This window comes from Chloracidobacterium sp. D (assembly GCF_018304685.1).
GTDB lineage: Bacteria > Acidobacteriota > Blastocatellia > Chloracidobacteriales > Chloracidobacteriaceae > Chloracidobacterium > Chloracidobacterium thermophilum.
On record NZ_CP072634.1, the window covers coordinates 2,411,191 to 2,641,344 of the forward strand.

The 230,154-nt window shown below is 61.9% G+C and carries 197 protein-coding genes, 10 tRNA genes, 1 other RNA gene and 1 pseudogene (1 of these 209 only partly in view); 107 read left to right on the forward strand and 102 right to left on the reverse strand.

Annotated elements, in window-relative coordinates:
* The 4 genes from bamA to J8C01_RS10220 all read left to right on the forward strand — a co-directional run.
* A protein-coding gene (gene bamA, locus J8C01_RS10205) for an outer membrane protein assembly factor BamA (protein WP_211431845.1) crosses the window boundary here: on the forward strand, positions 1-1,402 show its final stretch. It extends 1,496 nt beyond the left edge of the window; 1,402 of the gene's 2,898 nt are visible here — the last part of the coding sequence; its start codon lies off the left edge, out of view; the stop codon is at positions 1,400-1,402.
* Positions 1,403-1,463: 61 nt separating this feature from the next.
* Positions 1,464-2,060, forward strand: coding sequence for an OmpH/Skp family outer membrane protein (locus tag J8C01_RS10210; protein WP_211431846.1), 597 nt, complete (start codon positions 1,464-1,466; stop codon positions 2,058-2,060).
* A gap of 13 nt (positions 2,061-2,073) precedes the next feature.
* Positions 2,074-2,147: transfer RNA gene (locus tag J8C01_RS10215), tRNA-Arg, on the forward strand.
* A gap of 140 nt (positions 2,148-2,287) precedes the next feature.
* Entirely contained in the window at positions 2,288-3,673 is a 1,386-nt protein-coding gene (locus J8C01_RS10220; protein WP_211431847.1) for a M24 family metallopeptidase, read from the forward strand.
* Here the strand turns inward: J8C01_RS10220 and J8C01_RS10225 are convergent.
* From J8C01_RS10225 to J8C01_RS10250, 6 genes are all read right to left on the reverse strand, one after another.
* Entirely contained in the window at positions 3,659-3,973 is a 315-nt protein-coding gene (locus J8C01_RS10225) for a DUF3592 domain-containing protein (RefSeq protein WP_211431848.1), read from the reverse strand. The genes J8C01_RS10220 and J8C01_RS10225 overlap by 15 nt on opposite strands.
* Positions 3,974-3,992: 19 nt before the next feature.
* Positions 3,993-4,685 (reverse strand): hypothetical protein, encoded by a 693-nt coding sequence (locus J8C01_RS10230; protein ID WP_211431849.1) that lies wholly within the window; start codon positions 4,683-4,685, stop codon positions 3,993-3,995.
* A gap of 97 nt (positions 4,686-4,782) precedes the next feature.
* Positions 4,783-5,520 (reverse strand): CDP-alcohol phosphatidyltransferase family protein, encoded by a 738-nt coding sequence (locus tag J8C01_RS10235; protein ID WP_014100545.1) that lies wholly within the window; start codon positions 5,518-5,520, stop codon positions 4,783-4,785.
* 128 nt (positions 5,521-5,648) lie between these two features.
* Positions 5,649-7,850 carry an SF1B family DNA helicase RecD2 gene (locus J8C01_RS10240; protein ID WP_211432723.1) on the reverse strand — a complete coding sequence of 734 codons (2,202 nt, stop codon included), beginning with the start codon at positions 7,848-7,850 and terminating at the stop codon, positions 5,649-5,651.
* Positions 7,850-8,161, reverse strand: coding sequence for a Rieske (2Fe-2S) protein (locus J8C01_RS10245; protein WP_014100548.1), 312 nt, complete (start codon positions 8,159-8,161; stop codon positions 7,850-7,852). Before J8C01_RS10245 ends, J8C01_RS10240 begins: the two co-directional genes overlap by 1 nt.
* Before the next feature lie 120 nt (positions 8,162-8,281).
* The gene (locus tag J8C01_RS10250; protein ID WP_211431850.1) at positions 8,282-8,857 is read right to left on the reverse strand and encodes a type II secretion system protein; all 576 of its coding nucleotides are present in this window, start codon (positions 8,855-8,857) and stop codon (positions 8,282-8,284) included.
* 394 nt (positions 8,858-9,251) lie between these two features.
* Here J8C01_RS10250 and J8C01_RS10255 point away from each other — a divergent pair, with 394 nt between their 5' ends.
* From J8C01_RS10255 to aroE, 3 genes are read left to right on the forward strand one after another with little or no spacing between them, the layout of a single operon-like run.
* The gene (locus J8C01_RS10255; RefSeq protein WP_211431851.1) at positions 9,252-9,863 is read left to right on the forward strand and encodes a hypothetical protein; all 612 of its coding nucleotides are present in this window, start codon (positions 9,252-9,254) and stop codon (positions 9,861-9,863) included.
* 40 nt (positions 9,864-9,903) lie between these two features.
* Complete coding sequence (locus J8C01_RS10260; protein WP_211431852.1) at positions 9,904-10,344, forward strand: thiol-disulfide oxidoreductase DCC family protein; 441 nt, start codon at positions 9,904-9,906, stop codon at positions 10,342-10,344.
* A gap of 8 nt (positions 10,345-10,352) precedes the next feature.
* The gene (aroE, locus tag J8C01_RS10265) at positions 10,353-11,897 is read left to right on the forward strand and encodes a shikimate dehydrogenase (RefSeq protein ID WP_211431853.1); all 1,545 of its coding nucleotides are present in this window, start codon (positions 10,353-10,355) and stop codon (positions 11,895-11,897) included.
* Here aroE and J8C01_RS10270 read toward each other — a convergent pair.
* From J8C01_RS10270 to speA, 4 genes are all read right to left on the reverse strand, one after another.
* Positions 11,881-12,369, reverse strand: coding sequence for a GNAT family N-acetyltransferase (locus J8C01_RS10270; protein ID WP_187288373.1), 489 nt, complete (start codon positions 12,367-12,369; stop codon positions 11,881-11,883). The genes aroE and J8C01_RS10270 overlap by 17 nt on opposite strands.
* A gap of 5 nt (positions 12,370-12,374) precedes the next feature.
* Entirely contained in the window at positions 12,375-12,818 is a 444-nt protein-coding gene (locus J8C01_RS10275) for a 6-carboxytetrahydropterin synthase (protein WP_081464842.1), read from the reverse strand.
* A 1-nt stretch (position 12,819) separates the two neighbouring features.
* Entirely contained in the window at positions 12,820-13,857 is a 1,038-nt protein-coding gene (locus tag J8C01_RS10280) for a deoxyhypusine synthase family protein (protein ID WP_014100555.1), read from the reverse strand.
* A gap of 118 nt (positions 13,858-13,975) precedes the next feature.
* Entirely contained in the window at positions 13,976-15,865 is a 1,890-nt protein-coding gene (gene speA, locus J8C01_RS10285) for a biosynthetic arginine decarboxylase (protein ID WP_014100556.1), read from the reverse strand.
* A gap of 244 nt (positions 15,866-16,109) precedes the next feature.
* On the opposite strand from speA, the gene J8C01_RS10290 reads away from it, so the two are divergent.
* A tRNA-Leu gene (locus J8C01_RS10290) sits at positions 16,110-16,192 on the forward strand.
* A 35-nt stretch (positions 16,193-16,227) separates the two neighbouring features.
* Here J8C01_RS10290 and J8C01_RS10295 read toward each other — a convergent pair.
* Positions 16,228-17,751: an ABC1 kinase family protein gene (locus J8C01_RS10295; RefSeq protein ID WP_211431854.1), complete on the reverse strand. Its 1,524-nt coding sequence runs from the start codon at positions 17,749-17,751 to the stop codon at positions 16,228-16,230.
* Positions 17,752-18,040: 289 nt separating this feature from the next.
* On the opposite strand from J8C01_RS10295, the gene J8C01_RS10300 reads away from it, so the two are divergent.
* The 5 genes from J8C01_RS10300 to J8C01_RS10320 all read left to right on the forward strand — a co-directional run bounded on the left by J8C01_RS10300 (position 18,041) and on the right by J8C01_RS10320 (position 23,799).
* Positions 18,041-19,273 carry a Glu/Leu/Phe/Val family dehydrogenase gene (locus J8C01_RS10300; protein ID WP_211431855.1) on the forward strand — a complete coding sequence of 411 codons (1,233 nt, stop codon included), beginning with the start codon at positions 18,041-18,043 and terminating at the stop codon, positions 19,271-19,273.
* On the forward strand, positions 19,266-19,877 hold the full coding sequence (locus J8C01_RS10305; RefSeq protein WP_211431856.1) for a class I SAM-dependent methyltransferase: 612 nt from the start codon (positions 19,266-19,268) through the stop codon (positions 19,875-19,877). Before J8C01_RS10300 ends, J8C01_RS10305 begins: the two co-directional genes overlap by 8 nt.
* Positions 19,874-20,959, forward strand: a complete 1,086-nt coding sequence (gene lpxD / locus J8C01_RS10310) for a UDP-3-O-(3-hydroxymyristoyl)glucosamine N-acyltransferase (protein WP_211431857.1) — start codon at positions 19,874-19,876, stop codon at positions 20,957-20,959. The genes J8C01_RS10305 and lpxD overlap by 4 nt, the downstream gene beginning before the upstream one ends.
* A gap of 3 nt (positions 20,960-20,962) precedes the next feature.
* On the forward strand, positions 20,963-21,550 hold the full coding sequence (locus J8C01_RS10315) for a hypothetical protein (RefSeq protein WP_211431858.1): 588 nt from the start codon (positions 20,963-20,965) through the stop codon (positions 21,548-21,550).
* Positions 21,551-22,785: 1,235 nt separating this feature from the next.
* Complete coding sequence (locus J8C01_RS10320) at positions 22,786-23,799, forward strand: ComEC/Rec2 family competence protein (RefSeq protein WP_211431859.1); 1,014 nt, start codon at positions 22,786-22,788, stop codon at positions 23,797-23,799.
* Positions 23,800-23,811: 12 nt separating this feature from the next.
* On the opposite strand, the gene J8C01_RS10325 is transcribed toward J8C01_RS10320, so the two are convergent.
* The gene (locus J8C01_RS10325; protein ID WP_211431860.1) at positions 23,812-25,701 is read right to left on the reverse strand and encodes a tetratricopeptide repeat protein; all 1,890 of its coding nucleotides are present in this window, start codon (positions 25,699-25,701) and stop codon (positions 23,812-23,814) included.
* 132 nt (positions 25,702-25,833) lie between these two features.
* Between J8C01_RS10325 and J8C01_RS10330 the strand changes: the two genes are divergently transcribed.
* Positions 25,834-26,079 carry a hypothetical protein gene (locus J8C01_RS10330; protein ID WP_014100565.1) on the forward strand — a complete coding sequence of 82 codons (246 nt, stop codon included), beginning with the start codon at positions 25,834-25,836 and terminating at the stop codon, positions 26,077-26,079.
* Here J8C01_RS10330 and J8C01_RS10335 read toward each other — a convergent pair.
* Positions 26,056-27,621 (reverse strand): MBL fold metallo-hydrolase, encoded by a 1,566-nt coding sequence (locus J8C01_RS10335; RefSeq protein ID WP_014100566.1) that lies wholly within the window; start codon positions 27,619-27,621, stop codon positions 26,056-26,058. The genes J8C01_RS10330 and J8C01_RS10335 overlap by 24 nt on opposite strands.
* Here J8C01_RS10335 and J8C01_RS10340 point away from each other — a divergent pair.
* Positions 27,620-28,606, forward strand: a complete 987-nt coding sequence (locus J8C01_RS10340) for an energy transducer TonB (RefSeq protein ID WP_211431861.1) — start codon at positions 27,620-27,622, stop codon at positions 28,604-28,606. The genes J8C01_RS10335 and J8C01_RS10340 overlap by 2 nt on opposite strands.
* Positions 28,607-28,619: 13 nt before the next feature.
* Positions 28,620-29,072: an IS200/IS605 family transposase gene (tnpA, locus tag J8C01_RS10345; RefSeq protein WP_211431862.1), complete on the forward strand. Its 453-nt coding sequence runs from the start codon at positions 28,620-28,622 to the stop codon at positions 29,070-29,072.
* A gap of 768 nt (positions 29,073-29,840) precedes the next feature.
* Here the strand turns inward: tnpA and J8C01_RS10350 are convergent.
* Both J8C01_RS10350 and J8C01_RS10355 read right to left on the reverse strand, forming a co-directional pair.
* Positions 29,841-30,914: a WD40 repeat domain-containing protein gene (locus J8C01_RS10350; RefSeq protein ID WP_211431863.1), complete on the reverse strand. Its 1,074-nt coding sequence runs from the start codon at positions 30,912-30,914 to the stop codon at positions 29,841-29,843.
* Between the two features lie 27 nt (positions 30,915-30,941).
* The gene (locus J8C01_RS10355) at positions 30,942-32,309 is read right to left on the reverse strand and encodes a CobW family GTP-binding protein (RefSeq protein WP_014100572.1); all 1,368 of its coding nucleotides are present in this window, start codon (positions 32,307-32,309) and stop codon (positions 30,942-30,944) included.
* A 185-nt stretch (positions 32,310-32,494) separates the two neighbouring features.
* Between J8C01_RS10355 and J8C01_RS10360 the strand changes: the two genes are divergently transcribed.
* The gene (locus J8C01_RS10360; protein WP_211431864.1) at positions 32,495-33,166 is read left to right on the forward strand and encodes an ABC transporter ATP-binding protein; all 672 of its coding nucleotides are present in this window, start codon (positions 32,495-32,497) and stop codon (positions 33,164-33,166) included.
* A 9-nt stretch (positions 33,167-33,175) separates the two neighbouring features.
* Positions 33,176-34,648, forward strand: a complete 1,473-nt coding sequence (locus J8C01_RS10365) for an ABC transporter permease (RefSeq protein WP_211431865.1) — start codon at positions 33,176-33,178, stop codon at positions 34,646-34,648.
* 1,465 nt (positions 34,649-36,113) lie between these two features.
* Here the strand turns inward: J8C01_RS10365 and J8C01_RS10370 are convergent.
* The 3 genes from J8C01_RS10370 to J8C01_RS10380 are packed head-to-tail and all read right to left on the reverse strand — an operon-like array spanning position 36,114 to position 38,992.
* Positions 36,114-37,691: a phytoene desaturase family protein gene (locus J8C01_RS10370; RefSeq protein WP_211431866.1), complete on the reverse strand. Its 1,578-nt coding sequence runs from the start codon at positions 37,689-37,691 to the stop codon at positions 36,114-36,116.
* A gap of 9 nt (positions 37,692-37,700) precedes the next feature.
* On the reverse strand, positions 37,701-38,696 hold the full coding sequence (gene miaA / locus J8C01_RS10375; RefSeq protein WP_211431867.1) for a tRNA (adenosine(37)-N6)-dimethylallyltransferase MiaA: 996 nt from the start codon (positions 38,694-38,696) through the stop codon (positions 37,701-37,703).
* A complete protein-coding gene (locus tag J8C01_RS10380) occupies positions 38,693-38,992 on the reverse strand; it encodes a hypothetical protein (RefSeq protein WP_211431868.1) in 300 nt (99 codons plus the stop codon). Before J8C01_RS10380 ends, miaA begins: the two co-directional genes overlap by 4 nt.
* A 165-nt stretch (positions 38,993-39,157) precedes the next feature.
* Between J8C01_RS10380 and J8C01_RS10385 the strand changes: the two genes are divergently transcribed.
* Together J8C01_RS10385 and J8C01_RS10390 are read left to right on the forward strand one after the other, a co-directional pair.
* Positions 39,158-39,243 (forward strand) — tRNA-Ser (locus J8C01_RS10385).
* 30 nt (positions 39,244-39,273) lie between these two features.
* Positions 39,274-39,504, forward strand: coding sequence for an AtpZ/AtpI family protein (locus J8C01_RS10390; RefSeq protein ID WP_014100578.1), 231 nt, complete (start codon positions 39,274-39,276; stop codon positions 39,502-39,504).
* 9 nt (positions 39,505-39,513) lie between these two features.
* Here J8C01_RS10390 and J8C01_RS10395 read toward each other — a convergent pair whose 3' ends face one another.
* Positions 39,514-40,866, reverse strand: a complete 1,353-nt coding sequence (locus J8C01_RS10395) for an FAD-dependent oxidoreductase (RefSeq protein WP_211431869.1) — start codon at positions 40,864-40,866, stop codon at positions 39,514-39,516.
* Positions 40,867-41,030: 164 nt separating this feature from the next.
* Between J8C01_RS10395 and J8C01_RS10400 the strand changes: the two genes are divergently transcribed.
* The 4 genes from J8C01_RS10400 (at position 41,031) to J8C01_RS10415 (ending at position 46,031) form a co-directional block, all read left to right on the forward strand.
* Complete coding sequence (locus J8C01_RS10400) at positions 41,031-43,028, forward strand: bifunctional serine/threonine-protein kinase/formylglycine-generating enzyme family protein (protein ID WP_211431870.1); 1,998 nt, start codon at positions 41,031-41,033, stop codon at positions 43,026-43,028.
* A gap of 61 nt (positions 43,029-43,089) precedes the next feature.
* Positions 43,090-43,878 carry a tRNA pseudouridine(38-40) synthase TruA gene (truA, locus tag J8C01_RS10405; RefSeq protein ID WP_211431871.1) on the forward strand — a complete coding sequence of 263 codons (789 nt, stop codon included), beginning with the start codon at positions 43,090-43,092 and terminating at the stop codon, positions 43,876-43,878.
* Positions 43,879-43,960: 82 nt separating this feature from the next.
* On the forward strand, positions 43,961-44,755 hold the full coding sequence (locus J8C01_RS10410) for an isoprenyl transferase (RefSeq protein ID WP_014100582.1): 795 nt from the start codon (positions 43,961-43,963) through the stop codon (positions 44,753-44,755).
* Between the two features lie 7 nt (positions 44,756-44,762).
* Positions 44,763-46,031 carry a tetratricopeptide repeat protein gene (locus J8C01_RS10415; protein WP_211431872.1) on the forward strand — a complete coding sequence of 423 codons (1,269 nt, stop codon included), beginning with the start codon at positions 44,763-44,765 and terminating at the stop codon, positions 46,029-46,031.
* Between the two features lie 16 nt (positions 46,032-46,047).
* Here the strand turns inward: J8C01_RS10415 and tsaB are convergent, their stop codons facing one another.
* From tsaB to J8C01_RS10460, 9 genes are all read right to left on the reverse strand, one after another.
* Positions 46,048-46,812: a tRNA (adenosine(37)-N6)-threonylcarbamoyltransferase complex dimerization subunit type 1 TsaB gene (gene tsaB, locus J8C01_RS10420; RefSeq protein WP_014100584.1), complete on the reverse strand. Its 765-nt coding sequence runs from the start codon at positions 46,810-46,812 to the stop codon at positions 46,048-46,050.
* Positions 46,809-48,338, reverse strand: coding sequence for an aminomethyl-transferring glycine dehydrogenase subunit GcvPB (gene gcvPB, locus J8C01_RS10425; protein WP_014100585.1), 1,530 nt, complete (start codon positions 48,336-48,338; stop codon positions 46,809-46,811). Before gcvPB ends, tsaB begins: the two co-directional genes overlap by 4 nt.
* A 151-nt stretch (positions 48,339-48,489) precedes the next feature.
* A complete protein-coding gene (locus tag J8C01_RS10430) occupies positions 48,490-49,626 on the reverse strand; it encodes a hypothetical protein (RefSeq protein WP_211431873.1) in 1,137 nt (378 codons plus the stop codon).
* Positions 49,572-50,270 carry a hypothetical protein gene (locus tag J8C01_RS10435; RefSeq protein ID WP_211431874.1) on the reverse strand — a complete coding sequence of 233 codons (699 nt, stop codon included), beginning with the start codon at positions 50,268-50,270 and terminating at the stop codon, positions 49,572-49,574. The genes J8C01_RS10430 and J8C01_RS10435 overlap by 55 nt, the downstream gene beginning before the upstream one ends.
* Positions 50,271-50,370: 100 nt before the next feature.
* Positions 50,371-52,557, reverse strand: coding sequence for a sodium-translocating pyrophosphatase (locus J8C01_RS10440; RefSeq protein WP_211431875.1), 2,187 nt, complete (start codon positions 52,555-52,557; stop codon positions 50,371-50,373).
* A gap of 167 nt (positions 52,558-52,724) precedes the next feature.
* Entirely contained in the window at positions 52,725-53,585 is an 861-nt protein-coding gene (locus tag J8C01_RS10445) for an ABC transporter permease (protein WP_211431876.1), read from the reverse strand.
* A gap of 66 nt (positions 53,586-53,651) precedes the next feature.
* Entirely contained in the window at positions 53,652-54,320 is a 669-nt protein-coding gene (locus J8C01_RS10450) for a DUF4276 family protein (protein WP_211431877.1), read from the reverse strand.
* Positions 54,317-55,387: an AAA family ATPase gene (locus J8C01_RS10455; protein ID WP_211431878.1), complete on the reverse strand. Its 1,071-nt coding sequence runs from the start codon at positions 55,385-55,387 to the stop codon at positions 54,317-54,319. The genes J8C01_RS10450 and J8C01_RS10455 overlap by 4 nt, the downstream gene beginning before the upstream one ends.
* Before the next feature lie 190 nt (positions 55,388-55,577).
* Positions 55,578-56,411, reverse strand: coding sequence for a 2Fe-2S iron-sulfur cluster-binding protein (locus J8C01_RS10460; protein ID WP_211431879.1), 834 nt, complete (start codon positions 56,409-56,411; stop codon positions 55,578-55,580).
* 228 nt (positions 56,412-56,639) lie between these two features.
* Between J8C01_RS10460 and J8C01_RS10465 the strand changes: the two genes are divergently transcribed.
* From J8C01_RS10465 to J8C01_RS10480, 4 genes are all read left to right on the forward strand, one after another.
* A complete protein-coding gene (locus J8C01_RS10465) occupies positions 56,640-59,324 on the forward strand; it encodes a valine--tRNA ligase (protein ID WP_211431880.1) in 2,685 nt (894 codons plus the stop codon).
* A gap of 153 nt (positions 59,325-59,477) precedes the next feature.
* The gene (locus J8C01_RS10470; RefSeq protein ID WP_014100595.1) at positions 59,478-60,905 is read left to right on the forward strand and encodes an FAD-dependent oxidoreductase; all 1,428 of its coding nucleotides are present in this window, start codon (positions 59,478-59,480) and stop codon (positions 60,903-60,905) included.
* A 34-nt stretch (positions 60,906-60,939) separates the two neighbouring features.
* Complete coding sequence (locus J8C01_RS10475) at positions 60,940-62,370, forward strand: amidohydrolase (RefSeq protein ID WP_249355446.1); 1,431 nt, start codon at positions 60,940-60,942, stop codon at positions 62,368-62,370.
* 22 nt (positions 62,371-62,392) lie between these two features.
* Positions 62,393-63,997 carry an acyl-CoA carboxylase subunit beta gene (locus J8C01_RS10480; RefSeq protein ID WP_211431881.1) on the forward strand — a complete coding sequence of 535 codons (1,605 nt, stop codon included), beginning with the start codon at positions 62,393-62,395 and terminating at the stop codon, positions 63,995-63,997.
* A gap of 55 nt (positions 63,998-64,052) precedes the next feature.
* On the opposite strand, the gene dusB is transcribed toward J8C01_RS10480, so the two are convergent.
* From dusB to wecB, 3 genes are all read right to left on the reverse strand, one after another.
* On the reverse strand, positions 64,053-65,120 hold the full coding sequence (gene dusB / locus J8C01_RS10485; protein WP_211431882.1) for a tRNA dihydrouridine synthase DusB: 1,068 nt from the start codon (positions 65,118-65,120) through the stop codon (positions 64,053-64,055).
* The gene (locus tag J8C01_RS10490) at positions 65,117-66,124 is read right to left on the reverse strand and encodes a bifunctional heptose 7-phosphate kinase/heptose 1-phosphate adenyltransferase (protein WP_211431883.1); all 1,008 of its coding nucleotides are present in this window, start codon (positions 66,122-66,124) and stop codon (positions 65,117-65,119) included. Before J8C01_RS10490 ends, dusB begins: the two co-directional genes overlap by 4 nt.
* A 71-nt stretch (positions 66,125-66,195) precedes the next feature.
* Entirely contained in the window at positions 66,196-67,275 is a 1,080-nt protein-coding gene (gene wecB / locus J8C01_RS10495) for a non-hydrolyzing UDP-N-acetylglucosamine 2-epimerase (RefSeq protein WP_211431884.1), read from the reverse strand.
* A gap of 171 nt (positions 67,276-67,446) precedes the next feature.
* Here wecB and J8C01_RS10500 point away from each other — a divergent pair, with 171 nt between their 5' ends.
* The 3 genes from J8C01_RS10500 (at position 67,447) to J8C01_RS10510 (ending at position 69,491) form a co-directional block, all read left to right on the forward strand.
* A complete protein-coding gene (locus J8C01_RS10500; RefSeq protein ID WP_211431885.1) occupies positions 67,447-67,767 on the forward strand; it encodes an NUDIX hydrolase in 321 nt (106 codons plus the stop codon).
* The gene (locus tag J8C01_RS10505; RefSeq protein WP_014100602.1) at positions 67,764-68,567 is read left to right on the forward strand and encodes a radical SAM protein; all 804 of its coding nucleotides are present in this window, start codon (positions 67,764-67,766) and stop codon (positions 68,565-68,567) included. The genes J8C01_RS10500 and J8C01_RS10505 overlap by 4 nt, the downstream gene beginning before the upstream one ends.
* Before the next feature lie 174 nt (positions 68,568-68,741).
* A complete protein-coding gene (locus tag J8C01_RS10510; protein WP_211431886.1) occupies positions 68,742-69,491 on the forward strand; it encodes a GAF domain-containing protein in 750 nt (249 codons plus the stop codon).
* An 87-nt stretch (positions 69,492-69,578) separates the two neighbouring features.
* On the opposite strand, the gene J8C01_RS10515 is transcribed toward J8C01_RS10510, so the two are convergent.
* From J8C01_RS10515 to J8C01_RS10525, 3 genes are all read right to left on the reverse strand, one after another.
* Positions 69,579-69,655 (reverse strand) — tRNA-Arg (locus J8C01_RS10515).
* Positions 69,656-69,660: 5 nt separating this feature from the next.
* Positions 69,661-69,747: transfer RNA gene (locus J8C01_RS10520), tRNA-Leu, on the reverse strand.
* Between the two features lie 96 nt (positions 69,748-69,843).
* Positions 69,844-70,506, reverse strand: coding sequence for a phosphoribosylanthranilate isomerase (locus J8C01_RS10525; RefSeq protein WP_211422110.1), 663 nt, complete (start codon positions 70,504-70,506; stop codon positions 69,844-69,846).
* Positions 70,507-70,810: 304 nt separating this feature from the next.
* On the opposite strand from J8C01_RS10525, the gene murA reads away from it, so the two are divergent.
* Complete coding sequence (gene murA, locus J8C01_RS10530; protein ID WP_211431887.1) at positions 70,811-72,139, forward strand: UDP-N-acetylglucosamine 1-carboxyvinyltransferase; 1,329 nt, start codon at positions 70,811-70,813, stop codon at positions 72,137-72,139.
* 2 nt (positions 72,140-72,141) lie between these two features.
* Positions 72,142-72,969: a SurA N-terminal domain-containing protein gene (locus J8C01_RS10535; RefSeq protein ID WP_014100606.1), complete on the forward strand. Its 828-nt coding sequence runs from the start codon at positions 72,142-72,144 to the stop codon at positions 72,967-72,969.
* 128 nt (positions 72,970-73,097) lie between these two features.
* Here J8C01_RS10535 and J8C01_RS10540 read toward each other — a convergent pair whose 3' ends face one another.
* The 8 genes from J8C01_RS10540 to J8C01_RS10575 all read right to left on the reverse strand — a co-directional run bounded on the left by J8C01_RS10540 (position 73,098) and on the right by J8C01_RS10575 (position 80,881).
* Positions 73,098-73,454 (reverse strand): DUF5615 family PIN-like protein, encoded by a 357-nt coding sequence (locus tag J8C01_RS10540; RefSeq protein ID WP_211431888.1) that lies wholly within the window; start codon positions 73,452-73,454, stop codon positions 73,098-73,100.
* Positions 73,455-73,463: 9 nt separating this feature from the next.
* The gene (locus J8C01_RS10545) at positions 73,464-73,688 is read right to left on the reverse strand and encodes a DUF433 domain-containing protein (RefSeq protein ID WP_014100608.1); all 225 of its coding nucleotides are present in this window, start codon (positions 73,686-73,688) and stop codon (positions 73,464-73,466) included.
* A 306-nt stretch (positions 73,689-73,994) separates the two neighbouring features.
* Positions 73,995-74,639, reverse strand: a complete 645-nt coding sequence (locus J8C01_RS10550) for a sigma-70 family RNA polymerase sigma factor (RefSeq protein ID WP_211431889.1) — start codon at positions 74,637-74,639, stop codon at positions 73,995-73,997.
* Positions 74,614-75,447: a mechanosensitive ion channel family protein gene (locus J8C01_RS10555; protein ID WP_211431890.1), complete on the reverse strand. Its 834-nt coding sequence runs from the start codon at positions 75,445-75,447 to the stop codon at positions 74,614-74,616. The genes J8C01_RS10550 and J8C01_RS10555 overlap by 26 nt, the downstream gene beginning before the upstream one ends.
* A complete protein-coding gene (locus J8C01_RS10560; protein WP_211431891.1) occupies positions 75,435-75,695 on the reverse strand; it encodes a hypothetical protein in 261 nt (86 codons plus the stop codon). The genes J8C01_RS10555 and J8C01_RS10560 overlap by 13 nt, the downstream gene beginning before the upstream one ends.
* Positions 75,696-76,019: 324 nt before the next feature.
* A complete protein-coding gene (locus J8C01_RS10565) occupies positions 76,020-76,928 on the reverse strand; it encodes a restriction endonuclease (RefSeq protein ID WP_211431892.1) in 909 nt (302 codons plus the stop codon).
* 33 nt (positions 76,929-76,961) lie between these two features.
* Positions 76,962-79,634 (reverse strand): DNA polymerase I, encoded by a 2,673-nt coding sequence (gene polA, locus J8C01_RS10570; RefSeq protein WP_211431893.1) that lies wholly within the window; start codon positions 79,632-79,634, stop codon positions 76,962-76,964.
* 41 nt (positions 79,635-79,675) lie between these two features.
* Complete coding sequence (locus tag J8C01_RS10575) at positions 79,676-80,881, reverse strand: pyridoxal phosphate-dependent aminotransferase (protein ID WP_249355448.1); 1,206 nt, start codon at positions 80,879-80,881, stop codon at positions 79,676-79,678.
* A 453-nt stretch (positions 80,882-81,334) separates the two neighbouring features.
* Between J8C01_RS10575 and J8C01_RS10580 the strand changes: the two genes are divergently transcribed.
* The 5 genes from J8C01_RS10580 (at position 81,335) to J8C01_RS10600 (ending at position 84,226) form a co-directional block, all read left to right on the forward strand.
* Positions 81,335-82,444, forward strand: a complete 1,110-nt coding sequence (locus tag J8C01_RS10580; RefSeq protein WP_014100614.1) for an RDD family protein — start codon at positions 81,335-81,337, stop codon at positions 82,442-82,444.
* A gap of 19 nt (positions 82,445-82,463) precedes the next feature.
* A tRNA-Leu gene (locus J8C01_RS10585) sits at positions 82,464-82,548 on the forward strand.
* Positions 82,549-82,589: 41 nt separating this feature from the next.
* Positions 82,590-83,720, forward strand: a complete 1,131-nt coding sequence (gene lpxK, locus J8C01_RS10590) for a tetraacyldisaccharide 4'-kinase (RefSeq protein ID WP_211431894.1) — start codon at positions 82,590-82,592, stop codon at positions 83,718-83,720.
* Positions 83,721-83,759: 39 nt separating this feature from the next.
* Positions 83,760-83,987: a type II toxin-antitoxin system HicB family antitoxin gene (locus J8C01_RS10595; protein ID WP_014100616.1), complete on the forward strand. Its 228-nt coding sequence runs from the start codon at positions 83,760-83,762 to the stop codon at positions 83,985-83,987.
* Positions 83,987-84,226: a type II toxin-antitoxin system HicA family toxin gene (locus J8C01_RS10600; RefSeq protein WP_211431895.1), complete on the forward strand. Its 240-nt coding sequence runs from the start codon at positions 83,987-83,989 to the stop codon at positions 84,224-84,226. The genes J8C01_RS10595 and J8C01_RS10600 overlap by 1 nt, the downstream gene beginning before the upstream one ends.
* Before the next feature lie 880 nt (positions 84,227-85,106).
* Here J8C01_RS10600 and smc read toward each other — a convergent pair.
* Positions 85,107-88,889 carry a chromosome segregation protein SMC gene (gene smc, locus J8C01_RS10605; RefSeq protein WP_211431896.1) on the reverse strand — a complete coding sequence of 1,261 codons (3,783 nt, stop codon included), beginning with the start codon at positions 88,887-88,889 and terminating at the stop codon, positions 85,107-85,109.
* A 200-nt stretch (positions 88,890-89,089) separates the two neighbouring features.
* Between smc and J8C01_RS10610 the strand changes: the two genes are divergently transcribed.
* Together J8C01_RS10610 and J8C01_RS10615 are read left to right on the forward strand one after the other, a co-directional pair.
* A tRNA-Glu gene (locus J8C01_RS10610) sits at positions 89,090-89,166 on the forward strand.
* A gap of 47 nt (positions 89,167-89,213) precedes the next feature.
* Entirely contained in the window at positions 89,214-90,170 is a 957-nt protein-coding gene (locus J8C01_RS10615; RefSeq protein WP_014100621.1) for an ABC transporter ATP-binding protein, read from the forward strand.
* Positions 90,171-90,181: 11 nt separating this feature from the next.
* Here J8C01_RS10615 and sixA read toward each other — a convergent pair whose 3' ends face one another.
* Positions 90,182-90,691: a phosphohistidine phosphatase SixA gene (gene sixA / locus J8C01_RS10620; RefSeq protein ID WP_014100622.1), complete on the reverse strand. Its 510-nt coding sequence runs from the start codon at positions 90,689-90,691 to the stop codon at positions 90,182-90,184.
* Between the two features lie 53 nt (positions 90,692-90,744).
* Between sixA and J8C01_RS10625 the strand changes: the two genes are divergently transcribed.
* The gene (locus J8C01_RS10625) at positions 90,745-91,326 is read left to right on the forward strand and encodes a prephenate dehydratase domain-containing protein (RefSeq protein WP_211431897.1); all 582 of its coding nucleotides are present in this window, start codon (positions 90,745-90,747) and stop codon (positions 91,324-91,326) included.
* A 33-nt stretch (positions 91,327-91,359) separates the two neighbouring features.
* On the opposite strand, the gene J8C01_RS10630 is transcribed toward J8C01_RS10625, so the two are convergent.
* From J8C01_RS10630 to J8C01_RS10645, 4 genes are all read right to left on the reverse strand, one after another.
* On the reverse strand, positions 91,360-94,695 hold the full coding sequence (locus J8C01_RS10630; RefSeq protein ID WP_211431898.1) for a two-component regulator propeller domain-containing protein: 3,336 nt from the start codon (positions 94,693-94,695) through the stop codon (positions 91,360-91,362).
* A gap of 167 nt (positions 94,696-94,862) precedes the next feature.
* A complete protein-coding gene (locus tag J8C01_RS10635) occupies positions 94,863-95,837 on the reverse strand; it encodes a GSU2086 family protein (RefSeq protein WP_014100626.1) in 975 nt (324 codons plus the stop codon).
* A gap of 11 nt (positions 95,838-95,848) precedes the next feature.
* The gene (locus tag J8C01_RS10640; RefSeq protein WP_211431899.1) at positions 95,849-98,320 is read right to left on the reverse strand and encodes a PAS domain-containing protein; all 2,472 of its coding nucleotides are present in this window, start codon (positions 98,318-98,320) and stop codon (positions 95,849-95,851) included.
* Between the two features lie 4 nt (positions 98,321-98,324).
* Positions 98,325-98,642 carry a DUF427 domain-containing protein gene (locus J8C01_RS10645; protein WP_211431900.1) on the reverse strand — a complete coding sequence of 106 codons (318 nt, stop codon included), beginning with the start codon at positions 98,640-98,642 and terminating at the stop codon, positions 98,325-98,327.
* A 257-nt stretch (positions 98,643-98,899) separates the two neighbouring features.
* Between J8C01_RS10645 and J8C01_RS10650 the strand changes: the two genes are divergently transcribed.
* The 9 genes from J8C01_RS10650 (at position 98,900) to J8C01_RS10690 (ending at position 107,656) form a co-directional block, all read left to right on the forward strand.
* A complete protein-coding gene (locus tag J8C01_RS10650; protein ID WP_014100629.1) occupies positions 98,900-99,388 on the forward strand; it encodes a PH domain-containing protein in 489 nt (162 codons plus the stop codon).
* Positions 99,385-100,518, forward strand: a complete 1,134-nt coding sequence (locus J8C01_RS10655) for a hypothetical protein (protein WP_211431901.1) — start codon at positions 99,385-99,387, stop codon at positions 100,516-100,518. Before J8C01_RS10650 ends, J8C01_RS10655 begins: the two co-directional genes overlap by 4 nt.
* Entirely contained in the window at positions 100,515-101,468 is a 954-nt protein-coding gene (locus tag J8C01_RS10660) for an alpha/beta fold hydrolase (protein WP_211431902.1), read from the forward strand. The genes J8C01_RS10655 and J8C01_RS10660 overlap by 4 nt, the downstream gene beginning before the upstream one ends.
* A 40-nt stretch (positions 101,469-101,508) precedes the next feature.
* A complete protein-coding gene (locus J8C01_RS10665) occupies positions 101,509-102,348 on the forward strand; it encodes an ABC transporter permease (RefSeq protein WP_211431903.1) in 840 nt (279 codons plus the stop codon).
* Between the two features lie 72 nt (positions 102,349-102,420).
* Positions 102,421-103,401, forward strand: coding sequence for a porphobilinogen synthase (hemB, locus tag J8C01_RS10670; RefSeq protein WP_211431904.1), 981 nt, complete (start codon positions 102,421-102,423; stop codon positions 103,399-103,401).
* Complete coding sequence (larB, locus tag J8C01_RS10675) at positions 103,398-104,186, forward strand: nickel pincer cofactor biosynthesis protein LarB (protein WP_211431905.1); 789 nt, start codon at positions 103,398-103,400, stop codon at positions 104,184-104,186. The genes hemB and larB overlap by 4 nt, the downstream gene beginning before the upstream one ends.
* A gap of 187 nt (positions 104,187-104,373) precedes the next feature.
* Positions 104,374-105,270: a pyridoxal 5'-phosphate synthase lyase subunit PdxS gene (pdxS, locus tag J8C01_RS10680; RefSeq protein ID WP_211431906.1), complete on the forward strand. Its 897-nt coding sequence runs from the start codon at positions 104,374-104,376 to the stop codon at positions 105,268-105,270.
* A gap of 114 nt (positions 105,271-105,384) precedes the next feature.
* The gene (locus J8C01_RS10685; RefSeq protein ID WP_014100636.1) at positions 105,385-106,701 is read left to right on the forward strand and encodes a helix-hairpin-helix domain-containing protein; all 1,317 of its coding nucleotides are present in this window, start codon (positions 105,385-105,387) and stop codon (positions 106,699-106,701) included.
* A gap of 34 nt (positions 106,702-106,735) precedes the next feature.
* The gene (locus tag J8C01_RS10690) at positions 106,736-107,656 is read left to right on the forward strand and encodes a Uma2 family endonuclease (protein WP_211431907.1); all 921 of its coding nucleotides are present in this window, start codon (positions 106,736-106,738) and stop codon (positions 107,654-107,656) included.
* Here J8C01_RS10690 and gyrA read toward each other — a convergent pair.
* From gyrA to J8C01_RS10705, 3 genes are all read right to left on the reverse strand, one after another.
* Positions 107,653-110,103 (reverse strand): DNA gyrase subunit A, encoded by a 2,451-nt coding sequence (gene gyrA / locus J8C01_RS10695; protein ID WP_014100638.1) that lies wholly within the window; start codon positions 110,101-110,103, stop codon positions 107,653-107,655. The two genes, J8C01_RS10690 and gyrA, sit on opposite strands and share 4 nt — an antisense overlap.
* Before the next feature lie 278 nt (positions 110,104-110,381).
* The gene (locus tag J8C01_RS10700) at positions 110,382-111,566 is read right to left on the reverse strand and encodes a pyridoxal phosphate-dependent aminotransferase (protein ID WP_211431908.1); all 1,185 of its coding nucleotides are present in this window, start codon (positions 111,564-111,566) and stop codon (positions 110,382-110,384) included.
* Positions 111,567-111,842: 276 nt separating this feature from the next.
* Positions 111,843-112,589 (reverse strand): hypothetical protein, encoded by a 747-nt coding sequence (locus tag J8C01_RS10705; protein WP_211431909.1) that lies wholly within the window; start codon positions 112,587-112,589, stop codon positions 111,843-111,845.
* Positions 112,590-112,918: 329 nt separating this feature from the next.
* Between J8C01_RS10705 and J8C01_RS10710 the strand changes: the two genes are divergently transcribed.
* From J8C01_RS10710 to J8C01_RS10720, 3 genes are all read left to right on the forward strand, one after another.
* Positions 112,919-113,923, forward strand: coding sequence for a CE1 family esterase (locus J8C01_RS10710; RefSeq protein WP_249355450.1), 1,005 nt, complete (start codon positions 112,919-112,921; stop codon positions 113,921-113,923).
* Positions 113,924-114,031: 108 nt separating this feature from the next.
* Positions 114,032-114,562, forward strand: coding sequence for an rRNA maturation RNase YbeY (gene ybeY, locus J8C01_RS10715; RefSeq protein ID WP_211431910.1), 531 nt, complete (start codon positions 114,032-114,034; stop codon positions 114,560-114,562).
* A gap of 42 nt (positions 114,563-114,604) precedes the next feature.
* Entirely contained in the window at positions 114,605-115,888 is a 1,284-nt protein-coding gene (locus J8C01_RS10720) for a hemolysin family protein (protein WP_211431911.1), read from the forward strand.
* On the opposite strand, the gene rsmD is transcribed toward J8C01_RS10720, so the two are convergent.
* The 3 genes from rsmD to typA form a co-directional block, all read right to left on the reverse strand.
* Positions 115,865-116,416 (reverse strand): 16S rRNA (guanine(966)-N(2))-methyltransferase RsmD, encoded by a 552-nt coding sequence (rsmD, locus tag J8C01_RS10725; protein WP_014100645.1) that lies wholly within the window; start codon positions 116,414-116,416, stop codon positions 115,865-115,867. The genes J8C01_RS10720 and rsmD overlap by 24 nt on opposite strands.
* Before the next feature lie 90 nt (positions 116,417-116,506).
* Entirely contained in the window at positions 116,507-117,190 is a 684-nt protein-coding gene (locus J8C01_RS10730) for an ABC transporter ATP-binding protein (RefSeq protein WP_211422139.1), read from the reverse strand.
* A 60-nt stretch (positions 117,191-117,250) separates the two neighbouring features.
* Positions 117,251-119,062 carry a translational GTPase TypA gene (gene typA, locus J8C01_RS10735; protein WP_014100647.1) on the reverse strand — a complete coding sequence of 604 codons (1,812 nt, stop codon included), beginning with the start codon at positions 119,060-119,062 and terminating at the stop codon, positions 117,251-117,253.
* Between the two features lie 243 nt (positions 119,063-119,305).
* On the opposite strand from typA, the gene mnmA reads away from it, so the two are divergent.
* The 5 genes from mnmA to J8C01_RS10760 all read left to right on the forward strand — a co-directional run bounded on the left by mnmA (position 119,306) and on the right by J8C01_RS10760 (position 123,193).
* Positions 119,306-120,484, forward strand: coding sequence for a tRNA 2-thiouridine(34) synthase MnmA (gene mnmA / locus J8C01_RS10740; RefSeq protein WP_041569209.1), 1,179 nt, complete (start codon positions 119,306-119,308; stop codon positions 120,482-120,484).
* A 160-nt stretch (positions 120,485-120,644) separates the two neighbouring features.
* A complete protein-coding gene (locus J8C01_RS10745; protein ID WP_211431912.1) occupies positions 120,645-121,097 on the forward strand; it encodes a hypothetical protein in 453 nt (150 codons plus the stop codon).
* A 51-nt stretch (positions 121,098-121,148) separates the two neighbouring features.
* The gene (locus J8C01_RS10750; protein WP_211431913.1) at positions 121,149-122,033 is read left to right on the forward strand and encodes a metallophosphoesterase; all 885 of its coding nucleotides are present in this window, start codon (positions 121,149-121,151) and stop codon (positions 122,031-122,033) included.
* A gap of 9 nt (positions 122,034-122,042) precedes the next feature.
* Complete coding sequence (locus J8C01_RS10755) at positions 122,043-122,807, forward strand: Holliday junction resolvase RecU (protein WP_014100651.1); 765 nt, start codon at positions 122,043-122,045, stop codon at positions 122,805-122,807.
* Positions 122,808-122,812: 5 nt separating this feature from the next.
* Positions 122,813-123,193, forward strand: coding sequence for a response regulator (locus J8C01_RS10760; protein WP_211431914.1), 381 nt, complete (start codon positions 122,813-122,815; stop codon positions 123,191-123,193).
* A gap of 18 nt (positions 123,194-123,211) precedes the next feature.
* On the opposite strand, the gene J8C01_RS10765 is transcribed toward J8C01_RS10760, so the two are convergent.
* On the reverse strand, positions 123,212-124,036 hold the full coding sequence (locus J8C01_RS10765) for a hypothetical protein (RefSeq protein WP_014100653.1): 825 nt from the start codon (positions 124,034-124,036) through the stop codon (positions 123,212-123,214).
* 165 nt (positions 124,037-124,201) lie between these two features.
* On the opposite strand from J8C01_RS10765, the gene J8C01_RS10770 reads away from it, so the two are divergent.
* Positions 124,202-125,206: a tetratricopeptide repeat protein gene (locus tag J8C01_RS10770; RefSeq protein WP_211431915.1), complete on the forward strand. Its 1,005-nt coding sequence runs from the start codon at positions 124,202-124,204 to the stop codon at positions 125,204-125,206.
* Positions 125,207-125,211: 5 nt separating this feature from the next.
* On the opposite strand, the gene J8C01_RS10775 is transcribed toward J8C01_RS10770, so the two are convergent.
* Complete coding sequence (locus tag J8C01_RS10775) at positions 125,212-125,826, reverse strand: HEAT repeat domain-containing protein (RefSeq protein WP_211431916.1); 615 nt, start codon at positions 125,824-125,826, stop codon at positions 125,212-125,214.
* A gap of 203 nt (positions 125,827-126,029) precedes the next feature.
* Here J8C01_RS10775 and J8C01_RS10780 point away from each other — a divergent pair, with 203 nt between their 5' ends.
* Positions 126,030-127,400: a PEGA domain-containing protein gene (locus tag J8C01_RS10780; RefSeq protein WP_211431917.1), complete on the forward strand. Its 1,371-nt coding sequence runs from the start codon at positions 126,030-126,032 to the stop codon at positions 127,398-127,400.
* Positions 127,397-128,506 carry an aminoglycoside phosphotransferase family protein gene (locus J8C01_RS10785; protein ID WP_211431918.1) on the forward strand — a complete coding sequence of 370 codons (1,110 nt, stop codon included), beginning with the start codon at positions 127,397-127,399 and terminating at the stop codon, positions 128,504-128,506. Before J8C01_RS10780 ends, J8C01_RS10785 begins: the two co-directional genes overlap by 4 nt.
* Positions 128,507-128,577: 71 nt before the next feature.
* Here J8C01_RS10785 and J8C01_RS10790 read toward each other — a convergent pair whose 3' ends face one another.
* The 6 genes from J8C01_RS10790 to J8C01_RS10815 form a co-directional block, all read right to left on the reverse strand.
* The gene (locus tag J8C01_RS10790; protein ID WP_014100658.1) at positions 128,578-129,147 is read right to left on the reverse strand and encodes a c-type cytochrome; all 570 of its coding nucleotides are present in this window, start codon (positions 129,145-129,147) and stop codon (positions 128,578-128,580) included.
* A gap of 119 nt (positions 129,148-129,266) precedes the next feature.
* Positions 129,267-129,932, reverse strand: coding sequence for a c-type cytochrome (locus J8C01_RS10795; protein WP_014100659.1), 666 nt, complete (start codon positions 129,930-129,932; stop codon positions 129,267-129,269).
* A gap of 41 nt (positions 129,933-129,973) precedes the next feature.
* On the reverse strand, positions 129,974-131,236 hold the full coding sequence (locus tag J8C01_RS10800; RefSeq protein ID WP_014100660.1) for an ArsA family ATPase: 1,263 nt from the start codon (positions 131,234-131,236) through the stop codon (positions 129,974-129,976).
* Positions 131,237-131,310: 74 nt separating this feature from the next.
* Positions 131,311-132,408: a bacteriochlorophyll A protein gene (locus J8C01_RS10805; protein ID WP_014100661.1), complete on the reverse strand. Its 1,098-nt coding sequence runs from the start codon at positions 132,406-132,408 to the stop codon at positions 131,311-131,313.
* A 279-nt stretch (positions 132,409-132,687) separates the two neighbouring features.
* Positions 132,688-133,209 (reverse strand): indolepyruvate ferredoxin oxidoreductase subunit alpha, encoded by a 522-nt coding sequence (locus J8C01_RS10810; protein WP_211431919.1) that lies wholly within the window; start codon positions 133,207-133,209, stop codon positions 132,688-132,690.
* Positions 133,210-133,383: 174 nt separating this feature from the next.
* Complete coding sequence (locus J8C01_RS10815; RefSeq protein WP_014100663.1) at positions 133,384-135,981, reverse strand: hypothetical protein; 2,598 nt, start codon at positions 135,979-135,981, stop codon at positions 133,384-133,386.
* A gap of 380 nt (positions 135,982-136,361) precedes the next feature.
* Here J8C01_RS10815 and pdxT point away from each other — a divergent pair, with 380 nt between their 5' ends.
* Positions 136,362-136,943, forward strand: coding sequence for a pyridoxal 5'-phosphate synthase glutaminase subunit PdxT (pdxT, locus tag J8C01_RS10820; RefSeq protein ID WP_211431920.1), 582 nt, complete (start codon positions 136,362-136,364; stop codon positions 136,941-136,943).
* 65 nt (positions 136,944-137,008) lie between these two features.
* On the opposite strand, the gene J8C01_RS10825 is transcribed toward pdxT, so the two are convergent.
* The 3 genes from J8C01_RS10825 to tpiA all read right to left on the reverse strand — a co-directional run bounded on the left by J8C01_RS10825 (position 137,009) and on the right by tpiA (position 138,515).
* A tRNA-Leu gene (locus J8C01_RS10825) sits at positions 137,009-137,091 on the reverse strand.
* Positions 137,092-137,152: 61 nt separating this feature from the next.
* On the reverse strand, positions 137,153-137,671 hold the full coding sequence (secG, locus tag J8C01_RS15520; RefSeq protein WP_014100665.1) for a preprotein translocase subunit SecG: 519 nt from the start codon (positions 137,669-137,671) through the stop codon (positions 137,153-137,155).
* Between the two features lie 67 nt (positions 137,672-137,738).
* Entirely contained in the window at positions 137,739-138,515 is a 777-nt protein-coding gene (gene tpiA / locus J8C01_RS10835) for a triose-phosphate isomerase (protein ID WP_014100666.1), read from the reverse strand.
* Between the two features lie 309 nt (positions 138,516-138,824).
* Here tpiA and J8C01_RS10840 point away from each other — a divergent pair, with 309 nt between their 5' ends.
* The 5 genes and pseudogenes from J8C01_RS10840 to J8C01_RS10855 all read left to right on the forward strand — a co-directional run bounded on the left by J8C01_RS10840 (position 138,825) and on the right by J8C01_RS10855 (position 143,351).
* Positions 138,825-139,040, forward strand: coding sequence for a PLDc N-terminal domain-containing protein (locus J8C01_RS10840; protein WP_211431921.1), 216 nt, complete (start codon positions 138,825-138,827; stop codon positions 139,038-139,040).
* Positions 139,041-139,312: 272 nt separating this feature from the next.
* Positions 139,313-139,381, forward strand: a pseudogene (locus J8C01_RS15625) (zinc-ribbon domain-containing protein); the annotation flags it as partial.
* Between the two features lie 471 nt (positions 139,382-139,852).
* A complete protein-coding gene (locus J8C01_RS10845; RefSeq protein ID WP_014100669.1) occupies positions 139,853-140,188 on the forward strand; it encodes an FHA domain-containing protein in 336 nt (111 codons plus the stop codon).
* A 66-nt stretch (positions 140,189-140,254) separates the two neighbouring features.
* On the forward strand, positions 140,255-141,595 hold the full coding sequence (locus J8C01_RS10850; protein WP_014100670.1) for an FHA domain-containing serine/threonine-protein kinase: 1,341 nt from the start codon (positions 140,255-140,257) through the stop codon (positions 141,593-141,595).
* 49 nt (positions 141,596-141,644) lie between these two features.
* On the forward strand, positions 141,645-143,351 hold the full coding sequence (locus tag J8C01_RS10855) for a SpoIIE family protein phosphatase (RefSeq protein WP_211431922.1): 1,707 nt from the start codon (positions 141,645-141,647) through the stop codon (positions 143,349-143,351).
* Between the two features lie 35 nt (positions 143,352-143,386).
* Here the strand turns inward: J8C01_RS10855 and J8C01_RS10860 are convergent, their stop codons facing one another.
* On the reverse strand, positions 143,387-144,223 hold the full coding sequence (locus J8C01_RS10860) for an alpha/beta fold hydrolase (RefSeq protein ID WP_014100672.1): 837 nt from the start codon (positions 144,221-144,223) through the stop codon (positions 143,387-143,389).
* Between the two features lie 83 nt (positions 144,224-144,306).
* Here J8C01_RS10860 and thrB point away from each other — a divergent pair, with 83 nt between their 5' ends.
* Positions 144,307-145,278 (forward strand): homoserine kinase, encoded by a 972-nt coding sequence (gene thrB, locus J8C01_RS10865; RefSeq protein ID WP_014100673.1) that lies wholly within the window; start codon positions 144,307-144,309, stop codon positions 145,276-145,278.
* Between the two features lie 50 nt (positions 145,279-145,328).
* Here thrB and J8C01_RS10870 read toward each other — a convergent pair whose 3' ends face one another.
* Both J8C01_RS10870 and J8C01_RS10875 read right to left on the reverse strand, forming a co-directional pair.
* On the reverse strand, positions 145,329-146,732 hold the full coding sequence (locus tag J8C01_RS10870; RefSeq protein WP_211431923.1) for a tetratricopeptide repeat protein: 1,404 nt from the start codon (positions 146,730-146,732) through the stop codon (positions 145,329-145,331).
* A 57-nt stretch (positions 146,733-146,789) separates the two neighbouring features.
* Complete coding sequence (locus J8C01_RS10875; RefSeq protein WP_211431924.1) at positions 146,790-148,106, reverse strand: protein kinase domain-containing protein; 1,317 nt, start codon at positions 148,104-148,106, stop codon at positions 146,790-146,792.
* A gap of 170 nt (positions 148,107-148,276) precedes the next feature.
* Here J8C01_RS10875 and J8C01_RS10880 point away from each other — a divergent pair, with 170 nt between their 5' ends.
* The 6 genes from J8C01_RS10880 (at position 148,277) to J8C01_RS10905 (ending at position 153,349) form a co-directional block, all read left to right on the forward strand.
* On the forward strand, positions 148,277-148,930 hold the full coding sequence (locus tag J8C01_RS10880) for a hypothetical protein (protein WP_211431925.1): 654 nt from the start codon (positions 148,277-148,279) through the stop codon (positions 148,928-148,930).
* A gap of 28 nt (positions 148,931-148,958) precedes the next feature.
* Entirely contained in the window at positions 148,959-149,828 is an 870-nt protein-coding gene (locus tag J8C01_RS10885; protein ID WP_211431926.1) for a TrmH family RNA methyltransferase, read from the forward strand.
* Positions 149,818-150,729, forward strand: a complete 912-nt coding sequence (locus tag J8C01_RS10890; protein WP_211431927.1) for a ChbG/HpnK family deacetylase — start codon at positions 149,818-149,820, stop codon at positions 150,727-150,729. Before J8C01_RS10885 ends, J8C01_RS10890 begins: the two co-directional genes overlap by 11 nt.
* On the forward strand, positions 150,698-151,738 hold the full coding sequence (locus J8C01_RS10895; protein ID WP_249355451.1) for a glycosyltransferase family 2 protein: 1,041 nt from the start codon (positions 150,698-150,700) through the stop codon (positions 151,736-151,738). The genes J8C01_RS10890 and J8C01_RS10895 overlap by 32 nt, the downstream gene beginning before the upstream one ends.
* Before the next feature lie 82 nt (positions 151,739-151,820).
* Positions 151,821-152,894 (forward strand): peptide chain release factor 1, encoded by a 1,074-nt coding sequence (gene prfA / locus J8C01_RS10900; RefSeq protein WP_211431928.1) that lies wholly within the window; start codon positions 151,821-151,823, stop codon positions 152,892-152,894.
* Between the two features lie 11 nt (positions 152,895-152,905).
* Complete coding sequence (locus tag J8C01_RS10905; RefSeq protein ID WP_211431929.1) at positions 152,906-153,349, forward strand: (deoxy)nucleoside triphosphate pyrophosphohydrolase; 444 nt, start codon at positions 152,906-152,908, stop codon at positions 153,347-153,349.
* 55 nt (positions 153,350-153,404) lie between these two features.
* Here J8C01_RS10905 and J8C01_RS10910 read toward each other — a convergent pair whose 3' ends face one another.
* Both J8C01_RS10910 and rlmN read right to left on the reverse strand, forming a co-directional pair.
* Positions 153,405-155,666, reverse strand: a complete 2,262-nt coding sequence (locus J8C01_RS10910) for a diguanylate cyclase (protein ID WP_211431930.1) — start codon at positions 155,664-155,666, stop codon at positions 153,405-153,407.
* 111 nt (positions 155,667-155,777) lie between these two features.
* Complete coding sequence (gene rlmN, locus J8C01_RS10915) at positions 155,778-156,866, reverse strand: dual-specificity RNA methyltransferase RlmN (protein ID WP_211431931.1); 1,089 nt, start codon at positions 156,864-156,866, stop codon at positions 155,778-155,780.
* A gap of 352 nt (positions 156,867-157,218) precedes the next feature.
* Between rlmN and J8C01_RS10920 the strand changes: the two genes are divergently transcribed.
* The 4 genes from J8C01_RS10920 (at position 157,219) to J8C01_RS10935 (ending at position 159,878) form a co-directional block, all read left to right on the forward strand.
* The gene (locus J8C01_RS10920; protein WP_014100684.1) at positions 157,219-157,410 is read left to right on the forward strand and encodes a hypothetical protein; all 192 of its coding nucleotides are present in this window, start codon (positions 157,219-157,221) and stop codon (positions 157,408-157,410) included.
* A gap of 87 nt (positions 157,411-157,497) precedes the next feature.
* On the forward strand, positions 157,498-158,655 hold the full coding sequence (locus J8C01_RS10925; RefSeq protein WP_211431932.1) for an NAD(P)/FAD-dependent oxidoreductase: 1,158 nt from the start codon (positions 157,498-157,500) through the stop codon (positions 158,653-158,655).
* A gap of 6 nt (positions 158,656-158,661) precedes the next feature.
* Positions 158,662-159,402: an SDR family oxidoreductase gene (locus tag J8C01_RS10930; RefSeq protein WP_014100686.1), complete on the forward strand. Its 741-nt coding sequence runs from the start codon at positions 158,662-158,664 to the stop codon at positions 159,400-159,402.
* Complete coding sequence (locus J8C01_RS10935; protein WP_049787502.1) at positions 159,399-159,878, forward strand: VanZ family protein; 480 nt, start codon at positions 159,399-159,401, stop codon at positions 159,876-159,878. The genes J8C01_RS10930 and J8C01_RS10935 overlap by 4 nt, the downstream gene beginning before the upstream one ends.
* Here J8C01_RS10935 and J8C01_RS10940 read toward each other — a convergent pair.
* The 7 genes from J8C01_RS10940 to J8C01_RS10970 all read right to left on the reverse strand — a co-directional run bounded on the left by J8C01_RS10940 (position 159,835) and on the right by J8C01_RS10970 (position 167,891).
* Positions 159,835-160,605, reverse strand: a complete 771-nt coding sequence (locus J8C01_RS10940) for an ElyC/SanA/YdcF family protein (protein WP_014100688.1) — start codon at positions 160,603-160,605, stop codon at positions 159,835-159,837. The two genes, J8C01_RS10935 and J8C01_RS10940, sit on opposite strands and share 44 nt — an antisense overlap.
* A gap of 3 nt (positions 160,606-160,608) precedes the next feature.
* Complete coding sequence (glmS, locus tag J8C01_RS10945; protein WP_014100689.1) at positions 160,609-162,465, reverse strand: glutamine--fructose-6-phosphate transaminase (isomerizing); 1,857 nt, start codon at positions 162,463-162,465, stop codon at positions 160,609-160,611.
* A gap of 16 nt (positions 162,466-162,481) precedes the next feature.
* Positions 162,482-162,982, reverse strand: a complete 501-nt coding sequence (locus tag J8C01_RS10950) for a hypothetical protein (protein WP_211431933.1) — start codon at positions 162,980-162,982, stop codon at positions 162,482-162,484.
* 73 nt (positions 162,983-163,055) lie between these two features.
* Positions 163,056-163,961, reverse strand: coding sequence for a VWA domain-containing protein (locus J8C01_RS10955; RefSeq protein ID WP_187288381.1), 906 nt, complete (start codon positions 163,959-163,961; stop codon positions 163,056-163,058).
* A gap of 121 nt (positions 163,962-164,082) precedes the next feature.
* Positions 164,083-164,781, reverse strand: a complete 699-nt coding sequence (locus tag J8C01_RS10960) for an LON peptidase substrate-binding domain-containing protein (protein WP_014100692.1) — start codon at positions 164,779-164,781, stop codon at positions 164,083-164,085.
* 160 nt (positions 164,782-164,941) lie between these two features.
* Positions 164,942-167,704 carry a TonB-dependent receptor gene (locus J8C01_RS10965; RefSeq protein ID WP_211431934.1) on the reverse strand — a complete coding sequence of 921 codons (2,763 nt, stop codon included), beginning with the start codon at positions 167,702-167,704 and terminating at the stop codon, positions 164,942-164,944.
* Positions 167,705-167,801: 97 nt separating this feature from the next.
* Positions 167,802-167,891, reverse strand: a tRNA-Ser gene (locus J8C01_RS10970).
* 149 nt (positions 167,892-168,040) lie between these two features.
* Between J8C01_RS10970 and J8C01_RS10975 the strand changes: the two genes are divergently transcribed.
* The 4 genes from J8C01_RS10975 to J8C01_RS10990 all read left to right on the forward strand — a co-directional run bounded on the left by J8C01_RS10975 (position 168,041) and on the right by J8C01_RS10990 (position 174,246).
* Positions 168,041-171,154 carry a bifunctional YncE family protein/alkaline phosphatase family protein gene (locus J8C01_RS10975; protein WP_211431935.1) on the forward strand — a complete coding sequence of 1,038 codons (3,114 nt, stop codon included), beginning with the start codon at positions 168,041-168,043 and terminating at the stop codon, positions 171,152-171,154.
* A 108-nt stretch (positions 171,155-171,262) separates the two neighbouring features.
* Positions 171,263-171,883 (forward strand): CHAP domain-containing protein, encoded by a 621-nt coding sequence (locus J8C01_RS10980; protein ID WP_211422183.1) that lies wholly within the window; start codon positions 171,263-171,265, stop codon positions 171,881-171,883.
* Positions 171,884-172,087: 204 nt separating this feature from the next.
* Positions 172,088-173,395, forward strand: a complete 1,308-nt coding sequence (locus tag J8C01_RS10985; protein ID WP_211431936.1) for a spermidine synthase family protein — start codon at positions 172,088-172,090, stop codon at positions 173,393-173,395.
* On the forward strand, positions 173,329-174,246 hold the full coding sequence (locus J8C01_RS10990; protein ID WP_211431937.1) for a hypothetical protein: 918 nt from the start codon (positions 173,329-173,331) through the stop codon (positions 174,244-174,246). Before J8C01_RS10985 ends, J8C01_RS10990 begins: the two co-directional genes overlap by 67 nt.
* A gap of 19 nt (positions 174,247-174,265) precedes the next feature.
* Here J8C01_RS10990 and ftsH read toward each other — a convergent pair whose 3' ends face one another.
* The 3 genes from ftsH to J8C01_RS11005 all read right to left on the reverse strand — a co-directional run bounded on the left by ftsH (position 174,266) and on the right by J8C01_RS11005 (position 177,672).
* Entirely contained in the window at positions 174,266-176,122 is a 1,857-nt protein-coding gene (ftsH, locus tag J8C01_RS10995; RefSeq protein ID WP_211431938.1) for an ATP-dependent zinc metalloprotease FtsH, read from the reverse strand.
* A gap of 150 nt (positions 176,123-176,272) precedes the next feature.
* Positions 176,273-176,866, reverse strand: coding sequence for an Hsp20/alpha crystallin family protein (locus tag J8C01_RS11000; RefSeq protein WP_211431939.1), 594 nt, complete (start codon positions 176,864-176,866; stop codon positions 176,273-176,275).
* Between the two features lie 233 nt (positions 176,867-177,099).
* Positions 177,100-177,672: a TMEM165/GDT1 family protein gene (locus J8C01_RS11005; RefSeq protein ID WP_014100699.1), complete on the reverse strand. Its 573-nt coding sequence runs from the start codon at positions 177,670-177,672 to the stop codon at positions 177,100-177,102.
* A 367-nt stretch (positions 177,673-178,039) separates the two neighbouring features.
* On the opposite strand from J8C01_RS11005, the gene J8C01_RS11010 reads away from it, so the two are divergent.
* The 4 genes from J8C01_RS11010 (at position 178,040) to J8C01_RS11025 (ending at position 182,008) form a co-directional block, all read left to right on the forward strand.
* Positions 178,040-178,282 carry a helicase-related protein gene (locus tag J8C01_RS11010; protein ID WP_211431940.1) on the forward strand — a complete coding sequence of 81 codons (243 nt, stop codon included), beginning with the start codon at positions 178,040-178,042 and terminating at the stop codon, positions 178,280-178,282.
* A gap of 155 nt (positions 178,283-178,437) precedes the next feature.
* On the forward strand, positions 178,438-178,668 hold the full coding sequence (locus J8C01_RS11015; protein WP_014100701.1) for an AbrB/MazE/SpoVT family DNA-binding domain-containing protein: 231 nt from the start codon (positions 178,438-178,440) through the stop codon (positions 178,666-178,668).
* A gap of 72 nt (positions 178,669-178,740) precedes the next feature.
* Positions 178,741-179,055: a type II toxin-antitoxin system PemK/MazF family toxin gene (locus tag J8C01_RS11020; RefSeq protein ID WP_148264041.1), complete on the forward strand. Its 315-nt coding sequence runs from the start codon at positions 178,741-178,743 to the stop codon at positions 179,053-179,055.
* Positions 179,000-182,008: a DUF1156 domain-containing protein gene (locus J8C01_RS11025; RefSeq protein WP_211431941.1), complete on the forward strand. Its 3,009-nt coding sequence runs from the start codon at positions 179,000-179,002 to the stop codon at positions 182,006-182,008. Before J8C01_RS11020 ends, J8C01_RS11025 begins: the two co-directional genes overlap by 56 nt.
* A gap of 400 nt (positions 182,009-182,408) precedes the next feature.
* Here the strand turns inward: J8C01_RS11025 and ssrA are convergent.
* Positions 182,409-182,777: a transfer-messenger RNA gene (gene ssrA / locus J8C01_RS11030) on the reverse strand.
* A gap of 334 nt (positions 182,778-183,111) precedes the next feature.
* Between ssrA and lepA the strand changes: the two genes are divergently transcribed.
* Entirely contained in the window at positions 183,112-184,917 is a 1,806-nt protein-coding gene (lepA, locus tag J8C01_RS11035; RefSeq protein ID WP_014100703.1) for a translation elongation factor 4, read from the forward strand.
* Positions 184,918-184,995: 78 nt separating this feature from the next.
* Here lepA and J8C01_RS11040 read toward each other — a convergent pair whose 3' ends face one another.
* The 3 genes from J8C01_RS11040 to J8C01_RS11050 form a co-directional block, all read right to left on the reverse strand.
* Positions 184,996-186,582 carry a glycoside hydrolase family 57 protein gene (locus J8C01_RS11040; RefSeq protein WP_014100704.1) on the reverse strand — a complete coding sequence of 529 codons (1,587 nt, stop codon included), beginning with the start codon at positions 186,580-186,582 and terminating at the stop codon, positions 184,996-184,998.
* 110 nt (positions 186,583-186,692) lie between these two features.
* Positions 186,693-188,102, reverse strand: coding sequence for a dihydrolipoyl dehydrogenase (gene lpdA / locus J8C01_RS11045; protein WP_211431942.1), 1,410 nt, complete (start codon positions 188,100-188,102; stop codon positions 186,693-186,695).
* 215 nt (positions 188,103-188,317) lie between these two features.
* Positions 188,318-188,391: transfer RNA gene (locus J8C01_RS11050), tRNA-Gln, on the reverse strand.
* A gap of 176 nt (positions 188,392-188,567) precedes the next feature.
* Between J8C01_RS11050 and gmd the strand changes: the two genes are divergently transcribed.
* From gmd to purL, 6 genes are all read left to right on the forward strand, one after another.
* Positions 188,568-189,584, forward strand: a complete 1,017-nt coding sequence (gene gmd, locus J8C01_RS11055; RefSeq protein WP_041569931.1) for a GDP-mannose 4,6-dehydratase — start codon at positions 188,568-188,570, stop codon at positions 189,582-189,584.
* A 16-nt stretch (positions 189,585-189,600) separates the two neighbouring features.
* Entirely contained in the window at positions 189,601-190,533 is a 933-nt protein-coding gene (locus J8C01_RS11060; RefSeq protein WP_014100707.1) for a GDP-L-fucose synthase, read from the forward strand.
* Between the two features lie 124 nt (positions 190,534-190,657).
* Positions 190,658-191,275, forward strand: coding sequence for a 16S rRNA (guanine(527)-N(7))-methyltransferase RsmG (locus J8C01_RS11065; RefSeq protein ID WP_211431943.1), 618 nt, complete (start codon positions 190,658-190,660; stop codon positions 191,273-191,275).
* 164 nt (positions 191,276-191,439) lie between these two features.
* A complete protein-coding gene (locus J8C01_RS11070) occupies positions 191,440-192,243 on the forward strand; it encodes a ParA family protein (RefSeq protein ID WP_211431944.1) in 804 nt (267 codons plus the stop codon).
* Positions 192,194-193,054, forward strand: a complete 861-nt coding sequence (locus J8C01_RS11075) for a ParB/RepB/Spo0J family partition protein (protein ID WP_014100710.1) — start codon at positions 192,194-192,196, stop codon at positions 193,052-193,054. Before J8C01_RS11070 ends, J8C01_RS11075 begins: the two co-directional genes overlap by 50 nt.
* A 160-nt stretch (positions 193,055-193,214) precedes the next feature.
* Entirely contained in the window at positions 193,215-195,515 is a 2,301-nt protein-coding gene (gene purL / locus J8C01_RS11080; RefSeq protein ID WP_211431945.1) for a phosphoribosylformylglycinamidine synthase subunit PurL, read from the forward strand.
* A 48-nt stretch (positions 195,516-195,563) separates the two neighbouring features.
* Here the strand turns inward: purL and J8C01_RS11085 are convergent, their stop codons facing one another.
* The 3 genes from J8C01_RS11085 to J8C01_RS11095 form a co-directional block, all read right to left on the reverse strand.
* Positions 195,564-198,311 (reverse strand): phosphoenolpyruvate carboxylase, encoded by a 2,748-nt coding sequence (locus J8C01_RS11085; protein ID WP_211431946.1) that lies wholly within the window; start codon positions 198,309-198,311, stop codon positions 195,564-195,566.
* Between the two features lie 102 nt (positions 198,312-198,413).
* Complete coding sequence (gene bioA / locus J8C01_RS11090; protein ID WP_211431947.1) at positions 198,414-199,799, reverse strand: adenosylmethionine--8-amino-7-oxononanoate transaminase; 1,386 nt, start codon at positions 199,797-199,799, stop codon at positions 198,414-198,416.
* 105 nt (positions 199,800-199,904) lie between these two features.
* Positions 199,905-200,141, reverse strand: a complete 237-nt coding sequence (locus J8C01_RS11095; protein WP_014100714.1) for a ferredoxin — start codon at positions 200,139-200,141, stop codon at positions 199,905-199,907.
* Positions 200,142-200,511: 370 nt separating this feature from the next.
* On the opposite strand from J8C01_RS11095, the gene J8C01_RS11100 reads away from it, so the two are divergent.
* Positions 200,512-200,871 (forward strand): roadblock/LC7 domain-containing protein, encoded by a 360-nt coding sequence (locus tag J8C01_RS11100; protein WP_014100715.1) that lies wholly within the window; start codon positions 200,512-200,514, stop codon positions 200,869-200,871.
* A 68-nt stretch (positions 200,872-200,939) separates the two neighbouring features.
* Here J8C01_RS11100 and J8C01_RS11105 read toward each other — a convergent pair whose 3' ends face one another.
* From J8C01_RS11105 to rpoD, 8 genes are all read right to left on the reverse strand, one after another.
* A complete protein-coding gene (locus tag J8C01_RS11105) occupies positions 200,940-201,731 on the reverse strand; it encodes a hypothetical protein (protein ID WP_211431948.1) in 792 nt (263 codons plus the stop codon).
* A 100-nt stretch (positions 201,732-201,831) separates the two neighbouring features.
* The gene (locus J8C01_RS11110; protein WP_014100717.1) at positions 201,832-202,590 is read right to left on the reverse strand and encodes a zinc ribbon domain-containing protein; all 759 of its coding nucleotides are present in this window, start codon (positions 202,588-202,590) and stop codon (positions 201,832-201,834) included.
* Positions 202,591-202,745: 155 nt separating this feature from the next.
* Positions 202,746-203,297, reverse strand: a complete 552-nt coding sequence (locus J8C01_RS11115; protein ID WP_014100718.1) for a hypothetical protein — start codon at positions 203,295-203,297, stop codon at positions 202,746-202,748.
* A 38-nt stretch (positions 203,298-203,335) separates the two neighbouring features.
* Positions 203,336-203,728 (reverse strand): response regulator, encoded by a 393-nt coding sequence (locus J8C01_RS11120; RefSeq protein ID WP_211431949.1) that lies wholly within the window; start codon positions 203,726-203,728, stop codon positions 203,336-203,338.
* Between the two features lie 52 nt (positions 203,729-203,780).
* Entirely contained in the window at positions 203,781-204,863 is a 1,083-nt protein-coding gene (locus J8C01_RS11125) for a lysophospholipid acyltransferase family protein (RefSeq protein WP_249355452.1), read from the reverse strand.
* Between the two features lie 144 nt (positions 204,864-205,007).
* Positions 205,008-206,273 carry a rhomboid family intramembrane serine protease gene (locus J8C01_RS11130; protein WP_211431950.1) on the reverse strand — a complete coding sequence of 422 codons (1,266 nt, stop codon included), beginning with the start codon at positions 206,271-206,273 and terminating at the stop codon, positions 205,008-205,010.
* A gap of 11 nt (positions 206,274-206,284) precedes the next feature.
* The gene (locus J8C01_RS11135; RefSeq protein ID WP_211431951.1) at positions 206,285-207,082 is read right to left on the reverse strand and encodes an RDD family protein; all 798 of its coding nucleotides are present in this window, start codon (positions 207,080-207,082) and stop codon (positions 206,285-206,287) included.
* Between the two features lie 87 nt (positions 207,083-207,169).
* Complete coding sequence (gene rpoD / locus J8C01_RS11140) at positions 207,170-208,846, reverse strand: RNA polymerase sigma factor RpoD (protein ID WP_014100723.1); 1,677 nt, start codon at positions 208,844-208,846, stop codon at positions 207,170-207,172.
* Positions 208,847-209,157: 311 nt separating this feature from the next.
* On the opposite strand from rpoD, the gene rdgB reads away from it, so the two are divergent.
* On the forward strand, positions 209,158-209,772 hold the full coding sequence (gene rdgB / locus J8C01_RS11145) for an RdgB/HAM1 family non-canonical purine NTP pyrophosphatase (RefSeq protein WP_014100724.1): 615 nt from the start codon (positions 209,158-209,160) through the stop codon (positions 209,770-209,772).
* 123 nt (positions 209,773-209,895) lie between these two features.
* The gene (locus tag J8C01_RS11150) at positions 209,896-210,402 is read left to right on the forward strand and encodes a NuoI/complex I 23 kDa subunit family protein (protein WP_014100725.1); all 507 of its coding nucleotides are present in this window, start codon (positions 209,896-209,898) and stop codon (positions 210,400-210,402) included.
* Between the two features lie 41 nt (positions 210,403-210,443).
* Here J8C01_RS11150 and J8C01_RS11155 read toward each other — a convergent pair whose 3' ends face one another.
* Positions 210,444-210,662 (reverse strand): hypothetical protein, encoded by a 219-nt coding sequence (locus J8C01_RS11155; protein WP_014100726.1) that lies wholly within the window; start codon positions 210,660-210,662, stop codon positions 210,444-210,446.
* Positions 210,663-210,869: 207 nt separating this feature from the next.
* Here J8C01_RS11155 and J8C01_RS11160 point away from each other — a divergent pair, with 207 nt between their 5' ends.
* From J8C01_RS11160 to cls, 5 genes are all read left to right on the forward strand, one after another.
* Positions 210,870-211,067 carry a DNA gyrase inhibitor YacG gene (locus tag J8C01_RS11160; protein ID WP_081464862.1) on the forward strand — a complete coding sequence of 66 codons (198 nt, stop codon included), beginning with the start codon at positions 210,870-210,872 and terminating at the stop codon, positions 211,065-211,067.
* Positions 211,068-211,224: 157 nt separating this feature from the next.
* A complete protein-coding gene (locus J8C01_RS11165) occupies positions 211,225-211,647 on the forward strand; it encodes an Imm70 family immunity protein (RefSeq protein ID WP_014100729.1) in 423 nt (140 codons plus the stop codon).
* 43 nt (positions 211,648-211,690) lie between these two features.
* A complete protein-coding gene (gene panB / locus J8C01_RS11170; protein WP_211431952.1) occupies positions 211,691-212,563 on the forward strand; it encodes a 3-methyl-2-oxobutanoate hydroxymethyltransferase in 873 nt (290 codons plus the stop codon).
* 56 nt (positions 212,564-212,619) lie between these two features.
* Positions 212,620-214,041 (forward strand): phosphoglucomutase/phosphomannomutase family protein, encoded by a 1,422-nt coding sequence (locus J8C01_RS11175; RefSeq protein WP_014100731.1) that lies wholly within the window; start codon positions 212,620-212,622, stop codon positions 214,039-214,041.
* A gap of 54 nt (positions 214,042-214,095) precedes the next feature.
* Complete coding sequence (gene cls / locus J8C01_RS11180) at positions 214,096-215,526, forward strand: cardiolipin synthase (RefSeq protein WP_211431953.1); 1,431 nt, start codon at positions 214,096-214,098, stop codon at positions 215,524-215,526.
* A gap of 14 nt (positions 215,527-215,540) precedes the next feature.
* Here cls and J8C01_RS11185 read toward each other — a convergent pair whose 3' ends face one another.
* Both J8C01_RS11185 and J8C01_RS11190 read right to left on the reverse strand, forming a co-directional pair.
* The gene (locus tag J8C01_RS11185) at positions 215,541-216,866 is read right to left on the reverse strand and encodes an AmpG family muropeptide MFS transporter (protein WP_211431954.1); all 1,326 of its coding nucleotides are present in this window, start codon (positions 216,864-216,866) and stop codon (positions 215,541-215,543) included.
* A gap of 60 nt (positions 216,867-216,926) precedes the next feature.
* Positions 216,927-219,332, reverse strand: coding sequence for a tetratricopeptide repeat protein (locus J8C01_RS11190; protein ID WP_211431955.1), 2,406 nt, complete (start codon positions 219,330-219,332; stop codon positions 216,927-216,929).
* 108 nt (positions 219,333-219,440) lie between these two features.
* Between J8C01_RS11190 and J8C01_RS11195 the strand changes: the two genes are divergently transcribed.
* Both J8C01_RS11195 and J8C01_RS11200 read left to right on the forward strand, forming a co-directional pair.
* Positions 219,441-220,406 carry a DUF4351 domain-containing protein gene (locus tag J8C01_RS11195; RefSeq protein WP_211431956.1) on the forward strand — a complete coding sequence of 322 codons (966 nt, stop codon included), beginning with the start codon at positions 219,441-219,443 and terminating at the stop codon, positions 220,404-220,406.
* Positions 220,407-220,504: 98 nt separating this feature from the next.
* Positions 220,505-221,422: a DUF4351 domain-containing protein gene (locus J8C01_RS11200; protein WP_211431957.1), complete on the forward strand. Its 918-nt coding sequence runs from the start codon at positions 220,505-220,507 to the stop codon at positions 221,420-221,422.
* Between the two features lie 10 nt (positions 221,423-221,432).
* Here the strand turns inward: J8C01_RS11200 and J8C01_RS11205 are convergent, their stop codons facing one another.
* Both J8C01_RS11205 and J8C01_RS11210 read right to left on the reverse strand, forming a co-directional pair.
* On the reverse strand, positions 221,433-222,755 hold the full coding sequence (locus tag J8C01_RS11205; protein WP_014100738.1) for a 5'-deoxyadenosine deaminase: 1,323 nt from the start codon (positions 222,753-222,755) through the stop codon (positions 221,433-221,435).
* Between the two features lie 4 nt (positions 222,756-222,759).
* Positions 222,760-224,010 carry a methyltransferase domain-containing protein gene (locus J8C01_RS11210; RefSeq protein WP_211431958.1) on the reverse strand — a complete coding sequence of 417 codons (1,251 nt, stop codon included), beginning with the start codon at positions 224,008-224,010 and terminating at the stop codon, positions 222,760-222,762.
* Positions 224,011-224,135: 125 nt separating this feature from the next.
* Here J8C01_RS11210 and J8C01_RS11215 point away from each other — a divergent pair, with 125 nt between their 5' ends.
* Genes J8C01_RS11215 through J8C01_RS11225 form a run of 3 tightly spaced genes read left to right on the forward strand, consistent with a single transcriptional unit; the run spans position 224,136 to position 227,245 of the window.
* Entirely contained in the window at positions 224,136-225,014 is an 879-nt protein-coding gene (locus J8C01_RS11215; RefSeq protein WP_014100740.1) for a polyprenyl synthetase family protein, read from the forward strand.
* Between the two features lie 54 nt (positions 225,015-225,068).
* Complete coding sequence (locus J8C01_RS11220) at positions 225,069-225,620, forward strand: peroxiredoxin family protein (protein WP_211431959.1); 552 nt, start codon at positions 225,069-225,071, stop codon at positions 225,618-225,620.
* 5 nt (positions 225,621-225,625) lie between these two features.
* On the forward strand, positions 225,626-227,245 hold the full coding sequence (locus J8C01_RS11225; protein ID WP_211431960.1) for a M20/M25/M40 family metallo-hydrolase: 1,620 nt from the start codon (positions 225,626-225,628) through the stop codon (positions 227,243-227,245).
* A 118-nt stretch (positions 227,246-227,363) separates the two neighbouring features.
* Here the strand turns inward: J8C01_RS11225 and J8C01_RS11230 are convergent, their stop codons facing one another.
* Positions 227,364-227,699, reverse strand: coding sequence for a hypothetical protein (locus J8C01_RS11230; protein WP_211431961.1), 336 nt, complete (start codon positions 227,697-227,699; stop codon positions 227,364-227,366).
* Between the two features lie 246 nt (positions 227,700-227,945).
* Here J8C01_RS11230 and J8C01_RS11235 point away from each other — a divergent pair, with 246 nt between their 5' ends.
* Complete coding sequence (locus J8C01_RS11235; protein ID WP_014100744.1) at positions 227,946-228,623, forward strand: TetR/AcrR family transcriptional regulator; 678 nt, start codon at positions 227,946-227,948, stop codon at positions 228,621-228,623.
* Between the two features lie 268 nt (positions 228,624-228,891).
* On the opposite strand, the gene J8C01_RS11240 is transcribed toward J8C01_RS11235, so the two are convergent.
* Positions 228,892-229,875: a VWA domain-containing protein gene (locus J8C01_RS11240; RefSeq protein WP_211431962.1), complete on the reverse strand. Its 984-nt coding sequence runs from the start codon at positions 229,873-229,875 to the stop codon at positions 228,892-228,894.
* Positions 229,876-230,154 lie beyond the last annotated feature (279 nt).

The following is a 230,154-nucleotide window of genomic DNA, read 5'->3' on the forward strand; positions in this document are numbered from 1 at the left end:
GTCGTACAGCGATCCCTACTTCCTTGACCGCCGGATTGGGTTTGGCGTTTCGGTCTTCAGTCAGCGTTTCCGTTATGCCAGCGGCATCAGCGGCGCGGCCATTGCCAGCGGCTTTTTCAACAGCTTCACCGGACTGGACGAGCGAAACCTCTTTACTCAGGACACCACCGGGGCTTCGCTATCGCTTTCCGCTCCGCTGGCCGTACTCACCAACCGGTTTCCCAAGTTCAGCCGCGTCTCGCGGATTGGCGTCAGCTACAGCTACAGCCGCTCACGCATTACCGATCCGCCGGTCAACCGTGACAACAACCCCGACAACGACATCATCGTGACCTTCGCGCAGCCGGGCATCACGATCAGTTCCCTGACACCCTCGTTCGTCTATAACACGGTCAACAATCCCATCAACCCGACGAACGGGCGCAACTTCACCCTCAGTTTCACCTGGTCGGGCCTGGGCGGACGGGTCAAGAACCTGGCCCCGGTGCTCGAATACCGTGAATTCCGCCCCTTCCGTTTTCTGGGGCAGGGCATCGAAAAACCGGCCGTGCTGGGCATGCGCTTCCGGGCGGCCCACGTGAGCGCCTACGGCACGCCCTTTGACAGCAACTCGCTGGCTTTCATCGGCGGCGTTCCCCAGTTCAACCGCTTCTATACGGGCGGCGAGTTCGAGATTCGCGGCTACGGGATTCGTACGATTTCACCGGTTGCCCCCATTGAGGACCGCCGGACAACGACGGACGTCCGGGTCGTGGATGCTCTGACCGGACAGGTGCTGCAACCGGGCCTGCAGGTCAGCCCGACGGTCATTCAGGAATACACCTACACGGACAAGCTCTTTCCGCTTCCGCCTGGCTCTTTCCAATTCATTCCGGTTGGCGGCGACTCCCAGTTGTTGCTGAACCTTGAGTATCGCATCCCTATTGTCGGGCCGCTTTCGGTAGCCCTATTTGCCGATGGCGGCTCGGTGTTCAACCTCCGCTCCCTGAGCGATCAGAGCATCCGCGCGCGGGCGCTGCCGGCTACGCTGGGTTCGACGCCCGATTCACCCGTGCCGGGCCCCATCATTCTGCGCCCGGACGGCACCCGCCTTGACGGCACCCGTCCCAACGATCCCAATCCCAGCGGCCCCCTGCCGGATGGCTTTCGGGTGGCGTTCGTTCAGGCCCAGCAGGCTTCCCGGACGCAGGTCAACCTGAGCCAGACGCTGGGCGGCATCGGGCGCAACTTCCGCGCCTCGCTTGGAGCCGAGTTGCAGGTCAACCTGCCGGTGTTACAGGTGCCCTTCCGCCTGATTTTTGCCTATAACCCCGGCGCGAAAACCAACGTCTTTGACCCACGCCAGCTTGGTATCATTGAAGAACGTGGTGTCATCCGCTTTACTGTCGGGCGAACGTTCTAGGGTGGCGTGGTTTGCTTCCGTGCCGACCTTCCTGGTTACTGTTTTGTGAAGGATACAGCTTATGCCCCTGTTTGCATGTCTTGCGTTGAGCCTCCTGCCTCCGGTTGGCGAAAGCCTGCCGGTGTCCCCCGCCATCACAACTGAACCACCTGCACCACAGGCGGCCCCGGCTCCGCCCCGCATTGCGGTCGTCAACACCCAGGCGTTTGGTGAACTCATCAACGAATACCGGCAGCAGGTCGTGACACTCCAGACCGAGTTTCGCCCGACACTGGATGCTATCCAACGCTTAGGGGCCGAGATTCAGGCCGAAGAAGACGCGCTTCAGCGTCTGGCCGACCAGCTTGCGCCCGATGTGCGCCTCAAACGCACCGATGACCTCGAACGCAAGAAAAAGGACTTCAAACGGCGGCAGGAAGACCTCAACGAAGCCGTCGAAAAGCGGGCCGCGATTTTGCTCAATCCCGTCCGCGAAAAGATTTCCAAGGCGCTCGAAGCCTATGCCAAGGAGCGTGGCATTCACATTCTGCTCGACGTTGTCACGGCGGCCGAAGCCGGAGGACTCGTCTATCTCGCGCCCGGCATGGACATTACCGAAGACTTTGCTGCCCGCTATAATCAGAACAACCCGGTCACGAAGCCGGCAGCTTCCCGCTAGTCAATGGTTTTGTGCGCCCATAGCTCAGTTGGATAGAGCAACTGCCTTCTAAGCAGTAGGTCGTAGGTTCGAGTCCTACTGGGCGCACTGCATCCGCTTCAACCAGTCCCGGCCGGCACCGGAGAACCGTCGCCGGCCCCAACCAGAGAAAGCCATTGGGCAGGCTTTCCTGTCCGGTCAGGTTGCGGGACGGGCCGCAACCTCACGCTCATAGCCAACCACCTCCCATGTCACGCCGGCTCGCTGCTTTTCTGCTTGGCTTTTGGTTGTTTGGCGCGTGGCCGCTGCCCCAGGCGGCCCTCCTTCCCACGGACCTTCCCAAGTCCGTGCCCATGCTGGCCGAGCAACCGCTGGCTGACTTCCAGGCGCGGCGGGCGCGCCTGCGGGCGCAGTTGAAGGACGGGATCGTGCTTGTTCCCGGACGGATCGAAACCTCACTGGGCGTGAGTGAGAAATTTTTTCAGGACGAAAACTTTTTCTACCTCACCGGCGTGGAAGCGCCGGGCGCAACGCTGCTGCTCACTCCGGTTCCCTACCAGGGCGCGCAGGAAATCCTGTTTCTTCCGCGCCGCGACCCGCAGATGGAACGCTGGACGGGCCCCCAGCCGGGACCGGATCAGGAAGCCGAGCAACGCTTTGGCATGGAAAAAGCCCTGCCGACCGATACGCTCTCCCAAGTGTTACGGGAAATTGGGGCCGCACTCCCGGACGGCAGCAAAATTTACCTCATCGCCAACCCGCAGGAGACGCAAGAACGGGCCGTCCGCACACTGCTGGAGCTGGTGCAGCAAACTGTCCCGGCACTTCCCATCACTGATGCCCGCTCGGCCGTCAATCTCATGCGCATGTGCAAGACACCGGCTGAGGTGGACCTGCTGAGGAAAGCCATCCGCATCACCGGCGCGGCCTTCCGTGATATTCCCAGACACCTGACGGTCGGATGCTACGAGTATGAAATCGAGGCCGTCGTTCTGGCCGCCTTCTACCGTAACGGTGCGGAGCGGCCGGGCTACCCCTGCATTATCGGGAGCGGGCAGAATGCCACCATCCTGCACTACAACCGCAACCGGGACCAGATTCGGGATGGCGATCTCGTGGTCGTGGATGTCGGTGCACAGTACCGGGGCTATACGGCTGACATCACACGTACCTTTCCGGCCAACGGCAGGTTCAGCCGGCGGCAGCGCGAACTCTACGAACTCGTCCTGGCAGCGCAGGAAGCGGCGGTCAAAGCCTTTGTACCCGGCAAAAGCCGGATGAGTGACCTGACCAGGGCCGCCCGGGAGGCGATGCGTTCCAGCCCGCTGCGTGCCGGCAACAACCTGACCCTGGACAACTTTTTCATCCACGGGCTGGGGCACTTCATCGGCCTCAACGTTCACGACGTGGGCGACTACGGGCAGCCACTTCCGCCGGGGAGCGTCATCACCATTGAGCCGGGGGTTTACATTCCGGCCGAACGCATCGGCATCCGCATCGAAGACGACTACCTGGTGACGGAGACCGGACTGGTCAAGCTTTCCGGCGACATTCCTTCGCGCCCGGAAGCCATCGAGCAGGCTATGCGCCAGGCGCACCGGCTGCCCCGTCAGCGGGATTCAGTCAAGGATTGAGTTCGATGGCCGGCGGCGGTCATACCGGATGCTGACGCGCTGCCCCGGCCAATAGCGGTTTTCCCGCCCGGACGTATCCACCACGTCAAACGACTCGTACTCGACACTGGCCACTTCGTACCGGTAGCGTACCAACGTGCCCTGGCCTGCCGGGCGGATGTCGAGCACTTCACCTTCGATGATGCGACCAGACTGACGTAACCAGCGTCGCCGGGCGGCTTCCGGGTCTTCCCGGCCCAACAGACGCTGCCACCAGCTCCGCCAGCGGCTCAGCGTGCCTTGGGAACGTACTTCCGCCATGGCCAACCATCCGGTGTGGCTAGTTCTCAGAGCCCGGGGTTGCCGGGACGAAGACTCCGTCCCGAAGCACCAGGTCATCCGCCGTGCCAAACTCGCCATCCGCCCCCGCCGAGACAATGCTGTACTGGGTCAGCAGCGGTGTGGTCAGCGGACTGGTCGCCGCCAATGCACCCGTGGGCTGGTAGCGCAGCTTCTTGCCCCACGCATCCGTCACCAGGTTGGGCGCCAACCCTGCCGTCCGCAGTTCCTGAAGCTGAGGCGAGGGCAGTGCCCCCCGCTGCTTCTGGTAGGCCTGAATCGCCAGGGCAAGTTCGAGCATCCGCGCCCGGCTGGCGGCGCGGGCACGTTCCTGCTCGTCAGCATACCACCGCGCAGCCCGGTAGCCGCCATACACCAGCAGCGCCGGCAGCACCAGACTGGACAACACCACGCCAGCCTGTGCCCAGCGCAGACCGCCGAAGTGCGCCGGTTCGCGCCGCGCCCGGCGGGAGGCCCTCAGACTCACATAGGCACCGAGCAGCGCCGGGACAATGAGCCAGGGGGTAAAGAAACTTCCCAGCCCCAGAATGGCACAGGCGAGGCCGCACACTGCCTCTCCCACCCGTGGCAGGGCGACAATTTCATCCGTCTGTGGCGCGGCGATGGCGCGCGCGCCGCAGACACAACCAGCCTGTAAGTCTTGATGTTTCCGACCACAGCAAGGACATACCATCGTTGCCGGTTTCCTCCTCCGTCGCTCCGGGCCGGGATGCGGTTTTGTTTTCATCTGGCGTCTTTCGCCCTCCGCATAACTCGCGTTAAAGCGCCTGCTAGGTAGCCCGGTACCAGGAGGGCGCCTGTTTTTTGGCCAGTGCCGGTTCCCATACCCCATCCTGTTCCGGCGCGGCCGGTGTGGTCGGCTCAGCCGGGGGCGTGTCGCCAGTCATGTCCAGTCGCCGGGCTTCCAGATAGGTGTGGTACATCCGGTGCACGACCGTCCAGTGGGACAACACGGCCAGCACCCACAGCACCGCCCGCATTTTGTGCAGGAACGGGTTGTCTTCCGGGCCGATTTCAGTCAGCGAGCCGATGATGATGAGCACCACCCGTTCCGGGCGCTCCAGAAAGCCGACCTTGCACTGCTGGATGAGATTTTCCGCCCGCGCGCGGGTGTAGCTGACCAACACCGAACCCAGCAGCGCAATGCCCGCGAGTGTGACGTAGAGCGTACTGTGCTGGGGCGTATTCCGCGCATAGAACACCATGATGCCGATCAGGACGATGACATCCGAGTAGCGGTCGAGCACCGAATCAAAGAAGCCGCCAAACCGTGTCACCCGTCCGGTGAGCCGCGCCACCCGTCCATCGAGCATGTCGAACAGATTGGCCACGATCATCACCAGTCCGGCAATGAAAAAGTGACCCCACCCATAAAGGACAGCACAGCCGATGTTGATGAGCAGCCCGATGAAAGTCAGCGTATTCGGGTTGGGAAAGATTCGGGCAAGGTAGCGAACCAGCGTGTCCAGAACCTTTGTGCCAGCACTGCCAATGCGTTCACTAAGCATGAAGCCGCTGGAAACCTTTCTCCGCCAGGATGACCGTCCGTCTGACCCGTAAACGATTGAAAATGACAATCCAGCCTATGTTGCCCCCAACCTGGCTGTCAAGAAACGGGCTGACCGAATCACGGGCCCTACCGGATGGGTTCACGCAGCGCCTCCGCCAGCCAGGTGTAGCGTCGGGCGGCTTCCACCTGCCGCACGGCCAAGCCAATGGCACGGGTTGTTCCCAGCAGCACCGCCGTCCGTTTGGCGCGCGTCAGCGCCGTGTAGAGCAGGTTGCGGCTCAGCACCGGAAACGCCTGCGTATGCAGCACAATCACCACCGCCGGATACTCCGACCCCTGGCTTTTGTGGACGGAAAGGGCAAAGCCGTGGCTGAGTTCGTTGACATCCGCCCAATCATAAGTGATGCACCGCCCGTCGTAATTCACGGTCAGGGTTTGATCCTCAAGCTGGATGTCCACGATGCGCCCGATGTCGCCGTTGAAGACTTCGCGGGTGTAGTTGTTGACACGCTGCACGACCTTATCCCCGACCCGGAAGCGGCGTCCCAGACGCTCGATTTCAGGCTGCCCCGGACGCAGCGGATTGAGCGCCTGCTGTAAGCGCCGGTTGAGTTCGACGGCGCCAATCTCCCCCCGGTTCATGGGCGTCAACACCTGGATGTCGTTCACCGGGTCGTACCCAAAACGCCGGGACAGACTCGCCACAACCTGTTCGAGTCGCGCCTGGATGTCTGCCGGGGTGTCGGCCGCCACGAAATAGCAGTCGGTGGTTGTCCTGCCATCCGGTCGGATAAGCTGGGGAAACTGTCCCGTACGAATCCGGTGGGCATTCTGGATGATGGCGCTGCCCTCAGCCTGGCGAAACACCTGGGTCAGACGGCAGACCGGCACGACTCCGGCGGCAATGATGTCACCCAGCACCCGGCCCGGGCCGACGGAAGGCAACTGGTCCACATCCCCCACGAGCAGAAGCCGTCCCCGCGCCGGCATGGCCTTGAGCAGCGCCGCAGCCAGTGGGGCGTCGAGCATCGAGGCTTCGTCCACGATGACGGCATCCGTGTCGAGTGGGTAATCGCTGTCGTGGGTGAAGCGTCCCCGGGCCGGATCGTAGGCCAGCAGCCGATGCAGGGTACGCGCCTCGACGCCGGTCACTTCGGAAAGCCGCTGGGCAGCGCGTCCGGTCGGTGTCGCCAGCTCAACCCGCAGCCCAAGCCAGCGGAACAAACCAACGATGGCCCGCAACGTCGTTGTCTTGCCACAGCCGGGGCCGCCCGTAACCACTGCCACGCGCTGCGTTGCCGCCGTCAGCACGGCCTGCTGCTGCTCCGGCGACAGTTGCAGCGACTCCCTGGCCGCGTAGGCGTCCAGCCACTGCCGCGCCGGTGCTTCCAGTTGGGTCAGGGGACGCAGGGTGAGACCACGCAGCAGCCGCGCAATATGCTGCTCGGCATAAAACAGGTACGGCAGGTGATAACTCGCTTCCAGCACGTTAGGCGGCGCGGGCGGACGGGCCACCAGTTCGGCCTCGGCGGTCAGAGTTGCCAGGACAGCGTGCAGGCGCTCGGCATCAGTCACGCCCAGAAGCGTTTGCAGGGAGGCGAGCAGCCGGCTTTCTGGCAGAAAACAGTGCCCCTGGTCGGCGGCTTCCTGAAGCACGTGGAGGCAGGCCGCCCGCAGACGCATTTCCGCATCCGGCGCTATGCCCAGATTGGCCGCAATCGCGTCGGCGGTTTTGAAACCCACCCCGTAGATGTCCCGCGCAAGCTGGTAGGGATTTTCGATGACGGTCTGAATCGCACGGGCCCCATACTGCCTGTATATCTTGGCGGCATAGTGGGTGGAGACGCCATGCGACTGCAAAAACAGCATCACGTCTTTGATAGCGCGCTGTGCTTCCCAGGCCTGTGCAATCAGCTCAACGCGCTTGCGGCCGATGCCGGGCACTTCGCTCAGGCGGTGGATGTCCGTCTCGATGATCTGCAATGTGGCTTCCCGGAAGTGGGCAACGATGCGCCGGGCCGTGACAGGGCCGATCCCTTTGATGAGACCGGAACCCAGGTATTTCTCGATGCCGGCCAGCGTTGCCGGCTGGGTGACTTCGTGCTGGGTAGCTTTGAATTGCGGGCCGTGCGTGGGATGGGTCGTCCAGAACCCGGACAAACGGAGCGTCGCCCCTGGCGACAGTGCCGGGAAGTACCCGACCACCGTTACGGCCTCACGCTCACCGTTCACCCGGAGGCGCAACACCGTGTAGCCTGTTTCCGGGTTGGTATAAGTCACACGCTCGACGGCACCAACGAGAACCGAAGGCGGCCGGGAGTTGTTCATCACGGGAGATCAACCCAGACGTCGCCCTGTTCAACCGTCGCAGGAAAGGTCATCAGCCTTTTGGGTGCCAGCGGGTTGCTGGTGCATTCACCCGTCGCCACATCAAATGACCAGTGATGCCACGGACAGGTCACTTCCGTCCCGATGAGCACCCCTTCGTGCAAGGACGCCCCCATGTGCGGACACCCTGCCTCACTGGCATGAATGCGGCCGTTGCAGTTGTAAATGACCACCTTGTGCGACGCTAACGCAAACAGACGCATCTGCCCCGGACGTACCTCGGTCAGTGCGGCAACTTTGACACGCGGCATGGATGAACTCCCTGACAAACCCCAAAAACGACAACGCCCCGGTTGCCCGAGACGTTGTTGAACAGGCGTTTCCCAAAGCGGGATAAGCCGTACCACCTACCATAACCAGTTGACCTTCAACTAGTTGCAGGCAGAATCGGGACAGATGCGGTCAGGCGGAACAGCAGGATAAAAGATGAAAATCAGACGCTTGTCGCCGGGAATTTCCTGCCCCTGACCATAGTCATTCCAAAGCGAGGCATTGTTGGTAATGTTGCCATCCGCTGGTGCACCGCGCAACCCGGAGTAGCTCAGCCCGATGTAACGCATTCCCGGCGCAATAGGGCTATTGTGAACCTGGTAGTCAATATACCAAGTCGGCTGCTGCGAAGGATTGGAAAAGCCAAACCAAGGCATGCCCGAATCGTTCTCCCACTTGACAGGGTCCCCACCCGGTGCTTCGTAGAACATGCCATCCTTTGGGTAGCGCCCCCGGTTGGTCTGGGCAAATATCTCCAGCGATGACCCAATCGTGCGGGCCGTCTGTTGAAACCAGCCACGCCGGGCGGTTTCCCGCGCCTTGATAAGGTTAGGCACGGCAATCGCCGTGATAATCCCCAAGATGAAAACGACCATGATGAGTTCAATCATCGAGAACCCACGTTGCGTACGATAAGGCGTCTGACGACGAAGCTCCAGCGAAAAGGTGCTCGACATGCCTTCACTTCTCCTTCACCAAGAAACCGGAAGCGGCAGCAGGCATCTCGCCTGACCATACCCAATGGGAGCAGAGTTGCCTTGAGTTGAACGTTGGCACAATGTGATTTCTGCAAACTTCGATCCAAAATGATGAAAACGGCTCCCTCCGGGAGCTTGGCACATCTGCAACAAAAGACCTTAAATCTTTGGTCAAGAAAAGCTTGCGCCGGAGGTGACACATCGTGGGCGGGAAACGGAAGCGCCGGGAAAGAGCCAGACCGTGGTTTTCCGGTGACGGATTTTTGTTACCACATTGTGGAAAGCTGACACGTTTTGTCAGCTTTTCCGGTCATGCTTCAGGGAAGGAAGGCACGCCGGTGGAGGGCTTGCCCTCTCCCGCCAGGATACTGCTATGAGATGTCCGCGCTGTTTTTATGAAGTACCGGTGGATGCCGAGCAGTGCCCGAAGTGCAAGCTGGCGACGCCCAAAGTACAGCAGGCCGGCGTCAGCACTGGCCTGGCCGGCAAATACGCCGCGCCCCAAGTCAAGGCAAAAACAGCCGCCGGCAAGACCGCCAGGCTCACCAAGGGCAAGACTGGCACTCTGGCACAGGAAGAAGCCAAGCCAGGACTTCCCCTCAACCGCTGGCAGCTCATCGCCTTGCTTGGTGGCGTGCTGATCCTCTTCGGACTGCTCGGTTACGGAGTCAGTGAATACCGCTTCTGGCACACGCCCGCCCCGACAGAACAACTCGGTGCGCTTCACCTTGTCGAGCGGGCACCGGCCAGCGGAGGCGGAAACATTGGCGAAGCCATCACCGCCTACCTGACCCGTCTCGTCGAAGAAAAAAAAGTTGAGCAGGTGGAAGGGTGGGAGGTCGAGTGCCAGGGTACGAAGTGCCGGGTGACGTACACCATCAAACTCGTCAACCAGAAGGAGCCACAGGTAGCCATCTGGGAAGTGGATCTCGAAAACCGGAAAATATCGCCTCAAAATGGCTGGGCCATTGATTTGACCAGGTAAGTTCACCACTGATTTCACTTCACACCCAAAGATGCCATCCATGCCAACCTCCTCCCCCACCAAACCACGCCAGGTCCTGCTCTACGACGGGCTGTGCGGCTTCTGCAACTGGGCCGTCAGGTTCGTCATTACCCATGACACCCAAGGGACGATGTACTTTGCCCCCCTCCAGAGTGAATATGGCAACCAAGTCATCGCCTGCCACTCGTGGCTGGCCACGGTGGACTCGGTGGTGCTCGTCGAAACCACGGATGACGGCATCGAACAGGTTTTCGTCCGCTCGACGGCCGCACTGCGGATTGCCGCCTACCTTGGCGGATGGTGGCGCTGGTTGACGCTGGGCTACGTCCTGCCCGGATTTCTTCGGGACTGGCTCTACGATGCCTTTGCCCGTATGCGCTACCGGCTGTTCGGGCGGTATGAGACCTGCCTTGTTCCTTCGCCGGACATCCGCGCGCGTTTTCTCTGGGTGTCACCGTAAGTTCTCCTGTGATTTGCACCCCAATTGCCGCCTCAACCCCGGATGACCTGCTGGCGGCCCTGCCGGTGGCGGCCGCGGCGGCGGACTGGCTGGAGCTGCGCCTTGATGCCCTGCACAACCTTTCGGTCGAGGCCGTGCTCCGGGCGCTTCACCACGTCCTGCCCCGTCGCCCCCGGCCGGTCGTGGTCACCTTTCGCCCCCGCGAACAGGGTGGCTTTCGGGACCTCTCCCACGCCGACCGCCTGCGGTTCTGGCACAGCGCCCTGACGACGCCGGCCGAGGCCTTCGACCTTGAAACCGATCTCATCGCGCCGCTTCTGCCGACTTATCCGCCCGACCATCCGGTGTGGGCGCGGGTCGTGGTTTCCCATCACGACTTTCAGGCGACACCGGCCGACATCCACGCCTTTGCTCTGGCGCACTTCCCGCCTCATGCCGGCACGGTCAAACTGGCGGTCAAGGTCAACCAACCGGATGACGTATGCCGCCTGTTTGACTGGCTGACCGGGACACCTTCGGCAACACCTTCCACCTGGCAGAAAATCCCGGTCGGAATGGGCGGGCTGGGCGTTCTGACGCGCATTCTCGGCCCGGCTTACGGCGCGCGCTGGACTTACAGCACGGGCCACGATGGCCGGGCCGTGGCTCCGGGACAACTCACCGCCACCGAACTCCGCGAAACCTTCCGTCTGTCCTCCCTCGACCGCCACACCATTGTGGCCGGACTTCTGGGCTGCCCCGTTGCGCACTCCCTTTCCAAAGACCTGCACAATGCCGCCTTTGCCCACCTTGGACTCAACTGGGTTTACATCCCCGTTGAAGTCTCCCCGGACGACCTCGCGCCGTTTTTACGCGACGCCATCCACCCCCGCACCCGGCGTCTTCCCTGGACAGTTGGGGGCTACAGCGTCACCCTGCCCCACAAGGTCGCCATCCTCCCTTACCTTGACCGGCTCACGGCAATGGCGGCGCGTGTCGGCGCGGTCAACACCATTCTGGTTTCCGGGCAGGAACTCATCGGCGACAACACCGATGTCGCCGGAGCGATGCGTCCGTTGCAGCAGCGATTTGCCGTGGAAGGAGAGCCGGTGGCCGTTCTGGGCGCGGGTGGTGCGGCCCAGGCGGTCGTCTGCGGACTCGTCGCGGCCGGTGCCCAAGTCACCGTGTTTGCCCGCCATCCCGCCCGTGCACAGGACCTTGGCGCCCGGTTTGACGTCCCCATTGTGCCGTTGGACGATTTCCACGGACGGCGGTTTGTGGGACTCGTCAACACTACCCCGGTCGGTATGGCCGGTTATGCCGAAGGTGCCTGCCCAGTGCCTCCAGAACGGCTGGAAGGGCTGGCCTGGGTCTATGACCTCATCTACCGCCCACGGCACACAGCGCTTTTGCAGGCTGCCAGCCAGCAGGGTATAGCCACGCTCGACGGGCTTCCCATGCTCATCGCACAGGCCGCCGAACAACTCGCCCGCTGGACAGGCCGGGACGTTCCCGAAACCATCCTCTTTGCTGCCGCCGAACGGGCGCTCCACAGCGTCAGGCCAGCGCCTTGACCATCTTGAGGGCATCATCGCCATCGGCGTAATAGCGTGCCAGACGCTGGGTCACGCTGTATCCGGCGTTGGTATAGAGCTGGCAGGCAGCAACATTTGTGGCGTGAACTTCAAGGTGGACAATCGTTATGCCACGGCGCCGGAACCCACGCTCGGCGGCTTCCAGCAGGCGGCGTGCATGTCCCTGGCGACGTGCTTCCGGCGCAACGCCGACGGCAATGATGTGTCCGCTGCCCAACAATTGCCCCCGGCCACGTCCCAGCGAAGCGTCGCGGTCCACCAGCCCGACCAGAAAGCCCACCATGCGACGCTGTCCGTCCAACGCCTTGTAGGAAACCGAATCCGGCGAATCGAGCAGGACGCGGAATGTCGCCAGATCGTAGGTCTCACGTTCAGGAAAACACCGGCGGTTGAGTTCCCAACAGGCATAGGCGTCCAGCAGGTTCAGGGGCAGGACATCCACCGTTTCCATGGCCATCAAGCCAGCCCATAGGCAGCCATGGTGGTGGGCGTTTCCCAGGCGCGCACGAGTGTCACCTGATAGTGCGGCGTGTTGATGCGCTTGGCGACCTGGTGAAACACGAAAGCGGCAATGTTTTCCGTCGAAGGGTTAAGTTCCCGGTCAAAAGGCGGCAGTTCGTTGAGGTGCTTGTGGTCAAGGTAGTGCATGACTTCCTCAGTTGCTTCGCGGACCGCCCGAAAGTCAACCAGGATATGGTTCCCGTCCAGTTTTTCCCCCCGGACAAACACCTGAATCCGCCAGTTGTGGCCGTGTACGGATTCGCCCTGTCCCCGGTAGTGGCGCAGGGCATGGGCGGCCGAGAATTGGGTTTCGACCATCACCTCGTAAAAATGCCTGTTCATAGCCGGTTCCGAAGCGGACAGCGCCCCCTGTGTTGTAGCTCCATTGGGCGTCGGCATCCTACGTGGTGATCATCACCAGATCGCGCCCCAGCGTGAAGGTCGGCTTTCGCCGGGCCTTGATCTGGCGGGTGGCACTCTGCGTCAGCGCCGTCACCAGCATCGGGAGGGCAATCGTGGGATCACAGTAGGTCGTCACGCTCCGTAGTTCTTTTGCCGCCCGACTCCAGTTGTCAGCATCCTCAACCGGATGCCACATGGCACCGCCCTCCAGTGTCACCTGCACGACGTACTTCAGCGGTCGCAAACGGGCATTGACAACCGTCCCGGTGGCCTGGGCCTGGCGTACGAAGTCACTACACAGACTTGACCCAAAGTACAGTCCGCCGACATTGGTGGAACCCAACAGAATGTGAGCCATCTCGACCACATCCTGAATGACATCGAACAGAAACGGCGACTTGCGGTCAATCCGCCCGGCAGCAATGCCGCGCACCAGCGGCGAGGTCGTCACGCCGGGACAAAACACCGGAATGCGTGCCTTGTACGCCGCGGTCAAAATCCCATCTTCGTTGGCTATCTCGGCCAGTTCGTGGCCGAGGAGGTTCAAAAACTCGCGGGTAGGGTAGGGCCGCGTCAGGTCCTGCATGTTGACGAAGCTGCGCAGCCACTCGTCAGCTTCCCGCACTTCTTCTTCGCTCAACAGCGTGTCGTACAGCCGGGCAATCCCATGCGACTGAAGCTCACTTTGGGCCGTCAGCGGTGAACCCTGGTAGTGCTGGCGTCCGAGTGATTCATGCACGTCGTGAAAAACCGTCAGCCCGTCGGTGATGATTACGTCCACATACCGGTTGCGAATCAGCCAGGCAAGCAGCCGCCGCATTCCGGCCGGAATCAGCGGGCCACTCACCCCCAGCACAATCGTGCAGGTGTCATCGAGCATGTTGAGCCAGATGTTGTGGGCAATGGCCAGATTGCGGGCCTGAAAAGAAGTCGCCTCAAACTTCGCCAACAGCCCGGCCACGCTTCGGTCACGGTCAATTTCGATGGGGTCGGTTGGGCGTTTCAGATACGGCGATGCTTTCGCTTTCTTGCTCATGATCTCTTGTTTCGTATGCCAGAGCGTGGGTTCGGCGCGCCAGCTTCTCAACATCAATACAGGCCAAAACCATCACCACCGCCGGAGCCACTCGACAAAGCCGAGGCGCGCTTTCGGTTCAGCTCAGATAGGTATAGCAGGACACATAGCTTTCATACTGCCGGCATAACTCGTTGGCGCGTTCCGCCGACAGCCGCCCACGTTTGACCTGCTCCGCTGCCAGTTCGCCAAAGCCCTCCTGGAGTGCTGACTGCTCATAACGCGCCGTCTCCACGGCTTCACCCAGGGTCCCTCCCGGAACAACCTTCGTAATGAGGTAGCCTTCATCTTCAATCACGATGTGCGCCTCGTTGAGTGGCCCAAACAGGTTGTGGCCACTTCCCATCACTTCCTGATAGGCCCCGACGAGAAACACGCCCAGAAAATACGGCTCTCCTTTGAAGGGATGGAGTTCGAGTGTTTCCTTGATGTCTTTCAGGTCCACAAACTTGTCAATTACGCCGTCCGAATCACAGGTGATGTCCACCAGGGTCGCCAACTCCGTCGGGGTCTTGTCCAGTTTGTGGAGTGGCATAATCGGAAACAGTTGATTGATAGCCCAGCTATCGGGAAGCGAACGGAAGATGGAAAAGTTACACAGATACTTTGCGGCCAACATCTGCCGCAGTTCTTCATATTCTTCCATCATGCTCTTGTCATTCTGGGCATACTTGGCCGTCCGTTCGCAAACCTCCCAGAAAAGAATTTCTCCTTTGGCCCGGTCTTCGAGGGAAATCAAGCCCAGATTGAACAGTGTGTAGAGTTCATCCTTGTGCTCGATGGCATCGTGGTAATACTCGGCATAGTTTTTCGAGTTGATGCCCATGCACAGGTCCTTGAGTTCGACGATGACCTGGGGATCATTGTCATCCACCTTGACGGCTTCGTACTCCCCCACCACCGTTTCGATTTCCGCCCGGATATTGGCCACAAGCACGGCGTGGTAGGAGGTCAGCATCCGCCCGGACTCCGTAATGATGTTTGGTTCCGGTACGTCCTCGTCCTCGCAGACGCTTTTGATGGTATAAACCACATCATTGGCAAATTCCTGGACGGTATAGTTGGCCGAGGATTCTGAACTCGTCCGGCTGCCGTCATAGTCCACACCAAGTCCGCCACCGACATCCAGATAGTCAATGTCAATCTTCATGGCCCGAATCTTGGCATAGACCCGTGCAGCTTCCTTGATGGCGTTCTTGACTCGCTTGATGCTCGTGATCTGGGAGCCGATGTGAAAGTGGAGCAGACGGAGCGAATCCACCATTTCATGCTCGCGCAGCACACGGATAACTTCCAGGATTTCGCTTGTCGTCAAACCAAATTTGGCTGATTCACCACCAGATTTTTCCCACCGGCCGCTCCCTTTCGAGTAGAGCTTGACGCGAATCCCAAGCAGGGGAGAAACGCCTATTTCCCGTGCCAACTGGATGACCATTTCCAGCTCGCCGATCTTCTCGATGACGATGACGACATTTTTCCCCAGTTCCGTCCCCAGCAACGCCATGCGGATGTAACTTTCATCCTTGAATCCGTTGCAAATCATCAGGGAATCGGCTGATTGCTCGTTGGCCAGCGCCGCATAGAGTTCCGGCTTGCTGCCGACCTCGATTCCGAAGTCATAGCGCCGGCCGGCACGCAAAAACTCCTCGACAACTTCCCGCCGGGGATTGACCTTCATCGGAAACACGCCGTAGTACCGCCCCTTGTAGTCGAACTCGCGGATGGCACTCCGAAAGGCCCCGGTCAATTTTTTCATCTGGTTGACAAGAATTTGTGGAAAACGCAGGAGCAGAGGGGCATGAATACGACGACGCTGAAGGTCTTCCAGGATTTCCATCAGGTCAGCCCCACGGCGGTCATACTCGCTGGGATGCACGACCAGATGGCCTTTTTTGTTGATGCTGAAGTACCCGGCACCCCAGTTTTCAATACCATAGGTCTGTGCGACCTCCTCGAGCTTTGCTTTCATCACCTGCCCTCGTGCCTGGAATTACGTCTGTAGATAACGACGTAAACAAGCCCGTGAATGTAGCAAACACAGCGTGTAGCGTCAAAAAAAAGTCCATCCCGGCCAATCGCGCTCAAAGCCAGCCATTTCAAGGACATAGCCGTTCTTTTCGGCCCTTCTGCCGGGGCGGCTGCGCACGTGGTTCCCGGCGTGTCTTTACATTCCACAGGCCGGCTGACTATACTTGCGCGCTGCTTTTTCGGCCGCCGGAGTGGTGGAATGGTAGACGCGCCGGACTCAAAATCCGGTGGGGGCAACCCCGTGAGAGTTCGAGTCTCTCCTCCGGCACTGTTTTCCCGCCACGGTTTTTCCTGAGTTTTCTGTCACCCATCCTGGGCCCGGGGCGCTGTTGTCCCGTTGCTTACCGGCGACAGCTCTGGTCTGCGTTCGGCTGTTCCAACTTCCGGCGCAGCCATACTGTCAAGACGCTCGGCCACCGGCGCCAGCCACGCCTGCACGCTCTGGAACAACCGTCGCACGGGGCTTTCCGCCGGGCGCAGACGCGCACCATTGGCCACCAACCGCATTGATGCAGCCTGTGCTGCATCGCCTGCCGGACGTCTTTCTGCACGCCGGGCAGCAACACCACTCACCAGGTCTTCAAGCGCCGCCTGTATCCCGGCCCCGCCGTCGGCAATGACATTCCAGCCCGGCTGATAGTAGGACGCCACGCCTTCGAGCATCTGGATCAGGCGAAAGGCATAGGCCAGGTCTTCCGGCAGCAGAAACCGCACCCGGCTGCGTTCGACGGCCTCGCCGACGGCAGCAATACGGTTTTTGGTATTCGATTGCAGGACGTTGATCTGACCAATCTCGGCAATGGCAGCGCGCGCCTGGTCGCGCGGCGTGTCAGGTGCGACGAGACCCAGCCGGTAAAATCCTTCCACGACTTCATCGGTGTGGCCGCGCAGCGCCGCGCGCACCAGATCGGTCAGCGCCTGCCGGGTTTCCACCCGAAGCGTCTGCACCATGCCAAAGTCGAGCAACGCCAGGCGTCCATCTGGCAGCACCAGAAAGTTCCCCGGATGCGGGTCAGCGTGGTAGTAGCCCTCACACAGAATCATGTAGGCATACATGTGCACCAGACGGTCGAGCAGACGCCGGGGCTGGCGGACAATCCGCCGCACGGCCTCCACGTCGGCAATCCGGCAGCCATCCACAAACTCCAGCGCCAGCACCCGCGGCGTACACAGTTCGTCAATCGTCTCCGGCACGACGACATCGGGAAACGGCGCCAGTATCTCCCGCAAACGGATGGCATGCCGGCGCTCGGCGGCAAAGTCAGCCTCTTCCCGAAACCCGGCTTCAAAGCGTCCCACAACGGTCAGGATGTCTTCCCAGATGGGCGTTCCCGACACCCGGCGCAATGCGCCCGCCATCCGCCGGATCAGCTCGAAATCGGTTTCCAGCAACTGGAGCGTATCCGGCTTGAGAAACTTGACGACGATTTCACGCCCACGCCACCGCGCCCGGTGAACCTGCCCGATGCTGGCCGTTGCCAGCGGTTCCGGGTCAAAACGCTCGAACAGTTCCGACAGCACGCGCCCGTACTCACGTTCGAGAAAGGGTTTCACCAGGTGGATGGGCACCGGGTGGACAGCATCCTGAAGCCGGGCCAGTTCAGCGGCGTAAGGCGGCGGCAGGGTGTCCGTACGGACGCCGACGACCTGCCCCACCTTGATGAACACAATGCCCAACTGCTCCAGCGCCTCACGTAACCGGCGCGCCGCGCGGGCTTGGCGTGCCGCGCGGGACCCAAGGGGCAGGAAACTCACCAGCCAGGCGAGAAAAAAGGGCAGCAGAACCCGGAAAATGGTGACGAAACGACGAAACAGGTGTGTTGACATACCACGGATGCACTCCGGCGCGACGCAGCCCCGGAACCTCATCGGCAAGCTTCAGCCGGGGGATAGACCAACTACTGATCACAGCCTAGCCCATGACGCCGGAAATTGACGCTGCCGGAAGCCGTCCGGCCAAAAAACGAATGAAATTCGTCACCAGCCCGGTGTAAAAACCTACCTGCGGTGTCACTTCCCACTTCACCAAGGACTTACGTTTATGAGCAACCCCCTCCTGTCCCTCTCCTCGCATTCACTTCCTGATCTTGACTCGCAACCGGACGGGAAATCGCGCATGACGCGCGTCGTGAGCATGTATTTCAACCGGGCGGCCGACATCCTGAACCTGGACCCCAACTACCGGCTCATTTTGGGTCTGCCCGGCCGGGAACTGGCCGTCAACCTGCCGGTCGAGATGGATTCGGGAGAAATCCAGATTTTCCCCGGCTACCGCGTGCAGCATCACGTCGCCATGGGGCCGATGCACGGCGGATTGCGCTACCGTCCTGACCTGACTCTCGATGACCTGCGCGCTCTGGCGCTCTGGGCCACCCTCACCTCCGCCGTTGCTGATGTGCCCTTTGGCGGCTCGATGGGGGGCATCATTTGTGATCCCAACCAACTCTCCATTCACGAACTCGAACGTCTGACCCGCCGGTATGTCGTTGAAATCCTCGACATCATCGGCACCGAACGGGACATCCTGGCGCCGGATTTCAGTACCGATCAGCAGGTCATGGCATGGATTATGGACACCTACTCGATGCATGCGCGCCAGACCGTTACGGCCATCGTTACCGGCAAACCACTCGAACTGGGCGGCTCCCACGGCTCGCACGAATCCGTCGGCTACGGCGTCTGGTGTCTGCTTGATGCCACATTCAAGCACCTGGGCAACAAACCGGCCCAACCACGGGTTGCCATCCAGGGGGCCGGACGCCGTGGCGGTTCGGCTGCCAAGCTGCTTCACCAGGCCGGCTACAAGGTCATTGCAATTACTGATTCCGGCGGCGGTGTCTATCATCCCGACGGCCTCGATGTCCCGGATGTGCTGGAATACTTCGCCCACAACGGCTCACTGGCCGGTTACACCGAAGCCGACACCCTCACTGACGAAGAACTGCTCACCATCGACTGCGATGTGCTCGTCCCGGCCTACCTGCAAAACCAGATCACGGCCAAAAACGCCTACAAACTCCGCTGCCGTATCCTGTGCGAAGCCGCGTACGGGGCCAGCACAGTCGAGGCCAGCCAAATCCTTGACGACTCGGACATTTACGTTATCCCGGCGATTATGGGCGAATCCGGCGGCACCATCGTGCGGTACTTCGAGTGGGTGCAGAACCGGATTGGCTTCCGCTGGCGGCGGCACGTCGTCCTGGAGCGTCTCCGCGACAAAGTCACAGCGATGTACCACAATGTCGTCAAGGCGGCCGAGACCTACGGCGTGAACCTGCGGGATGCCAGCTATATCGTGGGTGTTCAGCACATGGGACGCGACCTGGCACTGCGCGGCATCTATGCCTGATGTCCTCGCCCAGTGGATGGCGCGGCTGGCGGGCCAGCGCGTCCTGGACATTGGCTGCGGACGCAACAAAACCCCCGGCGCGCTGGGGATGGATGCCAACCCCCACGCGGACGCCGATCTGGTTCACAACCTCGATGACGTGCCCTACCCATTTCCCGAACACGCCTTCGATGCCGTCATCGGGCGGCACGTCATCGAGCACGTTCAATCACCGCTGGCGGTCATCATTGAACTGCACCGCATCGTGCGTCCCGGCGGCTGGGTTCTGCTCGTGGCCCCCCACTGGACGAATCCCGACTTTGCCACCGATCTGACCCACCGCAACCATCTCAACAGTTATTCCTTTCGCAACCTGACCGTCGGGCAGGAAGTGTTTGACTTCTACGCCCCGGTGCGCTTTCGTCAGCGCCCGCCCTACGTTACGCTTCTGAACCTGTGGCGCGCCTGTGGACTGGAATGGCTCGTCAATCTGGATCGTCGCCATCCCCGCTGGCGTTTCCTGCGGCGTTTCTGGGAACAATATCTGAATGCCGTCGTCCGGGGAAAAGAAGTCTATTTTGAACTCGAAGTCGTCAAACCGGACGGCGCTCCACCTGCACCATGAACCACCTTCCATCCGCGCCCACTCTCCGTGACCTTGCGGCTGCCTTTGGCTACACGGTGGAAGGGACAGCCGATGCGGCCGAAATCGTTATCACGGGCGTGGCTGGCCTCGACGAAGCCGGGCCCACGGAGCTTACCTTTCTGTCGAACCCACGCTACGCGGCCAAAGCCCGGACGACGCGCGCGGCGGCGATCATCGTCAGTCAGGGTGTTGCCACGGAAGGGCTGCCCTGCCCGGTCGTCCGTGCACCGGACGCCTACCTGGCCTTTGCCCGCATGGCTGGCTGGTTTTACCGGCCGCCGCGGCCTTCGCCCGGCATTCATCCCACAGCGATCATTGCGCCCTCGGCGCGGCTAGGGGCGGAAGTATCTGTTGGACCCTATGTGGTTGTCGGTGAAAACGTCGTTCTGGGCGACCGGGTCCGGCTTTTCGCCCACACGGTCATTTATGACGGCGCCCGCATCGGCGACGACTCGGTGCTTCACGCCCACGTTGTCATCCGGGAACAGGTCGAACTTGGCTGCCGGGTTACTGTCCACAACCACGTCACCATTGGCTGTGATGGTTTCGGCTATGCCAAGCGCCCGGATGGAAGCTGGGAAAAAATCCCGCAGGCCGGGCGCGTCATCATTGAAGACGACGTGGAAATCGGCGCCGGTACACAGATTGACCGTCCCAGCGTGGGGGAAACCCGCATTCGGCGCGGCGCCAAGCTCGACAACCTCGTGCAGATTGGTCATGCCGTCGAAGTCGGGGAGGACACCCTGCTGTGCGCCCAGGTTGGGATTGCCGGCAGCGCCACGATTGGCTCACGGGTCATCCTCGCCGGGCAGGTTGGCGTCGCCGGCCACCTGACAATTGGCGACGGCGTTACGGCACTGGCCCAGAGCGGCATTCCGAACGATGTCCCGGCCGGGCAACAGGTCGCCGGCTATCCGGCGGTGGACCGCCGGCAGTGGCTGCGCGTTTCGGCAGCGCAAGCCCGGTTGCCTGAACTGCTCAAACAAGTCCAGCATCTCGAAGCCCGCCTGAAGGCACTCGAACTGGCGGCGCGCGAAAAAGACCCTTCCCGGAAAGGATAGCCCATGATGACAGTCCATCGTTTCCACTTCCAAAAATATGGCATCGCGTTGTTGGCGGCGCTTGTGCTGCTTGTAACGACACTGCCCGGCCGCGCTGCTGCACCGGTGGCCTTTACCAGCGCCTACACCGACCTCAATCTGCGCTGCCGTTACGACAACACAGGGGCTTCAGAAGGCAGTGACGCGCCGATGTACTGCACCGGTTATGGCAACTATCGCCTCCTGGTGAGTTTCAGCGCCTTCGCGGCCGATATTTTCGTCGAAGCGCGCAACCGGAGCTTTTCGCGTCTGCTTGCCGAGGGGCAGACCCCCGGCTACACCCGCGAAAAAGGGCGCAAAGCCGAGTGGCGACTGGCTGATGGCAAACCCTTTGCCGTGATTTTGCGGGCCTTTACGTACCGCACCGGCCCCGATGACGCGCCGGATTTTTCCCGCAAGGTTGGCGAACGGCTGGTCATCAAGGGGCTTGCGGGCTTCGAGCACATTGACTTCACCGTGGACACCCGTGCGACGCCCAACGCCAACCTCCGCGCCCGGCAGCTTGCCGATGACGGCTATTCTGCTGTTGGGAGAGCAGGTGTGTCGTGGTGAAACGAGCTTGGGAGCGCGGGCGTCCCGCCCGCGGGGAAGGTGGCCCGTCGCGGCGCGATAATGGGGATGTCAACCCAGCGGTGTGGGGTTGGGGACGCGGGATGATTCAATTCAACCGTCGCTGACGCGACGGGGGCATTGGGGGTGCCGTGATCCGTGGGTTGAAAACCCGTACCCCGGCGTTGAAACGCCGGGCTAAATTCAACCGTCGCTGACGCGACGCGGGAGGATCTCAACCCGGCGGTGTCGTGATTGCCCGCACATAACGATGTGGATTTTGGGATACCTACGCCGTAGGACGGAAACCCGTGGACGTGGGCCGTTGGTCGTGGGCTGCAACGCATTTCTGCCGCGTAGCGGCCACTGAATTTAGCCGTGGGTTTTAACCCACGGATCGTGGGTTCACCCACGATGGGTTTCAACCCACGGAATTTTTGCCGCGTAGCGGCAACTGAATTTAGCCGTGGGTTTGAACCCACGGATCGCGGTGCCACCCAATCGTCCCCGTCGCGTCAGCGACGGATGAATGCCGTCCGTTGGGGATTCGTGCGGGTGGAATCAACCCAAGGGGTGTTTCCGGTGGCCATTCCGTTCACATCACAAGGGTTGTATTCAACCGTCGCTGACGCGACGGAAAATGATTGGTGGGCGACCGTGATCCGTGGGTTGAAACCCACGGCAAAATTCAGTTGCCGCTACGCGGCAAAAATTCCGTGGGTTGAAACCCATCGTGGGTGAACCCACGATCCGTGGGTTAAAACCCACGGCTAAATTCAGTGGCCGCTACGCGGCAGAAATGCGTTGCAGCCCACGACCAACGGCCCACGTCCACGGGTTTCCGTCCTACGGCGTAGGTATCCCAAAATCCACATCGTTATGTGCGGGCAATCACGACACCGCCGGGTTGAGATCCTCCCGCGTCGCGTCAGCGACGGTTGAATTTAGCCCGGCGTTTCAACGCCGGGGTACGGGTTTCAACCCACGGATCACGGCACCCCCAATGCCCCCGTCGCGTCAGCGACGATTGAATTTAGCCCGGCGTTTCAACGCCGGGGTATGGGTTTCAACCCACGGATCACGGTTGCCCACACACCCCCATGCGGGCGGGACGCCCGCGCTCCCAGCCTCGTCGCGTAGCGACGGATGAACACCATTCGTTAGAGTTCAGGCAGGCAAAATGCCCACACCCCTGCCAGGGTGCGGGCGGGACGCCCGCGCTCCCTGGGGAAGCACCCATGCGTAAGGATCGCCGTTCATCATCTGCGCGCCGTGGATGGCAGGGTTGCCTGCTGGTTGTTGGCCTGCTCGGTCTGGCTGCGGCATCACTCTGGCTGCTGTGGCATTTCCGGGACCGGCTCATGCCGGACCCGCCCCCGCTGGCCGGAAAGCTGCTGCACGTCCACGCCATTGATGTCGGCCAGGGCGACAGCTACCTCATCGTCACGCCAGAGAAGAAAACCATCCTCATTGATGCCGGGCCGGCCGAAGCCGGGTCAAAGGTGGTGGCATTTTTACGACAGCAGGGCATCGCCGAACTCGACCTCGTCATCGCCACCCACCCCCACGCCGACCACATCGGCGGCATGGGCTACGTTCTGGAAAGCTTCAAGGTCAAAAACTTCCTCGACAGCGGACAGGAACACACCACGCTGACCTACCGCCGCATGCTCGAAGCCGTCAAAAAGCACGTCGGACGACTCACGCTGGCCCAAGCCGGACAGAAGTTCAATCTCGACAACGGCATCACCCTCTCCATACTCGCCCCCCGGCAACCCTGGCTGCAAAATGTTTCCGGCAGTGACCTCAATGCCAACTCCGTCGTCGTACGGCTTGACTACGGACAGTTTTCCATGCTCCTGACTGGCGACGCCGAAGACGAAACCGAAGACCGCCTCCTGACCGATGGTGCGCCGCTCCAGGTCACGGTGCTCAAGGTAGCCCACCATGGCTCCCGGCATTCCACCAGGGAGCGCTTCCTGCGCGCTGCCACACCCTCCGTAGCCATCATTTCCTGTGGCGCGACGAACCGCTACGGCCACCCCGCGCAGGCGACGCTTGACCGCCTGCGCCGTCTCGATGTTGCGCTCTACCGTACCGATCTGCACGGCGACATCACCCTGACCACCAACGGGCAGGAATACCGCATCACGCCCACCCGCCAGGTGGCCGCAAGCGAACTCTGGCGCGGCCGTCAACCTGATACGGCCAATGATTCCGGCGATGAAATGCCGCGCCGCCGCGCCGGGTGACACTCTATGTCGCTACGGCGTGCCTGCCGGATGGAGCTTGTCGCGCGCCAGGCGCGCCGGAGCAAAGTCCGGGTCCAGGCGCAGTGCGGCCTCAAAATGGCGCTCCGCTTCGTCCGTCCGGCCCTGCCGGAGCAGTACGGATCCCAGGTTGAACCGGATCGTCGGCGTATCCACACCCAAATCCAGCGCCTCGCGCAAGATGGCTTCAGCTTCGGCTATCTGACCAAGGTTTACATAGGCGATGGCGCAGCTCGTCAGCGTCGGGGCATCCCGCGGCCCGTAGCGCCGCGCTTCAGCAATCTGTTCCAGGGCGCGGGTGGTGTCGCCCTGCAAGGCAAGCGTCCGGGCATAGAGGGCGTGTACCAGCCCCCAGTCAGCGTCAATAGGCACAACTTCCGGTGGCTTGCTGGCAACCATCTGGGCCAGCCTTGTGTGAGCAGCTTCAAAGCGTCCTTCGCGTAGATCGAGATGTGCAAGTCCCAGTAACGCCAAAAAGAAGTCCGGGGCCTGCGCTAGCGCTTGTTCATAGTAGGCGCGGGCCTGCACCGGGTCAGTTGTTTGGTAGGCATGGGCCAACGATGTGTAAGGCAACGGATGCTGGGGGTCGGTTTCCAGAAAGCGCGTAAACAGCCGCCAGTCGCTTTGCCAGTCGAGGTTGCGCCGACTCGTCCCGTAGGCATAACCGATGAACAACACCAGCGCCATGCCCACACTGACGCCGACCCGCCAGGCGGCTGCCGGCTGCTGGCTGGTCATTCCACCCAGTCTGACCAGCACCCAAGCGACGGCAATCACATAAGCCATAGACGGCACATACAGCCAGCGTTCTCCAAGGGGGGTCCACAGTGGCGCAATGATGTTGCTCACCAGTGCCAGCGTGATGAACCAGAAGCCCACCGCAAAGGTCAGCAGCGGAAAACGTCGCACGGCCGCCACGGCCCCCACAACCAGACCAAGCGTGACCAATCCACCAAGCACTGTGCGCCAGCTCCAGACCGGTGTCAGCGCCAGATTGTGCGCGTCGTACCAGGGCTTGAGGGGAAACCCCAGAAACACCAGCCGATACCATTCCAGGGAAACGCCGGCCATGGTGACGAGCCGTTCCCAGAGCGTTTGGGCATACAGGGGATTGCCCGACAGCGCCCCGGTTGGCTGAAACCCCTGCTGGCTCACGAGTCGCAACCCGGCATAGGGGAGCCAAGGGATGGCCAGCCAGAAGAAAGGGCGCGTCGTGATCCACCATGCTGACCAGCCCGCGCGCCAGAGATGCCGCCGCACGCGCAAGACCTCTGCCAACCACAGCGCCGCCGGCAGCACGACCATGTTTTCCTTGGACAGCATCGCCGCCAGATAGGCCGCTGCCGCCAGGGCGCGCCACCGTCCGGCATGCTCTGCATTCCGGCGCGCCTGCACCCAGCTCCACCACATCAGCCCGCCAAAGCACATTCCCAGCAGCTCAGCCCGCCCGACGACATTCGCCACGGCTTCAGTGTGTACGGGATGCACGGCAAACACCAGCGCCGCCAGCAGCGCCAGCCAGGGAGCTGCGCGGTAGCACCGCAGCAGCCACCACACCCAGGCCGTGTTGGCAGCATGAAGGAGGAGGTTGGTCAGGTGATAGCCGACAGGATGCAGCCCCCACAGGGCATAGTCCACGGCCAGCGTGGTTGCCAACATGGGACGGTAATTGTTGCCGCCACTCTGCCGGTGCTCCCAGTAGCCGGTCAAAAACAGGCGTGGCACGTCAGCCAGCGACCGGATGGTAGGGTTGTTGACGATGATGGGCGTGTCGTCATACGTAAACCCATTGCCGAGGGTGTTGGCATAGACCAACCCCGCCAGCCCGACAGCCAGCAGCCACGGCCAATGCCGATGTGCGGCAAACTTCTGGATGTTCACCATGAAAACTGTCCGACGAAGCCGCGCCGAATGAATGCGCCGATACGGATTGCCGTCCACCGTTGGCGCAAACTAGGCTTCACTTGTGTTCTCCGCTTTGAAACAAGTGGCTCCGTCGAAGAAAATGAAGAAACCATGAAGCCTGTCATCTGCACCTTCTGCAACTCTGAAATCTACACCTACGTCGGCCCCGAACCGGTCGAACTCAAGGCCGTTCACTTCAAGCCGACCCGTCCGGGTTGGGGCGCGCCCAAGCCGGGCGATCCACTGTATTGTCCAGTCTGCGGCAGCCGGTTCGTCGGCGTTTCCGTACAGAACAAGCAGCTTCGCATGGTGGTCAGCTCCGAGTATGCCGGTTCAGGCAACGTCGGCAAGCTGTAGGCGGCCCCCGGACTGCTGCACTTTCCCTTCGCGCGTCAGCTTCACGAGATGCGCCTGTACCGACCGTGCGGCCAGCGGGTGCAGCGCCGCCGGCGTGTCGGCATACACCACGGCCACCAGATCGGCGACCGTCGTCGCCCCGGAACGCAAGGCTGCCAGAATGGACTCTTCCCGCTGCTGGCGATGGGCCAGGTAAGCCGCCAGAACTGCCTGCGGCTCGCCCAGCGCCGGCCCGTGACCGCCCGCAATGAGTTGCACCGGCAACGTCTGAAGCCGCCGCAGCGAAGCGAGGTATGCCGCCATATCGCCCTCATCGGGATCAATGAGCACGCTGCCCAGCCCCACCACCATGTCGCCGCTGAGCAGTGTGCCGGTCGTTTCCTCGAAAAAGCACAGATGGCCCGGCGCATGACCCGGCGTGAACACCGCACGCAGCCGCCAGCCGGGCCAGCCCGGCGGTGTGGTGCTCCACCTTCCCATGGCCGGCGACGCCGGGATGAACTGCCCGTCGCCGTCGGCCAGCCACTGTGAAACCTGTACCTTGCCTTCCAGCAGCCGGGCAGTGATGGGATGGGCGGCAACCGGCACATTCCAGCGCCGGCTCAAGTGGGCGGCTCCTCCAACGTGATCGGGATGGTGATGGGTCAGCCAGATGGCCGTCACCCGCGCACCACATTGTTCGGCCAACCACGTCAGATGGGCATCGAGGCGTGCCTGCTCTTCGGGGTAGGGTGAAGCCGGATCAATGACGACCAGTTCCCGGTCGCCCACCAGGTAGCAGTTCGTATGCGTGGCCGGCGGCAGGGTCGGCGTACGAACCGGAAAGGTGACGATCCCCGGCGCCAGTTCGATAAAAGCTGGCGGCTCGCCATGAGCGGCAGGATGATCATGTAGCAACTCGCGCAGACGCTGGAAATCCTCCCGCCCGGCAAAACCTTCGGTCGTCCAGCGCAGCAGGCTGCGGACGCTGTGCAGGGTTGGCGGCACAAGCCGCACCGCGCCCTGCGCCCAGGCGGCCATGGCTTCCGCTGGCGTCACCCACTGTCCGTCCACCATTTCATCGGGCCAGAGTTCGGGTTCGTCCGCGCCGTCGAGCCGGCTGACGAAAAACGTGGTGTCGTAGCGGCGCGGGACACCCACCGGCGTCACCCATCGCCCGCCCGGGATGAGGCGGCGCGCGTCAATTTCGACGGCAAAGCGCGCACACACTTCGGCAAAGGTCAGGCGGCCGGCCATCAGGTCGGCGCGTACGGCCAGCCGCGTTTCGGGCGCAGTCAACCGGCTTTCGGCCAGCAGGATGCCCGCTTCCTCGAAGACCTCGCGCACCGCACATGCACACTGGGCGGCGTGTTCCGGGTCGGTGGCGTGGCGTACGGGTACCTGTTCGTCTTCCGGGTCGCGGCGACCACCCAGAAAGGCGTGGTAGCCGCCGAGAAAGGGCGCAGCCTGGGCGCGCCGGGCCCAGAAAAAGCGCCAGTCGCCGGTTTCGTTCCGGCGCAGTAGGATCACAGCCGATGCGTACTTGGGAACAACAGAAGTCATGGTGAATCAGAGGGCGCCGGTGTGGCCGCAACGTTCACAATACACGCTTGGGGCGCACCACGTCACGTATTGTTGGTTGTGGTTGTTGCTGGTTGGGCTGTGGGGAGGCTGCCTGTGGGCGCTGCCGGCCGGTGCCAGGCCGCTTCCGGCCGGGCTGTTTGTGTCGGATGAGCCGCTGACGGTGGCTGTTCTGCCGCCCGACATCGCCGACGACGTGGGCGGTGTTACGTCGGAAGGGCTGCTGGCGGCGCTGGAGCAGGCTTTGGCGCGGGAAGGGCTGGAAGTAGTGCCACGCGCACAGGTGTTTGCGGCAGTCCCAGCCGGCAGGCCGCTGGATTTCAACCCGACCTGTACGGCGGCGCAGGCGCTTGGGGCGCGAGTGGGCAGCGAAGGCTACGTGCTTGTGCGGCTGCGACGGGGCGAACGCAGCCTCCCCGACCGACAGACTGTGGTGGGCGGGACGCTGCATCTGTTCGCGGTGGAAACCCGTACGGGGCAGCTTGTCGCCAGCGAGCATGTGGATTTCATCGAGGGAAAAGAAGGGTTTTTGCCGGCGGTGGCAGCAGGCATCGAAGCGGCGGCGCAGCGTTTTGCAGCGGACTGGCGGCGGATGCGGGGACAGACGCCGGGGATGGGGTGTGCGGCGGGCGGGGATGGTGCCGACGAGGTGCTTGACTTGCGGGACGGGGTGTTGCCGCCCGGCGTGACCGCGCCGGTGCCACTGGTGCGGGCGCGCCCGGAGCCGACCGGACTGGCGCGGGCGGCGGGTGTCACGGCGACGGTAATGGTTGAAGTGTGTGTTGGCCGGGACGGGCAGGTGTGGGAGGTGGCAGTGGTGCGTTGGGCAGGGTACGGGCTGGAAGCGGCGGTGGAGAAGGCGTTGCGGGCGGTGCGCTTCCGGCCGGCCTTGCGGCAGGGGAAACCTGTCGCGGCGTGGTTTGTGGCCGCGTTCAACTTTCGGTCATCGCCTGCGGATGACCGGTAGTGTGGAGGGGGTTATGGCCAACACATACAGTTCGTTGTTCTACCACGTTGTTTTCAGCACAAAGCAGCAGACGAAGTTCATTCGGCCGGAAATTGAGCAGCGTGTTTGGGCTTACTTGGGGGGTGTGGCATCCCGGCAGGGAGCAAAGACGGTACAGATTGGGGGTATGGAGGATCACGTTCACGTGCTGCTGATGGCGCCGCCGACAGTTTCGCCGGCGGAGCTTGTCAGGCGGATCAAGGGGGATTCGTCGCGCTGGATACACGAGGTGTTTCCAGAGTTGCGGAACTTTGGTTGGCAGGACGGGTATGGGGTGTTTTCGGTGAGCAGGTCCAATGTGCCGCAGGTGGTGAAATACATTCAGAACCAGCGTGAGCATCACCGGGTGCAGACGTTTCAGGAGGAATATCTGTTGTTTTTGAAGAAGCACCAGGTGGCGTACGACGAGCGGTATGTGTGGGGGTGAGGAACAACCTGGGAGCGCGGGCGTCCCGCCCGCATAAATCCAACGGATGGCATTTCAACCGTCGCTGACGCGACGGGGGGGGGGTTGGGGGGCGTCTGCGATCCGTGGGTTGAAACCCATACCCCGGCGTTGAAACGCCGGGCTAAATTCAACCGTCGCTGACGCGACGGGGGCATCGGGGGCATCGCGATCCGTGGGTTGAAACCCACGGCTAAATTCAATCGTCGCTACGCGACGGGGGGATTCCAACCCGGCGGTGTGGTGGGTTGGTCACGTGATGATTCATCCGTCGCTACGCGACGATGAGGGATGCGTCGGATGCCCGTGCCGTGGGTCGGAAATCCGCGGACGCGGGCCGTTGGTTGGTCGTTGGTCGTCGCAACCGTATTTTTGCCGCGTAGCGGCAACTGAATTTAGCCGTGGGTTTCAACCCACGGATCACGTCGCCCCAATTGGTTCCCGTCGCGTAGCGACGGATGAATGCCATCCGTCGGGGATTTGTGCGGGCGGGACGCCCGCGCTCCCAGGGTTTCCGGTGGCCATTCCGTTCACATCACAAGTTGGAGGCGTCCCACAATCATCCCCCGTCGCGTAGCGACGATTGAATTTAGCCCGGCGTTTCAACGCCGGGGGATGGGTTTCAACCCACGGATCGCGTCGCCCCCCATATTGGTTCCCGTCGCGTAGCGACGGATGAATGCCATCCGTCGGGGACTCATGCGGGCGGGACGCCCGCGCTCCCAGGGAAGGTGCCCGCGTTCCCTGGTGCTACGTGGCAACAACGGCCACCAACACCTCCCCCTGCGCGCCGCCTACCGCCAAACGCACACCGTCGCTGCGCCACGCCAGACATGCCACGCCACCCGCCACATCGTACCGCCCCACCGGCGACACCGTCCGGCCGGGCTTCTCCGGCGGACGCCACACCAACACCCCATCCTCCGCCCCCGACGCCAACACTCCCCCATCAGGACAGTACGCCAGCGCCGTCACCAGCCCGCTGTGCCCTTCCAGAACAATCGGTGTCGAACCCGCCGGCCCGTCTCCGGCAAAATCCCACAGCGTGACCGCCGCCCCACCACCCGTCGCCAGAAACCGCCCCGCCGGATGCCATGCCAACTCCCGCACCTTTATCATGTAGCCCGACATCACCAGGTCCTCTCCGGTCGTCACATCCCAGACGTGCACCGTGGCGTCCTGATCGCCCGCCACCAGATACCGCCCCTGCGGCTGCCACCGTACCGCCAGATGCGAACCCTTCCAGGCAAAGACTTCCGCCGGCAGGTCAGTGCCCGGCGTCCAGACCGTCAGCAGCCCATAGCATGCCGTCACCAGACACCGGCGCTGCGGATGCCAGTGCAGGTCGGCAATCGTACTCGTGTGGCGTACGTGCTCGCTGATGAGGTCGCCCGTGGGCGTCCAGAAACGCAGGACCTTGCCGGCCGCCGAAGCGAGTACGGCAGGCGCGCCATCCTGGTAAGGTGGACTCCACGCCACCTGCTCCACCCATGCCGCGCCCGCCGGCAGGCTCGCCCGCTGGTCGCCGGTCGTTGGCTCCCACAGGCACACCTGCCGGTCCTGCCCGCCGGTGGCGAGTACCGTGCCGTCCGCCGACCAGCTTAGCGTCATGCCGCCCGTCCGGTGCGCCGCGCATGACCAGCGTTGCTCCCCGGTTGCGCCGTCCCAGACCGTCAGCGTCCCGGCCGCCGACAGGGCCGCCAGATGCCCGCCATCCGGCGCCCATTCCAGCGCCACGACGCCATCATCCAGCACCGCCTGCCAGTCCACTTCAAGCTGGCGGGTCGCCCCCTTCAGAAACGCGGCAATCGAAGGCAAACGCACGGCAGCCGCCTCCCCCCTGCAACGAAACTACGACGAAACCAGACACGACCGGAAGCCGGCTTCCAGCGCGGCGCGGTCAAGATGCCGCCCGATGAACACCAGCGCGTTGTGGCGCGGCTCGGCGCCCCACGGGCGGTCGGGGCGTCCGTCAAACACCATGTGGACGCCCTGAAAGACGAACCGGCGCGGGTCGCCGGCAAGGCTGAGGATGCCCTTCATGCGGAAGATGTCCGGGCCCTGCGTCTGGAGCAGTTCGCCAATCCAGGCGTTGAGCCGCTTGGGGTCAAGGTCGCCCGGCAGCTTGATGCCGACGGAAGTCACCTCGGCGTCGTGTTCGTGGTCGGGCTTGTAGGCGCGGCTGTGGAGCGGAGCGACTTCCCTGCCTCCCTGCCGCAGCACGGCTGCAAACTCTTCAGGATGATGCTGGGTCAACAGTACGTAATGCCCGGTCTGGGGTACGTCCAGCGTCAGGCGCGTCGGGCCATCGGCAGCCAGGCGAAGCTGCCGCAGCCGGGGTTCGGGCGTCAGGCGGTGGCCGGTCGTCACCGGCTCCGGTTCTTCGGAAAACAGGACGATGGCCCGGTCGGTCAGCGCCGCCAGCGGGTCGTCCGCGCCTTCCGGGGCCGGCAGAAACAGCAGGTCAAGCGTTGGGTCGGGGCCGGGCTGTAACTCCAGCGTCGCCTCGCCGGCCGTAAGCGCGTAGAGGCCGCCGTACTCGAAGGGATACTCCGGCTCCAGAAACTGCGGGTCCACGGCCAGCGCCCGGTCGAGGTCAAACGCGCCAATGTCCAGCAGGGCTTCGACGGGTGCATTCGCGTGCTGTGTGCGCCGGATGTTCGCCGTGGCGTTCATGGCGCGGATGCGCTGTTCGAGGCGCTCCAGCGTGGCGGCGTCCACGAGGTCGGTCTTGTTGATGAGGATGACATCGGCAAAGGCAATCTGCTCCTGGACTTCGTTCGTATCGAAGTGTTCCCAGACGTGTTTGGCATCCACGAGCGTCACAATGCCGTCAAGACGGGTCTGGCGCTGGATTTCCTCATCCACGAAGAAGGTCTGCGCCACGGGACCCGGATCGGCCAGTCCCGTCGTTTCCACGAGGATGTAGTCAAACTTGTGGCGGCGCTTCATCAGGCTGCCCAGAATCCGAATCAGATCGCCCCGGACGGTGCAGCAGATGCAGCCATTGTTCATCTCGAAGATTTCCTCTTCGGCTTCGATGACCAGCTCGTGGTCCACCCCGATTTCCCCGAACTCATTTTCGATGACGGCAATGCGCTTGCCGTGCTGTTCGGAGAGCAGCCGGTTGAGCAGGGTCGTTTTCCCGGCGCCCAGAAAACCGGTCAGCACCGTGACCGGGACGCGCTGCGGCGCGGCCTGTGTGCCAGCCGATGACATACGTGAAGTTCCTCCCTGGATGGATTTCCGGCACGGCCGGAGTGCCACGGCGTGAATTTCTGGAACGGCCGGCTTTGCCAGCCGTCCTGAAGTTGGGTAAAGTGCGGCACAGCCTGACTGTAGTTAGGAATAATCCTAGTCGCAACCCGGCGCGGTGCAGCCTGATGTTGAACGGCAACCCAGCCATGTCTCTGCTTCAGATACGTCAACTGCGTGTGCAGTATCCGGGTCCTGATGGCGAGCCGCCGACGTCGGTGCTGGACATCCCCGACTGGGGCGTAGCCGCCGGCGAACAGGTCGCGCTGGTGGGCGCCAGCGGTTCGGGTAAGACGACGCTGCTCCACGTCGTGGCGGGCATTGTCCTGCCGGACAGCGGCGAAGTACGGCTGGGCGATACGGACATCACGCGCCTTGACGAAGCCAGCCGTGACCGTTTCCGCGCCGCCAACATCGGGTACATCTTCCAGCAGGTGCACCTGCTGCCGGCCTTTACGGCGCTGGAAAACGTCCTGCTGGGGATGACGTTTGCCGACAACCGCGCCGGTACAGCCGAAGCGCTGGCGTTGCTCGAAAGCGTCGGGCTGCGGGAGCGGGCGCGGTACTTTCCCCGGCAACTCTCGGCCGGGCAGCAGCAGCGCGTTGGGATTGCGCGGGCGCTGGCAAACCGGCCCCGGCTGGTGCTGGCCGATGAGCCGACCAGTGCGCTTGATGCGCGCCACCGCGATGCCGTCATTGACCTGATGCAGCGCCTGTGCCAGGACATCGGCGCGGCGCTCATCGTGGTCACGCACGACGAAGCCGTGGCGCGCCGGTTCCCAACGACAATCCGCCTGGCCGACATCAATCACGTCCACTGAGGCGCACCAATGCACACTCTGACGGTCATCTACCGCAACCTGCGCCAACGCTGGCTTTCCACCTGCCTGACCGCCCTTTCCATCGGGCTGGGGGTGGCGCTGGTCACGGCCATTACGGCGCTGCGCCAGCAGGCGCAGGCGAATTTTGACAATGTGGCGGCGTCGTACGAACTCGTCGTCGGAGCCAAGGGGTCGCCGTTGCAGCTTGTACTCAACACGGTGTTTCACCTGGATGTGCCGGTGGGCAACCTGCCATACAGCTACTACCGCAAGCTCAAGGCCGATGACCGCGTGGCCTATGCCGTGCCGCTGGCGCTGGGGGATAACTACCGGGGCTTCCGGCTGGTCGGCACCGAACCGGAATACTTCACCCTGGTGCGGCTCAAGGACGGGCAGCCGGTTGCGGTGGCGCAGGGGCGTCCGTTTGCGGCCGACTACGAGGCGGTGATGGGCAGCGTCGTGGCACGGGAAACGGGGCTGGCGCTGGGGCAGACCTTTGTGGCGCGGCATGGGGTCGAAGACACGGCGGCCGCTGAAGAACACGAAGACGCACCGTTTACCGTCGTGGGCATCCTGCGCGAAACCGGTACGCCGCTGGACCGGGTGATTTTCATTTCGCTGGGCAGCGTGGATGAAATTCACCAGGAAAGCCGCGACAAGGGCGGGAAAAGCCTGCTCGAACAGCTTGAAGCCCTGCCGGCTGAACCGTCCGGCAGCCCGCCGGAAGACAGGCCAGAAGACAGGAACGATCACGATCACCACCATCACCACCGCAAAAAGCCGGCGGCTCCGCCGGTTGGCGATACACCGGGCGGCGACAAACCGGCCGTTCTGCCGGGCCAGACCACATCAGCCCCAGCCGCACCAAATCAGGCCGCAGTGGGCGTACCGGGACAGGCCATAGATGAAGTGACGGCGATCATCGTCAAGCTGCGCTCGCCGGGTTATCTGTTTCTGATGCACCGTGAAATCAACAAGGGCAAGGATGCTCAGGCGGCGCTGCCGGGCGTCGAGGTGCAGAAGCTGTTCACCATCGTAGGGACGGTTGACCGGGCGCTGCTGCTGATGTCCGTGCTGGTCGTCATGGTGGCGGCGGTTTCGGTACTTGTGGCGATTTACAACTCACTGGCCGAGAGGCGGCGGGAAGTGGCCGTGCTGCGGGCGCTGGGGGCGCACCGGCGGACGGTTTTCGGCTGGCTGGTCTGGGAAGCGGCCATGACGGCGGCGCTGGGCGGCGTGGTGGGCGTGCTCCTGGGGCATGCTCTGCTGGCAGTGGCGGGCAGCAGTTTGAAGTTCCTGAGCGGGCTGCCGCTTGATCCGTGGCGCTGGACGCGGCTGGAAGTCGGGCCGGCGTGGCTGACGGCTTACGTGCCGTTTGAGGTGGCGGTCATTGCCGGGACACTGGTGCTGGGAGCGGTGATGGGGCTGCTGCCAGCGGCGCTGGCATACCGGACGAATGTGGCGCGGCATTTGAGTGAGTGAAGGTGGGCATCACCTGGGAGCGCGGGCATCTTGCCCGCAAGCCTGGGAGCGCGGGCGTCCCGCCCGCATGAATCCCCGACGGATGGCATTCATCCGTCGCTGACGCGACGGGAACCAATTGGGGGGCGACACGATCCGTGGGTTGAAACCCATCGTGGGTGAACCCACGATCCGTGGGTTGAAACCCACGGCTAAATTCCGTTGCCGCTACGCGGCAAAAATGCGGTTGCAACCCACAATCAACGACCCACGGGTCTCCGCCCCATGGCACGGGTATCCGACGCCTCCCGTCGTCGCGTAGCGACGGATGAATTTTGCCGTGGGTTTCAACCCACGGATTGGGGCAACCCCATCCACCCGTCGCGTCAGCGACGGTTGAATCATTGCGTGACCAACCCACCACGTCGCCGGGTTGTCCCCATCGCGTAGGGAAACGCACCGCATCGGCCCGCGTCGCGTAGCGACGATTGAATTTTGCCGTGGGTTCAACCCACGGATTGTGTGATGCCCAATGTCCACGTGGGCGGGACGCCCACGCCTTACATTCACCCGTCGCTACGCGACGGAAACCAAATTGGGGGGCGCGGCGGTCCGTGGGTTGAAACCCATCGTGGGTGAACCCACGATCCGTGGGTTGAAACCCACGGCTAAATTCAGTTGCCGCTACGCGGCAGAAATGCGGTTGCAGCCCACGACCAACGGCCCACGTCCACGGGTTTCCGTTCCACGGCCCACGGGTTTCCGTTCCACGGCGTAGGTATCCCAAAATCCACATCGTATGTGCGGGCAATCACGACACCGCCGGGTTGAAATCCTCCCCCGTCGCGTAGCGACGATTGAATTTAGCCCGGCGTTTCAACGCCGGGGTACAGGTTTCAACCCACGGATCACGGACGCCCCAATGCCCCCCCCGTCGCGTAGCGACGGTTGAATATCACCAAACCACACGGGCATCTCCCACACACGGGAATGCGAATGCCACCTTACGGATACACAACGGATCAACATCCACGGTGGAATTCAACCGTCGCTGACGCGACGGAAAATGATTGGTGGGCGACCTTGATCCGTGGGTTAAAACCCACGGCTAAATTCAGTTGCCGCTACGCGGCAGAAATGCGGTTGCAGCCCACGACCAACGGCCTACGTCCACGGGTTTCCGTTCCACGGCGTAGGTATCCCAAAATCCACATCGTATGTGCGGGCAATCACGACACCGCCGGGTTGAAATCCTCCCGCGTCGCGTCAGCGACGGTTGAATTTAGCCCGGCGTTTCAACGCCGGGGTACGGGTTTCAACCCACGGATCACGGACGCCCCAATGCCCCCCCGTCGCGTAGCGACGATTGAATTTAGCCGTGGGTTTCAACCCACGGATCGCGAGGACCCCATATCGGTTCCCGTCGCGTCAGCGACGGTTGAAATTGGGATGCGGGCAAGATGCCCGCGCTCCCAGGCCCGTCGCGTCAATAACGGTTGAACGCCATTTGTTTCATGCGGGCGGGACGCCCGCGCTCCCAGGCTTGCGGGCGGGACACCCGCATTCCAATGTCGCGCCAGGCATTGATGCCGGAAAGCGCACAGGCCGGTGTTCCCTGCCCTGGAAACACCGTGTCGCCCACCAGCCAGAAGTCGGGCAGGCCCACATCACGTGAACCAATCCCGAACAGGTTGCTGTTCCACAGGGTTGTCCGCAGACCGCCGACCATGCCCTGCGCGCGGCCCGTGTAGCGCGCAAAGGTGCGGGGCGTTCCCGGCAACGCACACTCGATGCCTTCCCGAAGATTCGGAAACACCCGCTCCGCTGCCGTCAGCAGCCGCTCCACCACGGCCGCCCGCCGCGCTGCATAGTCTTCCGGCGACAACTCCCACCACGGGGATACTTCCGTGTGCGTGGAAAGATTCAGTGTCCGGCGACCTGGCGGGGCGCTGGCGCGATCATCCACTTCGCTCAAACTGAGAAAGGCGCTGTTGCCGTCGTCCAAGGGCGCGCCGTACTCCAAAAGTACCTGGTGATTGAGCGGCGTATCGTCGGGAATGACCTCCGCCCGGACGCCCAGATAGAGCGTAAATGCCCCCCAGCCCACGCCAGCCTTGTTCAGAGGACGCTTCAGCCGGCGCGACACATCCGCCGCCACCAGCGACGACACGTTCCAGATGGGCAGGTTGGCCACCACCCGCGGCGCATGCACGGTCAGCCCCCGGTCAGTCTCCACCGTGTAGCCGCCACCCGCAGCCGGAGTGATGCGCGTCACCCGCTGGCGCAGCCGAAGTACGCCGCCCAGCTCACGGAACGCTGCCACATGCGCCTTGATAAAGCTCTTCATGCCGCCGCGCGCGCGCCGGATGCCGTGGCGGTAAATGTCCAGCCCGGCCGCGCCGTTCAGAAAAGGCGCCCGCGCCGCTGTTTCCTGCACCGTGATGAGCAGCAGCCCGTCAAGAAAAGCCCGCAGCGGGGCATGGTCAGCCAGCCGGTAGCGCCGCAGCACGTCTTCCACGGTCGAAAACAGGTAGGGCGCTGCGCGGAGAAAATCCGGCGAAACCAGACGCAGGTTGGCGACGACATCACGCCAGTGGCGCAGCGGCAGCACCGGCAGTTTGGCCGTCGCCGTCCAGAGCGTGTCGGCCGTCCGGTCCACAAGCTGCCAGAAGGCGCGCAGCCGCTCCGCCTCTTCGGGCGTCCGGGCAAAGCGCACCACGCGCTCATGCGCCCAAATTTCAGGGTTGTGCGCGATGTGAACACAGCGGTCGGGCAGGTGAACATCCACCTGTTTGATGAGGGTGCTTTCGGGCAGCGGCCATCCAAGCCGGTTGAACACCTGCGTGTGGAGACCAGCCGGGTCGAGCCCCATCAGCACCGTTGCGCCCACATCGAAGTTGTAGCCCTTGTGGAAAAAGTACCCGGCGCAGCCGCCAGCCTTGTCGTGGGCTTCGAGCAGCAGCGTCCGGTAGCCGTCGTGCTGGAGTAACAGGGCAGCCGTCAAACCGGCCACGCCAGCACCAATGACCACCACATCGAAGGTTGTTTCGGCTAAGGGACGCATCACCAGGCATCATAGGGAGGGCGATGCACTCGTGGGAAGCTCACCTGCCAGTTGAGTCCCCGGACGCACTGGCGCCGGCGCACGTAACAGCTCCAGCGCCTGCCGCTGCACTTCCGGGTCGCTGCCAAAGCCGGCCAGCCAGTGGGCCTCCGGCTCGCGTCGCCACCAGGAAAGCTGGCGTTTGGCATAGTGGCGGGTGTCGGTTTTCATCTGCTCGACGGCTGAGGCGTAGGTACGCTCACCCCGCAGGTACTCGATGAACCGCCGGTAGCCATGCGCCTGGAAGGCTTCGGCATCGGGCGGGACGCCGGCCGCCAGCAGCCGGCGGATTTCATCGAGCAGACCGGCAGCGACCATGGCTTCGACGCGGGCATTGATGCGGGCATAGAGTTCGGCGCGCGGCGGCGACAGCACCAGCAGCCGCATACGCGCCACAAAGGGCGGTGGTGGCGCAAGCTGCCGTTGCCGTTGCGACAGAGGCGTGCGCGTGCACAGGAAAAACTCCAGCGCCCGCATGGTGCGCGACCAGTCGTTGGGTTGCAGGCGCGCCGCCGTCGCCGGGTCGAGCCGCCGGAGCATGCGGTGCAGCCACGGTGCGCCGTGGCGGGCGCGGATGGCATGCAGACGGGCGCGCAGACGCAAGTCGGTCGGGTTGTCTTCGGCAAAGAGGCGGCCGCGCAGGGCGTCGAAGTAGAGACCCGTGCCGCCGACAAACACGGCCGTGCGCCCACGGGCTTCGATGTCAGCCAGACAGGCCGTGGCTTCGCGGGCGTAACGGCCGGCGGTGTAGTGCTCGGCCGGGTCAGCAACATCAATCAGGTGGTGCGGCACAAGCGCGCGCAGCGCTGGCGGCACCTTGGCTGTGGCCACGTCCAGGCCGCGATAGACCTGAATGGAATCGAGGTTGATGATTTCTCCGTCCAGCGCCCGGGCCACAGCCAGCCCCAGGTCACTTTTCCCGGAGCAGGTCGGCCCGACGATGACCGGAATGGGGCGCGGGGTCATCCGTGGCGGCGGCGTATGTCACCGCGCCGCACTTCGGCAATTTCATCGTCGGTGCTGCGCCGGCGTTGGCCGCGCCGTTCATCCACTTCACTGATACCGGAAGCGCGCCGGACAAGGTGAATGGCACGGTCACGGGTTTTTTTGACTTCGCGCCGGCCATCCTCCCACTGGATTTCGATAGCGCCGTCGGGGCCGGGGGTGATGATGCGGACGACCTCGCCGTACTGCATCCCATGCCCGGCGGCAAAGGAGACTTCATCGCCGATTTGGTACTCAAAATGCTGACGCTGCGCCATGGCGCGTAATCCTCGCTTGCAACGGACATCAGGCCGCCCCAAGGCAGAAGTCATAGGGCCATCTGTGACGGCAGCCGTGCGGCGGCAGGTGCGGATTGTAGCGCAATCTTGTCGGCGTGGCGCCGCCGGGCTATAGTCGGGCTGCATTGGTCACGGGTTTTCTGCGGAGGGTTGGCAGAATGGCTAATGCACCGGTCTTGAAAACCGGCGTCCGAAAGGACATGTGGGTTCGAGTCCCATGCCCTCCGCCACCTCCCTCCTAATCTGCATTCGCCGCACGGATGCCGTCGCCCCAGAATTCGGACAACGACGAAGCAGCCCAGCGGGCCCGGATGCTCACGGCGGCCGGGCTGGCGCTGGGGCTGCCGATGACCATCCTGGGTTCGTTTCTGGTGGGCTACTGGCTGGACCGCCAGCTTCAGACGGCACCGCTGTGGTTCTTTCTGCTTGGGATCGCCGGGCTGGTCAGCAGCGCCCGGCTGCTCTACCGCCTGTGGGAGCAGCTCCGGTAAGTCGCCCGCTCAGCGTCCTGCCGGCCAGAGCCACCACAGCAGCGCCAGCAGCACCAGCAGCGCCAGCGTGGCCAGCGCCGCATCCAGCCAGCGGTCCTGACGGGCAGCGCGCGCGCGGGCTTCAGCGTAGGGAATGCGCGTAAATGACACCATTGTGTAGAGCGGCAGAAACCGGTCGCCCAGCAGGTTCGAGAGGGCGTATTCGAGACGCCGCCGCATCAGAAACCACGGCGAGGCCACCTTGGCGCGCATTTCCAGGTAGTTTTCGTAGGCGAGTTCGGCCAGGGCATCGGTGTTGGCCTTGCGCTGCTGCTGGTAGTCCAGAAAGGCTGCGCTGGTGTCGCCGTTGTGCCGGCGGAGGCATTCATCCAGCACAAAGCAGTCTTCAAACGAGGCGTTCATGCCCTGCCCGTAAAACGGCACGACGGCATGGGCTGCATCGCCGATGAGCACGACGCGCCCGGCGTACTGCCAGGGAAAGCAGCGGATGGTCACCATCGAGCCGGTCGGGTTGTGCTGGAAGTCTTCCACCAGCGTCGGCATCAGGGGCGTGACATCGGGGAAGTGGCGATCGAAAAAGCGCCGGATGGCATCTTCATCGGTCAGGCTGGCAAAGCTTTCCGCGCCTTCGTATGCCAGAAACAGCGTGCAGGTAAACGAGCCATCCAGATTGGGCAGCGCAATGAGCATGAAGTCCTGGCGGGGCCAGATGTGCAGGTAGTTTTTCTCCAGCGCATGCTGGCCGCCAGGCAAGGCCGGGATGGTCAGTTCCTTGTAGCCGTGCGGGAGAAACGTCTGGGCGTAGTCATAGCGGTCGGTGCGCTGAAGCGCCTGGCGGATGGCCGAAAAAGCCCCATCAGCGCCAACGACCGTCCGGGCGCTTACCTGACGGACAGTGCGCGTGCGGGTGTCTTCAATCTCCAGCGTCATGGAAGAAAGGTTCAGCCCCACGCAACGCGACTGGAAGTGGATTTCCAGGTTGGGCCAGTGGGCAGCGGCATCGAGCAGGGCGCAATTCAACTGGTGACGCGAAATGGAGAAGATGGTTTCTTCCGGTGTGCGGCCGTAGGGCTGGAACGTCAGCTCCCCCTGCGGGCTGTGGATCATGCGCCCGCGCATGGGGATGGTCAGCGGATGGATGACCGGAGCGAGGCCAAGGGCTTCAAGGGCATGCAGCCCCCGCCGCGACAGCGCCAGATTGATGGAACGGCCGCGCGGTACGGAATGCGTCCGCATATCCGGCAGGCGTTCATAGAGGGTGACGCGGTTGCCCTGGCGGGCAAGGTAGAGCGCCGCCAGCGTTCCAGCCAGTCCGGCACCGCACACCGTGAAACTGGGCGCAACCATCAGTTCGTCAGACATCGTGTGAAGACAGGCTTACAAAGAGGTTTGACATTCGGGGTGGGGTTTCCAACAATCAAGCCTGGCCGCACCACAGCTTTCAAGCACAAGTGACGCACGCCCAGGCAACCAGGCAGACCACAATGAAACAGTGTCCAGCATGTGGGCAACAATACGCAGACAATGTGACCTTTTGCCCGGTGGACGGCAAGGGTCTCATTCCGCTGCTCATTGATGGCAAATACCGCATCGAGAAAAAAATCGGCGAAGGCGGCATGGGGCAGGTCTATCGCGCCATCCACGTCGAGATTGGGACGCCGTTTGCCGTCAAGGTGCTGCACGCCCAGTTTGGCGAGGATGAAAAAGCCGTCGCGCGTTTCCGGCGCGAGGCGCAGGCCGCCGCTCAGATTCGCCATCCCAATGCGGTCAGCGTCACGGACTTCGGTGTGACGAAGGACTCCAACCTGGTGTACTTCGTCATGGAATACCTCGAAGGCGAATCGCTGGGAGAACGACTGCGGGAAACGCATGCGCTGCCGATGGAAGACATCCACTTCATCTATTCCTGTGTGTGTTCGGCCCTGCATGCGGCGCATCTCAAGGGCATTGTTCACCGGGATGTCAAACCCGACAACATTTTTCTGCTGCTCGATGAGGAGCGGAATATCAAGGATGTCAAGGTGCTCGACTTTGGCATTGCCAAACTCAAGCGTCAGGACAAAAACACCCTGACGGCTTCCGGGACGGTCATCGGGACGCCCGATTACATGTCGCCGGAGCAGTGCCAGGGTCTTGAGTTGGATGCGCGCTCGGACATCTACAGCCTGGGGGTCATCCTGTATGAGCTGTTCACCGGGCGCGTCCCCTTCCAGAACGAAAGCGCCATGACCACGCTTATGGCGCATGTCTCCCAACCACCGCCGCCGCCCATCACCATCAACCCTGCCATACCGCCCGGCATCAACCGCCTTATTCTGCGCACCCTGGCCAAACATCCTCATGAGCGGCCGGAGACCGCTCTTCACCTGCTCGGCGAACTTGAACAGGCCTTGCAGGAAGCCGGTGTGCAGCTTGGCACGGCTTCAATGACAAATTTGCTCAAAACCCAGCGCCACGTCGGCCGCAGCACGGTGGGCGGAAGCAAAGCACCCACGACTGACGTGACTGAAGGAACGCCAACCACCAATCGCACGCTGGCGCTGTCGGGGGCGAATATCGCTGTCGAGCGGGCAACCGTGGAAAGCCAGCGGGCGACAGGCTTGAACCGCAAAAGCACCTCTGAACCGGGAGGTGAAACAAAGACGTATGTCGCGGTGGATGGCAAGCGGGCTGTGGGCGCCAGGCTATGGCTTCCCTTTGCCGCCGTGGTGGGACTGGTGGTGGTCGGGCTGATCGCCGGCGGCGGGTGGTATCTTTCCCGGCGCGCAGCCACAGCCGGGCAGGGAGCCACAAACTTGGACTCTCCCAAACCACCCCCAGCGCCGCCGGGAATGGTCTATATCCCCGGCGGGACGTTTATCATGGGCAACAACGCCAGTGCTGACGACTTTGAAAAGCCGGAGCATGAACGCCAGGTCGCCCCGTTCTTCATGGACCGCACGGAAGTCACCAACGAGCAGTACGCCCGGTTCGTCCAGGAAACCGGACACCCGCCGCCACCCAACTGGAAAGGCGAGAAAACCTTTCCGCCAGGGACGGCCAAACTGCCCGTTGCTGAGGTCAGTTGGGATGACGCGCAGGCTTTTGCCAAATGGGCCGGCAAGCGTTTGCCCACGGAAGTCGAATGGGAGTATGCCGCGCGGGGTACTGACCGTCGGCTTTATCCGTGGGGGATGGAGTTTGATCCGACAAAACTCAACGCCGGCCGTGACATCAGCCAAATCAAAGACCAACGCCGCCAGGTGGGAAGTTTTCCGGGCGAAAGCCCCTTCGGTCTGCTGGATATGGCTGGCAACGTGGCGGAGTGGACGGACAGCGGCTATGACCTCTATCCCGGCAGTCAGGCCGTCATCAAACCTCAGTTCCAGCCGCTCAAGATCATTCGTGGTGGCTGCTTTGCCGACGACGCCCGCAAGACGATGGTGACGCGCCGCCTGATGAATGAGCGTACGTTCCGCGATCTTTCAACGGGCTTCCGCTGCGCCAAGGACGCTCCGCCAGCCAAGGCGGCCGCCACACCATAGCGCGGTGGGCAGGTTCCACGTCCTACGTATCTCACACCATCTCACATCATCCACCTCGGTCATGCCGCGCCTGAAGCTGACGGTTGAGTACGACGGCACGGAGTACGCCGGCTGGCAGGCGCAGGCGAATGCCCGCAGCATTCAGGCGGTGCTGGCGGCCGCTTTCACACCCCTGCTGGGCCAGCCAGCACAACTCCACGCGGCCGGGCGTACGGATGCCGGAGTCCATGCTCTGGGGCAGGTTGTCCATACGGATGTCCATCAGATGCGCGCCCCGGAAACCTGGCGCGCGGCGCTCAACGCCCACCTTCCGCCGGACATTCGGGTGCGGCAGGTTGAGGTGGTTGGTGCTGATTTTCACGCCCGGAAGTCGGCGCGGGGCAAGCTCTACCACTATGCGTTCTGGTGTGGACGGGTCGAAAGCACGCGGTGGCGGCGCTACAGCCTGCACGTTCCCCAGCCACTTGACTGGGAAGCCATGCGGGAAGCGGCGCAGCACTTTGTCGGACGCCACGACTTTGCGCCCTTCAGCGTGGCCGACCGGACGGTGCAGACTACGGTGCGTACGATTCACTGGGTGACGTGGCATGGGGTCTCCGCTCCGGGAGGCTCAGCCCAGGATGGCTCCGGCAATGCTTCCTTCAGCCCGCCGGAACTGCTGGCCGTGGCGTTTTACGGAGACGGGTTTCTGCGGTATCAGGTACGGCGCATGGTAGGCACGCTGCTGGCCGTGGGGCAGGGCAAGCTGCCGCCGACGGCCGTGGCCGGGATACTTTGTGGAGCAAAGGAGTTTGCCGCTGCTGCCACGGCGCCAGCCCAAGGCTTGACGCTCATGCGGGTTGATTACTAGTATTCGCAACGCTTTTTTGCATACCCGCACCGGCGTTCAGACGCCGTACTTTACCGGTCGGTTTCATCCAGCGAAGTTCTGAATGCACGAATTGGAAACCCTCATTGAACCCGGCTCGCCGGACGCTTTTCTGCTGCGCCAACTCGACCCCAACCGCCTGCCCAAACACGTGGCCATCATCATGGATGGCAACGGACGCTGGGCGAACCGGCAGGGCAAGGCCCGCATTGCCGGCCACCCGGCCGGCGTCGAAGCCGTGCGGGCGACGGTGGAAAACTGCGCCCGGCTGGGCATTCCCACCCTGACGCTCTACGCCTTTTCTTCGGAGAACTGGCGGCGGCCGCGGGTTGAAGTCACAATGCTGATGCGCCTGCTGCACCAGTGCCTTGAGCGTGAAGTACCGCTGCTGAACCGCCATGGCGTGCGCCTGCGGTTCATCGGCCGGCTGGAAGGCTTGTCGGCCGAGATTCGGAAGGCCTTGGACTATGCTGTATCCGCCACGGCGCACAACCAGCGGATGACGCTCAACGTCGCGTTCAACTACGGCGGTCGGGCCGAAATTGTGGATGCCCTGCGCAGTGTGGTACGCGAGTTTATGGGGCTGGGGCGCTCGCTCGACACGCTGACCGAAGCCGATGTCGCCCGCCACCTCTACACGGACAGCGACCCCGACCTGCTCATTCGTACCAGCGGTGAAATGCGCCTGAGCAACTTTCTGCTGTGGCAGATGGCCTACACGGAAATCTTCGTGACCGATACCCTGTGGCCGGATTTCAACCGCACCCACCTGCTCGAAGCCCTCGTGGCCTATCAGCGCCGGCAGCGGCGGTTTGGCGGCGTTGAAACCGTTGGCGTTCCGGTGTCGGCGCTGGCATAGTGCAGGTGTGACCGACCTGAACGCCCAACCTTGCCACCGTATCCAGACTGAACAGGGTCGCTACTACTTTGCCGCCGGCCTGGCGTTGATGCTGTCGAGTGTGGCGTTTCGCCTTGGCGCGCCGGCCGCCGGAGTGACGCTCCTGGCTGCCTTTCCGCTGCTGCTCGTGCTGGCGCGCTATGAAGTGCTTGTCTTTGACGGAACACACCTGCGGCGGCGCGGCCCCTACGCCTGGTGGCAGGCCCGGATGCTGGGTGGGACGACTTCCCTGCCCCTTGCCCAGCTTGAGTTGAGCATCACCGAAGTTGTCCATCTGCCGCTGACGCTGGCGCGCTACCGCTTTCGGACGATTCTCGTCGGCAACGGATTTGAAGCCGTGTTGTTCTCGAACACGGCCGGGTACGCGCCGTTCGTGACGGCCGTGTTTTCGGCTGTGGATGAGTCCAAGCTCGACTTTCATTCCCGTGCCTGGCTGCAATACGGCGCGCCGCCCCCGCTGACCGCAATAGCCGACGCCTTGGATGACCAGCATCTGGCGCAGTTTCCGGCGGCGCTGCTCCGCCGTACGGCCAACCACTTCACCCTGACCGGCCGCCTGCGGCTGGCGCAGCGCTACTTCCGGCAGGCTTATGGGCGCGACCGTGGCAACCCGCATCTGCTGTGTGAAATGGGCTATTTTTTCCGCCGCTTTGCGCTGGCCGAGCATCCTCGCTGGCAACTCCGCGCAGCGGCCTGCCTGCGGCTGGCCGCCCGGTTGGCCCGGCAGGAGCCGCATCTGCTGGAGCGCATCGGCGAAGCCTACTGCGAGCTGTTTGACTTTGTGCGCGCCGAGCGGTGTTTTCGGAAGGCATTGGAGCTGGACCGGCAGCTTTTCCGGGCCTATGCGGGTCTGGCCGAGTTGGCCTTCCGGGACGGACAATTGGCGCGGGTGGCGCACTTTTACTATGCAGCAGCGCACAGCACCAGCGACCCGGCCCTGCGGCGGCGGGCGCAGAACGAGGCGCGCTACTACGAACGGTTGAGCCAGGACGATGATTACCTCGACGCCGAAGTGCGCCGCATCACCTGGCTGCACCATATCCGCCAGATGCGCACCGTGGCCGGCGGCATTTTTTTCATGGCCTGGCTGGTCGTCGGCTTGACAGGCGCACGCTTCCCGGATGTGCAGGACATCGGGCTGGCGCTGATGGGGTCATCCGGGCTGGTGTGGCTTGGGCTTTCCTGCAGCCTGCACTGGCAACGGCGGCGGTCGGCGCTCCCGGAAACCGTCACTTGAGCGACAGCGGCGCCCCTCACCCGGTGGGCAGTGCAGCCCGCGCGTAGCAGGCGGTTAAAGTCTTTGCATCACAGGTCACACCGGCGGCAAGCCGGGCCGCCAACCGGGGTGCCGCGACGGGCGCCAGCCAGGGCGGTGGCGCGATCCGTGGCAGGTCGCCCACGAAAGCAGACACATCGCCATTGTCGAGCAGCGCCAGGGCATCGCCGGTCAGAAGCCGTGGACAGTCTTTCGGAATGTGGCGGAAAAGCTGCTCCAGTACGGTTTGGACTTCTCCAGTCAGAGCAGCGGTGAGGGGCCGGGGTTCGGCATCGGGCCCGGCGGAAAAAGCCTGCCCGTGGACTTCGCGCCGGTGGGAGACATTGAGCACCACTACCGTCGTTGGCTGCTGAAGCGGCAGGACGGCATCGGCGAGAACTTCCAGCGTAGTGGCCGTGGCAATGGGGCAGTCGAGCGGCTGCGCCAGTCCCTTGACGGCCGCCAGTCCGACGCGAATGCCGGTGAAGCTTCCCGGACCGATGAGTGCGCCGAGCGCCGTCAAATCCGTCGGGCGCACCCCCGTGCGTTCAAGCAGGTAGGCAATGTCAGCGACCACCTGGTGGGCGCTGGGTTGCAGGCTGCGGACGCCCCATTGCGCCTGGATTTCCTGCCCGCGCAGAAGAGCCAGGCTCATGCGCGGCGAAGCCGTATCCACGATGAGCCACCAGTTCGCGGGCGTCAGCACCACACCAGCAGCGGTCTCCACAGGTAGGGCATCCGGGGGCAGGGTGTCGGGCGTCATGCACCGGCCGCTTTGACGGCCGGCGACGGCCGCCAGCGCAGCACGGGCTGCCGCGCCGCAGCGGTTTCATCGAGCCGGCGCAGTCGCGCCAGATGGGGCGCGGTTTTGACGACTTCCGGGTTTTCCCTGCATTCCTGGGCAATGGCGCGCATGGATGCGATGAACAAATCGAGTTCGGCGCGGCTCTCGCTTTCGGTCGGCTCGACCATAATCGCGCCCGGCGCAACGAGGGGGAACGACATCGTCGGCGGATGAAAGCCGTAGTCAATGAGCCGCTTGGCGATGTCGCCGTTGCGTACGCCATACGCCTGCTGCCGTCGGTCATTGAAGACGACCTCGTGGAGGACAGGGCCATCAAACGGCACTTCGTAGTCGTCCTGGAGATGATGCTTGATGTAGTTGGCATTGAGGACGGCCGTTTCCGTGGCGGCCCGCAGTCCTTCCGCTCCCATGGCGCGGATGTAGGCCAAGGCGCGCACCATCATGCCGAAGTTGCCATAGTACGCCTTGACGCGCCCAATCGAGTGGGGGCGGTCGTTGTCAAACACCACGGTCTGGTCATCCACCCGGCGCAGGGTCGGACAGGGCAGGTATGGCTCCAGCTCACGGTTGACGGCGACGGGGCCGCATCCGGGGCCGCCGCCGCCGTGTGGCGTGGAAAAGGTCTTGTGCAGGTTCAGGTGCATGACATCCACGCCCATGTCGCCGGGGCGCGCAATGCCAACCAGGGCGTTCATGTTCGCGCCGTCCATATAGACAAAGCCGCCACGGGCGTGGATGAGTTCGCAGGCTTTGGCAATGTCTTCTTCAAACAGCCCCAGGGTGTTCGGGTTGGTGATCATCAGCCCGGCGACTTCATCGGTCATCGCTTTGTCGAGCGCCGCCAAATCAAGCAGGCCGTTCTTCCTGGAGATAAGTGTGATGACCTTGTAGCCGCACATCACGGCACTGGCCGGGTTGGTGCCGTGGGCGGCGTCGGGAATGAGGACGTACCGGCGGGCGTCGCCGCGCGCGGTCAGCGCTGCGCGAATCATCATCATGCCGGTGAGTTCGCCGTGCGCGCCGGCCGTGGGTTGCAGGGAAACCGCAGCCAGACCCGTGATTTCACAAAGGGCTTCTTCGAGCTGCTTCATCAGCAGAAGATTGCCGCGAACCGTCGCTTCCGGGGCGAGGGGATGCGACCGGGCAAAGCCGGGCAGTCGCGCCGCCCACTCGTTGATTTTCGGGTTGTACTTCATCGTACACGAGCCGAGCGGAAACATGCCGGTATCCGTGCCGTAGTTCCAGGTCGAAAGCCGCGTGTAGTGCCGGACGACTTCAGGCTCGGTCAGTTCAGGCAGCTCGGAGAGGTCATCCTGCCGCAGCAGGTGGGACGGAACCAGTGCAGAGGGCGCTACTTCGGGAACGTCGCTCGGCGGCAGGTGGTAGGCGCGGCTGCCGGGACGGGAGTTTTCAAAGATGAGGTTTTCGTTCTGGCTGATGTGCGGACGGGCTTTCTGGATGCGGGGTGTTGTGGGAAGCGCCATTGGAAGCAGAATGTTCGGGCGAACCTTTGAACTTTGAAATCGTCTGCGCGGCGGGGGCGGCACAGAGTGAGTATCCTAACCGAAAGCTTCCGGGCTTTTCCACCACGGACAGTCGCCGGGTTGGCGTCCGGTTGGGGCGAAGACCGGCGTTTCAGGGTGTGGGGACGCGGGGAAACAGGCGGAAAAACCCTTCGACATCCCACCGGTACTCGCCCGACCGCGCCGGCATCGGCGGCTCTTCCGGCCGTGGCACTGCCTGTTGGGCCAAACGGGCAAAGGTCTTGGCATCAAAACGGTACAGCAGGAGACCGGAGATCATGACCCCTTGGGCACCAGACAGTTCACGTCCCCAACTGGCATCCAGAGGGCGTAAAAACAGGAGCACAACGTTGTACTCTGACGTGGGGTAGCGGGAGACATCGGCGGCAATTGCCGCGAGGGACGGGGCGTAATAGACCCGTTTGCCTGCCAGTGCCAGCAGGTGAGGCGGATCGGTCGGGATTTCAAAATCCGGCGAAAACACAATGTCAGAAGGTGTGACAGCCTGCCGGACGGCATTGCCCAGCGGTTCGATGATGGGGGACGGCTCTGGAAAGAGCGCCCGGAAACCCAGGTGAACCGGAAGGATGTAGGCCAGTGCCGCCGTCAGCAGTATGGTTGAAACACCCATCCGCCGGCGCGCACAGGCTGACCACCGGGGCGCAAGGACGGTCAGGAGCGTGACCGGCAGCAGGACAAACGGCACGACGGCGATGACCAGCGAGAATTTGAGGGCGCTGAAGTCGTGAATGGCCGAGTGGTTGCGCAGGGCATAGACCTGCAAAAAGCACGGCACGGTGATGAGCGCCATGGTCCAGCCAGCCAACGCCACCCCGGACACCACACCGGGCAGCGGCGCCTGGTTGCGGGCAGCCTGCCGCCACCAGCCGCCCAGCAGCAGACAGCCGGCCAGCGCCACAAAAGCCAGCGCGGGGCCGGCAGCGCCAAACTGCGCCGGGATGTATTCCCCCCAGAAGATGGCGTTGAAACGCGCCGTAAAATCGGCGTTGACATCCGTTGCGCCAATGCGTTCGAGAAACCGCTCCTTCAGACGCGGCAGCATCCCCAGAAAGGCAAGCTGGACGAAAAACAGTCCCAGCGCCAGCAGCCCGCCCATACCAAACCAGAGACTGCGCCACCACCAGGCTTTGACATTTGACCACGGCAGAGGGATGTCGCCGGTGGCCAGCCGTTTCACATAGGCAACGCCCACGAGGCACACGAACAGCCAGTCACAGCGAGGCCCCATGCCATCGTCAACGCCTGCCACCAGTTGCTGCTGGTACGGGCAGAAGGGTAGGCGTCACGGATGGCTTCCAGCAGGATGAACAGGACGTAGGGCAGCAGTACGGCCTGGTCGGCGAAATAGACGTTCTGGTGCCAGTAGAGCGGGCCGGGCAGCAACAGCTCCAGCGTCGGCGGCACGGCGGCCAGCAGGGTGGCCGTCCCCCGGTCAAAGCCCAACCGGCGGAGGATGAGCAGGCTCAGGCTGCCAAGCGCCACGGCAATGAGGCCGTGGTTGATGAGATTCCAACTCATGAGGCTGCTGACCGTTGGCGCCCCCTCACTAACGAGGCTGTAGGCGTAGGCGGTCAGGACGAAACCCGGTGGGTACGACACATAAGGGTTGCGGCTCAGCAGGGTTGGGAACTCGACGGAGCGGGGTTCGTTGAGAAGGGCAAAGCGCAGTGTCCAGGGGCCTTCGGCATGCCAGGCGCGGGCAAACCGCAGCGTGTTGGCGGTAAGCCACTGGTGATGCTCAAAGCTCAGCTTTCCAAACCAGGGGCGACGCGCCTGTACCGTGCAGGCAAACAGGCCGACGGTGAAACCAAGCAGCACGAGGCAGGCGGCCAGCGATTTCGGGTGCAGGGTCAACCAGGACTTACGCGGCATGGCAGCATGGTGACACTGTACCCTCAGCCCGACAAGGCGGTGGCCGGCAGCGAGGGAGGGTTGGCCCCACCGCCCACCACCGACCGCAACCCGCTGACCGTCAGATGAACAACGGCGCCATCACCAGCGTGATCGTGGCCAGCAGCTTGATGAGCACGTGCAGGGAGGGTCCTGCCGTGTCCTTGAACGGATCGCCCACCGTGTCGCCCACCACGGCGGCTTTGTGGGCATCGCTCCGTTTGCCGCCGTGCGCGCCGGTTTCGATGTACTTCTTGGCGTTATCCCACGCGCCGCCGCCGTTGTTCAGGAACAACGCCATCAGGATGCCCACAATCGTCCCGATAAGCAGCAATCCGCCGACGACTTCTGCGCCGGTGGCGCTGTTCGCGGTCATCCCCTGGGACAAATACACCTGACGGAACACAATCCCCACGATGATCGGCGTCAGGACGACCAACGCACCCGGCAGCACCATCTGCTTGAGTGCGCCGCGCGTCACGATGTCCACGCAGTGACCGTAATCCGGCTTGCTCGTCCCTTTCATAATGCCCGGATTGCTCCTGAACTGCCGCCGCACTTCCGTGATGACATCCTGCGCTACGGCTCCAACGGCCTTGATCGCCAGCGAAGCAAACAGCATCACCAGCATGGCCCCCACCATCCCGCCGATGAAGACTTCCGGCTTGGCAAGGTCAATCCGCTCCAGCGTCGGGCCGTAGGTAAACGGCCAGTAGCTGCGGACTTCATCCATGTAGGCCGAAAACAGCAGGAAGGCCGCCAGGGCCGCCGAACCCACGGCGTACCCCTTCGTCAGCGCCTTCGTGGTGTTGCCGACGGCATCCAAGCGGTCTGTCTTTTCACGCACTTCATCCGGCTGTTCCGACATTTCAACAATCCCGCCGGCGTTGTCGGTGATGGGCCCAAAGGTATCCATGGCCAGGATGTAACCGGCCGTACCCAGCATACCCATCGTGGCAGCGGCCGTCCCGAACAGCCCGGCCTTGGCAAAGCCCGAATTCATGCCCAGGTAGTAGGAAGTCAGCACGGCAATCGCAATCACCACGACCGGAATCGCCGTGGACTCCAACCCGACGGCAATCCCCATGATGACGTTCGTCGCCGGCCCCGTCTGCGAGGCATCAGCAATGGACTTCACCGGACGGTAGCGATACTCCGTGTAGTACTGCGTGATGAACACAAAGGCCAGCGAGGTCAGAATGCCCACGACGCCACAGGCAAAGAAGCTCAGGTAGGCATTGGGTGCGGCAGTGCTGGCCAGCAACCACTTCGACGCCACGAAAAACCCGGCCGTCGCCAGCAGGCAGGTGACGTAAAAGCCCCGGTTGAGCGCCTTCATCGGGTCGGATTTCTCATCCGTACGCACAACCATCACCCCGACGATGGAAGCCAGCAGTCCAAACGCCCCCACCACCAGCGGGTAGAGCAACACGCCAAGCTGCTGCGACTTTTCAAAAGCCGTGATGTTGGTCATCAGCAGGGACGACGCCAGAATGAGCGCGCCGATGTTTTCTGCGGCCATGGATTCAAACAAATCTGCGCCACGACCGGCACAGTCGCCCACGTTGTCGCCCACCAGATCGGCGATGACCGCCGGATTGCGCGGGTCATCTTCGGGAATCCCGGCTTCGACCTTGCCCACCAGGTCCGCGCCCACATCCGCGGCCTTGGTGTAGATACCTCCGCCCAACTGCGCAAAAAGCGCCACAAAGGACGCCCCAAAGCCATAACCGGCAATCAGCAGCGGGATTTTGCTCATTTCCGTAATCTTGAGCAGGCTGACAATGGCAAAGAGACCGGCAACACCCAGCAGCGACAGCGCCACGACGAGCAGGCCGGCGACGGCGCCCCCGCGCAGGGCCGCCTGCAAAGCGCCGTTGAGCGAGGCCGTGGCCGCCGAGGCCGTACGGATGTTTGCCCGAATCGAAATCCACATGCCGATGTAGCCCGACGCTACCGAACATGCAGCCCCCAACAGGAAGGAAATCACCGTCACAAACGCCAGCGTGCGCGGGTCCTTCACCGGGTCATTCATGCCTGGTGTTCGGACAAAGGCGTACAGGATGAAAATCAGCGCCGCCAGCGCCACGGCCAGATAGGCAATCGTTGTGTTTTGACGCCGCAAAAAGGCTTCCGCCCCTTCCTTGATGGCGTCGGAAATCTTCCGCATCCCTTCCGTGCCGGTATCGAGCGCCAGCACGTTCCGGGCCAGAAAGGCGGCAAAACCCAGCGCGAGGATGATGAGTCCAAAAATGACGGCATACTCCATAAATTGACCAACCCCCAGAGCACGGCGCACCGCCCACCGGGCGCCGCACCAGTTTCGTTCACGAATCGAGAAGCAACGAACAAAACGTCAACTTTATAACGTTTTACAGACGCACTTCAACCGGATGCGGGACAAAGGAAACGCCGGTAAACGGGTTGGGAAGGCGCTCATTTCGCGGCCGGGTGATTGGCCAGCCGGGGGCTGAACCACATCGCCGCCACGAGGGTGAGCAGGTAGGGCAGGGCAAGAAAGAATTGATAGGGAATGGTGTCCAGTCCCAGCGCCTGCAGGCGGAACTGGAAGGCGCTGGCGGCGCCGAAGCCGAGCGCGGACAGACTGACGCCGACGGGATGGCGTCGCCCGACAATCACGATGGCCAGAGCAATGAACCCCCGGCCGGCGGTCATGCCTTCGACGAACGTGTTGGAAAGGCCCAGCGCCAGGTAGCCTCCGGCCAGCCCGCAGGTGAGTCCACTGAACAGCAGCGCGCTCCAGCGCAGCCGCGCCACGCTCAACCCCACGCTGGCCGCAGCGGCGGGATGTTCCCCGGCGGCGCGCAGGCCGAGTCCGTGGGCGGTGCGGAACAGCCAGTACCAGGCGGTGACGATCAGGACAAGCGCCAGCACAGGCACACTCCACAGCGGCAGGGTTGGCACTACGAAGGCAGCGTTGGAGTCGCCGACGAGTTCCCGCCGTGCCACGGCCGTTGCGCCGAGGGCGAAGATGTTGAGGGCGGTGCCGACAAGCAGGGCATCACAGCCCAGGTTGACGGACAGCAGGGCAAAGGCGGCCGTCAGCGCCAGTCCTCCGATGACAGCCGCTCCCAGTCCGAGCCACGGAGCAAGCCAGGTGTTGGCCGCAGTGGCGCACACGGCAACGCCGGTAAACGCTGCCACGAGCATGACGCCTTCGATGCCAATGTTGACGACACCCGCCCGTTCGGAGACGGCCTCGCCAAGCGCCGCCAGCAGCAGCGGCGTCGCCAGGGTCAGCGTTGTCAGCATCAGGCCGGTGAGGATGTCAGTCATGGCTTCTCAAAACATCGCCTCCCAACCCGGCGCACGACTTACCGGCTCTCGCCAATCCGCAGCCGGTCATGGTTTACCCAGTGATTCCAACCGTTTCAGCCAGGCATCGAAATGCGGGCAGGCAGCCCGAATGGCCGCAATGCCAATCCGGTGCAACAGCGTCGGGCCGTCTGAGGTTTCCTTGTAGTCGGCTATCAGAGCAGACAAGCGCGCCTTGGGATGCGTGGTTTGACCGTCGTTGATCAGTTCCGGCCCGCCAGCCCGCGACCGGATGGCATGCAGCCTGTTCGCCAGCTTGGCCTGCCCGAAATAGTCGGCAACGGTTTCAGGGTCGCTGAAGAGCCAGGCTTCGAATTCGTGCAGCGCCAGAAACGGAATAAACCTTTGATGGTTGATCGCTTGTGCAAAGCTGGCTTCCAACCGGGCAACTTTTTGCTGCGCCGAACCAGCCCCCTGTGCTGCCTGCTGTCCCGGAAAGCCCTTCGGCAGCCCGTAGTAATCAAGCATGGTCGTCACCCAGGCATCAGAATCTCCGAGCAGGCGCCGAAGGTCTCCCAGAATCTGTTGCCAACCCACCGCGCCGCCGCGAAATCCGCTTCCGGCAGGTAAACGTTTTGTCCACAAAACGACGGGATGGGCAACATGTACGCCGTATGACGCCAAGTGTGGCGTCAGCACCCGTTTGACAAAAATTTCTTCGCTTTGCCCTTCAACCAGCATCAGCAGCCGGGTCATGGACGCCCCCCCAGGACGTTCTTCTCCCACAACTCACCCAGGCTGTACGCTTCCAGCCAATCCCTGAGCCTGTCTTTGTTGAGTCGGTTGAAAGTCGTTTTCAGCCCGTCATGCTCGGCGACGATGACCTGCTCCGGCGCAAAGTGGTTGAGCAGGGTCACAGACTGCGTCGCCAGCAGCACTTGTGACCGCCTGGAAGCCACTTCCAGCATTTCGGCCAGCATCCGAATGGCAAAGGGATGCAGACCGAGTTCCGGCTCGTCGAGCAAAATCAGCGCTGGCGGCGAAGGCTGAAGCAGTAACGTCGCCAGACAGATGAAACGGAGCGTACCGTCCGAGAGGGCATAGGCGTCGAAGTACGCCGCCGAGCCTTTTTGACGCCACTCCAGCTTGATCTTCTTCTCGTTGAGCCGCGAGGGTGCCAGTGTGAAGCCTTCAAAAAACGGCGCGACGAGACGGATATACTCTTCGATCTGCTGGAAGTGACGCGGATGCTTTTCCTGCAACCAGTACAGGTACGCCGGCAGGTTGGCCGCATCAGGACGCAAAAACCGGTTGTCTTCCAGATCGGCCATCTGTTTTGCCGGTGAGCTGTCCGAGGTGTCGTGAAAGTGATAGACGACGAGGTTCCGTACCCTGGGGAAAACGAACTTGGGAATCTGGTTCTTGTAGGCGCCAGCCGCTTCTTCAAGCTGGCTTTCCTTGTGACCAACGGCTATTGGCTCGCCATACGTCCAGTAGCCACTGTATTCGACGCGCTCGTACTCAAAGATGAGCGTGTCCTGAACCGCCTTGAGTTTGAAGCCGTAAGCATTTTTATCGAAGGCAAAGTCCAGCGACAGCGCCGGCGTTGTCTTTCGGCCGTGGTGCAGAAAACGATCCGGCTCACCGGCGACATACAGTTGCAGGTTGCGTGAGAGCACCCGCTCCAGCAACCGGAAGACGCCAATCAGGTTGGATTTTCCTGAACCATTCGCGCCAATGAGGATGTCGAGGTCGGTGAAGGTCAGCTCGGCGTCGGCAATGGACTTGAAACCGGTAATCCTGAGTTGGCGCAAGGTACGCATCGCAAGCCCCCAGCCATTCCGTCATGGAAAGAAAAAAAGTGGCATCGAAAGGTTTTCCGATGCCACAAAGCCAGACTGGTAAAGCTCACCCACGAGCTATTCTAGTGCGGCACGTTACCGACATGTTGCCGACAGGTAAAAGTTTCCCAATCGCCCCGAACACGCCCCCTGAACGCGCTCCCTGAACATGCTACGGCTGCCGGTCACCGGGCTTGGGCGGCTCCGTACCTGAACGGGTTTCACTACCCGGACGGGTCTCGCTGCGGGAACGAGTTTCGCCAGCCGAACGGGTCTCACTGCCGGGACGCGGCCGCGGCTTGACTTCCATTGCCACCGGCCTGGCTTCGGAGGTTTTGGTTTCCGGCCCGGACTCGCCCTCTGCTGCCTTGGGCGTCGGCCTGGGCGACGTGGCCGCCGGCGCGGGAGCAGCCGCTGGCGCAGTCGCTGAGGCCGGCGATGCCGCGAAACCACTCATGCTCCGCGCCATGCCGGTCGCCACGGCTTCAAAGGCCAGAATGCCGCTCGTCAGACTGGCATTGATAAACTGCGCCGTCAGCGTTGGTAACTCAGCCACGCCCTTTTCCTGTACGGTCTCCAGTCCGTTGAGCACAGCAGCGTAGCCGTGGCGGGCATGGTTGAGGAAGTCTTCCGAAGCGGCAGCCACCATGCGAAACCACAGTTGCAGGCCTTCGCTGAAGGTCAGCTTCTCGAACTGGGCGGCAATATCGAGACGCTTGGCCGCCGGCAACGTTACCGTAATGTCCTTCTGCACTTGGGCGCAACAGGCCAACCGCCGTCCGGCCGCCAGGTCGCCGGGATCGAACCAGCGCCGCTCCTTGGCGTCCGGTTCGGACAAGGCCGCCGCCATGGACGCATCCACACGGATTTCACAGGTCTGACAAATGCCGTGGCCGCCACAGAAGTGAAGCAGCGGCTGCCCCGACTGCTGGGCGGCACTCAGTAAAGTCGTGCCGGGCGCCACTTCAACTTTCTGCCCGGACGGCTGAAACGTTACGGTTGGCATAAGGTCTTTCTCGCCAGAAGTTCAGGAATGTGCCGGGGACATACCGGGAAAGGCAGGGCTTTTCCTGGACTGCAAGCCTAACCCAGACGGCAGGCTGTTTGGAAGCCGTGAAATCAGTGAAACTTCCTGCTAGAACATCGCGCGCTGCGCCAACCGTGATGTCCGGTTGCGCCTGACATCACCACCCCCGGCGCCGCCCCTTGGAAACCGCATTTGCCACACGACGCCATGCCACACGACCTACCCAAAGCCTACGAACCCAAACACATCGAACAGAAGTGGTATCCGTTCTGGGAGCAGGGCGGGTATTTCCAACCCCAGGGAACGGGCCAGCCGTTCTGCATTGTCATCCCGCCGCCCAATGTTACCGGCTCGCTTCACATGGGGCACGCCCTTCAGCACGCCCTGATGGACGTGCTGACCCGCTGGCGACGCATGCAGGGCCGGTGCACGCTCTGGCTGCCAGGCACCGACCACGCCGGCATTGCCACACAGATGGTTGTGGAAAAACAGCTTGCCGCCGAAGGCATCAAACGGACCGACATGACCCGCGCCGAGTTTGAAGCCCGTGTCTGGGCCTGGAAAGCCGAGTCCGGCGGAACCATCCAGCGCCAGATGCGCCTGGAGGGCGTCAGTGTGGACTGGTCGCGGGAGCGGTTCACGCTCGATGAAGGTCTCAGCCAGGCCGTGCGTGAGGTCTTCGTGCGGCTGTACGAGGAAGGCCGCATCTACCGTGGCGCCTACATGGTCAACTGGTCGCCGAAACTTCAAACCGCTGTTTCTGATCTCGAAGTCGAAATGAAGGAGGTCAGGGGCAAGCTCTATCACTTTGCCTACCCGGTCATCGGACGGGATGAAACGGTCATCGTTGCCACGACCCGCCCGGAAACCATGCTGGGCGATACGGCTGTTGCCGTCCATCCGGCCGATGAACGCTACCGGCATCTCATCGGGCAGCGCGTCCGGCTGCCCATTGTGGAGCGTGACATCCCGATCATTGCCGATGAAGCCGTGGAAATCAGCTTTGGCACCGGAGCCGTCAAAGTCACCCCGGCCCACGACCCCAACGACTTCGAGCTGGGCAAGCGCCACGGGCTGGAATTCATCGTCGTCATCGGGAAAGACGGCACAATGACTGAAGCCGCCGGAGCTGGCTTCGCTGGTCTTGACCGCTTCAAGGCGCGCGAAAAGGTCATCCAGCAGCTTGCCGAACTCGGCGCGCTGGTCAAGGTCGAGGACTACACGCACAACGTCGGACACTGCCAGCGTTCCGGCGTTCCCATCGAGCCGCTCGTCTCCGAACAGTGGTTTCTCGATGTCAAGCCGCTGGCCGAAAAGGCCATTGTCGCCGTGCGCGAAGGACGCACGCGGTTTATCCCCAGTTCGTGGGAGAAGGTGTACTTCGACTGGATGGAAAACATCCGCCCGTGGTGCATCTCGCGCCAACTGTGGTGGGGGCATCGCATTCCGGCGTGGTATGCGCCGGACGGCCGCCTGGCCGTGGCGCGTTCGGAAGCGGAAGCGCGTCATCAGCTTGGTTTGCCCGATGACGCACCTATGACGCAGGACGAGGACGTTCTGGACACGTGGTTTTCTTCAGCCCTGTGGGCTTTTTCGACCTTCGGCTGGACGGGCGATCCGGCGCGTGACGCCGCCAACCCCGACCTGCAACGCTTCACCCCAACCGATGTGCTCGTCACCGGCTTTGACATCATCTTTTTCTGGGTGGCGCGCATGATGATGATGAGCCTGCACTTCACCGGCGACGTGCCCTTTCGCTGCGTCTTCGTCACCGGACTGGTCCGCGACGCCCAGGGGCAGAAAATGTCCAAGACCAAAGGCAATGTCGTGGACCCGCTCGAAGTCTTTGAGAAGTACGGCACTGACGCCGTACGGTTTTCGCTCGTCTCGGCCGTGACCGGCGCCAACGACATCAAGCTCCAGGAAAGCAAGATGGAGGCGGCGCGCAACTTCGCCAACAAAATCTGGAACGCCGCCCGCTTCACGCTCGGCAACCTGCGCGACCCGGCCGCGCCCCTGCCCCGCCCGGAAGACAAGCCCGGACTGGCCGACCGCTGGATGCAGTCGCGTCTGACGCGCGTCACGGCTGAAGTCACCGAGGCGCTGGAAAACTTCCGCTTCCATGACGCCACTCTGACGCTTTACAAGTTCTTCTGGAACGACTTTTGCGACTGGTACATCGAACTGGTCAAACCCGTCGTCTCGGCGGCTGAGGACACACCGGAGCGAACGGCTGCCCGCGCCCGTCTGGCCGCAACGCTGGAACATGCCCTGCGGCTGCTGCATCCGTTCATGCCCTTCATCACCGAGGAACTCTGGCAGCAGGTGAGCCGCTATGTCTGGGCGGACGGCGAGCGGCCGTCCAGCCTGTGCATTGCTCCCTATCCACAGGCCGCCGTTGCCGACCTTGACCTGGAAGCCGAACGGCAGATGGAAGCCGTCATCAACCTGATCAGCCGCGTCCGAAACATCCGTGCCGAAATGAACCTGCCACCGAGCGCCCAAGTCGAGGTGCACTTTGCCGCTGATGCTTCCCTGAGCCAACTGCTGCTTGCGCAAAAGCCAGCTATCCTGCGGCTGGCCCGCGCCACGGCCGTCGTCGCCCACGACGAACTGCCCGATCTGGGCTTCTGTGCGCGCAGCGTCACGCCGGAAGGCGTCCGGCTCGCACTGCCGCTGGCCGGACTCGTGGATGCCCAGGCCGAACGCGCGCGCCTCGAAAAGGAAATCGCCAAACACGAAAAGGCGCTGCATCAGCTTCTGGAAGTGGTCAACCGGCCCGGTTTTGCCGAACGCGCCGCCCCGGAAGTCGTGGCGGAAAAGCAGGAACAACGGCTGGCGCTCGAAAACCAGCTTGCGGCCCTGCGGGAAACCCTCGCCACCTTTGGCTGAAAAGACCGTCAGGAAACCTGCGGTGCAGCCGTTCCGGCCGGCGGCTGCGCCCGTCAGCAAGCAGACATTGCAGCCGCCGGGCAAGGTGATACTGTAACGCGCTTCAATGACCAGCCCCCACAGGCAATTTCCCAGAGAAGGCTTTTTCAGGATATGACGGCACCAGCACTGGCAACGGCAACGGGCGGACGCCCGCGCGTGATCATCTGTGGCGGCGGTCTCGCCGGACTTGCCGCCGCCAAAACCCTCGTGGACAACGGCTTTGAGATTGAACTTCTGGAGCAGCGCCCCATTCTCGGCGGCAAGGTTTCAGCGTGGAAGGATGCCGACGGCGACTGGATTGAAACCGGTCTGCACGTCTTTTTCGGGGCGTACGTCGAAATCTACGAACTGATGAAGGAACTCGGCATCTACAACCGCATCCTGTGGAAAGAACACAAACTGACCTACACGCTCGCCGGCGGTGAACGGTTCAGCTTCCGCACGACAAAACTTCCCTCGCCGCTGCATCTGCTGCCGGCCGTGTTCGAGAACCACTACTTTTCGCTGCCCGAAAAGCTGACACTGGGCAAGTCGCTGTTCCCGATGGTGTTTGGCAATGAGCAGTACATGGCCGAGCAGGACCGTTACACCTACCAGGAATGGCATCGGCGCTGGGGCATCAACGAGCGCATGCTCAAGAAGATGTTTCTGCCCATGACGCTGTCGCTGAAGTTCATGCCGCCCGAAGAAATTTCGGCCAAAGTCGTGCTGGACGTGGCCGGGACGTTCCTGCGCGAGCCGCACGCTTCCCGCATGGGTTTTCTGAAGGGTTCGCCCCAGGAACATCTCACGCAGCCGCTGGCCGATTACATCACGAACAAGGGCGGCCGGATTCGTACCAACTGCAACGTCAAAACGCTGCTCCTCAATGAGAAGCGCCAGATTGCCGGCGTTGAACTCATCACCGGCGAGCGCATTGTGGGCGACTACTACCTGACAGCCCTGCCGATTCACAAACTCCAACGGGTCATTCCGTCCGAACTCAAGGAAGACCCCTTCTTCGGCAACCTGGACCAGTTCGAGGGCGTTCCTGTTGTCACAGTGCAGATGTGGTTTGACCGCCAGATTTCCTTCATTGACAACATCCTTTTCTGCCCCGACGGCATCATCCCGGTCTATGCCGACTTTGGGAACACGACCCCGGATTACTTCCTCGACCAGAAGGCCGAAATGGCGCAGCGCCGCTCACGCATGGAGTTTGTCGTGGCACCGGCGCGCGACATCATCGGACAGAGCGATGAAGAAATCGTTGGGCGCGTTTGGGAAGATGTCAAATCCTGCTTTCCGAACACGGCGCCCAGGGCCAAAGTCACCAAGGCCGTGGTCGTGCGTATCCCGCAGTCGGTCTTTGCGACGAAACCCGGCATTGACCGCCTGCGCCCGACCCAGAAAACACCGGTGCCCAACTTCTTTCTGGCCGGCGGCTATACACAGCAACGCTTTTACGACAGTATGGAAGGTGCGGTATCCAGCGGTCGGCGTGCGGCGGCAGCCATTCTCGAAGCCCATCGGAGACAGGGAGCGCTGGCGCGCGGCTGAATCCCGCGTGGCTGAATCCTAAGACACACCCAGGATGTCTTCCTTGCATTCGCGGTTGAAAGCGTTTCCCTCCCTCACCTTCATCCTGTTCTGGCTGCTGGCGTCGGCCCTGCTGCTGACGCCCGGCCAGATGCGCGCGACAACCACCGTTGACCTGCTCGTGCGCGGCGGCACCGTGGTGACGATGGACGCCCAGCGGCGCATCATCCCCGATGGTTTTCTCGCCGTGCAGGGCAATCGCATCGTGGCGGTTGGCACGGCCGCCGAAGCCGGCCAGTACCGGGCCAGGACGGTCATCGAAGCCAGCGGCAAGGCCGTCCTGCCGGGCCTCATCAACGCGCACACGCACGTCCCGATGACACTGTTTCGCGGACTGGCCGACGATCTGGCGCTTCAGGAATGGCTGACGAAGTTCATCTTCCCGGCCGAAGCCAAAAACGTCACCCGCGAAATGGTCCGGGCCGGGACGCGCCTCGCCTGCCTGGAAATGATCCGCAGCGGCACGACCTGCTTTGTGGATATGTACTACTTCGAGGACGACATCGCCGATGTCACCGAAGCCGCCGGACTGCGCGCCATTCTGGGGCAGACCATCATTGACTTTCCCGTGCCGGACGCCCTGACGCCCCAAATCGGACTGGCACGAGCCGAGCAGTTTATCCAGAAGTACAAAACCGGTCATCCACTCATCACCCCGGCCGTGGCGCCCCACGCACCCTACACCTGCGCGCCGGAAACGCTCATCGCCTGCCGCAAGCTGGCTGACAAGCATGGCGTTCCACTGGTCATTCACCTTGCCGAAGCCGATACCGAAACCCAGACCATTCTGGAGCGATACGGCAGGCGTCCGATTCCGCACGTCGAACGGGTTGGCGTCCTGGGCGCGCGCACGATTGCCGCTCACGTCATCCAGACCCAGCCGGATGAATACGCCATTCTGAAAAAGTACAACGTGGGCATTGCCCACTGCCCGCAGAGCAACATGAAGCTGGCGGCCGGTGTGGCCGCCGTCCCGGAGATGCGCGCCGCCGGACTTGCCGTGGGGCTGGGAACGGACGGCGCAGCTTCCAACAACGACCTTGACCTGTTTGAGGAAATGGACACGGCGGCCAAGCTCCACAAGGTTGTGCGCCGCGACCCGACGACGATGCCGGCGGAAACCGTACTGGAAATGGCCACGATTGAAGGCGCCCGGGCCATTCACATGGCCGACCGGATTGGCTCGCTCGAAGCCGGCAAGCTGGCGGATTTCATCATCGTGGATGTGTCCAACCCGCGCCAGCTTCCCAACTACCAGCTTGCTTCGACGCTCGTCTATGCCACCAAAAGCAGCGACGTGGAAACCGTCGTCGTCAACGGCAAACTGCTGATGCGCGACCGGCGCATCCTGACGCTTGACGAAGCGGCCATTCGCCGGGAAACGGCCGCCTTCCGTGCGCGGATTCTCGAAAGCTTGCAGAAATGATCTTACGCCCGACGAAACCCCTATGCTGATAGAGTCCAAAATCCAAACCGACAGCGAAGAATTCCAGACCAACTACGCTGCCATGCTGGCGCAGTGTGAACAACTGCAGGAGCGCCTGGAACTCGTCCGGCAGGGCGGCGGCCCGGCTGCCCAGGAACGCTTCCGCAGCCGTGGCAAGCTGCTTCCCCGCGAACGCATCGAGCAGTTGATTGATCCGCGCAGCGACTTCCTCGAACTGTCGCCGCTGGCCGCTTGGGATATGTATGACAACGAAGCCCCCTGCGCCTCGTTCATTGCCGGTATCGGGCGCGTCCACGGCGTGGAGTGCCTCATCACGGCCAACGATGCCACCGTCAAGGGCGGCGCGTTCTATCCGATGACGGTCAAGAAGAGTCTGCGCGCGCAGCAAATTGCACTTGAAAACCGTCTGCCCTGCATTTCGCTCGTGGAATCGGCCGGGGCCAACCTGTTTTACCAGGCGGAAATGTTCGTCGAGGGCGGCCGCGGCTTTGGCAATCAGGCACGGCTGTCGGCGCGGGGCATTCCCCAGGTGGCCCTTGTGTTTGGCAGCAGCACGGCCGGCGGCGCGTATGTGCCGGGCATGTCCGATTACGTCGTCATGGTCCGGCGGCAGGCCAAGGTGTTTCTCGGCGGGCCGCCGCTGGTCAAAGCGGCCACGGGCGAGGACATTGACGACGAAACCCTGGGCGGCGCGGATATGCACGGGCGCGTGTCGGGCGTCAGTGACTACACGGCGGAAGACGATGCTGACGCCATTCGGATTGGACGCGAGATCGTCGCCAGCCTCAACTGGCGCAAACCGCCGGTGCCCAACTACCAGACGCCGGAGCTGCCGGCCTATGACCCGGACGAACTCCTGGGCATCATTCCGGCCAACCCGCGCAAAAGCTTCGACATGCGCGAGGTCATCGCCCGGATTGTGGACGGCTCGCGGTTTCTCGAATTCAAGCGCGACTACGGCCCGACGCTCCTTACCGGCCACGCCCACATCGAGGGCTTTCTGGTCGGCATCATCGCCAACAACGGCATTCTGTTTTCGGAATGCGCCCTCAAAGCAGCCCACTTCATTCAGCTCTGCAATCAGGCGCGCATCCCGATCATTTATCTGCACAACACGCCCGGTTTCATGATTGGCCGCAAGGTCGAGCACGAAGGCATCGTCAAGCACGGCTCGAAGATGATCCAGGCGGTGTCCAATGCCACCGTGCCGCAGTTTTCAGTCATCGTGGGCGGCTCCTACGGGGCCGGCAACTATGCCATGTGCGGCCGCGCCTACGACCCACGGCTGCTCTTTTCCTGGGTCAACAGCCGGATTGCCGTTATGGGCGGCGAACAGGCGGCCGGCGTCCTGGTGCAGGTACGGCTGGCGGCTATGAAAGCCCGTGGGCAGACGCCCAACCCGGAACAGTTGGAAGCCATGCGGCGCGAAGTCGTCGAACAGTTCGAGGCGCAATCGTCAGCTTACTACGCCACGGCGCGACTCTGGGACGACGGCATCATTGACCCGCGCGACACCCGGCGCGTCCTGGCCATTGGCATTTCGATGTCCTACAACTCCGGCTTTGCCGAGGAACCGGCGCCCCGCTATGGCGTCTTCCGCATGTAGCTGCCGCACATGGGCAGGTATGCGCATGTGTAGGGGCAGGTTCCCATACCTGCCCCTACACATGCGCACAGGCGGGCACCTCATCCAGGGCTTCTTCCGGCTCCGGCAGCCACTCGCCGGCGGCTTCCCGTTCACCCATGCGGGTAAAGTAGTCGGCGATGCGTTCGGTGAGTTCCGTCCGGGTCTGGGCGTGAAACACCTGGGTACGGAAGATAGCCCCGCCCGGCAGACCCTTCGTAAACTGCGCACAGAGCTGCTTGACCTTGCCCATGGCGGCCGTTTCCGTCGGACACTCGGCCAGCATCAGGTCAAAGTATTCGAGCAGGACATCCCGTTTGTCGTAGAGCGTCGGGCGGTAGGGCGTTTCGCCGCGCATGGCTTCGGCGGTTTGCCGGAAAATCCACGGGTTGGCCATGGCGCCGCGGCCAATCATGACGCCATCCACGCCGGTTTCACGGAAACGGCGAATGGCATCCGCCGGCTGGCGGACATCCCCGCAGCCGATGACCGGAATGGAAACCGCCTGTTTGACCTGGGCGATGATGTCCCAGTTGGCAAAGCCGCTGTAGCCCTGCATGCGCGTCCGCCCGTGAATGGCAATGGCCTCGACGCCGCAATCTTCCGCCAGCCTGCCGACTTCCACAGCCACAATCGAGTTGTCATCCCAGCCGGTACGAATCTTGATCGTGAGTGGAATGGTGATGCGCCGGCGCATTTCCCGCAAAATGACGGCCAGATGCGGCAGATCGCGGAGCAGCGACGAACCGGCCCCGCGTCCGACGACCTTTTTGGCCGGACAGCCGCAGTTGACATCCACAATATCGGCGCCGGCTTCCTGGGCGACTTCGGCGGCATCGGCCATGCGCTTCGGATCAACCCCAAAGAACTGAATCGAGATGGGACGTTCCGCGTCGGTGAACTTCATCATCTTGTGGGTCTTAAGATTGCCGCGCGTCAGGCCCTCGACGCTGATGAACTCCGTCACGATCAGGCCCACGCCCCCCAGCCGCTTGATGAGTCCCCGAAAGGCGGAATCCGTCACCCCGGCCATAGGGGCCAGCACCAGCGGCGGTTGAATGACGACGTTCCGAATGGAAAAAGCGGTTGGCAGTGCAAAGGTCATGGCAGGTCTTCGTTCGAAAGAGCCGTTTCGATTTCCGCCGCCGAGACGGTCGCCGTGCCACGCTTCATGACGACGATACCGGCGGCAATGTTGGCCAGATGCATGGCCGTTTCCCAGTCAGCACCGGCGGTCAGCGCGGCGGTAAAGGCCACGAGGACCGTATCACCTGCGCCGGTCACATCCACCGGCGTCCGGCTGCCGTGAACCGGAATGGACAGCGGAGCAGTTCCACTACGGGCCAGCGTCATGCCGTCCGCACCACGTGTCAGCAGCAGGGCATCGAGTGCAAGCTGCTCCCGCAACCGTTCCGCATGGTAACTGGCGGCGTCAAGGTCGTGGAAGGTTGCGCCGGCCAGCCGTTCGGCTTCTTCCTGGTTTGGCGTCGCGGCGGTCAGACTGTGAAAGTCTGCCAGCCGGTGCCGTGAATCCGCCACGACTGGCAGGCGGGTGGCCTTGTGCCAGGCCCGAAGCAGTGCAATCACTTCGGGCGGTGTGCTGCCGTAGCCATAGTCGGACAGTACCACGCCAGTGGCCGTGGGCAGGGCGGCGCGTACCCGGGCCGTCAGGGTTTCGACGACGCCCGGCGGCAGAGGAGATGTTTCCTCGCGGTCCAGCCGAATCACCTGCTGGCGCGCGGCATTGGGCAAGCCGGCCAGGACGCGGCTCTTGGTTGGCGTCGGACGCCCCGGCAGTACCACCGCCGGCGTGGTGCAGATGCCACGCCGCCGCAGGTCGGTCAGAACGCACCGCCCGGAACGGTCGCGGCCGATGACGCCAATCCAGGTCGTCGGGATGCCCAGCGCGGCCGCATTGGCCGCGGCATTGGCGGCGCCGCCGGGGATGATTTCCGTGAACTCGTGCCGCAGGATCAGCACCGGCGCTTCCCGCGACACGCGGGCAATCGTGCCGTGGATAAACTCATCCGCGATGGCATCGCCAATGACAAGCAGGTGCTGCGCCGGAAAGCGCGACAGGATGAAACGTAAGGACGCGGACAGCGGCATGCGGGCAGAGAACCTTTTTGCGAACGGGCGCGCGCTCACCGGCCGTTGCGTGGCGCGGCACGGGGTAATCGTTAGCCGACCAGCAGGGCATCCGCAATACGCCGGGCAGCATGGCCGTCCCACAGCTCCGGGCGACGTGGTTCCAGCGGAAAGGGACCGGACAGGCAGGCTTCGGCTGCGGCCAGAATCGCAGCCGGTTCGGTGCCCACCACCTGATTGGTGCCTTCCCGGACTGTAATCGGGCGCTCGGTCGTCGTGCGCAGGGTCAGACAGGGGATGCCCAGCACCGTGGTTTCTTCCTGCAGGCCGCCGGAGTCGGTCAGCACCAGCCGCGCCTGCCGCCACAACTGGAGAAAATCCAGATAGCCCAGCGGAGGCAGGCAGCGCAGCCGCGTAAGGTCAGGCAGGTCAAGGGCTTCCAGCCGCGTCCGGGTGCGCGGATGCACTGGAAAGACAACGGGCAGTCGCCGTGCAAGCTGGATGAGCGCCTGTACAAGACGGCGCAGTGTGGCCGGATTATCCACGTTGGAGGGACGGTGCAGGGTGACGACGGCGTACTGTCCCGGCGTCAGTTCCAGCGTGTCGAGAATGTGAGATTGGGCCGCGCGGGGCAGGGCCGCCAGCAGGCTGTCCACCATGATGTTGCCGACGCGCCGGATGCGCGCCGGATCAACCCCCTCGCGCAGCAGGTTGGCGTCGGCGTCGGCGCTGGGCGTCAGGAGCAGGTCGGCGACGGCATCCACCAGCCGGCGGTTGGTTTCTTCCGGCATCGTGCGGTCAAAACTGCGTAGTCCGGCTTCGACGTGGGCGACCCGCAGGCCGCACTGTACGGCCGTCAACGTCGCCGCCAGTGTGGCGTTCACGTCCCCGACGACCACCACCCAGTCCGGCCGCCGGGCCAGCCAAAGCGGCTCCAGTGCCAGCATCGTACGGGCGGTCTGGTCCGTAGCCGTTCCTGACCCGATGCCCAGCGTATGGTCCGGGGCCGGTATTTCCAGATCACGAAAAAAGGCATCGGTCAGGGCCGGGTCGTAGTGCTGTCCGGTATGGATGATGCAGTGCGTGACCTGTGGGCGCTGCGCCAGTTCGCGGGCAAGCGGAGCCAGCTTGACAAAGTTGGGACGCGCGCCGACGACGCTACAGATATTCATGCCGGCGGCCCCGTCCTGCCGTGATTTTGTCTGCCGAAGCACATTCAATTCCAGAAAAGGCGCGCAGGATGATGTTCCCTTCAGAAAAGCCGGGAAACCTGGGTACCCAAGACGAACGTTTTACCTGGCGTGATGTCATATTGAGCAAGAGACCAACGGAGGTTCCCGACCATGAACGAACCGATGTATGCCATGCAACGTGCCAACGGTGAATGGCTGATGACCGAAATCGAGGGGCAACGCTGCCTGCCGGTGTTTCAGAATGCTATGGCGGCCCGCCGCGTTCACCAGCGGGTCGGCACCTTGATGGTGTATCGTCCGCAGCCACTCGATAGCGAGGTCATTACCAAACTCCAGCGCCAGACACCGGACCTGCGATTCTGGCTGGTGGATGATTTCGCTCCCAATCCCGACCTTACTCCGGGCCGCTGGCTTTCCCCGGATGAACTCATCACGGCGGGTGATGCCGGCGACTACGCCATGGCGGCATGACGCAGGACCATACCCACGATATTGACCCCCAGACCCAACTGCACACGACGTATGTCTATGGCCCGGTGCCCTCGCGGCGGCTGGGCGTCAGTCTGGGGGTCAATCCTCTGCCTGTCGAAACAAAAGTCTGCAACTTCGATTGTCCCTACTGTGAATGCGGCTGGACGGTTTCCGACCGTCCGGCCGGAAACATGCCGCGCTTTGAGACGCTGGCCGCCGAACTCGAAGCCAAACTCAGGCAGTGTCAGGCGCAGGGCATCCGGCTTGACGCCATCACCTTTGCCGGCAACGGCGAACCCACGCTTCATCCACGCTTCCGGGATTTAGTGGAAGAGACCTGCCAGTTGCGCGACCGCTATGCACCGCAGGCTAAGGTCGCCGTTCTTACCAATGCCACCCGGCTGCGCCGACCGGAAGTGCGCGCTGGCTTGCAGCGGGCGGATATTCGCCAGTTCAAGCTCGATGCCGGCACGGAAGCCATGTTCCGGCGTGTGGATCGCCCCTACGGACAACTCACCCTGGCGCGCATCGTGGAAGACATCTGTGCCTTTGACGGCCCTAAGATGCTTCAGAGCATGTTCTTCCGTGGTGTCTCAGCGGGTGCGCCGATTGACAACACCACGCCGGAAGAAGTCGCCGCCTGGCTGGGTCACGTAGCGCGGATTCAGCCCACAGAAGTGCATCTCTACAGCCTTGACCGTACACCGGCTGAAGCGACGCTGGAAAAGGTCTCCCGGGCCGAACTCGAAGCCATTGCCGAGCGGGTTCGGGCGCTGGGCATCCCGGCTGAAACCTTCTGAACCTGTCTCCGAAGAGAATAAAGCGGCTCGCCGCGCCGGCTGACTGGGCAGTGACCGCGTAAAGAAAAGACCGTCACGACGCGGGAAGGATTTTTTGGTGCAAAAACCTCTGCCCGGCGTTAGAGTCCTTTGTTGCCCTACAGTTTCAATCCTGTTTTAAGGACGGTATGGCTTATGGACGTTGCCTACATCACCAATGCCGAGCGTCTGGCAGCTCTCCAGCGGTATGACATCCTCGACACACCGCCAGACGGGACGTTTGACCGCGTCGCCCGGATTGCCGCCCGTATCTTTCACGTTCCGATTGCCCTTGTCTCCCTGGTTGACCAGGACCGCATCTGGTTCAAAGCACGGGAAGGTCTCAGCGGCGTTACTGAAATTCCCTGCGCCCCCGGATTGTGCGCTTCCGTGGTTTGCCAGGATCAGACCTACCTGGTTACAGATGCCCTGCAAGACCCCCGGACACGGGAAAATCCCCTCGTGGTGGGCGAGTTTGGGCTGCGCTTCTATGCCGCCGCGCCGCTCATCACCCACGATGGCTACCGGCTGGGAACCGTCTGTGTCATTGACCGGAAGCCACGGCCGGCACCCAAACCCGAAGAGTTGGCCATTCTCGAAGACCTCGCTGGCATTGTGATTGACCAGATGGAAATCCGGCTGGCGGCACGGCAGACACTTGAATCTCTTGTTCTGGCCGAGGGCGGTTCAGACAATCTGGCCAACCCGGAAGCCCTCATCACGATTTGCGCCTGGTCCAAGAAGGTGCGGATTGACGGCGAGTGGGTCAGCTTCGAGGAATTCCTCGAACGGCGCTTCGGGATGCGTGTCACCCACGGCATCTCACGCGATGCGATGCGGCGGGCGCTGCTCGAATGGAAAAGCCGAAGTGCATCCACAGCGCCACAGGCCGCAGCCGCCGATTAGCCTTCGGGTGCGCCCGGCATCCGGGACTCAAAAAAACGCCGAGGCAGCCCGTCATCGCAGGCTGCCTCAATGTTTTTCACCGGAGTGTGGTGCACCCGACAGGATTCGAACCTATGACCTTCTGATTCGTAGTCAGACGCTCTATCCAACTGAGCTACGGGTGCCAAAGTGGTGCGGATGAAAGGACTTGAACCTTCAAGGGCCGAAGCCCACATGGTCCTGAGCCATGCGCGTCTGCCAATTCCGCCACATCCGCATTCTTCATCCCGCTGCTTTCCGGGAAAGCAGCACAAAGTTGTACCTTGCCTTACCAAAGCTGTCAAGTTGCCGGTGCAAGCCCCAAAAGCAAAACTCAAAATTCGAGGCGTGGCAGGCGTCCCGTGGTTGAACGGGCGGCTTCCTGCCGGCCGCGTTCGACTTCAAGCATGAACGTTTGCAGCTTGATGCGGTCCTTACGGCCCGGCGCGGACTCGACACCTTCGCGCACATTGACGGCGTAGGGTTTGACGGTCCGAATCGCCGTGGCGACATTTTCGCTCGTCAGTCCGCCGGAGAGAATCACCCGGACATACTGTTTGGCGGCGGCAGCAAAGCGCCAGTCGAACAGGCGTCCCCCCTGCCCATCCGGCGAGTCACCCTCCAGGAGGATCGCCGAAACCGGATAGGTTTTCACCCGCATCACATCGAAATCATCGCCGACGCGCAGCTTTTTGACGAGGCGCCAGGCGCTGAACTGGCGGCAGTAATCGGCGCTCTCGTTGCCGTCAAGCTGCACGACTGAAACCTTGGCCGCCTCCACCATGGAGTGCAGGGCCTCGAAGTTGAACTCGTTGTGAAAAATGCCGACCACCGGCACGAACGGGGGCAGACGGTCGGCAATCTCGCGGACGGCCGCCGGGGCAATGTGGTATTCGCTGCGTGGATTGAGGTCGAAACCAAGGGCATCAGCGCCGGCATCGAGTGCCAGCACAGCATCCTGGTAGGTCATGATGCCACTGATTTGTGTCTTGACCATGGTCACACCTCCCTGGTTGTGCAGCCCGGCGGTTTCGTCCCACGACCCGACGCTTGGCTGGTGTCTTTCTGAACTGACTTCCCACAAGCGCCTGGCTCAGTCCCGGATCCTTCTTCCATTATCCGCCAGGCGGGGATGTCCGACAAGCACGACGTATGCCACACGGCCGGGGCAATCGCCGGTTGTAGGGGCGACCAGCGGTCGCCCCTACAACGTTGCGCTGGCGGGCTGATTTACGCCACCATCGGCGGCGGAGTTCCGCGCCCACTGCCTGGGAATCTTGTGAACCGGGGGCCACACTCACATGCCAACTCGCTACGACATCGTCGGGGGACGCCCGTTGCAGGGCACGCTACGGGTTTCAGGGGCCAAAAATGCCGCCCTCAAAATGATCGTGGCGGCGCTCATCGCCGACGGCGTGACGACACTGCACAACGTGCCGCGCATTACGGATGTCGAGATCACGCTCAAACTGTGTGAAGAACTCGGCGCGCGCTACTGGTGGCGGGATGAAACAACGGTTGAGATTGACGCCCGCAATATCAACAACGCCGTCATTCCCCTCAAATACAGCGGCTCGACCCGTACGCCGATTCTGTTTGTGTCGCCGTTGCTGCACCGGCTCGGCAAAGCCGAACTGACCACCATCGGGGGCTGCTCGATTGGGCCGCGCCCGATCAACTACCACATCGCCGGCCTGCGGCAGTTGGGAGCGCACGTTGAAGAAATCTCGCGGACGTCTTATCGGTTTCAGGCCGACCGGCTTCACGGCAACATCATCAACCTTGAATACCCCAGCGTCGGGGCGACGGAGAACCTGCTGATGGCGGCCGTCGGCGCGCGTGGGCGGACGGTCATTCGGAATGCCGCCATCGAACCGGAAATTCTCAATCTGGCCGGGATGCTTCAGGCCATGGGCGCGGTGGTCTATCAGGATGTCAACCGGACGTGGATTGTCGAAGGCACGACCCGTTTTCGGGCCGTTGAATACGAAGTTATGGATGACCGCATCGAAGCGGCCTCCTTTGCCGCCTGCGCTGTGGCGACGGGCGGTGAAGTGCTGGTCAAAGGGGCCATCCAGCGCGACATGGTGACGTTCTTGGACTGGCTGCGCAAAGTCGGCGGCGAGTTTGACATTTACCCGGATGGCATCCGGTTTTACCGCCAGGACCGGCTGCGTCCGGTCAATCTGGAAACCGACGTGCATCCCGGCTTTATGACGGACTGGCAGCCGCCGTTCGTCGTCCTGCTGACCCAGGCGGAAGGTATTTCGGTCGTTCACGAGACGGTCTATGAAAGCCGTTTTGGCTACGTCGAGGCCCTGGTTTCGATGGGCGCACACATCCAACTGACGAACGACTGTCTGGGCAGCCGGGAATGCCGCTTTACCAACAAGAACTACCTGCACAGCGCCCTGATTTCCGGGCCGACACCCCTGCGTGGAGGGACGCTGTACATCCCTGACCTGCGGGCGGGCTTTGCCTACGTCATGGCGGCGCTCATTGCCAGCGGAGAGAGCCGGATTTATGGAACCGAGTTCGTGCAGCGGGGTTATGCCAACCTGATCGGCAAACTCCGCGAGATTGGAGCCGACATCAGCGAAACACCGGTGGAAACGGCTGAATCACCGTGAGCATGGGCAGACACAGACAGGGGCGTACCGGCATTTGGTGGCGCTGGCGGCAGGCCGGGCGGCTGGGTGGCCGGGCCGGATGGCTCTGGCTGGTGTCCCTCTGGTTTGTAGCCCTCTGGTTTGCGGCTGGCGGGGCAGTGGGTTATGCCCAGTCGCCGGGCAGTAATGGCCGGGAGTTTCTTGCCGACCGCATGGTGGCCACGGTCAACGGGGATGTCATCACCCAGAGCGATCTGGTGTGGTTTCTGGCCTTTGATCCCGATGTCAACCTGGTCTCGATTTCGGAGGCTGACCTGCAACGGGTTTTGGCAGCGAAAATTGACCTGCTGTTGCTGGCGCAGGAAGCCGCCCGCTTTCCGCTGGCCAACCTGACCGCCGAAGAAGTGGCGGCGGCCAAACAGCGCCTTATCAAACGTTTTCCTTCCGAAGCCGTCTTCCGGGAGCGATTGGAATTGGTTGGGCTGGACGCCGAAACCTTCGAGCGGCTCATCCGCGAGCGGTTGCAAGTGGAGAAGTACATCAACTTCCGGTTTCAGACCTTCGTACTGGTGACGGATGACGATGTGCTGGAGTATTACGCAACGCGGGTGCGCCCGGCGCTGGCGGCTTCCGGCACTGTGACCCCGGAAACACCCAACGACGAACAGCGGGCGCTGATTACGGAGATTCTGTCACGGGAACGGGCCGAGCGGGAGCAACGGCAGTGGCTGGAAGCGGCCCGGCGGCGGGCCGATCTGGTGCCCATCGCGCCCTACGCGCGGGCTGTCATTGGCGGGCAGGAGTCCAGGGGCGCAGCGACGCCGGAAGCCGGGCCGCCCCCCGCTCCGTAACCGGCAGGCGCACATGTCACGTCCGTATTGGTTCGATTGTGTCCTCGGGTGGCGCTCAATCCGGGCGACCGGACTGGGCAACGGCGCGCAGATGTAAGCGCCTGCCAGACGCAACTCTCTGTCAAAATCTACTCGCTGACACGGCGAACACGAAATATCCTTGGCATGATGACCGCAAAGGAACGTGGAAGTTCACTCAGGTGCTCCCTGACAGCCAAAGCCACCAACTCCGCTTTGCGAACGGGTGTCACGCCTGCCAGACGAATCAGTATCACTCCATGCATGTGGAGGCGCTGACGAAATACCAGCTCGCCGAAATCCTTGTCTGTAGTCAGCAACAATGCCGTCTCCTGATTCGCCAGGTTCAAGACAGCATCATCAGGTATCCCTGGCTTCAATTCAGCAATGTATAAAACCTGATGCCCCTCCTGGCGCAGACGTTCCACAATGGGGCGGTCAACACTTTCGTCAGCCAAAAACTTCATGAAAGTGTCTCAAGCCAGGGGGTAAACGACATCGGCACGCAGGGCGTCTCTGGCAAATGCCAATGCGGACAGGATGGCTTCGCGGGTCAGGTGGGGATGTGCCTCAAGAACCTGCTCTATTGTTTCGCCCGCTGCGAGTTTCTCCAGGATGAGTTCAACGGTAATGCGTGTCCCAGCAATGACAGGTTTCCCCATCATCACCTTTGGGTTTGATACGATCCACTGCTTTTGCATCTTCTCATCTCCACGATTGTTGCGTCGCACCCGACGACTCGCACTTCAGCCGCGCCGCAAAGCACAGCGGGGCGGCGTCGGATGAAAGCGCATGCCGGGGGGCGTCTGTTTCTGATTCTACTGTGGCGAATCACGCATAACGATTAGAGAACACCGATTTTGGTGGACCAAACCGCCATCAGACATTCAGACATACTGAAGCTGACCTGCAACGGGTTCTGGCAGCGAAAATTGACCTGCTGTTGCTGGCGCAGGAAGCCGCCCGTTTTCCGCCGTACCTGGTTTCGTTGTGGCTTTTGGTGGCGCTCAATCCGGGCGACTGGGCTGGGTGCCAGGCTGGGCGATGGCGCGCAGTTTGTCCAGCGCCCGGGTGTAGCGCATTTTGGCTGCGGACAGTCCCAAGTCAAGGCTCGCGGCAATTTCGGAAAACTCCAGCCCCACGCTCAGGCGCAGCAGGACGATGAGCCGGTCTTCCGGCGTGAGGCAGGCCAGCAGGCGTTCGGCGTCAAGGCGGGCTTCGGTCTGCTGGAGCTGGCGTTGTTTGTCATCGGGCAGGTGGGCGGTTTCTTCGCTCTCCAGGCTTTCCAGCCGGTGGGTTTTCTGGCGGCGCTGATAATCCAGGCAGTGGTTGGCGGTGATACGCCACAGCCAGGTCTGGAAAGCCGCTTCGCCACGAAAGCGTGGCAGTTCAAAAAACACCTTGAGCATGACTTCCTGGGTGAGGTCTTCGGCTTCTTCGGTCTGGCGGCTGAAGCGCCGGCACAGGGCCTGGATATTCGGGCCGTGCCGGCGCATCAGTGTCTCGAAGGCGCCGGTGCGATAGGGCAGTTCCTGCTGTGCGCGGGAAACCAGGGTGGCATCGTCCTCACCGGTCATGGTCAGCCCCTCAGAAGTTGCCTTCAGACTTCCCGTCAACGGCTTTCCGTCAACGCCGGGCGATAGCGACTTCATCGGCTATCAGGCGGGAGTTGGCGACGGTCAACAGCCGTCCGTCGTCGAGCTTGACGCTGGTCTTGATGGTGCCGACTTCATGAACGGTCGCCTTGATCCCTTGCCACTCGATGCGGTCGCCTTCCTGCAGAAGGTCGCGCATGTACACACCAGCCACGATTTCACCGGCCAGCGTGCGGGTGCCCAGCCCAAGGGACAGCGCCAGCGCCGCACCGACGGCAATGAGGGTAATGCCGATGACTTCCTGGAGCAGTGCCGTACGGATATCGAGTTGCTCGATGGAGAGCAGCACTATCAGCGCCGTCAGGACGCCCATAGTAATCCGGGACAGAGTTTGCGCGTACTCGATACCAGCACTATCAGCAACCCGGCGGACAAGTTCAGCCAACCAGCCGGCCACCATCAGCCCCACGACGAGTACGATTACGGCCGCCAGAAACTTGGGCAGAAACAGCATGACGGAGGTAATCGCGACCCCGGCAGCGGCCAGGCCCAGGGCATCGGCAGCCGAGATGGTGAAGGCCAGCATCACAAAGGCAAAGACGAAGGTACCGAGAACAGAAGACAGCGGGCGGGTCATGCCCCACTGCTGGGCAAAGGCCGTCAGGCCGGATTTTTCGGACAGGCGATCCACGCCGAGGCGTTCGAGCAGCCGCCGGGCCACGGAGCCGGCCACCTTGCCGAACAGGTAGCCGAAGGCCAGCAGAAGCAGGGCGCCAAGGATATTGGGAACGAGGCTGGCAAAGCGTTGGTAGAGGGCAATGAGCGGGGCGCTCATCCAGGTCAGGGTTTGGTTCAGGGTTTCCATAGAGTCCTCCTTTGGGTCTCGGTCGGGTAGGGTGACAGGTTTTTCTGGTGAACCCAGATGAAGAGTGGAGCGAGAAAACGCGCCAGAGCCAGCCACAGGCGGCCGAGCATCCAGCTCAGGATGTCGCGGGCAGCCACGCGGCGGCGGGCTTTGCGGATAACTGGCGTAAGGTATGGCGGCGCGGGCGGCCCAACTCGGCGCAGCGCGGCCGCCAGTTCAGCTTCAAAGGGGTCTGGGTTGGAGGGCATAGACCGCAGCCGTCCTTTCTTCAGGGTGGTGAGGCTGTCCGCAAGAACAGCCATCACCCGGTATGACGGCACGGCGGGGCGAAAAGTCACAACCGGCAGACACAACCTGCCGATGCCCTTTTCCGAATGAAGAACGGGGAATCGGGGAACTTCCGGCGTCAACGGCTTACTTTGCGGCAGAAGATGGTTTCAGGCCGCAGACCAGCCTGCCTGCTGCCGGGCCGAGTCCTGCTGCCAGGCCCGGCTCAGGCAGACCTGGCTCAAGTCAGCCTTGATGCACTGTAAAAAGTTTCGGAAAGCGTATGCGGGAAAGCCATTTGCGGCTTATCCGTTGTTGAAATAGTCGGAATCAACCCGCTTGAGCTGGTAGGTTGTCACAGGAGTAACGCCTACATCGTAGTCAATCATGAGTTCTGCCAGGCGTTTCCCGTCAATAAGCACAATCCTGGCTTCAATGGTTGATACGTATCTTACAGCTTCCTGGGAGAACGAAGAAGTCGTGATAAAAACACCTTTTTTGGCCCGTTTTCCGGCAAGTGCGCCAACAAATCTCTGTATCTCCGGCCTTCCTACACACTGATCCCACTTCTTTGCCTGGATATAAATGGTGTCGAGTCCCAATCTGTCCTGATCAATAATGCCATCTATCCCTTCATCCCCGACCTGGCCGACCGCCCTCGCCGCCTCGCTGCGCGATCCTCCATATCCCATTCTGACCAAAAGCTCAACAACCAGTCTTTCAAAAAAGGCGGGGGTGCTTTTCTTGACAATGTCGAGCAACTCCTGCGCCAGACTGTCCCTCAGCTCTGCGTAAGCTTCTTCCAGTACCTCCTCTGGAGTTTTTTCCTCCTTGCAGATTCCCTTTTTACTTTGCGTCTCTTTTTGTACTTCGCGTCTTCTGAACTCAGTGAACTCAGGGAATTGGGCGAGAAATTCGTTTTTGATTTCCGAAGGATTTTCATTCAAAACTTCTCTTCCCCTTCTGGTAATCACATAATGTGAGCGGCGCACTTTCTCAATGAGATTTGCCTTTGCCAGGTAGGTCTTTGCCCATCCTACACGGGAATAAAAGACAGCCTGCTTACCACTTGGCAGAAGCTCTCTTAGCTCCTCTTCGGTCAGGGAAAACTCTTTGGCCAAAGTATTCACCACATCCTGAATCGAATGTTCCTTGCCATCAGCAAAGCACCGCAGAAGCGGCAGCATCAACGTCTGGTAGTCAGGTATGGGCATCAGACTTCTCCCGGCGACAAGCCGTATGAGGTTTCACTTCGCTTCGAGCCAGTTTGTCCCGATGCGCGCCTCGACCACCAACGGCACGCGCAGCGTCGCCACGCCCTCCATCACCGACCTGACCAACGCCGCCACCCCCGGCGCGTCCTCCGCCGGTGCCTCCAGCAACAACTCGTCATGCACCTGCAACACCAGCCGCGCCCGTGGAAAAGCCGCCGGCAGCCGCCGCGCGACCTCAATCATCGCCAGCTTCATCAAATCCGCCGCCGTCCCCTGAATCGGCGCATTAATGGCCTCCCGCTCCGCCCGCGACCGCACTGTGAAATTCCGACTGTTCAGGTCCGGCATCCGCCGTAAACGCCCATACAACGTCCGTACCACACCCGTCCGCCGCGCGTTCTCCGGCGTCTCCTCCATGTAGCGCCGGATGCCGGGATATGCCGCAAAATACGCATCTATTGCCTTTTTGGCCTCCTTGCGCCCGATGCCCACATTGCGCGCCAGACCATACGCCCCAACCCCGTAGGCAATCCCAAAATTCGTTGCCTTCGCCAGCCGCCGCGTCGCCTGAAGTTCCTCCGGCGTCTGCGCCCCAAACACATCCCGCGCCGTCCGCTCGTGGATGTCCTCCCCGGCCTGAAAAGCCGCCGTCATCCGGGCATCCTCCGTGATGTGCGCCAGCAAACGCAGCTCAATCTGCGAGTAGTCCGCCGAAATCAGCCGACAGCCTTCCTCCGCCACAAACGCCCGGCGCGTACGCCGTCCCATTTCCGTCCGAATCGGAATGTTCTGCAGGTTCGGACGTACTGATGACAACCGCCCCGTCGCCGTCACCGTCTGGGTAAACGTCGTGTGCAAACGTCCCGTGGCCGGATGCACCAGACGCGGCAGGACTGTCACATACGTGTTCAGCAGCTTCTCATGCTCCCGGTATTCGAGAATCAACCGGGGCAGGTCGTACCTCTCCGCCAGCTCTTCCAGCACGTCGGCGCTGGTCGAAATCCGGCCCGTGGCTGTCTTTTTTGAAGTCTCGTAGTTGAGCTTCTCAAAAATGTCGGCCACCTGCTGCGGTGAGTTGATGTTGAACGGCTCCCCGGCCAGTTCATAAATTTCGGTCGTCAACCGCTCCAGTTCCCGGCGCAGCTCGGCTTCAAGCTCAACCAACGGGGCGGGATCGATCCTGACACCGGCACATTCGACATCGTAGAGCACCGGCGTCAGCGGCAGTTCCATCGTCTCGTACACTGTCAGCAGCCCCTCGCTTTCCAACTTCGGGCGCAACACCGCCTGCAACCGGCTGACCACATCCGCCGGGTCAAGAGCCTGCACGGCCCCCGCCTCCAGCCCCAGATACGTTTCAGCCAACCCGGTCAGCGTCAACCGCTCGGCCTTGACGCCAGGATCAAGCAGATACCCCGCCAGATGTACGTCGTCACGCAGACTCTCAAACCGGAAGTCCTGCCCGGAAGCCAGCGCCTCCGTCGCCGGTACGCCACTGTGCGGCGGACAGTTGATGAGATACAGCGCACGCTTGGCGTCATGGCAGGCCTTGTTGACCAGCCCATTGGCCAGGATTTCCAGCAGACCATCCCGCGTCCCGGCATCCAGCGCGGCACGTTCAAAGCGCAGAGCATGCCCCGGGCCAAACGACAGGCTGCCGCGCGTCATCACGCCAGCGTCGTCTTCAAAGTGAAACGCAAAGCTGTCACGCGCATAGACGCTGTCAAACGCGCGGCGCAGGCCCTCGGAAGTGGCCAACTCGTGGTAGCTGGTCGTCACGGCAGCGGTCGGCGTTGCGGCCGGAACCTGCTCCGCTGCCGCCAGCAGTTTGGCAAATTCAGCCGTCAGTGCCTTGAACTCCAGTGCCGAAAAAAGCTCATAGCAGGCGGCAGCGTCCGGCGGCTGGCTGCGAAAGGACTCCAGGTCCAGCGTCACAGGGGCTTCCTGGCAAATCGTCACCAGCCGTTTGGCCAACTGAATGGTCGCCTGGTGATCGCGCAGGGCTTCCCGGTACGTCTTGCGCGACACCTCCGCATGGCGCGCCAGGGCTTCATCCAGCGAGCCGAACTGGCGGATGATCTGTACCGCCCCCTTCTCACCAATGCCGGGCGCGCCGGGGATGTTGTCGGAGCTGTCGCCCCAGAGCGCCAGCACATCCACCACCTGCTCCGGCGGCACACCTATCCAGGCTTCAACGCCGGCCCGGTCGCACCACACAAACTCACCGGACTTGTTGTCCACCCGCAGAATGCTGATGCCGTCGCGGACAAGCTGCGTCATGTCCTTGTCGTTGCTGACGATGACCGCCTCCAACCCCTGCTCCACGGCCAGCCGTGCCAGCGTGCCCATCAGATCATCGGCCTCGTAGCCATCCACCTTGACACGCGGAATCCGCAGCGCGTCACAGACTTTTTCGATGACCGGAATCTGCTCCTGCAAATCCGCCGGCATCTCGGCCCGGTTGGCCTTGTAGTTCTCAAACCACGCCTTGCGAAACGAAGGCGCGGCCGAATCCATCGCCACCACGAGGTACTCCGGCGCGTAGGTCTTTTGCAGCTTGCGCACAATCGAGGTAAAGCCAAAAACGGCGTTGGTCGGCTGGCCGGACTTCGTCGCCAGCCCCCGTACGGCATAGTAGGCGCGGTAAATGTGCGCCATGGCATCAATCAGAAACAGGCGGTGACGGGCGTTCGGTGAAGTCGGCATACGTAAAGTGGCGTGCCCGCGTACAGGGCCAGACAACGGCGCTAGACAGTGCGCTGGCGCAGATAATCGCTCAGCGCCGTCAACCCGCGCTCGATGGCTTCCAGCGAAAGTGAATAGCTCAAACGCAAGTGACCTTCACCGGCGCAGCCGAAGGCCGTCCCCGGCACGGTCGCCACCCGCGCTTCATCCAGCAACCGCATGGCAATTTCGGCGCTTGTTCCCCCCAGCGCCGATACGTCGGGAAACACGTAAAACGCTCCGGCGGGCACCGGCTTTACCGGCAACCCAAGTTCGGCAAGCCCGGCTATCAGACGGTCGCGCCGCTGCCGGTATGCCGCCCGGCATTCCTCAAAAAAGCTCGCCGGTACATCGCGCAGGGCCGCCAGGGCTGCCCACTGCGTCGGCGTGCTGACCCCGTTGGTCGAGTAGAGCACCGAAGTCTTGATGCCGGTGATGAACGGCTCCGGCGCGACGGCGTAGCCCAGCCGCCAGCCCGTCATCCCGTAGGACTTCGACAGGGTATAGACCGAAATCGTCCGCGCGTACATCCCCGGCAGACTGGCGATGGAGATATGTTCGCCCTCATACACCAGGTCTTCGTAGGCTTCGTCCGATACCACTACGAGATCGTGCCGCTGGGCAAAACCGGCGATGGCCTCCAGGTCGGCGCGGGTCAACACCTGCCCGGTCGGATTGTTGGGTGAGTTGACGAGAATCGCACGGGTACGTGGCGTCAATCGCGCTCTCAGCACCGTCTCAATGCCTTCGGCGCGCATCCGGGCCGCTTCCACACACACGGCGCGGCCGCCGGTCATGTGGATGAGATCGCGCGTGGGCGTCCAGTAGGGCGACGGCAGCAGAACTTCATCGCCCGGATCAAGCAGGGCATTGAACGCGCCATACAACCCCTGCATCCCGCCCACGCCGACAACCACGTGCGCCGGCTCGGCCGGAATGCCGTTTTTTGCCCGTACCTTGTCCACAATGGCTTCGATAAGCGGCGGAATGCCACTTGACGGCGCGTAGCGCGTCTTGTTTTCAGCCAGGGCATGGCGCATGGCTTCCTTGATAGGCTCCGGGGTCTCAAAGAACGGCTCGCCGCCCTCGAACTGATGGATGGTTTCACCGGCCGCCTTAAGTTCCAGGACGCGATTCCGAATGCGCACGATTTCGGAAAAGCCGACATCAGCGAACCGGGCGGACAAACGCAGGTTGGAGCCGGTTGGCAAAGGAGTGGGTGCAGACATCTCTTTTTCCTCGATGACTTGGCTTCTTTCGATAGGCCGGGGTGAGCCGTACGTATGTTCCATCACACTGGATGAACAACCAACCTTACGCCATACCGGGCAGCGCCTGCCAGTCCAAAGGTTTCGGCCGGGGGCCGCAGGGCTGTCCACACCGCGTTGTGAAACATCTGTCCTTCAAGCACTTCTACGTTTTGGGCTAAAGTTTTGCTTTCGCTTTGACAACCTCCTGTGGCTCTGCTACGGTCGGGGCCTTGGAGTCAAGGCATCGTTCGACCAGGGATTCACCGGCTGCCCGCACCGATGGGTCTTCGCAACGGTGCCGGGGCACGTTTTCCGCAAGAAAACGTCATGATTTGCTCTGTTTGTGGGTATATCCAGTCCGACACGGAACGGGTGTGTCGGCGCTGTGGTCACATCGCTCCAACGCGGAATAAACCTGCTTCTTTGGCACGTATGGAAAGCAACCTGCCACCGACGAATACCGAAGTGCCGGGCGCTGGCGGCCCCTTCCCACGCGAAGTGCAGTCCGCCGGTACCGTTCCGGCCTGGCGCGCCGAGTTGAGTGCGCGGGTGCGGCAGGTCAAGGCGCGGCGGATGATGGAATCCGAACTCGAAGCGGCCCGCCGTGAGCAGCGCGGCAGCGCCGGACGGATTGCAGCCCCCGGCGCGTCCGCCACAACAGCTTCCGCGCAGGCCGCGGACGATCAGGCCGCAGAGATGACCGGGGCCGTCCCGTCGCCGGGCGCAGATACTCCGGCGGAATCCCTGCCGCTGGATGACCTGGAAGCCATCGAAAATCCCCTCGTGCGGGGCGCCCTGCGGCGCGTCCGCCGGGCGGCAGAATCACCGCGCCCACCCGCCAGCTTTCCGCCCCGGCGGGCAAGCAGCCTGACGCCGGAAGTTCTGACGGTCACAGCCACAGCCGTGACCACCACGGCACCAGCGGCCGAAGTCCCGCCGTATCTGGACATCAGCGAAATCGCCAGTGAACTCGATGCCGCGCTGGGCGACTTTGACCTGCCCACCGAACCGCCGGCCACGGAAACGAAACCTCCAGACACACCCGCTGCGGCCCCGGAATCAACGCCATTGCCTACGGCAGCGGCAGCTCCGAAACGACACCTGCGGCGCATCCGTCCGCTTGTGCGCGAACGGGTTTTAGCTGGCATCATGGATAGCGCCGTCGTGGCACTCTCGTGCCTGCCGCTGCTGTTCGTGGTTGTCCTGACGGGAACACCCCTGTTTCATCCGGGCGTGGCTGTGGTTGTCGCCTGCGCGGCGGCGCTTCTGGCGGGCATGTACCTGTTCGGCACCGTGACGGTCGCCGGGCAGACTTTCGGCATGATGTATATGGGCCTGCGCGTGGTGAGTATCTACGAAGACCACGACCTCAATCCCGTCCAGGCGCTGCTCCGTACCCTTGGCTGCGGGCTGTCCCTGCTGCCGCTCGGCGCGGGTTTTCTGTGGGTTCTCATTGACCGTGACCAGCGCGGTTGGCATGAATACCTCTCGGCGACGCAAGTCGTGCGCGAGTGGTACGTCGAGACACTTCCCGAAGCGTGACACGTGGGAGTGAAAACGGGCCGGGGTGGCGGAATGGTAGACGCAACGGACTTAAAATCCGTTGCTCCGCAAGGGGCGTGCGGGTTCGACTCCCGCCCTCGGCACTCCCAGCAAAGGTCCCAGCAAAGGTTCGGTGCGCAGTTTCATGCCCTGGCCGCCGGCGGCCATTTCCGCTGAAACCCTGTCTCCTGCTGCGCGGGCGGCGCTGTACGTCCCGGCCAAAGTGTACGAACTGGGCGTGCGGCTGCGCATGGCGCTCTACGAGACGGCTTACCTCAAGCCCAGGCAGCTCAGCAAGCCGGTCATTGCTGTTGGCAACATCACGGTTGGCGGAACGGGCAAAACACCGCTGGTCGAATACATTGCCCGTTATCTCACCGACGAAGGCCATGAAACCGTCATCCTGACACGCGGCTACGGGCGTACGGCGACGGACCGGACGCGGGTGATACTCAACGACGGACAACCTCTGCCGGACTGGTCGCTGGCGGGCGACGAGCCGCTGATGCTGGCGCGCCGGTTGCCTGATGTCAAAATCATTGTGGGCGCTGACCGCTACGCCAACGGCCGCTTTGCCGAAACAACCTACGGTTGTGATGTGTTTGTCCTCGATGATGCGTTTCAGCACCTTCAGCTTGCGCGCGACCTGAACATTCTCGTCCTGGACGCCACTGACCCCTTCGGCAACGGGGACCTGCTCCCTTTCGGCCGCCTGCGTGAACCGCTTTATGCCCTTCGACGAGCTGATGCCATTGTGGTCACACGGACAGACCGCACCTTTGACCAGGAACACCTGTTGAGCGTGCTGGCGGCATGTGAAGTCACGGCTCCGGTGTTTTTTGCCTACCACGACATTGTGGGTGTCCACGAACTGGGAACGCGCCGGGCGCAGGCGCAGCGCAGCCTCATCGGGACGCCGCTGGGCGTGTTTTCGGCGCTGGGCAATCCGACCATCTTTGAAGACGACCTGGCCAACCTGGGGGCCAATCTCGTTTTCAAAAAGCAATTTCCCGACCATCACCGCTACACGGCCGCCGACATCGCCGCCCTTGTCGCCGATGCCAAAGCTGCTGGCGCACAGCGGCTGGTGACGACCGAAAAGGATGCCGTCAAGGTCGAAGGCTTCGACTTTGGTGGTCTGCCGGTCTCGGTCGTCGAAATCAAGACCATGTTCGACGAAGAAGTGGGGTTGAAAAGTTTGCTGCTGCGAACGATTGTGAAAAAGAAGGGCAGGTTGGGTCGCCACGCAGGCAGTGCAGGCGGGAACAGTCGGTGATACTGTGTTTATATCTTGGCGTTTTCAGGAGTCAGGGCCGTGACAAAAGCATTCAAAATCATCGTGGAAAAGCACTCCGACGGCTATGTTGCCTACCCCCTTGGTCTAAAAGGTGTGGTGGTTGGTCAGGGAGATACCTATGAAGAAGCACTTGCCGATGTGAAATCGGCGATCAGCTTCCATATTCAGACATTCGGGCCGGATGTTATTGAAGGTGAAGAAGCCATCCTGGAAGCGTTTATTGCAGAGACAAGCGTAGGGGTCTGATGCCCAGGTTCCCAGTTGATGCGCCTGTTGAGCGAGTCATCAAGGCGCTGGAAATCCTGGGCTTTCGCCTACTCCGAGAAGGCAACCACATCGCGATGGCGCGCGAAAACCCGGACGGGACGCGAACGCCTTTGACAATCCCTAATCATCTTAAGATCAAGGGGTCAACGTTGCGGACAATTCTCACTCAATCCAGCATACCCAGAGAAGACTTCTTGAGAGCCTACGATGCTACATAATAGGGGGCGGCCCAACCTGCGCTGCAACCAACCGCCCTTCGCGCTGGCCTCCGCTGTGCTTCGGCTTTCTGCGCTTCGGGCGGCGGCTGAGCGCGAACGTTCTACCGCAAGTAGTTCCGTATCTTCTGCCAGTCGCCGTCCGCGCCCTTCGCTGGCGCGTTGCACACTGGCGGCGACCACGGATGCACGTCACTATGTTTGTTATTCGCGCCACTTTACGGCGTATCTTCGAGGTGCCGGCCTCTATCGGGGAACTGTGTGAATTCTTCGCCGACCCACGCAGTTTCGCCCGCCACATGCCGATCATCGAGCACATCACCCCAGTGGCCGACAGTGATGATGTCACCCGCTGGCGCTTCTGCGTCCGGGTGCCCATCGTGGCGCCCATCACGTGGGAGTTCGTTATGTACCGGCGCATCCGGGCGGAAACCGGGGAGATTGCCTACTCGGCCGCCGAAGATTCACCCGACTTCTTCCAGTGCGACGTTCACGTGCGCCCCAACCCCAATGGCGCTACGGATGCCGATGTGCGCCTGCACATGCGCGTCTGGCGGCCGCGCGCGCGGGACATCCATCCGCTAGCCGGCATCGTTGGCGAACAGTGGATTTCGCGGGTCGTCACCGACCGGATGGACAGAATGGCCACGGCCTTTGTCACCAGCGGACTGCGTGAAATCCAGTCCCGCGCTGCGGCCGCCCACACCACATCCCTATCGGTAACTCCCCTGCCCGATGCCGGTGCAACGTCTGAAGATCAGCCCTTGTCGCCACTAGTGGCGGCGACATTTGCCACAGCGCCGCACGCAACGCATGTCAACGGGTACGGTGAAGTCCCTCCCCCACTTGACCCGGAGCCGGTTCCAGCGTCCGCTGACCAACCTCAGCCGATGACGCCCAGCGTGCTGGAAACAACGTCGGCGTCCGACGATGCAACCTCTGAAGCAGAAGCCGTTGGCGTCACGGAAGGCTTGTCATCGAAGCGTACGGAGAGCAGTCTGGAGACCCCCGGCTCCGGCATGGTCACACCATAAATCGAGTCGGCGGCTTCCATGGTTCGCTTGTTGTGCGTGACCACGAGAAACTGCGTGTGCTGACTCATCGCCCGTACCTTTTCGGTGAAGCGGTCTATGTTGGCTTCGTCGAGCGGCGCATCCACTTCATCCAGCACACAGAACGGACTGGGCCGGTAGCGGAAAATGGCCAGAATCAGCGCCATGGCCGCCATGGCCTTTTCGCCCCCGGAAAGCAGCAGCACCGACTGCAACCGCTTGCCCGGCGGCTGGGCGACAATCTCGATACCGGACTCCAGCGGGTCATCCGGCTCGATGAGCAGCATTTCGCCCCGGCCGCCTCCGAACAGTTCCTGGAAAATTTCCCCGAAATAGGCATTGATGCGGTCAAAAGCCTCGCGGAAGCGATGCTTCGTGCGCTGGCGGATTTCCCTGAGTGTCTCTTCCGTTGCCGCTATCGAATCCAGAACATCCGCCCGCTGCGCCGTCAGAAATTCGTGGCGGCTTTCGGCTTCAGCCAGTTCTTCCAGCGCCAGCATGTTGATGGAGCCAAGGGCCGCAATGGACTCCTTGAGTGTCGCTATCCGTTCTGACAGTTCCCGTTCCAGTGGCTCCGGGTCCGATGTCGGGACCTCGGCCGGTGGCAGCGCGTCCAGCGTGCAGCCCAACTCGGTCTGGCAGTGGCGGTCGAGATACTCCAGTTCAGCCGCGATTTTGGCGGCACTGACTTCAACCGTCGCCAGCCGTTCCCGAAGGTCACGTTCCACGGCCTGGGCCGCCTGCTGTTCACCGTCGAGACGTTCCAGTTCCCGGCGGCTGGCGGCTAAATTGGCTTCGGCAGACGCTACCTGCTTCAGGGCTGCGGCAACGGCCGCTTCCGCTGCCACTTCCTGGCTCAGGCACGCGGCAAGCTGCTGCTGACAGTCACTGCGGCGCGTCTGAAGTGTGGCGCGCTCAACAGCCAGGTGCGCCAGGCGTTGTTCCAGTTCGCGCCATTCCCGTTCGAGCCGCCGCAGTTCCCCTTCGGCGGCGCGGTGACGTTCCAGCCGGCCGGCCGCCTGGGTACGCAACTCGGCCAACGCCTGCGCGGCCGTCTCAACCGCCGGACGAAGCTGCGCCAGGCGTTGCTGCCCGGCCAGCACAGCCTGTTCGGCGGTTTCCCGCTGGGCAATGGCTGCGGCGAGTTCGGTTTCCAGGGCGGTGCGCCGGGGCGCAAGCTGTCCGGCTTCAGCGTCGAGCTGGCGCTGCTCGGCGGCCACGACAGCGACGTGCTGGTTGGCCCGCTCCACGTCCCGGCGGCGCTGGGCAACCTCCACGGCCTGGGCGGCCCGGTGGGCTTCAAGCTGGCGCAGTTCGGCATCCAAGGCGTCGCACTGCTGCCGCGCCGCCGCCTGCCGGGTCGCCAGTTGCGCCTGTTCCTGCTCCAGTGTTGCCAGGGTTTCAGCGGCGGCCCGTGCCTCGGCGTGCAGGGCGCGCAGTTCACGTTTGACACGCAGAATGCTCTTGGCCGTTCCCCGTCCGGCCGTCAGCCGCAGCGCACCCAAAACCTGCTCGCCGGCCGGAGTGATGAACAGCCGCGCCGGGTCATCGGCGGATGCTTCCAGAGCCGCCTCCAGCGACGGTACCAGCCGGGCTTCAGCCAGATGTGGGAAAGACTGCTGTACGGCGGCCGCAAGGTGCTCCGGTACACCCAGCACATCCCAGAAATGCGTCGGCGGTGATTCCGGTCTGACGGCGGCGGTGCCGGCTCCATCGGCGCCGCCCTGAATGCCCGTTACGAGCAGGGTGGCGCGTCCGGCCTGGGCAGCGGTCAACCAGTCGGCGGCCGCCCGCGCTGCGGCTACCGTTGGCACGACGACCGCCTGCAAAACTTCGCCCAGCACATCTTCCACGAGGCCTTCGTAGCCATCCCGCACCACGAGAACGTCAGCCAGCGTGCCAAGCGGCTGGAAACCAGGAATCTCCGCGGCCCGCTCAAAGAGCAGCCGCACCGTGGATGTGTAGTGGGCATGCTGCCGGTCGAGTTCCTCCAGTGCCTGCCGGCGGTCTTCGGCGCGCTGGTGCGCCCGCCGGACTTCAGCCAGCCGGTCGGTCAGTGCCCGGTGGGCGGTCTGCACTTCAGCAAGTGTTGTCTGCGCCGCCGTCAATTCGGTCTGAACGGCGGCCAGCCGTTGCTCGTGATCGTGCAAAGCGGCCTCCGCCGCGGCGCATTCGGCCAGTGCCTGGGCCTGCCGTTCGGCCGCGCGGCGCTGTTCATGTTCCAGCGATTGCCGCTGCCGCGCCAGCCGGGTGGCTGCCTCGGTAAGCTGTTCAACCTGGTGCCGGAGTCGTTCGGCGCGGGTCAGGGCCGTCAAATGCTGCTGGCGGGCTTGTTCATAGTCCGTTTCGGCAGTGTGTACCTCGGCGACGGCCGCCTGATGCTTCCGGTTGGCCTGGGACAGTTCGGCCTCGATGGCCGCCAGTTCCGCAGCCAGTTGCGCCGTCTGTGTCTGCGCCTGTGCCAAAGCGCCCTGCAACCAGCGTTGGCGTTCGGCCGTCTGCTCGCTGGCGGTGGCCAACTCGGCCGCCCGCTCATCGAGACGCAGCACCTCGGTCTCCAGGCTGGCTCTGGTGTGTCGCAAGCGGTCACGTTCGCGTTCGGTAGCCGACGCTGCCGAACGCGCGGCGGCAAGGTCATCTTCGGCCTGCCGGGTCGCTTCACGTGCGGCGGTCAGGGCCACGGTCAAGCGGGACAGTTCAGACCGGCACTGCGCATGCTCAGCCGCCAGTGCGGCCTGGGTTTCCGCCAGAGATGCCCGGCTGGACTGCAGGCGCGCGTAAGCCAGTGCCAGATATTGCCGCTGGGCCGCCCGGAGTTCTTCCCGCAGGGCGACGAACCGGCGTGATTTCTGTGCCTGACGCTTGAGATTGGCGATGGAGCGCTCAATTTCGCCGATGAGATCGTTGAGCCGGGCCAGGTTCTGACGGGCGGCTTCGAGCTTGAGTTCGGTCTGGTGGCGTTTGGCTTTGAAACGTCCGATGCCGGCGGCTTCTTCGATGAGCGCCCGGCGTTCCTGGGGCTTTGCGGAAAGCACCTGTCCGATGCGTCCCTGCTCGATAATGGCGTAGTGCGCCCGACTCAGTCCCGTGCCGCTGAAAAAATCCTGGATGTCACGCAGCCGGCAGAGGCGGCCGTTCATCAGGTAGTCGCTGTCCCCGCTTCGGTACAGCCGGCGTCCGATGGTGATTTTCTCCCCGGCGAGCAGGCGTGGCAGCCGGGGACGCCGCCGGGCCGCAGCCGCCGGAGGATCGGCTGCCGTGGCTTCTTCCTGCGCTGACTCGTTGGCGGCCAGCAGGGCGACGGTCGGCTCGTCAGCTTCCGCCAGCGGACGCCCCTCGGCAAGGTCCTCCACGGCGGTGAAGGTCAGCGTGACTTCCGCCAGGCCCAGCGGCTTCCGCTGCCGGGTTCCGTTGAAGATGACATCCTCCATTTTGCCGCCGCGCAGATTTTTGGCCGACTGTTCCCCCAGCACCCAGGTGATGGCATCCACGATGTTGCTTTTGCCGCAGCCGTTCGGACCCACAATGGCCGTGACGCCAGGATGGAACAGGACTTCGGTGGCGTCGCAAAAGCTTTTGAAACCACGGAGTTCGAGTTTGTCGAGACGAAGCATGGCGGGTTCAGACCGGGCGCCGGTGGAGGCCGTTCGCGCCGCAAAGCGCAAGATGTGCGCTTTCAAGCGATGCCAGACACTAAAGGTTGCGGCCACGGGCTGTCAATTGTTGACCTGCCGGGGCGCTCCCGCCAGCGCCGCCCCGAACGGTGAACAGCTTGGCGTGCGCCGGCACTCTGGGTTACAATCGCCAGCCACGGGCCGCTATGGTGTAACCGGTTAACACGCCGCCCTCTCACGGCGGAGAGTACGGGTTCGAGCCCCGTTAGCGGTACCACCCCGACCGCCTTTTCATCCCATCCTGTCAGGTTGGCTTTCCCGCACATGGCCTTGCTCGTCGTCGAAGGGCTGCGGACGCACTTCCCTACCCGCGCGGGTGTCGTCCCGGCCGTGGATGACGTGTCGTTGACCATTGAACGGGGCGAAACGCTGGCGCTGGTCGGCGAGTCGGGTTCGGGAAAGTCCGTGACGGCACTTTCGATCATGGGTCTGGTGTCGCCGCCCGGACGCATCGTTGCCGGCCGTATCAGCTTTGCCGGACGTGAGTTGCGTACGCCGGCCGAAGCTGCCGCGCTGCGCGGTTCGCACATGGCGATGATTTTTCAGGACCCGATGACCTCGCTCAACCCGGTCTTTACCGTCGGGGAACAGATCGCGGAAGCTCTCCGCCGCCACAAGGGGCTTTCGTCCCGTCAGGCCTGGCAGCAGGCGGTGGAGGCGCTGGCGTCAGTGGCCATTCCCGATCCGGCACGGCGCGCCCGCCAGTATCCCCACGAAATGTCCGGCGGCATGCGCCAGCGCGTCATGATTGCCATGGCGCTCAGTTGCAACCCGCAGTTGCTCATCGCCGATGAACCAACCACGGCGCTCGATGTGACGATTCAGGCGCAGATTCTGGAACTCATCGCCGTCCAGCAGCGGGAGCGCAACCTGGGCGTGCTGCTCATCACGCACGACCTGGGCGTGGTGGCGCAGGTGGCCCACCGGGCCGCCGTGATGTACGCCGGGCGCATTGTCGAGACCGCACCGGTCGAAATCCTGTTTTCACGTCCGCAACACCCGTACACGCAGGGACTTCTGGCAAGTGTGCCGCGTCTGGGGCGGCAGGAAGCGCGCCTGCCGACCATTGAAGGCGTCGTGCCCAAACTGACGGCCCTGCCGCCCGGCTGCGCCTTTGCCCCGCGCTGCCCGGAAGCCCGGCCGGAGTGTCGGCAGGGCGAGCTGGCCCTGAAAGTCCTCGACGCGCAACAGGGCCACGCCGTCCGCTGCGTCCGACGCTAAAGCCTTTGCCATCAGGTTGCCGCCAGCAGCCGGAGTTGCTTTGGCGTGAGAAACCACCGCAGCGTCGCCTTGCCGCCGCCCAGCCCGAAGCGCCCGTCCACGCGGCAGAGAGCGCCTTTTTTGAAGTCCAGGCGGTCGGCATCGAGGCTTCCCCAGACCAGAAAGGCCACCAGCCGGCTCAGGTCAGGCTCATGCCCGACCAGCAGGACGCTGCTGCCGCGTTCCAGACGCAGCAGCGCCTGGATGACCCGTTCCGGCGCGGCACCCAGGGCGAGTTCCGGGACTTCCCGCAGGCAATGGGGCTTTTTGAGGACTTCCGCCACGATGTCTGCCGTCTGGCGCGCGCGTGCCAACGGACTTGTCCAGATGGCGTCGAAGTCGAGTTCCAGCCGGCGCATGGCCTGGGCCGCGGCCCGTGTGTTGGCGCGGCCTTCCGCCGTCAGCGTCCGTTCGGCATCCGTGCGCGAGCCATCAGCGCCCACGTCATGGGCAATGGCGTGGCGCATCAGGTACAGTTCCATGGCAAGTCACCTCTTTTCCTGAGCAAAGCATCGGCCGGCGGGAGCGCCAGGCAATGACCACCGAAACCAACCTACCATCCCCGGCTTCCGCGCCGCGTGTGGCATTTCAGGGCGAACCGGGTGCGTACAGTGAAATGGCCGCGGCCCGGTTCGGGCTTCCACAGCCCTACCCGACCTTTGCCCGGGTGTGCGCCGCCCTGCTCGCACGGGAGGTCGAGTTGGGCGTCCTGCCGACGGAAAACGTCATTGCCGGCCCCGTTCCTGAAGTGCAACAGCTTCTCGCCACCCAGCCGCTGGTCGTGGTCACGACGCTGTGGCTCCCCATCGAACACTGTCTGCTGGGGCTGCCGGACGCCACGCTGGCCACGGCAACCCACGTCCTGTCACACTGGCAGGCGCTGCGGCAGTGCCGCCGCTTTCTGGCCCGGCATCCGCACCTGCGCGCCACAACCGTCCACGACACCGCCGGCGCAGCGCGGCTGGTGCGGCAACAGGCGCGGCCCAACCTGCTGGCGATTGCCTCGCGCCAGGCCGCCCGGCACTACGGGTTACAGGTTGTGGCCGCGCAGATTGCCGACCGCCCGGACAACGCCACCCACTTCGTTCTGTGCCGCGCTGCGGCAGGCACTCCATAACAGCCGGGCAGGCCGTCTCCGACGGCGGCGCACTCAGATTGCCTCTCCGTTCCGGGACGGGGATGGCAGCGCCACACGGAATCCGAACACCGTGATGTCATCCCGTTGGGCTTCAGCCCCCATGTGGGCCGCCAGCTCGGCTTCGAGCCGGACACACTGCTCGGCCGGCAGCAGCCCGGACACGCTGACCAGCACTTCCAGCAGGCGGCGCGCCCCGAACTTCTTTCCCCGGTCATTTGACTGGTCGGCAAAGCCGTCCGTGGTGAGATACAGCATCATGCCGGGCATCAGCGTCACCTGCTGCTGGGTGAAGCGCCGGGGGCTGCGTTCACGGCTGCTGCCGCCGACCGTCGCCCGGTCGCCTTTGAGTTCGGTCAGTACGCCGTCGGCCACAAGGTAGAGCGGTCGGCGCGCCCCGGCAAAAGTCAACCGCCCCGTTTCCCGCTGCAGGGTACAGACGGCCGCATCCATTCCGTCGAGAAGCGTCTGGCGTTCGCCCTGCTTGAGCAGGCGCTGAATTCCGTGATGAAGCTGGTGCAGAATCTCGGCCGGCTGCCGTACGCCCTGGTCAGCCACGATTTTCCCAAGCAGGTCACTCCCAATCGTGGACATAAACGCTCCCGGCACACCGTGACCGGTACAGTCGGCCACGACCAGCACCACTTCCCCATCCTGCTGGTGCAGCCAGTAAAAATCGCCCGATACGATGTCCTTTGGCTTCCACAGGACGAAATGCTCGCCCAGTGCCGCCGTCAGTGTCTCGGCCGAAGGCAGCATCGCCTGCTGAATTGCCCGGGCATAGCTCAGGCTTTCCAGCATCTCATGCCGCTGGGTTTCGATTTCCAGGTTGCGCGCAGCAAGTTCCTCGTTCTTGCGCGTCACTTCCTGCGTTCGTTCGGCAACCTTCTCCTCCAGCCACCGGGTACGCGCCACCAACTGCCGCAGCCGCCAGCGCACGCCGCCGTACAGCGCCAGCCCGCCCAGCGTGACAAACCCGATCCAGGCCGGCCACGTCTGCCACCACGGCGGCCGTATCTCCAGCGTCAGCAATGGCTTTCCAGTCCCCCACACGCCGTCGTGATTGGCCGCCATCACCCAAAACCGATACTGCCCCGGCGGGAGATTCGTGTAACTCACCTCCCGGCGCTCTCCCATGTCGCGCCACTCACGGTCGAAGCCTTCCAGCCGACACCGGTAGCGATTGTCTTCCGGGACGTGAAAATCCAGCCCGGCGTAACCAAGGTCAAGGGCATTCCGGTCATGCGGCAGCCTGAGCGCCATACCTTCCCACGCCGGCTGCGCCACGCCGCTGACCCGCACCTCCGTCAACACCACCGGCGGCGGGACCGGGTTGTTCACCAGATTGGACGGATGAAACACGTTGAGACCATTCGTGCCACCAAAAAACAGTTCCCCACGGGCATTGCGAAAGGCTGAAACGCGGTTGAATTCCGGCCCCTGAAGCCCATCGGCCACGGTGTAGGACCGGAAGCGCATCCTGACCGGGTCGAAGTGCACGATGCCGGCGTCGCTGCTGAGCCAGAAGGTTCCATCCGCGTCGGGAAACATCGCATAGCAGTTGTTGTGTGGCAGACCGTCCCGTTCCGTGATGTGGGTGAAGGTTTCCCGCGCGGCATCGAAGCGGCACAGCCCGGCCCCTTTCGTCACCATCCACAGCGTTCCCTCCCGGCCCTCGGCAAAGTGCGTGACATAAGGCATGCCATATTCCGGTCGTGTGTCCACGCGATACTCCCGGTACGACTGGTGCACCGGGTCGTAGCGCAGGGCGCGATAGGCCAAGCCAATCCACATCTGTCCATCCCGTGGCGAGACATGGATGGTCTGAACATCAATCCGTCGTACGGACGAGGCCTGCTGCACATCAGGCGTGTGGTCCCGGCATTGCCGTCGGTCGGGTGAGATTTCGTACAGGCCTTCTGCGCCGCCGACCCAGAGGGCGCCCCGGGCGTCTTCATATATGACCTGTACCCACACCTTGCCCGGCAGCGCCAGCAGGCTCTGGAAGCTTCCCCGCACCCGGTCCAGCCGCTGAAGACCGACAGTTGTTCCCACCCACAGGTCGCCCCGCCGGTCTTCATACACGGCCCAGACCTCATCTGAACGCAATCCCCGGGGATCGGCAGGGCGGGCGCGGTATCGCGTCACACGGCTGGTCTGCCGGTCAAGGCAGTTAAGGCCGCCGTGCTGGGTCGCCACCCAGACGTTCCCCTGCCGGTCTTCAAAGATGCCCCGGATGTAGTCATTCGACAGGGAGTTTTCGTCAAAAGGGTGATGCCGATAGAGTTCAAACCGGTTGCGGGTCGGGCAGAAGCAGAACAGTCCGGCAACGGCATCGCCAAACCACAGCACGCCGGCACGGTCGCGCAACACGCAGTGCAACTTGGACGTGACCAAAGCGCCCGGGCGTTTCGGATTGGGCGCAAACGTCTGACAGGTGCGGCGGTGGAGATCGAGTTGCTGAAGCAGGCCGCCGGGTCTGCCCAACCAGACGGTCTGGTCTTCCCACAGGAGCACTGCCGCCCTGGATTGTCCCACAGCCACTTCCGTCGGCAGGGCATCCAGTGCCCTGCCCATCGTATCCAGTTGCATTACGCAACGTTCCCGGACCGGGTCGAACAGTGCCAGGGCGGAATCCCCCACGGCCAGGCGCAGCCAGCCCTCCGGCGTCATTCCATGGATTCGCCATCCTCCACCCTCCACGCCATCCTTTGAAACCAGCGCCGGAAACACCACCCTTGCCTCCCCGGCTGCCGGATCGAACCGCAGCACTCCACCCGCGCCGGAAAGCCAAAGTTGCCCCTCCCGATCTTCAAAGGTCTGATACACACCGCGGCCGGGTATGTTCAAATCGCAGCGGCGGAAGTCTTCCCGCTGGCGGTCCAGTCGCCACAAGCCACCTTCGGCGCACACCCACAGGATGCCCTGCCGGTCTTCATAAAAACTGTGGATTCGCTCGTACCGCGACTGGCTCGCGTAGCCAACAAAGGTATCGGTGTGGCGGTCGTAACGGCAAAAACCGAACTTGCTTAGGGCGACCCAGAGCGTGCCGTCGCGGGTTTCATACAGTTGATGAACAAAGTTGCCCGGCAGGGAGCCGGGTTGGTCGGGCTGATGGCGATACACCCTGAAGGTCCGCCCGTCGTAACGATTCAGTCCGTCTTCGGTGCCAATCCAGAGAAAGCCACGCTGGTCCTGCCAGAGGCAATGAATCGCATCACTGGACAGCCCTTGTTCACGGGTGAACCGCTCGAAGACGGTCGTCGCCGGACGTGGGTCGCCCAAGGCAGACAGAAGCGCCATCTGCCAGCCCATCAGGAGCACAAGACTACGGAGCCACCACCATCGCATGGGAAATACGTCGACACCCCGTTGCCTGTCCCGGACAGGGTGCACACGGAAATGCCTTGCAAGAGCGTCAGCTTACACACGCCGGGGGCACGAGTGTAACCACCGCCACACAACCGGGCAGCACTTTTTCATAGCCCTGGGCTGATGTCTATCCAGCCGTGCCCGGGTCAGCCGGGCATCTCGCTGAGGGCGGCAGCAAAGAGCGGAATGAGCAGCTCGTGATGCCCCGTCAGGGCAATGCCGCGGCCGCGGCTGCCGGCCACCGGACGGCGTACGACGTTGGTCAGCGGGCGATAGTGCTGGATGAAATCAAAGTTGACCGTCGTGAAGTCGGTCAACGGATAGCCCAAGTTGCGCACCGTCGTCACAGCCTTGAGAAACACTTCCGGCAGGATGACGGCCGAACCGAAGTTCAGGTACACGCCGCCGTCATGCAGTTCCCGCACGAGGCTGCACAGCAGGCGGAAGTCGTGGTGCGTGGCCGCGCCGATGTGCGCCCCGACGGCCGTAGGGTGAATGTGCGTGATGTCCGTGCCGATGGCGACGTGTACCGTAACCGGGATGCGCCGCCGGTATGCCTGGACGAGCACCGACTGGTCAGCATAGGGCGGCTGTGCCGCTTCCAGCCAGCGGCCAAGTGCCTCGCCCAGCCCGATGCCATCCGCTGCGGCGGCTGTGCAGGCGGCATTGATGCCCCGCCCGGTTTCCTCCGCGCCACCAAAAGCGCCGCGCCCCAGGGTGGCATCCACGTCTTCCGAAGTCGCCCCGACGAGCGCAATTTCAAAGTCGTGAATGGCGCTTGACCCGTTGCCGGCAAGGGCCGTAATGAAACCCCGCGCCATGAGGTCAATCAGGATGGGGCCCAGCCCACACTTGATGACGTGGCCGCCGAAACCGGCAATCACCGCGCGCCCCCGGCTCCGGGCAGACCGCACGGCCGTAACGGCGGCGCGCAGTTCATTGACGGCAAGCAGGTTGGGCAGGGAAGCGAAAAAGGTCTGGAGACTCGCCCCCGGCGGACATGGACGGGACAGATCACGCGCCGAAACCTTGCTCGGACGTTCCGCCAGCGGATAAGTGTTCAGTCCCGTGAACTCCAGCGGCGGCGTGGCATAGCAACTTTTCGGCGGCAGATCATCCACGACAACGCACCTCAACTCCCGGCAGGGGCCGCCTGCAACAGCTCACCGCGTGGCAGGAAAATGCGGAAGGTTGTCCCTTTGCCGACTTCGCTTTCGACGGTGATGAACCCTTTGTTCTGGGCAATGATGCCTTCAACCACGGACAGGCCCAGCCCCGTGCCCTTACCGACGGGTTTGGTCGTGAAAAACGGCTCGAAGATGCGCTGGCGCACCTCCTCGCTCATCCCCGTGCCGGTATCGGACACGGCCAGCATGACGTAGGGGTGCATCTGCATGGTTTCGTCGCGGACGGCCTTCCGCCGGAACATTGCCCGGCTGCGCGTTTCCGGCCGGGCCTCATGCCAGACATTGAGTGTCATCAGCGTGAGCGTACCGCCCTTGGGCATGGCATCCCGCGCATTGACGGCCAGGTTTGTCAGCACCTGCTCCAGTTGTTGCCGGTCAGCCACCACGATGCCCAAATCCGGCGACAGGTCGGTGACGAGGGTGATGTGCGGCTCCAGCAGCGGGCGCAGCATACGGACGGCATCGAGTACCAGATCATTGAGATTGAGGGGTGCAAGCTGCTGCGGCTGTTTGCGCCCGAAGGCCAGCAACTGCCCGGTCAGGACGGAAGCCCGCGAAACGGCCGTCAGAATGTCCCTAGCGTAGCGGTGGAGCAGATCAGGCGAGGAACGCTCGACCGAAGTCGGCGCAAGGCGGCGTTCGAGCAGACCGGCGTACCCGGCAACAACCGTCAACAGGTTGTTGAACTCGTGGGCAATCCCGGCGGCCAATTGTCCCGCGGCTTCCATTTTCTGGGCATGCCGCACCTGTTCTTCCAGCAGGCGCTGCTGGGTGATGTCCTCGATCATGCCCAGCAGGTACTGTGGCTGCTCCTCACCGTTGCGCAGGGCCACGACCGTCAGCCGTCCCCATACCACCTGACCATGTTTGGTAAGGTAGCGTCTTTCCGTCTGAAAACTGGACAGCTTGGCGTCTTCGACCAGCCGGCGGGCCAGGCGCATGGACTCTTCAGTGTCTTCAGGCGGAATGAAATCCGTATGCGGCCGTCCGACGATCTCTTCCGGCGCGTAGCCCAGCCACTCACAAACCGCACGATTGGCACGCAAAATCTGTCCGGTCAGCGACACCAGGACGATGCCCAGTGGGGCGGCATCGAAAATCCGGCGGAAACGTTCCTCACTTTCGCGCAGGGCGCGTTCGGACAGCCGCCGCTCGGTCAGGTCCCGCCCAATCCCCTGAAAGGCCACCGGCGTGCCGTTTTCCAGCACGAGCCAAGTGATCATCTCCAGGGTAATCCGGCGGCCGTCGCGGGCCAGCAGGGTTGCCTCATAGCGAACCGTTGTTTCCGTGCCATCGAGCAGGGGTTTGATGGCCGCCAGTGCAACCGGGCGGCTTTCCGGCAGGAGGAGGTCCACCACATTGATGGAACGCGCCTCGTCCCGCCGATACCCGAACAGCTTTTCCGCTGCCGGATTGATGTCCAGAACGTGACCCTGCAGGTCATGGCAGTAAATGACATCCTGGGCGCTGTCAAACAGGGTGCGATAGCGCGCCTCGCTTTCGCGCAGGGCTTTTTCCATCTGCCGGCGCTTGGTCACGTCCCGCGCCGTGCCGTGGATGCCTACCGGTACGCCGTGCTCATAAAACAGCCGGGAGCTGATTTCGAGCGTAACGCGCTGTCCGTTTTTGGCAATGACATCGAGTTCGTACTGTGTCGTTTCCGTCTTCCCGGCGAGTTTGTCGGCAATGGCTTGCAGCGCCCGCGCCCGGTGCTCCGGCGTAACGATGTGGGTCAGCGTCAGGTGCCTGGTATCCGCCGGGGTGTAGCCCAAAACCCGCTCGACCTTGCGGTTGATGGAGAGAAAACGGCCCTCGAAGTCGTGGACATAGACGATGTCGTTGGCATTCTCGAACAGGTCACGGTAGCGCGCTTCGCTTTCACGCAACGCCTGCTCGATGCGCTTGCGGTTGGTGATGTCGCGCAAGATACCCTGGATGGCGACTGGCCGGCCATCCCGAAACAGAAGCCGGGAGTTGACTTCAAGCGTCACCCGCCGCCCATCCTTGGCGATGAAATCCGCCTCGTAGTGCAACTCGACGTTCCCGCCTTCAACTTTGTCACGCAGCGCCCGGCGTACCCGTTCGCGGTGCTCAGGAACGACGAGGTGTGAAAACTCCCGCACCGACATCGCCTGAATTTCCTCGGCGCTGTAGCCCAGAATGCGCTCGCCGGCCGGACTCCAGGCCAGACGGCGGCCATCGAGTCCCAGTACGAGGATGATGTCGGAAGCGCCGTCAAAGATTTCCCGGTAACGCAGTTCGCTTTCGCGCAGGGACTGAATCGTCCGGCCGGCTTCCTGCAGCGCCGCTTCGAGTTGGGCGATGCGCTGCTGTGCTGCCGCCAAGGACGTGTCCCCGGCTGGCAGCGGCTCACACTGACCTTCAAAACCGGTTGCCGTCCCAGCTTCGTCCATCATTGGCTTATGCGCGCTCTTCCACCGTGGTCAGACGGTCGCCGGCGTAAAAGCCATAGCGCCCCGCAATCTGCTCGTAGCCCGGTTTTGGGCTTGGATACACCCAGGCCACCTGCGGCGTCATGTGGGTGCCATCATCAAAGTTCACCCAGTTGCACGTGCCTTTGTAGCCGCACGTATAGGTGTTGGCCGTCACTTTGAGCACGTCCTGATTGACGGCTGCCGGCGCAAAATACCAGTTGCCTTCAAAGGCAAGCACCTGGTTGGGATCATCCGTTGTGGCAAGCACAGTTCCCGTCGCGCGTTCCTTGATTGTCACCCGCATATTTTGACACCACTGACTGAACCTACGGTTTCGGGAACGGCCGTCTGCCGGCCGCAAAACATCGTGATAGTAACACTTGAAGGCGTTCTGGCGCTGGTTGCGTTCCGCATCATAGCGCGATTTGCCGCTCATGCCAGCACGGGCAGTCCGAACATCTGGCAGCAGCGGCTACCCTCGTGGCAACGTTTGGCGTACAGTTACGCCCACTCACGAACCGGCCACAACGGTCACTGGCAGTCTGGAGGTTGCGCTGCACGATGACGGACCCGGCTTCAACGTCACCCCCCGCACCGGTCGTTTTTCGCCAGACCTTTCTTTTTGTCGGGCTGTGGTATGGGTTGGCTGTGGTGCTCACGCTGATTCTGGTTGTTCTGGGTGGCATTGTGGAAGCCCTCATCTGGACGCGCCTGGCTCCGGCTGTTCCCTTTCTCACGATTGGCCTCTGCCTGGTGCCCTTTGGCGTGGCGCTGTGGAAACATGCCCACCAGTGGGCTGAAACCTACACGCTGACACCGGACAAAATCGAAATCAGCACCGGGATTTTCTCCAAAACGGTACGCAACATCCCCCTCTCCAAAGTGCAGGACGTGACCGTGGAGCAGACGCTGCTGCAACGCCTGTTCGGGTTGGGCCATGTGATTGTGGACAGCGCCGCCGCGACAGGAAACATCACCCTGCGGCATATTCATCAACCACGCGCCGTGGCAGATCAGATTCTCCAGCGCGCCGGAGTCCAACACCCATGACGCAAATATGGCGCTCCCGGCAAAGAGAACGTCTGTGGTGGTGCGTGGTGTGGGGCTGGCTGCTTCTGAGCAGCGCCACGGCGCTTTCCGGGCCGGCGGCCCCAGGGCAGCGCGTCATGCGCGACGAAACCGCCGGACGGCCGTTTCCCACCCGCGAGTTGGGCATCCGCCAGAGCTTTTCGCCAAACGCGCCGTGGCCGGCCGACATTGCAGCCGCTGATGAGCGTGCTCTGGCACGGGAATTTGGCGTGACCTGGCTGCACCGCGGCCGGCGGGAGGGCATCAGCTTTGTGATGTACCGGTGTCCGAACCAGGGGCGCGCCTTGGGACTGGCCAGGCTGATTGGCGGCGAGGCCCTGGGCGACACCGTGCTGACGCTCGCCGCCGGTGACGACACAGAAAAACGCGCTGCCGTCCGGTCTTTTCTGCGGGACAAACTCACGGCCTGGCAGGCGACGCTTCCGCCGGAAGAAACCGATCCACGTCCGGTCGTGCTACGCAAGCTCCCCACCCAGGCCCTCCGGCCCGACACGGAGCACTATGTGGTTGGGGCATTGGGACTGGGACGCGCCACCTGGTTGCCGGCCCCGGCTCTGCTGACGCCGCCGGGCAGCGCCTTTGCCTGGGCCGACTACACGCCCGCCGCGCCCTTTGACCACTTTCTGATCGCTGAATATCCCACGCCGCAGGATGCCACGGCCGCCATGGAAGCCGCCCGGCGGCTGGCTTCGGCCACCTGTCTGGTGGCACGCCGGGGCAATTTCATTGTGATTGCCGACGGCATCCGCGACCTGCTCCGCGCGCAGGCGGCGGTGGAGCGCGTTGAGTACGACTATGTTGTACGCTGGCTGGGAGCCCCCCCACCCCGTTTCGGTACGCCAGCCCGCACACCGCAACAGGACATTCGCAACGTCGGCCAGCTTCTCGTCAGCGTTGCTTCCTTTGTCGTCCTGGCCGGGTTTGGCATGGTGGTGCTTGGCACAGTGGCCGGCGGGGCATTCTTCTACTGGCGCCGACAGCGGGCCGGCGATGGCTTCATTGCGGCCGACACGATGCTGCGGCTCGATCTTCACGAAAGCCGGACGCTGCCCGACGCCGGGAGGGCGTCCGTCAAGCGGTTGACCGATTGACCACCCAACCAGAGTTTGTATTTGCCACCGAAAAGTTCTGCCGCCATCTCGATGAGCTTGCCGCACGGGAACGGCGTGAAACTGCCCCGCTCCAACTGGCGGTCCTGGCCACGATGCGCGAGTTTGCCAGCCGGGCCCGGTTTATCCGGCTGGGCGGTATCCGGCATCACGCCTATGAGTACGGCCCGGTGGACGGCCCTGCCGTGATGCTTCTGCACGGCTGGGACTGTTCTTCCTACTGGTTCTATCGGCTTGCCCCCGCGCTTGGGCAGCACGGCTTCCGGGTCATTGCCTTCGACTTTCGCGGCCATGGCTTTTCCGACGCCGATCCACAGGATGACTACACCCTGCCCACCCTGGCGCAGGATACACTCCGCCTGGCTGACCTGCTGGGCATCCAACGCTTTCACCTGGTGTCGTTTTCGCTCGGTTCGGCCGTGGCGCTGCTGGTCGGCAGGCTGGCGCCGGAGCGCGTCGGACGCCAGGTGGTGATGAACTTTGGACTCTTTGACTACAGCGCGCTGCGGGCGCAGCTTTTGCCTCCCATTCTCAAGACGATCTTCGACACCCTTCGGCGCATCCCTTCAAAAACCCTGGTGTATCGCTACGTTTCCCTGACGCTTGCGCAACGGGAAGTTACGTGGTTCGACGTTGAAATGGGATTCACCAGCCTGGTGTACTGCAACTCGCAGGCCGCCTTTTTGGCCGTTACCGACCTGGTCCGCCAGGAACGGGTGGCACAGGTGCAACAAGCCACCGGACAGGCGCATCCGACGCTGGTCATCACGGGCGAATTTGATCCCGTCGTTCCCTTTGCCGACAGCTTACGGCTGGCCCAGACCATCCCGGTGGCCCGCCTGCACATTCTGCTGCGCACCGGACACCTGGTGCTGTTTGAGCGGCCGGACGACATTGAACGGCTGACCGCCGAGTGGCTGGCGGCTGACTGAGGCACCGTTGGCGCGGAGCCTACCGGCGCGGAGCCTACCCATGAGAGACGATCTGCGTGGCATCATCGCCCTGACGGCACTGACCTTCCACGAAGCGCGCCAGCGCAAGGTGCTGCTGCTGGCCTTTCTTCTGGGTCTTCTGTTTCTGGGGCTGTTTGCGTGGGGCACCCGCGCCACGGCCCGGCAGGCGGACGACCTGCCGCTGGCCATCGCCCGCATGCAGTTGAATTTTCTGACGCTGGCCGGGCTGTACGTCGTCAACTTCCTCGTTGCTGTCACCGCTGTGGCGCTGCCGGTGGACACGCTGTCGGGCGACATGGCTTCGGGCATCATCCACACCCTGCTGACGAAGCCGTTGCACCGTGCGGCGATTGTCATCGGCAAGTGGCTGGGCTTTCTGGCGCTGCTGACGCTCTACTTCAGCTTTATGGCCGGGGGTGTCCTGGGGGCGACGTGGCTGCTGGCTGGGTACGTCCCGCCCGGCGTCTCTGCCGCCTTTCCTCTGATGTGGCTGGGAGCCGTCGTGCTGCTGACGATGACCATTGCCGGCGGCACACGGCTTTCGACGCTGGCCAACGGCGTCGTCATTTTCGGGCTGTACGGCATTGCCTTCATTGGCGGCTGGATGGAACGCATCGGGACAGCGCTGGGAAATGCCACGGCGCGGAATCTGGGCATTGTCTCAAGCCTGCTCGTGCCGACCGAAGTGATGTGGCAATACGCAGCAACTTTCATGCAGCCCGCCCTGCTGCGGCAGGCGGGACTGACGCCCTTTTCGGCAGCTTCCACACCGTCGCCGCTGATGGTGGTCTGGGCCATAGGCTGCATTGCCGTCAATCTGGCGCTGGCCATGTGGTGGTTTGCCCGGCGCGACCTGTGACCGATTTGCTGTGTCCGGCAGCGGGACGTATGGTGGAAGAAAGGCTTGATCTTTCCCCGTGGAGTTTTCCCCATGCTCGTACTTCCTGAACGGCCACGGCGTAACCGGCGCACGGAAGCCATCCGCCGCCTGGTACGCGAAACCTCGCTGACGCCGGCGCATCTGGTCGCGCCGTTGTTTGTTGTTGACGGCGACCGCGAACGCCAGCCCATTCCCTCAATGCCGGGCTATGAACGGCTTTCGATAGACCTGCTGCTGGAAAAGTGCCGCCAGCTTGCCGACCTTGGTATTGGCGGCGTTGCCCTGTTTCCGGCGCTGCCAGCATACAAAAAGGACAAAACCGCCTCGGAAGCCACCAACCCGGACGGTCTCTTTCCGCGTGCGGTCAGCGCCGTCAAGGAGCAGGTGCCGGAACTGACCATTTTCACCGACGTGGCGCTCGACCCCTATTCCTGCGACGGTCACGACGGGCTGGTCTCGGAAACGGGTGAAATCCTCAACGATGAAACCGTCGAAGTGCTGGCCCGGATGGCCGTGCTCCACGCCCGCGCTGGCGCCGATTACGTAGCGCCGTCCGACATGATGGACGGGCGGGTTGGGGCCATTCGGGAAGCCCTCGATGTCGAAGGCTTTCACAATGTGGGCATCATGGCATACTCCGCCAAGTACGCCTCGGCCTTCTACGGCCCGTTCCGGGACGCGCTCGATTCGGCGCCCAAATTTGGCGACAAGAAGACCTACCAGATGGACCCGGCCAACGTCCGGGAAGCCCTGCGGGAAGTACGGCTCGATCTGGCCGAAGGCGCGGACATGGTGATGGTCAAACCGGCGCTGGCTTACCTCGATGTCATCCGGGCGATCTGGGAAATTTCGGACGTGCCCATCACGGCCTACCAAGTCAGCGGCGAATACGCCATGGTCAAGGCCGCGGCCGAGCGGGGCTGGATTGATGGCGACCGCGTCATGCTCGAAATCCTGCTGGCCATTCGCCGGGCTGGGGCCGATGTCATTTTCACCTACTTTGCCGAGGAAGCCGCACAACAGTTGGGATGACCCGCGAGGCGCTCAGGGAACTGCTGCTGGCCGTCCGGCAGGGAAGCTGCACACCGGAAGCGGCACTGGCCCAGTTGGCCGGACTGCCGGCGGAGCCGCTTGTCGGAGACGACGGGCAGCCCTTTGCCACCCTTGACCACGGGCGTGCGCTGCGGCAGGGCTTTCCCGAAGTCGTCTATGGCGCCTTGAAAACGCCGGAGCAGGTGGCGGCTATTGTCGGCCGCCTGTACGCGCATCACCCCAACCTGCTCGTCACACGTGCGTCGGAAGCGGCTTACCAGGCCGTGCAGGCGCTGGCACCGGAAGCCCGGTGGGATGCGACCTCCCGCCTGCTGTTCATCCGGCGCGATACGACCCGCTATGGCATCGGGCGCATTGTCGTTGTCTGCGCCGGCACGACTGACCTGCCGGTGGCGCGCGAGGCGCTTCTGACCTGTGAGGTCATGGGCAACGAAACGACGCTGGTGGCGGATGTCGGTGTTGCCGGACTGCATCGCCTGCTGGGCCACCTGGAGACACTGCGGCAGGCGCGCGTCATTGTCTGTGTCGCCGGCATGGAAGCGGCGCTGGCCTCGGTTGTCGGTGGACTCGTGGCCGTTCCGGTGATTGCCGTTCCGACCAGTGTCGGCTATGGGACGGCCCTGGGCGGCTTTGCGGCACTGCTCGGCATGCTCAATAGCTGTGCGCCGAATGTCACCGTGGTCAACATAGACAACGGGTTTGGTGCTGGCTACGTTGCGGCGCTCATCAACCGGCAGCCGGGTATCCAGGAAAGCACCGGCTGACGGGTAGGCTTTCCGGGCCGCGGCCCATTGGCTGCAAATTCGCTCCAAATGGCTGTTGCACCGGGTGAAGCCAAAGGCTTACCGTGAAGGTTTGCAGGCCGTGTTGGTTTGCAGAACCTTCACCCCCGTGCCTGATGCAGCCAGCCTGCGTCTTCACTGTGTCTGTTTTTGGAGGAAAGTAACCCTGATGCCTGATACCCAGCAGCATGAGATGCGACTCAAAACCGGTCTGGCGGAAATGCTCAAAGGCGGCGTCATCATGGATGTCGTCAACGTCGAGCAGGCGCGCATTGCTGAAGAAGCCGGCGCCGTGGCCGTGATGGCGCTGGAGCGCGTACCGGCCGACATTCGCCGCGATGGCGGGGTGGCGCGGATGTCCAACCCGCGCATGATCCGCCAGATTATGGAGGCCGTCTCGATTCCCGTCATGGCCAAGGTACGTATCGGACATACCGCCGAGGCCCAGGTGCTTGAAGCCCTTGGGGTGGACTTCATTGACGAGTCGGAGGTCCTCACTCCGGCCGACCCCTATCACCACGTCAACAAGTTTGCTTTCCGCGTCCCGTTCGTCTGCGGGGCGACCAACCTGGGTGAGGCGCTGCGCCGCATTGGCGAAGGTGCGGCCATGATTCGGAGCAAAGGGGAAGCCGGGACGGGCAACATCATCGAGGCGGTGCGCCACCTGCGGGAAATCCGCCGCGACATCCGCCTGCTGACCGTTCTCAACGAAGACGAGCTGATGGCCGAGGCCAAGCGGCTTCAGGCCCCCTATGAACTCGTGCGCTACGTGGCGCAGCACGGCAAGCTGCCGGTGCCGCTCTTTGCGGCCGGCGGCGTCGCCACTCCGGCCGATGCGGCGCTCTGCATGCAACTGGGCGCTGAAACCGTGTTCGTTGGTTCGGGCGTCTTCAAATCCAATGACCCGGCCCGCTTTGCCCGCGCCATCGTCAAAGCCGTGACGTTTTATCAGGACCCGGCCAAGGTCCTGGAAGCCTGCGAGGAAATCGAAGACGGACAGCCCATGCGCGGGCTGGCAATTGAAACCCTCCCGGCCGAACAGGTGCTTGCCGCGCGCGGCTGGTAGCCAAACCTTCCTGACCGTCTGCAAACCCTCGCGGACGGCGTTGGACATCCATCCTGGGCGTTGCCTATGCTGTAAAGGCTTTTCGGCAACGCCCTTTTGTTCTGGATGCCCACGATGTCACTGCGTGAAATCAGAATTACCCGTGTGACACCCGTCGGACCGGCGCCGACCTACAACGTGACCATGCGGGCACCGCTGCACAACTATTTTGTCAACGACCTTCTGACGGCCAACAGCCACTCGGTCTGCTACGGCGTGCTCGCCTACCGCACGGCCTATCTCAAGGCGCACTATCCGGCGCACTTCTGGGCGGCAGTGCTGACCAGCGAGCTGAACGACAGCGACAAGGTTGCCCGTTACATCGAGCGGGCACGGGCGCAGGGCGTCGAAATTCTGCCGCCGGATGTCAACATCAGCGAGCACGGTTTTACGGCGACCGCTGGCCGGATTCGGTTTGGTCTGATGGCCATCAAGGGCATCGGGGAAGCCACGGTGGATGCCATCCTCGAAGCCCGCGCGCAAGGCGGTCCGTTCCGTTCGCTGTTTGACTTCACCGAGCGGATTGATCCCAAGACGCTCAACCGGCGGGTGCTGGAAAGCCTGGTCAAGTCGGGTGCGCTGGACAGCCTGCCGGGGACGCGCGCCCAGAAGTTTGCTGCCATCGAAGCTGCACTCGAACAGGGGCTACAGGCGCACCGTGCCGCTGCAGCGGGACAGGTCTCCCTGTTTGACACACTGGCGGCTGACTCCGACCAGCCCCCGGAAACTGAACTGCCCAGGGTTCCCGACTGGACGGCCGAGGAAAGCCTGGCCGGTGAAAAAGCCACTCTTGGGTTTTACCTGACCGGCCATCCTCTGGCCGGCTTCCGTGAAACCCTGGCGGCGTTCAAAAGCCTGTCCTACGCCCAACTGGCCGGTCAGACGGCGGGCGATACCGTCAGCATGGGCGGCGTCATCAGCGAATTTACCGTGAAAAACACGAAGAAGGGCGACCGCTTTGCCGTCTTCAGCCTCGAAGACGAAACCGGAAGCATCGAGGTCATTGCCTGGCCCGAAACCTTCAGGCGGCTGGGCGAGCAGGTGGCGGATGGAGCCGCCGTACTGGTTACCGGCCGGCTGGAAATCGAAGACGGCAAACCGACCAGAATCGTCGCCGAAGCGGCCGAACCGCTGGAAGGGCTGCGGGAGCGGCATGCCAAAAGCGTCATGCTGCGCTTTGCAGCGGACGCACTCGATACTGCACAACTTGAAAAGCTCCGGGATGTGCTTGACCGCCATCGCGGAGAACGCCCCCTGATCTTCGTGCTCTCTCTGCCAAATGGTGTGGAAGCCCGCCTTCGCGCGCACCACACCTTCAGCGTGCGGCCCTCACTGGCGCTCGTGGAAGAACTGCAAGCTGGCTTCCCCGGCTGTACGGTTGTGCTTCAGTGAACGAAGCGCGCCATTTCTGGACGCAGGTTTGCTTATGACATCCCAGGTTGTCTCGCCCCAGCCCGAACCGGCAGCACCAACCCCTGAACTGGCAGCGTCGGCCGTCGCGCCGGAGCTGCCGCCGGAATTCAACAGCATCATCAACCTTCAACTCCCGGTCGAGGATGGTGTCCCCTTGGAAAGCGTCTGGCATCGGCTGCAAATCAATCTGCTCGACGACTGCCTGCACCAGCACTGGCGTGGGCGGACGGACTTTTTCGCCAGCGGCAACATGTTTGTCTATTACAGCCTGCAACAGGTGAAGACGATGGAGTACAAGGGGCCGGACTTCTTCGTGGTGAAGGACGTGGACGGCTCCTTCATCCGTGGGGCGTGGGTGGCCTGGGAGGAAGGCGGACGGCTCCCGGATGTCATCGTCGAGTTGCTCTCGCCTTCAACCCAGGCGGTCGATCTGGGTCAGAAAAAACAGCTCTACGAGCGGGTCTTTCGGACGGCCGAGTATTTCTGCTACGGCCCTGACCCGACGTTTGGCAAAACGCCGACACTTCAGGGCTGGGTGCTTGTCCGCGGGCAGTACGAAGCCATTGAACCCGATGCCCGTGGGTGGCTGTGGAGTCACCAGCTTGGAGCCTGGCTCGGTGAGTGGGAAGGGCAGTACCACGCGATGCAGAATCGGTGGCTGCGACTTTACGACCCCACGGGGCAGCTTATCCCAACCCGGGCCGAAGCGGCGGAAGCCGAGGCCGAACGCGCTCAGGCTGAAGCTGAACGCGCTCAGGCCGAAGCCGAACGCGCCCAGATGGAAGCCAGACAAGCCCGCGACGAAGCGGAAGCCGAGCGCGCCCGCGCTGAAGCCGCCGAGGCCCGGGCCGCCGCCCTCGCCGCCGAGATAGAGCGTCTGCGGTCCAGTCTGAAGGGAACGGACCAGGGCCCCGGCCTCGACGAACCGGCCTAGTCCGCTCCTGTCTCCTCACCGGAGGACTCCACCAGGCTCGCATCCACCACCCGGTCGTCTTCTGCCAGGGTGATGATCTTGACCCCCTGGGCATGGCGTCCGGTTTGCCGGATCGAGGCCACATCCACCCGGACAATCTGCCCCTGCTGTGTAATGACCATCAGCTCCTTGCTCTCCTGGACAGGAAGCACTTTGACCACACCGCCGGTTCGCTCCGTGACGTTCAGCGTGACCACCCCCTTCCCGCCCCGGTGCTGAACGGGATACTCCATGATGGGCGTCCGCTTGCCGAGACCGAGTTCAGACACGGAAAGAATCTCTTCGGTTCTCCCGACGACGGACATCCCCGTGACGTAATCGTTTTCCTCCAGCCGGATGCCAATGACGCCGTGCGCCGGGCGGCCCATCGGGCGCACGTCGCTTTCGTTGAAGCAGATCGCCTGGCCGCCAAAGGTCGAAATGAGGATATGCTGGTTGCCGTCGCTCTTCTGGACGGCAATGAGTTCGTCATCCTCCGCCACCCCCATGGCAATAAGCCCGTTGGAGCGGATGTTGGCGTATTCCGACAGTTCGGTTTTTTTGATCATCCCCCGGCGGGTCACAAAGACGACGAATTTCCCCGGCGTAAATTCACGCACCGCGATGGTTCCGGCCACCCGTTCGCCTTCCGGCAGTTCAATGAGGTTGACGATGGCTTTGCCGCGCCCGGCCGTGGCGGCATCGGGGATTTCATGCACCTTGATCTTATAGACCTGCCCCTTGGCGGTGAAAATGAGCAGAAAGCTGTGCGTTGAGGCAATGTCGAGGAATTCGACGACATCCTCGGCCTTGGTCGTCATCCCCCGCCGCCCTGTACCGCCACGTTTTTGCGTGCGATAGGCCGAAAGCGGTGTGCGCTTGATGTAACCTCCGCGCGTGATGGTGATGACCACTTCCTCATTCGGGATGAGGTCTTCAATCGTGAAATCCGTGCCTTCATCCACAATCTGGGTCCGGCGGGGTGTGCTGTAGGCTTTGCGCACTTCCTGGAGTTCCTGCACGATGACCGCCCGGAGCCTGGTTTCCTTTTCCAGAATCTCCCGCAACTCGGCCATGCGTTTGAGGAGATTTTCGTATTCGTCCAGCAGCTTCTGGCGCTCCATTCCGGTCAGCCGCTGAAGCTGCATTTCAAGGATGGACTGCGCCTGAACCTGGCTCAGGGCAAAGCGCGTCATCAACCCCTCGCGGGCTTCGGCGCTGGATTTAGCTCCGCGAATCAGGGCGATGACGGCATCCAGAACATCCAGGGCTTTCTTGAAACCCTCCAGAATATGCGCCCGGTGCTCGGCCTTGCGTAGCTCAAAGGCCGTCCGCCGCCGGACAACCTCGCGCCGGTGCTCGATGAAGTGACGTAGTATCTCCGCCAGGTCGAGAATCTGTGGCTGCCGGTTGACGATGGCCAGCATAATGATGCTGAATTTTTCCTGCATCGGCGTATGCTTGAACAGGTTGTTGAGCACCACCTGCGCCACCGCGCCGCGTTTCAACTCAATGACAATGCGCATGCCTTCCCGGTCGCTTTCGTCCCGCAGGTCCGCAATGTCCTCGATTTTTTTCTCGCTGACCAACTCGGCAATCTTTTCAAGCAAACTGGCCTTGTTGACCTGATAGGGCAGCTCGGTCACGACAATCGCCTGGCGCTCCCGTTCCCCCTTGCCGGCGACGTAGTCAATCGCGGCCCGGGCGCGCATCGTCACCGAGCCACGTCCGGTCAGGTAGGCGTCCCGAATGCCCTTGCGCCCGCAAATAAAACCGGCCGTCGGGAAATCCGGCCCCTGGATGAACTGCATCAGCTCCTCCACGGTGGCCTCTGGATGGTTGACAAGATGGATAGTGGCATCGAGCACCTCAGCCAGATTGTGCGGCGGGATGCTCGTGGACATCCCAACGGCAATCCCAGCGGCGCCATTGACCAGGACATTCGGAAAGCGGGCCGGCAGGACAACCGGCTCCCGAAGTGAGTTGTCGTAGTTTTCCTGAAAATCAACTGTTTCCTTCTCGATGTCGGCCAGCAGCATCTCGGCAATCGGTGCCAGACGCACCTCGGTGTAACGCATCGCAGCCGCAGCATCCCCATCCACACTGCCAAAGTTGCCCTGCCCATCAATGAGCGGCATGCGCATGGAGAAGTCCTGGGCCATGCGCACGATGGTGTCATAGACCGGCTGGTCGCCGTGCGGGTGATACTTACCAATGGCATCCCCAACCACACGGGCGCTCTTCTTGTAGGGCTTGTCGTAGGTGTTGCCCAGCTCGTGCATCGTCCACAGGACGCGCCGCTGCACAGGTTTGAGGCCATCACGGACATCCGGCAATGCCCGGCTGATGATGACCGACATCGCATAGTCGAGGTAACTCCGGCGCATCTCATCTTCGATGTTCGCCGGGATGATTTTTTGTTCCGTCATAACGCCACTTCAGAAAACAAAGTTGAACCAGCCTGGAAAAACATCATCGGCTCAGACGCAGGGCAGACTGGCGCATCTGTCAGAGGGGCAGCCGCCAGGCCAACTGCCCGACTTGTCACCACTGCGCTGGCTTCAATGGCTTGCTTCACACCTCGGCGAACTGGCTCGGCCAACTGCTGAAGCAACCCACGATCACTCACACCTGTACTCCTTGAGTTTGATGGGATACGTCTTTCCGTGCCCGTCTGATCCGCACGGCACAACCCAAACTGCAGGGACTACCCCAGCCGCTCGATGAGGGCGCGGATGTTTTCGACGCCACGCTGCAGGTTGTCGAGCGAATTGGCGTAGGAAATCCGCAGGTAGCCCTCGGCCCCGAAGGCCGAGCCGGCCGTGACAACGACATGCGCTTCTTCGAGCAGACGTTGGGCAAAGTCCACATCGCGCAGCCCGGTTTTTTCCAGAACGGCCGAAATGTCGGGAAAGGCATAAAAAGCCCCTTCCGGCATCCGGCACCGTACCCCCGGCAGGGCCGCCAGCGCCGACACAATCCAATCCCGCCGCGTACGATATTCCGCCAGCATGGCAGCGACCGAATCCTGGCTGCCGCGCAGGGCCTCGATGGCGGCCCACTGGGCAAAGGTCGTCGGATTGGAGGTCGAATGGCTCTGCACCTTGGTCATCTCAGCCACCCAATCCGGGTGCGCCAGAGCATAGCCAATCCGCCACCCCGTCATGGCGTAGGTCTTTGACAGCGAGCCGGACACCAGCACCCGCTCCCGCAGCGCCGCCGGTAACGCTGCCGCCGAAAACGGACGCCCCGGCGGATAGACGAACCGGTAGTAGCACTCATCCGAAATGAGCCATAGGTCCCGCGCGGCGCACAGCTCGGCAATCTGGTGAATGTCCTCCGGCGCGATGACCGCCCCCGACGGATTGGAAGGTGAGTTGAGAATGACGACCCTGGTGCGTGGCGTCAAAACGCGCTCCACCATCGCAGCCGTCAGCCGGAAGTCGTGCTCGTGCGTCGGAATGAAGACGCTGACGCCGCCGCAAAAGGCGACGATTTCGGGAAACGTCACCCAGTAGGGCGCCGGAATGACCACCTCATCCCCCGGATTGACCACACTCACCAGGGCATTGAACAACGTCTGCTTCCCGCCGGCTGACACGATGACGGCGCTGGTGGGATAGGTCGTTCCCGTCTCGCGCGCCATGTAGTCCACAATGGCCTGCTTGAGTTCGGCAATACCCGAAGCCGGCGTGTAGCGCGTCTTGCCTGTTTCGAGCGCCTGGATGGCTGCCCGGCGGATGTTCTCCGGGGTGTCGAAATCCGGTTCTCCGGCCCCCAGGTCAATCACCGTATGCCCTTGGGCGCGAAGCCGGGCCGCCGCCGCCGTGGCGGCCATGGTTGAAGAAGACTGCATGTGATCGAGCCGCAGGGCACGCCGAAACACCACCATAGCCAAGCCTCAGACAACCTTGTTTTGCAACTGCATAGACTGCGGATTGTGACCGAAAACCCACGTGGTGTCGAGTCAGGGCGTCGCACAGGGCTTCATTTCCGACGCCCCGTGTTGATCACGACGAGGATGCCACCGGCAAAAAACGGGCGGCGGTGAATGGAAACCATCCACCGCCGCCGTACTCTTCAGACCTGCCCGGTGACATCAATCAAACCGGCCGTTGCCGCGTCCCTGCTGCCAACCCCACTCACGATTGCCGCGCCAGTCGGGACCTCAGTCATTGCCGCGTCCGCGTCCCCGTGGTCCGCGTCCCCGTCCGGGTGCGCCACGCAGATCGTTGTACCCCTGCTCATAGCCGGCGCGATAGCCATCACGGAAGCCGCGCCGGTAGTTGCCATCGTGCCGCCACTCACGCTGGAAGCCCTGCATGGCATTCTCATAGGTTGCATTGCGGAAGTTCGGCAGGAATCCCTGGCGGCGGTCCTGGCGTCCCTGTTCAAAACCAAGCTGAAATCCGATGCCCCGCCCGCGCTCGCGTACCCACTGCTCCGAAGGTGGGCGGCGATTGAAGCGCGGGTCACTGACGCCCCACGGGTCCCAGTTTTGCGCCACAGCCGGTTGTGGTCCGCGTCCCCGTCCGCGTGCGCCACGCAGATCGTTGTACCCCTGCTCATAGCCGGCGCGATAGCCATCACGGAAGCCGCGCCGGTAGTTGCCATCGTGCCGCCACTCACGCTGGAAGCCCTGCATGGCATTCTCATAGGTTGCATTGCGGAAGTTCGGCAGGAATCCTTGGCGGCGGTCCTGGCGTCCCTGTTCAAAACCAAGCTGAAATCCGATGCCCCGCCCGCGCTCGCGTACCCACTGCTCCGAAGGTGGGCGGCGATTGAAGCGCGGGTCACTGACGCCCCACGGGTCCCAGTTTTGCGCCACAGCCGGTTGCGGTGTTCCAGCCAGAAACAACACACCAAACAACACGGCGCTCCAGATGAAGATTCGGCTTCGCAGGGTGGTCATCATCGCGTTGTCCTCCACAATCAAAGATGTTCACCTGCCATGGAGAATAACCCGCGTGCCACAGCCCGGACATGGGCGTTTTTCAGGCGTTTTTCGGGTTGACCGGCGGGTTCCTCCACCGTCTTGCCCAAATGACTAACCCATATCGTGCAGCGCCGTTTGGACGGACACCCCAAACCGTCACCGGCCAGCCAGCCGTTGTCTGGCAGCATGTTCAGAGCAGGATGCAAAAAAACTGACTTTGTGCCCTTCTACAGCATCCAACCGCACTGTGTTGGCATACGCTGCCGGAAGTTCCGGGAGCACCCGGCCGACCAAAGGAAAGGCGACTGATGACAGACTCCGCCGGGCTTTCGGGCCATTATTCCGTGAGGAAAAGCCCTATTACCTTCCGTTTCATCCTGTGGCTCAGTTTGTGTGGGTTGGTGAGCGGCTGCCTCACCGCCCACCCGGCGCAGTCCCAGGCCCTGCCCAATCTCACCCGACACACCCTGTCACACGGCGGTCTGACACGTACCTACCACCTCCACCGGCCCAGCCGCCTGGCCACGACGCCCGCGCCAATCGTCTTCGTGCTGCACGGCGGCGGCGGCGCTGGCGCTGAAGAGCTGGAACGCCGCCTTGGTTTTGCCCGGCTTGGCGAACAGAAAGGCTTCATCACCGTCTATCCGGCCGGCGTGGACGGGCAGTGGAATGACGGACGTGGCAAGACCTTCCGCCGCGCACGCGGCAACACCGACGTGGACGATGTCGGCTTCTTCCGGGCGTTGATTGACCACCTCGTGAAAACCGGGCAGGCGGACCCACAGCGCATCTATGCCACCGGCTTTTCCAACGGCGGCATGATGACCTACCGCCTAGGCATCGAGCTGGGCGACAGGCTGGCCGCCATCGCCGCCGGGATAGCCAACCTGCCGACCCGGTGGCGCGATACCACGCCGCCGCACCCGCTGCCTGTTCTCATTATGAACGGTACGGATGACCCGATGATGCCCTGGAACGGCGGCGAAGTACGGGTTCTCGGACGGGGCTACGGCACAGTGCTTTCAACCCGGGAAACGGCTGATTTCTGGCGCCGGGCCGCCGGACTGCCGGAAGAGCCAGCCGTGGAACGCCTCCCTGACCGCATACCGGATGACAACTGCCGGGTGGAGGTGCGCCATTGGGCCGGCCGGGACGCGGCCCATGAAGTCGTGCTCTACGCCCTGCTGGGCGGCGGCCACCAGATACCCGGCGGCCAAACGCCCAAAGCTCCCCGTCTTGTCGGCAACCAGTGCATGGAGATTCAGGCCACTGAAGTCATCTGGGAGTTCTTTGCCCGCCATCGCCGCCGGTGACAGAGCCGGCACCCGGGCCGGACGCCAACCCGCTTTCCGGCTTGTTCTCCGGCCGGCGGATTTGCAGCATGGACACCAGACCCATTCCGCAAGGCAGGTGGCCGTCCCGTGGTGCACGTCGTCAACCGCCAACGCCATGAACGCCTTGACCGCGCCGGACTGGCGCAGCTTGCCCAGGCAACGCTGGAAGCCGTCCTCGGCCCCCGTCTTGCAACGGCCGTGGATGTCAACCTCGTTTTTGTTGGCGACACCGCTATCCGGCGGCTCAACCACACCTACCGGGGCGTGGATGCCCCAACGGATGTCCTGTCTTTCGTTCACCTGGAACTGCCTTCACCCTACACGCACCGGCCGGCCCAGCGTGAAGCCTGGTTTTTCAGCCAGCCGGCAACGGGTCTCAATGGCGAACGTCCGCTTTTGGGCGAAGTCATCATTTCCACACCGACCGCGCGCTGTTATGCCGAACGCCATGCCTTGACATGCGCGGAAGAAATCCAAAGACTCGTCATCCATGGCATCATTCATCTGTGTGGGTACGACCATGAGACCGATACCGGGCAAATGACGCGCCTGGAACGTCGGCTTCGGCGGCGCTTCCTGCCTGCCGCCACAAACGCGCCGCCGGCTCATCAGCCGTGAGCCGCACACCGGCGCAGCGGGTGGAATAGTGTACGTCGTTCTATGGAGTATGAGCTAGCCTTTGTGCTTCTGACCATTGGCGGCCTGTTTTTCCTGGCTCTCGTCGAAAGCGCCCACGGCTCGATTTCTGAAGTCACCCTCCGCTCACTGGCTGCCGAGTTGCCCGATCCTTCGCCGCAGCGCGCCTTTCTGCGCCATCTGCTCAGCCACCGGCTGGATTTCTGGTTGAGTCTTTCACTCGGTCTCCAGTCGGGAACGCTCATCCTGACGGCGCTGGCCGTTCTGCTGGCCGATCGTTTTTCCTCGCCATGGGCATTGCCCGTGGCACTGGTCACGACGCTGTTTCTGGTCATCCCGGCCCGCCAAATCCTGCCGCGCATCCTTGTCCAGAATCAGCCCGAAGCCTATCTGCTCCGGCTGCTGCCCTGGTTTCGGTTGTACTTCCAAGCCGTCCAGCCCCTCGTCCGTCCCATGCGGCAGCTTATCCAGTGGTTTCGCATCGAGCCGGAGCGCAGCCTGGTTCCTGACTCGACGCCCCCCAACGAAGAGGAGAGCATTCAGGCGCTGATTGATGTCGGCGAAGAAGCCGGCATCATCGAGGAAGACGAAGGCGAACTCATCCAGTCGGTCATCGAGTTCAGCGACACAGCCGTGCGCGAAATCATGACGCAGCGCCCGGAAATCATTTCAGTTCGTGCGTCAGCCACTGTCCGTGAAGCCAGTGAAACCATGACGCGCGAACGGCACTCGCGGCTGCCGGTTTTCGAGCAGGACTCCGATGACATCGTGGGTTTTGTCTTCATCCGGGATGTCCTCGATTGCCTGCTCAACGGACGTGACCAGGAGCCGGTACGCAACATCGTCCGCCCGGCCTACTTCGTCCCCGAAAGCAAGAGCATCGCCGATCTGCTCGAAGACATGCGCAAGTCCGCCATGCAGATTGCCCTCGTCATTGACGAATACGGCGACGTGGCCGGACTCGTCACCATTGAGGACATCCTCGAAGAAATCGTCGGCGAAATCGAAGACGAAGACCAACAGTCAGAAGAAGCAGAAGTGCTTCAGGAAACGGATGGCGCGTGGCTGGTGCGCGGCAATACCGAAATTCGCAAGATCGAACTCGTCACGGAGTGCGAGCTGTCCGGCGACGACTTCCAGACGGTCAACGGCTTCATTGTCTCCGAGTTGGAGCGCGTACCTTCGACAGGCGAACACTTCATCGTCCGCGGGCTGGAAGTTGAAGTCCTTGAAAGCGACGGGCGCGCCATCCGCCGCGCGCGGCTGCGCAAAGCTGCCTCCACGTCACCAGCGACTGAAGAAACTTAGCGTGGATTCACCCTGCTGGACGGCGCGGAAGCGGCGCAAGTCGCCAATCGTTTCCACCACGGCATGCTTGGCGTGGTGCTCGACGATGAACCAGCCGTCCTCGTCCAGAAGCGGCTGGGTTCCCAACAACTCAAACAGCGGATCGTACAGCGGTGAAGCGTAGGGCGGGTCACAGAAGATAAGATCGAAGCGCCGCCCGACCTGGATGAACTGTTTGACGGCGCTGACGGCATCGCGCTGGACAACTTCCGCTTCCTCACCAATGCCGCACCGCGCCAGGTTTTCCATCAATGCCACCAGCGCACGGCGCGAGTGTTCAACGAAGGTTGCCCGCGCTGCCCCCCGGCTGAGCGCCTCGATGCCTACCGCGCCCGAACCGGCGCACAAATCCAGAAACGTCTTATCGCCGATGCGCGGAGCAAGAATGTTGAACAGGGTCTCGCGCAACCGGTCGGATGTGGGACGCACGCGCAAACCAGGTTCGCTGCGCAGGCGCCTGCCTTTGTGAATCCCCGCGATGACACGCATAGGCTACTCGGCCGCCAAGACCAAACCGACGGCGTTCCAAAACCGTTGCCCGTGGGCCATCGGCAAGCATGCCGCGCCCGGAGACCGGCTTCAAGCCACGACCGGCGTCAGTTGACCACGTTCCAACCGCCAGACCTGCTGACAGGTGGCGGCCAGCCGGCTGTCGTGCGTGACAAGCACCAGCGTCAGACCCTGGTCGCGCTGAAGTTCATGGAGCAGACCGAGAACGTCAGCCGCTGTCCGCTCATCGAGGTTGCCGGTTGGCTCGTCGGCCAGCAGCAGCGGCGGCGCATTGGCCAGCGCCCGCGCCAGCGCCACCCGCTGACTTTCCCCGCCGGAAAGCTCTGCCGGCAGGTGATGCTGGCGCTGCTCCAGACCGACGCGCTCCAGCAGCCGCCGGGCCCGCCGGCAGCTTTCATCCCATCTGACGCCGGCCATCCGCATCGGCAGGGCGACGTTTTCCAGGGCCGTGAACTCCGGCAGCAGGTGGTGGAACTGAAAGACGAAGCCGATGCTCCGGTTCCGAAAGCGCGCGCGCTCCGTTGGCGACAGTTCCCACAGGGACGTGCCGCCAATGCGTACTTCACCGGCCGCTGGCGCATCGAGGCCGCCCAGAACGTGCAGCAGCGTGGACTTTCCCACGCCCGACGCGCCCACAATGGCGGCCGCCGCTCTGCCTTCCACCGCCCACGACAGGTTTTCAAAAACCACGAGCGGCGGCTGTCCGGGCGACGCTGGCGGATAGCGGTAGGTCAGTTGGTGGACGGTGAGCACGGCTGACAGAACATGACGGCTGGACTCCGGCCGGGCCCGACACCGGGTAGGCGCTGCCGGTCATTCCTTGCGTTTGGGGCGCAGGTTGGATGCCAACACCCGCTTACGCAGACGAATGGACTTGGGCGTGACTTCAACCAGCTCATCCTCAGCAATGAACTCCAGGGCCTGTTCAAGCGAAAGCTCCCGCGCCGGCACGAGCCGGATGCCTTCATCGGCCGTCGAAGCCCGCATGTTGGTGAGCTTTTTCTCGCGGATGACGTTCACATCCAGGTCATTTTCACGGGAGTTCTCACCCACGATCATGCCCTCATAGACGGGCGTGCCGGGCTTGATGAACATTTCGCCGCGCTCCTGCAGGTTGTAGAGCGCATAGGCCGTCGCCTCGCCGGCGCGGTCGGCCACCAGGACGCCATTGAGCCGGGAAGGAATCGGCCCCAGCCAGGCGTCCCAGCGCAGAAACATCGTGTTGAGCAGGCCCGTGCCTTTCGTGTCGGTCAGAAACTCGGAGCGGAACCCAATCAGGCCCCGCGAGGGCACTTCAAACTCCATGCGGACGCGGCCCGTGCCGTGGTTGATCATTTTGGTCATCACGCCGCGCCGCCGGCCCATCGCCTCGGTGACGACGCCCACGAAGGTATCGGGGCAGTCCACCACGGCCAGCTCAATGGGTTCCTTGAGCACTCCCTGTTCGTAGCGCGTCACCACTTCCGGCTTGGAGACCTGAATTTCATAGCCTTCGCGGCGCATCTGTTCGATGAGGATGGCAAGCTGCAACTCCCCGCGGCCCGTCACCTTGAAGGCATCGGGTGAGTCGGTGTCCTCGACGCGGATGGAAACATTGCCCAGCAGTTCTTTTTCCAGCCGTTCCCGAATCTGGCGCGAGGTCACATACTTGCCCTCACGTCCGGCAAAGGGCGAGGTATTGACGCCAAAGACCATCGAGATGGTGGGTTCGTCAATCTGAATGAGCGGCAGGGCTTTGGGCTGTTCGGCATCGGCGATGGTTTCGCCGATGTTGATGTCGGGCACCCCGGCTACGGTGATGATGTCTCCCGAAGCGGCGCGCTCACACGGCACGCGCTTGAGGCCCTCAAAGGTGTAAAGCTGCGTGATGCGGTGCTTCTCGACCGAGCCATCCCGCTTGCACAGGCTGACCGCCTGCCCGGTTGTCAACTCGCCGGCGACGATGCGGCCAATCCCCAGGCGGCCCACGTACTCGTCATAGCCGATGTTTGTCACCAGCACCTGCAGGGGGTCCTGCCGCCGGTCAAGCGGCGCCGGGATGGTCTCAATGATCTGCTCGAACAGCACCCGCAGGTCAGAAGCGTCATCTTCCGGCCGCCGCTTGGCAATCCCGTCGCGTCCAATCGTATAGACAATCGGAAACTCAATCTGTTCCTCGTTGGCGTCGAGGTCAATGAACAGGTCATAGACTTCGTTGACCACTTCCTGAATGCGCGCATCGGGGCGGTCAATCTTGTTGATGACGACAATGGCCCTGAGATTGAGTTCCAAGGCTTTGGAAAGCACATAGCGCGTCTGCGGCAGCGGCCCTTCCGAGGCATCCACGAGCAGGATGACGCCGTCCACCATTTTCAGAATGCGCTGCACTTCGCCGCCAAAATCAGCGTGTCCGGGCGTATCCACGATGTTGATTTTGACATCGCCATAACGCACGGCCGTGTTTTTGGCCATAATCGTGATGCCGCGCTCGCGTTCGAGGTCGAGGTTGTCCATGACGCGCTCGGCCACTTTTTCATTGGGGCGGAAGGTGCCTGACTGGCGCAGCATCGCATCCACCAGCGTGGTCTTTCCGTGGTCAACGTGGGCAATGATGGCAACATTTCGCAGATCGGCGCGGGTTTTCACAGCATCTACCTCATCTCAGGCTTCAGCCGTCGGGCATCCGGCTGGAAAGTTCAAAAAAGGGCGTAGGGTAGCGCACATCCACTGAAAACGGCTACCGGACTTTGCACGAAAGGCCCTGCCGGTAACGTCTGTTGCGCGAAGCCGGCTTGGTGGCTTCCATCCCGGCACGGTAGATTGTGCCGCCAGTGGGTGGTGGGCAGGATGGAAGGGGTCAAGAAAACCGTTTTGAGCGAGGCAGGACCAATGACCGAACGCATTGCCGTGGCGATGTCAGGGGGCGTGGACAGTTCCACTGTGGCGGCCCTGCTCAAGGAGCAAGGGTACGACATTATCGGTTTCTCCATGCAGCTTTGGAACCAGCGCCGCATCAACGTGGATGCCGACGGCAATCCGCTGCCGTCCCGGTGCTGCTCCCTCGACGACCTCTACGATGCGCGGGCCGTGGCCGAGGCGCTGGGCATTCCTTTCTACGTCCTCAACTTCGAGGACGACTTCGAGGCCCGTGTGGTACGGCCGTTCGTCGTGAGCTACCTCAACGGCAACACGCCCAGCCCGTGTGTGGCCTGCAACAGCCGGATGAAGTTTGACACCCTCGTGGCGCTGGCCCGGGATGTCGGCGCGGCGAAAGTCGCCACCGGACACTACGCCCGCGTGCAGTTCAACACCACGACCGGACGCTGGGAACTGCGCAAGGGCCGCGATGCCCGCAAGGACCAGTCCTACTTCCTCTTTGAACTCACCCAGGAGCAGCTTGCCAGTGCGCTGTTTCCGCTGGGCGAACTGTCGAAGGCTGAAACGCGCGCCATTGCGCGCCGCCATGGTCTGCCGACCGCCGAAAAGGCCGAAAGCCAGGAAATCTGCTTCATTCCCGACGGCAACTATGCCCGGTTCATCGAACGCTACCTTGCGGAAGCCGGTGGTACGGTTGCCGGCGAGCCGCAGTCTCCGGTAGCGCCGCGGCTGGTTCAACTTGGATTGCGTCGCAACCTGCCGCAACCGGGCGAGATTGTCACCACGGACGGACGCGTGCTTGGACGGCACAACGGCATTCATCGCTACACCATCGGCCAGCGCCGCGGCCTTGGCATCACGGCCGGCGACGGCCGCCCGCTCTACGTCGTCGGCCTCGACGCCGCCCGGGGGCAGGTCATCGTCGGGCCCGAAGAAGCCCTGCCGGGCAAGGCCCTGACGGCGACGCGCGTCAACTGGATTGCCCTGCCGGAGCTGACGGCTCCCCGCCGCTGTGCCGCACGCATCCGCTACCGCCACGAAGAAGCGCCCGCGACGCTCCATCCGCTGCCCGACGGCAATGTGCAGGTGGTTTTCGATACTCCACAAAAGGCTATCACGCCGGGACAGGCGGTGGTGTTTTACGAAGGTGAGCTGGTGCTGGGCGGCGGCTGGATCACTGCACAAGACTGAAACACCTGCGCTGCCGGGCAGAGGTTTCAGGGACAACCGCGCCACGGATGGACGAAGACCCGGAAAAACCTTTCAGAGTGTAAGATTTTTGTTGCCTGGCGGGAGACGGCTGTTGCAGAGTCAGAAATCTTCAACGACGCATAGGTTTCAAACAAGCGCCATGGCAACGACCCCGACAACCTGTGTCTGGCTGCACGGCGACGGGCTGTCTCCCTATGATGCTGCGTTGCAGGCCTATCCGGCCGCGCCGGTCATTTTTGTCTTCGATGAACCGCTGCTGACGGAAGGCTATCGCCTGACGTTCAAGCGGCTGTTTTTCATCTACGAGTGCATCGTGGACCTGTACGAACGCATCCCGAATCCGGTCAAGGAACTGCGGCGCGGAAACGTCGTCGAGGAGGTGCTTGATTTCTGCCGGACGCACAGGGCCACGCATCTGGCCGTCACAGAGACCTATGCCCCACGGTACCGGGAGTTTGTGCGCCTGTTCGAGCAGCAGGGATTGACCGTGCAGCAGTTTCCAAAACCCAAACTCGTGCCGTATAGTGGCCCTGCGCCCAAGCGCTTCATGCCTTTCTGGAAAAACATCGAACGTACTGCTTTTCGTGACTGAAAACCTTGTGACGTGCCTGTGCGCCGTCCTTGTTCCGACTCGTGGTTAACCATGCCCCTCGCGCGCCTTCTTCACCGCACCACGGCCAAGCATCCGCGCAGCCTCAAGCAACGGGATGCACTCATCGAACTGACGGCTGACCTCATTGAGCGGGCCAACCTGGAAGTCAAGGAAACCTACCGTTTTCAGATTGACCGGCAGGACATCGTGATTCCCAATCTGCCGGATGATTTTCACGGATTCACGATTGCCCAGCTTTCAGACATCCACCACAGCCCGTATCTCTCGCTGGAGCACCTGACTGAAGCCGTGACGGAAACCAATGCGCTGCGCCCGGATGTCATCGTCCTGACGGGAGACTACGTCACGCACACGGCGCGCTATGTTGAGCCATGCGCCGAATGTCTGGGACGGCTGCGGGCACGGTTCGGGGTCTTTGCCGTTCTGGGCAACCACGATGTCTGGGTTGGAGCCTCTGCCGTCACCCAGGCTTTCGAGCGGCACGGCATCCCGGTACTGCACAACACCAACCTTCCGCTCTACATCGGTGGACGGTTCATTTACCTGTGCGGCCTCGGCGATACGACGACGCGCAACCACGACCTTGTCGCGGCCCTCAAGGGCACCCGCCGCCGGGACGTGCGCATCCTGCTTTCACACAATCCCAACATCATCAAGGAAGCTTCACTCGCCGAGTGTGATCTTGTGCTGTCGGGACATACGCACGGCGGGCAGGTCAAGCTGCCGGTCATTGGTGCCCCGATTTCCTACAACCGCCACGGCAAGCAGTACACCCGTGGCTGGGCGCAGATGAAAAAGACCCAGATTTATGTCAACCGTGGGCTGGGAACAATCTTTCTGCCGATTCGCTATCAGTGCCCACCGGAAATTTCCCTGCTGCGGCTTCTTCGGACGCCTGACCAAAGACCAACCTGAACCAACTCCATGACGCACGGACGACCACGACAACGCGGTGCCGAGCGGGGAAGCGGATTTCAGGAAGCGATCAACCATACCAACGAAGCGTATGAGAAACTCGGACGGGCGTGCATTACACGCAAAGCCATTCCGGGAAAATACGTTGTGCCCATCGGTATCCGTCGCCGGGGGCTGGCAGTGCCGCTTCCTCCCTCGCTTGCGCCCCTGAAAACCGGGGATGCCCTCACCACCACGGCATTTCGGCAGGCGCTGGCCGCCGGCCGGGAAGGCGACCCGCGCGCGTTCATCCCGGAATCGCGCGGCGAACCGGATTACGGCGGGGTTGTGGCCCCGCACGGACGGGGCATCTTCTACGATGCCAAGACCACCAGGCGCGACCTGCTGGACTTCGACAACCTGCACCCCCACCAGGTGACATTTCTGGAAAGAATGGCCGCCTGTGGGGCCATTGCCGGGTTTCTCGTCGAGTTCGCCAAACACGGAGCGGTTTTTTTCATCCCCATTCAGATGGTCACGCTCTTTCGCGCCGCCCGTCGCCGCAAGAGCATTCCCTACCACGTCTGCGCCGCGCACCTCACACCGGTCCGGGCCGGGCGCGGATTGGTCATTTACGACTACCTGCCGGCCATCGAGCAGCAGGAACAGCGGTATGGGCCGGACTACGCCTGCCTGTGCTCCAGCATCAAAGGCGCGACACCCTCCCTGACAGCCCCAAGGCACGAGGCTGATGACCCCGCACCAGTTCCCCGCCTGCCGGAAAAGCGGAGCTAAAGCCGATGCCGAAGAAGCCACTCATCCTCATCGCCGACGACGAAGAAATGCTGTGCGAGCTGTATGCCGAGCTGCTTCAGCCGCACTATGAGATTGTCCTGGCGCGCAACGGGACAGAAGCCAGGGAGAAAGCTCTTTCCACGCCGGGTCTGTGCGGCATCCTGATGGATGTCCAGATGCCCGGCATGAACGGCCTGCAGGTTGCCAGGGAAGTTCTTGTCAAACGTCCCGAAGTGCGGATCATCATCATGTCCGGCACGGACGTGACCTACCGCGTACGGCAGATGTTTGCCTCTGAACAGGTGGCTTTTCTCGTCAAGCCCTTTGAGCTGGAAGCCTTGCTGTTGCTGGCAAAACAGCATTTCAGCCCGCCGGTCCCGGAGTAAACCGGGTAAAAACCAGGCTCAGCGGTCAAACCCCACAATCAGCTCCGGCATTTCGGCGGACAGAATCCGTTTGACCAGCGAGAACTTGTGTTCCTGCCACCGCTGCTGGAACACCTTGACGGTCGGAGCTTCCGGCGTAGCGTATGTGGGATCAAATAATGGATTGCTGCCGCCAAAAACCACACCTTCTCCGGCGCGCCGGATGTAGCCGCCACCCACCGTAAAAAACTCGACGATGAGTTCATCAGCCTTTTCACCCAACTGGTTTTCGATGAGCTGGCGCAGGCGTCCCAGGGCCGGCGTGGTTTCTGTCGTCTGACTCGGCAGCACAACCAGAAACAGGTGATCAGCCAGAATGACCAGGAGAAACCGCAGGGTGGCTTCGCCGGGATGAGTCTTCATAAGCTGGAGCAACGCCTGCCGGTCATCGGGCGGCAGCGAGGGGAAATCCTCCATGGCCTTGTCCACGTCGAGACGGAACATTTCCGTGCCATCGAGGTGTTTCTCCACCTGGTCGCGCTTCATCACCTGCACGGTGTTGCCCTCGGCCCCGTAGCTCTGCGACAGGTCAAACATGATGCTGTGCAGGTTGGGCAATACGCCGGGAAAGCTCAGCAACAAATCCCGCTGGCGGATGTTGGGGATGGCCTGCTCGAACATCGTCCGCAGGACCATCGTTTCGCGCACAACGTCGCGCAGATCGCCCCGGCGCAACAGCGTACCGACCTTGAGAAACGATACCGGGTCGTCAAGACGCTTGCCCAGGAAATCCACGTAGAAGCGATTGAACAGATCAATATCCGCTTCGGTGAGAGGTGAGTCGCTGGCCTGACGGTGCTCCATGGTGAACCTGGTCGTACTTCAAAACATTGCCCTCTGGAAAGCCGGAGCCTGCTGAAAAAAATGTGCAACCACAGGATGAAAACGACGTGAAGACAGAAACACCATGGTAATCATTCACTCCGGGAGTGTCCATACGGGATGTGGCGGCATCAACGACCCAGCAGCGTGACGTACCGGCACCAGACTCGGTACTGGTGGAGTCTCTGGCTTGCCGTTTGTCTGACCGGGATGGCCTGGGGGCAGGAAAGCCGCCCCCCCTTTGCCGAAGACGAAGAGGCGCAGAACCGTCTCCAGCGGGGGATTTCCCTGTATCAGCAAAGCCAGTATGCGGCAGCCCTGGAAGTACTTGAACCGCTCGTCATTCACCATCCCGAACAGGCGGTCGCCTATCGGATGCTGGGTTTGTGCTACTTGCAACTCAAGCAGTACCAGCCGGCCGTCACGGCACTGCGCAAGGCTATTGAGCTGACACGCGCCCAGGAAAAACGGGAGGACGCCGTTGCCCGTCTGGCGCTGGGCAGGGCACTGTTTCTGGCGGGAGACCCGGCGGCAGCCCTTCCCGAACTGGAATACGCCGCGCAGCGCCCCGAAGCCGACGCTGCGACCCTGACACTTCTGGGCTATGCCTACTACCGGCAGGGGAACGAAGCCGCCGCGCGGAAAACCCTGCTCCAGTCCGTGGCGCGGGATGAGCGGCAGACCGAGGCGTGGCGGCTGCTGGCCGAACTCGATGTTCAGGCGGTTACGGCGACCCCGGATGACCCGGCCGCCGTCAAACGCGCTCAGTCCAGTATCGAGAAAGTCAACCGTTTCGAGCCAGTCGTTGCGGCCGGACTGCGGGGGCGACTGCTCGTGGCCCAGCGCCAGTTCGCCAAGGCCATCCCGGAACTCGACCGCGCCCTGACGGCCCAACCCGATGAAGCGACGCTCGTGTTTGCTCTGGGGCTGGCGCTGTCCCGCGAGGGGCAGCTTGAGCGCGCCACAACCACACTGACCAGGGCGACTTCCCTGTTGCCGCAGGAAGCCGGCGTCTGGCGGGAGTTGGGTTACGTCCACGAACGTGCCGGGCGTACCGAAGCGGCCATTGCCGCCTATGAAAAGGCCGCAGCGCTGACCAACGGCCAGGATGCCTTCGTCACGCGCGCCCTGGAACGGCTCAAAACACCGTAACTTTCTCATTCATCCTCGCCAGGCGAGCCGTTCCAGATCAGACGCAGAGCTTCCAGGGCATCGGCGCGCACCAGCTCGTTGTCGTCCTTCACCACTGCCCGCCGCAGCGGCCGGATGGCTTTTGGGTGCCGGATGCGGCCCAGTGAACGGGCTGCGCCAGCGCGCACGAGGTAATCCGCATCACCGGCAAGCAGAGGAATCAGGGCGTCCACGGCGCGCACATCTTCCAGCTCACCAAGGGCAACGGCGGCGGCATAGCGTACCCAGTGGTGGTCATCTTCCAGCATGGCCAGCATCGTCTCGAAATTCGGCTTGTAGCGCAGCCGTCCGAGCGCCAGTGTGACCGAACTCCGCACCAGCGGGTCAGCGTGGTGCAGATCAGGCAACAGCGTCTGGGCCGTGCCTTCATCGCCCAACTCCCCGATGGCATCGGCCACAGCCACTCGTACCCACCAGTCCGGGTCATGCAGAAGCGGCAGAAGTTTTGGCAGGGCAGACACTTCTCTTTGCAACCGCAACGCTTCCACCGCCTGCAGGCGAACCTGGGCGGAAACATCCGACAACTGTTCGATGAGCAGTTCCACGGGCGGAGAGGAGGGAGAATCAGTGGCGTGACTCATACAGGCTATGACCGTCTGCAACGCCAGCGACCGGCCCAACGGGACTGGCAGCCGCACCGGCAATTCAGGGTGTGTTGACGCTCGCAGAAAGCAAAACTTACACTCTATGCTGCTTTGTGAACAAGGACCCGCCGCCCGCCGGCAACTGTACCAAAGCCAACCACCCGGCAGCGATTCGCTGTGAACTCTTCTGACAAAGCCACATGACGACAACGTACCTGGTGCACAGACAACCCGGCTTTGCCCTTACCCGACGGGGAAAAGTTGTCCGCTGGATCGCTGTCACCCTGGGTTTTTGTCTGGTGGCGGCTCTGGTCAGCGCTGGGATTCTGCTCTACGTCCGGTATCCGTCCGCCTTGGGCACACTGGATGTGGTGACGACCCCACCGGGCGCTGAAGTCTGGCTCGATGGGCGGCGCGTGGGCACGTCCCCCTGCACGATTGAACGGGTTGGCTCCGGCTTTCATACGCTGCGCGCAGTGCACGAAGGGTTCCTGCTGGCCGAGCGCGAAGTTCTGGTTGAGCCAGGTGAACAGCCGGAAGCTGTCAGCTTCGTCCTGCAACCCATCAAGGCTGAACCACCGCCGGCAGCGCGCGCCAGTGACAGCGCGCCGACCGAGCGGATTGCTGAGTTCATGCAGCGCGCCGAAGAGGCTTTTCAGCGCGGCGACTGGGTGACACCGGCCAATGACAACGCGCTGTACTACGCCGATGCGGTGCTGCTCATTCAACCGGACAACGAACCGGCGCGCGCCATGCGCACCAGAGTGCAAAACGCCCTTGTGCGGCAGGCTGAGCTGGCTGCCGGCCGCGGCGATCTCGCCACGGCCCAGTCCACCTACAATCTGCTGCTCAACCGCTTTCCCAGCGACGAACGCAGCCAGTCCGGCATAACGCGCATTGCCGACCTGATTGATGCCAACCGGGGGCAGGCCGCACACTTTCTCGCTCTGGCAGAAGCGGCCTTTGCCGCCGGGCGCTACCTTGATCCGCCTCACAACAACGCCTACTTCTACCTGTCGCAGGTTCTGGCCCACGAGCGTGGGCATCCACAGGCGCAAGCCCTGCGGGCGGAAATCCGCCAGCGCGTGCAAGCGCAGGCTGAAGCGCGGGTGGAAGAAGGCGCGCTGGAACAGGCCATTGGCGAATACCGGCGGCTGGCACGCCTTTTCCCGGAAGACCGGACACTGCTCTACCGCGCCGGACAACTTGAACGGCAGCGCACGGCTGACCGGTCACTCACCGTCTCGGCTGTTTCGGTGCCGGCGATCCGTCAGACGCCGGGGCGTCGTTCCGAAACCGTTGGAACCTTGCGCTTTTCCGCCACAGGCCTGGTTTTTGCCGCTCCACGTGGTGCAGAAAGTCTTTCCCTGGCAACGGAAGACATTGCCGGGTTGCGTCTCCTCCGCGATGAGCTTTCCGTGACCACGACCGCCGGGGCCGTGTATCGGTTCACAGGACGCGACCTCGCACATGGCGTTGCTCTCTGGCAGACGCTGCGCCGGTCCCCAACTCCAGCTTCCCCATCCTCCAAACAGGAATCTTCTGCGCACCCCAACCACCAGCCCCAATGAATTCACCCAACGACAACAACCGACTCCCGCGCCCGACGGACAAGCTCACCGCTTTCCTCAGTGAACACTTCCCGGCGGCCATCCTCTCCATCGAACCCCTCCTGGGTGATGCGTCAACCCGCATGTACTTCCGCATTCGCCGGGAGCGTGAAACCTTCATTGCGGCGGTCTATGCCGAACCGTTTGATGTCACGACATTTGCCTACCTGGATGTCACCCGGCTTTTCCAGTCGGCCGGCATTCCGGTGCCCCAGGTATTCGCGGTGGACGGCCGCCGGGGCGTGGTACTCCAGCAGGATGTCGGTGACTGGCGGCTTCAGGATGTCCTCACAACCCAACCGGAAGTGGCCCGCCGTGTGGACTACGACCTGGCACTCCACCTGATTGTGGACATCCAGAAAACGACCCCCCTGGCTCAGGCCCGCAACTCCATTGCCTGGCGGCAGGCGTTTGACGACGAAAAGCTGTTCTGGGAAATGAACTACTTTTTCCGTAACTACGTCGAACGCTACGGCCGCTGGGTGTTGTCGGCGGAACAGGAAGCTCTGGTGCTGGGCGAACTCTTTGCCCTCACCTACCGTCTGGCGCGGGTCCCGCGCGTTGTCTGTCACCGCGACTACCACGCGCGCAACCTCATGCACCACGCCGGACGGCTCTGGGTCATTGATCATCAGGATGCCCGCATGGGGCCGGCCACTTACGATCTGGCCTCGCTTCTGGGTGACCCCTACGCGGCACTGGACGAGGACTTTCAGGCCACACTCAGGGAGCGGTTCTGGCAGCTCCACCGGGCTGCCTTTGGCGCGCAATACTACGCCTCCCGCCGCCAGTTCGAGCAGGAATACCAACTCATGCTGGTGCAACGCCTGCTCAAGGCCATTGGGACCTATGCCTATCAGTTCGCCGTGCGCAACAATCCGGTTTATTTGGGCTACATCCCGATTGCCCTGCACACGACGGCCCGTGCTCTGGAAGGCATTGCCGACCTGCCCATGGTGAAGTGGCTCGTCGAGTCGGCTATCGAGCGTGAGGCGCCACGGGCTGCCGCTGCGCCGGAAGTGGCCTTCACGGCGCCCCTTCCCACAACACCTCTGGCCGGTACGTGAAGCAGAACCACGCAGCGGCCAGAGACAAAAAGGGCATCCGATTGGGCGCATCCGGTTTGGGAACCAGCCCTTCAGCGCTGCGCCGTGGCTTCTGCCACCGGCAGTTCGGCTGGCGTCGTTGTGCCAGAAGGGATGCCGGCGGTGATGGGCGCGGCGTCCGTGCGCTTCTTCTCGAAGCGCCGGATGTATTCGACCAGGTAGTTGATCTGTTGCAGGGTCAGCTTGTCCTTGTAGGCCGGCATGACCTTGCCCTTGCCGTTGACAATGGAAGTGACCATCCCCGGTGATGAGTTATTGGCCTGCCAGCCGGCATCCTGAAAGTTCGTGGCATTGATGGCTTTGTTTCCTCCACCGTTGACCTGATGGCATCCGGCGCAGGCCGCGTAGTTGCGGGTTTGCAGCTCGGCCAGCATCGCCTTGTAGTGGGCGATTTCATCCGCCGGCGTGTCTTTGGGAAGACCGTCCGTTGAGCCTTCGTACAGCACTTGCGCCTCCCGCAGATAGGCCGGGGCCGTACGCGAAGCGGCGATGGAAGAACTCCCCAGACGCGGTTCACTGGCATTGCGCGCGCCAACAAAACACCCCGTGGCCATCACTGCCGTCAGGCCCAGCAGGGCGACTGTTTTCACTTTGTCCGTCATGATCGTACTCCTTGTGCAAGCCTCCGGGTCGTAAGGCATAAGCCACGCTTCCTGCCGGGTGTCAACCGGGGATTCCCGGCACACGCGCCCCGTTTGACCACTGGGGGACCACGCCAGCACTAAGGCTTGTTCTGGCGCTCGGCCACCATGCGCTCAACATCGCTCAGGGTCGGCAAACCATTACACTGCCTTCCCTTGAAGGCGCGCAGATAGGCCACCAGGTAGCGAATCTGCTGGGGACTCAACTGGTTGTAGTAGGCCGGCATGGCCCCGCCGCCGTTGCCAATCCCCTTGCCGTTGTAAATCGAGGAATAAATCCCGCCGTCCGAGTTGTTTTCCTGCCAGCCGGGGTCGGTGAAGTTCGTCGAACGTGGCACGTTCCCACAACCGTTGTGCCCGTGGCAGCCGACGCAGTTGTTTTGAAAGAGGGCGCGCCCTTCACGATAGATTTCAACCGGATCGCGGTACATTTCGCCCTCATCCAGCACCACCCGCGCTGGCGAGCCCAGAGGGTCATTTCCGGCCACGTCCTGCTCATTGACCTGTTGCAGGTTGAGCGGCGTCACCCGGTCACGTAACGCGGCGGCCTCACGTGCGCCCGGCGTGTTTTGCGCCACACTTTCGCGCCGGATTTCCTCTGCCGTCTTGAGTGTAGATGTCTGATTCTGAAGCGGCATCGGTGCCTTCGGATAGCGGGTTTCATTCGGATCACGTGAGCCGACGAAGCAGCCACCGACCAGAAGCGCCAAGGCACTGCCAAGGACGATGATCTTGATGCTTTTCATGGTTCAACCTCGCGCACGTCGTGGGACGCATTCACGACAAATCAAGCACTGGCGGGGGAACGCCGCAGCCGTGTCAACCGGGGGGGTTCAGGCTCACGCGCCCGTTCACGAAAGGTCACGGTGAGCAGTTCACCGTTGGCGACATAATCCACCATGTCAGCGTTTGACAGGATTCTCGGCAGCGAAACACTGCGGGCAATCCTCCCAACACACATATACAGGTCCATACCCACCCGCTGAACCTCGATGTGCTCGTTTTCGGTCAGGAACGGAATCCGTACAACAAAGCGCCGAATGTCCGGGTCATCCGTGGGCTGGCGTTCTTCGACCCACATGTTTTTCTTGCTGTAGAGCACCTGCCCGATGTCGGTTTCACCGAAGGCCTTGGCGCCGACCTGGCGCAGCGCTTCGACTCCCAACGGTTCGCAGGGTTCCAGAAACAGTTTGAAAATCGGCAACGGGGCAAAGGCTGACTCGATATCTTCGAGGTATCGCCCGTGCAGCTTGGCCCAGTAATCGAAGTAGCTGCCGAGTTGGGCTCCGTGCAGTGCCTCGCCCACGGGGTAAATCTTGTTGACAACGACGGCATCAATCGTCAGGCCATAGATGTGGGTGAAAGTGTAAGCCCGCTTGCTTTCCAGAATCGAAAGCTTTTCCGGGTTGATCACCAGGCGCAGAGTGACGTTTTCTCCGGTCAGAAACGTGCTGACCTGGTTCATCGCATCCAGCAACTGGTTGACTTCGTTAAAGAATTCCGGGTCAGGACCATTCGACGAACCAAACGGCTTCATCATCGAGGACATCCCCTGGTACACCCGAAACAGCTTCTTGCCCATGCTTCCGCCGACGATGAGTTCGGGGTAGGCCAGCAGCCGCAAGGTGTTGCCGGTCGGCGACGTGTCGAGAATGACGACCTCCCACAGTCCCGACAGTGCCTCGCGGTGGAGGCGTACCAGGGAGAAAATCTCATCCAGCCCCGGCTGTGTAGAAAGTTCCGACGCCACCGAAGAGCGGATGCCACGTTTTTCGTAGCTTTCGGACACGAACTTCTCGAAGTTGCCCATGTTGCGCTTGGCTTCGTAGAGCGTGTCGATTTCGAGACCAAACAGGTTTTCGGCAATGGGGGTCGGGTCTGTCCGCGAAAGCGACATCTGAAAGACATCGCCCAGCGAATGGGCCGGATCGCTGGAGATGACCAGCACCCGCTTGCCAGCCGCTGCCAAGGTCACGGCGGTGGCCGCCGAGACAGTCGTTTTGCCCGTCCCCCCTTTGCCGGAGTAGATGATGACTCGTGTGTTCGTCATGATAACCCTTTCCGGTGTATGCCGCCGGTTTGCCTGACACACCGTGGCGAAAGACCGGTGATGATGCCCATAAATCAACCAAAGAAGATGTCAAAGGGTGAGTAGCTGCCCTTGCAGATACCCTCTGCCCAGGCTTTGTAGCGACCACCCGTGAAGACCCGGACGTTTTCCGCCACCCGGTCCCACTCAAAGCTGTTGGCTGTCTCGATAAACTTCTTGCCCTTTGGAATGGAAACCTTGAAGCGAATGGCCAGGTCAGCCGGCTCGGAGTTGACCGCAATACCGTGGTGTGCCAAAGGCACCAGCGGATGGTTGAGAACTTTCCGTTTGCCGCCTTCAATAGGGACACTAAAGCCCGGCAACTCAACGAACAGCTTGACTTCAATCCCCTGTACGCTGGCGTTGAAGTTCCCCTGCAGGCGGGCCACCCGCCCACCCTGATTGACCGGTTTGCCCAAGCCATCAATAGGGAACAATTCGAGCCAGCGGCTGATTGAATCCACAATCCCTGTGCCGCCGCCGGCAAAGCGGAAGTCAATGCGTGATTTTTCGCCGCCTTCGACTTCCGAGAAGTAATACACGTCAATGTTGTCGAGGCTCTGCCCGGTCTGTTCCAGTGCGTTCCACAGCGGCCCAATCAGCCACACATCCTTGATGTAGTCGCCAAAGTTGGGCGAGTTGCGGAAGGCGTCCTGCATCTCCAGCCAGGTATCAATGACCTCCTCGCTGTCGAGCGGCACGCGCACGGACAGATCGTGAAAAAGATTGCCGCACAGCAGGCGCTGTTTCCGTGCGATGATGTTGTCGTCTATGGCTTTCGACCGCCAGTACCGCAGACAATCCACAACGCCTTCAAACTCAAAGCGGTGTGAGAACTTGCCGACTGTAATCTTGCCGTCACCGGCCGCCACCCGGCGCGTCGGTGATTCGTTGGCAATGTCGGATTCTCCTTCCACCCGGCCCAGAATGCCATCCACGATGGATTGCCCAAAGAAGGTGAGCCGGACAACATCATCCTCAATCTTTTTGGCCTCAAGCTTCAGCTCGCCGTCAATCGGCAACAGCGGCGAAGCCGATGGTACATTGGAAATTCGGGCCTCGGCCCGCAGCGTTCCCCAACCTGTGGCATCCAAGTCGAGGTCGTAGTTTGAAGTGGTGAGTTTGCTTGCCATACAGCGGTCTCCTGCGGGAGGAACTCAAAGAAGGAAATCTCGGCTGACAACCGACATCAGCCCTCGGCCCCGGTTCTGCGACACGGGGCGGAGTATCAACACTGGCAGGGGACGCAAGGGGCGGAAGCCTTGTTTTCGGACGTGGCTTCCATCCGTCCGGGTCCGCAGTCGCCGTCAGGTGTTACCGTCAGGTGGTGCCTTCGGGCGGCTGCGGACGGCTCCGGGGTTGAGGCTTCACGGCTTTTCAAGCCGCCTGGGGAGGCTTACTTCCAGTGTACTTCACAGGATTGAACCAATCCGCGACAATTCGTTGCGTTGACGCCAGTACGGCTCATCCACCATCTCGATGTGCAGGTAGTCCTCCATGTACTGCGTCCGTGACACCCCACCTTCCGTAAAGACGACGGCATCGGTCGGGCAGGTGCCGGCCACAAAGCACAGCGAACAACTGATGCACCGGGTTTGGTCAATCCAGTAGGTTTCGCCACCGTCGAGGACCGCCTCAACATCCCGTGGCAGGATGGCATTCACCTTGGGCGGACATTCATCCGTGCAGAAGCCGCACCCGATGCACAACTCCTCGATGATGGTGTAAATCTGCCGCTCGCGCTTCTTTTTCGGCGCCGCTGTCTTCGGACGCGACAAGCGACTTGGCGGCCCTGGAATGGGCGGCGGGGCCGCTTTGGCTGCGGCTTTGGCCGGAGCTTTGGCCGCGGCCTTGGCGGCGGCCTTGGCGGGTGCCTTGGCCGGTGTTTCCGCCGGCGCGCCGTTGGTCGTTTCTGCTTTCTCCTCTGCTGCCATGGTGACTTTGCCTTTCACACCGCGAAAATGACGGAGACTTTTTTCAAGTTCCGTGTTGAAAAAATGTCCACAACCGTCACCAGCGGCAATGTGAACTTTGTTACATGCTTCGGCACAGGGCCGGGAAAGAGCCGGCGGATGACAGACAGACGGCCATCCGCCGGTTTCGGCTGCCTACCGGTTCTGGAAGAAACCATCGGCAAAGTAGAGGAACACCAGCACAAAGGTTCCGGTGTAGAAGAACACCGTACCCCACAGCTTGGCAGTGGCCAGGTTTGAGACCGGGAAACGCACTTCCTGGAGGGTCTTGATGCCCAACCGTTTGCCCATCAGGCGCACCCAGCGGCTCTGGATGTCACCTCCCTCAGCCCGCGAGCCGCGATCCTTGAACCAGAGCGCGAAGCTCACGAACCAGATGAGGTGCCCGAGCAGCAGCATGGCCGTCAGGTGATTGTCGGTCCAAATCCAGGTTGTTTCGTTCCACATGTAGAGGAACACCCCGCCCGTGTGACTGATGTTGTGCGTGAGGTAGTACGCTTCATTTCCACGGGCCATCATCGTCGCAATCCAGCCACCATCCAGATACCAGGCAATGGCCGAGAGCGGCTTGATGGAGAACAGGATGCAGAACCACAACTGGTCCTGAATCGAAACACCGCACGTACCGCCCTTGACCGGCCCGATGCACGGGAAGTCCGGCGACTGTTTCCGCCACTCAAAGTCGCGGTACCACGGGCTTTGATAGTTGTGGAAGGCAATGCGCAGCAGCGGAATGAACCCGAACAACCAGCCGCCAATCATCAGCCAGAAGAAGATGGCGTCGTTGATCTCACCATCGCGGTGCTGATCGCGCAGGTTGGAATAAAGCACGGCCGGCGTGCTGGCCAACCGCTCGTTCCACTCAAGCATGTTGGCATGCGCTTTTTCGAGTTCCGGGCGGAACTTGTCCAACTCGGCCTGGGCTTTCTGCTTCGCCTCTTCCGTCTGGGCATCGTCAATCTGGTTGAGCAGGCTTACGGCCTTGAGATGCGCGGCCAGATAGGCTTCATCAGCCTTGCGGGTCGCTTCAAAGGTCTTCTGGTTCTGGAGATACCAGATGCCCTTGTCCACCCAGAACAGGGGGTTGACCTTGCGCAGGAAATGCGTCCAGCTTCCCCACTGCACGGCATACAGTTTCGGCTGCCCCCATTCCGGCTTGTAGTTGATTTCCTCAATGGTCGTGAAACTGTAGGTTGGAGAGGACCCGATGCCGAGTTCTTCATTGAGAATGCGGTCGCCGACCTGCAGGTTACGTGCCTTGACCAGCTTGGCGGTTCCGTCCGGGTTCTTCACCCAGTCTCCACCGGCCGTGGGGTCCCACGGATTCTTCGGACGAAACACCCGGTAGCCGATATTGCCGGCTTCGCCATCCATCTGAATGGCCCGGAAGGAGCGGAACTGATAGATACCAAAGTTGAGATCGAGTTCCGCGCCGGTGTTCCAGCAGATCATGCCGTAGCCAAAGACCACGGTGACGAAGCTGACAAACATGGTCGTCCCGACGATCTTCGTCTGGAGGTCGGGATTCTGGAACCAGGTGATGAACTTCGAGCGCGCCTGCTTGTACGCGCCGGAAATGTTCAGCCCATGCAGGTACTGCCCGCCGTGGAAGACGCCCGCCGCCACATAGAGCAACCCGACCTGCACGTGGTTGAACGTGATCATGTTGTGAATCATCCGACCGGGATTGACGATCTTCTTCCCGTAGATGATCACGTTCATGTCATTGAGCATCAGGTACGACGGGTGATTGCGCAGCGCCAGGAAGCCGACGATGGCCAGGGCAAAACTCACGTACCCGATGGCCGTCAGGTGCACGTGGAAGACGGCCTTGGTGTCTTCCAGGTGCGTAATGTTGATACTGCGCGGCGGCCGATACCACCAGTACGCCCCAAGGGCCACGAACAGTACCCCCCAGACGAAACACATCGTGGTTTCGCCGTTGATGGTGTTCATCGGGTGCATGACCTGGTTGAGGTAGGGGTCAAACCAGCCATAAGGAAACGGTGCCTGTTCGAGGGGCATCAGCCCATTGGGCGTCATCACCTGAGCCGGCTGCAGCGGGACTGGCGGCTTGTCCAGCACAAACCACAGCACAAAGCCCCAGATGAAAAACAACAACCCGATGTAAATCGTGTGTGGACTCAGGGCGTCGGCGTAGGTGCGCCGCAGAATCGGCCAGGGCGTATTGGCAAAGCTCCCCCACGGCAGCCCGACCTTGTACCACGGCCCTTCGGGCGTGAACCACTTGATCTGGCACAGTCCCTTGAGTCCGGGGACGTAGGGCAGGAGCCAGAAAATTTCGCCGATCGTGGCGCCCCCCCGCGCCCCGTAGTAGTGGGCAGCGCCGGCATAGACGAGCCAGAGTCCCAGGCCAATGTGGAAGCACCCCCAGCCAAAGAGCCGGAAATCGGTCATCGTCAGAGGATACTGTCCAAAAAACGGGAGCTTACTGGTGCTGAACTCACCAATGAGCGGCAGCCACACCCTCTGAATCTGTTCTGTGTCGTACGGGTCGTAAATCCCCAGTGAAATGAGACGTGGACGCAGCGTGAGATTCACATACCCGTCGTTCCACATCGTCATACTGGCGAAAAAGTACGTCCCAATCAGACATGCCAGCCCACCAATCAACATCATGTGCGCACCGAAAATGCGCTCCGGTGGCATCGGTAGTTCCAGCTTCTGGTACCACCGCTTCACCCCGTTGGCGTAGGACGAAAAGCTAGCCATAAGCAACTCCCTACTACAGAGGACTTTCTCACCAACCACAGCCGCCACGTGGAAGCCACCTGGACGAGGCGTGGTGTCGTCAGCAACTTGACTTACGGGGACGCCGAAGCGGGGACGGAAACAATCCAGGACGGCGCGAGCGCGCCTCATTACAGGCCTTCTGCCGTCGCCCGTTCATCATGGAATCAGTGCGTAGAAAGTATCGGTGGCAACCGGCAGCGCTACCTGAACGTGATGGTTTCAACCTACTTTGACGGTCAATCGAGATCAAACATTACTTCAGTGTCAGGCTTTGCCCGGCGCTTCAGAACCAGTTGACGGTCGCCCCAGGGACACGTGCATTGGTCATAACCCGGCGTCCGTGTTAGGTTTCCAGAGCTATGCGTGACCGGCAACCGATTGGCATTCTCAGTTTTCAAGGTGACTTTGCAGCCCATGCCGAGGCGCTTCGGCGGGCTGGCGCAACACCGCGTTTCGTGCGGCACATGGCCGACCTGACCGACCTGGCCGGACTTATCCTGCCAGGTGGAGAAAGCACGACCATGCTGCGCTTTCTCCAGGCGGAGCCGTGGTTTGCAGCCATACGGGAGTTTGCGGCGGCGGGGCGGCCGCTGCTGGGCACCTGCGCCGGGGCCATTCTGCTGGCGCGCGTCGTCACACAGCCGGCCCAACCCTCACTTGGCCTTGTGGACATGACCGTACGGCGCAACGGCTACGGGCGGCAGGTGGATAGCTTTACCGCGACGCTGACCATCCCGCGCCTGGGCCCTGACCCGCTCGAACTCGTCTTCATTCGCGCGCCCATCATTGAGTCCGTTGGCCCCAGTGTCGAGGTACTGGCCACCTGGGGCGGTCATCCGGTGTGGGTTCGGCAGGGACAGATTTTCGCGGCCACCTTTCACCCGGAAATGACGGACGACACCCGCATCCATCAGTTCGTCTTTGGCTTGAACCGGCCCTGAGCGCCTGCACGGGCACTTGAACGAAAAAAATAAATGGCACGCGGTAGCCGCGTGCCATGGTCAGGTGGTGCCGAAGGGGGGACTCGAACCCCCACGGTTGCCCATACGCCCCTCAAACGTACGTGTCTACCAATTCCACCACTTCGGCATAATCTGCTTTGTCACTATACGTCCAAGCCGGGGTTGAAATCCAGAAAACCTGGCAATCCTTACTGGTTCTTCTTTGGCGTTTCCGGCTGGCTGCCGGCCTTTTGTCCGCCTTCTGATTCGGACTGGGACTGGGCTGGCTTGGCGTCTTTATTTTCCTTGTCGTTTCCCTTGTTTTCCTCTTTGGGCTTATCCTCACCTGCTTTAGGCGTATCCGCAGCCGGAGCCGCCCCGGCTGGGGTCTCCGTCACGGTGGCATCTTTCTTTTCTTCCGGCTTCGTCTCCTCTTTCGGCTTCTCTGACTTGGGCGGTGGCGGGGTATCCTTGATGCCCGAAGCCGCCGAACGTGGCAAAAGAATTCCTGGAATGGAAAAGGTGAACGCCAGCGCCATGAACAACCCGCCCAGAACAAACGTCACCCGTTCCAGGGGCTTTTGTGCGCCGCGCGGGCCGAAGGCAGTCTGGCTGCCGCCACCAAACAGAGCGATGTCACCCTTGCCGGGTTGAAGAAGTATCACACCAATAAGCAACAGGCAGACAAGGACAAAGAGCGCGTACAGCGCGTAAACGTACCAAGGCATGTCTAAAACTTCACTACTCCACGACTCGACATCAACGCTTTTTCAATCCAGCATAGTACGCAACCACCTACGCCGAAGCCACCTGCGACCGCTGTATGAGTTGGGCAAAACCGTTCGGCGAGAGGCTCGCCCCGCCCACCAGCGCTCCGTCCACATCGGGCAAGGACGTAAACGCCGCGATGTTGTCAGCCGTCACGCTCCCGCCGTACAGAATACGCAGTGCCTCTGCCGCTGGCGCGCCAAAGCACTCTTCCCAGGTGGCCCGCAGATGCCGGTGCATCACCTGCACCACTTCCGGCGTGGCGGCCCGGCCCGTGCCGATTGCCCATACCGGCTCATAAGCGAGCACTATACGGGGGGCTTCGTCCGGTGTCAACGTACCGGCAATGGCCCGGAGCTGCCGCTCAACGACGGACAGCGCCGTTCCGGCTTCCCGTTCCTCCAGTGTCTCGCCTATGCAGGCTACGGGCAGAAGTTGTGCATTGAGGGCACGTCGCACCTTGGCCGCCACGACGGTGTCGGTTTCGCCGTAGTAACGGCGCCGCTCGGAGTGCCCGACAATGACGCCATAACAACCGACTTCGCGGAGCATTTCGGCGGCCACTTCTCCAGTAAAGGCTCCGGTTGGACCTTCGGCAGCCACATTCTGGGCTAACACCCGCAGAGCGCTCCCCGCAGCCGCCGCCACCACGGAGGAGAGCGCCGTGAACACCGGGGCAATTCCAATCTCAATCCCCGTGACCTGGGCGATGTGGGGGAGAAAGGTAGTCACATAGGCGACGGCCTCCGCGACCGTCTTGTGCATTTTCCAGTTTCCGATGATGAGCGGGGTACGTAGAACCATATTTGGAAACTCACTGGCGACACATCATTGACGAGCCGCTGTGTTCGTGGGATGACTTTAGCGTGCGCTTCTCAAACGACCAAGCAAAACCGGATCGAGGGCAGGCACCAAGCAGAGTACCAGACAGTAACGGGTCGGGATGGAAGTCCGGCAACTTTTCACATGTTTCAACCGTAAGCGAAGCGCAGGGTGCCGGGAAGAAACGCCGACACCTGAACCTGAAACCTGAAAATGAGCGTTGCTTTGCAACGCTCAGGGTGGGTTGGGGTCACCCGGTTTCCATTGCGGAGACTGCCCACCTGCCACGGGATGACCACCACGACTTGGGGAGAAACCACGATGATTCGCTACACCTTCTGGCTGCTGACCACGACCCTGTGGATCATTGCCCTGGCCGATGCGCTGCGCAGTGGTGGCACACTTGGCCGCAAAATTGTTTCCGTCGCCCTTATTGTCGCCTTTCCGGTCGTTGGCCCGCTGGTGTATCTGTTCGCTCTCCGGGACTGGGTTCAGGGCCGCACCTGATGGAACGCAGGTGGCACACCGGCACTGACCGGCGCCCCTCCAGCACCAGGCTCAAGCAGTCCCCAACTCAAGCGCGGCAACGGCAGTCCCGGCACCGGCTGATGGGCTGTCGGGTTGTGTGCGATGTCTCCGTCGTGGGGCCCGGACCGGCTCTGAAACCATAGAACTGTTGACCAGAAAGCAGCTTGCCCGACACAAGGTTTTGGCTATAATCGGTGATTGCTTCGGCTTCTCGAAATCATCCACAGCAGTTCAAGATGAGGTCAGGTGCGATGATACGTTGCCCGCAGTGCGGTACGGACAATCTTGATGGCTCTGAGTACTGCGACGAGTGCGGCTACCAACTTTCCGCCATGCGTGGTGCGCCAACATCCGGTGCGCTGCTCCAGGGCGGTACTCCATCTGCCCCCCCTCCGCCACCCGCCGCAGTCCCTCCACGGAGCCAGGTTTCTTATGGAGTGGTATCCCCGGCCGGTGCCAGACCGACCCCGCCTGGTTTATCTCCGGCTGATTTTTCGCCGCCACCGCCGAATGTCCCTTCAATTGCCATAGCGCCACAGTCCCATTCGGCTTCTCCGGCTACCTCATCAGCAGCCGATGTCTTTGCAGTGCCACCGCCGCCAGTTCCACCACCGATACCTTCCCCAGCAGTGGCGTCGTCCCCGCCGGCCACACCACCGCCGGTCATGCAGGGACATCCTGTGGGGTCGGCTGTTCCGACAGCCGCTTCCCAACCCACTCCATCACCCAAAATGCATTCGCCTGGCTCACCGCCAGCGACACCATCGGCTTCACCACCAGCATCGTCTTCTGTGCCACGCGCCAAACTGGTTATCCAGCGGGGTGGAACGGTTGGCAAAGAGTTTCTGCTGACGGAAACCGAGTCCAATATCGGGCGCTGGGATGCGGATGGGGGCATTTTTCCTGACGTTGATCTTGACCAGGATGACCCGGAAGCCAAAGTTTCGCGGCGCCATGCGCGCATCCTATGCCAGGACGGGCAGTATTTGCTTGAAGACCTGGGCAGCACGAATGGAACCTTTGTGAATCGCGGACGACGCCTTTTGCCCGGTAACCGGCACCCCCTCAACGACGGTGACGAAATCATCGTCGGCAAGACTTTTTTGAAGTTTCACTACATTCGCTGATCCCCTGTTGCACCCGGCCGTGGCAGGGGACGGCGTGATTTGCCTGCTCTCAGCGTTGCCAACTCCATGGTGAACCAAAAACAACTTGCGCCGGAGACCATCCTCGAAGGACGTTATCGCATTGTCAAACGCATTGGCGGTGGCGGTATGGGCAGCGTCTATCTGGCCTATGACCAAAAATTTGGGCCTGCCAATGACAAGACGCGCCGCGCCGTGAAGGAAATGTACGACCTGTTCACGGACCCTGCCCAGCGTCAGAAAGCCATCGAGGATTTCCAGCGCGAGGGGCAACTCCTTGCCAGCCTGGAACACCCCTCCATTCCCACCGTCTATGATTACTTTGTCAACGACGGCAAATACTACCTGGTGATGAAGTATGTGCCGGGGGATGACCTGGCCAAAAAGCTCAAAAGCAGTGAACTGGGCTACATTGATGAACGGACTGTGACCGAGTGGGCCATCCAGGTCTGTGATGTCCTCGATTACATTCACAATCAGAACCCACCCGTCATTTACCGCGATCTCAAGCCAGCCAACCTCATGCTTGATGAGACCCGGACTCCCCCGCGTGTCATGCTGATTGACTTTGGCATCGCCCGTTTTGTGGCGCCCACCCAGAAAGGGGTCACCGCCATTGGGACGATGGGGTATGCTCCACCCGAACTGTTTTCCGGGCAGGTTGAGCCACGTTCAGACCTCTACTCCCTTGGAGCGACGATGTTTCACCTGCTGACGGGAGCTGACCCACAGGACAATCCGCTCCTGATTTTTGACTTCAGCAAAAATCCCCGTCCCCGCGCCATCAACCCCAAACTGACCACAGGCATCGAGGCGATTGTCATGCAGGCTGTCGCCCACAGGCCGCAGGACCGTCCAGCTTCGGCGGCTGAAATGAAGCGCATGCTGGAAGAGCATCTGCGCCACCTTGACAGCCCGCCGATGCCCAGTCTTGAGCCTATCTTCTGCATTGCCTGTGGGGGCAGCCTTGCCCCGGATGATGCCTTCTGCCCCCACTGTGGCGCACCACAACCACAGGCTCAGGGAGCCAGCGGACGTAAGGCAGCCTCCAACCGCCAGGTTGCCTGCTTACAGGTGCTCGATGCACACGGGAACCCCAAGGCCGCCTACGAACTCAGTAAAAGTACGATGCTGCTGGGGCGCACCGACCCCCATACCGGTAACTTCCCGGAAATCGATCTGACCCCACACGACGCGGAAACCAAGGTTTCCCGGCGGCATGCCCGGTTGTTTCAGGAAGGCGGACGGTTTTTCATTGAAGACCTGTCGAGTGTCAATGGTACGTTCCTGAACGGTAATGTGCGGCTGATCCCCAAAACTCCACACCCTCTGCAAAACGGTGATGAACTCAAGCTGGGTGAAACGCGCGTACGCTTCACGATTCAATGAATGAGACCCCGCCCGGTGACGGCTCGCCGGGTAGCCCTGGCTAGGTTGCATGACGTCACGCAAGCTCCCTCCGGCGATTCATGTCCGTCCACCATCGGGAGCGTCCTTTGAAGTCCCGCTCAGAAGCGTCCGGCTAACGATTGGGCGGTCGTCACGCAATGACCTCTGTCTGAACGACCCCTTTGTTTCACGCCTTCATGCCGAAATCCGGCGCGATGGCGAGTTCTTTGTGCTCTACGACAGCGGCAGTGCCAACGGCACCTATCACAATGGACAACGTATTGAGTCGAGTGCGGCACTCCAGTTCGGCGATGTCATTCGCATTGGCGAAACTGAGTTGCATGTGGCCGATAGCACAACCACAGCTTCCGGCTCTTACAAAACCCCACTGGCTTTTCGCTTCACTGAAGGCGGACAGACGGCACCGACCGAACGACTCAGCACTCACGCCATCAGGGATGTGCCGCCCTCATCTGAGTGGCAGGCTGTGACGGCTACCTCATGCCTGCCTCCTCCGGCCACTCAACGGCTGGCGACACCCAACTGGTTGCCCATCTTCAGCAAGGTCGTGGAAACCCTTGCCGTGGATCAGTCTCTGGAGGAAACCCTGGATACCATCCTGGGACTGGCATTCGAGGCCATTGCTCCAGAGCGCGCCTACCTCCTGCTCCGGGATGAGCACGGGCAGCTTCAGCTACAGGCCCACCGCACCACCCAACAAACAGCTCACTTGGAGGTGACACTTCCCTGGTCGATCCATGCCCATGTCCTGCAGGATGGAAAACCCATCCTGGTCAGCCAAGCGCTGCAGGGGGGACCGTATTACACCGACACCCCATCTGCCTCGCTTATCGCGGCACCATTGCTGGCCGGAGGCGAAGTGCTGGGCCTGCTGTACATGGACAACCCTTTCACTCCCACTCACTTTGACCAGAACCATCTCGACCTGCTGACCACGATTGCCCGCGTGGCCGCCATCAAAATCGAAAACACTCGGCTGCTTGAAGCACGCCTCGAAAAACGCCGCTTTGAAGAAGAACTCCAGGTCGCCAGCGAAATTCAGCTCAGCCTGCACCCGAGCCGCCCTCCGCAACTAGCCGGCTGGGACATTGCCGGCCTCAGCTTTCCCTGCCGTGAAATTGGCGGGGACTACTATGACTTCATTCCCCGTGGCAACGGCAAACTCATCCTTGCCGTTGGCGACGTGGCCGGCAAAGGCATGGGGGCAGCGCTGATGATGTCCAGCGTCCATGCGGCGCTCCGCGCCCAAGCCCAGACGGCGCGAACCCTGGCGGACATTGTTGCCGCAGTCAATGATTACCTGGTCGAAAATTCCCCCGAAAACAAGTTTCTCACTCTGTTTTGTGCAGAACTCGACCCGGTGACCGGCATCCTCCACTACACCAGTGCCGGGCACGATCCAGCGTTGCTGGTGCACGCGGATGGCACCTACACCGAACTCCCGGCCCAAGGCATTCCCATGGGGATTACTCCCAACGTCTCACCGGCAATTCACCAGGTCTGTCTCACGCCGGGTGATATCCTTGCCATCTACACTGATGGACTGACCGAAAGCATGAACGAAGAAGGCGACATTCTGGGACTCGAACGCCTTGTGCAGACAATTGTCAAAAACCGGGGCCTGAGTGCTTCGCGTCTGCGCGACCGCGTGGAGGAAGCCGTGAGCCGTTTTGTCGGACGCGCCCCTGCTGCTGATGACCTGACTTTGGTGTTACTCCGTCGGCTTCCTACCTGACGCTGTACCCACCAGCTCGCCGGCCCCTGAACTGGTTATGGACGATAGGCTGGCAGCGATTCTGTCCGAAAGAAGTTCTGAAGCAACTCGGCGCATTCGTCGGGGTATTCCAGGGTCGGTAAGTGACCGGCCTCGCGCACCGTGGCGGTCTGCCCCCGCTGGATGCAGTCAAACATGTCGCGGTGGTTTGCAGGTGACAGCACATCATCGAGTGCCCCCCGTACGAGGAGGATGGGAAGGGGAACCTGCCGCAGAGCATCCCAGAACCGGACGCGGATGATGACATCACGGACCGACTGCGCCAGACCATACGCCGCGCGAGGATCGGTTGTCGCAAAGTCTTCGTAAAGCTGGGTTCGGTACGGTTCGGGCACCCGCCGGTAGCGCCACAGCAACAGTTGGCGCACATACGGCAAGGTGGCGGCTTCCTGCAAAAGTACCTGCGCCTGAGTCCAGAGCAGGTCCGTTTCAGCCTCCCGGTCGCGTCCCGTCGGCGGCGGAAGACACTCCGTGCCGATCAGGGTCAGCGAAGAAAAGTTTTGCGGACGCTCACGGGCAGCAAGCAGGCTGACCACCGCCCCCGTCCCCTGTCCGACGACATGGGCATCCCACCCCTGGACATAGCGCAGTACGGCATGGAGGTCGGCTACAGCATCCTCGACCTCAAAGGTTGTGCCGAAAGCAGTGGCCAGCGAGCGCCCTGTGCCCCGTGGGTCGTAGAGCACGCAACGATATGACCGAGACAGGCGCTTGACCAATGGCCGCCACATCTGACACGTTGCGGCCCAGCCATTGACAAAAATAATCGGCAGGCCCCTGTCGCCAATGACCTGCACATACAGTCGGACACAATCCGTATCGAGAAAAGGCATCGTGGCTGTCGAGTTGGCATCCGCCGCCAGGTTGAGATGGCTCTCCCCCGGTTGGGGTGTTGTTCAGACAGGAACTACAGGTAATGTTGGAACGAAAATTCGAGATTCGCATCCCGGCATCAACGGCTAACCTGGGTCCGGGATTCGACACCATGGGACTCGCTCTGGGTCTCTACCTTCACGTCCGGGGACAAATCCGACCGGCTGGCCAGCCGTGGCGTCTTTCGGTGAGTGGGCCTTATACCGATGGCATTCCCCTCGACCCGGCGGACAATCTTATCTGCCGTGTTGCACGCCATACAGCCGCCAGCGCTTACGTCAATTTACCCCCGCTCGACCTGCACATCAGCAATGCCATTCCACTCGGCAGCGGTCTGGGGAGCAGCGCCGCCGCCATCATCGCCGGAGTGTCACTGGTGGAAGCCGTGACAGGGATGGAATTCGCACAACCGGAACTGCTGCGGCACGCTATGGTGTTTGAAAACTACACGGATAACCTCGCCCCGGCCCGCTACGGTGGATGGATTACCTCTTGCGGGCGCGCACACGGCACCCCCATTCTCTTTCATCGCACGTTCCCTGCCGACATCCATCTGATTATTGTTACGCCGGACTTTGCGCTTCCCACTGAGCAGATGCGGGCCATCCTGCCGGACGCCATCCCCCGCGCCGAAGCCATTTTCCAGATGCAGCACGTGATGATGTTTGTGGGGGCGCTGGAACATCACCGCTATGAGTTGCTGCGTGAAGCCATGCGCGATCACCTGCACCAGCCCTACCGTGCGCCATTTGTCCCCGGCCTGGCGGAAATTCTCGAACTCGAACAGGACGGACTCTGGGCGACGGCCCTGAGCGGAGCTGGGCCGTCAGCACTGGCACTGGCGTCACACAACCTTGAAGGCATTGCCGCTGCCATGCAGCAGTGTTTTGCTGCCCATGGCCATCAGTCAGTGGTCTATCACCCGCGGATTGACACAATCGGGCGCACCATTCGCTACCTGCACCCGGATGAAGACCTGTGTGCAACCCCTGCCGAAGCCCTTCACCCTGCCTGACCTATTGGCAGTGGGACAGGCAGCAGCCGACAGGAGCCAGGGCCCAGCGACTAGGGCAAACGTGCCAGAGCTTCCTGCGCCTGAGTGCGCCAAAAGGCATCCGTCTCTTTTTCGGTCAGCTTCAAAACGTTTTCGTAGCTCCGGCGAGCATCGGCATGGTTTCCTAAAGCCGCCTGGATATGTGCCATGTTCCACTGCACGCCAGTTTCCAGGGCACGGTCGGACAACTGGCGGAGGGCATTGAGGGCCTCGCGCTGTAGTTCAAGGGCCTTTTTCAGGTCGCCGGACTCGGCATACACCTTCCCCATCCAGGACAGCAGGGCAATCCGCAGGCGCTCTGACCGCGCCCCGCGCTGAACGGTGCGCCCCGTCTCAATGGCCTGCTGAGCTTCGGTGCGCCGGCCGAGCAACTCTGCACAGCGTTCCAGCCAGACGGCATTTTCAACGATCCCACGGGCCCCATCCTCCAGCTTTGTGTAGGCATCGAGTCCAAGGTCAAAAGCCTGGCAGGCCGTCTCCATATCCCCCAGCCGGAAAAATAACCGACCAGACAGTGTGACGAGCATGGCATCCAATTCCTGATCAACGAGGGAACGACTGCTCAGATTGGTGCGCGATGTGACTTGTCTGAAGAACTCCAGACCGGCCACCGCAGCGCGCCGGGCTGCCTCCGGGGATTTGCCCTCCAGTGCATCCAGGTAGGCAAGGCTGACTTCAGACAACAGGGCAGCCCGCTGATTGCCCGCGTTCTGTCCGAAATCACGGGCGCGCAGCCAGGCCTCCCGCGCCCGCCTGGTTTGCCCCAGATCGAGAAAGGCCGCACCGAGCATATACAGCGCTGTAGCCTCACGCCCGGCGTATTCAACCTCATCGAAAATGCGGGTGGCCCAGGCAAAGCGCACCAACGCCAGCCGTGAATCATCCGGGTTGGCCAGGAAGAAATACCCGATCCCTTCGCGGAAGAGGCGTTCGGCCTCGATGGCGCGGGACGCCGAGTTGAGTGTGGTGATGTTGGCCGGCACCGGGGGAAGTCCCGCCAGAAGCTGTCCGAGTTTGCCGGGCCCGGTCGCCACCGGCGTCAACCGACGGGAAATCACCAGCCGTCCCAGCTCTGACCAGGTCGCCTGAAGCTGATGGCGGGCCAGGACAACATCCAAAACCGTATTCCACGGCTCATCGTTGACGACCACCGTATCGGCGACCCGCTGCCACTGTTGTGCCTCTGGAAACTCGAAGCGGACACCAGCCTTGACCAGGATGCCCTGGATCACATCCGGGAGCGAACAGCTCTGACATTCAAAACTAATCCGTGCCCCCACATAGTCGGGGTCGCCATAGTGCAGCTTCGGCTTGGAAGCCGAGTTGGCATCCACCGGGGATTGCGCCGGGGAAAGTGTTGTCAGCAGGCAAAGCCAGAGACCAAGTAAGCGCAGATAAGCAATAGGTGAAACCATGGTTCTTTTTCTCGTGATGTCTTCTGTCATGTGTGTGATGACCACAAGAGGGCCCGTTCACGAGAAAAGATACATCAGAAAGGCAACGAGCAGGACCAGGAAGACCACGACTGCCGCCACCACCCAGCGCAGCCAGAGCTGACTGTCAGACGACGACTGCCCGTAGGTGGCCAGGCTGCTTCCGACCCAAGCTGTACTGGTTGTGGAGGGCAGGGTCTCCGAAGCTACACGCGGCGGGGCAGCCACTGGTGGCGGCACATTTGTAGGAGGGGCAGCCGTGGATGGTGGACGACGCTCAGCCGGACGCTGCCTGACGCTGGAAGCTGGTGGGACAGAAGTGTCCATCAGCGGCGGGGCGCCATTGGAAGGTGGGATGGAAGCATCCAGAATCTTTTCCACCAGCGGCGAAACCGGATCAAATGATGGGCTGAAGAGTCGCGCCACCCGTGCCAACTCTTCCGCAAACTCGCGGGCGCTGGCCGGGCGATCAGCTTTGGACTTCGCCAGGGCACGCATCACAAGGTCGTCCAAGGCTTTGGGAATTTCAGGATTGAGTTTGCGCAGGCTGGGCGGCGGTTCATTCGCGTGGAGCAGGGCCACTGCCACCGGCGTTACCGCCGTGAAGGGCACCTGCCCAGTCAGCATCTCGAACAATACGATGCCCAGTGAGTAAATATCCGAACGGGCATCCAGTTCCTGCCCGGTACACTGCTCCGGCGACAGGTAGTGCGGCGAACCGATAATCATCCCCTGACGGGTCAGCGGCGGGCCGCCCTTTGAAGTATCGGTCACAATCTTGGCAATGCCAAAATCAATAACTTTGGCGAAGTAGGACCCGTCCGGCTGGGGCGACAGAAAGATGTTTTCCGGTTTGATGTCGCGGTGGATGACGCCGCTGCGATGGGCGGCTTCGAGCGCCCCACACACCTGACGGGCAATGGCAATGGCCGTGGCATAGGGAAGCTTCTTTTGGCGTTCGAGGACTTTGCGCAGCGATTCGCCCTCAAACAACTCCATGACGATGTAGTTGATCTGGTCTTCCGTAACGCCAAAGTCCGTGACGGCAATGGCATTCGAGTGCCGGATACGGGCCATTGCCTGTGCCTCACGCTGGAAGCGCGCCACCGAAGTGGCATCGGACACCAGCGACGGATGCAGCACCTTAACGGCCAGTTGCGTATCCATCAGCAGGTGACGCGCACGATAGACCGATCCCATGCCCCCCTCACCAATCTTGGCCTCGATGTAGTACTTTCCATCGAGCGTCCGACCAATGAAAGCGTCCTGTTCTACGGTTTCCAAAGCGCCGCCATCAAACGGACAAAACCGCATCTGGTCGTGGAATTCCTTGCCACAGATGACGCAGCGCTTCATAACCGTTGTGCTTTGGAACAGGGAAGGGAGGAACAACGGACCGACCGTTGCAAAACAAATCAGCGATGTACAGGACGTACCAAATCTACAGAAGCCGTCTTTCGCTTGTCAAACAGACTCTCGGCGCACAACACTGCCCCGCCGGTCGGGGAGTGTCATGACCATCAACAATGTGGCAATGGATTCGTCAGGCGTGGGAGCGCAGTGAACAGGCGCTCGACGTACTCACCCAACTTCACCGGGACAATACGCTGGCGCGCCTGGCGGCCGGGGAAATCCGCGTGGATGAAACCCATCTGAACAAGGCACTGGCGACGACCCCTATGCGCGGTGTGCGGGAGGTCACACTCCAAACGCAAGAGGGCAGCTTTACCATCTCAGCTCGCAGCGAGCGGTTTTTTCTGGCCCGGGTGAGTGTCCCACTCCGTATCGAGCACATCACCTTCACACGCTATCGGCGGCGCATCTATCTCGTGCCGGCCGGCCCGGTCGCTGTCCATGGCACACGGCTCTGGCAGCGGGCTGCCGCCCATCTGCTGACCCTGCTGTTTCACCACGTGCTGGGCGAGGCGCATGCCCTGCGCGAAGCCGGTGACCCCTCGGCCGGGCTTCACTTCGACGGGCGTGGCCTGGAAGTCAACCTCAATCAGATTCCCGAAATGCGGGCAGCGCTCAATCTGGAATACACCCTGGCCGGACGGCGACTGCGCCCATTACACTTTGTTACCGTCAACTCAATTACCCCCGTTCCGGGGCATTTCATCGTCCGCACCTCGGTCAACTGGACAGAACTGGCCGAGGCGCTTCGGCGTCCGACAGTCTGAAGTTCAACATCCGCAGCCCACCAACCCCATGCTCATTGACACCATCACCAGCCGCAGCAACCCATTCGTCAAACGCTTCGTCGCCGCCCGCGAGGGACGGGATCGGCACGTCATCTTCATTGAAGGGGTGCGTCTGGTCGAGGAAGCCCTGCACAGTCACATCGTCTTTGAAGCCATCGCGTACAGCCCACGACTGTGCGACACCCCGCGCGGCGCACAACTGCTCGCCAACCTGCAATCGCAGCCCTGCCGGGGCGCCCTGCTGACCGAGGCGGTCATGGCGCATATCAGCGATGTGGAAACGCCACCGGGTATCGTGGCGCTGGGACGCCGCCCGGTGTCCACAATACCGGACATCACCAACTGCCCGGCGCCACTGTTCCTGCTGGCGGATGGTATCCAGTCCCCCGGCAACCTGGGGGCGCTGATTCGCACTGCCGAAGCCGCTGGTGCAACGGCAGCCTTGGTCACGGTCGGCACGGTGGACCCCTTCCAGCCCAAAGCTCTGCGGGCATCGGCCGGTTCGGCCTTCCGACTGCCCATCATCGCCGGCCCCAACGTGGCTGATGAACTGCGGAAACTTCATCGGCAGGGCATCTGCCTTGTCGCGGCTGACAGCCAGGGCGACACCCCCTACGAGGCTTTCGACTGGCGGCAGCCGGTGCTCATTTGGCTTGGTTCGGAAGGCCACGGTCTGCGCTCGCTGACCGACGAATGGCAAGCCCGGCTTGCTGCCCGCCTGATGATTCCCATGGAAGAACCGGTTGAATCCCTGAATGTTGCCGTGGCCGGCGCCTTGCTGCTCTATGAAGCCCGGCGACAGCGCCGACCATCAGCCGGGTCTCCGCCACCTGCCCCTCAGCAACCGCCGGCCGGGGGAGCGACCGATGCGCCGTAAGCTCATTGTCAATGCCGACGACTTCGGGATGTGCGTCGGTGTCAACACCGGGATTATCCGTGCTCACCAAGCTGGCATTGTGACGAGTACCACACTGATGGCCAACGGTCTGGCCTTTGATGACGCCGTGGCCCGCCTCCGCGATGCGCCCCGGCTGGGCGTCGGCATCCATCTTGTCCTCTTGGGCGGCCAACCGGTTGCTCCGCCATCTGACGTGCGTAGCCTGCTCGGCCCCGATGGCACCCTTCCCAACGATTTCGGGCTGTTTCTGCGCCGCCTCCTGCGCCGGGAACTCCGCCCGGCGGAAATCGAAATCGAGTTCCGCGCCCAGGTGGAAAAAGTCCTCGCCGCCGGGCTGCAACCCACGCATCTGGACAGCCACAAACACACGCATGCCCACCCACAGGTGCTGGACGCGATGCTCCGGGTCGCTGAAAGCTATGGCATCCAGTCTGTGCGGCGGCCGCATGAACGCCTGACCTTCGCTTCGCTGGCCGGGTTGCGGCCCGGTGAAATCCTGACCTTCATCCAACAGAAAGCCAGCGCGCTGGCCCTGGCCCGCTATGCGGCGGACTTCCGGGCGCGGCTGCGGACAGCCAGCGTCCGCACCCCGGATGCTTTCTTCGGCTTTGCCCACACCGGATTGCTCAATCCCGCCCTTATCTGCTATATCCTTCGCCTTTTGCCCGTCGGGACGAGTGAACTGATGTGCCACCCGTCTGAGATGGATGATACCCTGCGGCACTACCCGACCCGTCTCAAGGCATCGCGCGTCCGGGAACTGGCCGCCCTGACTGATGCCCGGGTGCGGGCTGAAATCACCCGGCAGAACATTCAGCTCGTGAGCTTTGCCCATCTCGATCACTGTAATGAACCGCGTACGACCGACCATGCTCGATGAAACCGACCAACTCCCGCCGCCGGAAATTTCGGTCGTCATCCCCATGCACAACGAAGAGGGCAGTGTCGAAAAGCTCTACGAACGCCTGTGCACCGTTCTGGAAGCCCACTACCCCTCGTTTGAAATCATCTTCGTGGACGATGCCAGCCGCGACCGGACGTACCAGCTTCTGGCCGACATTGCCGCCAGCGATTCCCGGGTGACAGTCATCAAACTCAAGCGCAACTTCGGGCAAACGCCGGCCCTGGCCGCCGGTTTCGATTACGCCCGGGGTGACATCATTGTGTCCATGGACGGCGACTTGCAACATGACCCCAGCGACTTGCCGGCCCTGGTGGAACCCATTTATGCCGGCTACGACCTGGCCAGCGGATGGCGGCATAAACGGATTGACAACCTCGTGCTGCGCCGTATCCCCTCGCGGGTGGCCAACTGGCTGATGGCCAAGCTGTCAGGCGTCGAGCTGCACGACTTCGGCACGACCTTCAAAGCCTACCGGCGCGACACCATCAAACGCATCCGGCTGTATGGCGAACTCCACCGGTTCATTCCGGCGCTGGCAAGCTGGAACGGCGCGCGCATCATTGAAGTCCCGATCAAGAACATCAACCGGGAAGATGGGCAATCCCACTACGGCCTCTCACGGACCTTCCGGGTGCTGTTTGACCTCGTTACCGTGCGGTTTCTGCTCAAGTACGTCACCCGCCCCCTGCACTTCTTTGGCATGCCGGGCCTGCTCAGCCTCTTTGTCGGGATGAGTATCTGGGCAGTACTGACGACCAGGAAGCTCTGGACAGGCGGCGACGTTTTCACAGTCCATGCCCCCTGGATGATGATGGGCACGCTGTTGATTCTGGCCGGTATCCAGCTTTTTTCGACGGGCCTGGTTGCCGAGCTGCTGGCACGTACCTATTTTGAGTCACAGGGGCAGCCGATTTACACCATTGAAAAGGTAGTGCACTATCCCTCGGCGCGTCCGCCGGCCTCGGCAACGCCGCTCCGCACCTAGCCTTCCCGCAGATATGGGCGCAACCGGTGAGGCGTGCCGTCTATGACGGCTTTTGCCGGCCAACCGCAAACATTTGGGTGCCATGTTCGACAAACTGAAAGCGATTGAAGAGAAATACGACGCCCTCACGGCACAACTCAGTGACCCTGAGGTGGTTGCTGATGCCGCGCGTTATGCCAGGCTGGCCAAGCAGCACAGCGAACTGACGGAAGTCGTGGAGAAATTCCGGGAGTACCGCACCATTGACGCCAACCTGGCCGGCGCGCGGGAACTGCTCAACGAAACGGATGACGCGGAAATGCAGGCGCTGGCGCGGGAGGAAATTGCGCTGCTTGAAAAGCAGCGGGCAGAATGTCAACTCGAACTGGCACGCCTGCTGACCCCCAAGGACCCCAACGACGGCAAGAATGTCCTGCTCGAAATCCGGGCTGGAACCGGCGGCAATGAGGCGTCGCTGTTCGCCAGCGAACTGCTGCGCATGTACCTGCGGTATGCCGAACGGCAGGGCTGGCGGGTACAAATCCTGGATGAATCCCTGTCGGAAGTCGGTGGACTCAAGGAAGGTATTATGCTTATCGAAGGGGCGCGGGTTTATTCCCGTCTCAAGCACGAGTCCGGGGTTCACCGGGTCCAGCGGGTGCCGGCCACAGAATCGGCCGGGCGCATTCACACCTCGACGGTGACGGTCGCCGTTCTGCCCGAAGCCGAGGAAGTGGAGGTCGAGATTGACCCCAAAGACGTTCGGATTGACACGTTCTGCTCTTCAGGCCCGGGGGGGCAATCGGTCAACACTACCTACTCTGCCGTGCGCCTGACCCACCTGCCTACAGGGATTGTCGTGTCCATGCAGGATGAGAAATCCCAGATCAAGAACCGGGAAAAAGCCTTTCGGATTTTGCGTGCCCGGCTGCTTGACCTGGAGCGGCAGAAGCAACACGAAGCCATTGCCGGCGAACGCCGCGCCCAGGTGGGCACCGGTGAGCGCAGCGAAAAGATTCGTACCTACAACTTCAAGGAAAATCGCGTCACGGACCATCGCATCGGACTCACCCTGCACCAACTCGACACCGTACTGGAGGGCGATCTGGACAGCTTGCTTGACCCACTTGTGGCCCACTTTCAGGCGCTCAAAATGCAGACTGAAGTTGCGGCCTGAAGTCCACCCCCATGGTCGAGACACCCCAACCAACCACAACCCTCGTGGTCGCCGCCGTCTGTGTGGACGGCCCGCGCGTGCTGCTGACCCAACGACCGCCCACTGGACGGTTCGCCAACCAGTGGGAATTTCCCGGCGGCAAACTTCACTGGAACGAAGCTCCTGAGGCTGGACTCCAGCGCGAACTGAACGAAGAACTCGGCGTGCAGATTGCCGTCGGCTCCCCCCTGCACATCATTCACTATGCCGTGGATGCCCGGCAGGCCTTCGCCGTCATGTTCTACTGGGCGCGCATCACTGGCGGCGTCCCGGCCTTGCGTGGCGTTCAGGCCGCCTGCTGGGTGCGGCCGGAAGAGATGACCACGTTGGACATTCTGGCCCCCAACCGCCCGGTGGTCGCCCGCCTGTGCCAACTCGCGGCCCGGCCCGGCGGGCTGTGTCCGCAGTTTGATTGAGACAGTCCGGCCGCAGCGCCGGCGTCCGGCTGGAGCCCGGCAGGTGTGCAGAGCATCAGGCCGACGGCAGGTTGTCCGCCGTGTCCGGTTGGCCCGGCACTTTCCAGAAACCGCTTGGAATAGGGTGCTCAAGGGCTTCACTTTCGACCACGCAGACGCGATCGCGTCCATTCTGCTTGGCGCGGTACAGCGCGCGGTCAGCCAGCTCCAGAAGTTGCTTGGGGTCGCTGGTGTCCGAGGGCAGAGCAGCCACCCCCAAGCTGACGGTCAGGCGCCCGCCGGGCTGCGACTCCCGCCCGGCAAAGGGATATTCGGCCACCCGCCGCCGCAGCCGCTCGGCCAGCACCGCCGCCTGGCTCTTGGGGGTGTTGGGCAACAGCACCACGAACTCTTCACCACCGTACCGCGCCAGAACATCACTGCGCCGGAAACAACGTTCCATCAACCGGGACAGGTCTTTGAGCAACTCGTTGCCGGCTTCGTGGCCATTGGTGTCATTGAAGTGCTTGAACCGGTCCACGTCGAGCATGATGATGGACAGCGGATTTCCGCTCCGTTCCGCCAGCTCGGCTTCGCGGGTGAGCTTTTCCAGAAAGTAGGCGTGATTGAACAGGCCCGTCAGGCCGTCGGTGATGGCCCGGTGCCGGGCACTGTGGTAGGCCCGCAGCATCGCTTCAAATTCACGCTTCTGGGCAATAAGCGCCTTGACGCGCATGAGGAGTTCCCTGCGGTTGATGGGCTTGGTGAGGACATCCGTCGCGCCGACTTCCAGCCCGCGCAGTTTCTCCGTGGTCTCCGGCGAGGCCGTCAGCATCAGGACCGGCAGATAGCGGGTGGCCTCGGTTTGTTTGATGAGACGGCACAGTTCATAACCATCGGTCATCGGCAGGGAAGCATCGAGGAGGACGACATCCGGCAACCGCGTAGCTGACTCGAAGTAGTTGGCATGGAGCATGGCCGCCGTGTCGTTGCCGGACGCCACGACAAGCTGCACCCGGAGGTTTTCGCTCTCCAGAATCGTGCGCAGAAGATTCCCGCTTTCGGCGCTGGCATCCACGATGAGCACCTGAGACATTTCCAGTTGCGAGGCGGACAAGCGGTGTGGGAGACGGAAAATCAGACGGCAGCCCTGCGTGGCGTCGCCCTCGACCGTCAGGGTCGCGCCGTGGAGTTGCAGGATGCGATAGGTCACACTCAGCCCCAAGGCAATACCACGGGAGGGCACCTGGCTGGCCGCGTTTTGCAGGGCACGATAGGTGGCCAGCCGCTGCTCGGCCACGATGCCGGACATGTCATCCTGAAGGGTGATGACCAGGCTCTGGACATGGCTGGAAACACGCTGTAACTCACCGGTCAGGCACAGCATCCCACCCCGTGGGATGTACCGGAGGGCGTCGTCCAGAAGCTGGGAAAGGGCTTCGTACAGCCGGGCTTCATCGCCCACAATCATGCCAGCCGCCGGATCGAGCCGGACTTCCAGCCGGACCTGCCGGCGCTCCGCCAGGGGTGCAAAGGCCGACTGGACGGACTGAAACAGGCGCGCCGCCGAAAATTCACGAATATCCAAGGCATCCCCGCCTCGTTCGAGCCGAACCAGGCGCATGAGATCATCCACAATGTGGAGCAACGCCTGTCCGCCAGCTTCAATGTGGCGCAGAAAACTGCGCTGGGTATCGGTCAGTGGCCCATAGGTGGCATCCTGCAGCATCTCGCAGTAACCCAGCACCGTCGTCAACGGAGCGCGCAGCTCGTAATCCACGTTGGCAATGAACTTTTCGCGGTCGCGGATGGACTGCTCACCCAACTCGGTCAACCGCTCGATGGCATGCCGCGCCGCTTCCAGTTGGCGGCTCATCTCCACCACCTGGGCTTCCGCTTCGGTCAGGCGGGCGCACCATCCGCTTTCGCGGATGAGAAACGACCAGGACAACTCCTGTCCGGCCAGGGCGGCTTCCAGTTGCTCATCTGCCGCCGACTCCACCAGCAGGACGCCACACAACAACTGATCAAGGGTAAACCGCCGCAGCAGCAGCGCCGTGCTGTCAGCCACCGCAAAGGGGAAGCCAGGCAGCGCAGCACGTGGCACGCAGACCAGAAGGTTCGCCCGAATGGCGTCGAGCCGTTCGGTCAGCGTTGTTTCAAGGGTCTCACGGGCAAACTCCTCGTAGCCCACCGAGGCCAGCAGACGAAACCGCTCGTCATCAAAAAAAGCCACGGCCAGCGGCGCCTGCGCCAGGTGCCGGGACAGCGCCGTGGCCGCCTGTTGCAGACGGTAGATCAGAGCCGGCGTGAGTGATTTGGAAACCCAGGTCTTCAAAGTTTTCAGGGACAAGCCACCACCCCCTCAACCACAGCGCATGGGCGCTTCCCCCGCTGGACGGCACAGAGCCGGGACCGGCTGCAAGGCTGAACTGGCGCTTGCTGCGCATTATGCCGACGGCTGGGAGCTTGCCGCAAGCATCCCGCAGGCGGCGAAAATGTCCCGCCCGCGCGGGCGGCGGAGATAGGTCGGCAAGCCCTTCGCCCGCAGCAGCGCCTGAAAGCGCAGCACCCGCTCCGGCGGCGGCGGTTGAAAGGGAAGTCCCGGCACGGGATTGTGCGGGATGAGGTTGACCTTGGCCGCTTCCCGGGCCCGCAGTGGCGCCAGCCAGCGCAGCAGTGCCCGCGCCTGCTCATCCGCGTCATTGACGCCACCCAGCAGCACATACTCGAAGGTGATCCGCTCGCCCGGATGCCGTGGAAACATCAGGCACGCCTCACGCAAGGCTTCCAGCGGGTAGGTCAGGTTGACCGGCATCAGCCGCGCCCGCAGGTCATCGGTGGCCGCCGTCAGCGAAACCGCCAGGCGCGGACGGTCCGGCTCGCGTCCCAAGGCGATGATCCGGGGGACAATCCCAACGGTTGACAGCGTCACCCGCCGGGGAACAATGTGCAGTCCTTCCGGGTCGGCCAGGACACGGAGCGCGTGGAGCACGTGGTCGTAGTTGAGCAACGGCTCCCCCATCCCCATCAACACCAGATTGACGCCAGCCGGACGCGGTTGTTGCCAGCGATGGACAGCATCCCGCAACACGTACAAGACCTGCGCGACGATTTCGCCCGCCGTCAGATTCCGCTGCAATCCCAGGGTCGCCGTGGCGCAAAAGGCACAGCGCATGGGACAGCCTGCCTGCGAAGAAAGGCACAACGTGATCCGTCCGCCATCGGGAATCCAGACGGTTTCAATGGCATGCCCGTCGCGTACGGTGAACAGGTAGCGGCGTGTCCCATCCGCAGCCTCGAAGACTTCCATCAGCGACAGCGGCCGCAGGTCGGACTCAGCCGCCAGCCCGGTGCGTAGGGCGCGGGGCAGCTCCAGCGCCGCTTCGGGCGTTTCGACGAGCCGCCGGTGGAGCGCCTGGAAAAGTTGCCGCCCGCGATACGCCGGCAGCCCACGCTCCACCATGAAGGCGCACATCTGCTGGCAGGTGAAGCCCAACAGGTCGTGGCCCGCCATGGCGACGGATGCGGATGACATGGGCACCAACAACCTCCCTTCTCCTGGCTTCAACCCGGATTCCACGTGCACGGGCAACAGCCTATCAAAGCATGCCCGTGACCACTGACCAAGCCAGTCCCGTGCCCGGCGGCAGCCGCCCAAAACACCCGCCCTGGGCTGGAAAGCATACGCGCCGAAGCACAAAGTACGTTAGCCTACGCACAGGACGACCGCCGTTGGCTTACATTTGTAAAAAAATGTTTTGACCTGCCCTCCGGTCGGTCATCCACCAGAACCGACAGAACAGCTTTACTGAGTCTTGTGCTTTCCTTGGCGGCTGTTTCCTTGACCGTTATGTTTTCCTTGCCTTTCTGTCCAGGGTGAAACGACGATGCCGACGCGAGCTTTCTGCGACTGCTGTGACGAACCGACCCGGCAGCTTTTCGACATCACGCGCATCCCGGAACTGGCTTCCGTGGTACGCCAGTTTGGCTACCGGGCCGTGTGTCAGGCTTGCTATGACAATCTCTTTGAGGAACTCGAACGCGAACGGGAACGCGAGGAAGAAGATGTGGATGCCTAGCCCCGGCCCCACTCCGGGTGCCCGTTCGCCATCCCGCGAATCGCTGAAACCGGCGCTATCAAGCCCGGCGCAAGGTTTTGAAAAACCATGAACAAACAAGCTGAAGTCGTCATTATCGGTGGCGGCGTGATCGGATGCAGCATTGCCTATTTTCTGACCCGGCACGGGTGCCGCGACGTGCTCATTCTCGAACGTGAGAACTTTCAGGGCAAACACTCCACCGGACGGAGCGCTGGCGGCGTTCGCCAGCAGTTTGCCACCCCGGTCAACATCCGCATGTCGCGCTTTTCCATTGATTTTTTCACGCACTTCGAGGAACTCACCGGACAGGACCCCGAATACCGGCGCTATGGCTACCTGTTCATTGCCACCGAGCCGGCCCATGTGGACTACCTGCAACAGAATCTGCGCGTCCAGCAGGCGGAAGGTATCCCCGTGGAGTTTCTGACCCGCGAAGACATTGCCAAACTTGTTCCTCAGCTTTACGTCGAAGACGTACTGGGCGGCACTTATTGCCCAACGGATGGCTTCGTTGACCCCTACAGCATCATGCAGGGCTTCAACCGCAAGGCCCGCGAACAGGGGGCGCGCATCGAACTGGAGACCGAAGTGCTGGATTTCACCGTGGAGCACGGACGCATCACGGGTGTGGTCACGAACCGGGGGCACATTGCAACGCCGGTAGTTGTCAACGCCGCCGGGGCCTGGTCGCATCTGGTCGGACGCAAGCTCGGCGTGGACATCCCCATCCGTCCCACCAAGCGGCAAATCGTGACGACCGAACGCTTTGATGAACTGCCCCGCGAGTTGCCCATGCTCGTGGATTTGAGCACCGGCTGCTACATGCGCAAGGAAGGCGACGGCGTCATGCTGGGCTGGGCCGATCCCGACGAGCCGGAAAGTTTCGATACGACCTTCAACCCGGACTTCATTGACGCCATCATCGAGCGGGCGCTTCCGCGCGTGCCCTGCCTGGCAAACGCCGCGATCAACCTGCGCCGCTGCTGGGGCGGACTCTACGACATCTCGCCCGATCACCACGCCATCGTCGGCCCGGTGCCGCAGGTCGAAGGCTTCTATGTCTGCACCGGCTTCAGTGGGCACGGCATCATGCACTCGCCGGCCATGGGAACGGCCATTGCCGAAATGATTTTGTTTGGCGAATCCCGTACCCTCGACGTGAAACCGCTCTCCATCGAACGCTTTTCCACCGGCGAACTGCTGCACGAAACGGCCGTCATCTGACGCCCCATGGCCCCTACCTACGCCATCTTTGGCGCCACTTCGGGCATTGCGCGGGCGGTCATTGCCGAGCTGGCCCGGCGCGGCATCACCTTGGTGCTCGCCGGACGCAACCTGCCCGAAGTCGAACGCATTGCCGCCGATACTCACCTGCGCTACGGCGTTCCAACCCACAGCCTGGCGTTTGACGCCTGTGACCTGTCCAGCCACGGCGCGGTCTGGACGGCAGCCGTGGCATGTACCGGCCGCCTGGATGGCATCCTCGTGGCTTTCGGAACGCTGACCGACCAGAAACAGGCCGAGCAGGATGTTGCCGCTGCCGAAGCCATGATTGCCTCGAACTACGTCGGCGTGGTGTCGCTGGTGACGCACGCCGCCAACTACTTTGAAAAGGAACGCCGGGGCGTCATCGGCGTGATTTCCTCTGTAGCTGGCGATCGCGGACGCCAGAGCAACTACGTCTATGGCTCAGCCAAGGCAGGCGTCACGGCCTTCTGCCAGGGGCTGCGGCAGCGACTTTTCAAAAGCGGCGTACGGGTCGTCACCATCAAGCCAGGAATTGTGGACACGCCGATGACCTACGGGATGAAGCTCCCCCCTCTGGTTGCCAGGCCGGAGCGCGTCGCGCGGGACATTGTGCGCGCCCTGTACCGCGCCGACGGCGACATCTACACCCCGTTTTTCTGGCGCTTCATCATGCTGGTCATTCGGATGATTCCCGAACCCATCTTCAAACGGCTCTCACTATGACCGATGTCCGGCATCGCTGGTGGTGGCTGCTGCTCCCCATCAGTTGGATGGCGGCGATTTTTGTGTTTTCAAGCGACTGGCTTGCCTGGCGCAACACCGCGCCGGTGGCCTACGGCTGGCTGCGGTGGTGGCGGCCCTACCTGGATGAGCAGCAACTTGAAAGCCTGCACCTCCTCCTGCGCAAGCTGGGGCACGTCACCGAGTATGCGCTGCTGGCCGTGCTCTGGTACGTGGCCCTGCGCCGGGCCCACCGGTGGCAGGCGTGGCAGGCCGGACTGGGCGCAGCGGTGATTTCCATCCCCTATGCCGCGCTGGACGAATGGCGGCAGACGTTCACGGCAGAACGCAGCGGAAGCCTTGCCGATGTGCTGCTGGACAGCCTTGGTGTCGGACTGGCCATCGGCAGCATTGGCCTGTTCCATGTGATACGAATCAGCGCAGACGCTGGCGCAGGCGTCCGAGATATTCGTACATAGCCCGCTCGGACTGATGCAGCCCGGCGCCGCTCGGATAGATGTCGCCCGGCGTCCATACGCCATCTGATCCTGCGGCCTGAAAGTCGGTCGGCGCCGGCAGCGCGTGCAATCCCTGCTTCCGGCAGGCTTCCAGCGCGCGCGGCATGTGCGCGGCCGAAGTGACGAGCAGAAACGGGTCCTGTCCGACGAGTCCGGCCACGGCGGCCACTTCCTCGACGGTATTGCGCCCCACGGGCTGGACGGCAATCCGTTCGGGGGAAACACCAAGGGCGCAGGCGGCGTCCCGCATCACTTCGCCGGCCGGGCGCGGCGTGAACACGGCTCCGCCGGATGTCACCAACCGGGCCGCCGGCAACAGGCGGTGCAGCCGGATGCCTTCGATGAGCCGTCGCAGGGAGGCGTCCGAAAGACATTCCGTGGGCGGCAGGTGTTCATCACCGCCCACGCCGCCCCCCAAAACGACAATCCAGCGGATGCTTTGGGCCTTCGGCGGGATTTCACCCCGTGGGGCAAACATAACCTGCCCCTGCTCCAGGGGTGCCAGCAGGGCATTGGCTGTCCAACCGTGACTGGCCACCACGAGAACCGCGGCGGACACCGTCACCACGGCTTTGCCTGCCCGTTGCCAGCGGGAAAACCACAGCAGCCCCAGTCCCACTCCCAGCCCAATCAGCACGAGGGACAGCGGAAACAACAGCGGCACCAGAAACTTTTCGAGAGCGAACACACGCTATTCCACCGTCACGCTCTTGGCGAGATTGCGCGGCTGATCCACGTCGCAGCCGCGCCGTACGGCAATGTGGTAGGCCAGCAACTGCAACGGCACCACGGCCAGCACGGCGGAGAGCAGTTCACTTGTGGCCGGAATGGGAATGACATACTCAGCCAGCCCGGCAGCCTCGGTATCGCCTTCCGTGACAATGGCGATGACACGCCCATCGCGGGCTTTGACTTCCTGCAGATTCGACAGCGTCTTTTCGTACCGCAGCTCGGAAGCCGCATGGCCAACTTCCCGGGGCATCACCATGACAACCGGCAGGCGCTCGTCAATGAGCGCGTTCGGTCCGTGCTTCATTTCCCCGGCTGGAAAGCCCTCGGCGTGAATGTAGCTGATTTCCTTGAGCTTGAGTGCGCCTTCCAGCGCAATGGGAAAGTTCACGCCGCGGCCGAGGTAGAGAAAATCTGACGCCCGGAAAAACTCTCTGGACAGTTCGGCAATGGCCGCGTCCTGCTCCAGCGCAGCTTCCAGTTTGACCGGCAGGGCCAGCAGTTGTTCGACGTGCTTCATCACGGCCGTCGGCGATAATGTCCCCCGGCACTGCCCCAGATGCAGTGCCAGCAGGTAGAGCGCCACGATCTGGGAAGTAAACGCCTTGGTGGAAGCCACCGAAATTTCCGGCCCGGCATGGGTCAGCAGGACGCCGTGGGCTTCGCGCGCGGCCATCGAGCCGGGCACGTTGCAGATGGCGAAGGTGTGGCAACCACGCTGCTTGGCTTCGCGCAGCGCTGCCAGCGTGTCGGCGGTTTCGCCGGACTGCGTGATGACAACGACCAGCGTCCGCTCATCGAGCAGCGGATTGCGGTAGCGGAACTCACTGGCGTAGTCCACCTCGACCGGCAGGCGGGCCAGTTCTTCGATGAGGACTTTCCCAACCAGTGCCGCGTGCCAGCTCGTCCCACAGGCTGGAATCACGAGCCGGGTGAATGCCTGCCAGTCGGCGTCGGGAATGTCCGTCGGATCGAGATACACCCGTCCTTCATCCAGACTGACCCGCCCGGCCAGGGTTTCCCGGATGGCATGTGGCTGCTCGTGGATTTCCTTGAGCATGAAGTGTTTGAAGCCGCCCTTCTCCGCCAGGACAGGGTCCCAGGTCACGCGCTGCACGGGCGGCGTCACCGGCCGCCCGGCAAAGTCCGTGAAGGTGACTTCGCTGGGGCGCACCACGGCCACCTGCCCGTCTTCGAGAAACACCACCTCGCGGGTGTGCTGGAGAATGGCTGTGACATCGGAAGCCACGAAGTTTTCCCCCTGCCCCAGCCCGACAATCACCGGCGGGCCAAAACGCGCCGCCACAATCACATCCGGCTCATCAGCCGAAATCACGGCCAGGGCGAACATCCCCGAAAGTTCGGCAATGGCCTGCCGGACGGCATCCGCCAGCCCCAGACCCGCCTGCCAATACTTACCGATGAGGTGGGCAATCACCTCCGTGTCCGTCTGCGTCACGAAGGTATGGCCTTCCCGTTCCAGTGCCCGCTTCAGGGAAAGGTAGTTTTCGATGATGCCGTTGTGGACGACCACCACCCGCCCACTGGCGTCGCGGTGCGGGTGGGCATTTTCCTCGGTGGGGCGTCCGTGGGTGGCCCAGCGGGTATGTCCGATGCCGTAACTGCCGGTGAGCGGTGCCCGCTGAATGACGGCTTCCAGGTTGTAGAGTTTTCCCGATGCGCGCCGCAGTTCAAGCTGCCCATCGGCTACAACGGCCAGTCCGGCCGAGTCATAACCCCGGTATTCCAACCGCTTGAGACCATCGAGCAGAACCGAAACGACCGGCTTGGCACCGACATAACCAACAATACCGCACATGGACAGCAGCCTTCTTTCAGGGCAGGGAATCCGTCTCCGGTGCTTCATCCGGCGCAGTGTTGCCGGGCGACGCATCAATGGAATGACCGTAGCGTTTTTCGACCAACCGCTGGTTATTCAGGCGAAAAACCAGGCGGTTTGGCTCAATCCTTTCGAGGACACCATCGTAAAAACGCATCCCGGCGCGCACCACGAGGGTGGTTTCGTCCTCGACGCGGATAAACGCTGTCACTCCCCGGGCCGATTCCGAAATGCCCAGTACTTCGACCCCGGCGATGAGATAGGGTAGGGTGTCCTCGCGCTTGATTTTTTTGGCTTCAAGCTGCTCGCGGTAGGCAGCCACCCGTGCTTCAACCGGGGGATACTTGTCTTTGGCCGGACGTGGTGGAGCTTCAGCCGGCGCGGCCGGGCGGCCAGGCGTGGCAGCCGGACGTGCTGCCTTGCGCCTGGCGCTCGCCGGGCGGGTCGTCTGGGCCAGTCCACTGGCGCTGTCCAGGGCCAGCAGCAGGGCACCCACCGCCAGCGGCTTCCACCACGCGGCGTGGTGCCAACAATACCGAGGGAAAGTATCTGTCTCCATGGGGGGTACATCACTCACTGGGGTTGGTGTAGTAACCGGCGCGGTGGCGCACTTTCCAATCGGGATGGCGCGGCACTTCAATGCGGATGGTGCGGAACGTGGCTGCTTCATTTGCCGGTGTATAGGCCAGAACGAAGCGTTGCCGCAAATCGGTGTCAATCTGCTCGAACGCCGTAAAAAACTCACGGTCCAGCCGTGGGAAAAAGGCCTGTCCACCGGTTGCCGCGCATAGGCGTTCCAGGTCCGCCCGATTGACCGTCCGCTGGTCGTCCGTTGCGGTCAACTCCGGTTGCCCGATGCCCAAGGCGTAGATGCTCACCTGATTCTGCCAGGCGTATTCGATGACTTCCCCGACCCGAACCAAACCTTCGCTGTCAAAGCCATCGCTGATGGCAACCACCACCCGCCGTCGCTCGTCCGTTGCTTCCGGGATCAGCTCAATGGCGGCATACAGAGCCGCATAGAGCGCAGTTCCCGGTGGTGTGGCCTGCCTGGGATCGAAGGGCATCACCCGTCCCAGTGGCGACGGCAGCCGCTCATCCAGAGTCGCCAGCGACTGCCGCAGGGCGTCCAGGCTGCCCGTCAGCGGTTGTGCCAGCAGCAGGTCCTGCTGACAGGCGAGCAGAGCCGCACGATCCTGGGGCAGTCGCAGGATGCGTTCGAGAAACGTCAGCGTCGCCCGCTTGGCCAGTGGCAGGCGGCCGACCATGCTGCCGCTGCAATCAAGCACCACGACAACCGTCGTGGGCAGGTCAGGTGCCCGTCCCAGTGCGACGATATCCTGCTCGACGCCATCTTCAAAGAGCTTGACATCGGCGGCCGTAAGCGTCGTAACCGGACGATTGAGTCGATCCACCACGGTGAACGGCACAAGCACCTGCTGGGCGCGCAGTGTCACCAGGGTGTCATCCGGCACCGCAGCACGCTCCTGGGCTGTGGCTTCTGCAGCACCCAATCCCAGGCTACACAGGGCGGCCAGCAGACCCGGCCACAGACTTCCAACCCAGACCCGGAACCGGACCAGGGCAGTCCGCTGACTACGGCTCCGGGTTGCCGAATACGCCCCGTGGGCTGTGTCCGTTGGTTTTGGCCAGTTCATTGATGGCAGCCCGCAACTCGTACCTTTCCGCCGCCGGTATCAGCATCCGCCGCAGACGTTCAAGGCGTTCCTTCGTGTCAGTCAACTCCATCAGCGCCATCTTCTGGTCTTCGCTCATCTGCAACAGCGACGCCACGAGAAACGACAACGCCCGTGGGTCTTCCGGCAGCTCATCCGGGAAGCTGTCGTCCTCGCGACTCATCGCGCGAATGGCCTTGACCGTTCGCTTGAAGGTCGCACGCACGGCTTCAACAATTTCGGTGAGGTCTTCCCGCACCGGCTGATCATCGAAAAAGGTGACGAGACCTTCCAGATAAGGCTCATCCTGAAAGTATTCGAGGGCATGGTAGCGTGCCAGTCCGGTTGTGAGGATATTCATCCGCCCCTCTTCCAAGGGCACCATCGCCAGGATGAAGGCCGCACACCCGACGCGCCCCACAGGCGGCGGGAAACCTTCTCGTCCCCTGACAAAAGTCACACCGAAGATTTTTTCCCCGGCCAGGCAATCACGCACCATGGCCTTGTACCGCTCCTCAAAGATATGCAGCGGCAGCATCATCCCTGGAAACAAGGCGACCGGGAGCGGAAAGATGGGAATCCGCTTCGTACCTTCAAGGATGGGCAAGGGTTGGTTCATAGCAAGTCATCAACAGCACGAATTCTAACCAGCGTATGATTTCACACCTGGTCGGGTTTTGTCGAAGCCAGATGCCCTGTTGCAGCCGGAAAGGGTACGGACCCCGCCGGTGGCCTGGGCACCGCCAATACCACCGGCGCGGCAAAGCCCGCCTGGCGACTCAAAAACGGATAGTATAACGCACCGTCAGGTTGCGTCCCGGTGCATCTATCCCGGACGAAATCGTGCGGTAGTTCTGATCGAGCAGGTTGTCCAGGGCCACCAGCAGGTGATGCCGCTCGCCAAAGCGGTATCCTCCGCGCAGGTTGAGTGTGGCCCATCCGGGCAGGCGTGGAAACAGCGGCGCGCTGGCGACCGCCCCCAACACACGGGCTTGAACTTGCGCCAGAGTTTCGCCGGTCAGCCGCAGCCGGTCATCAGCCGTGCCCAGCCGCCCATCGGGGCCGGCTTCGACAAACCCCCGCACCGTTGCGCCCCGGCGGAAAAAGTTTTGAATCTGGGTGCGCGTCCGGGCCGCACCAATCCGGCGGTCATCGAGATTGAGCGACGACAGGCGCGTTTGCCGGTGGGCAGCCGCCACAACGCCTTCCACCCACCAGGCGCGACCGGGCGGCTGATAGCGCAGCCGCAGCAACCCCTGTGGCGGCGGGGTTCCACCTTCCACATCGGGCGGCCGCCCGGTGGCGCGGTCTTCCGCATGCAGCCAGGTAAAGTTGCCGCCAAGTGACCAGCTCGCCGTCAGCCTGACGCCCAGCGAACTCTCAACGCCGTAAATACGCGCACCGGTGAAGTTGGCCCGGACGCGCACGGGACTCGTTGCCGGCGCGACGAACACCGCCCCCGTCGGCAGTTGCGCCGTGATGATTTCCGTCCCCAGGCGCGTCCCCACCGCCCCCGGCGGCAGGATCAGGGTCTGCGTGGTGAGCAGATCGTTGATGTTCGTCACAAAGCCGGTCAGATCGGCATCCATCCGTCCATTGCGGTAGCGCAGGCTGCCTTCGTAGCTCAGACTGCTTTCCGGGATGACCTGTCTGACCGGCAGCCCGGTTGACACGGCGGAAGCGTCGGCAGTTGTGCCGATGAAGGCCTGCCGTCCGGCAACGGCTGGCGCAGCGATTTCATAGACACCATTGCCCTGCAGACCCAGCGATCCCAGGTCGGTCATGTTGGGCGGACGAAAGCCACGGGCCACATTGCCGGCCAGCACCCAGCCGCGCCCCAGTTGCCAGGCCCCGCTGAAACGGAACGTCCAGGCTGCCGTGCGTACGCTGTCGTCCTCGACCACCGCGCGCCCTCCGACGAGCGCATTGTCGCGGGCGCGGGCGCGGTAGGAAGCCACGCCATAGCGCAGGCTGGCCGCCAGGCGCAGCCGGCTCGGCACAGCTTCCCACACATCCTGCACAAAGAAGCCGTAGTTGTTGAAATACGCGCCATTGGGTACGCGCGGACGGGCCGCCGTGGCGATGCCGGTCACGGGATGGGCATCGAAGGCGCGCGCCCGCATGACATCGCGGTACACATCCGCGCCGCCCAGCACCGTGTGCCGTCCGGGAAGCGTCTTCGCACCAGACAACGCCAGGCCAACGGCCCGGGTGCGTTCATACTGGGCGTTGATGAGCGCCTGGGGATTGCCCTGCCCGCCCTGATTGATCCGTTCTTCCCGCTGGATGTTGAAACTGCCGGTGACGGTCACACTGTCCAGACCGCCCACCCGCTGGCCGTCATAGCGCAGGTAGCCAAAGTCCAGCATCAGGTTGCCCAGTTTCGCCAGCAGGTTGCCGTCACCGCCCAGCAACTGATCGGAGCGTTGGCCGCCGTCCTGCTGTCCACGCTGGTAATGGACGACGAACTGGTGTCCGGCGCGGGGTGTCGCCACGGCCTTGAGGCTGCCGGCATATTCGGTGAAGGCGGTATCCGGTTGGCGGGCGCCGTAGAAGCGGTTTGAAGGCAGGTCAAAAAACCGGGTCACGGCCGCACGGGAGTCCACGCCGCCGCCGGCGCGCAGGGTATTGATGCGCCGTCCGGCCAGGTTGACCACGCCACCGAAGCGTGGGGTGCCGAAGGACAGACGGGTGGCGTGGCCGAAGCCGGACGTGGCACTGATGCCAAAGAAGGTGCTTTCTCCCTGAAACACAAAACCGCCGGTGGTCAGAGGCGCGGTGGCCGTGAGCAACTGGACGCTTCCCCCCAGGCTGTCGCTGCCGTACTGCGCGCCGTGCGGCCCGTGCAGCACCTCCACGCCGCGCAAGCTGCCTGGTTCGAGCAGGTTGAAAAACGTACTGATGCCGCCCCGCTGCGCGCCTGTCGTGTAGCGGACGCCATCCACGAACACCGACACCCGGCTGGCCACGAGTCCGCGCACGAAGACGCCGCCCAGCGTGGCGCTGGTCTGCTGTACGGATAGCCCGGCTTCCTCGGCAAAAGCCTGGGCCAGTCCCTGGGTGGCGCGTTCCTGCAGGCGTCCAGCCGGAATCACCGTGACGGTCTGCCCCAGTTCATCCTTGTCTTGGACAAGGCCAACGTCGGCCGTCACTGTGACGGTCTCGGCGACCGGCGTGGGCAGTACGGTGAGATCGCGCACCGTGGTGATGCCAGCCGCGAGTGAAACCGCCAGCCGCACCCCAAGCCCATCGGAGGTGGCCGCAACGAGTTCATAGGTTCCGGGCACGACATCATCGAACAGGTACCGCCCATCAGCGGCGCTGACCGTGGTGGCCGCGACCGTCTGGCGCGCTGTCAGAAGCGTCAGCCGCGCTTGGGCAACAGGTGTACCGTTCACGTTACGCACGTAACCGGTCAGCGTCGCCGATTCCGGGACTGGCGTTTTGGCGAGCGTTGTTGCGCAAGCCTCCCCCAACAGCCAGGCGAGAAACAGCAGGCAGGCCAAAAAAGGCTTGGTGTCGGCTTGGTTCACTTGGTTCATTGAAGGAAGCCCCAAGCGACCACCGCCTGGTCAGCAGTGCAGGCAGCGTACATTTCGCTTGGGGCGCAGCGTTTTGAGGAAAGACTGAAGAGGAAGGTGGCGGAGAAGGAGGGATTCGAACCCTCGGTACGCTTTCGCGTACACCGGTTTAGCAAACCAGCGCACTAGGCCACTATGCGACTTCTCCGCGCGCGCTAACGATGCACAATGAGTATCAAGCGCCTTGCCACAAGCTGTCAAGAGACTTGGCGACGACCAATCCCTGCAGGAAAAATGGCAAACGGCTGCCAGGCCAACTCCCTCACTCAAGCCCTGATGTCCCCGGTTTTGATGCGTATGAACTTCAATGTACCGCGCCAGCTCAGATTGACTTTGGGAATTAGCCTGACGCTTCTGGCCATGCTCTTCACTGGTGGACGCCTGGCCGCCGACCGGCAACCCCAGCCGGAGTTTCGCCTGACACCGGCTGGGACGCTCATCCGGGACGCCGCCACCCACCAGCCCGCCGTCGGGGCACTTCCCGTCAACCTCATCCGCTCACCCGATGGGCGCTACCTCATTGCCGTCAACAGCGGCTTCGGCATCCAGCGCAACGCCACCCACAAACTGCACCAGTCGCTGGCCGTGATTGACCTTGCTGCGCGTCCGGCGCCGACCGTCATCCAGAACGTCTATGTTCCCGTTCCGCAAAGCGTCTGTGTCGGGGCCGTGTTTGTCCCACCGCCTCACCCCGACGGCACCTGCACGTTTTATGTTTCCGGCGGCCACGAAAACAAAATCTGGCGCTTTCAGTTTGTCCCCGGCGCGCGGCAGCCGCTCCAGCCCGGCGTCAGCAACTTCAACACCCCGCTCGAAGCCCCGTTTATCGAAGTGTCCGGCCTGGCCGCCGAGCCGCCTTCGCCGCGCTACAACAACAACCTGGCGGCCGTCTTTCCCCTCGGCCTCGCCCTCAGTACCGATGGCGAAACGCTCTACACCGCCAACAACCTGGGCGACAGCCTGGGTCTGATTCACCACCATCAGGGCAAGCCAGAACTGGAAAGCCTCAAGCTCCAGAACCCCAAACGTCCGAACCAGGCCACGTACCCCTACGAAGTCAAAGTCATTCCAACCGGGCAAGGCGACAAGGTATATGTCTCCTGCTGGGGCGATGGCTCGCTGGCTGTCGTTAACCCAACGACGAAAGCCGTCCGTTTCGTGGACATCGGCCGGCATCCAACCGCCATGACACTTGACCGCGCCCAAACCCGACTCTACGTGGTCAACTCGGACGGAGATGCTGTGAGCGTCATGGACACAGCCACGGATACTGAAATCGAACGCATTGCCCTGCGCCTCGATGAACGGAACCGGGGCGGAACAAGTCCGCAAAGCCTTGCCCTCGACGAAGACGAAACCACACTGTACGTTGCCAATGCCCGCGCCAACTGCGTTGCAGTCGTCAGATTGAGCGAGCAGTCACGGCCGCCTGCACAACGTCATGACGCATCCGAAGCGCGTCATCAGGCTGCGTCAAAAAAGCCCTCTCGCAAAACGAAAGTCCGTTCCGAACCGGAGTCCACTGCCGAGCCCGAGAGACGGCAACAAGCCTCCGTTGTCAAAGGCTTCATCCCAACCGGGCTTTATCCGTCGGCCGTCGCTGTCGTCGGCAGGACGCTGGTTGTCGGCAATGGCAAAGGCACCGGCTTTGAAAACTCCTCGGTTGTCGCCAACACCTCCGGGCGGTTTCCCAATGCGCCCAACGATCGCTTCCCGGCGGAAGCGGAATCGGGAAGGCAGGGCGGGCAGTACAGTGTCGCCCTTGTGGCCGGAACGCTCAGCCGCATCCCGCTGCCGGATGACCGGCAACTGGCGGACTACACGCGCCAGACACTGCAAAACAACGGACTGCTCGGCCCCCACAAAACGCGCCTTTTCAAGGGCCCGTCGCCCATCCGGCACATCATCTACATCATCAAGGAAAACCGTACCTACGACGCCGTTTTTGGCGATCTGGAGCGCGCCGGGAACGGGCTTCCGGCCGACGGCGATCCCTACCTCGCCATTTTCGGAGCCGGAGAGGCCGCCGTCGCACACGACGGCACTCCGCAGGACATCACCCCCAACCACCGCGCCCTGGCGCTGCGCTTCGGTCTGTTTGACCGCTTTTTTGTCAACTCTGAAGCCAGCCCCGACGGACACAACTGGGCCACGGCTGCCCTGTCGAGTGACTACACCGACAAGGCTTTTCGCTGGGAGTATTCCCGGCGGTCACGCACCTACGACTACGAAGGTTTCAACCGCCTGCCAAACTTCGCGCCGCGCCAGGGCGTTCCCCCGGCTTTCGACCTGCCGGTTACGGCGGATGACATCGAACGCTACCTCGTCCGCTTCATCCCCTACCGCCAGGGGGCCCGCGACATTGCCGAACCGGACACCCTGTATCTCTGGGACGCTGCCGCGCGCGCCGGATTGACCTACCGCAACTATGGCGAATTCGTCGGCACAGTCTCCCAGGCTGAGTTGGACGCCATCAACCGCAACCAACGACGGAGCTACCCCGACCTGACGCCCAACGTCACAGCCACCCCGACCAAAAAAGCCCTCGAAGGCCACGTGTGCCCGACGTTCCGCAACTTCGACATGCACACCCCCGATGCCATGACGACCGACTCCTACCTGGCGGCGTTGAACAGCCATGGACAGACCGACCCGCTCATCACCGTGCAGCATCCCGACCCTCGCTTCCGTGGTACGTCGCGGCTTGGCGCCTGGCTCGCTGAGTTCCAGCAGTGCGTGGAGACCCGGCAGACCACCGGACGCGATGAACTGCCAAATTTTTCGATTGTCCGGCTGCCTAACGATCACACCAGCGGAATGATGCCCGGTCTTCCCACTCCGCAGTTTCACGTGGCGGACAACGACTATGCTCTGGGGCGTCTGGTGGAAGCCGTCTCGACCTCACCATACTGGAAAGACACCGCCATCTTTGTCGTCGAAGATGATGCTCAGAACGGCCCCGACCACGTGGACTGTCACCGGTCGGTGGCCCTGGTCATCAGCGCCTACAACCGGCCGGGCCAACTCATTCACGAATATCACACGACCGTCAGCCTGATTCGGACCATGGAACTTCTCCTGGGGCTGCCGCCAATGAATGCCCTGGACGCCAACGCGGTGCCCATGGACATCTTTCAGGACAAACCCGACCTCCGCCCATACCGGGCAATCCTGCCGCGTGTAGCGACCAGCAACCTTCTCGTTGCGCCGCCACAAACCGCCCGCGAAGCCGCCATGGTGCGGTGGTGCCAGGCGATGAACCTGGCGCATGCCGATCTCGAAGATGCCGATGCGCTCAATGCCATCATCTGGTACGCCACCTGTGGCAGCCACCGTCCCCCGCCGGCGCAAAGTCCTGATTTGCCGGTGTTTGCCGCCCTCGCTCAGGGGGTTGCCGGGCGCGATGAGTGACGCTCCGGCGCAGAAAACGTTGGTAAAAAACTTGACACTGCGGATGACAACGGGATAGAGAACGCCCGTTCTTGCCATTATTCCCGTAATTTTGAGAGTCAACGAACCATGGTGCTTCGCTTGAAGAAGCAACTTCGTCGCTTTTTTGTGATGACAGTTGCCGTACTCGGTCTGGCCACGGCAGTCACGGCCCAGGTGGAAGACAACACCCATCAACCTTACAAAGGGTTTAGCTGGGGCTATTGCACATACTACGCCGCGCAGGTTTTCGACCGCTTTGCGGCGGCGGAAGGCGGCATTGACTGGCGCGGCAACGGCGGCATGTGGCTGCGCGCCGCACAGGAAAAAGGCTGGCAGACGAGTACCAACCCGCGCGATGCGCGCGTGGGCGCCATCATCGTCTGGCAAAATGACGGTCGGGGACACGTCGGCGTTGTGGATGACGTGTATCCAGATGGCATCCTCATCAGCGAGATGAACTGGCGCGTCAACAGCGATGGCGACGCCACGGGTGGTTTCAACCGCATCAGCCAGTCGTTTTTGCCGTTTTCGACCAACCTCGACCGTGGCGTGCGGCGGCGGTACTTTTTTGCCGGATTCATCTTCCCGGAAAGGGCGGCAACGGCGCGCAAAAGCTTTTCCACGCAGGACGCACGTGGGAGGGGCCGCCAGATTCGGACGGTGGATGCCGTTTCGCGGCCGCGTGTCGTCCGCAAGGGCCGCCCCTAGAGCGACCCGACCTGGGATAAGGCGGTTTTCCGGCCTCGAACCTTCCCCCCCTGGGACAGGTGTTTTTCTGAGCTTTCCGCAGCCTGCGCGGCTGGGTTAGCCTCTTTTTGTGTGCTGACCTGCACGGTTACGTCGGTCTCCACAGGGTCGTATCGTGCGGCCCGGGACGCGGGCGGTTTGGATGGTCAAAAGGGAAGAAGTTTCATGAGCACCACCCCATTGCCCCTTTGGACACGCGAGGTCTCCGCCCGGCGTTCAGCCTGGTATCTTGGGCTGACGACGTTCAGCATCCTCGTGCTCGAACTGGCCGCCATCCGGTGGATTGGCTCGCAAATCCGGGTCTTCGCCTACTTTGCCAACCTGGTACTCATGGCGGTTTTCCTTGGGATGGGCCTTGGGGTGGCCCTTGGCCGCCGGTATCCGCATCTTTTCGAGTGGGTGTTCCCGGCGCTGCTCGTCCTGGCCGCAGTTCTGGCTTTGTCCAAGCAGGTCGGGCTGATGGACTTGGGATTCCCTGACCCATCCATCAGCCTCTGGGGAGCTGATGTCAGGATGGTGTCTTTCGGCCAGTTCTGTCTGGCGACGCTGGTTGTCGTTGGACTGTTCTGGCTGGTGACGCTGGTGTTTTTGCTCATGGCCATTCCGGTGGGCTGGTGGTTCGGGCAGCTTCCGCCCCTGCGGGCTTATACCTATGACCTGCTTGGCTCACTCATCGGCGTGCTGGCGTTCACCGCGGTGGCGGCGCTGCACCTGCCACCGGCCGTCTGGTTCGGACTGGGGTTGCTTCCGCTCGCCTGGGTCAGCCGCCGGTGGTGGGCAGCGTTCGGCATCGGCGTCATCCTGCTGACCGGCTGGGCCAGCCAGGGGGCTTACTTTTCGCCCTACAACCGCATTGATCTTGCAACCGACGATTTTTTCACCCGGGAGGGCCAGCCCCCCAACCCGGTTGCGCGCCCGGAATACAAGCTCAGTGTCAACCGGGACTTTCACCAGCACCTGCTCGATCTTTCCACCGCCACGGTCAGCCAGGAACCGCCCGATGCACTCCGGGCGCGGATTCAGAAAATCTACGAAATCCCGTTCCGTCTTACGCCGCAGCGCGACCGCGCCCTGGTCGTCGGGGCCGGCACGGGCAACGATGCCGCCGCTGCCCTGCGGGCCGGATTTGCCCACGTTTCCTGTGTCGAAATCGATCCGGTGATTTTACGCCTGGGCGTGAGAAACACCCGGAACAACCATACACCCGCCCCAACGTCCGGCTCATCAACAACGACGCCCGCGCCTACTTCGAGCAAAACCATACCGACCAGTACGATGTCGTCTGCTACGGACTCGTGGACTCCCACGCCATGTTTTCCGCCCTGTCCACACTCCGTCTGGACAACTACCTCTACACGGTCGAGGGGCTTCGTTCCGGCTGGAAGCACGTCGCACCGGGCGGCATCATGTCCGTTTCCTTCTCGGTTTTCGCCAGCGACTGGATGCTCCACCGCCTCAACAACACGATTCTGAAGGCAACCGGTCTTCCGCCTGTAGTGGTCCTGCACGGCTATAACTACGGGGTGACGTTTCTCGTAGGGCGCGAACTGATGCCCCAGACGGTGCAGTCCACGACGGACTTTCCGGTTCACGTCCTCCCTGAAGTGGACATCCGCATTCCAACCGACGACTGGCCGTTTCTTTATCTGCGCCCCAATACGGTGCCCTATGCCTACCTGACCGTTCTGACGCTGATCCTCGTCACGGCCCTGGTGGCTGTCCGGCAGACGTTCGGGGCCGACCTGCTTACCTCACGCCGGTTTGACCCGGTGCTGTTTCTGATGGGTGCGGCCTTTCTGTTGCTTGAAACGCGGATGGTCACAGAGTTGGGTCTGCTCTTTGGTTCGACGTGGGTCGTCAACGCCTCCGTTTTTGCCGGCGTTCTCGTCATGGTGCTGCTGGCCAACGGCTACGTCATCCGGCGGACGCCCTCCCGGATTCAGCCCTGGTACGTCCCGTTGGTCATCTCCCTGCTCGCCGTGTGGTGGTTGGGCGCCGGGATGCTCAATCAGTTTTCGCTGCTGACGCGCGGCATCCTGGGCGGACTGCTCTTTGCCCTGCCGGTGTTTTTTGCCGGGGTCATTGTCTCCACCCTTCTGAAGCGGGCCCAGGATGTCCCCGGCGCACTCGGGTCCAACATCCTGGGTTCAGTGGTCGGCGGCTGCCTGGAATACCTTTCCATGTACGCGGGGCTGCGCAAGATGACCCTGCTGGCGATGGCGCTCTACCTGACGGCGTATCTCATTCTGGCGCGGCAGGCGGCCCAACCGGAAGCGGCTGAAGAAGCGGCTGAAGCAGCGCTTCCCCGCGAAGCCGATGCCTGATGGGGTCAGAACGGACACCTTAGCGACGGGGCAGGGCAACCGGCGCTTCCGCCAACTCCGCTGCCGGCTTCAACCCCTGGGTCAGTTGCTGAATGTCACTTTCTTCCAGCGTTTCGCGTTCAAGCAACTCGCGGGCGCACCGCTCCAGCACCTCGCGGTTGGTCTCAAGAATCCGGTAAGCGCGTTCAAACGCGCCCATGACAATATCCCGGATAGCTTGATCTATTCGTGCCTGCGTGGACTCAGCTACTCGGCAGCCTCCCTGAGCCAACTCCGGTACATCCAGAAAACGCGGCTTCTGGGCCTCAAAGGCAACATAGCCCAGCCCTTCATCCATGCCGTAACGGGTGATCATGTCGCGGGCAATGTCGGTTGCCCGCGCCAGGTCATCGGCCGCGCCTGTCGAAATCTCGCCAAACACGAGCTTTTCGGCTGCCCGGCCGCCCAACAGCACGGCAATTTTGTTTTCCAAATCGGCGCGCGTCATCAGAAACCGGTCTTCGGTCGGTCGCTGCAAGGTGTACCCAAGCGCCCCAATCCCACGGGGAATGATCGAAATCTTGTGGACGGCATCCGCCCCCGGCAAAGCCAGTGCAACCAGCGCATGCCCGATTTCGTGATAGGCCACGGTTTCGCGCTCCCTGGCATTGATGACGCGGTTTTTCTTTTCCAGACCCGCCACGATGCGCTCCAGCGCCACTGTAAAATCCACCAACTCGACCGCCGCCGCCTTGCGCCGGGTGGCCGCCAGTGCCGCCTCGTTGACGAGATTCGCTAGGTCAGCCCCGGAAAAACCCGTCGTCAACGCGGCCACCTGTTCCAAATCCAGACCAGGGGCCAGTGTGATCTTCCTGGCGTGAACCTTGAGAATCTCCAGCCGTCCCTTCTTGTCGGGACGGTCCACAAGCACCTGCCGGTCAAACCGGCCGGCGCGTAGCAGCGCCGGGTCAAGAATCTCCGGTCGGTTGGTTGCCGCCAGAATGATCAGGCCCACTGACGTATCGAAACCATCCATTTCAGTCAGCAACTGATTGAGCGTCTGCTCGCGCTCGTCGTGTCCGACCAGCGGGCCGCCCGCGCCGCGCGCCCGTCCCAGCGCATCCAGTTCGTCAATGAAAATGATCGCCGGTGCGTGCGTGCGCGCCTGCTCAAACAGATCACGTACCCGGGCAGCGCCCACTCCGACAAACATTTCAATGAACTCCGAACCCGAAATCGAGAAAAACGGCACGCCAGCTTCACCGGCAACGGCCTTGGCCAGCAGGGTTTTGCCGGTGCCCGGCGGGCCGACCAGCAGCACCCCCTTGGGAATCCGCGCGCCCAGACGACCATATTCCTGCGGCGCTTTCAGAAAGTTGACGACTTCCTCCAACTCGGCCTTGGCCTCATCCACCCCGGCCACGTCGCCAAACGTCACGCCGGTTTTTTTCTCGACATACACCTTGGCGCGGCTCTTGCCGACGCTCATAAAGCCGCCCACACCCTGCTTTTCCGCAAACCGCCGGAACAGGAAAAACCACACCCCAAAAAAGACCAAAGCTGGCAGCACCCACGAGAGCACGTCCCGCAACCAGGTGTTTTCCACAACGCGGCTGTACCTGACACCATACCCGGACAACCGATCGGCCAGTTCCGGCTCCACGCGCGTTGCCACAATCGAGGTCTTGCCGCGCTGGTCTGGCGCTTTCAACCGCCCGGTTATCGTCCTGTCCGTGACGATGACCTCCTCCACGCGCCCTTCCGCCAGCGCCTTCTCAAACTCACTGTAGGGAACCGGCTCAACGGTACTCATCCGCTGCCAGTACTCCTGAAATACCAGCAGCGCCAGAATGGCCACCATCCAGTATCCGAAATTCCAGCGACTTTCCTGCTTCATCCCTGATTCGTCCTTGACAACGCGGGGCGTGGTGGCTGGTGCAGACGCACCCTGCCACAGCTATGCCTCGTCTCCCAAAGGTAACAAAAAACGCCGCCCCTGGAGTGGTGTTTCGGGCGGCGTGCTGAACTTCGGCGACCCCGCAACCGCCTAACTCTCAATGGGAATGGGACGCCCCCGCTGCGGCCGGCTCGGCGTCCGCTTGCCAATCGTCAACGTCAGGACACCATTCTTGAAACTGGCCTTGATATTGTCAGCATCCGCATCGTCAGGCAGATTGAGCATCCGCTGAAAAGCGCCATACGTACGCTCGATCCGATGCTGCTGCCCGTCTTTGTACTCCTGCTCGTGGCGCTTTTCGCCCTGAATGTACAGCACGTCTTCGTCCAGCGTGATGTTGACATCCTTCGGCTCTACACCGGGTAGCTCCAGTGCAATGTGGTAGTGCGTCTCTGTTTCGTGAATGTCGAGCGCCGGGCGGAGCAGCCCCTGCCAGTCAGGCGTCGGCAGGCTTGGCAGCGTCAAGGACGGCCACGCCAGGCCAAAGTTGCGAAATGCTTCATTGAACAGCCGGTCAATCTCGCGTTGCAGTTGGAACACCGGCAAAAAAGGCGCAGGCAGGGCCGGCTCGATGGTTTCGCGCGCTGTCCCCGCAGACTCCGCTTTGCGGACCGGGAGTGCTGTTGGTTGCGTTTCCTGTTCTTTCCTGAACCAGTTCCAGGGGGCCAGTTTTTTCAAGTCCATGGCAGTTCTCCTCGATATGAAAGTCCTGTCCATAACATACACCCGGTGAATAGCAAATAGCGAATAGCAAGGCGGGTTGGCCCCTTCGCTGAAGCTCGTCATCAAAGCTCGTCGTCGTTCCCCCAGCCTGAATTTTGGCGGTCAACGGTGAAGCGGTTCGGGCAACCAGAGTGGATGGACGCGCCGGGCTGCTTTACGGCGGAGTCGGCCTTCTGTTGGCTCCAATCTGGCAGCTACGGTTGGAGCCAGCTTCCGAGCAGCGTGACGAGACCCAGCAGGGCAAAGACAGCGGCGGCCACGGCGTGAACCAGCTTCATCGGGATTTTGGACGCCAGCCTGTCCCCGACAAAGATGGCGGGCACGTCGGCGATGAGCATCCCCAACGTGGTGCCAAGGATGACCATCCAGGGCGCGGCATAGTGGGCGGCAAGAGCCACGGTGGCGATTTGGGTTTTGTCACCCATTTCCACCAGGAAAAACGTCAGCAGCGTTGCGCCGAAGACACCAAAGCGCCGGGCAACCTGGGTTTCTTCCTCTTCGATGCGGTCAGGGATAAGCGTCCAGATAGCCATGCCGATAAAGGACAGACCAAGCACCCAGCGCAGCACGTCGGGACTGACAACGCTGGTGAGCCAGGCCCCCAGTGCGCCGGCCAGGCCGTGGTTGAGCAGGGTGGCCACGAGGATACCCAGAATGATAGGCAGCGGCTTTTTGAACCGCGCCGCAAGGATGAAGGCGAGAAGTTGGGTTTTGTCGCCGATCTCCGCCAGCGCGACAACGGCCGTTGAAATGAGAAGAGATTCCATAAAAAGCCTAGAGGCTGACACGTGTTTGCCGGGATGCCTGGCGTCTGCCTGAGAGGTGGCGCCGGGAGTGGGCACAGAACAACCAACAAAGCCCCCTCGCTATCACAACTATCAGAATGCACTCAAGAAGCAGTGGAGCCGAAGGCTTGGTAGTTGCCCGACAACACTGGGAGGCAGCTCAAGCCTCTCACCCAAGGACTACGAACGTTTCGAGCGGTGGCTGAAGCGAGCATCGTCCTCAAAGCCTTGGAAGAACAGGCCCGCTAAGTTGTTCACTCCAAAGTCAGGATTGCGAGGGGAAGCACTCTACTGCCGGCTGCAAAATCTGGGAGCGCAGGCTTCCAGCCCGCCTGCGGGCAGGACGCTCTTGCTCCCCAAACTCCTCGTCTTCACTGAGCACCGCGGCCTGCTGAACTACCTGGCCGCCAGGATTCGCAGGCTGCTCAGCGGCGAAGAAGCCAGGGCAATGTCCACGTGTGGTGTCAAGCGTGCAGAGCGCCGCAAGGCACGGGAACTGTTCCGCAACAATCCAGCAGTGGGTTTGCTTGTTGCCATCGGCGCCGCCAGCGAAGGCGTACACCTGCAGAACGCCAACCTGATGGTCAACTAAGACTTGCCCGCTACGTGCGGCAGCTTTTTACCAGCGAGCCGGACTGGGCCGTGACAGCTCAACCTCGACATAAAAGCCCTGCTTGCGCGTACTACACTGCCCACGTAAGGTAAGGCGCTCCTTACAGCCTTACCTCAATCCCTGGAGTGCTCCCGATGATTGCCATCGCTAAAATCACTGCCAAAGGCCAGACTACAATTCCGGCCGCGATCCGGGCGCACTTACACGTCGGACCTGGCGATCTGCCAGCCTGGGAGATCGTTGCCGACGGCGAAGTACGGGTGCGTCGGGTTTGCCCCCTCGGTCTGGAATACCTCAAGGCCGTCGAGGGCACGCTCTCGGAATGGTCGGGCGAGACAGACAAGGAGAACTACCGTGAACTATGAGCCGGGGCAGGTGGTTCGCGTGCCATTTCCGTTCACCAACCGCGAAGCCACAAAAATTGCCCGGTGCTGGTCATGTCGGCAACCGCTTTCAACCGTGCAAGCGGCTGCCTTGTACTTGCGATGATTACCTCGGCTCAGAATCCCCCGTGGCCGTTTGACTGCCCCATCAGCGACCTCACTAGCGCGGGTTTGCCCACGCCTTCGTCGGTGGTATGCGCCAAACTGTTCACGCTCGATGTTCGCTTGGTGCGCGGCGTGCTCGGCTATCTGGCAGAGGCTGATTGCAGCCAGCTTGGGCAGTTCTTATATCCCGAGTGCTGGACCTTACCCCATGACATCCATCAAAACCCCGAAAAAACTCATCGAAGTCGCGCTACCACTGGATAAAATCAACGAAGCTGCCGCGCGCGAAAAGTCCATCCGTCACGGACACCCCAGCACCCTGCACCTGTGGTGGGCGCGCCGTCCGCTGGCGGCGGCCCGGGCCGTCATCTTCGCCCAGATGGTGGATGATCCCGCCAGTGTGCCGGAGGAGTTTCCCACGCCGGAAGCGCAGGAGAGGGAACGCCAGCGCCTCTTTCGCCTGCTTGAGCAGCTTGTGCAGTGGGAAAACACCACGAACGAGGAGGTGCTCGAAAGCGCCCGGCGCGAAATCCGCCGGAGTTGGGCGCGGCACTGCCTTGGCGCAGCGGCCGCACGCCTCTCCGACGACGAAATTGTGGCTGCGATCAACGCGGGCAGGATGCCTGCGCTCCCAGGTTTTCACGATCCCTTCGCCGGCGGGGGCGCACTGCCTCTGGAAGCGCAGCGGCTGGGGCTGGAAACCTACGCCAGCGATCTCAACCCCGTGGCTGTCACCATCAACAAGGCCATGATTGAAATCCCGCCGCGCTTTGCCGGATACGAACCTGTCGGGCCGTTGCCGCCGGGGGAAAGGCAAGCCACGCTGCACGCGGACTGGTCGGGGGCAAAGGGACTGGCCGAAGACGTACGGCGGTACGGGGCGTGGATGCGCGCCGAGGCTGAAAAGCGCATCGGGCATCTTTACCCAAGGGTCAAGGTGACGTCAGAGATGGCCGCTGACCGCCCTGACCTCAAACCGCTCGTTGGCCAAAAGCTCACCGTGATTGCCTGGTTGTGGGCGCGGACGGTCAAAAGCCCCAATCCGGCTTTTGCGGATGTGGATGTGCCGCTGGTTTCCACCTTCATCCTCTCCAGCAAGGCGGGCAAGGAAGCGTACGTCGAGCCAATTATCCTGGGAGGGCGGGCGTCTCGCCCGCCACAAGTCGCGGGCGAGACGCCCGCCCTCCCAGGGACGCCCGCGCTCCCAGGGTATTACTTTACTGTCAAAGTGGGTAAGCCGCCGGAAAGCGCGAAGAACGGCACGAAGCTTGCGCGCGGGGCGAATTTTCGGTGTCTGGTGTCTGGTGCGCCAATCGGCGACGCCTACATCAAAGCCGAGAGTCTGGCAGGTAGAATGGGAGAACGGCTGATGGCCATCGTCGCCGAAGGGCCACGTGGGCGCGTCTATCTGCCTCCTACCGAAGAACACGAGAGGATTGCCCGTTCAGCGCAACCGCTGTGGAAGCCCGATCAGCCGATGAACCGCGATACGCGCGATCTGGTCAGTGGCCGTGGCTATGGCTTTTTCACGTGGGCCGACCTCTTCACCCCCCGCCAGCTCGTGGCGCTGACGACGTTTTCCGATCTGGTGGCCGAGGCCATCGAGAAATGCCGCCGGGATGCTATAGCGGCTGGGTTGCCTGACGACGGTGTGGGATTGGATGCCAGTGGGACCGGTGCCCTCGCCTACGCGCAGGCAGTGGGAGTGTACTTGGCATTTGCCGTGGATAAAGGTGCAAACTACTGGTCGTCTCTTTGTTCCTGGCACTCAGGCCGTGACACAGTGACAAGTACCTTTGGTCGTCAAGCTTTACCAATGGTTTGGGACTTTGCCGAGGCGAATCCTTTCAGCAATTCCTCTGGGAACCTTCTCAGCGGCTGTGAGCAGGCAGCAAAACTTCTCACCAACCTCAAGAGCCCTTCCAATGGCTTGGCCCTCCAATCGGAAGCTCAATCTCAAACCGTCTCGCACAACAAGATTATTTCCACTGACCCGCCGTACTACGACAACATTGCCTACGCCGACCTCTCGGACTTCTTCTACGTCTGGCTGCGGCGGATGCTCAAGCCCATCTTTCCCGGTCTCTACGCGACACTGGCCACACCCAAGACTGAGGAACTGGTCGCTACACCGTGCCGCCACGGCAGTCGGGAAAAGGCCGAAACCTTCTTTCTGGAAGGGATGACGCAGGCGCTGGAAAACCTCGCACGGCAGGCGCACCCGGCTTTTCCGATAACCATCTACTACGCCTTCAAGCAGAGCGAAACCGAAAGCGACGGCACGACGAGTCCCGGCTGGGAGACTTTTCTGGAAGCTGTCCTCCGCGCCGGCCTGGCCATCACGGGGACATGGCCGATGCGCACCGAATACACGGGCAATCTCAAGAAAGCTACCAATGCCCTTGCCTCCAGCATTGTGCTCGTTTGCCGCAAGCGCGCAGCCGACGCACCGGTGATCACCCGCCGCGAGTTTCTACGCGAACTCAATGCGACGCTGCCCGAAGCCATGGAGGAGATGATCAACCCTGGGGGCGCGGGCGTCCCGCCCGCATCAGGAAACAGCCAGGATGGCCGCGCTCTTCGGCATTCACCTGTGACACCGGTGGATTTGTCGCAGGCGATCATCGGCCCCGGCATGGCGATCTTCTCGCGGTATGCGCAGGTGCTGGAGGCCGACGGCACGCCCATGACGGTGCGCACCGCGCTGCAACTCATCAACCGCTTTCTCACCGAGGACGACTTCGACTACGACACGCAATTTTGCCTGCACTGGTTCGAGCAGCACGGCTGGGCTACGGGCAAATTTGGCGAGGCGGACGTACTTGCCCGCGCCAAGGCGACGAGTGTAGATGGACTACGAGAGGCTGGGCTGGTGGCGGCGGGCAAAGGCGAAGTACGCCTGCTCAGGTGGCCGGAGTTACCTGCCAAGTGGTCGCCCAAAACTGACTCGTGCGCCTCGGTCTGGGAGGCGCTGCATCAACTGATCCGCGCCCTCAATCAGGGTGGGGAATCGGCTGCTGGGGCCCTGCTGGCGCGTATGCCGTCCCGTGCTGAACCCATCCGTGCCTTGGCCTACCGGCTCTACACCCTGTGCGAGCGCCGGGGTTGGGCCGACGACGCGCGTCCCTACAACGAGTTGGTGGCAGCGTGGAGCGGCATCGAGCAGGTGGCTGGAGCGGCCAGGGTGGCGTATTCGCAGATGAAGCTGGATGTTTGACCAGACAGGACGAGCTTGCACGCGCGAACAGACACATTGGCGGCTCTCAGCGCACGCTCGTGGAAGTTCGACTTCAACCCCCACGCGCGCTTTAACTGATACGTACCGGGCGAACAATGGAAAAGTGAAACGCTTTTGGGCCGGTGTCTGGAGTACTGACGGAAGGACGACTTGCGGCGTGCCGTGAAGGAGCACTGCTGGGTGCTGGGGTGCGAGAATGCCGAGTTTGAAGCGTAAACAAGGGGGCTGGGGCCGTCAGGGACGGGAGTGTTCACAAGCTGCACCCCACGGATGCCCCTCAGACAGAAGCGAAAAAACCCGCAAGACGCGGAGTCTGGAACGGTTCGCCGGCAGGATGCGTCGGAACGTAGCGCGAGTGTCTTTTCAAATCAGATTCTCATGATGGAGATGGAGGGAGTCGAACCCTCGTCCGCGAACCTTCGGTGCCGGAGACTACGTGCGTAGTCGCTTCCGTCGTTTCTCGTACCCCGGCTGCCGGAACAGCGACCTGAAGCCGCCGGGATACCAGCCCAGTGCTATCTCGCGGCGACGCCCCAGGCGTAACGTCGCCGCCAGCTCGTGAAGGTCACGCCCGCTTCATTCGGCACGAGCCACCAAATGAGCAGACGGCTCAGCAGTGATTAGGCTGCGAGAGCGAGTTCCTGCGTTTCGGCAGGTAATTGTTTCCACGCTTTTTGACGAGCGGCATGGACGCCCGGCACGCCTCACGTGCACCTCATAATGTCCACGTCGAAACCGTGTCATCCCCATATTCTCAAAGAGCCATGTGCTGCCCGGCAGCACGGCCAACAGCAACTATACCACAGAATCTCGCCAACACCACACCGAACATGAAGTCCCCCCCCCCGACAACAAGCGTTTAGCGGTCAGCAGTTGGCGACTGGCGGCTAACCGCCAATTGCTAACAGGCAGAGGCTTCCGCGCCATGTTTTTCTGTGAAAAGCCGGCTGTCCGGCACGCCAGAGCCGGCCAAACTTTCGCCACCCGCGGCTTTCCACGACTGGCGGCGATTCGTGAAACGCAGGGCCGGTGCGTGCTATCGTTGCCCCAACTCCCGATCCTGTGTCAGGTCTGTACGCTTCATGGATATTCAGCACATTCGCAATTTCTCCATTATCGCCCACATTGATCATGGCAAATCCACGCTGGCCGACCGCCTGCTTGAACGCACCGGTGCCCTGACCCAGCGTGAGATGGCCGAACAGGTTCTCGACGCCATGGACCTCGAACGGGAGCGCGGCATCACCATCAAAGCCCACGCCGTACGCCTCAACTACCGCGCGCGCAATGGTGAAGACTACGTCCTGAACCTCATTGACACGCCCGGCCACGTGGACTTCAGCTACGAAGTCTCGCGCTCGCTGGCCGCATGCGAAGGCGCGCTCGTTGTTGTGGACGCCACCCAGGGCGTCGAAGCCCAGACGCTCGCCAACGCCTACCTGGCGCTCGAAAACAATCTCGAAATGTTCCCGGTTATCAACAAGATTGACCTGCCATCGGCCGAACCGGAGCGCGTGCTGTCCCAGATTGAGCAGGTCATTGGGCTTGACCCCAAATATGCTGTTCTTGCCAGTGCCAAGACCGGCGTGGGGACGGATGAGCTTCTTGAACGCATTGTGGAAAGAATCCCACCTCCGCAAGGTGACCGGGATGCCCCGCTCAAGGCACTCATTTTTGATTCCTGGTTTGACAGTTACAAAGGCGTCATCGTACTTGTCCGCGTCGTGGACGGCGTGCTGCGCCCAGGGATGAAAATCCGCTTCATGGCCACCGGCCGCGACTACGAAGTGGAGGGCGTCGGCGTCATGACGCCCAAAATGCGCGAAATCAGCGAACTGGGCGCCGGAGAAGTCGGCTTTTTCTTCTCCAACATCAAAACCGTCGCCGACGTGCGCATCGGTGACACAGTGACCGAAGCGGCACGCCCGGCCGCCGAGCCGTTGCCTGGCTTCCAGGAAGTCAAGCCCATGGTCTTTGCCGGGCTGTACCCGGTTGAAAGCGATCAGTACGAAGACCTGCGCGACGCGCTCGACAAGCTGCGCCTCAATGATTCTTCGTTCCTCTACGAGCCGGAACATTCCGCCGCCCTTGGTTTTGGTTTCCGCTGTGGCTTTCTTGGACTGCTCCACATGGAAATCGTCCAGGAACGGCTTGAACGGGAGTTCGGCCTTGACCTCATCACCACTGCGCCCAGCGTCCGTTTCGATGTCTATCTGACCAACGGCGAGAAAATCACCATTGACAGCCCTTCCAAACTGCCCGACCCGTCCAAGATCGAACGCATCGAGGAACCCATCATCCGCGCCACCATCATGACGCAGGATGACTACCTGGGGCCAATCCTGGCACTCCTTGATGAAAAGCGCGGTGTTCAGCGTGGCTTTGACTACATTGGTGAAAAGCGCGTCATGCTGACCTACGACCTTCCCCTGCTGGAGGTCGTCCTTGACTTCTTCGACCGGCTGAAGTCCGTTTCACGTGGCTACGCTTCGCTCGACTATCATTTGAAAGGTTACGAGCCGGCCGATTTGGTCAAACTCGATGTGCTTGTTTCCGGTGAGCAGGTGGATGCGCTGTCGCTCATTATTCACCGCGATAACGCCTATGCCCGCGGACGCGCTCTTGTCGAGAAGATGAAGGAACTCATCCCGCGGCAACTTTTCGAGGTTCCCATTCAGGCGGCCATTGGAAACCGGGTCATTGCCCGTGAAACCGTCAAGGCTATGGGCAAGAATGTACTTGCCAAGTGCTACGGCGGCGACATTACGCGCAAAAAGAAACTGCTCGAAAAGCAGAAGGAAGGGAAAAAGCGGATGAAAAAAGTCGGGCGTGTGGATATTCCACAGGAAGCCTTCTTGGCTGTGTTGCGTGTCGGTGACAACAAGTAAAAGCGCGTCAATTCTTATAACGCACCCCATGACGCGATTTTGCAGCTCACACAAGGCCGTCCACGCAGGGTTGCCTTTTCAGCGCGCATAAACCCGGTAGTCCATCTCCGGGAAAATCGTGTCACGTTTTTCCACTTCGGCCAGCCAGTCTTCATCCACCGCGCCGCTGGTGAGCATTTCATACAGGCGGGTGAAGCGGTGGATGTGGTCACGAAAGCGCTTCTCGGCATACTGGACCATGGTTTTGTTGGTGATGATAAAGGCCCAGTCGCTTGACTGTGCCAGCAACAGCTCCCGTGCCGCCTGATTGAGCGCCCGGTACACAAGCAGGCTGGGCGGTGTGGGAAACCGCTGGGCCAGCTCTTCCATGCGTCGCTCGGCCTGGTGTTGGTGGCGATACATCCACTGCGTATCCCGGTTGAGCCAAACCCGGTTGTAACCCTCTGCGCCCCACGACGAAGCCGATGGCACCTGGGGCTGGTTGTGGGGAAACATCTGCAGGTAGTCGCTCGGCGTCGCCAGAACGACCTCATCCTGGTCAAAGTGGATTTTGCGAATGAGAAAGTCCAGAAACTGCGGTCCCTCGTACCACCAGTGACCGTACAGCTCAGCGTCGTAGGGCGAGACCACCAACGGAGCACGCCCGATGACCGTCCGCAGGTGGCGCATCTGGGCCTGCCGGGAAGCGAGAAAGTGTCCGGCGTGCTCGGCCGCGGTTTCGGTGGCCCAGGCCGGTATGTAGGGCTGCTTGTGGTGCAGGTCCACCTTGCCCGTGACGCGAAAGTATTTGATGCCGATGTTGCGCCGCACCCCATCCGCGTGCAGGTAGGGCTTGATGTAGTCGTAGTCGGCCTCATAGCCCAGGTCTTTGTAAAACTCGCGGTAGTTGGGATGGCCCGGGTAGCCGACCAGTGAACTCCAGACCTGCTCACTGGTTTCCACATCACGGGCAAAGGCCGCGACGCCCGAAGGGGTGATGGTTGGGGCAAAAATACCCCGCGCCGGCCGCGGCGAACCGAACATGATGCTGTGTGAGTCCACAATGAAGTAGCGCAAACCGACTTCGGCCAGCAGCGCATCAATGCCCGGTTCGTAAGCGCATTCGGCCAGCCAGATGCCGGAGGGTGACCGACCGAAGTGCTTTTCGTAGTTACGCACGGCAACCCGAATCTGCGCCCGCCGCGCCGATTCATAACGCATCAGCGGCAGAAATCCGTGCGTTGCGCAGCAGGTGATGATCTCCAGTACGCCTTCATCCTGCAATCGCCGGAAAGCGCCAATCAGATCACGGCGATAGACGTTTTCATACAGGTTTTGGACGGCCCGGAAGTGTTCGTGGTGCGCCTGTGCCGCCGGTGCGAAGGGTGTGCCCTGGGTGCGAACGATTTCCTTTTCGGTCAGCTCAACGAGTTTGCCCAAGTGCCGGACGTACCGCTCGCGCAAAAGATCATCCACGAGCATTTCGCACAGCGGCGGCGTCAAGCTCATGGTCAGTCGGACGCGCACCCCAGCCCGGTGCAGGTTCTCGAAAACGAACAGCAGCGGGACGTAGGTTTCACTGATAGCTTCGTAGAGCCAGTCTTCCTCCAGAAATTCCGGGTACTCTGGATGCCGCACAAACGGCAGGTGGGCATGCAGAATGAGTGACAGAAATCCAGTGGTCATGCGTAGGGGGCCTGGAACGGCCTTACCGTTGTCTCCCAAATGGCTTGCCGTGGCGGCATGGCGTCTTCAATGAACCTGCACTGGCCAGGTGGTTGTCTGAGGGTTAGGCATCAGATGTGAATGGGGCTGCCCAAAACTCCATGTGCCGCCTCCATAACCGACTCTGACAAGGTTGGATGGGCGTGAATGGTGCGCATCAGTTCTTCGGTTGTCAGTTCACCACGGAGCGCGACACAGGCTTCGGCAATGAGTTCTGTGGCGCGGGGGCCGATGATGTGGACACCCAGGATTTCGTCATACTTCGCGTCACTGACAATTTTCACCATACCTTCCGTCTGTCCCAGGATCCGTGCCTTGCCGCTGGCGGCAAAGGGGAAGGAGCCGACCTTGACCTCGTAGCCTCGTTCGCGGGCCTTGGCTTCGGTCAGGCCGACGCTGGCGACTTCTGGTTCGCAGTACGTACAGCTTGGCACCCGGTCATAGTTGATGGGTTCGGTGGTGTGTCCGGCCATGTGCTCGACGGCCACAATGCCCTCTGCCGAGGCCACGTGGGCCAGCCACGGGGTGTTGATGACATCGCCGATAGCATACACACTTGGCTCTGCCGTCTGGAGAAAACTGTTGACCACAATGTAACCGCCCTTGTCGACGACCGCCCTGGTGTTTTCAAGGCCAATTCCATCGCTGATGGGGCGGCGTCCGACGGCCACCAGCAGTTTTTCGGTTTGCAACGTGGTGCGTTCACCCTGTCCATCCACGAGCGTCACCGCTACGCCTTGTTCATTGACCACAGCGGCTTCGCACCTGGTGTTGGTTTTGACCGTGACTTTCTGCGCCCGCAGCGCCCGTTCCAGTTCAGCGCTGATAGCGGCGTCTTCAATGGGTAAAACGCGCGGCAGCATTTCGACGAGTGTCGTTTCAACGCCAAAGCGCGTCATGACGGAGGCAAACTCCACGCCCACAGCACCAGCTCCAAGAATGACGATGGAAGCCGGCAGCTCCGTCATCTCCAGGGCGTGGTCGCTGTTGATGATACGCACACCATCGGTCGGAAAGAGTGGAATGTCACGGGGTACGGAACCTGTTGCCACCAGAATGAACCGCGCCTTCAGGTATTCCTTTGTGTCACCGTTGGTTACGCTGACGGTGTGGGGGTCTTCAATGAAGCCAAAACCTTTGAAGACCTTGACCTTGTTTTTGTTCATCAGGTACTCGACGCCCTTGGCCGACTTGAGCACGATTTTGTGCTTGTATTTCCGTACGCCTTCGTAATCGAGTTTGACATCCGACACAATCACGCCATAGTCAGCCGCGTGTTTGGACTGCTCATAGATGGTTGCACTCTCAAGCAGGGCCTTGGTGGGAATGCAGCCACGCAGCAGGCACGTCCCGCCCAGATACCTGTCTTTTTCGACAAGAGCCACGCTCAGCCCAAGCTGTGCGGCCCGAATGGCCGCCACATAACCACCCGGCCCGGCGCCGATAATCACCACATCAAAGGAATTGTTGGAAGAATTCACGGTTATGCCTCATATCACGGGAGGGCGGGCAGGCGAGGGGAACGCTACACAGCCCTTTCCCAGAGGTGGGGATTTCCAGAGTTGGAGGGGCGCTCAGCACTGAAAGCCCAGCATCGGGAGCGCCGGCAGCCTGACGGCCACCCTTTGACATTATCAGGCGCCATCAGAACAGCAAAAACGGATGCCGGTTGGCATCCGTTTTGCACAAGGAAGATTGGCTGGGAGACAGGGATTCGAACCCCGATACTCTGGTCCAGAGCCAGATGTCCTACCATTGAACGATCTCCCAACAAGGACTGACCGCAGCCAGCACGTGCCATGCTGGCCGAAAACACCCCGGAAAGTCAACCCAAAACATCATCCAAAGCTGGCTATCCGCTTGACAAAACACCCCTGCGCAGCCATATCCGGTCTGATGTGGTACGGATGAAGGGCCCACACAAGTTTCCCACGGGAATTTCACTGATGAATAAAGTCGCACTGATTACAGGCATCACCGGACAGGACGGCTCCTACCTGACCGAGTTGCTGATCGCCAAGGGTTACAACGTCCACGGCATCGTTCGGCGCAGCAGTTCGTTTTCTACGGGACGCATTGATCACCTGTACCGTGATCCGCATGACCCACTGCGTCAACTCACCCTCCACTATGGCGATCTGGCTGACAGTACCAGCCTGCGCCGCATCCTTGAGGCCGTCCAGCCGGATGAAATCTACAACCTCGCCGCGCAGTCACACGTCAAGGTATCCTTCGAGCAGGCGGAGTACACTGGTGATGTCGTGGCCACCGGAACGTTGCGGCTGCTGGAATCCGTACGCGATGTCGTAGCCCGTACCGGCAAGCCGATCCGCTACTACCAGGCCGGTTCATCGGAAATGTTTGGCGCGGCCCCGCCACCGCAGAGTGAAACCACACCGTTTTACCCCCGCAGTCCCTATGCCGTGGCCAAGGTGGCTGCCTACTGGTACACCGTCAACTACCGCGAAGCCTATGGTCTCTTTGCCTGTAACGGCATCCTCTTCAATCACGAAAGTGAACGGCGGGGCGAGACTTTTGTGACGCGCAAGATTACGCGCGCCGTCGGGCGCATCAAATACGGGCTTCAGAAAAAACTCTACCTGGGCAACCTCGACGCCAAGCGGGACTGGGGTTTTGCCGGTGACTATGTCGAAGCCATGTGGCGGATGCTCCAGCAGGCAACTCCAGATGACTACGTCATCGCCACAGGCGAGGCCCACTCGGTGCGGGAGTTCCTTGAGGCGGCATTTGCCCGGGTGGAACTCGACTGGCGGGATTACGTCGAGATTGACCCACGGTATTTTCGTCCGACGGAAGTCGATCACCTGCTTGGCGATGCCAGCAAGGCGCGGCAACATTTGGGCTGGCAACCACAGGTTTCCTTCCCGGCGCTTGTTGCCCGGATGGTTGACCACGATTTGGAATTGGCACGCCGCGAAGCCCTTGTGCGCGCTTCCACCTGAACAAAGGGACTTGCTTATGGAGAAAGATGCCAAAATCTATGTCGCCGGCCACCGGGGACTGGTCGGTTCAGCCATCGTGCGCAAACTCCGCGCAGAGGGTTATACGAACCTGCTTCTGCGGACGCGGGCAGAACTTGATCTGACACGGCAGATGGAAGTTGAAGCCTTTTTTGCCGCTGAACGTCCGGCGTATGTCTTTCTGGCGGCAGCCAAGGTCGGCGGCATCCTGGCGAATGACACCTACGGTGGAGATTTCATCCGGGACAATCTTCTCATCCAGACGCACATCATTGAGGCAGCTCGCCGGACGAATGTCCAGAAGCTGTTGTTTCTTGGCTCTTCGTGCATTTACCCCAAGTTTGCACCCCAGCCGATGCCGGAAGACTGCCTTCTGACGGGTATTCTGGAGCCGACCAACGAGCCTTATGCTGTGGCCAAGATTGCCGGACTGACTATGGTCAAAGCTTACCGGAAACAGTATGGTTTCAATGGTATCTCATTGATGCCAACTAACTTGTATGGTCCGGGCGACAACTTTGACCTGACTTCGTCGCATGTTCTGGCGGCGCTGCTGCGGAAGTTTCACGAAGCCAAGCTGACCAATGCGCCGACCGTTACCGTATGGGGCACCGGGAAACCACGCCGGGAGTTTCTCCACGTGGATGACCTGGCGGATGCAGCCTTGTTTCTCATGCAACACTACGAAGACGACAAACCAATTAATGTCGGCGTCGGCGAAGACATCTCCATTGGCGAACTGGCGATGTTGATTCGTGACATTGTAGGCTACGCGGGCGACATTGTTTACGACACGGCAAAACCTGACGGCACACCGCGCAAACTGCTCGATGTTTCCCGGCTGCATGCCCTGGGCTGGCGGGCGCAGATTCATCTGCGCGAGGGAATTGCGGCGACCTACACCTGGTACTGCGCTCACCATGGCCGATGAAACCCACACCCTACTGGAAGACGTCTCACCAACAGGTCCACAACGCCTGCCCTTCGTTGCAGATCGGGATGTGCCATTGTTTCAGTCACGGCTGACTGCGGCACTGGCAGACCACGGGATAGCCATGGATGCCACACAGGTGGCGGCACTCGTCACCCATTACCGTCTGCTTGGTGAGGCTAACAATCAGTTCAATCTGACCCGGTTGATAGCTCCGGTCGAGGCTGTTCGCTGGCATTACCTCGATGTTCTGGCGGTGCTGCCGTGTTTGACGGCTCCTGATTTACCGGACCGGTGGATGGACATTGGCTCCGGCGGTGGTTTTCCGGGACTTGTTCTGGCCATTGCACGCCCGGACTGGCAGTTCGTTCTCACCGAACGGCGTCCCAAAAAAGCGGCGTTTCTCCGCCATTGTGTGGCTGAACTTGATCTTGGCAGGCGGGTTCAGGTGTTTGCCGGTGACATCGAACCGGGCACCGCTGTACGGGCGCTGCTTTCCTGCGGAGTTGATGTTTCACGTGAAACGTGCGGTATCCTGGCGCGGGCCGTCGAGGATGGCCCGCGCCGTCTGCCACGGCTTTTGCGCGTGCCTCCTTTTGCGAGCGCTGCCTTCTGGTTCGGACAGGAAGACGCCTGGGCATTAACCAGCCGTTTGCCTCCGGCCTGGGAACTGCGCCAACACCATCTGCTCCCGACGGGAGACCGGCGCGTGGTTGTCCTGCTCGTCCGCCGCATCAACTAATCCTTTTACGGTCTTTCTGCGTCTGCGCTACAATGCCGCTCCAAGCAACCAATGCAGGTAGCTGACAGGAGCAGCCAAACGGTTACAGCGAAAACCGGCGGAAGCCAGAAGTCGCTGCCAGGTGTTTCACGTTTCACATTTTCAGCACGAACAAGGGGGACGGCATGGGGAAAATCATCGCCGTTGCCAACCAGAAAGGCGGCGTTGGCAAGACAACGACAGCCATCAATCTGGCGGCAAGCCTGGCTGTCAACGACCAGCGGACGCTCCTCGTGGACGCCGATCCGCAGGCCAATGCCAGCAGTGGTGTCGGTATCCGGCGTGGTACGCTGCGGCGCACGCTCTACCACGCCCTCATTCTGGATGAGCCGCTGCACAACATCATTCAACCCACAGAACTGCCAGCACTCCAGGTTGTGCCAGCCGACCGCAACCTAGCCGGAGCGGAAGTTGAACTCGTCAACCTCGAAGAACGTGAATTCGTCCTGCGCCGGGTGCTTGAAAACCATCGGCAGCAGTACGACTACATCATCATTGACTGCCCGCCCAGCCTGGGATTGTTGACCATCAATGCCCTCAGTGCCGCCGACTCCGTCCTGGTGCCGATCCAGTGCGAATACTTTGCCTTGGAGGGTGTATCGGAGTTGCTCGATACCTTGGCGCGCATCCGGCGCAGCTTCAACCCAACTCTGGCTATCGAGGGGTTTCTGCTTACGATGTTCGATGAGCGGACGAATCTTTCCAACCAGGTTATGGCCGATTTACGGGATTTTTACGGCAAACAGGTCTTCGAGACGGTCATCACCCGCAACATCCGACTGGCCGAAGCGCCAAGCCACGGGAAGCCCATCATTCTCTACGACATCAAGTCGCGGGGGGCAAATGCCTACCTACAACTCGCCAAGGAGGTCATCTCGCATGACAACCAGAAGGGCGCTTGGACGCGGACTGAGCGCGCTGCTTCCTGAACGTACGCCACCCGCCAGTGAAACCCTGCTCGAACTCGACATCGAGCGCATTCTACCCAACCTGGAGCAACCGCGCGTCACGTTTCACGAAGGAAAACTTGAGGAGTTGGCACAGTCCATCCGGGAACATGGACTTCTCCAGCCCATTGTTGTACGACCACAGGGCGAAAACTTCCAGATTATTGCCGGCGAACGTCGGTGGCGGGCCGCCCAACGGGCAGGATTGCACCGTATTCCGGCCGTGGTGCGGGAAGTCCCTGATGGACAACTGCTCGAACTGGCGCTGATTGAAAACATCCAACGCGAAGACCTGACGCCTATCGAGGAGGCTCAAGCCTACCGCCGCCTGATGGACGAACTGGGGCTGACCCAAGAACAGGTCGCCACCCGGCTGGGTAAAGACCGGGCCACTATTGCCAATGCCATCCGGCTGCTCCGGCTTCCGCCTGACATTCAAAAACTGGTTGAAGACCGCCTGCTCAGTCCCGGTCATGCTCGTGCCTTGCTCGCTCTGGAAAATGAGGCGCTCCAACGACGTGTTGCAGAAGGTGTCATTGAGCGGGGTCTATCTGTCCGTGAAACCGAGCGTTTTGTCAAACGTGTCCTGCGTGGCGAGCCAGTTCTTGTGGGATCCCCTCATCCGACCGATCCCAATGTCAAGTTTGCTGAGTCCAAGCTCTCCAAACTGCTTGGCACGAAAGTTCGTATTCTTGGGCGTGGACGCGGCGGCTGCATCGAAATCGAATACTACAGCGCAGAAGACCTTGACCGGCTCTACAACCGGCTGCTACGGCTGACTGACAGCCAGTGAACCGGCCGTCAGCGAGCAGCAGGCTGTTTCACGTGAAACATTGGCTACAATGCATCGCCCACTTCACCACGGCATTCCACTGTGGCTACAATCTGCGGCTTTGACGTAACCCGACATCTGGACGCAGGTCCTCTATTGTCCTCCGGGAGGCTTCCGGCCCATGGCCTCTGCACCTGAAGCAACGGCGACGCTGGTCGTCACCCCTGAACTTCTTGCTGTTCACCGTTTGACATCCGAGGAGTATGCCCGGCTGTGCCAACTTTTGGGACGTACACCAACCTTGGTTGAACTGGGCATCTTCTCAGTCATGTGGTCTGAACACTGTTCGTACAAGTCTTCACGGACGTACCTGAAGACGCTCCCAACGACAGGGCCACGGGTGGTACAGGGGCCCGGTGAGAATGCCGGCATTCTTGATATTGGCGAAGGCTGGTGTATTGCCTTCAAGATTGAGTCACACAACCACCCTTCGTTCATCGAGCCTTTTCAGGGAGCTGCTACAGGAGTTGGTGGCATTTTGCGAGATGTGTTCACCATGGGAGCGCGTCCGGTTGCCCTGCTCAACTCCCTGCGCTTCGGTCCACTTGATGCCCCCCACCACGGCCCTCGCAACCGGGCGCTTCTGGATGGTGTCGTACGTGGGATTGCCCACTACGGCAATGCCTTTGGCTGCCCAACCATCGGCGGCGAGGTCTATTTCGAGGACTGTTACAGCCTGAACCCGCTCGTCAATGCCTTTGCCTTGGGGCTTGTCCGTCGTGATCAGATTTTTTTGGGAAAGGCGGCCGGCATTGGCAACCCTGTCATGTATGTCGGCGCGAAGACCGGACGCGATGGCATCCACGGTGCCACCATGGCCTCGGCTGAGTTTGACGACAACGCCCTTGCCAAACGCCCGACTGTCCAGGTTGGCGACCCGTTCTGCGAAAAACTGTTGCTCGAAGCCTGCCTTGAAGCCATGCGCGCCGGTTGCATTGTCGGCATTCAGGATATGGGCGCCGCCGGGCTGACCTCTTCGAGTTGCGAAATGGGCGCCCGTGCCGGAACCGGCATTGACCTTGAGTTGTCCCATGTCCCGCAGCGCGAAACCGGCATGACACCTTATGAAATCATGCTCTCGGAGTCGCAGGAACGCATGCTGCTGGTGGCCGACAGCGGACGGGAACGGGAAGTACAGGAGATATTTACCAAGTGGGGGCTTTCAGCCGTCGTCATCGGGCGCGTCACCGACACCCAACGGCTGCGGGTCTATCACCACGGCCAAATCGTCGCTGACATTCCGAACCGCTTTCTCACTGATGGCGCACCACGCTATGAGCGACCGGCTGCCCCCCCGGCCGGATGGGTTGCAGATGCGGCTGACCGCCGGGCCAGGCAGGAGAAAGAACTGGCCCAGGTATTTCCCACTACAGAACGGCATCTCTCTGCCGCACAAATCCAGGCTGACCTGAGACAGTTGCTCAGCTCGCCCAACATCGCTTCACGACAGTGGATTTACCGGCAGTACGATCACATGGTGCGCACAAACACCATCGTTCTGCCCGGAGCCGATGCCGCGGTTATCCGCATTAAGGAAACCCGCAAGGCTGTAGCTATGACGCTCGACGGCAACGGACGCTACGTAGCTATTGAACCCCGCCAGGGAGCAGCCCTGGCGGTCGCTGAAGCGTGCCGCAACCTCGTTGCCGTTGGTGCTGAACCCATCGGATTGACCAACTGCCTCAATTTTGCCTCTCCAGAACGACCGGAAGTGATGTGGCAACTTCGGGAGGCCATTGCTGGTATGGGAGAGGCGGCAGAGTTCTTCGCCACTCCCATCGTCAGCGGCAACGTCAGCCTCTACAACGAAACAGAAGGGCGCGGCGTCTTCCCGACCCCGGTCATTGGTGCAGTTGGTCTCATCGAGGATGTGCGGCTGGTCATCACCCCCCGCACGCTGGACGAAGGAGCCGCCGTGTACGTGTTGGGCGCAACCGGCGAAGACTTGGGCGGCACAGAATACCTCCGCCGACGCTTCGGTGTGATAACCGGTCCATTGCCAGTGCTGAATCTGGATGCGGAACGCCGACTTCAGCACTGCGTTCTGGAAGGCGTGCAGCAACGCCTGTGGGCAGCCGCGCACGACTGTTCAGACGGCGGGCTGCTGGTGGCGCTTGCTGAACTGTGTTTTTCTACCCACGGTAAAGCCCTGTCTGGTATGGATTTACGTCTTTCAGCCGAAGCTCCTGGCCTTTCCCGGGCCGGACTTCTGTTCGGCGAAACACCCGGACGGATGCTGATCGTGGTTGCACCATCCCGCCGCGCGGAAGCGGAAGCGCTCTGTCAGAAGCATCAGGTTCCGTGCCATTCGCTGGGCATTGTTCGCGGCAACCGGTTCACGGTTACGCTGGATGGTGAACTGGCGCTCGATGAACCCGTCGCAGAACTGGAGCACCTCTGGCGGACGGCACTGTGCCTGTAGCGCCTGCCTTGTGCCAACAGGCAGTGATTGCAGGCAGCTTTCAGAACGTCAGCCGGTGCTCTTGAGACCGCTTGAAATGGCGTTGATGGTCAACAGCAGATCCACCAGCAGGCTTTCGCTTTGTGTGTCATCCGATGCCGCGCGGGCCGCGCGCCAGGCCTTGAGGAGTTCAATCTGCCGCTGGTGCAGTGCTGCCAGCCCGGCCCGCCGGAGCTGCATCGTAAGCGCCGTTCGCTGGCGACGTTCCGTAAGCGGTACGCCAAAAACCTGCTCGACGCCACGGCGCGTCCGCTCAAACTCAGCCAGAATGGTCGAAAGCACAGTCGTTCGGGCGATGGTATCAGGCACCAACTCGGCGTAGGCTTGCATCCAGGCCGCGTCAGCCAAAAGAAGCTGACTGCCGGCATTCATCAGAAGCAGCCGGGTTGGATACCACCGCAGGGCCTCCTGGCGCAGTTGCATCAGCCACTTCGGATGGTGTGTGGCCAGCATGTCCAGCGCCGTGCCAAGTCCGTACCAGCCGGAGAGAAAAAACCGTGCCTGGCTCCAACTGAAAACCCAGGGAATGGCGCGCAGGTCAGCCAGGGTACGCTTTCCGGTACGGCGTGACGGGCGCGATCCGATTCGGCTGGCCTCAATGGCGTCTATCGGCGTGGCGTGGGCAAAAAATTCCAGAAAGCCGGGTAGTTCCAGCAACGCCCGGTAGGCGCGGTGACTCTCGTCGGCGAGGAAGTCAAGCACCGGTTCAAGGGGGTGGGGTGTTTTCGTAGTGGATTGCGCCAACAGGTAGGTTTCAAGCATCCCGGCTGTGAGCAGTTCGAGTTCGTAGGTGGCCGTGATGAGGTTGGCGTATTTTTGTGAAATTGTTTCGCCCTGTTCCGTCAGCCGCAGGCGTCCTGACACTGACTCCGGCGGCAGAGCGTTGAGAAAGCGATGGGTGGGGCCGGCGCCACGGCTCGGCGTGCCACCACGACCGTGAAAGAAGCGCAGCAGTACCCCACGCGCCTGGGCCACAGCCGACAAGGCCTGCTGGGCCCGGTAAAGTCCCCACAGACTGGCGACAGCGCCGGCGTCCTTGTTGCTGTCGCTGTAACCAATCATGACCTGCTGCACAGGCGGCTGTCCGTGGCGCTGCATCCAGGCCAGACTGCGGCGCGTCATCGGATGGTCCAGAAAAGCTGACAGAATGTCCGGGCTGTGCCGCAAATCATCGAGGGTTTCAAAAAGCGGAACAACCGGCAGCGGGCATACCAGTCCGTCGGACGTGGAGATGGTGAGCCCGGCTTCACGTGCCAGCCCGTACACAGCCAGGAGATCGGAAGTCGCGCGGGTCATGCTCACAATCAGCGCGCCCAGCCCTGACCAACCGTATTGCTGGCCGTACTCAGCCGCCACCTGCAGGGCGCCAACCACACGCCCAGCGGCATCACCAGGCGGTGCGCCAAGTACGGCCAACGGTCGCGTCTGGGCCAGTTCCGTTTCCCAAAACGCGCAGCGGCGGGCTTCATCCCACTGGTCATATTCGGCTTCTACGCCAGCGGCCCGGAGCCATTCGACAACCGCCTGTTCATGCACGGCGCTGTTTTGCCGGATGTCAAGTACCGCCAAGTGAAATCCAAACGTTTCCACCAGACGGAGCAGCGGCCAGACTTCTGATTCACACAACCGTTTTGCGCCAACCGCAAGCAACGTCTCGCCCAGCAGGCGCAGATCGGCAGCCAGCTCCGATGCCGCAGTGTAGGGCTGGCGCGCTGTCGGCCAGCCCAGTTCTGCGCCTGGCAGGCGGGCCAGCATGACGTTGACCGCCTGCCGCCACGACTCGTAAGGGTTTCGCTCCAGCGCCGACTGGAGAACCGGGTCGTGCGCTTCCCGCGCCGTGGACAGGTACGCCATCAGCGCCGCCGGCGGCGACTGGCGGCGATCCGAAAGGCTCATCCGCGCCGCCAGTTCTGTCAGCCGGGAACGGAACAACCGCAGTGCAGCCTGGCGGAGCGTGTGCAGAGACTCACGGGTCGTTTCCGGGGTGACGAGCGGGTGGCCATCACGATCCCCTCCAACCCATGTGCCAAACGTGATACGCGGCAGGTGTGCCGGGTCTGTCGGGCGCATCGCGGCCTCCATCCCCAGTTCATCCCAAGCATCGAGCAAGTGCCGGTCCATCCAGCCAACGGCTTCCGGCAGGGTGGTTGTCAGGTAATGGAGAACGTTGCGGAGTTCGTCGGCGACCGTCGGTTTTTCGAGATAAATTTCACCGGTCCGCCACAGACGCTCCAGTTCGCGTTTGATCTCGTCCCGGATGGCGCGGCGTTCATTGGGCGTCCACACCGAGTTTTCGAGCTTGACCAGAAGCAGGTAAAGCCGCCGGTGGTGCTCCAGCACGGTCGCCCGCTTGGCCTCAGTGGGATGGGCGGTCAAAACCGGTTCGACATGAAGCTGCGCGAGCGCCGTCAGGATGTCTGCCGCAGACCGTCCCTGGCGGCGTAGCTTGTGCAGCACTGCGCCCCACAGCCCCGGCTCGGCAGCACAGCCGGCGCTGGACTCAAGCGCCCGCCGGTTTTGCGCAGCGGCATTTTCTTCGGCCATGTTGAGCAGTTGGAAAACCACCGAGCAGGCCTGAACAAAACGCTCATGAGAGGTTTCTGGCAGAGGTGCCGTTTCCTCTATCGGGAGGGCCCGCGCCAGCTCTGGAGCGCCTGTCTCCGACAAAACCTCCTGAAAACACGCCACGAGAAACCGATAGTCGCGCTCGGCACGGGCCAGGTCAGCCAGCGCCGATGAAGCCGTAGGCACAGTCATGCTCTTTCCTGCCTCCCTTTCTCTTGAAAGGGCTTTGGTCGCCGCCCACGTCTGCGTGGGCTGCCGAAAACAGACACCCCGCGGGCACCTAAGACTTGGAAGTTACAGCGACTGCGCCACTTCGGGGATAACCGTTTTCAACACATCCACCAGTTCGTCTATTTGTGCGGTTGAAATCGCCAGTGGCGGCATCAGAACGACGACATTGCCGAGTGGACGGAGAATGACTCCGTAATCACGGCAGCGGTTTGTCACGCGATAGCCCATGAGCTGGTCAGGCGGAAAGGGTGTTCGGGCTGCGCGGTCGGCCACAAGTTCAATGCCCACCATCAGGCCCCGCTGCCGGATGTCCCCCACGAGCGGCAGCGTCCGTAGTTCCTCCAATCGCAAGGCCAGGTGATTGGCAACTGTCCGCACGTGGTCAAGCGTCCGGTTTTGCTCAAACAGGTCGAGATTCGCCAGCGCCACGGCACAGGCGAGCGGGTTGCCCGTGTAGGTATGCCCGTGAAAGAACGTCTTGAACTCCCCAGCCTCACCCAGAAAAGCGGCGTAGATAGCTTCTGTAGTCAGCGTTGCGGCAAGCGGTAAGTAACCGCCTGTCAGCCCTTTGGCGACGCACAACAGGTCAGGCGCAACGCCCTCGGCTTCACAGGCAAACATCCAGCCGGTGCGACCAAAGCCGGTGGCCACCTCATCACATATCAGCAGCACGTCATAGGCCGTACACAGCTCGCGCACCCGCCGGACGTAGCCATCAGGTTGGGCCAGCATGCCAGCCGCGCCCATCATGACCGGCTCAATAATGACTGCGGCAATTTCATCGGCGTGCTCAGACAGGATGCGTCCCAGTTCCTCCGCACAGGCCATCCCACAGCCTGGACGTTCAAGCTTCAGCGGGCAGCGATAGCAGTGCGGCTCCGGCACTGTCAGCGTCTCAAACAGCAGCGGACGGTACAGGTCATGGAAGAGCGCAATCCCGCCGACGGAGACCGCTCCCACCGTATCACCGTGATAAGACTCGCGCAGGTGAATGAACTTCGTCTTCCGTGGGCGTGGGTCTGAGCGCTGCCGCCAGTATTGAAAAGCCATTTTGATGGCGACCTCGACAGCCGTCGAACCGGAGTCCGAGTAAAACACTCTGGTAAGACCAGACGGTGCAAGCTGCACCAGTCTGGCGGCCAGTTCGATGGCCGGTGGATGCGTCAGGCCCAGAAGCGTCGTGTGTGCCACCTTGTCAAGCTGGTGGCGGATGGCGGCATCGAGTTCAGGAGTGCGGTGTCCATGAGTGGTCACCCACAGACTGGATACCCCATCCAGGTAACGCCGGCCTTCAAGATCGTAGAGGTAGCAGCCCTCGGCACGTTCAATGATGAGCGGGCGTGTCGCCTGCCATCCCTGCATCTGTGTGAAGGGATGCCAGAGATGGGCTTTGTCGAGGGCTTCCAACCGCAAGTGGGACGACAGACTATCAGGACGGGCAGCAGACATAGGCGCTTGTGACCTCACGCCGGCCTGTTTAGCGAAAACGCTGGCAAAAATGAAGGCCGTTACCTGTGTTCAGGCAACGGCCGTTGAAATCAAGTGCAGGTGGGTTTACTCAGCGCCGTCGTTGCCAATGGCTTCCACCGGGCAGGCATCCATGGCTTCCATGCACTGCTCCATTTCCTCATCGTTTTCAGGCTGTTTGTAAACGTAGGAATAGCCACCATCGTCGTTGCGCGTGAAGTTGTTGGGTGCCGTATCGCGGCACACGTCGCAGTCAATGCACTGGGTGTCCACGTAGAACATCCCAGGTACGTTGTCTGGATACTTGTCTTCAACCGATGCCATTGCTTGGTACCTCATTCAGGGAAGTTGAGTCGTCAGAAGTGGCAGAACCCCGGCACGCTAGTTCTTCCGGCGTTCGTCACTCCGACTGCCGGATACTGCCGATGGCGTGAAGCTAGTGCAAGACGGGAAGTTTTTTCAATACTTTCATTGAAAAAACTTCCGGCTGTTGTCCTGTAGGGTGGGGAACCGCCAACGGGGAACAACACGGTATGGACATCGTCGCCAAGGATGTGTTTGGTAGCAGACAATTGAATGAGACTTGGAGCCAAATCGGCCAGGTTTCCGCAGGGTCATTTGACGCCGGGCAGCTACATGGGTAGCGTGCAACGACACACCGAGTTTGTACCCAGACCGTTCCGTTCGACCAAGTATGTCTTTCGAGACCATCATGCGTGGCGTGCTCGACCGGATTGAGGGAGCACGTGGGTGGGCCTTCCTCGCCGATGACGGGGAAATTGTCTTTCGTCAGACTGTCGGCGACTTTGAAACGCTGCCCTTGTTGGCAGCCTACCACGGCATTACCGTGGGCAACTACCGCCGGTTTGGACTGCGAAGCCTGCTGGAAAACATCCGTACTATTGTCTGCACGTACGACGAGGCCGTTTGTATCCTGAAACTGTTTCCAGAGAACTACTTTCTGGTGCTCGTTCTGGCGCGTGAGTCCAATGTCGGCTATGCCCTGTGGCTGCTGGAGCAGGCGATGCCGGCCCTGCTCGAAGAAATCGGATGACCAAGCTGGCCGGTGGCCACTTTCCGTGGCTCAGGTCCTGTAAGCCCAGGTCGGCAGGTCACAACGGCTCAGGCTGATTTGATGAGACGGGCAAAGGCGCGCAGTCCGTTGACGATGTCCTGCTGGTCAAAGGTACGGGTCAGAGTCCGCTCGATTTCATCGCTCATCTGGCCAATCCGACTTTTGAAGGACTGCTCAGCACGCTCAATGGTGTGCTGAAGGGCGAGAATATCCTGGTGCGTTTTGGCGCTGCTGGTGGCCAGAGTCGCCAACTCGTCGGCAATCTGTTTGACCTGGCTGCGGAGTTCCCCCAACTCAGCCTTGACCTCCGCGAGGTCATGTTTGAGCTTCAGGGTGTCGTCGCGTGGAAACCGGGCTTCTTCGCCGATGTCCGTCAGCTTGCGGTGCAGGTAGTCATACGCCGCGCCAAACGGACGAAAGACCATCGTGACCAGGTAGAACCCGGCAAACCAGTATCCCACGCTGCCACGGGTGAAATAGGCAAGTCCGCCAATGACGAGGGCTGAAAGCACGTGCAGCCCAAGGGCCACCCAGAGCGTCGTACGTTGCGTCCGTTTGACGTAAGCCAACCGCTCGTCACTGACGGTCAGCCCGGCCTCACGCGAGCGCTCCAGCTCGAACTGGACGGATTTGGCCTGGAAGTGGATGTCCCATGGAACGGTCAGAATGAGCAACAGCCATATCAGGCAAACGACACCCATGCCGATGTCGAGTGCCAGCCCCGGAGTGAGTGCCGGCATCTGCCAGCCGCTCATCCAGGCCGTGACGGCAAAGACGATGAGCAGCCCAATGCCGATAAAGGCCGTGGTGAAAAGCGCTCTCAAAAATCGCTCGAACACGACTTCCCCCTTTTCACCGCCGGGTCAGTTCCTGCCTGCGCAGCCGGAGAGGTCCGCGCTCATAAGGCTTGCCCCGTCCGGTGTTATGGTTCCGTCCGTGTCAGGAGTCGGCGCCTGCTGCAGCAACCTGTTCGGCAGAGGCTGTCGCACTCCCTTCCGGGCGGTAGAAGAGAATGCGTCCGCAACTGTCACAGGTGTGGATACCAATTCCCTGCCGCACCAGACTATAGACCTGTGGACGCAGCCGCATCCGGCAGGCCGAACAAGTGCCATTGATGACCTGCGCCAAGGCGTGTCCGCCCCGGAGTTTGGCCACGCGGGTGTAGTTGGTGAGCCACGTTTTTGAAATCTTGGCCTCCATTTCGCGCCGTCGAGCACGGATCTGTTCGACTTCCGCCAGATAGGTAGCCTCAGCCCGGGCATTTTCGGCCAAGGCGGCATCGGTTTCAGCCCGGCGCTTTTCAATTTCGGGAGCATGTAGAGCGACTTCGGCTTCGAGTTTGGCCGCTTCGGCGCGGGCTTCAGCAATTCTGGACTCGCACTGCGCCACAGATTTTTTGGCCATATCTATTTCCCGGATGGCCGTTTCGTATTCGCGTTGATTGCGGACGCGCTGAAGGTCCGCCGTATATTTGGCAAACAGGGACTGGAAATGCGCAAGATCGCTTTCGAGGTCACGGAGGCGACGACGGACAGCATCAAGATTGGTCTGGGCGGCTGTAAAGGCAGCTATCTGTTGCTGAAACTCGGATTCAATCCTTTGACGTTCGGCAGCGAACTGACGGGTTTTGGTCTGACACTCAGCCAGTTGACGGTCTGTTTCCTGTAGAGCGATGAGCAGTTCCAAGTCCTGACTCACGGATACCTCCTATCGGGATGGGACAGGAATGCGGGATTGGAGACTACTACCTTGTTCCAAGCGAAGCAAGGAACCGCAACCCAGTGGAGGTTTCCTTGCATTCCGGGTGAGAGTGCTCTCAGGAGAGGCGGTCGAGGCTCACCGCCACAACCAACTCATTCGATTTCGTCGGGCAGCAGGCAGAGACCCTCCGACGTGACCGGCGTCCCGGTACGCGACCAAAACTCGAAGGTCAGCGTTCGCCGGCCGGCTTCGGTAGCATATTCCAGGTGCAGCATGTCGCGTGGGTGTTCGCCTGTGTTGCGGTAGAACCGCAGATTGCGCGCGGCTACGAGCTGGTAATCCCGCTGGCGCCAGGTGAGTTGCTCCGGCGGTGATTCCGGGTCCAGTTCCAACGCTTCGACCTCGCCATACTCGGTCGGATCAAGGGGAAAGGAAACCACGGCGCGGCCGGTCGTGTCTTGAGGGTTGGGCTGATGAACCTCGATGAAATGACGCCGTTCGCCATCCGTGACTTCAAACTGCCAGAACACCAGAGTTTGTTGCCCGATGTCCACAAAGCGATGGGCTTTGTCAATGACCCACCGGCCCGGAAGCGGACTCGTCGGGGAAAGAACGATTGTGTCTCCGGCGCTCAAATCGGCCAGGGCGCGGGTCTTACGTTTGGGTGTGGGGTCTTTTTTTCCAAAGAAAGAAAGCCAGCCCATGAAAGTCACCTCCGAGTTGCCCAACCCTGTTGCCTTGGCTAGGCGCGTCCCGTCCGGTCTGCCACCCGGCGCAACAGATCGGCTATCTCGAAAGGTTTACGCACGCAGTCTTCAGGGGCAAGGTTGAATTCCGACGAAGCCAGAACCTCATCAATCTTCTCGGACGCCGAGCAAATCAGAATCGGCACCTGCCATAGTTCCGGGTTGTCGGCAGCGCGAATGACCTCGATCAGGTGTGTTCCGTCGATCACCGGCATCATGACATCGAGGATGATCAGGTCCGGGACACGCTTTTTGAGCAGCATCATCGCGCCGATGCCATCCTCCACGGCGGTCACTTCATAGCCATCGTGGGTCAGCAGTTCAGTCAGCAGTTCACGGACATCGGCATCATCATCCACAACAAGAACGTGTTTTTTGGTGTCGGTCATGGGTGTGCTGTGCAGAGGCTAACCAAGGTGTCTTACGTTCCTGGAGGGAACGTCAAAAAAAGATGCCTTCGCGCTCTTCAAGACCGCGATCAATGAGGCGACGAATTTCGCGTTTGACCCGGTCCACCTTACGTTGAATGACCTCGTCGCGGTCATCCGGGTCGCCGCGAAAGATGAGCGGTTCGCCGAAGTAGATGCGATATTTGGTCGGAAAAGGAATCATCCCCAACACACCCAGCCAGGGGAAGGTCGGCGTAATGGGGAAATACGGCATGCCGAGCAGCCTGGCGAGCGGTTTGCAGTCCACAAAACTGGGGGCCTGTTCTTCGCCGCCAATTACGCCAAAGGGAACAATGGGCGTGTTGGTAGCCAGCGCCAGCCGCATAAAACCCAGCCCAAACCGGACGAGTTTGTAGCGGTCTTTCCAGACCTTGCCGGAGCCGCGCGCACCTTCCGGGAAAACCAGAATGGCCTCGCCTTTCTGAAGCAGGCGCTCACAGTTGAGTGGGTCGCCAACAATAGCACCACTGCGCTGAAGCAAGGTGCCCAGCAAAGGCATTGTGGTGAACCACCGCTCCACCATAGCACGGCACAGCCGGGGGGGATTGGCTTCAAGCAGCATGGCGACCGCCACCATGGCCCCATCAATGGGCAGTTGCCCGCTATGGTTGCCAATCAGCAACACACGTCCCGGAGGGACATGCTCGATGCCGTAGGTTTGTACCCGCCAGTAATGCCGGTAGAGCCGTGCAAACAGGGAATATCCGTAGCGTGCTGTTCCGGGGTGCAGTCCCCAGGAGTCATAGCCATACTCGTTGACCGCCGTTGGAATCTGGCGCATCTTGGCATCCACCTCAGCGTCCACCAAGCGGTCAGCCAGGGCGGCCATCCAGCCACTTGAGGTGACGGTAGGCAGGAGGTTGCGTGGCTTGGACCGACGGCGTAACCGGGCCGCAGCAGGTGTTGCCGTTGGTGGAGGCGACTCCGGTGTGGGCAATAACCGGAGCGTGGGTTCATTGTCCAGACGTTGAATAGTGAGGACTTTTTTCCGGGGTGCCGGCTTGGGCTTTTCCGGTGCCGTGTCTGCCGGGGAAATAACGGTGAGGGGCGGCAGCGTCGAACGTTTACGGGCCATGACGTTTCTCCTGGGGGCGCACCGCCCGCGCACAGAACTGGCAAGGCTCTGAAAGATGCCACGCAGTCAAGAATGACACGAGCATAAGTCGTGAGCTTGGCTGTGGGCAACGGATTTTCACGGCGATGAAAAACCAGGGAAAGGTTATTCCCGGTCGGGGCTTCCGTCAGGTCTGGCGGCAGCTTCTGCCGAGGGAACGAACTCCAGTCCGTACTGTGCGCCTTCTTCGGCAATCCACTGCTGTTGATGCTGCTCGTAGATGGCAAGACGCTCCCGCATCTGCTCAACGGCCTGGGGTGAGATCGGCTCGGTCAGCATCCGCGCCTGCTCTTCCAGCAGGTCATGCAGTTCATCGGCGAGTCGCGTTGCGCCGGCATTGAAGGGGCGCAGTTGCTTGAGCCGTTGACGGGCCGCCGCACTGGCTGCCAGCGTCTCTGGCGGGACGGGCTGCCCGGTTTCAAGGTGCTGTACAATGCGGCGGTACACCCGCTCCCCTTCGTTGCAGGCCTCGGCAAAACGGCTGATCGTTTTGTTTTCCGGGAAAACGTTGGCCCCGGCCAGAAAGCGCGCCAGCGATGGCGGGTCGCCCCGGTAATTCCAAAACATCAGCCCAAAGCAGAGGGCGACAACGGCCATGAGCACGATTTGCCACACGCGCCAGACGGTCGGCGTTTTTCGTTCGTTCGGCGGTGAGTATGGGATAAACAGTGCCAGTCCAATGCCAGTCAGCAGTCCACCCACGTGACCCGACCGGCTGATGAAAGGAATGGAAAAGGTGATGACGAGATTGATGATCAGAGTAAGCCAGACGCCGCGTTGCATCGTGGCCCGGACCATCGGCGGGATTTCGGCGCGGTACTTGTAAACAAACACGAGCAACGCACCAAACATGCCAAAGAGCGCCCCGGAAGCACCGGCCCCAATGCTTTCGGGATGGGCGAAAAAATAGCTCGCCACGAACCCTCCAATCCCGGAAAGCAGATACAGGATGGTGAAACGCGCCGACCCGTAAAGCGATTCCAACTGCGGACCGAGCACCCAGAGGGCGTACATATTGGCCAGCAGGTGAATCATCCCGATGTGCAGAAACATGGGAACGACCAGGCGCCACACTTCCCCCTGATCAATGAGCTTCCGGTTGCAGGCGCCAAAGGCCGTCAGTACGTCCGGGTCGGTCGAGCCGCCGGCAAAGGCCGTCAGCAGAAACATCGCCACGTTGATGCCGATGAGTACGTAGCTGAGTGGAGCGCGCCGGAAAAACACCGCTTCGACAAACCTGGCAGCCCGCTGGCGTTCCCGCTGCTCCTGTTCCACTTCAGGCGGCAGCGCGCCACATTCCAGGCAACGCAACACGCTGCCGGGGGTAAGCAGTCCGCATTGGTGGCAGACGCGCAAAGGGCGCTCGGTCACAGGTTCCATCACTAATCCACGAGGTACTTCGCCCGTGCGCGGTACTGCCGGTCCACGGCTTCCAGGAACGGCTCCGGGGCCAGTGGCGGCGGGACGCCCAGCCGCCGACTGATCGGAGCGGCAATCCGGGCCGCCATCCACGGCCGGGCTTGTTCAGGCAGGGTTGAACGGCGCAGCAGAAAGCGCTCCACCGCCGCGATGTCATCGGCTGTCAGGGCCTGGATATTGCCGATGTCATCCATCACTTCCTGCGGCTGGCGCTGAACATCGGCAGCATGCGTAGCCAGTACCTGATCGAGCGCCGGGGTTGTGCCCAGGCGTTCTTTGACAACGATCGTGCCAGCGACGAGATCGCCCAACCGCCGGGCTTCCCGGTGCAGCATAATGCTCATCACTCCCAAAGCATAACCGCTCGGCAGAAAATCCACGGTGCGCAGAACGTTGCGCACCAGCGCCTCAAAAAAACCGATCGGACGGCCGTCAATCCGAATCACCCGCAACCGCAGCCACCGCTTGCCTGGGGTTTGGCCGTTCCACACCGTTTCAAAGATGGCAAAGTAGCCAAAATAAATCAGAAAGGACACGAGGACCAGAAGGGCCAGCAGCCACAACTCAACGGAGCGGCTCAACTGGAGGTCACGGAAAACGTCATTGATCTGGGCGACAAGAAGGCCAAGAACAAACAGGGTCAGAAGCTGAATACCGTGATCGATGAGGGCCGCCAGAAAGCGGCTGCCGACGTTGGCGAGCGCAAACCGCAGCTCGACGCGCTCCGGGGTTTCGATGATGAGTTGGTTGTCGAGCCGCATGGCATAAGTGATACTGCCGTCCAGGACCTGCCTTGGCAAGAGCCCCGGACGGCAGTCTGCCGTTCCCATTACTGGAAAAAGCTACAGTTACTGACCATCATCAAAGAAGGTCTTGAGTTTCCGGCTCCGCGACGGATGGCGGAGCTTGCGCAGGGCTTTGGCTTCGATCTGGCGGATACGCTCACGGGTGACAGAAAAGTGCCGCCCGACTTCCTCCAGGGTGCGTTCCTGACCGTCTCCATCCAGCCCGAAACGCATCTTGAGGATTTGTGCCTCGCGTTGGGTGAGCGTGCTGAGCACCTCCAGCGTGGCTTCCCGCAGGCCCTTGCCGACGATCATTTCCGCCGGATTGAGACTGTTGCGGTCTTCGATGAAGCTGCCCAGGTTGGATTCGCCGTCATCGCCGATGGGCGTTTCCAAGCTGATGGGTTCCTGGGCAATCTTGAGTGCCTGCCGAACCTTGACAACCGGCAAATCCGTGCGCTGGGCCAGCTCTTCGTGCGTGGGTTCACGGCCCAGCTCCTGAACCATCAGCCGCGCCGTACGAACAATCTTGTTGATGGTTTCAACCATGTGCACCGGAACACGAATCGTCCGGCCCTGGTCGGCAATGGCGCGGGTCACCGCCTGGCGAATCCACCACGTGGCATAGGTCGAGAACTTGTAACCCCGCCGATAGTCAAACTTCTCCACCGCACGCATCAGCCCAATGTTGCCTTCCTGAATGAGGTCGGAAAACTGCAAGCCCCGCGAGCGGTTGATGTAGTTTTTGGCAATCGAGACGACGAGCCGCAGGTTGGCTTCGATCATCTCGCGCCGGGCTTTTTCGGCTTCCTCAGTCGAAGAGAAAATTTCCCGCAGTGAACCTTTGATGCGGCTGGCTGGTTCGAGGTAGCGCTTCTCGATGTCTGCAATGACCTTTTGCGCCTGCTCAATCTGGGCACGTGTTTCCGCTTCATCAATGCGTGCGCGCCGCTGCTTGTCTTTCAGCGCCGCCTGGGCGTTTTCAATCTTGCGCTCGGCATCCTGAATCTGCCGTACCACAGCCCGGATACGGTCGTTAAACTTCTGCCGTATCTGGTCGGAAAAAAGCACGCTGCGGATGAGCCGCGACAGCTCAACCCGCTTGCGGAGATATTTCCGGTAGCGCTGCTGGGCTTTGCGCGGCGCGCGCTTGCGCTCCTTCTCAATTTTGGCGGCTTCTTCGCGGATGTGCGCCAGCATGCGTGAAATGGTCTGGAACCGCTCGATGGTTTCGATCAGGTAACGTTCTTCATTTTCCAGCGTGATGTCCTCGGCATCCGAGTCCGAGGTGTCAATGACCTGCCGGATGCCGATTTTGCGTTCTTTAAGTTGCTCGGCGATCTCTTCCAACTGCTCGGCAACGATGAGTGACCGCGAGTGAGCCTTGTAGAGCCGCCGGCGGCCGCGCTCGATCCGCTTGGCAATGTTGACTTCGTCCTCGCGGGTCAGCAGGGCAACATTGCTCATCTCGCGCAGGTACAACGTCATCGCATCGAGCGAGCGGTCGCTTTCGGAAGCTGACAGGTCGGGCGGCGGCGTCACGCCGCTTTCAGCATCTTCGATGGCTTCTTCGAGTTCTTCCGTGTCTTCCGCTTCGCTGTCCAGGATGAAGTCGTCCTCTTCGGACGCCGTGGAATCTATCTCGGCCAGAAACTTTTCGAGGTCGAGAGCCGGAAGGGCGCCTTCCGCTGTCGGGTCAGTGTCGCTGTCCATCAGATTTTCTTTGAGGTCGAGTCGCATGGCTGTGTGGGTCTGGAACAGGAAATGCTTGCTCTTGTGGCTGTAGTTGGTAAACTTGGGTCAATCACCGTCAGGATACGTTGCGCCGTCTGTCGCATCAATCGGCTTTTCATCGGGCGCAAGGGTCTCAAATCAGCATACTCATTTCACCCTGTGGACACTGTGTGTTCCATGACGGATGGTACACATCCACTTTCACCACTTGCGCGCGGCCTTCCCACGCATGGGTTCATAGACGCTTGTACCTGTCTCAAAGTTTCCCGTCCGTGCCGCTTTTGCCGGCAACTCTGAAATCCAGCCGGAGCCGTGCCATGTCTCTTTCCGTGCCGCTCATCCTGGCCACCCGGAACGCCGGGAAATTGCACGAGTTTCGCCACCTGCTCGCCGGCGTGACCCGGCAGGTCATCGGCCTTGACGCTTTCCCGTCCCTGCCTCCCGTACCCGAAACCGGCACCACATTCGAGGAAAATGCGCGGCTCAAGGCACGTGCCGTTCAGGCGCAGACCGGCGGCTGGGTCATCGCCGACGACTCCGGGCTATGCGTGGATGCCCTGGGTGGCGCGCCCGGCGTTTTCTCGGCACGTTATGCCGGTGAGCAGGCGTCCGATGCCGACAACGTGGCCAAACTTCTGGCGGCGCTGCGTGACATCCCGGCCGAACGGCGTACGGCCCGGTTTGTCTGTGTCCTGGCGCTGGTCACGGAAACCAAGGAGGCATGCTTTACCGGCATCTGTACCGGTACGCTGACCGAGGCCCCGCGTGGCTCCTGCGGGTTTGGCTATGACCCGCTGTTTATTCCCACTGGCGACACGCGCACCTTTGCCGAGATGACCCCGGCAGAAAAGGCGGTTTACAGCCACCGGGCACGCGCCGCCCAGGCGCTCGTGGACCATCTTCGGGCGGGTTTTGGGAACCGTCTTCCGTAACGGGCAGCGCGGCCGGCGGCAGATCGCCGCGTTCGCACTTCCACCGGCAGGACTTGAGACAACCGGCCGTTCCAGGCATGGTTTTAGGACGAGCGTTCTGCCTTCATACGAGGAGCCTGGCCGATGTCTTCCATCCTGTCTGAAATTTTCGAGGCGGCAAAAACCGTCCGCGCCATTGCCCAAGGCATGGCTGTGACCCTGAGCTACATCCCGAAGCAAAAACTCACCCGCCAGTACCCCGACGTGCCGGTTGAGCTGTATCCACGCTTTCGGGGCGAGCACTATCTGGCGCGGGACGAAAACGGCAAGGAGCGCTGTGTGGCCTGTTTTCTCTGCGCCGCGGCCTGCCCGGCCGATGCCATCTACATCGAAGCGGACGAAGACCTCCGGCCCTACGCGGAGCGTCCGGGCATGGAACCGCGTTACGCCCGTGTCTATAACATTGACTATGGGCGGTGCATTCTGTGCGGCTACTGCGTCGAGGCCTGCCCGAAAGACGCCATCAAGCACGGCCACAACTTTGAAATGGCCGTGACGAACTTTGCCGACTTGGTCAAGGACAAGGAATACCTGTTGTCCAACCTGGAGCGCGAAAAGACGCGAAACCTGACGCTTCGCAGTGACGCCTGACCGCCAACCCCAAAAGTGCAGGCCCCATAAGTGCAGGCTGTTTACGCACCAGTGGCGGCATTTGCCGCGTTTTCCTGGGTCTCTTCTTTTTGTGATTGGTAGTGTGCCAGCAGGGCCCGGCCTTCGCGGCTGCGGGGATCAATGGTACGAATGTGCTTGTTGCCAACCATTTCCCAGATTGCGGTGACAACGCCGTTTTTCTCGACGGCGCTGTAGGTTTTCTGCTCCGGGCTGATTTCGGACTGAGCTGCTTCGGACATAAGGTCAAACGCTATCCAAACCTGATTTCGTTGTGTTTTGGGATGCTCGCACCTTGCCTGGCGCACGTGCGAAAGCGCATATTCCCATGGGCATTGGTGTTCTGTCCAGAATGCCGGACGCCTTTCTCCCGCTGCCACATTGACTCCGGCGGGCAGAAACGGTGTGGTCCACAGATGTTTTTCACACGGCCAAGGAGGTGAGGCTTCATGGTTTTGCGCTGTCCGATTTGCGGGACCGTAACCACGTGGGCTGGAAATCCCACCCGTCCCTTCTGCTCCGAAGCCTGCCAGATGCGGGACTTGGGCAACTGGCTGACCGAACGCTACAGCCTGCCGGTGAGCGAGCCGCCGACACCGGAAACCGAGCCGACACCGGAAACCGAATCGTCCCTTCAGGATGAGTGAAAGGGGAAACTGCCCGGCAACGGAGTGCCTTTGATGAGAAAGCGCTTTTGATGCCAATCACCTTGCGCGGGCGCTCTGAGATGAACCGGCCCACGTTGCGCACCAGCAACCGTCACCGCGCCGGCGGACAGACCTGACCCATGAGGCACTGACCACCATGCTCCGCATTGTTCTCTGGGTGGACACCAAACGCTACGAAGTCGGCTCCCCGTCCTTTTTCCACTGCTTTTTCTCGACCATCGCCTACCGCCTGGAAAACGACGCTTGGGGGAGTGTGTATCCACGCATCATGCTGGACTTTTACAAAGGACGGCTGCGCTACACCGACGCCCCCGAAGCCCTGAGCGAACTCGACGCCATCCAGCTCGGCTTTGAGATGATGCCGCCGGAGGACATCATCTGGGACTACGACGACCTCGACCGGCAGCCCCCATGGGCAGAAGGCGCGCTGGAAAACACCTCCTGCGCCGCCGAGTGCTTCTTTACACCGACCGAGGAGCACCTGTTTGCCGTACTCCGGCAGGCCTTCAATCGCAGCATCGAAGTTCGCCATGACGTACGCATCCGCCGTATGGCATAACCCATCGTTTTACACTTCAACCTGCTGAGGAAACCGACACCTTATGCCTGCATCCCGTGTCACGCCGGGCGACCTGACGCGCCTGAAGGCTGACGGCAAGCGCATCGTCGCCCTGACTGCCTATGACCGCCCGACGGCCATGGTCTGCGAAGCCGCCGGCGTGGATGTCATTCTGGTTGGCGACTCCCTGGGCAACGTCCTGCTCGGCTATGAAACGACCCTTCCCGTGACCATGGACGACATGCTTCACCACGTCAGAGCCGTTGCACGCAGTACGCATCAGGCGCTGGTCGTCGCCGACCTGCCGTTTCTGTCCTATCAGGCCGATCAGGCGGAGGCGCTGCGCAACGCCGGGCGGTTTCTCAAGGAAGGCGGCGCGCAGGCTGTCAAACTTGAAGGCGGCAGCCGCAGCGCCGAAACCATCGAGCGTATGGTCACAGCCGGCATCCCGGTCATGGGGCACCTTGGCTACACCCCACAATCGGCCCACGTCTTCGGAAGGAACGTTGTCCAGGGACGCGATGTGGATGTGGCCACGACGCTCGTCCACGATGCCCTGGTTCTGGAGGAGGCCGGTTGTTTTGCCATCGTTCTGGAATGCGTTCCCCACGAAGTTGCCCGGGCCATATCCGAGCGACTGCGGATTCCCACGATTGGCATCGGCGCTGGCAACGGCTGTGACGGACAGATTCTCGTCTTCCACGACGCCGTTGGCTGGGGGCCGGGCGCGAACCTGAAGTTCGTCAAACGCTATGCCAATGTCGGCGACATCCTGCGCCAGGCCGTCAGCGACTATGCCCGCGAAGTACGCGAAGGCGTTTTTCCGGCGGCGGAACACTCGTTTTCGATGTCCGCCGAAGCCCGCGTGCTGTTTGAGCAGGAACTGGAGGAAATGGACGCCAGTTGTGACGAGTAACGTTCACCCGGGAGCGCGGGCATCCTGCCCGCTCCGGGTTTTCTGGAGCACCCTCAATGACCACAATCAAGTTTGGTACGGATGGCTGGCGCGGACGCATTGCCCGTGAGTTTACCTTTGCCAATCTGGACCGTGTGGCCCAGGCCACGGCCGAGCAGTTCCTGGCCGACGCCGACGGAACGGCCCCGCTGGTCTATGTCGGCCACGACCGCCGCTTTCTTGGTGAGGATTTCGCAGCGCGCGTGGCCGAAGTCATGGCTGGCAATGGTTTCCAGGTACGTGTGTACGACCAGTTCGTGCCGACGCCCATGGTGTCCTACGACTGCTATGCCGAACGTGCCCGGGGCGGGATCGTCATCACGGCAAGCCACAATCCGCCACAGTTTTCGGGCTTCAAAATCAAGCTGCCCTTTGGCGGTTCGGCGCCGCCGGAATACACCCTCCAGGTGGAAGCCCGCCTTGACGCCAACCCGCCGCGCACGACAGGGCTGCGCGCGGCGCTGGCCAGCGGACAGGTGCAGTACGTGCCCCCTTCCGCGCGCTACCTGGCACGGATCGGCGAGCTGCTTGACCTCGACCGCCTGCGCGCCTTCGACGGCGAAGTGCTCGTGGACTCGATGTACGGTGCCGGCGGACGCTACATCGAGCAGTTGCTCCAGGGCGGACGGCTGCGCGTCACCACCCTGCGCGCCGAGCGGGACCCCTACTTTGGCGGCATTCACCCGGAGCCGATGATGCCGCAGCTCCAACCCCTGTGTGATGAGGTGGTCCGCCGCCGGGCCTTTCTGGGACTGGCAACGGATGGCGATGCTGACCGTATCGGCGCGGTGGATGACACCGGCGCTTACCTGAACACCCACCGCATGCTGGCCATTCTGGCGCTGTATCTCATCCGCAAGCGCGGACTGACCGGCGGCATTGCCCGGACGGTTTCCCAAAGTGTCGTCGTCAAACGCATTGCCGAGCGCCACGGGCTGCCAACCTATGAAACGCCCGTTGGCTTCAAGCACATTGCCGCCCTGATGCGAACCCACGACATCCTGTGTGGCGGCGAGGAATCCAACGGCCTGGGCTGCAAACTGCACATCCCGGAGCGGGACGGCATCTTCAGCGGGCTGCTCTTTCTGGAAGCCATTCTGGCCTTTGGCAGGAAGCCGTCCGAGCTGGTGGCTGACATTTCGGAGGAGTTTGGATTTTTTGCCTACGACCGGCGCGACCTGGCGCTTGACCACATCGAGCAGGGATTGGCGTTCATCGAGCGCCTGAAAGCCGACCCGCCAGCGGCTGTCGCCGGTTATCCGGTGCGCGAGGTGGGACTGCTCGACGGCGTGAAACTCCACTTCGAGGACGAAAGCTGGCTGCTGTTCCGGGCTTCGGGCACTGAGCCGTTGGTGCGCGTCTATAGCGAGGCCACGACCGTCGAAAAGATGTCGGCGCTGCTGGCTTTCGGCGAACAGTTGGTGCACGAGTCACTTTGACGATGTGGACAGGCAGGTGGCGACAGCCGCCCTTCCACGAAAGAAGCCGGGCGAATGGACGCCGTTTGGTTTGAATGGACAGCGTTTATCCTCTTCGGTGTCGTTGGTCTCATCGTCTCCGGGCACGCGCTGCTCTACAAACGCGAAGCACGCTCGGCCCTGCTGTGGCTGCTCGTCGTCTGGTTTCTGCCGGTTCTGGGCGCGGTACTCTACCTGCTGATCGGCATCAACCGCCTCCAGCGCCGCGCCCAGCGTCTCCGGGACGCCACGGCCCTGCCACCGGCGGCTGAACAGATTGCCGGTGAAGACCAAACCGAACTGCTGGCGGATGATGATTTGGGTGGCCTGGCGCGGCTCGTCCAACAGGTCACGGGCCAACCACTGCTGGCCGGAAATCACATCACGCCCCTGGTCAACGGTGTGCAGGCCTATCCGACCATGCTCGATGCCATTGCCCAGGCCCGGCACAGTATTGCCCTGGCCACCTACATTTTTGACCGCGACGGCATCGGCGACCAGTTTGTACAAGCTCTGCTGGCGGCGCAGCAGCGCGGCGTCAGCATTCGCATTCTCATAGACGATGTGTACGTGCGCTTGGTACGCGGCTCAGCCTTCAAGTTTCTCAAAGCCGCCGGGCTGAATGTGGTCTCTTTCAACCCGCCGGTACTTCCGGCGCGGCTTCACGCCGCCAACCTGCGCAATCACCGCAAGCTGCTCATTGTGGACGGCCAGATTGGCTTTACCGGCGGCATGAATATCCACCGCCCCTACTGGCGGCCGGAAAACCCGGCGACTGCCTTTCGTGACCTGCACTTTCACGTCCGGGGGCCGGTCGTCCGCCACATGGTGGAAACCTTCACCGACGACTGGTACTTCACCACTGGCGAACGCCTGGATACCAGGTTCTGGGGGGAGGAAGGCCCCCAACCGGCCGGGCCGGCACTGGCACGTGGTATCGAAGCTGGCCCGGATGAAACCCTTGACCGCCTGCGGTGGGTCTTTCTGGGCGCGCTGAATGTGGCGCGGCAGAGCGTCAGAATCTGGACGCCTTATTTCGTCCCCGACCAGTCCCTTCTGGCAGCGTTGAGTGCGGCGGCGCTGCGTGGTGTCGAAGTGGACATCCTGACGCCGGTTGAAAACAACCATCCGCTGGTTCAGTGGGCCGGACGGGCGCATTACTGGCAGGTGCTTGAACACGGAGCGCGCATCTGGGAGCGCCCCGGCCCGTTTGACCACAGCAAGCTCATGGTCGTGGACGGCCACTGGGTGTGCATCGGTTCAGCCAACTGGGATGCCCGCAGCCTGCGGCTCAACTTTGAGTTCAACCTGGAAGTCTATGACACGGCCCTGGCGCAGCATCTGGAGGCGCTGTTCCAGACGGCCCGCCGGGAAGCCACACTGGTTACGGCTGCCCAACTCCGGGAGCGTCCGCTGCCGATTCGCCTGCGTGACGGTGCGGCGCGGCTGTTCTCTCCGATGCTGTAGGGCCGCCGGCTCGGTCAGCTTTGCGCCGTCGCAGGGCGGTTGAAGCGCAGCGCCAGCGACACCAGCAGGATCGCCGGAAGACCGAGCAGCGCTGTGCCGACAAAAAACTTTGTGTAGCCGAACGTCGCCACGGCCGATCCCGAAAAACCTGCCGCCCACTTTGGCAACAGCAACATCATCGAGCTAAGCAGGGCATACTGCGTTGCCGAGTAGCCGACGTTCGTCAGCGACGACAGGTAGGCGACAAAGGCCGCCGAAGCCAGCCCCGTGGCGAGATATTCCGCAGAAATGACCACGACCAGCGCCGCCAGGTGTGGACCCGTGAGACTGAGCGCCGCAAAGAGGAGATTCGTGCCGCTGCTCAGCAGGGCCCCCAGCCACAGCGGCCACAAGCTCCCCCGGCGCGATACCAGAACCCCACCCAGGAAGGCACCGGTGAGCGTCATGATGACGCCATAGACGTTGCTTACGGCCGCAATCTGGTCTTTCGTGTAACCCATGTCCACGTAAAACGGGTTGACCATCACGGCCAGAACGGTATCGCTCAGGCGGTAGGTCGTGATGAGCAGCAGCGTCAGCACCGCCTGCCAGCGGTAACGGCGCAGAAAATCGGCAAACGGTTCGAGGAGGGCTTCGCGCAGCCACGCCCACATGCTTTCGGCAACGGAGACGCGCCGGGTGTCCGGTTCGCGCGAACACAGGACCGTAAGCACACCAACTGCCATTGAAGCCGCCATGACAAGGTAGGCCGCCTGCCAGCCAAACTGGTCATAGCCGTTACGGCTGCCGAGCCGGGTGGCGATCCAGAGTGTCCCGGCGCTGCTCCACATCATGGCCAGCCGGTAGCCGGTCTGATAGGCCGCAGCCAGAACGCCCTGGCGCGTCACATCGGCAGACTCGATGCGGTAGGCATCGAGGGCAATATCCTGAGTGGCGGAGGCAAAGGCAACAAAAAGCGCAAAGCTGACAGTCCGTCCCAGCGCCTGACGCGGATCGGTCAGCGCCAGCCCCACAAGACCGCCCGCCACGGCAACCTGCGCCAACAGCAGCCAACCCCGCCGCTGGCCGAGCCGTGTCGTCAGTCCGGGAAGCGGCATGTGGTCAACCAGCGGCGACCAACACCACTTGAAACCATAGACCATTCCAACCCAACTGGCGTAACCGATGGCAGCCAGGTCAACTCCGGCCTCGCGCAGCCGAAAGCTCAACGTGCTGAGCGCCAGCAGCAGTGGCAGCCCGGCCGCAAAACCAAGGAGGAACATCCGTACGGTCAGCCCTTCGAGATAGGGCGCCAGCGCCGCGCGCCAGTTTGAAGGCGGAGAAACAGTCGGAAGGGACAACGGCGTGGGCTGAAGCCGGGAACCAGACCTGCAACGCCGGCCCGGCTCCGGTTGCTGGTTTCACCACTGCTGCGGGCGCAGGTTTTCGTCGAACAACAGCCGATAGCAGCGGTAGTTGGTCATAACCTTGAAAACATAGTCTTTGGTTTCAGCATAGCCGACTTCAGAAGCAAAGCGCGCCTGGTCGTCCGCACCGGCCCGTGCGCACCAGCGCGCCACAGCGGTCTCACCGCCATTGTATGCCGCAACAACGGCTGCCGGATGGTTGGGAAACAAGGTAAACAAATCGGCCACATACTGGGCCGCAAACTGTATGGCAAAGCGTGGTTCGTAGAGGTCAGTCTGGGTCACGTCCGGCAGCCCCAGCTTTTGGGCAACCTGTTCCGCCGTGGCAGCGATGAACTGAAACATGCCGCGCGCGCCGACCGGCGATTTGACGGTGGGATTGAAACGCGATTCCTGCCGGGCAATGGCCAGCAACAGACGCGGGTCCACGCCGCGCCGCTGCGCCTGTTCAACCAGCTCATCGCGGTAGGGCGCCGGGTAGAGCAGTTCGGCCACGAGGCGCGGCATGACTTCCAGCCGGAAGTCTTCCGGCAGCGCGCCAAACATCGGCTCTCCGTAGGCCATAGCTTTCCACGCCTGATTGCCGCGGCCGGCATAAACGGCCTGGGCCAGCGCCGGCCCGCTGCCGCCTTCCAGAAAGGGCAGGGCGTCGTCGTAGAGCCGGAGAAACGACAGTTCTTCGGCCAGGTTGCGGCTGGCCGGAGCGTCCTCGGTGCGGAGAATCACCTGCCGGCCCGGTTCAGGTACGCTGACCTGCCAGGCGCGGGCATAGGCCGGAAGCTGGCGATAGACGGTTTCAAGCTGGCCCAGCAGAGCGCGCCGCGTATCCGGGTCGGAGGTCAACCGCAGCGCCTGGTGCAGGGCATCCTTGGTCTGGCTCTGGCGGAAGTAGCTGAGGCGCTGGGCAATCAGGGCTTGTGCTTTACGGTTTTCAGCCAGCGCCAGAAGCCGCGCGGTGGCTTGCTGGCCGTAGTAGCTCGTCCGGGTGTCGGGCAGTGAGAGATAGACTTCGATGGCTTCCGCGAAACGCTCCAGACGTTCCAGACAGAGGGCGCGCAGGAAGGTGACTTCGTTGGCATTGGTCGAACCGGGACCGCGCCGGTGCAGCGGCAGGCGTTGCAGGTCTTCCAGCACACTGAGCGCCGCGCGCCAGTTGCTCTGGGACATGAAAATCTTTGCCCGCTGAAAGCGCGCCGTCACGCCGGCCAGCTCACGCGGGAAGCGTTTTTCCGCGCGGTCGCACCATTCGAGAGCTGCCTTGAAGTCACCGGCCAGGCGCAGGGCATCAATGGCATTCAGATGCGCGCCGCCTAAAAACTCACTGTTGGGATAGGCCGCAATGAAGGCTTCGTACCGCGCAACGGCTTCCTGATAACGTCCGGCATTCTGGAGCGCGTGTCCGACCTGGTAGTAGCCTTTTTCGCCTTCCGGTGACGTGGGATATTCCTCGTGCGCGCGGTCCAGCCAGCGGATGGCTTCATCCCAGTTTTCCTCGATAAAGAAGGCGCGCCCAAGGCTCCACAGGGCTTCAGGACGCTCTGGAACGGCCGGGACCTGCTCCACGAGTGCGCGGAAATGGCGTTTTGCGCCTTCGGTGTGGCGATTGGCCAGGTAAAGCCGGGCGCGCGCCAGGCGCTGGGCCGGCGACAAGGTGGGGTCTTCCCGGGCGTCAAGCTGTTCGGCCGCCAGCAGGGCGGCATCATCTTTTCCAGTGGCCAGCAGCCGCCGGAACAGTTCTCGCGCCTCGGCTTCCTGACCCGCCCGACGCAGAAGCACACCCAGCCGGACTTCATATTCACGGCTTTGGGAGGCCAACTGACGATACAGGGCTATCGCGCGATCAAGTTGCCCGGCGGCGGCGTAGCTTTCGGCCAGCCGCAGGCGGGCACCGCGTGCGGCCGGATGGATTCCGAACCGCTGCACAAGCTCGGTCAGCCAGCGTTGTTCATCGCGGCTGGCAGCCCGGTTGCCGGACTGGGCTTCCTGACGCGCCAACTCGGCCAGGTATTTCAGGCAGTACGGTGCGAACATCTGCCCGCCGGGGCGTTGCATGACCTGTTCATACAGGGTTCTGGCGCCTGCCAGATCGCCGGTGCGGTGGAGCAGGCGCGCCCGCAGATAATCGTAGTTGTTGACCGTGTAGAGCTGCGGCGCAGCACTGGCAAACTGGGCGAGATCGCGCAGCGCATCGGCATAACGCCGGTCATCCACGGCCTTCTGGATGCGGAGCGTTGCCGTTCGGGCCTCGAATGGCGCGTGGGAGACGGATGTTTCAGCCGGGCCGGGCGCCGGAAGGTCAGAAGTCGTACCGGGCGGCACGGGCAGCGTCGGAAGGGTTGTCAGCAGGGCGACAAAGACGGTGCTGCGGGCCAGCAGGCGTTGTCTTCCGGGCGTGAGCATGGTGACATCCGTTGAGCACTGTCCCTGAGTGCATCCTGGTTGCAACGACGGACACGGCTGAAGTACCTCGTGTGGCGCGGTCTCCAGGGGACCCGTGTGAGCAAGGCCATGGCGTACGACAACCTGTGCAAGTACCTGGCAGAAACCTATCCGGCGGCTTTCGTCCGCTGGCTCGCCAGGCATTATCCTGAGCTTCCTCACGACATGGAAGCCACTGAAGTCGAGGTTCTCAAAACCGAACTGCCCGTCGAGCCAATTCGCGCCGATTTCGTCACCTTCATCCGGGCCGCTGATGTCCTTCTGCACATCGAGTTTCATCTCGACCCAACTTCCGACCCGCCTCTGTCCTTTCGGATGCTGGAGTACTGGGTGCGTCTTTTCCGCCGCTACCGCACTCCGGCCCGGCAGGTGGTTCTGTTGCTGAAGAGTACACCGGCGGCACGGGAGATGCCCAACATCTTCACAGCCGGTATGACGCACCACAGCTTTCACGTGCTGCGTCTGTGGGAAGTTGAAGCGACTGAACTTCTGGATGACGAAGCTCTGTTGCCGCTGGCTGTTCTTGGAAAGGCGGCTTCCGAGGAAGCGCTTTTGCGGGAAACCGCCGCGCGGGTTGAGCGGATGACAGACGCCAGCCAACGCGCTAACGTGTCAGCCTGTGTGCAGGTGCTGGCCGGATTGCGCTTTGACCGGGCACTGATTCGGGCTTTGTTTCGGGAGGAAGCGATGCGGGAATCGGTCATCTATCAGGAAATCATCGAACGCGGGCTGGCGCAGGGCATTGAACGCGGGCTGGCGCAGGGCATTGAACGCGGGCTGGCACAGGGTGTCGAACGCGGGCTGGCACAGGGCAGTCATCTGGAAGCCATCCGGCTGGCCCGCACGCTGCTCGAACGCCGTTTTGGCCCGCTCCCGGAAAGCATCGCTGCCCAGGTTGCCCTGCTGTCACGGGAACAGGCCGAAAACCTGGCTGTTGAAACTCTGAACTTCGACAGCCTCGACGCGGTACGTACCTGGCTGGCCGTCCAGCCTACGACTTCCGAAGCGACTGAAGACCCGTCCAGTCCTTCGTAACGGCCAGGCTTCAGGCTACACCAGCACGCGCTGCCAGAGTTGCAAACTCGCGCCGGGCCCAAACTCAAATCCCGGCTGCGTCTGCCTAAGCAAGGGCAATGGCGTACGACAACCTGTGCAAGTATCTGGCAGAAACCTACCCGGCGGCTTTCGTCCGCTGGCTCGCCAGGCATTATCCTGAGCTTCCACACGACATGGAAGCCGCTGAAGTCGAGGTTCTCAAAACCGAACTGCCCGTCGAGCCGATTCGCGCCGATTTCGTCACCTTCATCCGGGCCGCAGGCGTGCTTCTGCACATCGAGTTTCACCTCGATCCGGCTTCCGACCCACCGCTGGCGTTTCGGATGCTGGAGTACTGGGTGCGTCTTTTCCGCCGCTACCGCACCCCGGCCCGGCAGGTGGTTCTGTTGCTGAAGAGTACACCGGCGGCCCGGGAGATGCCCAGCACGTTCACAGCCGGTATGACACACCATGGTTTCCACGTGCTGCGTCTGTGGGAAGTTGAAGCGACTGAACTTCTGGATGACGAAGCTTTGTTGCCGCTGGCTGTTCTCGGAAAAGCGGACTCCGACGAGGCACTTTTGCGGGAAACTGCGGCGCGGGTCGAGCAGATGACAGACGCCAGCCAACGCGCTAACGTGTCAGCCTGTGCGCAGGTGCTGGCCGGATTGCGCTTTGACCGGGAGTTGATCCGGGCTTTATTTCGGGAGGAAGCGATGCGGGAATCGGTCATCTATCAGGAAATCATCGAACGTGGGCTGGCGCAGGGTGTCGAACGCGGGCTGGCGCAGGGCAGTCATCTGGAAGCCATCCGGCTGGCCCGCACGCTGCTCGAACGCCGTTTTGGCCCGCTCCCGGAAAGCATCGCTGCCCAGGTTGCCCTGCTGTCACGGGAACAGGCCGAAAACCTGGCTGTTGAAACTCTGAACTTCGACAGCCTCGACGCGGTACGTACCTGGCTGGCCCTCCGGCCTACGACTTCCGAAGTCACCGAAAACCCGGACAAGCCTTCGTAACGACCAGGCTTCAGGCCACACCGGCCCGCACCGCCAAGGCGGCAAACTCACGCCGGGCCTGGGTCCGCACGTCTGCGGCATCGAGTGCCGTCAACGCTCCGTCGCGGACGACGACGCGACCGGCAATGACCACATGCCGTACGTCAGAAGCCATAGCCGCATAAACCAGGGCTGAGAGTGGATCGGGATGCGGCGCGGCATGCAGGGTGTCAAGCGTCACGACGGCTATATCGGCCGCTTTTCCCACGTCAAGACTGCCAATTTCGTTCTCCAGTCCAAGCGCCCGTGCTCCGTGCCAGGTTGCCATCTGAAAGGCGTCCAGCGCGGTGAGTTTTCGCGCGCCACAGCGCATTTTCTGAAGCAGCGCGGCTGTCCGCATTTCCGTGAAGGCATCGAGCCGATTGTTGCACGGTGCGCCGTCGGCGCCCAGGGAAACCGAAATACCGCGCTCCAGCATTTCCACGACTTTGGCGATGCCGGAGCCGAGTTTCAGGTTTGAGGACGGGCAGTGCAGCACGTGGGTCCCGGTCTCGGCCAGAAGCTCCAGTTCGGTCTCATCAAGCCAGATACAGTGCGCGATGCCGACATGGGGGCCGGTCAGGCCCAGCGCGTGCAGGTGCGCCAGGTTTCGCCGTCCGGTCAGACGTTCGACCAGCGCCACCTCATCCCGGTTTTCCGAAGCGTGTGTGTGGATGCGTACGCCCTTTTCACGTGCCAGGGCTGCCACCTCCCGCAACAGCGTTTCGGTGCACGACAAAACGAAGCGGGGCGCAAAAGCCATGTGAATCCGGCCCCCGGCCCGGCCGTGCCAAGCGTCGAGAAGGCGGAGGGATTCGGTACGCGCCTGCGCTGTCGTCTCACGAAGGCCCGGGGGCACTTCATCGCCGGCATCCATCAGGCACTTCCCGACAACCGCACGAAAACCGGTTTCGGCAACGACCTCCAAGGCAGCTTCCGTGTGGTGGACACTCTCCATCGTCATGGCGCAGGTCGTCCCGCCAGACATCATTTCTGCGATGGCGAGTTGTGCCGAAACCCGGAGACTTTCAGGCGTGTGGGCGGCCTCAAACTTCCAGATGCGCGTCTTCAGCCAGTCGAGAAGTTCAAGATCATCGGCTGCGCCCCGGAACAGGGCCTGGCACAGGTGAATGTGCGATTGGACAAAACCCGGTATCACTACGCACCCGGAGGCATCGAGTGTCTCATCGGCCGTTTCAGGAACTTTGCCCAGGTGCGTGATGCGGCCATCCTGCACGTACAGGTTGCCGTTGATGACCTGATGACGCGGACCACTCGTGAGCAGTGTGCCGTTGATAATCCGCAGGGTCGGCATGGTTTTACTCCGTTGTGGGCGAGGCTACAGTCTGGCGCTCGACCTGGGTGTGCGGCAACAACCGCAGCCCATCGGCCAAGGGCACCAGCGCCGACGAAAGCCACAGGACATCCCCCCGCCTGGCCGCGCTGAAAGCTTCATTACCGGCGTGGCGGTCACGCTTGAAGCGCATCAGCAGCGTACAGCGGTCAGGGCCACAGACAAGCCGTTTTTCACGTCCCTTTTCACGCTGGAGGTCGCCAATGACGCGCCACGGCGTCCAGCCCGAACGAGCTTCCGTCGCGTGTTTTCCGTCCTTCCGCAGCACGAAGTAGAAAAACTTCTGGATGCGACTGGATAACCCGGTCATAGCATCGAGTTGGGCGACCAGCGGTGTTGGATGCCAGGTCAGCGCAACATGACACCAGTCCCGTTCCGGTCGCCCGGCCAGCATCCGACAGGGCCCGTTGGCCGTGCAGGGCGCGAAAATTCCACATTCTGAAAGGTCTTCGAGGAGCGCGTCACGAAGCTGCATAGCCGCACGCGCACTTGCGTGCAGGGCCGGCTCGATGACACACAAACTGCCATCCGGTGCAAGGTGTTTCCTGACCAGTTCCCGCACCCAGGCAGCCGGCGGGCCGTCCTCCGGGGGACACTCGTTGAGAACGTTGGAAAGCCAGATGAAATCAGCCGCAGCGTGCGGTGGGTACTTGCCCGTACGTTTGGCATCGCCGGTGTGTGGCGTCACGTGCAGCGTCATGGCTTCATGACGCTCGGCATTGATCCAGTCAGCGGCCTGCCGCAGCAGGTCCGTCGCTTTCTGGAGGGCGGCTGGTGACATTTCGACCAGAACGATCCGCACCTGAAACGCCGCCGGCTGCAACGACGCCAGAAATGACAGCGTCGCCAGAGCCGAAGTACCCGGCCCGCAGCCCACATCCAGGACAGTGAACCGGGATTTTGCTGTGAGTTCTTTGACAACATCTGGATGCCCGCCCAGTTCAGCCAGCACCCAGGCGGCTTTGACATAGTTGCGTGGCAGAAAGTGGAACAGATAGGCCAGGCAGCGCGTGTCGTGCCAGTAATCTCCAGGAGCAGCCTCCGCGAGGTTTTGGCGCTCCCGGGTAAAATCATCGGAAAGACGCACCAGGGCACTGGCCGTCGGGCGCAGAAATGCCTTACCGACCGGCCCACGGTCGTACTGGGCCAGCGCCTCGGGGCCAAGCAGACGCCCTACCAGATAGCGTTCCACGTGCTGCAACAAATCGTTGTTCATCAGAGCGCAGGTCTTCAGGCTTTGCCAGAGCGCAAGCCCTTTCCGGGGAAGTGGTTGTTTTGCCCGGCAAGGACGCTTATCGTTGCAAGTTCTGATTTCATCTGCCGGGAGCACAGAAGCACCCTATGATTGAAGCCTACTTCGCGGAAAAGGTTCCCGAAGTCAACCGCTGGCTTGACCAGCTCATGCCGCCGGTGACGACCCCGCCGCCGCGCATTCACGAAGCCATGCGGTACAGTCTGATGGCCGGTGGCAAACGGCTGCGCCCCATACTTGTGCTGGCTGCCGGCGAGGTTTTTGGTGGCGCACCAGAGCGGCTCTATCCGGTGGCCTGTGCCTTCGAGATGGTTCATACCTATTCTCTCATCCACGATGATCTGCCGGCCATGGACAACGACGACCTGCGGCGGGGTATGCCAACCTGCCACAAGCAGTTTGATGAAGCGACCGCCATTCTGGCCGGAGACGGGCTGATGACCCATGCGTTTCGGATTCTGGCTGAAATGGATGCCCCTGCCGAACAAAAAGTGCGCGTCATCCGGGAACTGGCCGTTGGGTCCGGTACGGTTGAAGGCATGATTGCCGGCCAGATTGTTGACCTCGAAGCCGAAGGAAAGCCCATTGATGCCGGGCGGCTGGCATTCATTCACCGGGCCAAAACCGGCGCGCTCATCCGTGGGGCGCTGGTTTGCGGCGGGATTGTCGCCGATGCCGCCGAAAGCGACCTGGCGCTGCTGTCCGCTTACGGCGACCGGGTGGGACTCGCTTTTCAGATTGCTGATGACATTCTTGACGAAACAGCCACGGCTGAACAGTTGGGCAAGACACCTGGCAAGGACGCGGCAGCCGGCAAAGCGACCTATCCGGCACTGTACGGGCTGGAGGCTTCCCGGAAACAGGCCGAGGCGTTGGCCGAGGAGGCCATTGAGGTACTTGCACCGCTCGGCCAACGGGCGCAACTGCTCATCGAAATGGCGCGCTTTGTCGTAAACCGCACTTCATAGCCCGGCCGGTGCGGTATTTCCTTGTCTTTCACTTTCGTCCGTGTGGAGCGTTCTATGCGATACATCGCGAGCTGGTTGCTTTTGTTTTTCGTGACGGGGACCCTGGTCGTGGCAGCCCAGTCCGGCATCAGGCAGGGGGATACCCGCCGTGGAAATCCTGCGTCTGAAGTGCTGGCGCCGGACTTCATAGCGCCAAGTCTGACCGATGACACCTCCATCCGCCTTTCTTCCCTGCGCGGCAAGGTGGTGGTCATGAACTTCTGGGCAAGCTGGTGTCCGCCCTGCCGCGCCGAATTTCCGCTTCTGGTCAAGCTTTATGACCGGTACAAAGAACGCGGCGTCGTCCTGTTGTCGCTCAACCTGGCCGAAGAGGCCGAAACAGCGCGCCATTTCATCCAGCAGGCAGCGCCGCCCTTCCCCGTGTATGCCGGTGCTGTCGCCGCCGCCAAGTATGACGCTTCACGGCTGCCGACAACCTACTTCATTGACCGGGCCGGGCGCATCCGGCGGCGGGTTTCCGGGTTTCATCCCAAGCGCACGGAAGTCGAATTCTCCAGCCTCATTGACGAGCTTCTGGCCGAGCCAGCCCCGGCAGCGCAACCATGAAAGCCATGTCCAGACCTGCTGCACCATACCGTTTCCTGACCGCGTGCTTCGTCCTGCTCTTTCTGGCCGGCTTTGGTGGCTCGTTACCGCTTCCGTCCAACCTGGACGCCATCAGTGCCGTTCAGCTCAAACGGCATCTTTCCTTTCTGGCCTCAGCCGAGCTTGGCGGACGCTATACCCTCAGTGCCGGCAATCGCATCGCAGCGCGTTACCTGGCTGCCCAACTCGAAGCCTTCGGCTACCGGGGGGCGGCCACCGATGGCTCATTTTTCCAGAAAATTCCCTTTGTGACGCGAACCGGCGGGCAGGACTCCAGGCTGATGCTGGAGGGTGCCCCAAAACCCTTTGTCCATGGCGAGGACTTCATTCTGCGCGATCCGGCGGCAACCCTGCCCAATCTGTCGCTGGAAGCTGAGATGGTCTTTGTTGGGTACGGGGCATCCCACCCAAAAATGGATGCTTACCAGATGGTCAATGCCGAGGGACGGATTGTTCTCTGCCTGGCAAGCGGCACGCCGGATGTTCTGGCCGGGGAAAGCCTGCCAAACGATTGGCGCGAGAAAGCCGCTCTGGAACATGGCGCACGGGCCATGTTGTTTGTCCCGGACGAAAAGCTGGCCGCGGGTTGGGACCAGGCAGCGGCGTACGCCCGCCGCCGGTCTGTCCCGCGCGTGCGCCCGAAAGCCGCTGCTACAACACCGGGTCGGCCAGCCATTCCAACCTTCCTGCTGAGTCCAGCCGCGGCTGAGTCCTTTCTGGCCCCGTTCAACCTCACCCTCACACAAGTACACGAGGCAGCCAGAACCGGCGCAGCATTGCCATCCGTTGCTGCCCAGCGCCGCTGTACCATCCGCACGACTGAAAACGAACGGGTCGAATACGGCCAGAATGTCGTCGGTATCCTCGATGGCGCTGATCCCAAGCTCAAACACGAGTACGTCGTTCTCAGTGCCCACTATGACCACCTGCCGGCGCAGGGTGACGTCATCTTTCCCGGAGCCGACGACGACGGCTCCGGCACGGCAGCCGTTCTGGAGTTGGCCCGGGTGTTTGCCGAAGGTGAGCGCCCAAAACGCTCGATCTTCATCCTGTTCAACACCGGCGAGGAAATGGGCCTGCTTGGCTCAGGCTACTTTACTGATCAGGAACCGCTCGTGCCGCTGGAAGCCATAGTGGCGAACTTCAACATAGACATGATCGGCCGCTCCCGCCCGCCCGGTGACGACCGGCGTGAAAATGCCGAACTGACCGACCGCGACAGTGTCTTCCTCATCGGGCCGGACAAACACAGCCGCCAGCTCTTTGAGCTGAGCGAGCAGACCAATGCCGCCACAGTCCAGCTTCGGCTTGACTACACCTACAATGACGAAGCGCATCCGATGCGGCTTTTCTACCGCAGCGACCACTGGAACTTCGCCAAGCGCGGCATCCCGATTGTTTTCTATTTCACCGGCCTGCATGCCGACTACCACCGACCGACCGACACGGTGGACAAGATTGATTTCGAGAAAATGGCCCGCATCACCAAGCTGGTCTATGCAACGGCCTGGCGAACAGCCAACCGTGAGCAGCGCTTTGACCTGGATGTGTGGAAAAGCCGGGAGCGCACGACGCCGAATCGGTGACTCCACCCTATCGGTGGCTTCACCCTGAACCAAGACAGGCTGGCACTCCCCCAACTGGGGTCGTTACCAGCCTGTCATTGTCGGTTGCCTGTCGGCAGAAAACAGATGTCCGGCTGGATTATTCGATCTGAAGGGCCATTTTGGAGCCTTTCATTTCGATGCGGGCAATTTTGCGGGCGCCATCCTTATTTGCGAACACCACTGTGTCGGCTGTTGCCGGCTTGGGTAGCTCAACCAGGGTATAGCTCGTCCGGGCCACCTCCCGGCTGCCATTCCGAATGATCAACTCACCGGGTTGTTCGTCGTCGTACTCAAGCGTGTACGTGCCTGTTTTCACTTCCTGCCCCTGGACAGTGCAATCCCGTGGGATTACCGTCTCCCGCTTCCGTTTGGCCGCCCAAACGGGAAGACTCAGCAACACCAGGGCCAGAGAAACCAACATGACCTGTCGCATGGCTTTCACTCCTTTTGTCAACCGCGCTGCGGTTTTTTGGGCTGTGTTCGATGTGACATGAAGCTGAGCTTTTGTTCATATCACCTGCATAACCAGAATATGAGCTTAGGTTCATATTTTACAAGCCCCTTCTTCCGGCTTCTCACCCGCAGTGCTGAAAACCTGGCCTGAAAAATGTTTTGGAAGCGACACACAACCCTTTGCTAGGATGAAGGGCCAGCCTGACCGGTCTTTCCGATACGAATCATGAGCGCGCCTACGAAATGCTCTCTGACTATTGGCTCAGAGCTTGGAGTTGCACTACCGAAGCAGGAACGCAGCCGCCGCACCCGTGAAAAGCTTATCCTGGCTGCCGCCCAGCTTTTCGAGGAACGAGGCTTCGAGAAAACGACCTCGAATGACATCGCGGCGGCAGCCGGTGTCAGCATTGGGTCGTTTTATGCCTACTTCTCAGACAAGCGGCAGATTCTACTTTTGCTGTTTGAGCAGCTTATTGCCGAACGCCTGGATGCCGTCTTCAGCAATTTCACTGAAGAAGACCTGACTGGCGGCGACCTCCGGGGTTGTATTGAACGCTGTATTCACCGCACCTTTGCCAACAAGGCGGCGACGCCAGGGCTGACCCGTCTCATTTACGACCTGGCTCCCAAGGATGAAGCCGTCGGGGCGCTGTGCCGGCGCCTGATGGAAGAATCCGTAGAAAACCTGGAGAAGTTGCTCCGCAAGGCGATGGCGCTGGGACTGACGGGCCTGACCGATCCGCACACGGCAGCGACAACCATTGTCCACGCCGTCGAGGCGGTTGCCCGCAAATGCGTCTTTGAAGACGAATTGCCAGAGAAAGACTGGCCGCCCTACATCACCTGCCTGACAGACATGACCTATGGATTTGTCTTCGGTGCCAGGTCTCAGCTCCCGGCATAACGGCCGCAGCTTGCCCGCAAGTACTCAGGGAAAGACTGGTTAGACACTTTTTTCCACAGGTTTTCCACAGCTCTGCTTTTCCTCCCCTGGTGAAAAGACTTTGGCTACGTGTCTATAAGTATTGGAAAACAAGCGGCTTATCTTCTCAGATCAACCAGCAGGGAAGGTGGGGAAAGCAAGCCGGGGCTTTTACTTCATGGTTTTCCACAGTTTTTCCACAGGCAGGGGAGTTCATTATCCACAGTTGCCGGCAGTTACCGTGGAGTGGTCAGTCACCCTTGCGCGGGGTATAGCCAGAGCGGGTACGTACCACGAGTTTGCGCTTTCCGTCCTCAGCCCGGACGGTGACGCGCCGAAAGCCCCCGCCTTGCAGGCCTTGGCTCGGAACAAACCCGATTGAGTACTGGGTACGCAAGTCGGCATTGATGGTACGCACAATTTCTGGAAGCTCGTCCAGCGTCTTCGGGAAAAAGGCACGGCCGCCAGTTTCCTTGGCAATATCTTGGATGAGCTGGATGGAACGCTTCCGTGTCGAGCGGCCGAACAGACCGCCATCGTCATCTTCATCGGGAAAGCCGACGATGTAGACCTGTACCTGATACTCCTGAAGCAGCTTGAGCATCTGCTTGCGGTCGTAGTAGCTGTCCCGCTCATCGCCGTCAGAGAAGACGACAATTGCCTTGCGGCGGTTTTTCCCCTCCTTGTCGGCGTACTCGGCAGAAAGCTGAATGGCATCGAGCAGGGCTGTTCCGCCCCCCCACACGATGTTGTCCACGGCATCCTCGATGTCTGCCGGCCGCGGTGTAAACTCTTCAGCCAGCTCAGCCCTGTTCTTGAAGTCCACCAGGAAGAACTCATCGCCTGGCTTTGCCGCACGTGCGAGAAACTTCACGGCTTCGATCACCTTCGTCCGTCGTGGACGCATGGAACCACTCGTATCCACGACGAATCCCAGGCTCACCGGGGCTTCATCGCGGCTGAAGTACTCGATTTGCTGCTCCACCTGTTCATCATAGACACGGAAGTTTTCCTTGCGCAGATCGCCGACAAAGCGATTGTCCTGGTCGAAAACAGCCACATCGAGAACCACCAGGCTGGTATCTATGGTGAACACCTCGTCCTGTGTTGCTGATGGGTTGGCTTTCGGGGGACGCTTGGGCGTGCGTTCCTGCCCATCCAGGCCGAGTGATGTACCTTGGAGCAGAACAAGAAGGGTGACACCAACCACGAGCCAGAATTTCGTTCCTGTCATTTTGTGCCTACCTCCCGGAATCTTGTCGCCAGTGGGCTGAACTCCCTGGGTTGCCTGTGGATTTTTCTTGTCGCTGTGCTTTCCATGTGCTAGGTTGAACGCCGGACAACGACTTTTCATTATCTCCAAATAACTGCAAAAAAAGACTTTAGGGATTATGCCAAAGATTTCCACAGGCCTGTGGAGCATCTGTGGAAAACCTGTGGAAAACTTCCTTTCTCCCGGTTGAAGACAGCTCGGCATCTGCCGCGCTCAGCGTTGATTGTCAAGGGTTTGGTC

What these genes read in the sequence shown, in the direction of transcription:
- J8C01_RS10210 (WP_211431846.1), top strand. Translation starts at nt 1,464, where the DNA reads ATGCCCCTGTTTGCATGTCTTGCGTTGAGCCTCCTGCCTCCGGTTGGC.
- J8C01_RS10220 (WP_211431847.1), top strand. Translation starts at nt 2,288, where the DNA reads ATGTCACGCCGGCTCGCTGCTTTTCTGCTTGGCTTTTGGTTGTTTGGC.
- J8C01_RS10225 (WP_211431848.1), bottom strand. Translation starts at nt 3,973, where the DNA reads ATGGCGGAAGTACGTTCCCAAGGCACGCTGAGCCGCTGGCGGAGCTGG.
- J8C01_RS10230 (WP_211431849.1), bottom strand. Translation starts at nt 4,685, where the DNA reads ATGGTATGTCCTTGCTGTGGTCGGAAACATCAAGACTTACAGGCTGGT.
- J8C01_RS10235 (WP_014100545.1), bottom strand. Translation starts at nt 5,520, where the DNA reads ATGCTTAGTGAACGCATTGGCAGTGCTGGCACAAAGGTTCTGGACACG.
- J8C01_RS10240 (WP_211432723.1), bottom strand. Translation starts at nt 7,850, where the DNA reads ATGAACAACTCCCGGCCGCCTTCGGTTCTCGTTGGTGCCGTCGAGCGT.
- J8C01_RS10245 (WP_014100548.1), bottom strand. Translation starts at nt 8,161, where the DNA reads ATGCCGCGTGTCAAAGTTGCCGCACTGACCGAGGTACGTCCGGGGCAG.
- J8C01_RS10250 (WP_211431850.1), bottom strand. Translation starts at nt 8,857, where the DNA reads ATGTCGAGCACCTTTTCGCTGGAGCTTCGTCGTCAGACGCCTTATCGT.
- J8C01_RS10255 (WP_211431851.1), top strand. Translation starts at nt 9,252, where the DNA reads ATGAGATGTCCGCGCTGTTTTTATGAAGTACCGGTGGATGCCGAGCAG.
- J8C01_RS10260 (WP_211431852.1), top strand. Translation starts at nt 9,904, where the DNA reads ATGCCAACCTCCTCCCCCACCAAACCACGCCAGGTCCTGCTCTACGAC.
- J8C01_RS10270 (WP_187288373.1), bottom strand. Translation starts at nt 12,369, where the DNA reads ATGGAAACGGTGGATGTCCTGCCCCTGAACCTGCTGGACGCCTATGCC.
- J8C01_RS10275 (WP_081464842.1), bottom strand. Translation starts at nt 12,818, where the DNA reads ATGCCGACGCCCAATGGAGCTACAACACAGGGGGCGCTGTCCGCTTCG.
- J8C01_RS10280 (WP_014100555.1), bottom strand. Translation starts at nt 13,857, where the DNA reads ATGAGCAAGAAAGCGAAAGCATCGCCGTATCTGAAACGCCCAACCGAC.
- speA (WP_014100556.1), bottom strand. Translation starts at nt 15,865, where the DNA reads ATGAAAGCAAAGCTCGAGGAGGTCGCACAGACCTATGGTATTGAAAAC.
- J8C01_RS10295 (WP_211431854.1), bottom strand. Translation starts at nt 17,751, where the DNA reads ATGTCAACACACCTGTTTCGTCGTTTCGTCACCATTTTCCGGGTTCTG.
- J8C01_RS10300 (WP_211431855.1), top strand. Translation starts at nt 18,041, where the DNA reads ATGACGCGCGTCGTGAGCATGTATTTCAACCGGGCGGCCGACATCCTG.
- J8C01_RS10305 (WP_211431856.1), top strand. Translation starts at nt 19,266, where the DNA reads ATGCCTGATGTCCTCGCCCAGTGGATGGCGCGGCTGGCGGGCCAGCGC.
- lpxD (WP_211431857.1), top strand. Translation starts at nt 19,874, where the DNA reads ATGAACCACCTTCCATCCGCGCCCACTCTCCGTGACCTTGCGGCTGCC.
- J8C01_RS10315 (WP_211431858.1), top strand. Translation starts at nt 20,963, where the DNA reads ATGATGACAGTCCATCGTTTCCACTTCCAAAAATATGGCATCGCGTTG.
- J8C01_RS10320 (WP_211431859.1), top strand. Translation starts at nt 22,786, where the DNA reads ATGCGTAAGGATCGCCGTTCATCATCTGCGCGCCGTGGATGGCAGGGT.
- J8C01_RS10325 (WP_211431860.1), bottom strand. Translation starts at nt 25,701, where the DNA reads ATGGTGAACATCCAGAAGTTTGCCGCACATCGGCATTGGCCGTGGCTG.
- J8C01_RS10330 (WP_014100565.1), top strand. Translation starts at nt 25,834, where the DNA reads ATGAAGCCTGTCATCTGCACCTTCTGCAACTCTGAAATCTACACCTAC.
- J8C01_RS10340 (WP_211431861.1), top strand. Translation starts at nt 27,620, where the DNA reads ATGGTGAATCAGAGGGCGCCGGTGTGGCCGCAACGTTCACAATACACG.
- J8C01_RS10335 (WP_014100566.1), bottom strand. Translation starts at nt 27,621, where the DNA reads ATGACTTCTGTTGTTCCCAAGTACGCATCGGCTGTGATCCTACTGCGC.
- tnpA (WP_211431862.1), top strand. Translation starts at nt 28,620, where the DNA reads ATGGCCAACACATACAGTTCGTTGTTCTACCACGTTGTTTTCAGCACA.
- J8C01_RS10355 (WP_014100572.1), bottom strand. Translation starts at nt 32,309, where the DNA reads ATGTCATCGGCTGGCACACAGGCCGCGCCGCAGCGCGTCCCGGTCACG.
- J8C01_RS10360 (WP_211431864.1), top strand. Translation starts at nt 32,495, where the DNA reads ATGTCTCTGCTTCAGATACGTCAACTGCGTGTGCAGTATCCGGGTCCT.
- J8C01_RS10365 (WP_211431865.1), top strand. Translation starts at nt 33,176, where the DNA reads ATGCACACTCTGACGGTCATCTACCGCAACCTGCGCCAACGCTGGCTT.
- J8C01_RS10370 (WP_211431866.1), bottom strand. Translation starts at nt 37,691, where the DNA reads ATGCGTCCCTTAGCCGAAACAACCTTCGATGTGGTGGTCATTGGTGCT.
- miaA (WP_211431867.1), bottom strand. Translation starts at nt 38,696, where the DNA reads ATGACCCCGCGCCCCATTCCGGTCATCGTCGGGCCGACCTGCTCCGGG.
- J8C01_RS10380 (WP_211431868.1), bottom strand. Translation starts at nt 38,992, where the DNA reads ATGGCGCAGCGTCAGCATTTTGAGTACCAAATCGGCGATGAAGTCTCC.
- J8C01_RS10390 (WP_014100578.1), top strand. Translation starts at nt 39,274, where the DNA reads ATGCCGTCGCCCCAGAATTCGGACAACGACGAAGCAGCCCAGCGGGCC.
- J8C01_RS10395 (WP_211431869.1), bottom strand. Translation starts at nt 40,866, where the DNA reads ATGTCTGACGAACTGATGGTTGCGCCCAGTTTCACGGTGTGCGGTGCC.
- truA (WP_211431871.1), top strand. Translation starts at nt 43,090, where the DNA reads ATGCCGCGCCTGAAGCTGACGGTTGAGTACGACGGCACGGAGTACGCC.
- J8C01_RS10410 (WP_014100582.1), top strand. Translation starts at nt 43,961, where the DNA reads ATGCACGAATTGGAAACCCTCATTGAACCCGGCTCGCCGGACGCTTTT.
- tsaB (WP_014100584.1), bottom strand. Translation starts at nt 46,812, where the DNA reads ATGACGCCCGACACCCTGCCCCCGGATGCCCTACCTGTGGAGACCGCT.
- gcvPB (WP_014100585.1), bottom strand. Translation starts at nt 48,338, where the DNA reads ATGGCGCTTCCCACAACACCCCGCATCCAGAAAGCCCGTCCGCACATC.
- J8C01_RS10430 (WP_211431873.1), bottom strand. Translation starts at nt 49,626, where the DNA reads ATGGGGCCTCGCTGTGACTGGCTGTTCGTGTGCCTCGTGGGCGTTGCC.
- J8C01_RS10435 (WP_211431874.1), bottom strand. Translation starts at nt 50,270, where the DNA reads ATGCCGCGTAAGTCCTGGTTGACCCTGCACCCGAAATCGCTGGCCGCC.
- J8C01_RS10440 (WP_211431875.1), bottom strand. Translation starts at nt 52,557, where the DNA reads ATGGAGTATGCCGTCATTTTTGGACTCATCATCCTCGCGCTGGGTTTT.
- J8C01_RS10445 (WP_211431876.1), bottom strand. Translation starts at nt 53,585, where the DNA reads ATGACTGACATCCTCACCGGCCTGATGCTGACAACGCTGACCCTGGCG.
- J8C01_RS10450 (WP_211431877.1), bottom strand. Translation starts at nt 54,320, where the DNA reads ATGACCCGGCTGCTGATGCTGGTTGAAGGGCAAAGCGAAGAAATTTTT.
- J8C01_RS10455 (WP_211431878.1), bottom strand. Translation starts at nt 55,387, where the DNA reads ATGCGTACCTTGCGCCAACTCAGGATTACCGGTTTCAAGTCCATTGCC.
- J8C01_RS10460 (WP_211431879.1), bottom strand. Translation starts at nt 56,411, where the DNA reads ATGCCAACCGTAACGTTTCAGCCGTCCGGGCAGAAAGTTGAAGTGGCG.
- J8C01_RS10465 (WP_211431880.1), top strand. Translation starts at nt 56,640, where the DNA reads ATGCCACACGACCTACCCAAAGCCTACGAACCCAAACACATCGAACAG.
- J8C01_RS10470 (WP_014100595.1), top strand. Translation starts at nt 59,478, where the DNA reads ATGACGGCACCAGCACTGGCAACGGCAACGGGCGGACGCCCGCGCGTG.
- J8C01_RS10475 (WP_249355446.1), top strand. Translation starts at nt 60,940, where the DNA reads ATGTCTTCCTTGCATTCGCGGTTGAAAGCGTTTCCCTCCCTCACCTTC.
- J8C01_RS10480 (WP_211431881.1), top strand. Translation starts at nt 62,393, where the DNA reads ATGCTGATAGAGTCCAAAATCCAAACCGACAGCGAAGAATTCCAGACC.
- dusB (WP_211431882.1), bottom strand. Translation starts at nt 65,120, where the DNA reads ATGACCTTTGCACTGCCAACCGCTTTTTCCATTCGGAACGTCGTCATT.
- J8C01_RS10490 (WP_211431883.1), bottom strand. Translation starts at nt 66,124, where the DNA reads ATGCCGCTGTCCGCGTCCTTACGTTTCATCCTGTCGCGCTTTCCGGCG.
- wecB (WP_211431884.1), bottom strand. Translation starts at nt 67,275, where the DNA reads ATGAATATCTGTAGCGTCGTCGGCGCGCGTCCCAACTTTGTCAAGCTG.
- J8C01_RS10500 (WP_211431885.1), top strand. Translation starts at nt 67,447, where the DNA reads ATGAACGAACCGATGTATGCCATGCAACGTGCCAACGGTGAATGGCTG.
- J8C01_RS10505 (WP_014100602.1), top strand. Translation starts at nt 67,764, where the DNA reads ATGACGCAGGACCATACCCACGATATTGACCCCCAGACCCAACTGCAC.
- J8C01_RS10510 (WP_211431886.1), top strand. Translation starts at nt 68,742, where the DNA reads ATGGACGTTGCCTACATCACCAATGCCGAGCGTCTGGCAGCTCTCCAG.
- J8C01_RS10525 (WP_211422110.1), bottom strand. Translation starts at nt 70,506, where the DNA reads ATGGTCAAGACACAAATCAGTGGCATCATGACCTACCAGGATGCTGTG.
- murA (WP_211431887.1), top strand. Translation starts at nt 70,811, where the DNA reads ATGCCAACTCGCTACGACATCGTCGGGGGACGCCCGTTGCAGGGCACG.
- J8C01_RS10535 (WP_014100606.1), top strand. Translation starts at nt 72,142, where the DNA reads ATGGGCAGACACAGACAGGGGCGTACCGGCATTTGGTGGCGCTGGCGG.
- J8C01_RS10540 (WP_211431888.1), bottom strand. Translation starts at nt 73,454, where the DNA reads ATGAAGTTTTTGGCTGACGAAAGTGTTGACCGCCCCATTGTGGAACGT.
- J8C01_RS10545 (WP_014100608.1), bottom strand. Translation starts at nt 73,688, where the DNA reads ATGCAAAAGCAGTGGATCGTATCAAACCCAAAGGTGATGATGGGGAAA.
- J8C01_RS10550 (WP_211431889.1), bottom strand. Translation starts at nt 74,639, where the DNA reads ATGAAGTCGCTATCGCCCGGCGTTGACGGAAAGCCGTTGACGGGAAGT.
- J8C01_RS10555 (WP_211431890.1), bottom strand. Translation starts at nt 75,447, where the DNA reads ATGGAAACCCTGAACCAAACCCTGACCTGGATGAGCGCCCCGCTCATT.
- J8C01_RS10560 (WP_211431891.1), bottom strand. Translation starts at nt 75,695, where the DNA reads ATGCCCTCCAACCCAGACCCCTTTGAAGCTGAACTGGCGGCCGCGCTG.
- J8C01_RS10565 (WP_211431892.1), bottom strand. Translation starts at nt 76,928, where the DNA reads ATGCCCATACCTGACTACCAGACGTTGATGCTGCCGCTTCTGCGGTGC.
- polA (WP_211431893.1), bottom strand. Translation starts at nt 79,634, where the DNA reads ATGCCGACTTCACCGAACGCCCGTCACCGCCTGTTTCTGATTGATGCC.
- J8C01_RS10575 (WP_249355448.1), bottom strand. Translation starts at nt 80,881, where the DNA reads ATGTCTGCACCCACTCCTTTGCCAACCGGCTCCAACCTGCGTTTGTCC.
- J8C01_RS10580 (WP_014100614.1), top strand. Translation starts at nt 81,335, where the DNA reads ATGGAAAGCAACCTGCCACCGACGAATACCGAAGTGCCGGGCGCTGGC.
- lpxK (WP_211431894.1), top strand. Translation starts at nt 82,590, where the DNA reads ATGCCCTGGCCGCCGGCGGCCATTTCCGCTGAAACCCTGTCTCCTGCT.
- J8C01_RS10600 (WP_211431895.1), top strand. Translation starts at nt 83,987, where the DNA reads ATGCCCAGGTTCCCAGTTGATGCGCCTGTTGAGCGAGTCATCAAGGCG.
- smc (WP_211431896.1), bottom strand. Translation starts at nt 88,889, where the DNA reads ATGCTTCGTCTCGACAAACTCGAACTCCGTGGTTTCAAAAGCTTTTGC.
- J8C01_RS10615 (WP_014100621.1), top strand. Translation starts at nt 89,214, where the DNA reads ATGGCCTTGCTCGTCGTCGAAGGGCTGCGGACGCACTTCCCTACCCGC.
- sixA (WP_014100622.1), bottom strand. Translation starts at nt 90,691, where the DNA reads ATGGAACTGTACCTGATGCGCCACGCCATTGCCCATGACGTGGGCGCT.
- J8C01_RS10625 (WP_211431897.1), top strand. Translation starts at nt 90,745, where the DNA reads ATGACCACCGAAACCAACCTACCATCCCCGGCTTCCGCGCCGCGTGTG.
- J8C01_RS10630 (WP_211431898.1), bottom strand. Translation starts at nt 94,695, where the DNA reads ATGCGATGGTGGTGGCTCCGTAGTCTTGTGCTCCTGATGGGCTGGCAG.
- J8C01_RS10640 (WP_211431899.1), bottom strand. Translation starts at nt 98,320, where the DNA reads ATGATGGACGAAGCTGGGACGGCAACCGGTTTTGAAGGTCAGTGTGAG.
- J8C01_RS10645 (WP_211431900.1), bottom strand. Translation starts at nt 98,642, where the DNA reads ATGCGGGTGACAATCAAGGAACGCGCGACGGGAACTGTGCTTGCCACA.
- J8C01_RS10650 (WP_014100629.1), top strand. Translation starts at nt 98,900, where the DNA reads ATGACGGACCCGGCTTCAACGTCACCCCCCGCACCGGTCGTTTTTCGC.
- J8C01_RS10655 (WP_211431901.1), top strand. Translation starts at nt 99,385, where the DNA reads ATGACGCAAATATGGCGCTCCCGGCAAAGAGAACGTCTGTGGTGGTGC.
- J8C01_RS10665 (WP_211431903.1), top strand. Translation starts at nt 101,509, where the DNA reads ATGAGAGACGATCTGCGTGGCATCATCGCCCTGACGGCACTGACCTTC.
- hemB (WP_211431904.1), top strand. Translation starts at nt 102,421, where the DNA reads ATGCTCGTACTTCCTGAACGGCCACGGCGTAACCGGCGCACGGAAGCC.
- larB (WP_211431905.1), top strand. Translation starts at nt 103,398, where the DNA reads ATGACCCGCGAGGCGCTCAGGGAACTGCTGCTGGCCGTCCGGCAGGGA.
- pdxS (WP_211431906.1), top strand. Translation starts at nt 104,374, where the DNA reads ATGCCTGATACCCAGCAGCATGAGATGCGACTCAAAACCGGTCTGGCG.
- J8C01_RS10685 (WP_014100636.1), top strand. Translation starts at nt 105,385, where the DNA reads ATGTCACTGCGTGAAATCAGAATTACCCGTGTGACACCCGTCGGACCG.
- J8C01_RS10690 (WP_211431907.1), top strand. Translation starts at nt 106,736, where the DNA reads ATGACATCCCAGGTTGTCTCGCCCCAGCCCGAACCGGCAGCACCAACC.
- gyrA (WP_014100638.1), bottom strand. Translation starts at nt 110,103, where the DNA reads ATGACGGAACAAAAAATCATCCCGGCGAACATCGAAGATGAGATGCGC.
- J8C01_RS10700 (WP_211431908.1), bottom strand. Translation starts at nt 111,566, where the DNA reads ATGGTGGTGTTTCGGCGTGCCCTGCGGCTCGATCACATGCAGTCTTCT.
- J8C01_RS10705 (WP_211431909.1), bottom strand. Translation starts at nt 112,589, where the DNA reads ATGATGACCACCCTGCGAAGCCGAATCTTCATCTGGAGCGCCGTGTTG.
- J8C01_RS10710 (WP_249355450.1), top strand. Translation starts at nt 112,919, where the DNA reads ATGACAGACTCCGCCGGGCTTTCGGGCCATTATTCCGTGAGGAAAAGC.
- J8C01_RS10720 (WP_211431911.1), top strand. Translation starts at nt 114,605, where the DNA reads ATGGAGTATGAGCTAGCCTTTGTGCTTCTGACCATTGGCGGCCTGTTT.
- rsmD (WP_014100645.1), bottom strand. Translation starts at nt 116,416, where the DNA reads ATGCGTGTCATCGCGGGGATTCACAAAGGCAGGCGCCTGCGCAGCGAA.
- mnmA (WP_041569209.1), top strand. Translation starts at nt 119,306, where the DNA reads ATGACCGAACGCATTGCCGTGGCGATGTCAGGGGGCGTGGACAGTTCC.
- J8C01_RS10745 (WP_211431912.1), top strand. Translation starts at nt 120,645, where the DNA reads ATGGCAACGACCCCGACAACCTGTGTCTGGCTGCACGGCGACGGGCTG.
- J8C01_RS10750 (WP_211431913.1), top strand. Translation starts at nt 121,149, where the DNA reads ATGCCCCTCGCGCGCCTTCTTCACCGCACCACGGCCAAGCATCCGCGC.
- J8C01_RS10755 (WP_014100651.1), top strand. Translation starts at nt 122,043, where the DNA reads ATGACGCACGGACGACCACGACAACGCGGTGCCGAGCGGGGAAGCGGA.
- J8C01_RS10760 (WP_211431914.1), top strand. Translation starts at nt 122,813, where the DNA reads ATGCCGAAGAAGCCACTCATCCTCATCGCCGACGACGAAGAAATGCTG.
- J8C01_RS10765 (WP_014100653.1), bottom strand. Translation starts at nt 124,036, where the DNA reads ATGGAGCACCGTCAGGCCAGCGACTCACCTCTCACCGAAGCGGATATT.
- J8C01_RS10775 (WP_211431916.1), bottom strand. Translation starts at nt 125,826, where the DNA reads ATGAGTCACGCCACTGATTCTCCCTCCTCTCCGCCCGTGGAACTGCTC.
- J8C01_RS10780 (WP_211431917.1), top strand. Translation starts at nt 126,030, where the DNA reads ATGACGACAACGTACCTGGTGCACAGACAACCCGGCTTTGCCCTTACC.
- J8C01_RS10785 (WP_211431918.1), top strand. Translation starts at nt 127,397, where the DNA reads ATGAATTCACCCAACGACAACAACCGACTCCCGCGCCCGACGGACAAG.
- J8C01_RS10790 (WP_014100658.1), bottom strand. Translation starts at nt 129,147, where the DNA reads ATGACGGACAAAGTGAAAACAGTCGCCCTGCTGGGCCTGACGGCAGTG.
- J8C01_RS10795 (WP_014100659.1), bottom strand. Translation starts at nt 129,932, where the DNA reads ATGAAAAGCATCAAGATCATCGTCCTTGGCAGTGCCTTGGCGCTTCTG.
- J8C01_RS10800 (WP_014100660.1), bottom strand. Translation starts at nt 131,236, where the DNA reads ATGACGAACACACGAGTCATCATCTACTCCGGCAAAGGGGGGACGGGC.
- J8C01_RS10805 (WP_014100661.1), bottom strand. Translation starts at nt 132,408, where the DNA reads ATGGCAAGCAAACTCACCACTTCAAACTACGACCTCGACTTGGATGCC.
- J8C01_RS10810 (WP_211431919.1), bottom strand. Translation starts at nt 133,209, where the DNA reads ATGGCAGCAGAGGAGAAAGCAGAAACGACCAACGGCGCGCCGGCGGAA.
- J8C01_RS10815 (WP_014100663.1), bottom strand. Translation starts at nt 135,981, where the DNA reads ATGGCTAGCTTTTCGTCCTACGCCAACGGGGTGAAGCGGTGGTACCAG.
- pdxT (WP_211431920.1), top strand. Translation starts at nt 136,362, where the DNA reads ATGCGTGACCGGCAACCGATTGGCATTCTCAGTTTTCAAGGTGACTTT.
- secG (WP_014100665.1), bottom strand. Translation starts at nt 137,671, where the DNA reads ATGCCTTGGTACGTTTACGCGCTGTACGCGCTCTTTGTCCTTGTCTGC.
- tpiA (WP_014100666.1), bottom strand. Translation starts at nt 138,515, where the DNA reads ATGGTTCTACGTACCCCGCTCATCATCGGAAACTGGAAAATGCACAAG.
- J8C01_RS10840 (WP_211431921.1), top strand. Translation starts at nt 138,825, where the DNA reads ATGACCACCACGACTTGGGGAGAAACCACGATGATTCGCTACACCTTC.
- J8C01_RS10850 (WP_014100670.1), top strand. Translation starts at nt 140,255, where the DNA reads ATGGTGAACCAAAAACAACTTGCGCCGGAGACCATCCTCGAAGGACGT.
- J8C01_RS10855 (WP_211431922.1), top strand. Translation starts at nt 141,645, where the DNA reads ATGACGTCACGCAAGCTCCCTCCGGCGATTCATGTCCGTCCACCATCG.
- J8C01_RS10860 (WP_014100672.1), bottom strand. Translation starts at nt 144,223, where the DNA reads ATGCCTTTTCTCGATACGGATTGTGTCCGACTGTATGTGCAGGTCATT.
- thrB (WP_014100673.1), top strand. Translation starts at nt 144,307, where the DNA reads ATGTTGGAACGAAAATTCGAGATTCGCATCCCGGCATCAACGGCTAAC.
- J8C01_RS10870 (WP_211431923.1), bottom strand. Translation starts at nt 146,732, where the DNA reads ATGGTTTCACCTATTGCTTATCTGCGCTTACTTGGTCTCTGGCTTTGC.
- J8C01_RS10875 (WP_211431924.1), bottom strand. Translation starts at nt 148,106, where the DNA reads ATGAAGCGCTGCGTCATCTGTGGCAAGGAATTCCACGACCAGATGCGG.
- J8C01_RS10880 (WP_211431925.1), top strand. Translation starts at nt 148,277, where the DNA reads ATGTGGCAATGGATTCGTCAGGCGTGGGAGCGCAGTGAACAGGCGCTC.
- J8C01_RS10885 (WP_211431926.1), top strand. Translation starts at nt 148,959, where the DNA reads ATGCTCATTGACACCATCACCAGCCGCAGCAACCCATTCGTCAAACGC.
- J8C01_RS10890 (WP_211431927.1), top strand. Translation starts at nt 149,818, where the DNA reads ATGCGCCGTAAGCTCATTGTCAATGCCGACGACTTCGGGATGTGCGTC.
- J8C01_RS10895 (WP_249355451.1), top strand. Translation starts at nt 150,698, where the DNA reads ATGAACCGCGTACGACCGACCATGCTCGATGAAACCGACCAACTCCCG.
- prfA (WP_211431928.1), top strand. Translation starts at nt 151,821, where the DNA reads ATGTTCGACAAACTGAAAGCGATTGAAGAGAAATACGACGCCCTCACG.
- J8C01_RS10905 (WP_211431929.1), top strand. Translation starts at nt 152,906, where the DNA reads ATGGTCGAGACACCCCAACCAACCACAACCCTCGTGGTCGCCGCCGTC.
- rlmN (WP_211431931.1), bottom strand. Translation starts at nt 156,866, where the DNA reads ATGTCATCCGCATCCGTCGCCATGGCGGGCCACGACCTGTTGGGCTTC.
- J8C01_RS10920 (WP_014100684.1), top strand. Translation starts at nt 157,219, where the DNA reads ATGCCGACGCGAGCTTTCTGCGACTGCTGTGACGAACCGACCCGGCAG.
- J8C01_RS10925 (WP_211431932.1), top strand. Translation starts at nt 157,498, where the DNA reads ATGAACAAACAAGCTGAAGTCGTCATTATCGGTGGCGGCGTGATCGGA.
- J8C01_RS10930 (WP_014100686.1), top strand. Translation starts at nt 158,662, where the DNA reads ATGGCCCCTACCTACGCCATCTTTGGCGCCACTTCGGGCATTGCGCGG.
- J8C01_RS10935 (WP_049787502.1), top strand. Translation starts at nt 159,399, where the DNA reads ATGACCGATGTCCGGCATCGCTGGTGGTGGCTGCTGCTCCCCATCAGT.
- glmS (WP_014100689.1), bottom strand. Translation starts at nt 162,465, where the DNA reads ATGTGCGGTATTGTTGGTTATGTCGGTGCCAAGCCGGTCGTTTCGGTT.
- J8C01_RS10960 (WP_014100692.1), bottom strand. Translation starts at nt 164,781, where the DNA reads ATGAACCAACCCTTGCCCATCCTTGAAGGTACGAAGCGGATTCCCATC.
- J8C01_RS10965 (WP_211431934.1), bottom strand. Translation starts at nt 167,704, where the DNA reads ATGAACCAAGTGAACCAAGCCGACACCAAGCCTTTTTTGGCCTGCCTG.
- J8C01_RS10975 (WP_211431935.1), top strand. Translation starts at nt 168,041, where the DNA reads ATGAACTTCAATGTACCGCGCCAGCTCAGATTGACTTTGGGAATTAGC.
- J8C01_RS10980 (WP_211422183.1), top strand. Translation starts at nt 171,263, where the DNA reads ATGGTGCTTCGCTTGAAGAAGCAACTTCGTCGCTTTTTTGTGATGACA.
- J8C01_RS10985 (WP_211431936.1), top strand. Translation starts at nt 172,088, where the DNA reads ATGAGCACCACCCCATTGCCCCTTTGGACACGCGAGGTCTCCGCCCGG.
- J8C01_RS10990 (WP_211431937.1), top strand. Translation starts at nt 173,329, where the DNA reads ATGTCCGTTTCCTTCTCGGTTTTCGCCAGCGACTGGATGCTCCACCGC.
- ftsH (WP_211431938.1), bottom strand. Translation starts at nt 176,122, where the DNA reads ATGAAGCAGGAAAGTCGCTGGAATTTCGGATACTGGATGGTGGCCATT.
- J8C01_RS11000 (WP_211431939.1), bottom strand. Translation starts at nt 176,866, where the DNA reads ATGGACTTGAAAAAACTGGCCCCCTGGAACTGGTTCAGGAAAGAACAG.
- J8C01_RS11005 (WP_014100699.1), bottom strand. Translation starts at nt 177,672, where the DNA reads ATGGAATCTCTTCTCATTTCAACGGCCGTTGTCGCGCTGGCGGAGATC.
- J8C01_RS11015 (WP_014100701.1), top strand. Translation starts at nt 178,438, where the DNA reads ATGATTGCCATCGCTAAAATCACTGCCAAAGGCCAGACTACAATTCCG.
- J8C01_RS11020 (WP_148264041.1), top strand. Translation starts at nt 178,741, where the DNA reads ATGTCGGCAACCGCTTTCAACCGTGCAAGCGGCTGCCTTGTACTTGCG.
- J8C01_RS11025 (WP_211431941.1), top strand. Translation starts at nt 179,000, where the DNA reads ATGACATCCATCAAAACCCCGAAAAAACTCATCGAAGTCGCGCTACCA.
- lepA (WP_014100703.1), top strand. Translation starts at nt 183,112, where the DNA reads ATGGATATTCAGCACATTCGCAATTTCTCCATTATCGCCCACATTGAT.
- J8C01_RS11040 (WP_014100704.1), bottom strand. Translation starts at nt 186,582, where the DNA reads ATGACCACTGGATTTCTGTCACTCATTCTGCATGCCCACCTGCCGTTT.
- gmd (WP_041569931.1), top strand. Translation starts at nt 188,568, where the DNA reads ATGAATAAAGTCGCACTGATTACAGGCATCACCGGACAGGACGGCTCC.
- J8C01_RS11060 (WP_014100707.1), top strand. Translation starts at nt 189,601, where the DNA reads ATGGAGAAAGATGCCAAAATCTATGTCGCCGGCCACCGGGGACTGGTC.
- J8C01_RS11065 (WP_211431943.1), top strand. Translation starts at nt 190,658, where the DNA reads ATGGATGCCACACAGGTGGCGGCACTCGTCACCCATTACCGTCTGCTT.
- J8C01_RS11070 (WP_211431944.1), top strand. Translation starts at nt 191,440, where the DNA reads ATGGGGAAAATCATCGCCGTTGCCAACCAGAAAGGCGGCGTTGGCAAG.
- J8C01_RS11075 (WP_014100710.1), top strand. Translation starts at nt 192,194, where the DNA reads ATGACAACCAGAAGGGCGCTTGGACGCGGACTGAGCGCGCTGCTTCCT.
- purL (WP_211431945.1), top strand. Translation starts at nt 193,215, where the DNA reads ATGGCCTCTGCACCTGAAGCAACGGCGACGCTGGTCGTCACCCCTGAA.
- J8C01_RS11085 (WP_211431946.1), bottom strand. Translation starts at nt 198,311, where the DNA reads ATGACTGTGCCTACGGCTTCATCGGCGCTGGCTGACCTGGCCCGTGCC.
- bioA (WP_211431947.1), bottom strand. Translation starts at nt 199,799, where the DNA reads ATGTCTGCTGCCCGTCCTGATAGTCTGTCGTCCCACTTGCGGTTGGAA.
- J8C01_RS11095 (WP_014100714.1), bottom strand. Translation starts at nt 200,141, where the DNA reads ATGGCATCGGTTGAAGACAAGTATCCAGACAACGTACCTGGGATGTTC.
- J8C01_RS11100 (WP_014100715.1), top strand. Translation starts at nt 200,512, where the DNA reads ATGTCTTTCGAGACCATCATGCGTGGCGTGCTCGACCGGATTGAGGGA.
- J8C01_RS11115 (WP_014100718.1), bottom strand. Translation starts at nt 203,297, where the DNA reads ATGGGCTGGCTTTCTTTCTTTGGAAAAAAAGACCCCACACCCAAACGT.
- J8C01_RS11120 (WP_211431949.1), bottom strand. Translation starts at nt 203,728, where the DNA reads ATGACCGACACCAAAAAACACGTTCTTGTTGTGGATGATGATGCCGAT.
- J8C01_RS11125 (WP_249355452.1), bottom strand. Translation starts at nt 204,863, where the DNA reads ATGGCCCGTAAACGTTCGACGCTGCCGCCCCTCACCGTTATTTCCCCG.
- J8C01_RS11135 (WP_211431951.1), bottom strand. Translation starts at nt 207,082, where the DNA reads ATGCGGCTCGACAACCAACTCATCATCGAAACCCCGGAGCGCGTCGAG.
- rpoD (WP_014100723.1), bottom strand. Translation starts at nt 208,846, where the DNA reads ATGCGACTCGACCTCAAAGAAAATCTGATGGACAGCGACACTGACCCG.
- rdgB (WP_014100724.1), top strand. Translation starts at nt 209,158, where the DNA reads ATGTCTCTTTCCGTGCCGCTCATCCTGGCCACCCGGAACGCCGGGAAA.
- J8C01_RS11150 (WP_014100725.1), top strand. Translation starts at nt 209,896, where the DNA reads ATGTCTTCCATCCTGTCTGAAATTTTCGAGGCGGCAAAAACCGTCCGC.
- J8C01_RS11155 (WP_014100726.1), bottom strand. Translation starts at nt 210,662, where the DNA reads ATGTCCGAAGCAGCTCAGTCCGAAATCAGCCCGGAGCAGAAAACCTAC.
- J8C01_RS11160 (WP_081464862.1), top strand. Translation starts at nt 210,870, where the DNA reads ATGGTTTTGCGCTGTCCGATTTGCGGGACCGTAACCACGTGGGCTGGA.
- J8C01_RS11165 (WP_014100729.1), top strand. Translation starts at nt 211,225, where the DNA reads ATGCTCCGCATTGTTCTCTGGGTGGACACCAAACGCTACGAAGTCGGC.
- panB (WP_211431952.1), top strand. Translation starts at nt 211,691, where the DNA reads ATGCCTGCATCCCGTGTCACGCCGGGCGACCTGACGCGCCTGAAGGCT.
- J8C01_RS11175 (WP_014100731.1), top strand. Translation starts at nt 212,620, where the DNA reads ATGACCACAATCAAGTTTGGTACGGATGGCTGGCGCGGACGCATTGCC.
- cls (WP_211431953.1), top strand. Translation starts at nt 214,096, where the DNA reads ATGGACGCCGTTTGGTTTGAATGGACAGCGTTTATCCTCTTCGGTGTC.
- J8C01_RS11190 (WP_211431955.1), bottom strand. Translation starts at nt 219,332, where the DNA reads ATGCTCACGCCCGGAAGACAACGCCTGCTGGCCCGCAGCACCGTCTTT.
- J8C01_RS11195 (WP_211431956.1), top strand. Translation starts at nt 219,441, where the DNA reads ATGGCGTACGACAACCTGTGCAAGTACCTGGCAGAAACCTATCCGGCG.
- J8C01_RS11200 (WP_211431957.1), top strand. Translation starts at nt 220,505, where the DNA reads ATGGCGTACGACAACCTGTGCAAGTATCTGGCAGAAACCTACCCGGCG.
- J8C01_RS11205 (WP_014100738.1), bottom strand. Translation starts at nt 222,755, where the DNA reads ATGCCGACCCTGCGGATTATCAACGGCACACTGCTCACGAGTGGTCCG.
- J8C01_RS11210 (WP_211431958.1), bottom strand. Translation starts at nt 224,010, where the DNA reads ATGAACAACGATTTGTTGCAGCACGTGGAACGCTATCTGGTAGGGCGT.
- J8C01_RS11215 (WP_014100740.1), top strand. Translation starts at nt 224,136, where the DNA reads ATGATTGAAGCCTACTTCGCGGAAAAGGTTCCCGAAGTCAACCGCTGG.
- J8C01_RS11220 (WP_211431959.1), top strand. Translation starts at nt 225,069, where the DNA reads ATGCGATACATCGCGAGCTGGTTGCTTTTGTTTTTCGTGACGGGGACC.
- J8C01_RS11225 (WP_211431960.1), top strand. Translation starts at nt 225,626, where the DNA reads ATGTCCAGACCTGCTGCACCATACCGTTTCCTGACCGCGTGCTTCGTC.
- J8C01_RS11230 (WP_211431961.1), bottom strand. Translation starts at nt 227,699, where the DNA reads ATGCGACAGGTCATGTTGGTTTCTCTGGCCCTGGTGTTGCTGAGTCTT.
- J8C01_RS11235 (WP_014100744.1), top strand. Translation starts at nt 227,946, where the DNA reads ATGAGCGCGCCTACGAAATGCTCTCTGACTATTGGCTCAGAGCTTGGA.
- J8C01_RS11240 (WP_211431962.1), bottom strand. Translation starts at nt 229,875, where the DNA reads ATGACAGGAACGAAATTCTGGCTCGTGGTTGGTGTCACCCTTCTTGTT.